This is a genomic window from Catenulispora subtropica, assembly GCF_039531675.1.
Lineage (GTDB): Bacteria > Actinomycetota > Actinomycetes > Streptomycetales > Catenulisporaceae > Catenulispora > Catenulispora subtropica.
On record NZ_BAAAQM010000012.1, the window covers coordinates 1 to 180,170 of the forward strand.

Annotated in this window: 153 protein-coding genes, 2 tRNA genes and 2 riboswitches; of the genes, 75 read left to right on the forward strand and 80 right to left on the reverse strand. The window is 72.1% G+C overall.

The features are described from left to right. Positions 1–409 precede the first annotated feature (409 nt). Positions 410–3,307 (reverse strand): aminomethyl-transferring glycine dehydrogenase, encoded by a 2,898-nt coding sequence (gene gcvP, locus ABD466_RS12615; RefSeq protein WP_344657323.1) that lies wholly within the window; start codon positions 3,305–3,307, stop codon positions 410–412. Positions 3,308–3,501: 194 nt separating this feature from the next. Further along, positions 3,502–3,620: riboswitch (glycine riboswitch) on the reverse strand. Then, positions 3,621–3,708: riboswitch (glycine riboswitch) on the reverse strand. Between the two features lie 165 nt (positions 3,709–3,873). Between gcvP and ABD466_RS12620 the strand changes: the two genes are divergently transcribed. Further along, the gene (locus ABD466_RS12620) at positions 3,874–4,629 is read left to right on the forward strand and encodes a GNAT family N-acetyltransferase (RefSeq protein ID WP_344657324.1); all 756 of its coding nucleotides are present in this window, start codon (positions 3,874–3,876) and stop codon (positions 4,627–4,629) included. On the opposite strand, the gene ABD466_RS12625 is transcribed toward ABD466_RS12620, so the two are convergent. The 5 genes from ABD466_RS12625 to ABD466_RS12645 form a co-directional block, all read right to left on the reverse strand. Beyond that, positions 4,611–5,210 carry a GNAT family N-acetyltransferase gene (locus ABD466_RS12625; RefSeq protein ID WP_344657180.1) on the reverse strand — a complete coding sequence of 200 codons (600 nt, stop codon included), beginning with the start codon at positions 5,208–5,210 and terminating at the stop codon, positions 4,611–4,613. The genes ABD466_RS12620 and ABD466_RS12625 overlap by 19 nt on opposite strands. Positions 5,211–5,554: 344 nt before the next feature. Then, positions 5,555–6,529 (reverse strand): SCO2521 family protein, encoded by a 975-nt coding sequence (locus ABD466_RS12630; RefSeq protein WP_344657181.1) that lies wholly within the window; start codon positions 6,527–6,529, stop codon positions 5,555–5,557. Between the two features lie 2 nt (positions 6,530–6,531). Further along, positions 6,532–7,548, reverse strand: a complete 1,017-nt coding sequence (locus ABD466_RS12635; protein ID WP_344657182.1) for an SCO2522 family protein — start codon at positions 7,546–7,548, stop codon at positions 6,532–6,534. Next, positions 7,548–8,465: an SCO2523 family variant P-loop protein gene (locus ABD466_RS12640; RefSeq protein WP_344657183.1), complete on the reverse strand. Its 918-nt coding sequence runs from the start codon at positions 8,463–8,465 to the stop codon at positions 7,548–7,550. Before ABD466_RS12640 ends, ABD466_RS12635 begins: the two co-directional genes overlap by 1 nt. Next, on the reverse strand, positions 8,466–8,771 hold the full coding sequence (locus ABD466_RS12645; RefSeq protein ID WP_344657184.1) for a hypothetical protein: 306 nt from the start codon (positions 8,769–8,771) through the stop codon (positions 8,466–8,468). A 177-nt stretch (positions 8,772–8,948) separates the two neighbouring features. Here ABD466_RS12645 and ABD466_RS12650 point away from each other — a divergent pair, with 177 nt between their 5' ends. The 6 genes from ABD466_RS12650 to ABD466_RS12675 all read left to right on the forward strand — a co-directional run bounded on the left by ABD466_RS12650 (position 8,949) and on the right by ABD466_RS12675 (position 15,542). Continuing rightward, on the forward strand, positions 8,949–10,862 hold the full coding sequence (locus tag ABD466_RS12650) for an SCO2524 family protein (protein ID WP_344657185.1): 1,914 nt from the start codon (positions 8,949–8,951) through the stop codon (positions 10,860–10,862). Position 10,863: 1 nt separating this feature from the next. Further along, the gene (locus ABD466_RS12655; protein WP_344657186.1) at positions 10,864–11,784 is read left to right on the forward strand and encodes an SCO2523 family variant P-loop protein; all 921 of its coding nucleotides are present in this window, start codon (positions 10,864–10,866) and stop codon (positions 11,782–11,784) included. Continuing rightward, the gene (locus ABD466_RS12660) at positions 11,781–12,818 is read left to right on the forward strand and encodes an SCO2522 family protein (RefSeq protein WP_344657187.1); all 1,038 of its coding nucleotides are present in this window, start codon (positions 11,781–11,783) and stop codon (positions 12,816–12,818) included. The genes ABD466_RS12655 and ABD466_RS12660 overlap by 4 nt, the downstream gene beginning before the upstream one ends. Further along, positions 12,799–13,791 (forward strand): SCO2521 family protein, encoded by a 993-nt coding sequence (locus ABD466_RS12665; RefSeq protein ID WP_344657188.1) that lies wholly within the window; start codon positions 12,799–12,801, stop codon positions 13,789–13,791. The genes ABD466_RS12660 and ABD466_RS12665 overlap by 20 nt, the downstream gene beginning before the upstream one ends. Before the next feature lie 169 nt (positions 13,792–13,960). Continuing rightward, the gene (locus ABD466_RS12670; protein WP_344657189.1) at positions 13,961–14,497 is read left to right on the forward strand and encodes a GNAT family N-acetyltransferase; all 537 of its coding nucleotides are present in this window, start codon (positions 13,961–13,963) and stop codon (positions 14,495–14,497) included. A gap of 106 nt (positions 14,498–14,603) precedes the next feature. Beyond that, complete coding sequence (locus ABD466_RS12675; RefSeq protein WP_344657190.1) at positions 14,604–15,542, forward strand: aldo/keto reductase; 939 nt, start codon at positions 14,604–14,606, stop codon at positions 15,540–15,542. A 116-nt stretch (positions 15,543–15,658) separates the two neighbouring features. Here ABD466_RS12675 and ABD466_RS12680 read toward each other — a convergent pair whose 3' ends face one another. Together ABD466_RS12680 and ABD466_RS12685 are read right to left on the reverse strand one after the other, a co-directional pair. Next, positions 15,659–16,495, reverse strand: a complete 837-nt coding sequence (locus ABD466_RS12680) for a hypothetical protein (RefSeq protein ID WP_344657191.1) — start codon at positions 16,493–16,495, stop codon at positions 15,659–15,661. A gap of 63 nt (positions 16,496–16,558) precedes the next feature. After that, a complete protein-coding gene (locus ABD466_RS12685) occupies positions 16,559–17,608 on the reverse strand; it encodes an LLM class F420-dependent oxidoreductase (RefSeq protein WP_344657192.1) in 1,050 nt (349 codons plus the stop codon). Between the two features lie 123 nt (positions 17,609–17,731). On the opposite strand from ABD466_RS12685, the gene ABD466_RS12690 reads away from it, so the two are divergent. Both ABD466_RS12690 and ABD466_RS12695 read left to right on the forward strand, forming a co-directional pair. Then, complete coding sequence (locus ABD466_RS12690) at positions 17,732–18,736, forward strand: aldo/keto reductase (protein WP_344657193.1); 1,005 nt, start codon at positions 17,732–17,734, stop codon at positions 18,734–18,736. Positions 18,737–18,784: 48 nt separating this feature from the next. Then, positions 18,785–20,518, forward strand: a complete 1,734-nt coding sequence (locus ABD466_RS12695; RefSeq protein WP_344657194.1) for a helix-hairpin-helix domain-containing protein — start codon at positions 18,785–18,787, stop codon at positions 20,516–20,518. A 90-nt stretch (positions 20,519–20,608) separates the two neighbouring features. On the opposite strand, the gene ABD466_RS12700 is transcribed toward ABD466_RS12695, so the two are convergent. Continuing rightward, complete coding sequence (locus ABD466_RS12700) at positions 20,609–21,448, reverse strand: SGNH/GDSL hydrolase family protein (protein WP_344657195.1); 840 nt, start codon at positions 21,446–21,448, stop codon at positions 20,609–20,611. Between the two features lie 300 nt (positions 21,449–21,748). On the opposite strand from ABD466_RS12700, the gene ABD466_RS12705 reads away from it, so the two are divergent. Beyond that, positions 21,749–22,462 carry a class I SAM-dependent methyltransferase gene (locus tag ABD466_RS12705; protein WP_344657196.1) on the forward strand — a complete coding sequence of 238 codons (714 nt, stop codon included), beginning with the start codon at positions 21,749–21,751 and terminating at the stop codon, positions 22,460–22,462. Positions 22,463–22,541: 79 nt separating this feature from the next. Next, positions 22,542–24,347 carry a serine/threonine-protein kinase gene (locus ABD466_RS12710; RefSeq protein ID WP_344657197.1) on the forward strand — a complete coding sequence of 602 codons (1,806 nt, stop codon included), beginning with the start codon at positions 22,542–22,544 and terminating at the stop codon, positions 24,345–24,347. Between the two features lie 95 nt (positions 24,348–24,442). Here the strand turns inward: ABD466_RS12710 and ABD466_RS12715 are convergent, their stop codons facing one another. After that, positions 24,443–25,102: a hypothetical protein gene (locus ABD466_RS12715; RefSeq protein WP_344657198.1), complete on the reverse strand. Its 660-nt coding sequence runs from the start codon at positions 25,100–25,102 to the stop codon at positions 24,443–24,445. Positions 25,103–25,278: 176 nt separating this feature from the next. Between ABD466_RS12715 and ABD466_RS12720 the strand changes: the two genes are divergently transcribed. Both ABD466_RS12720 and ABD466_RS12725 read left to right on the forward strand, forming a co-directional pair. Further along, positions 25,279–26,133 (forward strand): alpha/beta fold hydrolase, encoded by an 855-nt coding sequence (locus ABD466_RS12720; protein ID WP_344657199.1) that lies wholly within the window; start codon positions 25,279–25,281, stop codon positions 26,131–26,133. A 112-nt stretch (positions 26,134–26,245) separates the two neighbouring features. Continuing rightward, positions 26,246–27,190 carry a hypothetical protein gene (locus tag ABD466_RS12725; RefSeq protein WP_344657200.1) on the forward strand — a complete coding sequence of 315 codons (945 nt, stop codon included), beginning with the start codon at positions 26,246–26,248 and terminating at the stop codon, positions 27,188–27,190. On the opposite strand, the gene ABD466_RS12730 is transcribed toward ABD466_RS12725, so the two are convergent. Next, a complete protein-coding gene (locus ABD466_RS12730) occupies positions 27,187–30,036 on the reverse strand; it encodes an FAD-binding and (Fe-S)-binding domain-containing protein (protein ID WP_344657201.1) in 2,850 nt (949 codons plus the stop codon). The genes ABD466_RS12725 and ABD466_RS12730 overlap by 4 nt on opposite strands. Before the next feature lie 131 nt (positions 30,037–30,167). On the opposite strand from ABD466_RS12730, the gene ABD466_RS12735 reads away from it, so the two are divergent. After that, positions 30,168–30,959, forward strand: a complete 792-nt coding sequence (locus ABD466_RS12735; RefSeq protein ID WP_344657202.1) for a VOC family protein — start codon at positions 30,168–30,170, stop codon at positions 30,957–30,959. Between the two features lie 90 nt (positions 30,960–31,049). Here the strand turns inward: ABD466_RS12735 and ABD466_RS12740 are convergent, their stop codons facing one another. From ABD466_RS12740 to ABD466_RS12750, 3 genes are read right to left on the reverse strand one after another with little or no spacing between them, the layout of a single operon-like run. Beyond that, on the reverse strand, positions 31,050–34,004 hold the full coding sequence (locus ABD466_RS12740; RefSeq protein WP_344657203.1) for an FtsX-like permease family protein: 2,955 nt from the start codon (positions 34,002–34,004) through the stop codon (positions 31,050–31,052). Beyond that, positions 34,001–34,747: an ABC transporter ATP-binding protein gene (locus ABD466_RS12745; RefSeq protein ID WP_344657204.1), complete on the reverse strand. Its 747-nt coding sequence runs from the start codon at positions 34,745–34,747 to the stop codon at positions 34,001–34,003. The genes ABD466_RS12740 and ABD466_RS12745 overlap by 4 nt, the downstream gene beginning before the upstream one ends. Beyond that, the gene (locus ABD466_RS12750) at positions 34,744–35,367 is read right to left on the reverse strand and encodes a PadR family transcriptional regulator (protein WP_344657205.1); all 624 of its coding nucleotides are present in this window, start codon (positions 35,365–35,367) and stop codon (positions 34,744–34,746) included. Before ABD466_RS12750 ends, ABD466_RS12745 begins: the two co-directional genes overlap by 4 nt. Before the next feature lie 220 nt (positions 35,368–35,587). Between ABD466_RS12750 and ABD466_RS12755 the strand changes: the two genes are divergently transcribed. The 10 genes from ABD466_RS12755 to ABD466_RS12800 all read left to right on the forward strand — a co-directional run bounded on the left by ABD466_RS12755 (position 35,588) and on the right by ABD466_RS12800 (position 50,350). Continuing rightward, complete coding sequence (locus tag ABD466_RS12755) at positions 35,588–36,703, forward strand: TniQ family protein (protein ID WP_344657325.1); 1,116 nt, start codon at positions 35,588–35,590, stop codon at positions 36,701–36,703. Positions 36,704–36,716: 13 nt separating this feature from the next. After that, complete coding sequence (locus ABD466_RS12760) at positions 36,717–37,559, forward strand: TnsA-like heteromeric transposase endonuclease subunit (protein ID WP_344657206.1); 843 nt, start codon at positions 36,717–36,719, stop codon at positions 37,557–37,559. Between the two features lie 35 nt (positions 37,560–37,594). Beyond that, positions 37,595–39,655 (forward strand): transposase, encoded by a 2,061-nt coding sequence (locus ABD466_RS12765; RefSeq protein ID WP_344657207.1) that lies wholly within the window; start codon positions 37,595–37,597, stop codon positions 39,653–39,655. Then, complete coding sequence (locus ABD466_RS12770; protein ID WP_344657208.1) at positions 39,652–40,827, forward strand: TniB family NTP-binding protein; 1,176 nt, start codon at positions 39,652–39,654, stop codon at positions 40,825–40,827. The genes ABD466_RS12765 and ABD466_RS12770 overlap by 4 nt, the downstream gene beginning before the upstream one ends. A gap of 50 nt (positions 40,828–40,877) precedes the next feature. After that, positions 40,878–42,026 (forward strand): TniQ family protein, encoded by a 1,149-nt coding sequence (locus ABD466_RS12775; protein WP_344657209.1) that lies wholly within the window; start codon positions 40,878–40,880, stop codon positions 42,024–42,026. 222 nt (positions 42,027–42,248) lie between these two features. Then, complete coding sequence (locus tag ABD466_RS12780) at positions 42,249–43,730, forward strand: hypothetical protein (protein WP_344657210.1); 1,482 nt, start codon at positions 42,249–42,251, stop codon at positions 43,728–43,730. Between the two features lie 192 nt (positions 43,731–43,922). Continuing rightward, positions 43,923–44,396, forward strand: a complete 474-nt coding sequence (locus ABD466_RS12785; RefSeq protein ID WP_344657211.1) for an RrF2 family transcriptional regulator — start codon at positions 43,923–43,925, stop codon at positions 44,394–44,396. Between the two features lie 47 nt (positions 44,397–44,443). Continuing rightward, complete coding sequence (locus ABD466_RS12790) at positions 44,444–45,661, forward strand: MFS transporter (protein WP_344657212.1); 1,218 nt, start codon at positions 44,444–44,446, stop codon at positions 45,659–45,661. A gap of 35 nt (positions 45,662–45,696) precedes the next feature. Further along, entirely contained in the window at positions 45,697–47,343 is a 1,647-nt protein-coding gene (locus tag ABD466_RS12795) for a beta-N-acetylhexosaminidase (RefSeq protein WP_344657213.1), read from the forward strand. A 64-nt stretch (positions 47,344–47,407) separates the two neighbouring features. Continuing rightward, positions 47,408–50,350 (forward strand): ABC transporter permease, encoded by a 2,943-nt coding sequence (locus ABD466_RS12800; protein WP_344657214.1) that lies wholly within the window; start codon positions 47,408–47,410, stop codon positions 50,348–50,350. Between the two features lie 139 nt (positions 50,351–50,489). On the opposite strand, the gene ABD466_RS12805 is transcribed toward ABD466_RS12800, so the two are convergent. Both ABD466_RS12805 and ABD466_RS12810 read right to left on the reverse strand, forming a co-directional pair. Then, positions 50,490–52,232, reverse strand: a complete 1,743-nt coding sequence (locus tag ABD466_RS12805) for an AMP-binding protein (protein ID WP_344657215.1) — start codon at positions 52,230–52,232, stop codon at positions 50,490–50,492. A gap of 176 nt (positions 52,233–52,408) precedes the next feature. Continuing rightward, positions 52,409–54,034: an AMP-binding protein gene (locus tag ABD466_RS12810; protein ID WP_344657216.1), complete on the reverse strand. Its 1,626-nt coding sequence runs from the start codon at positions 54,032–54,034 to the stop codon at positions 52,409–52,411. Positions 54,035–54,264: 230 nt separating this feature from the next. Between ABD466_RS12810 and ABD466_RS12815 the strand changes: the two genes are divergently transcribed. The 3 genes from ABD466_RS12815 to ABD466_RS12825 are packed head-to-tail and all read left to right on the forward strand — an operon-like array spanning position 54,265 to position 56,592. Further along, the gene (locus ABD466_RS12815; protein WP_344657217.1) at positions 54,265–55,173 is read left to right on the forward strand and encodes an esterase/lipase family protein; all 909 of its coding nucleotides are present in this window, start codon (positions 54,265–54,267) and stop codon (positions 55,171–55,173) included. Between the two features lie 9 nt (positions 55,174–55,182). Beyond that, positions 55,183–55,755: a P-loop nucleotide/nucleoside kinase family protein gene (locus ABD466_RS12820; protein ID WP_344657218.1), complete on the forward strand. Its 573-nt coding sequence runs from the start codon at positions 55,183–55,185 to the stop codon at positions 55,753–55,755. A gap of 9 nt (positions 55,756–55,764) precedes the next feature. Next, complete coding sequence (locus ABD466_RS12825) at positions 55,765–56,592, forward strand: isocitrate lyase/PEP mutase family protein (RefSeq protein WP_344657219.1); 828 nt, start codon at positions 55,765–55,767, stop codon at positions 56,590–56,592. 6 nt (positions 56,593–56,598) lie between these two features. Here the strand turns inward: ABD466_RS12825 and ABD466_RS12830 are convergent, their stop codons facing one another. The 3 genes from ABD466_RS12830 to ABD466_RS12840 form a co-directional block, all read right to left on the reverse strand. After that, on the reverse strand, positions 56,599–57,837 hold the full coding sequence (locus tag ABD466_RS12830) for a hypothetical protein (protein ID WP_344657220.1): 1,239 nt from the start codon (positions 57,835–57,837) through the stop codon (positions 56,599–56,601). 198 nt (positions 57,838–58,035) lie between these two features. Further along, positions 58,036–58,911, reverse strand: a complete 876-nt coding sequence (locus ABD466_RS12835; RefSeq protein WP_344657221.1) for a DUF2797 domain-containing protein — start codon at positions 58,909–58,911, stop codon at positions 58,036–58,038. A gap of 162 nt (positions 58,912–59,073) precedes the next feature. Then, complete coding sequence (locus ABD466_RS12840) at positions 59,074–59,700, reverse strand: TetR/AcrR family transcriptional regulator (RefSeq protein ID WP_344657222.1); 627 nt, start codon at positions 59,698–59,700, stop codon at positions 59,074–59,076. A 139-nt stretch (positions 59,701–59,839) separates the two neighbouring features. On the opposite strand from ABD466_RS12840, the gene ABD466_RS12845 reads away from it, so the two are divergent. Together ABD466_RS12845 and ABD466_RS12850 are read left to right on the forward strand one after the other, a co-directional pair. Beyond that, entirely contained in the window at positions 59,840–61,381 is a 1,542-nt protein-coding gene (locus tag ABD466_RS12845) for an MFS transporter (protein WP_344657223.1), read from the forward strand. Positions 61,382–61,532: 151 nt separating this feature from the next. After that, on the forward strand, positions 61,533–61,898 hold the full coding sequence (locus tag ABD466_RS12850; protein WP_344657224.1) for a VOC family protein: 366 nt from the start codon (positions 61,533–61,535) through the stop codon (positions 61,896–61,898). Positions 61,899–61,953: 55 nt separating this feature from the next. Here ABD466_RS12850 and ABD466_RS12855 read toward each other — a convergent pair whose 3' ends face one another. Next, entirely contained in the window at positions 61,954–64,647 is a 2,694-nt protein-coding gene (locus ABD466_RS12855) for a galactose-binding domain-containing protein (protein WP_344657225.1), read from the reverse strand. Between the two features lie 497 nt (positions 64,648–65,144). Then, positions 65,145–65,618 (reverse strand): SCP2 sterol-binding domain-containing protein, encoded by a 474-nt coding sequence (locus ABD466_RS12860; RefSeq protein WP_344657226.1) that lies wholly within the window; start codon positions 65,616–65,618, stop codon positions 65,145–65,147. Between the two features lie 102 nt (positions 65,619–65,720). Here ABD466_RS12860 and ABD466_RS12865 point away from each other — a divergent pair, with 102 nt between their 5' ends. Continuing rightward, entirely contained in the window at positions 65,721–66,560 is an 840-nt protein-coding gene (locus tag ABD466_RS12865; RefSeq protein ID WP_344657227.1) for a MaoC/PaaZ C-terminal domain-containing protein, read from the forward strand. A gap of 89 nt (positions 66,561–66,649) precedes the next feature. Continuing rightward, positions 66,650–67,489 (forward strand): SDR family NAD(P)-dependent oxidoreductase, encoded by an 840-nt coding sequence (locus tag ABD466_RS12870; protein WP_344657228.1) that lies wholly within the window; start codon positions 66,650–66,652, stop codon positions 67,487–67,489. 64 nt (positions 67,490–67,553) lie between these two features. Here ABD466_RS12870 and ABD466_RS12875 read toward each other — a convergent pair whose 3' ends face one another. The 6 genes from ABD466_RS12875 to ABD466_RS12900 all read right to left on the reverse strand — a co-directional run bounded on the left by ABD466_RS12875 (position 67,554) and on the right by ABD466_RS12900 (position 73,317). Beyond that, entirely contained in the window at positions 67,554–69,719 is a 2,166-nt protein-coding gene (locus ABD466_RS12875) for an MMPL family transporter (protein WP_344657229.1), read from the reverse strand. Positions 69,720–69,847: 128 nt separating this feature from the next. Continuing rightward, positions 69,848–71,296, reverse strand: a complete 1,449-nt coding sequence (locus tag ABD466_RS12880; protein WP_344657230.1) for a sensor histidine kinase — start codon at positions 71,294–71,296, stop codon at positions 69,848–69,850. 94 nt (positions 71,297–71,390) lie between these two features. Then, on the reverse strand, positions 71,391–72,110 hold the full coding sequence (locus ABD466_RS12885; RefSeq protein WP_344657326.1) for a response regulator transcription factor: 720 nt from the start codon (positions 72,108–72,110) through the stop codon (positions 71,391–71,393). Positions 72,111–72,205: 95 nt separating this feature from the next. Further along, positions 72,206–72,727 (reverse strand): hypothetical protein, encoded by a 522-nt coding sequence (locus tag ABD466_RS12890; RefSeq protein ID WP_344657231.1) that lies wholly within the window; start codon positions 72,725–72,727, stop codon positions 72,206–72,208. Positions 72,728–72,755: 28 nt separating this feature from the next. Further along, complete coding sequence (locus ABD466_RS12895) at positions 72,756–73,115, reverse strand: carboxymuconolactone decarboxylase (RefSeq protein WP_344657232.1); 360 nt, start codon at positions 73,113–73,115, stop codon at positions 72,756–72,758. Then, positions 73,099–73,317, reverse strand: a complete 219-nt coding sequence (locus ABD466_RS12900; RefSeq protein ID WP_344657233.1) for a hypothetical protein — start codon at positions 73,315–73,317, stop codon at positions 73,099–73,101. The genes ABD466_RS12895 and ABD466_RS12900 overlap by 17 nt, the downstream gene beginning before the upstream one ends. Between ABD466_RS12900 and ABD466_RS12905 the strand changes: the two genes are divergently transcribed. Both ABD466_RS12905 and ABD466_RS12910 read left to right on the forward strand, forming a co-directional pair. Continuing rightward, a complete protein-coding gene (locus ABD466_RS12905; protein WP_344657234.1) occupies positions 73,304–74,722 on the forward strand; it encodes an SGNH/GDSL hydrolase family protein in 1,419 nt (472 codons plus the stop codon). The two genes, ABD466_RS12900 and ABD466_RS12905, sit on opposite strands and share 14 nt — an antisense overlap. Before the next feature lie 11 nt (positions 74,723–74,733). Further along, on the forward strand, positions 74,734–75,267 hold the full coding sequence (locus ABD466_RS12910; RefSeq protein ID WP_344657235.1) for a DinB family protein: 534 nt from the start codon (positions 74,734–74,736) through the stop codon (positions 75,265–75,267). Positions 75,268–75,379: 112 nt separating this feature from the next. On the opposite strand, the gene ABD466_RS12915 is transcribed toward ABD466_RS12910, so the two are convergent. Together ABD466_RS12915 and ABD466_RS12920 are read right to left on the reverse strand one after the other, a co-directional pair. Further along, positions 75,380–75,916 carry a DoxX family protein gene (locus ABD466_RS12915; RefSeq protein ID WP_344657236.1) on the reverse strand — a complete coding sequence of 179 codons (537 nt, stop codon included), beginning with the start codon at positions 75,914–75,916 and terminating at the stop codon, positions 75,380–75,382. A 170-nt stretch (positions 75,917–76,086) separates the two neighbouring features. Further along, positions 76,087–77,505 carry an MFS transporter gene (locus ABD466_RS12920; RefSeq protein WP_344657237.1) on the reverse strand — a complete coding sequence of 473 codons (1,419 nt, stop codon included), beginning with the start codon at positions 77,503–77,505 and terminating at the stop codon, positions 76,087–76,089. A 60-nt stretch (positions 77,506–77,565) separates the two neighbouring features. On the opposite strand from ABD466_RS12920, the gene ABD466_RS12925 reads away from it, so the two are divergent. Then, the gene (locus ABD466_RS12925; protein WP_344657238.1) at positions 77,566–78,054 is read left to right on the forward strand and encodes a winged helix-turn-helix transcriptional regulator; all 489 of its coding nucleotides are present in this window, start codon (positions 77,566–77,568) and stop codon (positions 78,052–78,054) included. On the opposite strand, the gene ABD466_RS12930 is transcribed toward ABD466_RS12925, so the two are convergent. Then, the gene (locus ABD466_RS12930; RefSeq protein WP_344657239.1) at positions 78,036–78,368 is read right to left on the reverse strand and encodes a hypothetical protein; all 333 of its coding nucleotides are present in this window, start codon (positions 78,366–78,368) and stop codon (positions 78,036–78,038) included. The genes ABD466_RS12925 and ABD466_RS12930 overlap by 19 nt on opposite strands. A gap of 146 nt (positions 78,369–78,514) precedes the next feature. Here ABD466_RS12930 and ABD466_RS12935 point away from each other — a divergent pair, with 146 nt between their 5' ends. Next, positions 78,515–79,246, forward strand: a complete 732-nt coding sequence (locus tag ABD466_RS12935; RefSeq protein ID WP_344657240.1) for a hypothetical protein — start codon at positions 78,515–78,517, stop codon at positions 79,244–79,246. Between the two features lie 49 nt (positions 79,247–79,295). On the opposite strand, the gene ABD466_RS12940 is transcribed toward ABD466_RS12935, so the two are convergent. Continuing rightward, a complete protein-coding gene (locus ABD466_RS12940) occupies positions 79,296–80,114 on the reverse strand; it encodes a uracil-DNA glycosylase family protein (protein ID WP_344657241.1) in 819 nt (272 codons plus the stop codon). 84 nt (positions 80,115–80,198) lie between these two features. Between ABD466_RS12940 and ABD466_RS12945 the strand changes: the two genes are divergently transcribed. Continuing rightward, on the forward strand, positions 80,199–81,956 hold the full coding sequence (locus ABD466_RS12945) for an amidohydrolase family protein (protein ID WP_344657242.1): 1,758 nt from the start codon (positions 80,199–80,201) through the stop codon (positions 81,954–81,956). Between the two features lie 12 nt (positions 81,957–81,968). Here the strand turns inward: ABD466_RS12945 and ABD466_RS12950 are convergent, their stop codons facing one another. Together ABD466_RS12950 and ABD466_RS12955 are read right to left on the reverse strand one after the other, a co-directional pair. Beyond that, positions 81,969–84,317, reverse strand: coding sequence for a WD40/YVTN/BNR-like repeat-containing protein (locus ABD466_RS12950; protein ID WP_344657243.1), 2,349 nt, complete (start codon positions 84,315–84,317; stop codon positions 81,969–81,971). A gap of 104 nt (positions 84,318–84,421) precedes the next feature. Next, positions 84,422–86,221, reverse strand: coding sequence for a serine/threonine-protein kinase (locus ABD466_RS12955; protein WP_344657244.1), 1,800 nt, complete (start codon positions 86,219–86,221; stop codon positions 84,422–84,424). Positions 86,222–86,566: 345 nt separating this feature from the next. Here ABD466_RS12955 and ABD466_RS12960 point away from each other — a divergent pair, with 345 nt between their 5' ends. Further along, positions 86,567–86,893: a helix-turn-helix domain-containing protein gene (locus ABD466_RS12960; protein ID WP_344657245.1), complete on the forward strand. Its 327-nt coding sequence runs from the start codon at positions 86,567–86,569 to the stop codon at positions 86,891–86,893. A 104-nt stretch (positions 86,894–86,997) separates the two neighbouring features. Further along, positions 86,998–89,289: an SF1B family DNA helicase RecD2 gene (gene recD2 / locus ABD466_RS12965; RefSeq protein WP_344657246.1), complete on the forward strand. Its 2,292-nt coding sequence runs from the start codon at positions 86,998–87,000 to the stop codon at positions 89,287–89,289. 2 nt (positions 89,290–89,291) lie between these two features. Here the strand turns inward: recD2 and ABD466_RS12970 are convergent, their stop codons facing one another. After that, on the reverse strand, positions 89,292–90,008 hold the full coding sequence (locus ABD466_RS12970) for an SDR family NAD(P)-dependent oxidoreductase (RefSeq protein ID WP_344657247.1): 717 nt from the start codon (positions 90,006–90,008) through the stop codon (positions 89,292–89,294). 161 nt (positions 90,009–90,169) lie between these two features. Between ABD466_RS12970 and ABD466_RS12975 the strand changes: the two genes are divergently transcribed. Next, positions 90,170–91,741 carry a putative Ig domain-containing protein gene (locus ABD466_RS12975; protein WP_344657248.1) on the forward strand — a complete coding sequence of 524 codons (1,572 nt, stop codon included), beginning with the start codon at positions 90,170–90,172 and terminating at the stop codon, positions 91,739–91,741. A 21-nt stretch (positions 91,742–91,762) separates the two neighbouring features. Here the strand turns inward: ABD466_RS12975 and ABD466_RS12980 are convergent, their stop codons facing one another. After that, positions 91,763–92,416, reverse strand: coding sequence for a hypothetical protein (locus ABD466_RS12980; RefSeq protein ID WP_344657249.1), 654 nt, complete (start codon positions 92,414–92,416; stop codon positions 91,763–91,765). A gap of 144 nt (positions 92,417–92,560) precedes the next feature. On the opposite strand from ABD466_RS12980, the gene ABD466_RS12985 reads away from it, so the two are divergent. After that, positions 92,561–93,286 (forward strand): MerR family transcriptional regulator, encoded by a 726-nt coding sequence (locus ABD466_RS12985; protein ID WP_344657250.1) that lies wholly within the window; start codon positions 92,561–92,563, stop codon positions 93,284–93,286. A gap of 161 nt (positions 93,287–93,447) precedes the next feature. Further along, the gene (locus ABD466_RS12990; RefSeq protein WP_344657251.1) at positions 93,448–93,690 is read left to right on the forward strand and encodes a hypothetical protein; all 243 of its coding nucleotides are present in this window, start codon (positions 93,448–93,450) and stop codon (positions 93,688–93,690) included. Positions 93,691–93,739: 49 nt separating this feature from the next. Here the strand turns inward: ABD466_RS12990 and ABD466_RS12995 are convergent. The 5 genes from ABD466_RS12995 to ABD466_RS13015 form a co-directional block, all read right to left on the reverse strand. Beyond that, positions 93,740–93,825: transfer RNA gene (locus ABD466_RS12995), tRNA-Leu, on the reverse strand. Positions 93,826–93,859: 34 nt separating this feature from the next. Further along, positions 93,860–93,933: transfer RNA gene (locus ABD466_RS13000), tRNA-Leu, on the reverse strand. Between the two features lie 265 nt (positions 93,934–94,198). After that, positions 94,199–95,263, reverse strand: a complete 1,065-nt coding sequence (locus ABD466_RS13005; protein WP_344657252.1) for a threonine aldolase family protein — start codon at positions 95,261–95,263, stop codon at positions 94,199–94,201. A gap of 38 nt (positions 95,264–95,301) precedes the next feature. Continuing rightward, entirely contained in the window at positions 95,302–96,015 is a 714-nt protein-coding gene (locus tag ABD466_RS13010; RefSeq protein ID WP_344657253.1) for an SDR family NAD(P)-dependent oxidoreductase, read from the reverse strand. 63 nt (positions 96,016–96,078) lie between these two features. After that, positions 96,079–98,211, reverse strand: coding sequence for a DUF6421 family protein (locus tag ABD466_RS13015; RefSeq protein ID WP_344657254.1), 2,133 nt, complete (start codon positions 98,209–98,211; stop codon positions 96,079–96,081). Positions 98,212–98,430: 219 nt separating this feature from the next. On the opposite strand from ABD466_RS13015, the gene ABD466_RS13020 reads away from it, so the two are divergent. Beyond that, on the forward strand, positions 98,431–99,408 hold the full coding sequence (locus ABD466_RS13020) for a GNAT family N-acetyltransferase (protein WP_344657255.1): 978 nt from the start codon (positions 98,431–98,433) through the stop codon (positions 99,406–99,408). Positions 99,409–99,439: 31 nt separating this feature from the next. On the opposite strand, the gene ABD466_RS13025 is transcribed toward ABD466_RS13020, so the two are convergent. Then, entirely contained in the window at positions 99,440–100,423 is a 984-nt protein-coding gene (locus ABD466_RS13025; RefSeq protein WP_344657256.1) for an NADP-dependent oxidoreductase, read from the reverse strand. Positions 100,424–100,494: 71 nt separating this feature from the next. Here ABD466_RS13025 and ABD466_RS13030 point away from each other — a divergent pair, with 71 nt between their 5' ends. Beyond that, entirely contained in the window at positions 100,495–101,523 is a 1,029-nt protein-coding gene (locus tag ABD466_RS13030) for a GlxA family transcriptional regulator (RefSeq protein ID WP_344657257.1), read from the forward strand. Further along, positions 101,520–102,509, forward strand: a complete 990-nt coding sequence (locus tag ABD466_RS13035; protein WP_344657258.1) for a DUF4037 domain-containing protein — start codon at positions 101,520–101,522, stop codon at positions 102,507–102,509. Before ABD466_RS13030 ends, ABD466_RS13035 begins: the two co-directional genes overlap by 4 nt. A 31-nt stretch (positions 102,510–102,540) precedes the next feature. Here the strand turns inward: ABD466_RS13035 and ABD466_RS13040 are convergent, their stop codons facing one another. After that, the gene (locus ABD466_RS13040) at positions 102,541–104,343 is read right to left on the reverse strand and encodes an ABC transporter ATP-binding protein (protein ID WP_344657259.1); all 1,803 of its coding nucleotides are present in this window, start codon (positions 104,341–104,343) and stop codon (positions 102,541–102,543) included. Between the two features lies 1 nt (position 104,344). Next, complete coding sequence (locus tag ABD466_RS13045; protein ID WP_344657260.1) at positions 104,345–106,066, reverse strand: ABC transporter transmembrane domain-containing protein; 1,722 nt, start codon at positions 106,064–106,066, stop codon at positions 104,345–104,347. 191 nt (positions 106,067–106,257) lie between these two features. On the opposite strand from ABD466_RS13045, the gene ABD466_RS13050 reads away from it, so the two are divergent. From ABD466_RS13050 to ABD466_RS13075, 6 genes are all read left to right on the forward strand, one after another. Further along, positions 106,258–108,741, forward strand: coding sequence for a sensor histidine kinase (locus ABD466_RS13050; protein WP_344657261.1), 2,484 nt, complete (start codon positions 106,258–106,260; stop codon positions 108,739–108,741). A 46-nt stretch (positions 108,742–108,787) separates the two neighbouring features. After that, a complete protein-coding gene (locus tag ABD466_RS13055) occupies positions 108,788–109,252 on the forward strand; it encodes a roadblock/LC7 domain-containing protein (RefSeq protein WP_344657262.1) in 465 nt (154 codons plus the stop codon). Next, the gene (locus ABD466_RS13060) at positions 109,252–109,839 is read left to right on the forward strand and encodes a GTP-binding protein (protein ID WP_344657263.1); all 588 of its coding nucleotides are present in this window, start codon (positions 109,252–109,254) and stop codon (positions 109,837–109,839) included. The genes ABD466_RS13055 and ABD466_RS13060 overlap by 1 nt, the downstream gene beginning before the upstream one ends. A gap of 13 nt (positions 109,840–109,852) precedes the next feature. Beyond that, complete coding sequence (locus ABD466_RS13065; protein ID WP_344657264.1) at positions 109,853–111,109, forward strand: ABC transporter substrate-binding protein; 1,257 nt, start codon at positions 109,853–109,855, stop codon at positions 111,107–111,109. Between the two features lie 112 nt (positions 111,110–111,221). Continuing rightward, a complete protein-coding gene (locus ABD466_RS13070; protein ID WP_344657265.1) occupies positions 111,222–112,466 on the forward strand; it encodes a Rossmann-fold NAD(P)-binding domain-containing protein in 1,245 nt (414 codons plus the stop codon). A gap of 355 nt (positions 112,467–112,821) precedes the next feature. Next, on the forward strand, positions 112,822–113,988 hold the full coding sequence (locus tag ABD466_RS13075) for a hypothetical protein (RefSeq protein WP_344657266.1): 1,167 nt from the start codon (positions 112,822–112,824) through the stop codon (positions 113,986–113,988). A 16-nt stretch (positions 113,989–114,004) separates the two neighbouring features. Here ABD466_RS13075 and ABD466_RS13080 read toward each other — a convergent pair whose 3' ends face one another. From ABD466_RS13080 to ABD466_RS13095, 4 genes are all read right to left on the reverse strand, one after another. Further along, complete coding sequence (locus tag ABD466_RS13080; protein ID WP_344657267.1) at positions 114,005–114,943, reverse strand: beta-ketoacyl-ACP synthase III; 939 nt, start codon at positions 114,941–114,943, stop codon at positions 114,005–114,007. Positions 114,944–115,168: 225 nt separating this feature from the next. Next, entirely contained in the window at positions 115,169–115,975 is an 807-nt protein-coding gene (locus ABD466_RS13085; protein WP_344657268.1) for a tetratricopeptide repeat protein, read from the reverse strand. A 58-nt stretch (positions 115,976–116,033) separates the two neighbouring features. After that, positions 116,034–116,732, reverse strand: a complete 699-nt coding sequence (locus ABD466_RS13090; protein ID WP_344657269.1) for an SIMPL domain-containing protein — start codon at positions 116,730–116,732, stop codon at positions 116,034–116,036. Positions 116,733–116,799: 67 nt separating this feature from the next. After that, positions 116,800–117,081 carry a metal-sensitive transcriptional regulator gene (locus ABD466_RS13095; protein ID WP_194910670.1) on the reverse strand — a complete coding sequence of 94 codons (282 nt, stop codon included), beginning with the start codon at positions 117,079–117,081 and terminating at the stop codon, positions 116,800–116,802. Positions 117,082–117,214: 133 nt separating this feature from the next. On the opposite strand from ABD466_RS13095, the gene def reads away from it, so the two are divergent. Continuing rightward, complete coding sequence (def, locus tag ABD466_RS13100) at positions 117,215–117,775, forward strand: peptide deformylase (RefSeq protein WP_344657270.1); 561 nt, start codon at positions 117,215–117,217, stop codon at positions 117,773–117,775. Positions 117,776–117,947: 172 nt separating this feature from the next. Here def and ABD466_RS13105 read toward each other — a convergent pair whose 3' ends face one another. Beyond that, entirely contained in the window at positions 117,948–120,239 is a 2,292-nt protein-coding gene (locus ABD466_RS13105) for a transglycosylase domain-containing protein (RefSeq protein ID WP_344657271.1), read from the reverse strand. 244 nt (positions 120,240–120,483) lie between these two features. Between ABD466_RS13105 and nicT the strand changes: the two genes are divergently transcribed. Together nicT and ABD466_RS13115 are read left to right on the forward strand one after the other, a co-directional pair. Next, complete coding sequence (gene nicT, locus ABD466_RS13110; protein WP_344657272.1) at positions 120,484–121,659, forward strand: Nickel transporter NicT; 1,176 nt, start codon at positions 120,484–120,486, stop codon at positions 121,657–121,659. A gap of 10 nt (positions 121,660–121,669) precedes the next feature. Continuing rightward, positions 121,670–122,200 (forward strand): DUF4442 domain-containing protein, encoded by a 531-nt coding sequence (locus tag ABD466_RS13115; RefSeq protein ID WP_344657273.1) that lies wholly within the window; start codon positions 121,670–121,672, stop codon positions 122,198–122,200. Between the two features lie 75 nt (positions 122,201–122,275). Here ABD466_RS13115 and ABD466_RS13120 read toward each other — a convergent pair whose 3' ends face one another. From ABD466_RS13120 to ABD466_RS13135, 4 genes are all read right to left on the reverse strand, one after another. After that, positions 122,276–122,689, reverse strand: coding sequence for a PaaI family thioesterase (locus ABD466_RS13120; protein ID WP_344657274.1), 414 nt, complete (start codon positions 122,687–122,689; stop codon positions 122,276–122,278). Between the two features lie 67 nt (positions 122,690–122,756). Then, complete coding sequence (locus tag ABD466_RS13125; protein WP_344657275.1) at positions 122,757–123,152, reverse strand: DUF1801 domain-containing protein; 396 nt, start codon at positions 123,150–123,152, stop codon at positions 122,757–122,759. Positions 123,153–123,236: 84 nt separating this feature from the next. After that, positions 123,237–124,406, reverse strand: a complete 1,170-nt coding sequence (locus ABD466_RS13130; RefSeq protein ID WP_344657276.1) for an S-adenosylmethionine:tRNA ribosyltransferase-isomerase — start codon at positions 124,404–124,406, stop codon at positions 123,237–123,239. A gap of 1 nt (position 124,407) precedes the next feature. After that, positions 124,408–125,178 carry an SDR family NAD(P)-dependent oxidoreductase gene (locus ABD466_RS13135; protein WP_344657277.1) on the reverse strand — a complete coding sequence of 257 codons (771 nt, stop codon included), beginning with the start codon at positions 125,176–125,178 and terminating at the stop codon, positions 124,408–124,410. A gap of 147 nt (positions 125,179–125,325) precedes the next feature. On the opposite strand from ABD466_RS13135, the gene ABD466_RS13140 reads away from it, so the two are divergent. Next, on the forward strand, positions 125,326–126,495 hold the full coding sequence (locus ABD466_RS13140; protein ID WP_344657278.1) for a GAF domain-containing sensor histidine kinase: 1,170 nt from the start codon (positions 125,326–125,328) through the stop codon (positions 126,493–126,495). Then, positions 126,479–127,159 (forward strand): response regulator, encoded by a 681-nt coding sequence (locus ABD466_RS13145; RefSeq protein WP_344657279.1) that lies wholly within the window; start codon positions 126,479–126,481, stop codon positions 127,157–127,159. The genes ABD466_RS13140 and ABD466_RS13145 overlap by 17 nt, the downstream gene beginning before the upstream one ends. Before the next feature lie 16 nt (positions 127,160–127,175). Here ABD466_RS13145 and ABD466_RS13150 read toward each other — a convergent pair whose 3' ends face one another. From ABD466_RS13150 to ABD466_RS13160, 3 genes are all read right to left on the reverse strand, one after another. Continuing rightward, complete coding sequence (locus ABD466_RS13150) at positions 127,176–129,422, reverse strand: acyltransferase family protein (RefSeq protein WP_344657280.1); 2,247 nt, start codon at positions 129,420–129,422, stop codon at positions 127,176–127,178. A gap of 152 nt (positions 129,423–129,574) precedes the next feature. Then, entirely contained in the window at positions 129,575–130,375 is an 801-nt protein-coding gene (locus ABD466_RS13155; protein WP_344657281.1) for a hypothetical protein, read from the reverse strand. A 73-nt stretch (positions 130,376–130,448) separates the two neighbouring features. Beyond that, positions 130,449–131,240: a hypothetical protein gene (locus tag ABD466_RS13160; RefSeq protein ID WP_344657282.1), complete on the reverse strand. Its 792-nt coding sequence runs from the start codon at positions 131,238–131,240 to the stop codon at positions 130,449–130,451. A gap of 220 nt (positions 131,241–131,460) precedes the next feature. On the opposite strand from ABD466_RS13160, the gene ABD466_RS13165 reads away from it, so the two are divergent. The 3 genes from ABD466_RS13165 to fxlM all read left to right on the forward strand — a co-directional run bounded on the left by ABD466_RS13165 (position 131,461) and on the right by fxlM (position 134,710). After that, positions 131,461–132,759, forward strand: a complete 1,299-nt coding sequence (locus ABD466_RS13165; RefSeq protein WP_425558636.1) for an MFS transporter — start codon at positions 131,461–131,463, stop codon at positions 132,757–132,759. A 2-nt stretch (positions 132,760–132,761) separates the two neighbouring features. Then, positions 132,762–133,346: a hypothetical protein gene (locus ABD466_RS13170; RefSeq protein ID WP_344657283.1), complete on the forward strand. Its 585-nt coding sequence runs from the start codon at positions 132,762–132,764 to the stop codon at positions 133,344–133,346. 71 nt (positions 133,347–133,417) lie between these two features. Then, positions 133,418–134,710, forward strand: a complete 1,293-nt coding sequence (gene fxlM / locus ABD466_RS13175; protein WP_344657284.1) for a methyltransferase, FxLD system — start codon at positions 133,418–133,420, stop codon at positions 134,708–134,710. Here fxlM and ABD466_RS13180 read toward each other — a convergent pair. The 8 genes from ABD466_RS13180 to ABD466_RS13215 all read right to left on the reverse strand — a co-directional run bounded on the left by ABD466_RS13180 (position 134,707) and on the right by ABD466_RS13215 (position 142,011). After that, positions 134,707–135,246, reverse strand: a complete 540-nt coding sequence (locus tag ABD466_RS13180; RefSeq protein WP_344657285.1) for an ATP/GTP-binding protein — start codon at positions 135,244–135,246, stop codon at positions 134,707–134,709. The genes fxlM and ABD466_RS13180 overlap by 4 nt on opposite strands. A gap of 33 nt (positions 135,247–135,279) precedes the next feature. Continuing rightward, complete coding sequence (locus ABD466_RS13185) at positions 135,280–136,197, reverse strand: AurF N-oxygenase family protein (RefSeq protein ID WP_344657286.1); 918 nt, start codon at positions 136,195–136,197, stop codon at positions 135,280–135,282. Between the two features lie 393 nt (positions 136,198–136,590). Further along, entirely contained in the window at positions 136,591–136,812 is a 222-nt protein-coding gene (locus ABD466_RS13190; protein WP_344657287.1) for an EF-hand domain-containing protein, read from the reverse strand. 57 nt (positions 136,813–136,869) lie between these two features. Further along, positions 136,870–137,295: an RbsD/FucU domain-containing protein gene (locus ABD466_RS13195; protein ID WP_344657288.1), complete on the reverse strand. Its 426-nt coding sequence runs from the start codon at positions 137,293–137,295 to the stop codon at positions 136,870–136,872. Between the two features lie 47 nt (positions 137,296–137,342). Continuing rightward, positions 137,343–138,398, reverse strand: a complete 1,056-nt coding sequence (locus ABD466_RS13200; RefSeq protein WP_344657328.1) for an ABC transporter permease — start codon at positions 138,396–138,398, stop codon at positions 137,343–137,345. 2 nt (positions 138,399–138,400) lie between these two features. After that, positions 138,401–139,333 carry an ABC transporter permease gene (locus ABD466_RS13205; RefSeq protein WP_344657329.1) on the reverse strand — a complete coding sequence of 311 codons (933 nt, stop codon included), beginning with the start codon at positions 139,331–139,333 and terminating at the stop codon, positions 138,401–138,403. Between the two features lie 22 nt (positions 139,334–139,355). Beyond that, positions 139,356–140,927 carry a sugar ABC transporter ATP-binding protein gene (locus ABD466_RS13210; protein ID WP_344657289.1) on the reverse strand — a complete coding sequence of 524 codons (1,572 nt, stop codon included), beginning with the start codon at positions 140,925–140,927 and terminating at the stop codon, positions 139,356–139,358. A gap of 4 nt (positions 140,928–140,931) precedes the next feature. After that, entirely contained in the window at positions 140,932–142,011 is a 1,080-nt protein-coding gene (locus tag ABD466_RS13215; RefSeq protein ID WP_344657290.1) for an ABC transporter substrate-binding protein, read from the reverse strand. 285 nt (positions 142,012–142,296) lie between these two features. On the opposite strand from ABD466_RS13215, the gene ABD466_RS13220 reads away from it, so the two are divergent. The 5 genes from ABD466_RS13220 to ABD466_RS13240 all read left to right on the forward strand — a co-directional run bounded on the left by ABD466_RS13220 (position 142,297) and on the right by ABD466_RS13240 (position 147,284). Then, positions 142,297–143,325: a LacI family DNA-binding transcriptional regulator gene (locus ABD466_RS13220; RefSeq protein WP_344657291.1), complete on the forward strand. Its 1,029-nt coding sequence runs from the start codon at positions 142,297–142,299 to the stop codon at positions 143,323–143,325. A gap of 298 nt (positions 143,326–143,623) precedes the next feature. Further along, positions 143,624–143,776, forward strand: coding sequence for a hypothetical protein (locus ABD466_RS13225; protein ID WP_344657292.1), 153 nt, complete (start codon positions 143,624–143,626; stop codon positions 143,774–143,776). Positions 143,777–143,936: 160 nt separating this feature from the next. Further along, the gene (locus tag ABD466_RS13230) at positions 143,937–145,781 is read left to right on the forward strand and encodes an arabinofuranosidase catalytic domain-containing protein (RefSeq protein WP_344657293.1); all 1,845 of its coding nucleotides are present in this window, start codon (positions 143,937–143,939) and stop codon (positions 145,779–145,781) included. A gap of 548 nt (positions 145,782–146,329) precedes the next feature. Next, positions 146,330–146,575, forward strand: coding sequence for a DUF5999 family protein (locus ABD466_RS13235; RefSeq protein WP_344657294.1), 246 nt, complete (start codon positions 146,330–146,332; stop codon positions 146,573–146,575). A 49-nt stretch (positions 146,576–146,624) separates the two neighbouring features. Continuing rightward, the gene (locus tag ABD466_RS13240) at positions 146,625–147,284 is read left to right on the forward strand and encodes a diguanylate cyclase domain-containing protein (protein WP_344657295.1); all 660 of its coding nucleotides are present in this window, start codon (positions 146,625–146,627) and stop codon (positions 147,282–147,284) included. Here the strand turns inward: ABD466_RS13240 and ABD466_RS13245 are convergent. Both ABD466_RS13245 and ABD466_RS13250 read right to left on the reverse strand, forming a co-directional pair. Continuing rightward, complete coding sequence (locus tag ABD466_RS13245; RefSeq protein ID WP_344657296.1) at positions 147,275–150,163, reverse strand: ATP-binding protein; 2,889 nt, start codon at positions 150,161–150,163, stop codon at positions 147,275–147,277. The two genes, ABD466_RS13240 and ABD466_RS13245, sit on opposite strands and share 10 nt — an antisense overlap. Positions 150,164–150,312: 149 nt before the next feature. Continuing rightward, positions 150,313–151,503 carry a serine hydrolase domain-containing protein gene (locus tag ABD466_RS13250; RefSeq protein ID WP_344657297.1) on the reverse strand — a complete coding sequence of 397 codons (1,191 nt, stop codon included), beginning with the start codon at positions 151,501–151,503 and terminating at the stop codon, positions 150,313–150,315. Between the two features lie 123 nt (positions 151,504–151,626). Here ABD466_RS13250 and ABD466_RS13255 point away from each other — a divergent pair, with 123 nt between their 5' ends. The 4 genes from ABD466_RS13255 (at position 151,627) to ABD466_RS13270 (ending at position 154,919) form a co-directional block, all read left to right on the forward strand. Beyond that, a complete protein-coding gene (locus ABD466_RS13255) occupies positions 151,627–152,934 on the forward strand; it encodes a sensor histidine kinase (protein WP_344657330.1) in 1,308 nt (435 codons plus the stop codon). Beyond that, positions 152,931–153,629 carry a response regulator gene (locus ABD466_RS13260; protein ID WP_344657298.1) on the forward strand — a complete coding sequence of 233 codons (699 nt, stop codon included), beginning with the start codon at positions 152,931–152,933 and terminating at the stop codon, positions 153,627–153,629. The genes ABD466_RS13255 and ABD466_RS13260 overlap by 4 nt, the downstream gene beginning before the upstream one ends. Positions 153,630–153,741: 112 nt before the next feature. Continuing rightward, positions 153,742–154,092, forward strand: coding sequence for a hypothetical protein (locus ABD466_RS13265; protein ID WP_344657299.1), 351 nt, complete (start codon positions 153,742–153,744; stop codon positions 154,090–154,092). Between the two features lie 98 nt (positions 154,093–154,190). Continuing rightward, positions 154,191–154,919: a hypothetical protein gene (locus ABD466_RS13270; protein ID WP_344657300.1), complete on the forward strand. Its 729-nt coding sequence runs from the start codon at positions 154,191–154,193 to the stop codon at positions 154,917–154,919. Positions 154,920–154,974: 55 nt separating this feature from the next. On the opposite strand, the gene ABD466_RS13275 is transcribed toward ABD466_RS13270, so the two are convergent. Next, positions 154,975–157,026, reverse strand: a complete 2,052-nt coding sequence (locus ABD466_RS13275; protein ID WP_344657301.1) for an NAD(+) synthase — start codon at positions 157,024–157,026, stop codon at positions 154,975–154,977. 203 nt (positions 157,027–157,229) lie between these two features. Here ABD466_RS13275 and ABD466_RS13280 point away from each other — a divergent pair, with 203 nt between their 5' ends. Beyond that, entirely contained in the window at positions 157,230–158,024 is a 795-nt protein-coding gene (locus ABD466_RS13280; RefSeq protein ID WP_344657302.1) for a class I SAM-dependent methyltransferase, read from the forward strand. On the opposite strand, the gene ABD466_RS13285 is transcribed toward ABD466_RS13280, so the two are convergent. After that, positions 158,002–158,835: a family 1 encapsulin nanocompartment shell protein gene (locus tag ABD466_RS13285; protein WP_344657303.1), complete on the reverse strand. Its 834-nt coding sequence runs from the start codon at positions 158,833–158,835 to the stop codon at positions 158,002–158,004. The genes ABD466_RS13280 and ABD466_RS13285 overlap by 23 nt on opposite strands. A gap of 6 nt (positions 158,836–158,841) precedes the next feature. Further along, positions 158,842–159,882 carry a Dyp-type peroxidase gene (locus ABD466_RS13290; protein ID WP_344657304.1) on the reverse strand — a complete coding sequence of 347 codons (1,041 nt, stop codon included), beginning with the start codon at positions 159,880–159,882 and terminating at the stop codon, positions 158,842–158,844. Positions 159,883–160,087: 205 nt separating this feature from the next. Between ABD466_RS13290 and bioB the strand changes: the two genes are divergently transcribed. Beyond that, positions 160,088–161,182: a biotin synthase BioB gene (bioB, locus tag ABD466_RS13295; protein WP_344657305.1), complete on the forward strand. Its 1,095-nt coding sequence runs from the start codon at positions 160,088–160,090 to the stop codon at positions 161,180–161,182. Between the two features lie 43 nt (positions 161,183–161,225). After that, complete coding sequence (locus ABD466_RS13300; protein WP_344657306.1) at positions 161,226–161,423, forward strand: hypothetical protein; 198 nt, start codon at positions 161,226–161,228, stop codon at positions 161,421–161,423. Positions 161,424–161,491: 68 nt separating this feature from the next. On the opposite strand, the gene ABD466_RS13305 is transcribed toward ABD466_RS13300, so the two are convergent. After that, the gene (locus ABD466_RS13305; RefSeq protein ID WP_344657307.1) at positions 161,492–162,040 is read right to left on the reverse strand and encodes a C40 family peptidase; all 549 of its coding nucleotides are present in this window, start codon (positions 162,038–162,040) and stop codon (positions 161,492–161,494) included. Between the two features lie 525 nt (positions 162,041–162,565). Next, positions 162,566–162,697, reverse strand: coding sequence for a hypothetical protein (locus ABD466_RS13310; RefSeq protein ID WP_344657308.1), 132 nt, complete (start codon positions 162,695–162,697; stop codon positions 162,566–162,568). Between the two features lie 137 nt (positions 162,698–162,834). Here ABD466_RS13310 and ABD466_RS13315 point away from each other — a divergent pair, with 137 nt between their 5' ends. Then, positions 162,835–163,635, forward strand: a complete 801-nt coding sequence (locus ABD466_RS13315; protein ID WP_344657309.1) for an FHA domain-containing protein — start codon at positions 162,835–162,837, stop codon at positions 163,633–163,635. 91 nt (positions 163,636–163,726) lie between these two features. Here ABD466_RS13315 and ABD466_RS13320 read toward each other — a convergent pair whose 3' ends face one another. Both ABD466_RS13320 and ABD466_RS13325 read right to left on the reverse strand, forming a co-directional pair. Then, a complete protein-coding gene (locus ABD466_RS13320) occupies positions 163,727–164,947 on the reverse strand; it encodes a cytochrome P450 (RefSeq protein ID WP_344657310.1) in 1,221 nt (406 codons plus the stop codon). A gap of 133 nt (positions 164,948–165,080) precedes the next feature. Continuing rightward, positions 165,081–166,160, reverse strand: coding sequence for a mannose-1-phosphate guanylyltransferase (locus ABD466_RS13325; RefSeq protein ID WP_344657311.1), 1,080 nt, complete (start codon positions 166,158–166,160; stop codon positions 165,081–165,083). Between the two features lie 88 nt (positions 166,161–166,248). Here ABD466_RS13325 and ABD466_RS13330 point away from each other — a divergent pair, with 88 nt between their 5' ends. Further along, positions 166,249–167,316 (forward strand): alpha/beta fold hydrolase, encoded by a 1,068-nt coding sequence (locus ABD466_RS13330; protein ID WP_344657312.1) that lies wholly within the window; start codon positions 166,249–166,251, stop codon positions 167,314–167,316. Positions 167,317–167,428: 112 nt separating this feature from the next. Here the strand turns inward: ABD466_RS13330 and ABD466_RS13335 are convergent, their stop codons facing one another. The 3 genes from ABD466_RS13335 to ABD466_RS13345 are packed head-to-tail and all read right to left on the reverse strand — an operon-like array spanning position 167,429 to position 172,354. Continuing rightward, complete coding sequence (locus ABD466_RS13335; protein WP_344657331.1) at positions 167,429–167,761, reverse strand: cell wall-binding repeat-containing protein; 333 nt, start codon at positions 167,759–167,761, stop codon at positions 167,429–167,431. Beyond that, positions 167,758–168,108 carry a DUF952 domain-containing protein gene (locus tag ABD466_RS13340; protein ID WP_344657313.1) on the reverse strand — a complete coding sequence of 117 codons (351 nt, stop codon included), beginning with the start codon at positions 168,106–168,108 and terminating at the stop codon, positions 167,758–167,760. The genes ABD466_RS13335 and ABD466_RS13340 overlap by 4 nt, the downstream gene beginning before the upstream one ends. Positions 168,109–168,163: 55 nt before the next feature. Then, positions 168,164–172,354, reverse strand: coding sequence for a peptidase S8 (locus ABD466_RS13345; protein WP_344657314.1), 4,191 nt, complete (start codon positions 172,352–172,354; stop codon positions 168,164–168,166). A gap of 136 nt (positions 172,355–172,490) precedes the next feature. Between ABD466_RS13345 and ABD466_RS13350 the strand changes: the two genes are divergently transcribed. Further along, the gene (locus ABD466_RS13350; RefSeq protein WP_344657315.1) at positions 172,491–173,519 is read left to right on the forward strand and encodes a helix-turn-helix domain-containing protein; all 1,029 of its coding nucleotides are present in this window, start codon (positions 172,491–172,493) and stop codon (positions 173,517–173,519) included. 60 nt (positions 173,520–173,579) lie between these two features. Further along, positions 173,580–174,470 carry a YwqG family protein gene (locus ABD466_RS13355; RefSeq protein ID WP_344657316.1) on the forward strand — a complete coding sequence of 297 codons (891 nt, stop codon included), beginning with the start codon at positions 173,580–173,582 and terminating at the stop codon, positions 174,468–174,470. A 177-nt stretch (positions 174,471–174,647) separates the two neighbouring features. On the opposite strand, the gene ABD466_RS13360 is transcribed toward ABD466_RS13355, so the two are convergent. The 5 genes from ABD466_RS13360 to ABD466_RS13380 form a co-directional block, all read right to left on the reverse strand. Further along, on the reverse strand, positions 174,648–176,006 hold the full coding sequence (locus ABD466_RS13360; protein WP_344657317.1) for a DUF2254 domain-containing protein: 1,359 nt from the start codon (positions 176,004–176,006) through the stop codon (positions 174,648–174,650). 728 nt (positions 176,007–176,734) lie between these two features. Beyond that, positions 176,735–177,430: a type 1 glutamine amidotransferase domain-containing protein gene (locus tag ABD466_RS13365; protein WP_344657318.1), complete on the reverse strand. Its 696-nt coding sequence runs from the start codon at positions 177,428–177,430 to the stop codon at positions 176,735–176,737. A 312-nt stretch (positions 177,431–177,742) separates the two neighbouring features. Continuing rightward, a complete protein-coding gene (locus ABD466_RS13370; protein WP_344657319.1) occupies positions 177,743–177,967 on the reverse strand; it encodes a hypothetical protein in 225 nt (74 codons plus the stop codon). A 134-nt stretch (positions 177,968–178,101) separates the two neighbouring features. After that, positions 178,102–178,359: a hypothetical protein gene (locus tag ABD466_RS13375; RefSeq protein ID WP_344657320.1), complete on the reverse strand. Its 258-nt coding sequence runs from the start codon at positions 178,357–178,359 to the stop codon at positions 178,102–178,104. Positions 178,360–178,378: 19 nt separating this feature from the next. Then, positions 178,379–178,612: a hypothetical protein gene (locus tag ABD466_RS13380; RefSeq protein ID WP_344657321.1), complete on the reverse strand. Its 234-nt coding sequence runs from the start codon at positions 178,610–178,612 to the stop codon at positions 178,379–178,381. Positions 178,613–178,656: 44 nt separating this feature from the next. On the opposite strand from ABD466_RS13380, the gene ABD466_RS13385 reads away from it, so the two are divergent. Further along, a partial coding sequence (locus tag ABD466_RS13385) for a DUF4135 domain-containing protein (protein ID WP_344657322.1) occupies positions 178,657–180,170 on the forward strand: 1,514 nt, incomplete at its 3' end.

Here is a 180,170-nt window from a genome sequence, read left to right on the forward strand (position 1 = left end):
CGTGGTACTCCCCACCGCAGCGACGACGCGGCGGGGGGTCCGGGACCGGACCACACCCAGACCGCAGCCCGCGCGGGGTGTTGGGATCCCCCAGAGCCGAGGCCGCCCGCCGCGCAGGCGCCCCCGGAGGGCCGCCAGAGGCATCGCGCCCCGCCCTTGGGCGCGAACGCGAAGCCACCACAACAGCAACCCGCCGACGCTCCACAGCACCACACCCACAACCACCACGCCCAAGCCCAAGCCCGCGCCCACGCCCAAGCCCACGCCACGCCCAACCGCAGCGAACCGACCCCCTGGGGACCGACCCCCCGAAGACCGACCCGACGCTGCACCAGCAGACGACGAGCGCCCCGCAGACCGAAGCCGTCGGTCTACGGGGCGCCTCACCCACGCGTGCGGGACGCCGGGATCAGTCCTCGAACGCCTCCGGCGCCGGGCAGGAGCACACCAGGTTCCGGTCGCCGTACGCGCCGTCGATGCGGCGCACCGGCGGCCAGTACTTGTCGGCCGGGTTCACGCCGGCCGGGAACACGGCCTCGGCCCGCTCGTAGCCGTGCTTCCAGTCGCCGGCCAGCATCGCGGCGGTGTGCGGGGCCTGGCGCAGCGGGTTGTCCTCGCGGTCCAGGTCGCCGGCGCCGACGCGGTCGATCTCGCCCTTGATGGCGGCCATCGCGTCGCAGAAGCGGTCGAGCTCGTAGAGGTCCTCGCTCTCGGTGGGCTCGATCATCAGGGTGCCGGCCACCGGGAAGGACATGGTCGGGGCGTGGAAGCCGTAGTCGATCAGGCGCTTGGCCACGTCGTCGACGGTGACGCCGGTCTCCTTGGTGATGCCGCGCAGGTCGATGATGCACTCGTGGGCCACCAGGCCGGCCGGGCCGGTGTAGAGGACCGGGAAGTGCTCGGACAGGCGCTTGGCCACGTAGTTGGCGGCCAGGATGGCGTGCTGGGTGGCCGAGCGCAGGCCCTCGGCGCCCATCAGCCGGATGTAGGCCCACGGGATCGGCAGGATGCCCGCCGAGCCCCACGGCGCCGAGGAGACCGGGCCCACGCCGCCGGCGGCGTCCTCGACGGTCCGCGGCCCCGCGATCGGGTGCAGCGGGTGGTTCGGCAGGTACGGCGCCAGGTGGGCGCGCACCGCGACCGGGCCGACGCCCGGGCCGCCGCCGCCGTGCGGGATGCAGAAGGTCTTGTGCAGGTTCAGGTGCGACACGTCGCCGCCGAAGGAGCCGGGCTTGGCCAGGCCGACCATGGCGTTCAGGTTCGCGCCGTCCACGTAGACCTGGCCGCCCGCGGCGTGCACCAGGTCGCAGATCTCGGTGATCTCCTCCTCGAACACGCCGTGCGTCGAGGGGTAGGTGATCATCAGGACGCTGAGCTGGTCCCGGTGCTTCTCGATCTTCGCCTTCAGGTCGCCGACGTCGACCGAGCCGTCCTCGCGGCTGGCCACGACCACGACCCGCATGCCGGCCATCACGGCGCTGGCGGCGTTGGTGCCGTGCGCCGAGGACGGGATGAGGCAGACGTCGCGCTGCTCCTGGCCGTTGTCGCGGTGGTAGGCGCGCACGGCCAGCAGGCCGGCCAGTTCGCCCTGGGACCCGGCGTTGGGCTGCACGGAGACCCGGGCGTAGCCGGTGACCTCGGCCAGCCAGCCCTCCAGCTGCCCGATCAGGGACAGGTAGCCGGCGGCCTGGTCCAGCGGCGCGAACGGGTGGATCGCCCCGAACTCGGGCCAGGTGATCGGCTCCATCTCGGTGGTCGCGTTCAGCTTCATGGTGCAGGAGCCGAGCGGGATCATCGACCGGTCCAGCGCGATGTCGCGGTCGGCGAGCTTGCGCAGGTAGCGCAGCATCGCGGTCTCGGAGCGGTGCGCGTGGAAGACCGGGTGGGTCAGGAACGCGGTGGCACGCAGGTGCTCGCCGAGGGCGTCCTCGGTGGCGGCGTCGAGCTCGTGGACGCCGGCCGCCTCCTTGCCGGTGACGCCGAACGCCGCCCACACCGCCCGCAGGTCGGCCCAGTCGGTGGTCTCGTCGCAGGACACGCCGACGGTGTCCTCGTCGACGAGCCGCAGGTTCACGCCGGCGGCCAGCGCCGCGCGCCACACCTCGGCGGCCCGGCCCGGGACGCGCACGGTCAGGGTGTCGAAGAACGCGTCCGGCACGACCTCGATCCCGGCCTCGCGCAGCCCGGCGGCCAGCACCGCGGTGTAGCGGTGGGTCCGGCGGGCGATCGCGGTCAGGCCCTCGGGGCCGTGGTAGACCGCGTACATGCCGGCGATCACGGCCAGCAGCACCTGCGCGGTGCAGATGTTGGAGGTGGCCTTCTCGCGGCGGATGTGCTGCTCGCGGGTCTGCAGGGCCAGGCGGAGCGCCTGGTCGCCGTCGGCGTCCACGGACACCCCGACCAGGCGGCCGGGCAGCGAGCGGGACAGGTCCTGGCGCACGGCCATGTAGCCGGCGTGCGGGCCGCCGAAGCCCAGCGGGACGCCGAAGCGCTGGGTGGAGCCCACCGCGATGTCGGCCCCGGCCTCGCCGGGCGAGGTGAGCAGGGTCAGGGCCAGGATGTCGGCGGCCACGGCCACCAGCGCGCCGCGCTCGTGGGCGGCGGCGGCGATCGCCTTCAGGTCGCGGACCTGGCCGGAGGCGCCGGGGTACTGGACCAGGACGCCGTAGAAGTCGCCCTCGGGCAGCGCCGCGCCGTCGGCCCCGCCGGAGCCCAGGTCGGCCAGCGCCAGCTCGATGCCCAGGGGCTCGGCGCGGGTCTGCAGCACGGCCAGGGTCTGCGGGAAGACGTCGGCGTCGACCAGGAAACGGGCCGACTTGCTCTTGCTCGCGCGGCGGGCCAGGGTCATGGCCTCGGCGGCGGCGGTGCCCTCGTCCAGCAGGGAGGCGTTGGCCACCGGCAGACCGGCCAGGTCGGCGACGACGGTCTGGAAGTTCAGCAGCGCCTCCAGCCGGCCCTGGGAGATCTCCGGCTGGTAGGGGGTGTAGGCGGTGTACCAGGCCGGGTTCTCCAGCACGTTGCGCAGGATCACCGGCGGGGTGAAGGTGCCGTGGTAGCCCAGGCCGATCATCGGGCGGAAGACCCGGTTGCGGCCGGCGATGTCCCGCAGCTCGGTCAGCACCTCGGCCTCGGAGCGGGCCGGCGGCAGGTTCAGGCGCTCGGTGAGCCGGATGGCGCCGGGGACGGCGGCCTCGGTGAGCGCGTCGAGCGACTCGTAGCCGAGGTAGGTCAGCATCCGGGCGGCGGCGTCCCGGTCCGGGCCGATGTGGCGGTCGGCGAACGGCGAGGACTGCTCCAGCTCGAACAGGCTCGGGCGCGCGGCGGCCGCGACGGCCGTCCCGTCCTGGTCGGTCGCGGTCGGGGCGGGCACCGGCCCGGAACCGGCCGCGGAGTCCTCTCCGGCTGTGCCGGGCAGATCCGTGAGCACTGCGGTCACCTTTGTGGCCTCTCAGGCGGACGCTCTAGACGTCGGGTGGTGGATTCGCGCCTCCCGCGGATCCGTCCTCCCCCTCTGTCATGGGACCTGAGAGTTTCACCGCGGGTGGGGAGTCCTTGCGGCACCCGCGGCTTACACCTTCGGTGAGGGCCTCGCGTGAGCTCGGCCCTGCTTTCCAGAGTCGCCAGCTCGAACGGTCCGTTTGCCTGAGAGTTTCCGGGGAGGATTGCTCCTTCGGCGCCCGCTGGGTGGGTCTCTCCCGTTCGAGGTTTGTCGGCGCTTACGACGGTATCAGCGCAGGCACGGTCTGTTCTAATCCCGTTAACCGTTTGCCGTAGCGACCCGGCCGGTGGTGAGCTGGCCGCGTGACCTTCCCCACCTCCCATGCCTCCCGTTTCGCCCCTGACAAGCACCTGCTTGGCCTGTTCGACGCCCGCATGCGCGCCGCCGCGGAACCGGACGAGCCCGGCTCCCGCGTGGAGCGCTCCGCCGCGGTGGTCCGGCAGGTCGGGGCGTCGCCGCGAGACTGGCACGGCGTGCTGTATTCACAGTTGGACGCCGATACAGCCGACGCCGTGATCAGCGCGGAGATCGCCTACTTCGGCGAGCTGGTGGGGCCGGGCGGCGCGCTCGAGTGGAAGCTCTACAGCCACGACCGGCCGGCCGACCTCGGCGCGCGACTGGCGGCGGCGGGCTTCCGGGCCGGAGAACCGGAGACGCTTTTTGTGGCGGAGATCACACAGCTGGCGGCCGGACTGCCGGAGGCGCCGCCGCAGGGCGTGACCCTGCGCGCGGTGACGACGGCCGCGGACGCGGACCTGGTCGCCGAGGCGACGGAGGCGGCGTTCGGCGGCGGCGGGGACCGGGCGCGGGCCCGGGTGCTGGCGCGCCTGGCGGCCGACCCGGAGACGGTCTGGACGTGGGTCGCGATGGCGGACGGCCGGCCGGTGTCGGCGGCCCGCATGCTGGTGCACCCCGGCACGGGCTTCGCGAGCCTGTGGGGCGGCGGCACGGCGCCGGAGTGGCGCGGCCGAGGGATCTACCGGTCCCTGGTGGCGCACCGGATGCGCCTGGCGGCCGCCCTGGGCTGCGAGTTCCTGCAGGTGGACGCCACGGACCAGAGCCGCCCGATCCTGGAGCGGCTGGGCTTCCGGGCCCTAAGTGTGACGACCCCTTACGAGTACCACTTCTGAGCGTCGTCCCGGGGAATCTGCGGTCCGGCCGCCACGCCGTTCAGGGTCCGGCCCGTGTCCTGCGGGTCCACGGGCACCTGCGGAAAAGGGGGCGACGACTGCCCTTTGGGGGGCTTCTCCGTCGAGAGCAGTAAGGACATGACCAGCCGGTCCTCCCCTGGCCCGAAATGGTCGGCCCGCTCCCCGCTGTCGACGAACCCGAAGCTCTCGTAGAGCCGGTAGGCGAGCTTGTTGGTGCGCTTGACCAGCAGCCGGATCACGTTGATGTCGCTGTCCTGCAGCCGGTCGATCGACGCCTGCAGCAGAATCCGCCCCCACCCCCGCCCCTGCCGCTCGGGATGCACCGCCATCCCGAGGATCCACCCGACGTGCGGGTCCTCCCCGCGGGCGTTGACCGAGTGCCCCCAGACCCCCTCCTCGTCCTCGGCCAGCAACCAGAACGCACCGGACGGATCGAAGATCACGTCCAGGGCGTTGCGGGTCAGCCCGTTGGTGCCGAACGCGGTGGCTTCCAGGTCGGCGATGGCGGAGAGGTCCTCCTTGAGGACACCCCGCAATCGCGGAGGCTCGTTCGTGCCCACGAAATCTCCTCTCGATGGTCCGCGTCGACCGCCGGTCAGATCTCCTGGGTATGGGTTACCCGGCGAGGCCGGTGGAGGAACGTGGGGTTGCGGCTGTCGGAGCACGGTCCGCGCCGCCGTCCTGAGGGTCTCCGATCTCCTCCGTCAGCACGGCGAGCGGGATCGACACCAGGCTGTCCGTCGCCGGGAAGAGCATCCTCAACGAGTTCGAAACGCGCTCGATAAGGGCTCGAAAGCTCTTCGTCAGCGCCGTTGTCGGGCACGGGTCGGCGAGGTTGCTCCTGGCGGAGTTCCACTGCCGGAAAATGCCCTTGCGGTTCACGGTGCCTCTGCGAGGACGACCCTCACACAACCTCTTTGCGCAGAGTCTCTTCCATCGCTTTTCGTGTCAGCAGCGCGACTTTGTCCCGCAGCCGGGTCACGGTGGACTGCCACTCCCAAGTCAGCTGGGCCTCGTCTTCGAGGGCCTGCCAGAGCCAACGCACCTCGGGGGGCAGATGCGCCCTCGGGTTCCAGATGTGTGCCAGGTAGCTCAGCGCCGGATCCATCTCGTCCTCGGCGCGCCGGCCGGGCCGGGTGGACCGGTCGAAGGCGTTCTTCATCGCCGCCAAGAGCCAGCCGTGGAGGGCCAAGACCTCGCAGAACTCGATGAAATGCGGGAGCAGCGCGGAGGGGGTCGACAACCGTACGCGGAAGACGCCGTCCGCACCGGCCTCGACCTCGCCGACGGGCTCGGACCCTTCGTGCAATCGGGCGGCCCACAGGAGGCGGCTGCTCTGGGTTCTCAACCGGGCCCGGCCGTCGATCTGGGGAACCCGGTCCAGCAGAGAGGTCACGTACGAAGCGGTCTTGCCCAAGTCCAGCAACGTGCCGCCGGGTTCTGTTCGGAGAAACGAGGTCACCAGGTCGGCGGGATCGGCCTTGTTGATGGCTTCCACCATGCCGGTGCGCGCCACGTAGTGCGCCCAGGGCAGTCGGCGCCGAGAAGCGTTGAGCACCACGGCCGTGCTCGCCGAGCCTTGAAGGACGTGGCCGGCGGTCAGCACCGCGCGCGCCCGTGCCGTCCCGATCACCCGCGGGTGGGAGCCGGAACGGGTCGCGAGCCGGCAGTCCAGGCTGAAGAACAGGTCCGGTGAGACGACCTGCTCGATCGGGTGCCGCCGCCAGCCGGCAGCGACATCGGGCAGGAGGGCCAGTGCCTGCCGAGCGGGTTCCAGCGGAAGCGGCTCGGAACTGTTCAGCAGTCTCGTCGTCACCGCGCCGAGGACGACACCGGGCTGCTCTCCGACGTCCGGGGACACGTCCGGCCACGCGGTCATCATCATCCTTCGAAAAAGTGATAGCTGATGCGGTCGGCCACGGCGGCCGGCAGGGGAATGTCCTTCTGCCGGGCGCGGGTTCGCACCGACTCCACGACCGGCGGGTCGAGCAGAACGTGGTCGACGATATGGCGCACAGCGTGCTCGACGCCCAGGAAGTGCTGCGGCATGACACTCAGGCAACGGTAGGCGTAGAACGGCTTGGCCTGAGGGTTCACCTTGATGATGTCAGGAACCTGACTCCAGTCGTCGCGCCAGACGCCGTCCCAATCGGTCACCTCCAGCGCCGGCGCGCCGTCCTTGCGCAGCAGCCCCAGTCGCACCAACTGCCAGACCGCGGCCAGGAACGGGCACGAGTACAGCCGCCGGCTCAGTACCTCGTCGTCGCCCGCTCCGGGCTCGGTGCGGTCCTTCCACAGCTCGACGTCCAAGAAAATCGAATGGTTGCGCCTGGCGTACTCCACACCCGGTTCCCAGTCGTGTGCCTGCATCGCGCTCAGGACAGCCGCCTCACGGGGTGGCCGGCCGTTCGCCAGCCACCCCGACCGCGAGGTCGGCGGCCTGCCGCCGGTGGTCGTCTCCGGCTCCGGTTCCTCCAGGATGCGCCGGGCCACCAACTCGGCGACCTGGAAGCCGTCCGAACGGCGCGCACACGCCGACTCCCGGGCGAGATAGTCGATGGCGATGCCGGCTTCCTGGGCCAGCCGCAGCAGCTTCTCCATGATCTCTGAGGCGTCCGGCCAGCGCTGGAAATAGTCGTCGATGAGAAAGCAGGTGCTCACGCGCGGCTTCTCTTCGCCGCAGACCACCGTGGCCGTCGCCGCGTCCAGCCAGGGCTTGACCCGCTCGAACTGTTCGCGGATCGGCGCGTCGTCGTTCCGCAGGTCCTCCATGTAGAAGTGCCCGACTTCGAGCGACAGGTGCGACAAGGGCAGGTTCTGCACCGTGGTGCCCTGGCTGTGCTCCACGAAGACCCGCGCGGGTTCCTCTGAGAACCGACGTGGCGTGACGGCCGTCATCAGAAGCCTTCCCAAGCAGCGTCGTCGATGACCTTCATCGCCAAGGCGTCGAATGCCTGCGTGGTGGCCGGCTTGGCCAGCCCGCGCCTGACGTCCACGTCCGTGATCACCTGCTCCCGCCAGAGCAGCATCGGCTCCAGCGGCGTCACGCCGGCCAGCAGGTCCCGGCCCAGCCGCCGAGACTTGGCCAGGTCCTTGAGGATGTCGTCGCTCCTGCTCACCCATCTCTCCTGCTCGGCGGTGGTCTCCTTGCCGAACGCCGTGACATCCGGCACCGCGGTACGGACGGTGCGGACCATGCGCATGAAGTCCGCGTCCCGGAAACCGGCGTCTCCCGCGCAGCTGACGATGCCGTTCGGGGCGAAAAGCAGTCCGCTGGCCGCGATCAGGTGCTGGGTCGTCCACCGATGGAACAGCAGCCACCGGACCGGGGCCGCCTTCCCGGAACGGAGCTTCGGTGAGATCGCGTGCAGCGACATGTCCAGCGCCGAGGACCGTCCACCGCTCAGGTCGACGACGCAGACGTCGAACTCCTGCTCAACCGAGGCGAACAGGCTGGCGGCCCTCTTGATGTGGTCGGCGCTGAGGTGGAACTCGGCACCGCCGACGTCCCCGGGATACAGCACGAGCCTGCCCGAGCCCGCCGGCCGTTCCTTGAGCGCCGCACGCTCGGTCACCATCCGCACGTCGACGCGCGCCGGTTCGGCGACCTTGCCCAGGATGAAGGAGTGCAGCCCGCCGCCGGGCGTGCCGCGTTCCAGCGTGGGGATCTCGAAGATCGCGCCGGCCGTGGGCGAGCCGAAGTCGAAGTCGAGGTACGCGACGTCCCGCCCTAGCAGCGACAGCCGGTGGGCCAGGTTGCAGCTGGTCACCGATCGCCCGGTGCCGCCCTTGTCGGAAGAAGAGAAAACCAGCATTCAGCGCCTCCGTCCGGCGTCTTCACGTGCTACCTCCAGCGCGACGTCCACCAGGGCCCGCGGAATCCGCGGCGGCTCCTCCAGCGGTCGCAGCGCATCGAGCACGTCGGACGGCGTGGTGTCGGGGTCGTGGACGCCGAAGGCGGTGATCTGGGTGATCGGGTGGAACGGGCACAGCAACTGCTCGGCGTCAGAGACCGGGTTGGAACCGGCCCGGCCGCCCCAGACCCACTTCCCGTCGGCATGGCACTCGTTCAGCATGGACCGCCAGATGTCCAGGATCTGTTCGCGCGGCTGGATCCGCACCGGGCCTCCCGGGAGAAGAGATCACCATGTCAGAAGGCTGAAACGATTGCCTCCCTCCACCGTAGACCCTCGCCCGCGCCCCCGGCACTGGTTCGGTCCCGAGCCGCCTCCGGGTGAAATCCCGATCTCCGATGTATCAGACTCCTACATCCTGGGTAGGGGTATCCCCCGGCAGACATGCGCCGGGCCCGGCCCGTCGTCGACGCGGGGCCGAGCGCGCGCACTCGGGGCAGGTCAGGGGCAGGGGCGGGAGCGTTGAGAACAAACCCAAGACAGCACATCCTGGATACGTGGCGTGCCTTCGCGCGCGTGACGATCAACAACGGGGAGTGGACCTGGGGCGGGCGCGACCCCTCGAACAGCATCAGTGACGCCGAGCAGATCCTGTGTCTGCTCTATCCCGCCACTGAAGTGGCGGGCTTCAAGCTGGACCGGCCGGACGCCATCGAGGACGACGTCCTGGCGGTGCTCAAGCCGATGGGCAGCGGGCTGGACATCCCGATGCGGATGCTGGAGGCGCTTGAGCGGTACCTGGACAACTACACCGACGAGGGCGGCCCGACCTTCACCGGCGGCTCCTATCTGCACACCGAGGAGCCGGGCAACGAGGTCAAGCCCGAGCAGAGCAGCTACGACATCACCGAGTCGTACTCGATCTCGGTCACCCTGTGCCTGTCCGCGAAGGGCTTTCTGCGGGAGTTCCAGCGGACGGTGGAGCGGGCCGAGCTGCGGGACCGGATCGAGGCGACGCTGAAGCGGCTGGACAACCGGCTCACCGTGGCCATGGTCGGCCTGCTGCGTTCCTTCGTCATCAACGTCCTGGAGCCCGACTCCGAGGCTGAGACGCGGCTGCTGCGCACTGTCAGCCAGGGCCGCGTGGTGGGGCGGACGCTGACCCAGGACCTGCGCGGGCAGCTGCAGCCGGTGCGCGACAAGCTGCCGGAGCTGACCTTCGGCCTGCCGCCGGAGAACGAGCGGCTGCTGCGCGACTACCCGGAGCGCTTCTTCGAGTGCGGCTGGGCCTGGGGAGTGGCGCAGGACGCCACCGACATCGACCTGCCCGCCGCCGTCGGCGTGCGCCAGCCGCACGGCATCGCGGACTCCCGGCCGGTGCTGCACTTCACGGTCAGCGCCCTGGACGGTCTGGCCGACCTCTTCTCCGGCCGCACGTCCCGCCAGGGCCTGCTCACCTCCGAGCAGCAGGCGCTGCGCGAGGCGCTGAACCTGCGCTGGGGCCTGGCGCTGCAGTACTGGTCCACGATCGCGACCTTCGGGACCGGCCGCTGGCCGATGGAGGACGTGCCGTGGGAGGGCAGCGACGGCCAGACCTCGCCGTACTTCACCGAGCTGGTGCTCTCGATCGTCAGCACGAGCCTGGTCGGCGGCAACGCCAAGGGCGACGTGGTCGGCCGCAGCGTCGGGGTGCTGGAGGAGCTGGCCCAGCGCGGCCGGGTGAGCCGGCGCGCCGTCGAGGAGGACCGCGGCATCACCATGCACGACCCCGGGGTGCCCATCCCGCTGCGCGGCTCAGAGCTCAACGGCCCGCCGCTGGCCTGGGTCTACACCGGCTATGCCGCGACGCTGGCCAAGGCCGCGCTGCGGTTCGCCTCGGTCACCTCCAGCCGCCGCAACCGGGCCCGGCTGATCGAGGTCGCCGACTCCGCGGTCGAGCACCTGCTGGCCCGCCGCCAGCAGACCACCGGCCTGTGGGACGACCCGTCCAACGTCTTCCCCGGCGTGGCGCCGGCGCCGGCCACCCCGGCGTGGGACATCACCGAGCGCGCCATCGAGGTCTTCGTCGCCTCCGCGTCCCTGATCGCCGCGCCCCCGGTCGCCGACCAGGGCCAGATCGACCAGGCCAACACCAAGATCGCCGAGGCCCGCCACATCCTGGACCAGGAGCGGCTGACCACGCCCACGGCCGGCGGCGCGCAGGAGCAGAAGCTGCTGCGCGAGGTCGAGCAGCTCCTCAACCGCGCCGACTCGCTGGTGTCCGAACGGCCCGCGACGGCGGCGGCGCTGGCCGACAAAGTGCTGAGAGACCTGGACGAGCTGGCCTTCGCCCGGCAGGCCGCGATCAGGAGCGCATGACGTGCTGATATTCGCCACCTCCGACAAGGGAGGCACGGGGCGCTCGGTGACCAGCTGCAACATGGCCTACCGGCGGGCACTGCAAGGCGAGATGGTCGCCTACCTGGACTTCGACTTCGGCTCGCCCACGGCCGGGGCGATCTTCGACGTTCCCAAGGCCGAGCGCGGCGTGGACGCCTCGGGCCTGCACTCCTACTTCACCCGGCACACCGACGCCCAGCAGCTGGACACCGCCCTGCACTCGGACAGCGACACGTTACGCGACCTGCCCCGGATCTCCGGCGCCGGCCGCCTGGTGCTGCTGCCCGGGGACCGGGACGGGGGCGAGTTCTCGATCAGCCCGGACATGCCGGCCCGGTGCGCCCAGTTGTTCCTGAAGCTCGACCGGGAGTTCGACCTGTGCATCGTCGACCTGTCGGCCGGCCGTTCCTACGCCGTGGACCTGGTGCTGGAGGCCACGGCCCGGCCCGAGCTGGCCGCCCTCACCACCCGCTGGCTGGTCTTCCACCGCTGGACCAAACAGCACATCCTGGCGGCGCACGGGCTGGTGTTCGGGGAGAAGGGGCTGCTGGCCGCCGGCGCCAAGCGCGGGCACAACCCGACCGAGCTGAACAAGGCCGTGCGCTACGTCCGCACCGCCGTCGTGGACCTGGGCGTGGACCAGGAGTCGGTGACCCGGGCGCCGCAGGGCGCGTGGCTGCGGGCCTACGACCAGAAACTGCGGGAACAGGCCGACAAGCTGCGCATGGGCCGCGCGCGGCTGGCCGGGCAGATCCCCTACGACCCCATGCTCCAGTGGAGCGAGCAGGTGATCGACGACTCGGACGTGCGCGGGCTGAAGATCGCCAACCAGGCCACCGTGCAGGCCTTCGAGGACCTCGCCGCGAAGCTGTCGGACGAGAGATTCTGGGAAGGGCTGTGACCGCCGTGGACGTGAGTTACCACGAGCTGACCGAGGCCGCCCGGGTGGAGGCGGTCCCGCTGGCCCACCTGTCGGTCGAGACCGGGCACCTGTACCTGGACGACTTCGCCGACGGCGACCGGCTGATCGCCCGGCAGCTGGAGCAGGCCGCGCCGTGGCTGGAGGCGGCCGGCAAGCGGATCCGCAAGCGGTTCGGCCGCAACGCCCGGATCAGCACCTGCTTCCTGGTCGACGACTACACCCCGTCGTCCTCGGCCGGCGAGCCGCCCAAGCCCTCGGAGGTGGTGGACATCGTGACCTCCGCCGCCGAGCAGGCCGGGTTCAAGATCGACTATCTGGCCCGGGAGGCCGGGTGCGCGGTGGCCTGCGAGCGCCCGTACTCCGGTCCCCGGGACCAGAGCCGGCTGGCGGACATCGTGGCCGGGCTGATCGTCGAGGAGGCCGCGGTCGGCGCCAACGGCTCGCGGCCGCCGACCGCGCAGACCGGCTGGCTGTCCAACGGCCAGCGCTCCCCGGCGGTCACCGTGGCGATGGACGCCCCGGAGTGGGAGGCGCCCCAGGAGTTCGGCAGCTACCGGCACTCGGTGTTCGTCGACGTCGAACTGTGGAGCCTGGACAAGAGCCGCTCGGAGCCGGAGCGGCAGTACTCGTGCTCGCTGCTCGCCGCGGTCTGGCAGCTGCTGCGGCTGGGCCTGCTGCGGGACGCCGGGCGGGCGGTGGCCGGCCCCTACCGCTTCGGGTCCGGCGAGGCGCTGCCGGACCTGTGGTCGCAGCTGCCCACCGTCACCCAGCTCACGCCGGACGCGGCGCCGTTCGCCGCCTACCAGAGCCTGTCGCTGCTGCCGCCGCACTACCGGGCGGCCGAGCACGCGGCCGAGGTGATCATCGACCACCTGCAGTTCGACGAGGCGGTGCTGAAGCAGACCGAGGAGCGGGCGCTGCACGAGGCCAGCCCGGTCACGCTGCCCGACAATCCCACCCGGCGGGTGAGCCACCTGTTCTTCGATGAAGTCCATGTCACGCACAACGATTGACGACGACCGCGCCGCGCGGACGGCCGAACCCGGCCGCCGTCCGCCCGAACTCGCCTTCGGCGAGGTGCGCACCTGCCTGATCCAGAACCAGGGCACGCTGTCCACCTCGGCGAGCGTGGCCCTGATGCAGCTCACCCCGGGCTCGCCGGTGAGCAAGGTGGAGCGCCCGGTGCGCCGGGTGGTCTCGCCGGAGCAGGTCACCGGGATCGACTGCCGGCTGAACGTGGCCCGCGAGGGCAAGGGCCGGGCGATCGGGACGGTGCTCAGCCACGCCGTGGTCACCAACGGCCGGGTGCTGCAGGGCTCGGCGCACGTGGCGCTGACCGCGGCGGCCTCCAGCGACCGCCGGGAGTGGCGGCACTACCTGCGGCGCCAGGGGGTCGCGGAGATCATCGGGTCGCCGAACCCGAACAACGTGCTGGACGGCTTCCTGGGCGACAGCACCCCGACCAACGGCGTGGACCTGGCCTCGATCAGCGACCGGGTGATCGAGGACGTGCAGCAGAGCTCGGAGCTGGACCACCACACCGCGCTGCGGGCCAGCACGGCGGTGGTGCGGTGGGCGGCGACGCTGGAGGCGGAGCGGTCCCCGACGGTGCACATCGTGAAGAGCGACGTGCCGAACGTGCACGCCGTCCGCCTGGAGGGCCGGCCCGGCGACCTGCCCATGCTGCTGCGCTTCTGCGAGGAGTTCGCGCTGCACGAGTGGCTGCTGACCACGGTCAAGGACGTCATCGTGGCCCGCGCCGAGAAGGACATCGACCGGGACCGCGACCCGCTGGATTCGCTATTGTTCGCTCTGAACCAGCTGGTACCGCTGTGGATGCCGCCCACCTATCTGAGTGAACGGATGAAAGCACTCTGGGACGGCGTCGAGAGCCGCACCCACTACACCGCGCTGTTCGACAAGCAGGTGGCGCGGGTGCGCGACCTGCGGGATCAGGTGAAGATCCGGCCGCCGCGCAGGTTCTGACCCGGTGGGGACCCCACCGCCGTGAACCGCCGGCGCCCAGGGCGCGTGACCACAATCGCGCAACGTCACACGCGGCCCCACCGGGACCGAGTAGCATGCCCTTGAAAGGTGGTCCCATACCCCCTATCAGGAACCTGTAAACACTGATTCGACTTCTGACGAGGTGTGCGTGACCACCATCGAGGCGCCGAGCAATGCCGGCAGCGGCACGTCCGACCGCGACACCGTGCGCCTCGTCGAAGAACACGACCTAGCCGCCCTGGAAGTCCTCGACAAAGAGGTCTTCCAGGACCTGGCCTACTCCAAGCACTACCTGCGGACCTTCTACAACCTGTTCCGCAAGACCTGGTTCGTCGTCGACCGCGACGGCGACCTGGCCGGCTACGCGCTGATCGGCCCGGACTCCGACAACCGCGAGGCCTGGCTGCTGGGCCTGGCGGTCAGCGAACGGCACCAGGGCCACGGCCTGGGGCGCAAGCTGATGCGCACGGCGGTGGACACGATGAAGGACCTCGGCGTCGCCGACGGGTTCATCACGGTGCGGCCGGACAACGAGGCCGCGTTCCACCTCTACGAGAGCTTCGGGTTCCTCCAGGACGGCGAGGAGCGCGAGGACTACTACGGCAACGGCGAGCGCCGCAAGGTGCTGCGGCACAGCTTCGAAGTGGACGCCCGGCCCGGCGGCTCCGGTGACGCGGGTGCCTGACCCGGGGGCCTGACCCGGTGGCGCCGGGGGCCTGACCCGGTGGCGCCGGGGGCCTGACCCCGGCGGGCCTTGACCTGGAGTCCGCTCCAGGTTGAACGATGCCGCCATGAGATATCGCGCTTTTGGCGACACCGGTATGACCGTGAGCGAGATCGGCCTCGGGGCCTGGCAGCTCGGCAACACCACGGACTGGGCCGGCGGGCCGGACCGGGCCGAGTCGCTGGCCATCGTCGGGGCCGCCCTGGACGCCGGGGTCACGTTCTTCGACACCGCGCCCAACTATGCCGGCGGGCACAGCGAGGACCTGCTGGGGCAGGCGCTGGAGGGGCGCCGGGACGAGGTGGTGCTGTGCACCAAGTTCGGAAACCACCCCGGCGGCCAGGACTTCTCCGCGAAGGCCATCCGCGGCTCGGTGGAGCGGAGCCTGCGGCGGTTGCGGACCGGCCACCTGGACATCGTCCTGTTCCACAGCCCTCCGCACGAGCTGCTCGACGGGCGCGTGGCGTCGCACTACGAAGTCTTCGAAAGCCTGAAGCGGGAGGGCCTGATCCGCGCGTACGGCGGCTCGGTGGACTGGCCGGCGGACATCGAGACCATGCTGGCGACCACGAAGAGCAAGGCGTTCGAGGTCTGGCTCTCGGCGCTGCACCAGGAGCCGTGGGAGGCGACGGAGCTGGCCGGCGCGGCGGGCGCCGGGAGCGTGGTGAAGGTGGCCCTGGAGTCGGGCTGGCTGGCCGGACGGTATGACGGCACGTCGACGTTCACCGACATCCGGTCCCGGTGGAGCCCCGAGCAGCTGCGGCGGCGCGCGGAGCTGACCGCGGACTTCATGGCGCTGGTCCCGCAGGGGCTGACGCCGGTGCAGACGGCGCTGCGGTTCGTGCTGGCGAACAGCGGGGTCTCGACGGTGATCCCGGGGACGAAGAGCGTCGCACAGCTGCGGGCGAACATCGCCGCCGCGGACGAGGACCTGCCGGCCGAGACCGTGGAGGCGCTGCGGAAGTTGTTCGCGGAGAAGATCGCCGGGGATCCGCTGGACTGGTGACCCAGAACGCCGACCGCCTGCGGGGCGGAAGCTCAAGATCCGCGCCGCAGGCGGCCCCCGCGAGGACGTGGTCGTCAGCCCGGACGGCGGCACCGCCTCCCCGACCGGCCGCGCCGCTAGTCCTTCACCAGCAAGGCGAAGAAGATCGCCATCGACAGACTGCCCAGATAGCTCTCGATCATCAGCAGCACCGTCGCGGCGGCCCCGAACTCGTCGTTGATGTCGCTGAGCCCGAGCGGGTTCAGAAAGTTGATCAAGCAGCCGAGGACCGACTGCCCCAGTCCGGCCGGCCCGCACATCCACACCGCGACGCTGAACACGACCAGCGTCCCCACCATCCAGCCCAGCATGCGGAACGGCAGGAACCCGTAGCCGCAGACGCGGTCGTACAGAGCCTCACGGGTCCGCTGCATCCCCGGCTGCCGGGTCCGGTGCAGGGCCCGGCGGCCGTTCAGGAGCGAGCGCTCGCGCTTCGCCTTCTGCTGGAGCAGCCGGTACATCTCCGCGGCGTTCTGGAAGGCCATCGCGGCGTGGCCGGGCAGCTCCAGTTCCAGGAACTCCTGGCCCATGGCGTCGAAGTGGGCGGCGATGCGGGCGTTCTGGGCGCGGTTGAGGCGGAACTGGCCGCGGCGCTCGGTCTCGGTGGCGAGGAAGGAGCGGACCACGGCCTGGCGCCGGGCGTCGACGGCGCCGCTGGTCTGGCGCCACTCGTAGTACTCCTTCTCCAGGGCCAGGTTCCCGCCGCGCTCGCGGGGCGGCGGGACCTGGCTGTCGAAGGCGTAGACGAGCGAGGGCAGGTAGCCGTCGAGGCGCTCCAGCAGTTCCTCCTCGTGCTGGGGTGGCACGCTGTCCCCGGAGATCAGGGCGTTCTCGACGTCGTCTCGGTAGTCCAGTTCGCACTTTGCTATGTCGTCGATGACGGACTCGACGCCCGGTGAGGTGGCACTCGGCACGAACGCGATTTTAGTGACGATCCGGTACCACGTCGATCACCATGGAGAAGGAAGGCAGGATCCTTATCCGATGCCCGCGAGCTCGGCGGCCTCGACGGCGGTGCGGATGATCCCGTAGCGGGTCTCCAGGTCGCCGAAGGCCGCGGCCACGCTCAGGGTCGTGACACCGGCCTCCTTGTAGGCGGCCATGCGCTCGGCGATGCGCTCCTTCGGGCCGATCAGGCTGGTGCGGTCGATGAACTCGAACGGGACCGCGGCCGCGGCGCCGGCGTAGTCCTTGGCCAGGTACTTCTCCTGGACCTCGTCGGCTTCCTTCTCGTAGCCCATGCGGCAGGCGAGCTGGTTGTAGAAGTTCTGCTCCTTGCTGCCCATCCCGCCGATGTACAGCGCGGCGTACCAGCGCACGAGGTCCGCGCACAGCTGCACGTCGTCGCCGATCACCGTGGGCACGGTCGGCGCGATGTCGAAGCCCTCCAGGTCCGCCTTGCCGGCCTTGGCGCGCCCGGCCCGGATGTGCTCCAGGTGCTCGCCGGCGTGCTCGGGGCTGAAGAACACCGGCAGCCAGCCGTCGGCGATCTCGCCGGTCAGCTCCAGGTTCTTCGGGCCGATCGCGGCCAGGTAGACCGGGATGTGCTCGCGCACCGGGTGCACGGTCAGCTTCACCGGCTTGCCCGGGCCGCCGGGCAGCGGCAGGCGGTAGTGCTTGCCCTCGAAGGTGAGCCGCTCGCGGCTCAGGGCCTTGCGGACGATGGCGACGTACTCGCGGGTGCGGCCCAGCGGCGCGGCGAACGGCACGCCGTGCCAGCCCTCGGAGACCTGCGGGCCGGACACGCCGAGCCCGAGCCGGAACCGGCCGCCGGACAGCGTGTCCAGGGTGGCGGCGGTCATCGCGGTCATGGCCGGGGTGCGGGCCGGGATCTGGAACACCGCCGCGCCCACGTCCATCCGCTGGGTGTGGGCGGCGATCCAGGTGAGGACGGTCGCCGCGTCGCTGCCGTAGGCCTCGGCGGCCCAGCAGACGGTGTAGCCGAGGCGGTCCGCCTCCTTGGCCACGTCCAGGTTCTCGGCGTCGTTGCCCGCGCCCCAGTACCCCATGTTCACGCCGAGCTTCATCGCCGCACTCCGTCCGGTAGGCCTCGCCCTGCTGTCGCCACCGCATATTACTTGCCAGTAGTAATCATCGCGACCGTGACGCCGCGCACGCGGTGTCCCCGCCAACCGATAGCGTCACCTGTCATGGAGCAGCGACACCTGGGGCGGACGGGACTGCGCGTGTCCCGGCTGGGGCTGGGCACGATGACCTGGGGACGGGACACCGACGAGCACGAGGCCGCCGACCAGCTCAAGACGTTCCTGGACGCCGGCGGCACCCTGATCGACACCGCCGACGTCTACGGCGACGGGGACGCCGAATACATCATCGGCCGGATGGTCGAGGGCATCCGGGCCGACGTCGTGATCGCCACCAAGGCGGTCAGCGTCCCGTTCGGCCCGCGGCGCTTCGACGCCTCCCGGCGCCACCTGCTCAACGCCCTGGACGCCTCGCTCAAGCGCCTCGGCACCGACTACGTCGACCTGTGGCAGCTGCACGCCTACGACGCCGCCACGCCCCTGGAGGAGACGCTGGCCGCCCTGGACACCGCGGTGGCCTCCGGCAAGGCCCGCTACGTCGGCGTCTGCAACTACACCGGCTGGCAGCTGGCGCGCGCCGCGACCTGGCAGGCCGCCGACTTCTCGCGGGCGCCGATCGCCTCGGCGCAGATGGAGTACAGCCTGTTGCAGCGCGGGATCGAGCGGGAGGTGCTGCCCGCGGCGGTCGACCTCGGCATAGGCCTGCTGCCCTGGTCCCCGCTGGGCCGCGGGGTGCTGACCGGCAAGTACCGCCTGGCGGTGCCGGCCGACTCCCGGGCCGCCTCGGCGATGTTCGCGCCCTTCGTCGAGCCCTACCTGGACCGGCCGAGCGAGGGCATCGTCGACGCCGTGACGACGGCCTCGGACGGTCTGGGCGTGGCGCCGCTGGAGGTGGCGCTGGCCTGGGTGCGGGACCGGCCCGGGGTCACCGCCCCGATCGTCGGCGCCCGCACGGTGGCCCAGTTGCGCGGGTCGCTGAACGCCGAGCAGCTGACGCTGCCGCGGGAGATCCGCGAGGCGCTCGACGACGTCTCGGAGCCGGAGATCGGCTACCCCGAGCACACCTGGCAGCCGGCCCGGCCGCGGCTGTTCGCGCAGCACGGTGAGTGACGTGAGTGAGTTCTGGCGAGTTCTGGACGGATGGATCGAGAAGTGACGATGACCGAACCCGAGACCGCGTCCCTGGAGCAGCTGCTGGCCTCGGCCGGGGCGCCGGGCGACCTGGCCCCGCGGGTGGCCGCGGCCCTGGGCCCGGAGGCCGCCGCGCGGCTGGCCGCCGACCCCTGGCTGATCCTGTCCGTGCCCGGGGTGCGCCCCGAGGCCGCGGACGGGTTCGCCCGCAGCGTGCTGTCCGGCTCGGCCGGGCCCGAGGACCCGCGCCGGGCCCGGGCGGTGCTGGGCTGGCTGCTGGACCGCGCCGCGCTCGACGGGCACACCGCGCAGCCGGCCGACGTGCTCTGCTCGGCGCTGGGCACGCTGGGCTTCACCGACCCGGCGGCGGCGCTGCAGGCGGCTCTGGAGGAGGGCGACGTGCTCGCCTTCTCCAACGCGGTCGAGGACGAGGGCGAGGAGCCGGCGGAGCCGAGCGCCGGCGGTCTGATGATCAGCCGCGAGCGGTACGCGTTCGCCGAGGAGGGCATCGGCGAGGCGGTGCAGCGGCTGCTGGCCACGCCCGAGCCGCTGGGCGAGGGCTGGGCCCAGCTGGACACCTCCGGCGACCGGATCCACGGCGAGCTGCGGGACACCGTCGGCGCGCACGGGCTGACGCTGCTCGCGACCGCGCCGGGGATCGCGAAGACCGCGCAGATCGCCGGGTTCGCCGAGGCGGCCGCGGCGGCCGGGGTGCCGGTGGCCATGGTCGGCGGGAACGCCGCGAGTGTGCGGACGCTGAACCGGGAACTCGGCGGGACCGAGCTGACGGTGCTGTCGGTGCAGGAGTATCTGGACTCGCTGGGGCGCGGTGAGGCGAGCGGTTCCGGCACCGCGACCGCCGAGGCCGACTCCCAGACCGACTCCCAGGCCGATTCCCAGGCCGACTCCGAGGCCACCGCAGAGGCCGCATCCGACGGCGTCCCGAGCTCCGACACCACCGGCTCCGGCACCGACGTCGACCTCGAAGTCGCCGAGCCCCCGGCCCCCAAGTTCGCCGAGCCCCAGCCCGGTCTGGTCGTGGTCTGCGCGGCCCACCAGATCGACGCCGAGTCGCTGGCCGCCCTGCTGGACGCGGTCCCGGAGGGCATGCGCGTGCTGCTGGCCGGCGATCCGGCCGAGCCCGGCCCGGCCGGCCCCGGCCAGCCGTTCCGCGACCTGATGGAGACCCGCTCGGAGTCGCTGCTCGCCTACACCTCCGACGGCCGCGTGCCGCGGGTCCGGGCCGCCGACTCCGAACCGCATCCGCTCACCGACCTGCGCTTCGCGCTGCGCGAGGGCGAGCTGCCGCCGCCGGAGAACGACCCGGAGAAGCGTCTGGTGATCGTCCCGGTCCGGGACTCCGGGGAGGCGGTGGCGCGCGCCGTGCAGCTGGCCGCCGACTCCATCCCGCGCACGTTCGGGCTGGCCGCCGAGGACATCCAGGTGATCACCATCCGCGCCTCCGGGGACGCCGGCGCGGAGACGCTCACCCGGGCGCTGCGCGAGCGGCTCGGCACCGAGGACGTGCGGGCCCTGACCGCCCGCGAGGCCCTCGGCGGGACCTGGCCGGCGGCCGTGGTGGTGCTGGACGGCCCGTCCTCCGGCAGCCTGACCCGGGCGCTGGTGTACGGGCTCTGCGGCCTGGCCGAGCGGCACCTGTCGATCGTGCACGGCGCCGGGTCGGCGCTGCCGCAGGCGGTCGCGAACGTGCCGGACCGGCCGCGGCACACGCGGCTGCCCGCGGTGCTGCGGGAGCTGTAGCCCGGGAGAGCCCGGGAGAGCCCGAACACGGCAGACCGCGCCGGCCCCATACCGGGCCGACGCGGTCGTCTGTGTTCCGAGGGCGGTGCCTCAGCCGGTGATCGCGGTCATCGCCGGCAGGTAGCCGCCGGAGTGGCCGTCGGCCGTCGGGTGGTAGGACTCGGTCACGTCGCTGATGTTCACCGAGTGCAGCCACTCGTTGAAGAAGTCGCACAGCTCGTGGCCCTGGAAGCGGCCCTTGACGTCGGCGAAGGAGAAGCCGGCGTTGTTCGCCTGGGTCTGGATGATGGAGTCCAGCAGGTCCGCGGCGTTGTTCAGCGCCTTGCGGTCGGTGGTGGACAGGCCCGGGCAGATCCAGGAGTTGGACAGGTCGTAGAACTCGGGGTAGTCGAGCACGACGACCCGCGCGTTCGGCGCGGCCGACCGGATCGCCGCGTAGGTGCTGGCCAGCCGGCCCGGCAGGATCGAGTTGGCCTGGGCGGTGGCCGCGTTGATCGCGTTCAGGCAGTCGCTCGTGGAGCCCAGCACGCAGGTCTGCATGGTGTTGGCGAAGCCGACATCGTTGCCGCCGATGGTGATCGACACCAGCGTGGTGGACGGGCTGAGCGCCGAGAGCTGGTTGTTCAGCACGTCCTGGGTGGTGGCGCCGGAGCAGGCCACCGACACGTAGCTCGCCGGGCTGTGGCTGTTGGCCCACAGCTGCGAGTACGCGTTGGTGCTGCGCAGGCAGTTCCCGGAGGAGCTGATGTAGGAGCCGGCGCCTACGCCGGAGGAGTAGGAGTCGCCGAGGGCCACGTAGTTGGCGCCGCCCGACGCCGACGCGGTGGTCGCCATCAGGGTGGTGCCGGCGGTCAGCACCGCGGCCAGGACGACGAACGCGCGCTTCAGCGCTGAGCGCGGCCGCGTCCGCTTGTGGGGACGAGCGAGCACAGGGGCCTCCACATGTGGGGGTGGGAATGGGGGGTGCGCTGCGGATTAGATTGGCACCACCCCAGGACCCTGTGAAGACGAAGTTACCAACGAGTTTTAACGCACCGGTAACAAGTTGGCTTCAGCGGTGGGCGGACCGAGGTCAGGGCGGGTCTGCAAGCTGCACTCGATCAGTGGCTTGCCAAGGCTTGAGAGCTGTTGTAGTTCCTCAGAAGCCGATTGCAGCCCAGCTCGGGTGTTCGACCGAAGGCGGGCCGGCCGGCTTTGGAACAGTTCTCTGATGCGGCTCGTTGACCGGCTATGGGATCACGAACACGCCCGGGGTATGCCGGGACCGGACCGGGGGCGATCACCCCGGACGGCTGCGCCGTCGACTTGTACGCACGACTGCCGGCCGGAGACGAGCCGGACATCGTCGCCGCCGCCGTACCGGCGGGCGCACGCATCCTCGAGCTGGGCTGCGGAGTGGGGCGGGTGACCCACCCGCTCCTGGAGCGGGGATTCGTGGTGACCGCGGTGGACGAGTCCCAGGAGATGCTGGACCACGTGCGCGGGGCGCGCACGGTGTGCAGCCCGATCGAGAGCCTCGACCTCGGTGAGGACTTCGACGCGGTGATGCTCGCCTCGCTGCTCGTGCACGCCGGAGACGAAGAGGTCCGCCGAGGGTTGCTGAAAACCTGCGTGCGTCATCTCGCGGACGGAGGATGCGTCCTGATCCAGCGTGAGGGCGAGAGGCGGTTCTCCGCTCCGGGTGAGGGAAAACCCCACCCCCTCGGCTTCACGCAACGGGTGCTCTCGTCACAGCCGCTGGGCGGAGGGGTGTACTCCGTGCACGTGCAGTACGAGTTCCCAGACGCCACGTGGACGCAGACCTACGTACGCAGGGAGCTGACGCAGGAGCAGTTCGAGCAGGCACTCGGGGAAGTGGGCCTGCGTGTCGAACGCTATCTGACGGAGGACCGGACGTGGGTCCGGGCGGTGCCCGCGCCCGCCGGACAGGCGGCGCGGCCCTAGCAAGTACCGGGCCGGTACCGGCCCGGCACCGGCCCGGATGCCGTCACGACCTGTCCGCCGCCGCCCCTAGACTTCCCGCATGACGGCTGGGGATGCGGGCGCATATGTCATAGACGGGCGCTTCGAGCTGATGGAACGGCTCGGCGGCGGCGGCATGGGCCTGGTGTGGCGGGCGCGGGACTTGATGCTGCAACGGGAGGTGGCCCTCAAGGAGGTGCGGTCGCCGGATCCCGCGGTGTACGGCAGCGACCCGTCCGAGGCGGGCGTGGTGCGCGAGCGGGTGCTGCGGGAGGCGCAGGCGCTGGCGCGGCTGCACCATCCCAACGTCGTGACGATCTACCACATCGTCGACGCGCCGGAGTTGGCCCATCCCTGGCTGGTGATGGAGCTGGTGACCGGCGGGTCGCTGGAGGGCCGGCTGAAGCGCGGGACGCTGACCGTGCCGGAGGCGGCGCGGATCGGCCGCGGCGTCCTGGCCGCGCTGCGCGCCGCCCACGCCGCGGGGATCCAGCACCGGGACGTGAAGCCGGGCAACGTGCTGCTGCGCGCCGACGGCACACCGGTCCTCACCGACTTCGGCATCGCGGCGCTGGAGGCCACGCCCGGGCTGACCGCCACCGGCATGCTGATCGGCTCGCCGGAGTACATGGCACCGGAGCGGATCCACGGCCGCGAGGGCGATCCGGCGTCCGACCTGTGGTCGCTCGGCATCATGCTCTACCTCGGCCTGGAGGGGCACAACCCGCTGCGCCGCGAGACCACGATCGCGACCATCGCCGCGGTCGCCGAGGCCAACGTCCCGCCGCCGGTCCGCAGCGGCGCGCTGACGCCGGCGCTCAGCGCCCTGCTGGTGAAGGACCCGGGGCTGCGGCCCACAGCCGAGCAGCTGGACTGGATGCTGGCGCAGGCCGAGCAAGCCGAGCTGAGCGGGTCCGGCCTGTCCGCGACCCCGATGCCCGGGCCCGCCTCGATGACGGGGATGCCGACGCCGCCGCCTTACCCCACGGGCAGGCCGGTGGACGCCGGCGGCGCGACGGGCTGGGCGCCGACCGCCCAGACCGCCCAGTACGAGACGCAGGACCGGACAACCGGCCAGACACCGGTGTCGTCCACCGGCCCGGTCGAGAACCCCTACGGAACCGGCGCCACGCCGATCAAGCGCCGCTCCTACGTCACGCGCTATGCGGTCAGCGCGGTGTTCTCGCTCGGGATGGCCGGAACGATCATGTACATGAGCCACACCTTCAGCGGCGGGTCGCCCGGTGCCCAGGGCACCGCGAGCCACGGCTCCGACGCCCCGGGGGCCGTGAAGATCTCGATCCCCAGTATCGCGATGCCCGGAGGCGGAGACAGCAGCACCGGTGACGGCCCCACCGCCGCCGGTGCGACGGGTGCGACCGGTACGGCCCCCTCCAGCGCGCCCGCCACCGCCGGCAAGAACCTGCTCACCCCGGCCAGCGCCCGCGCCCTCATCGCCGGCGCCACCAAGGCCAGCGGCAGCGCCAAGTTCGTCGAGGTCACCCTTTACGACGACGGCCACGCGATCTTCGACATCATCAAGACGGACGACCCGAAGGCCTACGACTCCTGGATCTACCAGGACGGGACGGTCAAGTTCTGGACCCAGGGCAGCGAGCTGCGCTCGGACCAGAAGGTCTTCGACGCCACGAAGATCAACTGGGACGCGCTTCCGGCCATGGTCAAGGACGGCCAGGCGACGCTCAAGGTCAAGGACCCGAATCTCACCTATGTGATCGTGAACGGCGAGTCCGACGACACCCCGGGCAGTCTGGAGATGGACCTGCACATCACGAACGACTACCACAGCGGCTACCTGCACTGCGACGGCACCGGGAAGATCGTCCGGCGCTACCCGCAGGAATAGCCGCCCGCGGAAATGACAAGGCCGCGCCGGGTGTGGACCCGGCACGGCGTCGGTGGCAAGAAGTCCGTGGCGAACAGGAGGGAGCGGCCCAGCCGCTACACCACCTCGATCCCGTCGACCTCGTCCTCGGACTCGTCCTCCGCGAAGGTGTCGAAGTACTCCTCGTCCTCCTCGTCCCCGATCAGGTCGAACCGGCACACCACGCGCTCCGGGTCGGTCTCCGAGAACGGGTCCTCGAACCACTGCTCCTCGCCGAGCGCGTCCGGATCGGCGGCCAGCACCCACGTGGTGCCGTCGCCGGGCAGCAGGCCGAGCTCGTCGGAGCGGTTGTGGATCTCGTCCGGGTCGAAGACGTCGAACAGCGCGGCCAACGAGCCGGCGACGGTGCTGACGTCCACCTCCGGGTCGACCGTGCCGGGGGCCAGGCCGCGCGCCGCGCCCAGCAGCCGGCCGGGGTGCTCGATCTGGTAGTCGCGCCGGATCAGGACGCTGATCGCCTCCGGGTTGTCCGGGTCCGCGTGGTCCTCCGGGTACTGGCTGGGGATCTCGAAGGGCGTGACCTCGTTGTAGGCGTCGTAGAGGGCGTCGTCGTAGGCCTCGGCGGCGGCGGCCATGGCCAGGAAGGCGGTGCGCACGGCGGGATCGCTTTCGTCCGACCGGGTTTCCACCGCGGCCAGATGGGCGTCGATCGCGGCTTTGAGGGCGTCGGCGGCGGTGCGGACGTCGGCGGCGGTGGGGGCGGTCGGTTCAGACATGAGGTAGACGGTAGCCGGTCTTGGCCGCCTCGGCTCGCAATACCCGCGTGTGGAACCTCAAGAAGGCCCGGACTTGTCAGCCCCATGGACGACGCGGCGGCGGCTCGGTAGCGTCGCAGCAGGTGGCCGGGCGGCCGGCCGCCCCGGGAACGGCACCGGAACGGCAGGGGGCGCAAATGCGCGCGTACCACGTCACCATAGGCGGCTACGAGTTCACCACCACGGAGGAGGGCCCGCAGGGCGGACCGCCGGTCGTGCTGCTGCACGGCTTCCCGCAGACCTCCGCGTCGTGGCAGGCGGCCTCGCGCGTGATGGCCGCGGAGGGCCTGCGCACCATCGCCCCGGACCAGCGCGGCTACTCCCCCGGCGCCCGCCCGCAGCAGGTCGAGTCCTACCACATGGCGCACCTGGTCTCCGACGTGATCGGCCTGCTCGACGCCCTCGGCCTGCCCAGCGCGCACCTGGTCGGCCACGACTGGGGCGCCATCGTGGCCTGGCACGCCGCCGCCTGGCACCCGGAGCGTTTCAGGACCTTGACGGCGGTGTCGATCCCGCACCTGCGGGCCATGAGCGAAGTGCTGGCCGCCGGCGGGCCGCAGGCCGAGGAGCAGCGCCAGCGCTCGGCCTACATCCAGTTGTTCCGGATGGAGGGCGGCAAGGCCGAGGACGTGCTGCTGGCGAACAACGCCCGTGCCCTGCACGACCTGTTCTCCCCGCTGCCGGAGGTGGCGATCCTGCCGCACTACGCGGCGCTGAGCCAGCGTCCGGCGCTGACCGCCGCGCTGAACTGGTACCGCGCCATGGACATGCGGTCGTTCGCGACCCTGCCGAACGTGAAGCTGCCGACCACGTTCGTGTGGTCGACGGAGGACCTCGCCGTGGGCCGGGCGTCCGCGGAGGGGTGCGCACACTGCGTGGAGGGACCGTACCGGTTCGTGGAGCTGGAGGGCGTCAGCCACTGGATCCCGGATCAGGCGCCGGTGGAGGTGGCGCGGGCTGTGGCCGACCGTGTTCGGTCGGTGGACGGGTAGCTTCCGAACCGGGTTGAAACGCTGTGGCAGGCGTGAATCCGCTCACAGACCCGCCCGCGAGGAGGACTTCGGCGTCACGGCTTGAAAAACTGATGACCGTATGACTGCGCCGATGAATCCCGACCACCGACCCGCCGACTCGACCGTCACCGAGGGACGTCCCAAACTCGACCTGTCCGTCACCAAAGTCGCCGCCGGAGCCGGCGCGGCCGCCGTGGCCGCGGCCGTGGGCTCCAAGCTCGGCGTCGCGGGCACCATCGTCGGCGCCGCGGTCGCGAGTGTCGTGTCGGCCGCCGCGGGCGCGGTGCTCGGGCACTCGCTGGAGCGCGGGAAGACCGCGGCGCTGAAGGCGCGGCCGGCGTTGGAGGCGTATCAGAACGAGCGCCTGCAGCGGCACGCACCGCCGGGGTCCCTCGACACGACGGTCGTCCTCGACGGCGGCACGCAGGGCGCGGTGGCCCCGGGCGCGGAGACGGTGCCGCTGCCGCTGCCGCCGGTGCCGATGCCGGACAGCCAGACGCGCACGTGGAAGGACCGGCTGCCGGGCCGCAAGCCGCTGATCGCCCTGACGGTGGTGAGCTTCGTCCTGGGCACCGGCGGGGTGACGGCGTACACGCTGGCGCGCGACGGCGGCGTGCCGGGCCAGAACGGCAGTGTGTTCTCGAACGACAACGGCCGCGGCGGCTCGACCGGCACCCCGGACAAGCAGTCGCCGGGCGAGGGCGGCGCGGGCGGCGCCAGCGGGTCGCGGCCCACGACGTCCCCGACGCCGAGCGGCTCGGGCTCGTCGACGCCCGAGACGCCCACCACGGGCCCGACCACGCCGTCCTCCGACTCCGGTTCCTCCTCCTCGGACCCCACGACCAGCGGCCCCACGACCCCGCCGACGACGCCCTCCACGGGCGCCACGACACCGACCCCGACAACGGGGCCGACGTCCGGCGGCTCCAGCGCGCCGGCCACCCCGAACACTTCGCCCACGCAGGGAGCGACGACGCCGAAGGCGCAGGGTTCGGCGACGGCTGCGGGGACGGCTACTGCGTTGGGGATGTCCTAAAGATCCCCCACCGGGACCCCCGCCGCCAGAACCTCAGCCACATGCCACACCCGCCGCCCCTCAACCGCCTGCTCCACCTGCGTCCGGCAGCTGAATCCATCAGCGACGACCAACGTCTCCGCATCCGCGGCGCGCACAGCGGGCAGCAGATTCTGCTCCCCCACCGCCATCGACACCTCGTAATGCCCAGCCGTGACACCGAAATCCCCGGCCAGGCCACAGCACCCCGAGACCACCGTCGCCGTCACCCCGGCGCGCGCCAGGAGCTCGACCTCAGCCTCACCGGTACGCCCGCTCGCATACTGATGGCAGTGGATCTGCACCAACGCCTTGGCGCCCGCCCATGGTGACGCCGGCGGCCGCCACTCCGGCGCATGCTCCACCAGGAACTCCGCGGGCCCCGTGACCAGCGCCGCCGCGCGCTCCGCCAGCGGATGCGACCCGAGCACCTCCGTCAGCTCCTCCCGCAGCGCCGCCGCGCAGCTCGGCTCCGGCACCACGATCGGCAGCCCCGCCTCCACCGCCGGCCGCATCAGCTCCAGCGTCCGTCCCAGCACCCGCCGCGCCACGCCGAGCTGCCCCGTCGAGATCCACGTCAGCCCACAGCATCCTGTGCGCGGCGGCAGCAGCACGCGGAAGCCCGCCGAGCGGAGTACCGCGATCAGCGCCTCGCCGACCGCCGGTGTGAAGTTCTCGGTGAACGTGTCGGCCCACAGCACCACCGCCTCCGGGCGGCCGGCGCTCGACGGCGGCACCGCGACCGCGGAGCCCGACACCCGCCGCCGCAGCGGCCGCGCCGCGAACCGCGGCAGCTGACGCTCCTGCGCGATCCCCCCGACCCGCTTGAGCACCGGCACGATCGGTGAGGCCATCACCCGGTTCACCATTCGCGGCGCCAGGGACGCCAGCCGCGCCCACACCGGCAGCCATCCCAGCGAGTAGTGCACCGCCGGCCGCACCCGGCCGCGGTAGTGCTGATACAAGAACTCCGTCTTATACGCGGCCATGTCCACCCCGACCGGACAGTCCGTCTTGCAGCCCTTGCAGCCCAGGCACAGGTCCAGGGCGTCGAGCACCTCCGGTGCGCGATAGCCCTGCGTGACCGTGCGCCCGTCCAGCATCTCCTGCAGCACCCTGGCACGCCCACGCGTGGAGTCCTTCTCGTCCCCGGTCGCCCGGAACGACGGGCACATCACCCCGCCCGCCGCGCTCCGGCACTTCCCGACGCCCACGCACCGCCGCATCGCGCGGCCGAAGTCGCCCTCGTCGGCGGCCAGCGCCAGGCCCGGCGCCGCCGCCTCCGCCTCAGTCCTCGCCTCCACGACGCTCGCCGCCCGCACGTCAGCGTCGAACGCCCGCGCCGCGACCAGCACCCCCGGGTTGAGCGCCCCCACCGGATCGAACGCCGCCTTGAACTCCTCGAACGCCTTCAGCATCTCAGCGCTGTACATCGCCCCCAGCAGCCCCGACCGTGCCTGCCCGTCCCCGTGCTCGCCCGACACCGAGCCGCCGTGCTCCACCACCAGCGCGGTCGCGGCGGCGGTGAACTCCGCGAAACGTTCGCGCCCCTGCGGCGTCAGGAGATCGTGGTCGATGCGGACGTGCAGACACCCCTCCCCGAAGTGCCCGAACACGGTCCCGCGCCGGCCCGAGCGCCGCATCAGCGCCTCGAACGCCCGCAGATAGTGCGCCAGCCGCTCCGGCGGGACGGCGGCGTCCTCGAAGCCCGGCCACGCCTCGGCCCCGTCGGGAGTCCGGGTCGCAAGGCCGGCGCCGTCCTCGCGGATCCGCCACAGCGCCTTCTGCTCGGCCTCGGTCACGACGACCCGGGTCTCCGTCGCGCCTTCCAGGTCGGCCACCAACGCGACCGCCTGGTCCGGCGTCGTCTCCAGGAACAGCCAGCCCCCGCCCTCGGGAAGCACTGAGGGCACCGCCCGGTTGCGCCGCGCCGCCCACACCCGGACCAGCTCCGCCCCCATGCCCTCGATCGCCGAGGGCTGATGCGGCAGGGCGTGCGGGACGTCGGCGGCGGCCTTGACCATGTCCGGGTAGGCCGCGACGACCAGCACGCGGTCCCGCAGCACCGGCACCAGTCGCAGCTCGGCGCCGAGCACCGCCGCGAGGGTGCCCTCGGAGCCGACCAGTGCCCGGGCGACGTCGAACCCGTTCTCGGGCAGCAGGTGCTGGAGCGCGTAGCCGGAGACCTGTCGCGGGAAGCGGCCGAGTTCGCGGCGGATCGCCGGGGCGTGGCGGTCGGCGAGAGCCCGGAGCCGCTCGTCGAGCGCTGCGACGCCGCTCGTGCCGCGCCGCGCGGTCGTGCGGGTGCCGTCGGCCAGCAGCAGTTCCAGCGCCAGGACGTTGTCGGAGGTGGTGCCGAAGGCCAGGGAGCGCGCGCCGCAGGCGTTGTTGCCGATCATCCCGCCGATCGTGCAGCGCGACGCGGTGGACGGGTCCGGCCCGAAGCGCAGCCCGTGCGGTACCGCGGCGGCCTGCAACGTGTCCAGCACCACCCCGGGCTCGACGCGCGCCGTCGCCGCCTCGGGGTCCAGCGCCAGGACCCGGTTGAAGTGCCGCGAACAGTCCAGCACCAGGCCCTCGCCGATGGCGTTGCCGGCCACCGACGTCCCACCGCCGCGCAGCGTGACCGGCACCCCGTGCTCCCGGCTGACCGCCACGGCGCGCGCCACCTCGTCGGCGTCGCGCGGGAACCCGACCGCGCGCGGCACGTGCCGGTAGTTGGAGGCGTCGGCGGAGTACTCGGCCCGGCGGCGGCTTCCGAAGTCGACGCCGAGCCCGGCCGCGTCGAGGGCGGCACGCCAGTCGGCATCGCGAGATCGCTGGGGCACCGTCCCAACGTAGCGGGCCCCGCGTGCCGGGGGGCGCTCAAGGCGCGCGCCACGTCGCGGACGAGTACGTTCGGAGGCGAAATCGCGCAAAGCACCACAAGGCCGGACACGGCCGGGCGAGGAGGCCCGTGATGAAGATGACCGACTACAAGCCCGGCACCCCGTGCTGGGTGGACCTGGGCACGTCAGACGTGGAGGCCGCGAAGTCCTTCTACGGCGCGGTGTTCGGATGGACCGCCGAGACCGACGACGACCCGAAGACCGGCGGGTACACGATGTTCCTGCTCGACGGCGCTCCGGCGGCCGGGGTGATGCCGCTGATGTCGCCGGAGCAGCCGGTCGCGTGGTCCACCTACGTCTCGGTGACCGACGCCGACGCCACCGCGCGGAAGATCGGCGACGCCGGCGGCACGGTGCTGGTGGAGCCGATGGACGTGAGCGACGTCGGCCGCATGGCGTTCTTCCAGGACCCGACCGGCGCGGCCTTCGGTGTGTGGCAGCCGCGGAACTTCAAGGGTGCCGGCGTGGTCGACGAGCCGGGTTCGCTGACCTGGGACGAGCTGGCGACCCGGGACGCCGAGGCGGCGAAGGTCTTCTACCCGGCGGTGTTCGGCTGGGGCATGGATACCAACCCCATGGACGGGGGCATGGATTACACCGAATGGCAGCTTGACGGGAAGGACATCGGCGGCCTGATGCAGATGGACGACGAGCACTTCCCGAAGGATGTGCCGCCGCACTGGGCCGTGTATTTCGGGACGGCCGACTGCCAGGCCACGGTGGACAAGGTCGGGCAGCTCGGCGGGGCGGTGATCGTGCCGCCGACGCCGATCCCGGTGGGGATCTTCGCGGTCTGCCGGGATCCGCAGGGCGGGTACTTCTCGCTGATCCAGTTGAAGGAGGGTCAGGTCGGCTCGGCCTGACACGCATCCGAGGACGACGCAGGCCCCTGTCGGAGGTACGGCTCCGACAGGGGCCTGTGCTCCCCCGATCAGTCCCGCGTCAGTCCCGCGTCAGTCCCGCCGCTGTCGCATCGTGATCCGCGACCGGGTCATCCCGGCGGCGCCGAACGCGGCCAGCGCGGGCAGCGCGACGATCACCAGCAGCAGGAACAGCCACGGCACGGCCAGTTGCGCGGGGCCGGCCTGCGCCCCGAACGGCGCGAACTTCGTCTCGCTGCTGTGCTTGACCTCCAGCAGCCCCACCGCCGGCAGCAGCCCGAACAACCCGCCCAGCAGCGCCCCGAGTCCGGCGGTGGCGGCGGCCTGGGACCCGGCCAGCGCCCGCCGCACCCGCGGCCGCGCGCCGACGGCGGCCAGCGTCTCCAGATCACTCTGCGCGTCGGTGATCGCCAGGCCGGTGGCCACCGCCGCGGCGCCGAGCATCACGACGCCCGCCACGCCGGCCAGCGCCAGCAGCCCGACCCAGGTCTGGCCCTGGTATCCGCGCTCGACGTAGAAGCTCTGGGTGATCCCGGCCGCGGCGGCCAGGTCGTCGGCCTTCTTCTCCTCGGCCTCGGTCGGCACCCGCGTGTTCTCGAAGACGACGGCCTGCGGGCTCGGCTTGACGCCGAGCTTGTCCAGAGCGCCGGGCGCCACGATGGCCATGACATGCGGATTCCGGCCGTCGAGGCGTACGGCGGGCAGGATGACCGGCGCGGGCAGGCTGCCCGTGCAGGGCGGGCCGCCGCCGGCCGCGGGCTGGTCCGGGGAGGTCTCCACGGAGTTGGGACCCCCGTCCTGCGGTTCGCAGTCGCGGCTCACCGCGATCTGCAGCGTCGGATGCGGTCCCGAGGTGTAGAGGTCCATGGGGTTGAACACCACGGCTCCGCCGGACTTCAACGCGGCCTCGGCGGCCGGGTCGGACCGGCCCAGCACGACGCGCGCCACCTCGGGTCCGCCGACGAGGATCGAGGAGGTGGGGTAGTGATCGGTCACGGTCGAGTACTCGGTGCGGGAGACACAGCGCGGGTCCGTGCGCTGGCGGTCGAACGCCTGCCTCTGCGCATCCAGGGGCAGGCCGTCCGTCGGCGGGCACTCGTTGGCGGCGGCGCGCTTGATGAAGGGGGTGAGTGAGATCAGGACCTTGGGGGTCGTCTTCGCGGTGGTGTCGGGCGCGGAGACGGCCGGGATCGACACGGCGTTGATGACGGCGTAGCCACTGGACGGCAGGACGGCGGCGATCTGCGCGGCCAGCTTGTCCGGGGTCTGCGCGATCCCGGCGTCCAGCGTCAGCGCGGCCTGGCCCGGCCGCAGGTCGGAGGCGTAGTCGTGGCGGCTCTGGGCGTCCAGGGAGGTGACGATCATCGCCACCGCCGAGGCGCCGGCCACCGCGGCCATGATCGCGGCCACCGCCGGGGCGGTGCGGCCGCGGTTGCGGGCGCCGTCGCGGACCGCGAGGCGGCCGGTGAGCGGCAGCACCCTGCCGAGCCGCGCGAACCAGCTGACCAGCAGCGGGGTGCAGGCCACCACGCCGAGCTCGGCCACCGCGATACCGGCCGCGACCGGCCAGGTGTGGGCGCCGGACAGGGCGCCGGCGACGATCAGGACCGTGCCGGCGCCGAGGGCCACCAGGCCCGCGACCGACATCTTCCAGGGGGTGCGGACCTGGCCGCGGCGGCCGGTCAGAGCGACCAGGACCTCCTGGCGCCCGGTGACGATCGCCGGGGCCAGCGCCGCGGCGAGGCCGGTGAGCACGCCGACCGCGGCGGCGGCCAGCAGCTCGTCCGGCATGATCCGGAACCCGCCCGGGTTCTGGCGGCTGAGGTGGGCGAACCAGGGCAGCGTCACGGCGCCGCCGACGACTCCCGCGACGGTGCCGGCCACGCCGCCGACCAGGCCCAGGACCACGCCGTCGGCGAGCACGACGCGGCGCAGCCGGCGGCTGTCGGCACCGGCGGCGCCGAACAGGCCGAAGTCGCGCCGGCGGCGGCGGGCACTGACGGCGAAGGCCGGGCCGGCCAGCAACACGACCTCCAGCAGCACCATGGCCAGGGCGATGGCGGCCACGGCGACGGTGCTGGTGTCGACACCGCCCTCGCCGTATCCGGCGGCCATGGAGGTGGTGTAGTAGGGCATCTGCGAATGCGGCGGCGGGTCGGCGACGACCTTCTTGGACTCCACGGTGAAACCGCGCTGGTTGAGCTTCAGCACCTGGGACCAGTCCAGGCCGCCGGGCACGGAGACGAAGTAGGCCGTGCCGTAGAACTGGGCACCTCCGGCGAACGTGCCGCGGCGGGCGAACATGAGGTCGGCGTAGAGGTCGTCGTTGCTGTCGTAGACGCCGGAGACGTGCAGGGTCTTGGCGATCGGCGCGGTGTCGGGGCCGCCGTCCGCGATCCGGACGTCGATGGTGGCTCCGACTCCCTTGCCGAGCTTGCCGGACAGCGACTTGCTGATCGCGACCTGGTCGTCGGCGGCGGGCGGGGACCCGGCGCGGCGGACGGCGACCCCCTCGGTCAGCGGGTCGGCCAGGTCGATCTCGCGCACGATGGCGAACCGGCGGCCGGTGCTGTCGGCGATGACCGCGTTCATCATGTCCCGGGCCACCGGGCCGACGATCTTCGCCTGCGGGGGCAGCAACGCGGCCAGCGCGGCGGCGTCGCCCGGGCCGGTGAAGCCGGTGGCCGAGTTCGCGTGGAGGTCGGCGGGCAGCGACCGGGAGCCGCTGGCGTTCTGGTAGACGGGGGTTCCGGACATGGCCGTGACCATGGCGTCGTAACGGCCCATGTCACGGACCGCCTGCTCGGTGCCGGTGACCTGGGAGGAGCGCCACAGCGTGTCGGCGGCCGACGCGCCGGCGACGGGCAGCGCGAGCATGGCGACGACCAGCAGCGAACGGCCCTTGTTGCGCAGCGCCTCGCGGCGGGCGACGCGCAGCGCCAGGGCCCAGCCGCGCAACGGGTGGGGGCGGCGGCGGTCGGGAGCTGGTCGGTCGGGTCCCGGACGGTCGGCGGCGGGTCGGCTCACGCGTCGGCCCCGCCGGGCACGAGCAGATCCTCGGCGCGCTGCGAGGGGGCGGACTCGTCGACGATCAGCCCGTCGCGGATGAAGACGATGCGGTCGGCCCACGCGGCGTGCCGGGCCTCGTGGGTGACCAGGACGCCGGCCGCACCCTCGTCGCAGCGCTTGCGCAGCAGGCGCAGCACCGCCTCACCGGTCTCGGTGTCGAGGGCGCCGGTGGGCTCGTCGGTGAGGATCAGGCGGCGCTCGCCGATCAGCGCCCGGGCGATGGCCACCCGCTGCTGCTGCCCCCCGGACATCTCGTCCGGGAAGCGGTCGGCCTCGGCCCGCAGGCCCACCTCCTCCAGCGCGGTGAGCGCCTCCTGCCGGGCCTTGCGGGCGGACATGCCGTCCAGCTCCCGGGGCAGGGCGACGTTCTCGGCGGCGGTGAGCGCCGGGATGAGGTTGTAGTCCTGGAAGACGTAGCCGACCGACCGGCGGCGGATCGCGGCCAGCTGGGCCTTGGACTGGCTGGCCAGCGTGACCCCCTCGATCACCACCTCCCCACCGGTCGGCGCGTCCAGGCCCCCGGCCAGCGAGAGCAGCGTGGACTTGCCGGACCCCGAGGGCCCCATGACGGCCACCAGCTCCCCGGCGGCCACCGCCAGATCGACACCGCGCAGCGCGTGCACCTCCGCGGCCCCCTTCCCATGGACCCGCATCACCCGCCGCAGCTCCAGCACCGGCCGACCGCTCGCCGCCCCGCTCATATCCTGTTCCCCTCACTACTGCCGACGGCCGCGCCCTGCACGCGCCCTGCCTGGTTACCGTTCGTCACCACAGAGCCGGCAGCGCCGGCCTCCCCGCCACCACCGGCCCGCACATGCCGCAGCACCCTGGCCTCGACATGGTCCAACCACCGGATCTCCGCCTCGCACTGGAAGATCATCGACTCCACCACCAGCGCCGCGGCCAACTCCTCGGCCCCGAGCCGCGCCTTGACCCGCGTGTAGTCCTGCAACGCCGCCAACGCATGCTTGCGTTGCGCGTGAACGATGCCGGGAACGTCGATCCCCTCGACGGTGACCGCGAGCGCCAGCTTCACCGCGAGCTCGTCCCGCGGCCGCTCGGCCCGCGTCACAGGCCGCGCGAACCAGCTGAGCAGCTCATCCCGCCCAGCGTCGGTGATCCGGTAGAAGACGTGGTGCTGCGCGTCCTGCCCCGCGGGCTCCACGAAACCGTCGCGTTCGAGGCGGTTGAGCGTGGTGTACACCTGCCCGATGTTGAGCGGCCAGGTGGCGCCGGTCCGCTCCTCGAACTCGGCACGGAGCTGGTAGCCGTAGCGGTCGCCACCGGCGAGGACGGCCAGGAGGGAGTGTTTGACGGACACGTCAGCAGGCTCTTGCATACTCGGTATGGGGTGCGGTCATGCGTATATACATACCGGGTATGCATGGAGGGTGGCAAGGGGATCGGTCAACGAGTGCAGCCCTCTTGTCTGGGGAAGCTGAAGATGAGAGTTGCGAGCCCCATCTGCGAGTAGATGTGAGAGTTGGTCGCCGATCTGAGAGTTGAAGGCCACGCTGCGACTAGCGGGGCCGTCCGACATGATGTCGGTCGTGGAGATCGGCGCAGTTCATGTGCCACGCCGCCTCGTCCTGGTCGAGCCTCTCGAGTCACGCGAGGCGTTCGGGTCCTGGGTCGATCGGATGGCGCGTCGGAATCGGTGTCCTCCCGGGCTGATGGTCGAGCTCTTGGGCCTGCCGGTACGGGCGGCTGCGTTTCGCAACCGCGTCGGCTACGGCGTCGTGGTAGACGACGGAACATGTCGCGCTGTCAAGGCGGCGACGGGCGTGACTGCTTCGTCGATCCGGCTTGCTCACCTGTCGGCGTACGACGGGACTGCGTTGGACCTGGCAGGGTTGGCGTTCGGTGATGTGAAAGCCTTCCTTGCGGCCGCGCGGGCGCAGTGGGCGGACTTCTACGGATCGCGAGCGTGCCCGAGGTGTCTGGCCGCGTCGGGCGGTGTCTGGCAGATGTGGTGGAAGTTGAGCTGGGCGGCGGTCTGTCCGCTTCACGGCTGCCTGCTCATCGAGGCATGTCCGGACTGTGGAGGCAGGCTGCGGCGCGGCAGACTTGGCCGGCCTGCGGAGTTGTCGCTGGTGCACGAGCGTGATCCGGTCCGCTGTGCCATCGCGCAGGATCGCCGACGGGCCTGTCAGGCGCGTCTTGATCAGGCGCCGACGATCGATGCGGGACCGGAGTTTGGCCAGGCCCAGTCGCTCGCGGTCGCGGCGGCCGAGGGCGCTGTTCCCGCTGGAGCCGATGGACCGGCCGTGGCCTCCGCATCGTGGTTCGCGTCGCTGAAGGCGCTCACAGTGGTGATCCGCCTTGCGGCCGCGACGTGGGTGCCTCCGTTGCCTGGTTGGGCGGCCGAGGCGCTGCTTGCTGAGGCGCTTGAGGCTCGTCACGGCACCAAGTGGGTGGCCGTGGACGCGCCGCCCTCAAGGCCGGCTGCCGCCGCCGGCCTGCTGCTGACGGCCGTGCGGCTGCTGAAGGAGGCCGAGCATGTCGGCTTCGCCGAGGTACTGGGGCCGCTGGTCGACGCGGCGAGCATCTGGCGCACGACGGTGCTCCGCAATCCTTTGATGATCGCGGGCCTTCCCGCTTCGCTCGCGGACGTCCTGGCCGCAGAGAGCCGACGCCTGTTCATGATCAGCAGATAGCCGACCGGGCACAGTGTCGCCAGCGCCGCGCCAGGTTGCGAATCATGGCGTTCACTGGCCGGGCTTTCGATCCGCCAGTAGCGTCGAAGCGCAGGTCCGCCGAGTTCAAGGCCGGGGAGGAACGGTGGCGCGGGACGAGGTGCTGATTCGCAGCGTCCAAGTCCGCTTCATCTATCCGGACGGCAGTGAGCTGCGATGCCCGCTCGCCGACGCGCCCGATCTGCCCTTCGAGTCATTCCTGCCGTGCCGGAAGATCTCGCATCACAAGTCGCAACGCAACGCCCCGGCCTGGTACTGGTCGTCGACGATCAACCAGATGATCGAATACGAGTCTTTTCTGGAGCGGGTCTGGATGACGCTGCTCGACTTCGACCCCGACGTCAGCGCGTTCTCGGCCCAGCCGATGCAGCTGATCGGCGCGGACACTCAGGGAACTTGGAAGGCCACCCCCGACCTGTTCGTCCGCCGGTCGGACGGAAGTGCCACCGTCATGGAGGTGAAAAACCCGCGGCACCTGGCCGATCCGGAGGTCCAGCTGACGGCTGCGCGGGTGGCCGCCTGCTGCCGGGCTGCGGGCTGGGGATATGAGCTGGTGGGCGAACCGCCCGACCGGCAGCGGACGACCAACATCTTGATGCTGATGTCCGGCTATCGCCGCGAGATGACCGGAGCCGCGCAGTACCGGGACCTGATACTGGCGGCCGCCGCGGATCCAACGCCGATCGGGACGTTGGCCGAGGCCGTGGAGGAGCCGCTGGTGGGGCGTGCTGTCGTGCTCCATCTGTGCAGCCTCGGTGACCTGGTTCTCGACCTGTCGGCCCCGCTGGAGGACTCGACCCTGGTCCGGTCGGCGTGACCTCCGAAGGGCGACAGCTGGCCAGGGGAGACTGGGTGTGGTTCGACGACGACCGGCACCAGGTGGTAGGCAACGCCGGAACCGAGATCTATCTCCGATCGTCGACAGGGCAGTGGACCGGCATCTACACCGCGCAACTGCTGGCCTCGCCCGGCTTTCGGTTCCTCTCCGGGTCAGAGGCTGCGCAGGCCGCGTCGAAGCCATCCGGCATCGGCGACATGCGGGCGGTGTTCACCGCGCTGGAGGCCCCGCAGCAGCAGGCTGCCGAGCAGCGGGCCGGGCACCTGCGCGAGGCGCTGACCGGATTCCGCAGCGGCGATCCGGACCGGCCGGCCGATGGCGAACCCATGGAGCGCTTCGACCCGAGACGGAATCCGCGCCTGGCTGAGCGGCTCCAGGCCAAAGCCGACGATCTGGGGATCAGTGTCGCGACCATGTGGCGTGACCTGCAGCGCTACCGCGCCGACGGAGTGGCGGGCCTCATGGACGGCCGCGGCGTTACCGCGCGCGACCCGCTGCGGCACGCGGACCCGCGCATCCTGGACGCCATCTTCGTGCAGCACACGGTCGGCGAAGCGGAGGACTCCACCGGGACCTTGTCCAGGTTTTGCCGCCGAGTACAGACCCGCCTGGACGCCGAATACGGACCCGGTGCCGTTAAGCTCCCGTCGCGAAAGACCGTCGCACGGTATCTGGAGATCCTGCTACCTGGACGCCACACGCTGGGCCGGGCCCCGTCCCGCCGCAGCGAAGCATCCCGGCCGCAGCGCACCTACAACCCGAACCCGGCCGTCCGCCCCGGACAGGTCGTGATGATCGACGCGACTCCGCTGGACGTCATCGCCTACGATCCGCGCGGCGACGTGACCCACAAGGTGAATCTGGTGGCGGCCATCGACGTCGCGACCAGGACGCTGCTGGCCTGGCGCATGACCGTTGGTGACACCAAGGCCGTGGACACCGTGCTGCTGCTGAACGACGCCGTCACCCCCGAGCCGCTGCGCCCGGGGTGGGAAACCCGACTGCGGTTCACCATGTTGAGGCTGCCTATCGGCCGGCTGCTGGACGTTGACGAACGGCTCGAACACGCCGCGGCCAGGCCCGTGATCTGGCCTGAGGAGATCCTCGTTGACCACGCCAAGGTCAACCTGTCGGACGCGCTGCGGGAGACGTGCGGCCTGATGGGCATCAACCTGGGCCTGGCCCGGCTGGGGAACCCTACCGACAAGGCCAACATCGAGCGGGCGTTCGAAACGATCCGGTTCGACTTCTCCGAGCACGTCGCTGGCTACAAGGGCCCGGACACCGCCGGCCGCGGCCGCGGCGTGGAGCACGCCGCCCGCTGGAGCCTGGAGGACCTGGAGGAGTTCTTCGCCGAATACGCTGTCGGCATCTACCAACGCAGGACCCACTCCGGGCTGGTCATGCCCGGCTATCCCGAACTCGAGCTGAGCCCGAACGAGGCCTACGGCCTGGCAGTGGCCCGCTACGGCTACATCGCCTGCCCACCGCAGTCCCACCACTACTGCGCCCAGCTGCCGGTTCAATACCGCGTCATCCGCCCCGAGGGTGTTCAGCTCGACTACCTGATCTACGACGACCCGGTGCTGGGCAAATACCGCAGAGCCTTGTCCCCGACCCCAGGTCGCGGTCGGCAATGGCCGATCCGGCACCACCCCAACGACCCGACCCGCGTGTTCATCCACCTGGAAGGCGTATGGCAGGTGCTGGTCTGGACCCACCTGCCCGACACGTCGATCCCGTTCACCTGGAAGATGGTCGAACAAGCCCGCGGCCTGCTGCTCAGCGCAGGAGTGCGCGAACCTACCCAGCAGCAGATCGCCGAGGAACTGCTCGCGCTGCAGCAGCGCATGGACGCCCCGGAGGCGTCGAATGCCAGAAGCCGGCGCGAACTGGTCAGGGCCCGGCAAGACGCCCGGACCATCCGCCGCGACCAGGAACGAGCCGGCATCCCCGCGACCGACGCTCCCGGGCTGCGGCTGGTCCCGCCGATCGCCGAGTCGTCCGCCTTCGCTTTGGCCGAACTGGACGACCTGGAGGTCTGGGATCCCGCAGCGGCGCGGGAACCGCGGTGACCGCCGGCCGCACCGCCCAGCCGCGTACCAAGGAACAGTGGCGGGTGTTCTGCGCCCGCACCGCACCCGAGCAGCCCCAGCTTCCGACCTACGACGAGTACCTGAGCTGGGACCCTGAGGACCGCGCCGCCCTGGACGCCCGGCGCAACCGGTGTCACGCCAACCCGCCGATCACCAAGACCGAACAGGTCAAGACGATCCTGGCCGCGCTGGAACCGAAGCTGACCCAGAACGAGTACGCCGAGGAAGCTGCCTACCACAGCGCCGTCATCAACGGCCCCGCCAACTGCGGCAAGACCTCACTGCTGAAGATGATCGGCAAGGAGTACGAACTCGGCGTCCGCCGGCGGCATCCCGAGCGCGGAGACCCCGACCGGCTCGGCGACTGGGTGCCGGTGGTCTACGTCAGCGCCTCCACCGGCGCGACCGCCGGCATGCTGTCCCAGGCCATCGGCAAGTTCCTGCATGTGCCGGTCTCCCGCGGCGGCAACAAGTGGACCCTGACCGACCCGGTCCTGGACGCGCTGGCCGCCGCCGGCACCGAGCTGCTGCTGCTGGACGACCTCCATATGCTCGACAAGATCCGAAACGGCGGCGATGAGAGCAACGACCACATCAAGAACCTGGCCAACCACGCCGCCGTCACCATCATCGGGGCAGGGATCCTGCTAGAGGACGGCAACCTTTTCTCCGACGGCCAACCGCCGCGACAGCCGCTCATCGAGACCGGCACGCCGGTCCGCCGTCGGCAGCGCGGCCGCTCGGCGCAGTTCGGCTCCCGGTTCTCTGACTTGCAACACCTCGCGCCCTTCAAGATCGACACCGCTGAGCGGCAGCGCACGTGGATGTCCCTGGTCCGCCACTTCGAACGCAACCTCCTGCTGTTCATGCACCGGCCCGACAGCCTGACTCTGGAGCACTGGCAGTACCTGCACGACCGCACTTCCGGCTACATCGGCTCGTTGGCCACGCTGTTCGAAGAAGGCGCTCACCTGGCCGTCGAGCACCACATTGAGCAGCTGAACCCGGAGATGCTGGAGAACGTCGTCCTGGACCACGATGCCGAGACCGAGTACGCGGCCCTCAAACAGCGTCGCGCCAAGGTTCCGGCCAAGAAGGCCAAGAAGCCGTCGCCGCCGAGTACCCCGACGCCTAGGACCGGCACCGGATGAGGCCAGGTGCGGCGGACGCCCAGGTGCGGGCACCGATCAGGCGGCTGGCCATGGTGCCCGAGCCGCTGCCCGGTGAAGTCTTCCACTCCTGGTTTTTCCGCTTGGCCGAACACCACCGAACCAGCGCCACCGTCATGGCCGAGCAACTGGGGCTGCCGCCGTTCACCGTCCACCGCTACACGATTGGCGATGAGTTCGTGGACCTCACCACCGGCGGCTACGCGGTGGAGAACCTGCGCGACGCCACCGGGCTCCGCGCCCAAGCGCTGGCCGCCATGCTGCTGGCGCCGGTTGGCTCACGCGTGGTCAAGGTCGGCTGGAAAGATCGCACCGAACGCGCGCCGTGGATCTGGCGCACCGACACAGCGTCGGTATGCCCCCGGTGCCTGGTCGACCCCGAGGCGGCCTGGCAGGTGAGCTGGCATCTGCTGCCGACCGTCGCCTGCCCTAAACACCGCATCTACTTGCACGGATGGTGCCCCGACTGCCGTTCCCCGATCAGTATCGGAACCACGACCGCGTACCGGCGACAGTGCAACGGCCCCTTCGGGCCCAAGGGAAGAATCGTTGGCGCGAAGGCCTGTAGACGACCACTCGCGCAGCTCCGAGAGATCCCCGTGCGCCGAGATCGCATCCTCCAGCTTCAACAGGAGCTCACCTCCCGCTTGAGCGCTCAGGTACCTGGGGAAGATCTGCAGGACCGCAAGGAGTTCTGGAACCTCTACGAGCTCCTGTTCCGCCTCGTGATCTGTCTGGGCACCCCGGACATGCTGCCGCTGGCCACCACAGACGCAGAGATCTGGTGGGCGTTCCACGAGTTCTGCGAACTGCGCGACGTCGTCGCTCTCACCGCAGGTCGCAATGCCAAGGTGATCCATGACGATTTGGCGAGCTTTCAACCCGGACCCCGTCTGAGCGCGGCAGCCATGCTCGCGATCGACGAACTCTCCCACGGCCGGGGGCTGGCAGATGCCATACGTACATTCATGAACCTGCGACGCTATGACGAGTGGGCCGACATCCTCTGGAGCGTCTTCAGCGACATGCGACCGACCTTCGCCATCGGACAACGCATCCTGCAGATCGCCGGGTCCAAGCCGAGACGTTCCTACGACTCGCCGCCGTACGCCAAGGAACGCCTGGAAGACTTCGACCTCCCACCAGCGGCGCTACTACTCGCCGGGGAGGGCCTACTCTAAGCCGCCTCAGCAGCGCCTCCACCGCAACCCGTGTCGCTCAGCACAGGACTCGAGCGAACCATCGCCATCGCACGCGGCGAGATCCCACTCGACCCGAACTGGCGAAGCAAGATGTTCTACGTTTGACGAATGACACCTCCGTGCGTCGTCCGCACTACGCTGCCGCCGGATCCAATGATCTCGCGCTTCACCAGCCAACGCCCAACGGTTTAGCCTGGCGGCGTGACGATCCAGGAGCCCAATCCGGCGATGACGCTGCCGCCAGATGAACGGCCCACGCCTGACGCGATCCTGATGCAGACAAAGTGGAGCGACCTCGAACACGCCCGAGGCTGCGCAGACGACCTGCCCAGGGAACTCCGTCGATTCCTGGACAACAACATCATGGCCAGAACCTATGCGGTGGCTGAGTGTCTCGAGGTAGTGAGCCACCAGAACAGCATTTATCAGGCAACGACCCCCGTCGCGCTCTACGTCGCTGCACTCCTGGCCGATCCTCGCACCGGCGCCTTGGAGATCATCAGTCGAGACGGAAAGCTCCCACTCCTTCGAGAGGTGTTGATCGACTGGTTGGGGTGGATCGCCGCAGACGCCAGCGACGAAGTACTCGCGATCAGTCGCAGGCATGGTTTTGGAGAGTATCCGGCGCAGACCATCCTGCGCGCAGCACGGCCCGCCCTGCTCCGGGCCGTTCTAGCCTTCACCGGCGACCCGCAGCCGATCGTGCGGCGTGCCGCCGCAACTGCCGCACTTCACATCGTCGACGTGCCGGAGGGATATCGCGAGCACCATGACCAGCTGAGGCAGCTCGCGATCAAGATGCTTGAGGCCGAAACTGGTTCGTACTGCGACGACGAGACTCTGAACAGCCTAAATGACTGGTGCGCAGCTCTCGATGAGCTGCAGGCGGACGAGCCGCCGCGTTCGAGCAGGTACCACTTTCCGCGGCGGTGGGCCTATGAGGACCTGAACGACCTGCCGTTGTGGCTTGTCTTCCGTACCGTGATCGCTGAGCGCTTCCAGACGGTCCCGGAGGCGCCGCAGGCGAAACCGCTCTTCGCCGATCCACCCAGGGTCGGTTGGGACGACCGCGGATTCCTGCGGGACTTCTACAACGACATCCTCCACCAGGACACCTGTGACCCTCATACCGCCGACGGCGTTCCGCTTCTCGTAGCCATTGCGGTTGACGACCGAGTCCCACCTCAGCAACGGTTCGACGCCGTTGAGCTGCTGTTCGACATCGCGACAGTGTCGGGCCGCCACGAAGCCGAGAGTTGGCCGAATACTCCACCGCACGCCGACCCCCGCAGTGAGGAGAAAGCAAGCGCGGCAGTCCAGGCCTACCTACCGGAGCTACTTGCCCGCTGGAACAGCGAATGCCCCGCGGTGCAGATGGCGTTGGCAGCCCTCGCCGTCGTCTCCCCCACGGCCCGCACGGCGCCAGCTCTCACAGCTCGGCTTAAGCGGTACCTCGACCAGCATCCAGCCGGCACTGATGCTGGCGATTTCACACGCTTCGTGCTCGACCTGGCATCTGACGATGAACACAGGATCGTTGATTCGGTCGAGACTCTGACCGACGCCTACTGGCGGGGCACTTCTCGAGAGGCCCCGCTGCGTAGCCGAGCATTCCACCTTCTCGAACAGATGTTGACCAAGGTCAAGCGCCAACTCACGGCGGAAGCTATCGCGCGAGGATAGGCGCCAGGGTGACGGCATCGGGCCACACTGTCAGATTCAGTTCCCAGAATCGGCTTGGCGATCGCGCGAGGCTATCTGAGAGCGCCCAGTTCAGAGGGCCTACCGACTCTCATCTTCGGCTTCCCCAGACACCTCTCGCCCACCCGACAACCACCCGACCACCCCAAAATAGAGACGTGTAGTATCCCGATTATGCAGATGGGCGAAGGCGTCGAGTGGGGCCTGCACTGCCTGATGGCCCTGGTCTGGCTGGAGGACCAGGGGCCGGTGGCGGCGGGGCGGCTGGCGGAGGTGTTCGAGTTGCCGCCGGAGTACCTCAAGAAACGGCTGCAGCCGTTGGTGCGCGCGGGGATTCTGACGTCCACGCCCGGAGCGCGAGGTGGCTATTCGCTGGCCCGCGCTCCGGAGAAGATCACGCTCATGGATGTCGTCGCGGCCGTCGAGGGGCGGGAGGATGCCTTCCGGTGTACCGAGATCCGGCAGCGGGGGGCTGGGACGCTCGCGGGGACGCGGGAGTTCGGGCCGGCGTGTGGGGTGGCTACGGCCATGCGGCGGGCGGAGATGGCGTGGCGGCGGGAGTTGGCGGCGCAGACGCTCGCGGATCTGCTGGCGGTGGCTCCGGCGGGGGCGCCGGGGCGGGTTCGCCGCTTTCATCAGAGTCTTTAGAAATTACCCGGCTCTCAGGGCCGGGTTTCTTTGAAAGGTGATTCGGGATGTCTCATGTCTCGATATCGGCGCGGCCTCCCGGCACGTCCCGGGCCGTGGACTCCACGCGGCCCGGCGGCCTCCCGTGCACCCTCGTTCTGGCCCTCGGCACCTTCGCCGTCGGCACCGACGCCTTCGTCCTCGCCGGCTTCCTTCCGGACGTCGCGGCCTCGTTGCGCGCGTCCACCTCCAGTGCCGGGCAGGCGGTGACCGTCTTCGCCGCCGCCTATGCCCTCGCCTCGCCGCTCGTCGCCACCGCGACCGCGCGCCTTCCCCGCCGCGCCCTCCTCGTCGCGGCGCTGCTCGTCCTCGCGGCCGCCAACGCCGCGTCGGCGCTGGCGCCCGGGCTCCCGTGGCTGCTCGCCAGCCGTGTGGTCGCCGCGGCGGGGGCGGCGGCCTACACCCCGACCGCCGGTGCCGTCTCGGCCTCGCTGGTGCGGCCCGAGCTGCGGGGCAGGGCGCTGGCGGTCGTCGTCGGCGGGCTGACCGTGGCGACCGCGCTCGGGGTGCCGCTCGGCGACGCCGTCGGCGCGGTCATGGGCTGGCGGGCGGCGCTGGGCCTGGTGGCGGCCTTGTGTCTGGTCACCGCGCTCGCCGCCGGCGCCCTCATGCCGAAGCTGCCCGGCGCGGCGCCCGTCGCCCTGTCCGCGCGCCTAGCCGCCCTGCGGCGCCCCGGGGTGGCGGCCGTCCTTCCGCTGACGGTTCTCGGCATGGCCGCGGCCTACACCGTCTACGCCTACGCCGTCCCGGCCCTGCACGCCGTCGGCGTCGCCGGCTCGGGCACGGCGTGGATGCTGGGCGCCTACGGCCTCGGTGCGATCGCCGGGAACCTCGTCAGCGGTGTCGCCGCCGACCGCGTCGGACCGGCCCGTGTGCTGGCCGCCGGGTACACCCTCATGATCGCGACGATGGCCGCGTTCGCCCTGCTCGCCGCCACCGGGACGCGTGCGCCGATCGCCGTCGCGCTCCTGGCCGCCGTGTGGGGCGCCGCCAGCTGGTGCCAGACCCCGCCCCAGCAGCATCGTCTGATCACCGCCGCGCCGGCCGAAGCGCCGCTGCTCATGGCGCTGAACGCGTCCTCCATCTACCTCGGCATCGGCGCCGGCACCGCCGCCGGCGGGCTCCTGGTCCCGCAGGGCGCGGCCACGATGTTCACCGTCGCCGCGGTCCTCGCCGCGCTCTCCCTGGCCTGGCTGGCCGGGACCACCAAGATTTGGCCAAGGTGAGGATCGCCCCGTCCACCGTCGATTACCCTCGCTGGGTGACTGGCCGATCCAGCAAGCTCCGGACCACCGCGCTCGTCGGCGTCTGCGCCGCCCTGCTGACCGCCTCCGCCACCGCGTGCGGCGGCAGCAGCGGCAAGGGCCCCGCCGCGGCGCCACCACCGTTGACGAGCAGCGGCGCCGGCACGACCCCGAAGTCGGCCACCCCCGAACCGTCCGCCCAACCCGGCTCCCCCGCCGATCTCGCGGCCCTCCAGCGCGTCGTCCCGCAGCCGGTGTCCGTCACGGCCGGCGCGGGTACCTTCACCCTCAGCGCCGCCACCGCGATCCACGCCTCCACCGGCGCCGAGCCGATCGCCGCCGACCTCGCGGCGTATCTCAAGCAGCAGACCGGCCTGGCACTGCCCGCCGACGGCGGCGAGGACGCGCCGATCCAGCTCATCCTCCAGGCCACCGGCGGCGACCCCGCCTGGGGCACGGAGGGCTACCGGCTGACCGTCGGCACCGTCTCGATCAAGATCACGGCGGCGGACCCGGCGGGCCTGTTCCACGGCGTGCAGACGCTGCGCCAGCTGGTCACCGCCGATGACAGGATCCAGGCCGGCGTCATCGCCGACCACCCCCGCTTCGCCTACCGCGGCGTGATGCTCGACGTCGCGCGCCACTTCTTCAGCGTCGCCGATGTGAAGTCGTACATCGACGCCGCCGCGCTCTACAAGGTGAACGAGTTCCACCTGCATCTCACCGACGACCAGGGCTGGCGCCTCACGGTGCCGGGCTACCCGAAGCTCGCCACGGTCGGCGGCGCCAGCCAGGTCGGGGGCGGCACCGGCGGCTCCTACAGCGCGGACGACATGAAGGCCATCGTCGACTACGCCGCCTCCCGCTACATGACCGTGATCCCGGAGATCGACATGCCCGGGCACGTCGGCGCGGCCGTCCACGCCGACCCGGAGCTGGCCTGCGACGGCCGCAAGCACGGCGCGGTCACGACGGTGTCGCCGGCCTTCGACTCGCTGTGCACGACGAGCGAATCACCTTACAAATTCGTCGATTCGGCGACCAAGGCCGCGGCCGACGCCACCACCGGGCCCCTGCTGCACCTGGGCGGCGACGAGGCCCAGGCGCTGAACCTGACGCAGTACAACGGCTTCGTCAAGCGCGCCCAGGACCTGGTCGCCGCGCACGGCCGCACCCCCATCGCCTGGGGCGAGGCGGCGACCGCCCCGCTTCTCCCCCAGACCGTCCTCGAGTACTGGGACACCGCCCACCCGCTGCCGGCCATCGCGCAGGCCGCCGCCAAGGGGACCAAGCTGATCATGGCTCCCGGCGACCACGCCTACCTGGACCAGCAGTACACCCCCGGTTTCAAGCTCGGCCTGCACTGGGCCGGCTACCTCCCGGTCTCCAAGGCCTACAACTGGGATCCGGTCACCGTCCTGCCCGGTGTTCCGCCCACGTCCGTGATGGGCGTCGAGGCCCCGCTGTGGACCGAGACCGTCAAGAGCCTCGCCGACGCCGAGACGCTGGCCTACCCGCGTCTTCCGGCCATCGCCGAGATCGGCTGGTCGGCGCCGGAGAGCCACGACTTCAAGCAGTTCTCGCAGCGCCTGGCCAAGCAGGGCCCGCTCTGGGACCGCCTCGGCATCGCGTACTACAAGTCTCCTGAGATCCCCTGGAGCTGAGCGCGCGCGATCTACGCTTTCCGCACGATGCAGAGCCCGGATACACGCGGTATTCCTGGTCATCATGATCTGGAAGGTCGCGGTCCGCATCGCGCGCCGCGAAGCGCTGCGCCACAAGGGCCGCTCCGCTCTGGTGGCGGCGATGCTGGCACTCCCGGTCGCCGGAGCCGCGGCGGCCGACACGCTGTATCACACGGTGAAGCTGACCACGGCCGAGCAGCTCCAGCGCGACCTCGGGCAGGCTGACGCGCTCGTCGGCTTCGTGGCGCCGGCCCCGGTGCAGCAGCTCCCGGACGGCAGCGTCCCGGCGCCGCCCCAGGCCGCCGCCATGCTGGGCGGCGCGTTGCAGGGCGTCCAGGTCGCCTCCCCTGTCGAGGCCGGTGTGCTCCCGCCCGGGACGCGTGTCGTGCCGATGCCGGGCAAGCAGCAGCTGCGCGTGAAGTCCCCGCACGGCTCCTACACCGTCCAGGTCGCCGAACGCGACCTCGGCGACCCGCTGCTGTCCGGCCTCTACGAGCGGATCGCCGGCCGGGCCCCGCACGCCAAGGACGAGGTGACGCTGTCCACCTCGATGCTGGACGCGCTGGACAAGCACGTCGGCGACCAGATCAGCGCCGAGTACCTCAACGGAGCCGAGCAGACCGATCGGTACGGCCACCTGCCGGACCACGGCCTGACGATCGTCGGCGAGTACGACGACCCCTCGCACCTGGACGCCGACGAGATCCTCGCCTTCCCCGGCACCCTTCCCGAGCCGCCGGACTACCCCGGTCCCACGCACTGGCTGGCCCGGATCCCGGGCGGACTGTCCTGGGCCCAGGTGCTGCAACTGAACCGGAGCGGCTACTCGGCCGAGTCCCGGCAGGTCGCCGAGAACCCGCCGCCGGACTCCCAGGTCCCGCTGCTGCGCGACCACCGCGGCGCCGCGGCCGGCAGCAGCAGACTGACCGAAGCGCTGGTCGCGGTGGGCGCCGTGGGCGTCGTCATGGCCCTGCTGGAGGTGGTGCTGCTCGCCGGCCCGGCCTTCGCCGTCGGCGCCCGCAAGCGCCGCCGCGACTTCGGCCTGATGAGCGCCGCCGGGGCCGACCAGCGCATGGTGCGCGCCGTGGTGCTCGCCGACGGCGCGGTGCTCGGCGCCGTCGGCGGCGTGGCGGGCGCCCTTCTGGGGGTCCTGCTGGGGCGGCTGGCCCTGCCGGAGGCGGTGACGCTGACCCACCGCGAGCCCGGCGCGTTCCGGATCGCGCCCGGCGAACTGGCCCTCGCGGCGGTGCTGGGCGTGGCCACCGGACTGGTCGCGGCGCTGGTCCCGGCGATCATCACCGGGCGCCAGCACGTCCTGCAGGCCCTGACCGGCGGACGGCGCGGGGCCCGCGGTGTGCCGTGGAAGCTGGCCGCGCTGGGCACCGTGGTCCTGCTGGCCGGCGCCGGTGCCACCGGCTACGCCGTCTACCGGCCCGGCATCCACACCGTCCCACTGGTCGCCGGGATCGCCGTGTCCGAACTCGGCGTCGTGGCCCTCACCCCGCTGCTGGTGGCGCTGGCCGGCAAGCTGGGGCGGGCGCTGCCGCTGACCGGCCGGATGGCGCTGCGCGACAGCGCCCGCAACCGGGGCCGCACGGCGCCCGCGGTCGCGGCGATCCTGGCCGCCGTGGCCGGGTCCACGGCGGTGGCGACGCTGCTGGCCACCGACGACGCCCGCGGCCGCGCGCAGTACCACAGCACCCTGCGTCCCGGGCAGGCGGCGCTGATGTTCGGCTGGGCCGCGGTGAACGAGTCGGCCGCCGGGTCCCGGCCCGGGTTGCAGTTCAGCGGCCCGGACGGCGCCCCGAACGCCACCGCGGTGGACGCGCCGAAGGCGATCGCGGCGATCAGCGCCACCCTGCCGGTGCGCTCGGCGGCGCTCATCCAGTCCCAGGACTACACCGGCTTCGTCCCGGTCAGCGTGGTGGTCAAGCGCAAGCCCGGGAACGACTGCCCGTTCTTCGGGCCCAACGGCGGCGGCGTCCCGGCCGGACCGGACGGCGAGTCGATGATCCAGTCCGACCCGCGCTGCGTCGCCGCCTTCTCCGGTGGCCAGGTCGTCCCGGGGGACGCCGCCACGCTGCGCGCCCTGACCGGCAAGACCGACCCGGCCGCGGAGAAGGTGCTCGCCGAGGGCGGCATGGTGGTCTTCAACCGCTACGACCTCGCCACCGACGACCCGGCCACCGGACGGGCGACCGCGACCGTGGCGGTGCAGCGCATGTGCCCGTCGGACGGCCAGGACATGCCCGAGGAGCTCCGCAAACAGTTCGGACCCTATTGCTCCGGGCCGCCGCCGGCCGACACGACCCTGCCGGCCGCCGTGGCCGCGGCCCGGGACGGCAGGGCGGTCTCCAACGTGCGGGCCCTGATCCCGCAGGCGGTGGCGGACAAGTACGGCGTGAAGTACGTGCCGACGATGATCCTTTTCGACACCACCCGCATGCCGACGCGCGCCGAGGAGGAGCGGGCCAACGCCGCCGCCGAGGCCCTCGGCACCACCGCGCTGCTGAAGGTCGAGCGCGGCTACCAGGGCGGGAGCGACACCACGATGCTGGCCCTGGCCGCCGTCGCGGCCTTCGTCACCCTCGGCGCGGCGGCCATCGCCACCGGCTTGGCCATCACCGACGGCGAGGCCGACCTGGAGACCCTGGCCGCGGTCGGCGCCCGCCCGCGGGTGCGGCGCGCGCTGGCCGGATCCCAGGCCACGATCACCGCCGTCCTGGGCACCGTGCTGGGATCGGCGACCGGTCTGGTGCCCGCCGTGGCGATCATCGAGGCCCGCTCGCACAGCTTCCTGCAGTCCGCGGCCGACGCGCGCGGGGGCGGTCCGTTCGGCATCGGACGGGCCGTACACGCGCAGAGTTATCTCGCGATTCCGTGGTGGTTCCTCATCGGCACCATCGTGGTCGTCCCGGTCCTCGCGGGGGCCGGCGCGGCACTCGTCACCCGATCGAAGGTTGAGATTCGGCGACGACGCGGATAGGCGGGAGCCGGCGCGGGCAAGGGTGAGAAGCGGCCGGATGGCGCGCACCTGGCGGGCGCGCCATCCGGCTCCACGCGGCAGACCGCCAGCAGCGGCCGCGTTGTTCCGGCGATCGCCCGTTCGACCGCGAACGGGCAGGTCAGGCTCCTGCCAGCGAAGGCGGCAGGTCGCGCACCACCACCTTGCCGGTGGCGTTGCGCGGCAGGGCGTCGACGAACACCACGTCCCGCGGCACCGCGCTGCCGGGCAGGTGCCGCGCGACCAGGCCGCGCACCTGCGCCGCCGTCAGCTCCGCGCCCGGGCGCACCACGACGTAGGCGGCGAACCGCTGCCCCAGGTCCCCGTCCGGCACCCCGACCACCGCCGCCTCCCGCACCTCCGGCAGCGCGGCCAGCAGATCCTCGACCTCGCGCGGGAACAGCCGCTCGCCGGCGCACACGATCATGTCGGCGTCCCGGCCGTGCACGAACAGCCGCCCGGAGGAGTCCAGGTGGCCGCGGTCGTTGGTGGCCATGTACCCGGCGCGGTACTCCTTGGTGTCCCCGCTGGTGTAGCCGGCGAAGAGCATGTCGTTCCAGACGAAGATGCGGCCGGTGACGCCGCGCGGCACGATCGCGCCGAGCTCGTCGAGGACCTTCAGCCGGGAGTCCAGCGGCGGCCGCCCGGCGGTGGTCGGGGCGATGCGCAGGTCCGCGGGGTCGGCGACGGCGGCCCAGGAGACCTCGGTGGAGCCGTAGAAGTTGTAGAGGACCTCGCCGAAGACGTCCATGAACGCGGTGACCACCGGCGACGGGATCGGCGCCCCCGAGGTGGCCACGACGCGCAGCGAGGAGGTGTCGTAGGCGTCGCGCAGCCCCGGCGGCAGCTCCAGGATCCGCTGTAGCACCACCGGGACGCCGAACACCACCGCGCACCGGTGGTCGGCGATCGCCTGCAGCGCGGCCTTGGGCTCGAAGCGGCGCTGCAGGATCAGGGTGTTGCGCAGCGGCATCCCGATCTGCAGGGCGGCCAGCCCCCACATGTGGAACATCGGCGTCGCCACCAGGACGGACTCGCACGAGCGCAGCGGGATCCGGGAGAGCAGCGCGGCCGCGGCGGCCAGGCCCGGCGGGTTGCTGCGGTACGCGCCCTTGGGCGCCCCGGTGGTCCCGGAGGTCAGCACGATCAGCCGCCCGGGGACCTCCGGCGGGCGGCGCTTGCGGCTGGACGCGGTCGCGATGACGTCTTCCACGGTGCCCGCGGCCGCGATCCGGTGCGCGGCCGGGCCGGCCGAGCGGTCCGAGCGGGCCGGCCGGGCCGGGCCGGAGGAGCGGTTACCGCCCGGGCCGGCGGAGCGGCCGCCGCCCGAGCCGCCGGCGGCGTCCGGCCAGGCCACGACCAACGGCGCGGCGATCCGGGCGGCGGCGACGTGCTCGGCGAACTCGTCGGCGGCCGCCACCACCGCCGGGCTGTGGGTGCGCAGCACCTCGGCCGTGGCGCGCACCGACAGGCCGGTGTTCAGCAGCATCACGTCCGCGCCGAGCTCGGCACAGGCCAGCACGGTCTCCACGAACCAGGCGTGGTTCCGGCACAGCACCGCGACCCGGGTGCCGGGACCGGCGCCCAGCTGCTCCAGGCCGTTGGCCAGCCGGACCGCGCGGCGGTGCAGATCGCGGAACGTCACCTCGCGGCGTTCGTCGATCACCGCGATCCGGCGCGGCGAGCGGGCGGCGGCCGCCCGGTAGCCGCCGGCCACGGTGGCGCCCCAGCGGCCCAGGCTGGTCAGCTGGCGGACGTTGCGGTCGGGGCGGGCCGGCACCAGGATGCCCGAGCGCATCAGGATGCGCAGGACACGGGTCCGCGTCCCCTTCGGGCCGGCGACTTCGCTGCGGCTAGCGGGCATGACGGCGGTGCCCTCCAAACGGTGGTGGCCCGGGCCCGCACCGTGCGCGGCACGGGCCCAGGCGGTCGAGGGGGTGGGCGCGGCCGGTCCGCGGCGGCCGGTGTGCGGCCGGAGCGCGGCGGCCAGTGCGCAGCCGGAGCGTGGCGGCCGAGGCTACGGGTGCCCGGCCGGCCGGCTCAGTCGGACAGCAGCCGGTTGACGACCTTCCCGGTGGCGTTGCGCGGCAGTTCGTCGACGAAGTACACGTCTCGCGGCACCGAGAACCGCGCCAGGCTGCCCTTGACCAGGGTCTTGACCTCCTCGGCGGTCATCGCGACGCCGGGCAGCAGCGCGACGTAGGCGGCGAAGCGCTGGCCCCACTCCTCGTCCGGCACCCCGACCACGGCGCACTCGCGGACCCCGGGCTGCGCCGCGATCAGCTCCTCGACCTCGCGCGGGAAGACGTTCTCGCCGCCGGAGACGATCATGTCGTCGTCGCGGCCGGAGACGAACAGCAGACCGTGGGCGTCGACGTAGCCGCGGTCTCCGGTGGCCATGTAGCCGTCGGAGACCTCCTTGTTGGCGCCGTTGGTGTAGCCCTCGAAGAGCATGTCGTTCCAGACGAAGATGCGGCCCACCTTGCCGGTCGGCACCGGCTGGCCGGAGTCCACGTCCCGGATCACGATCTTCGAGCCCAGCGGCGGCCGGCCCGCGGTGGTCGGGGCCTGACGCAGGTCCTTGGGGTCGGCGATGGAGGCCCACGAGACCTCGGTGGAACCGTAGAAGTTGTAGAGGACCGGCCCGAAGGTGTCGAGGAACTTCGTCACCGCGGCGGCCGGGATCGCCGAGCCGGACAGGGCGACGATGCGCAGCGAGGAGGTGTCGTACTTCTTGATCACGTCCTCGCCGAGGTCCAGCATGCGCTGCACCATCACCGGGACCGCGAACACGGCCGTGGGACGCTTGGCCTGGATCGCCTTGAGCGTCGCCTCCGGGTCGAAGCGCCGCTGCATGATCAGGGTGGCCCGCAGCGGCATGCTGATCTGCAGCGCGGCCAGGCCCCAGGAGTGGAACATCGGGGCGGGCACCAGGATCCGCTCGCCGGCCCGCAGCGGGATCCGGCTCAGGATCGAGGCGGCGGCCCCGATGCCCGGCGGGTTGGGGCGGCGCGCGCCCTTGGGGGCGCCGGTGGTGCCGGAGGTGAGCACGATGATGCGGCCGGGCTTGGCCGGGGGCTTGCGGGCCGTGGCCGCGGCGCCGTCGATGACGTCGTCCAGGGTGAGCGGGACGGCGGCGCCCTGCTCGTGCCAGGAGTTGATGCGCAGCGTGTCCTTCGGGCAGCCGGTCAGCACCGCGTCGAACTCGGTGTCGGCGATCACGGCCCGGGGCTGCTGCTCCTCCAGCACCTGGGTGAGCTGGCCGGCGGACAGGCCGGTGTTCAGCAGCACCGCGTCCACGCCGAGCTCGGCGCAGGCGATGAAGCAGATGACCATGCCGGCGTGGTTGCGGCACAGCAGCGCGACCTTGTCCCCGGGCTGGACGCCGCGCGTCTGCAGGCCGTTGGCCAGGCGCGTCGCGCGGTTGGTGAGCTCGCGGTAGGTGAGCACGACCCGCTCGTCGATGATCGCCTCGGCGTTCGGGGTGCGGGCGGCGGCGGCCCGGAACCCGCCGGCGATGGTGGCACCCCAGGCCATGAGCGCGCGCAGCTGGCCGACGCTGCGGTGCGGCGGTCCGGGGCGGATCACGCCGGCCCGTACCAGGGTCGCGGCCACCGCGAGGTGGGATCCGCCGCCGTCGATGGTCGCGCCTGCCGGGCCGGGCATGGTCGGTACCTGCTTTCTCGTGGAGCTGGGCCGATCGGTGCCGATCCGTGTCGGTCCGCGTCGATCCGTGGGGACAGTCCGCGAAGAAGTGCCGCTCGCTCGAAGTTACCCTCCGGTAAATTGGAGCCGACGTCAATACCCCGGCCCGGACCGCCCCCGCCAGGGCCGGACGGGTGAATATCACGGTGTTGAGAATGTACCCGGGCGCGCCGGAGCCCTACAAAGGACTCATGCGACCGGGACCGAACCATCCACGAACCCTGCGACGCCGGGCCGGCGGCCTGCTGGCCGCGGCGCTGCTCGCGACCCCCGCCACGGCCGTCGCCGCGGCGCCGGCACGAGCGCTCTCCTCCGGAATCGACGACTTCGGCTGCCGCCCGAGCGCCGAGCATCCGCGCCCGCTGATCCTGCTGCACGGAACCTTCCTGAACCCGGCCGACCAGTGGCAGGTCGGGGGCCCGTATTTCGCCGAGCGCGGATACTGCGTGTTCGAGCTGGACTACGGCCAGTACGCCGGCATCCCGCTGGTGCACGGCATCGCCCCGATCGAGGACTCGGCGCGGCAGCTGGCGGCGTACGTGGACCGGGTGCTGGCCGCGACCGGGGCCGGCCAGGTGGACATCGTCGGGCACTCGCAGGGCGGCGGGGCGCTGCCGCGGTACTACCTGAAGTTCCTCGGCGGCGCCCCGAAGGTGCACACGCTGGTCGGGATCGCGCCGACGAACCACGGCGGCACCGCGACCGGGCTGTTCACCGTGGCGCAGCAGGTGCCCGGGGCCACGCAGGTCGTGGGGACCGCGTGCCCGGCCTGCGTGGAGCAGTTCGTCGGCTCGGACTTCAACCGGCGGCTGGACGCCGACGGCGACACCGTGCCCGGCGTCCGGTACACGACGATCGTGTCGCGGCTGGACGAGGTGGTGACGCCGTACCCGAACCAGTTCCTGGACGGTCCGAACGTGCGGAACGTGGTGGTGCAGGACCTGTGCCCGCTGGACGTGTCGGAGCACGTCCTGGTCGGGACGGTGGACGGGGTGGCCTTCCACGAGGCGGCGAACGCGCTGGACCCGGAGCACGCGGTGCCCACGACGTGCACGGATGCCCTGGACGGGGTGACGGGGGTGGTCAAGGGGCTGCTCTAGGCTCGCCGCATGGACGATGTCTGGGTGGTCGCGGGGGCGCCCGGCGCCGGGAAGTCGACGGTCGCCGGGCTGCTGGCCCGGCGGCTCTCCCCGGTCCCGGCGGTGCTCGACAAGGACACGCTGTACCGGGGTTTCGCCTCGGAGGTGCTGGCGGCGGCCGGACGCGGGTTCGGCGAGCGCGAGGGCGCGTGGTACGACGAGCACGTCAAGGCGCACGAATACGGCGGGATGACCGCGGCCGCGCGGGAGATCCGGTCGCACGGCTGCCCGGTGATGCTGGTGGCGCCGTTCACCACGCAGATCCGCGATCCCCTGCGCTGGGCGGAGTGGGGCGCCGAACTCGGCGGCGGGACCGTGCGGCTGGTGTGGGTGCGGTGCGACGTCTCAGTACTCCGCGACCGGATCATCGCCCGGGGCCGCTCCGAAGACGCCGCCAAACTCGCGTCCTTCGACGCGTGGGCCGCGGCGATCGGCCCCGACACGCCCCCGCCGGTCCCCCACCGCACGGTCGACACCTCCTCCGGCGACCCCGACCGCGTCCTGGCCGACGTTGCGGCCGCGGCCGAAACGTCCACCCCATAAGGTTGCGGTATGAGCCTGCTGACCGCCGAAGACCAGTACCGCCGCGGCGAGACCTTCGCCGCCCTGCACACCGCCCCCGACGTCTTCGTCATCGCCAACGCCTGGGACGCCGGCACCGCCAAGGCCTTCACCGCCCTCGGGTTCCCGGCCCTGGCCACCACCAGCGCCGGCATCGCCCACTCCCTCGGCACCGCCGACGGCGGCATCACCCGCGACCAGACCCTCGCCAACGCCGCCGCCCTGGCCGCCGCCACCCACCTGCCCGTCGCCGGCGACCTCGAACACGGCTTCGCCGCCACCGCCGACGGCATCCCCGAGACCATCCGCCTGGCCGCCGCCAACGGCCTGGTGGGCGGTTCGATCGAGGACGCGGTCGACAACACGATCATCCCTGTGGAGGCAGCCCTCGAACGCCTCACCGCCGCGATCGAGGCGGCCCGCGCGCTCCCGTTCCCGTTCACCGTGACGGCCCGCGCCGAGAACTTCCTCCACGGCCGCCCCGACCTGAAGGACACGATCGCCCGCCTCCAGGCCTACGAGGCGGCGGGCGCCGACGTGCTGTTCGCCCCGGGATTGACGACCGAGGAGCAGATCCGCACCGTCGTCTCCGAGGTCGGCAAGCCGATCAACGTCCTGGCCGGCGGCCCCCGCCTGAACGCCACGGTCGAGCAGCTCGGCGAGTGGGGCGTGCGCCGCATCAGCCTCGGCTCGAACCTGTCGCGGGCGGCGATGAGCGCGGCGATCAACGGGGCGAAGGAGATCGCGGAGCGGGGGACGTTCGAGTTCGGGCGGGGCGGGATTCTGACGCATGGGGAAATCGAGGGGTACTTCGGCTGAGGAGCCTCACATCTCCACGGCGCGCGACTCCTGGACATCCCAAGGCCCGTAGCGGCTGAATCCCAGTTCTCGAGAGACCTCCTCGCGAAGGTTTTCGGGCATCTCGTCGAAGAGGAGGTTCAACAACGCCAGGTAAGCGTCCTGGCTCGGGGTGCCCCCGTCCTCAGCTCTCATTTCCCGGAACAACACTTCGATCGTGTTCACCGGCATGCGCTGAGCGATGGAGGTCAACTGGGGCAGCGGAATATGGCGCGCCACTGCGGCCATGCTCTCCGTGGGCATGAGCCGCACGATGTCGCTCGCTCGGGCCGGCCGGAGCATGCCCAGCAACCTGCCGGCCTGAACGGGTGAGCCCGCCTCGACGATCTGCATGATCCTGCTCGTCAGCATGGCATCGAGCGCGACCTGCGCTCGGGCAGCCTTCATCTTGTGCAGTTCGTTCGCCGCGGACTCGGCAGACATCTGACTCAGCCACTGTCCATCGTCGAAATCCGCGGAACCGGCACCGGCATCCGCCCCTCTCGGAACCGGCTCCTGTTCCTCCTCCTCAGAGGCCTGCTCCAGCTGTCGCTCCAACTCCTCGCAGCGCGCCTCGGCCTCACGACGCCGTTCCTGGGCCACCTCCAGTTCGCGGGTCAGCCGCTCGATCTCCGCCAGCAGCATGGACCGCTGGGCGTCGGCATCGCCCTGGAGAGCGACGAGGGCGGCGGCGTGATCGTCGCGCTCGCGGTCCACGGAGTCCTCGAGCTCTCGCACGCGGACCTCGAACTCGGCCACCCGGCGCTCGGCTTCGTGCAACTCCTGATCGGCCTCGCGCTCACGCCGGTCCGCTCGCTGAGCCTGCGCGTCCGCGTCCGCCAACTGCTCCTGCAGCAGCTGGATCTTGTGCGCCGGCGAGCCACCGGCCTCCAGCGCCGCGTAGTACTGGTCCCGCAGATGTTTGACGACCGCGGGCGTCGGCGCCATGCCGTCGTTCTTCATGGTCGACTCGACCAGCAACCGGTGCACGAAGTCCCACCGCGGAATCCGCTCGCCGTTGAGATAACGCGACAGCACGCTCTTGTCCAAGTAGACGCGCGCCGCGTACCGGTTCTGCGACACATCCAGTGACCCGAACAGCGCCCGTAGACTGCGCGTGAACAGCGCACCCGGGCCGGACTCCGCCGTCTCCGGACCCACGGTTCCGAACTCCGCGTCCGCGCCCGGCTCCACCTCTCCCGAGTTCACCGGCTCGAGCTCGCCCATGTCGTCCCCCTACCTGCGTTGCTGAGCACTGGCAACCGTTGACCCTGCCGCAACACTCCGTGCTCACCTCATTGTGAGGCCATGGCAGAACACAGCGATAAGAAATGGCAGAAGGCAGCCGTCATCGGCACCTGGGTCAGCGCCGTGCTCCGCGCGATCCAGATCCTCATCCGCGAGCACTGAGCCCGAAACGGTCCCTCAGAACAGCGTCGGCGTGTCGTACACCAACGGCCGCCGGCGCTCTGCCGTCCGCACCCCGGCGGTCGCCGCACCCTCCCCCGCCGCGATCGTGTGCCGTCCCGCCAGCAGCCGTGTGTCCAGCAACAGCGGCGCGCCGTCGCCGACGGTCACGAAAAGGTGCTTGCCGATCACGGCGCGCACCTCGCCCGCCAGCGTGCCGCTGTCGTCCAGGGCCTCGACCTCGTGGTACGTCGCCGGGGCTCCGTCGTGCAGGCCGAAGAACGCGGTGTTGTCGACGATCGGGCCGGCCGGCAGCGGTTCCAGCGTGTGGTCCGCCAGGATTCGCAGCGCCTTGGTCCGTGCCTCGGTCAGTGCCGAGCGCAGCCCTTCCGTCTCCGGCAGGCCCCACCACGCCTCCACCTTCGCGCGCGAGCGGTACCGCTCCTTCGCCAGTCCCGAGGCGGACAGGGTGAGCTCGGCGCGGCGGATCGCCGGGAGCGATCCCGTCGCGATCAGCGTGTACCCGATCGCGCCCTGCTCCAGCAGCCGCGCGACGCCGCGCTGCACCGCCGTGATCCCGACCTTCAGCATGCCCGGGGCGAACCACGCCAGGTACAGCTGATAGGTGCGCCCGTCGTCCGTGACCCGGTCGCGTGCGATCGCGAGTCCGTGGTCGCGGTTCTGGCACGCGGGGCACTGGGCCAGGGTCGCGCCGGCGTCGATGTCCGCGTCCTCCGCACAGGCCGTACGCCCGCTGCCCGGCGCGGTCCAGCCGATGCACCGGCGCCGCCCGGACCACGTCAGCGCCAGGCGCGCCCCCGGCATCAGGGCCTTGAGGTGCAGGTCGTCACCCTCGACGGCGGTCAGGGCGGGGCGTTCCTCGAACCAGCTCATACCCGTGCAGAGACGGTCGGGTGACGGAGACGGTGCGGGTACTGAGACAGGGTTCGGATTCGCGTTCACGCCTACCATTCTGGCCGCGGCTGCAACAGGCACGACTCTAGACGGCGCCACTGACACGTTCTGTTCCGGGCTGTGGGACAGCGCGGATGAACGTCAGGCCGCCGACCCGCCGCCGTCCGCCGCACCGCACTGGCTGCCGTCGCCATCCGGCACCCGCATCCCCACGAGCAGCACGTCGGCCATCAGCTCGGGGTTGCCGCCGGCCAGGATCGACTGGCCCATGCCGCACATCAGGGCGTCGAAGTCCTCGACCGCGAGGTCGGCGCGGACCATGCCGGCCTCCTGGGCGCGGCGGACCAGGCCGAACTTCCGCTCGTGCAGGTCCTGGCGGTAGTACGCGCACTCCTCACGCTGGGCGTCGGCGGTGGACTGGACCTGGAAGGTCTCGCGCAGGCCGGCGTCCTCGCCCATCATGCGGGCCATGGCGTGGATGAAGCCGCGGATGGCGACGGCCGGGGCCTGGGTCTCCATCGCCTGCTCGGCCTGGTTGATCACGGTCTCCATGCGGTGCACCACCAGCTCGACGGTCAGCGCCTCCTTGGTCGGGAAGTGCCGGTAGACCGTGCCCACGCCGAGCCCGGCGCGCTGCGCGACCTCGTCCATCTGCAGGCCCATGCCCTGCGTGCGGAAGAGGTCGTCGGCGGCCGTGATGATGGCCTCCCGGTTGCGCCGGGCGTCGGCGCGCAGGGGGCGGTTCGGCGATGACTGGGTGAGGACCATGGTGGAACGGTACACCGGTCACCCATGAAGCGGAAGTTGAGTTCCGGTTCCGCTTGACAACCGGAGGGAGGCCTCCGGTACTGTCGTCCCCGATAAACCGGAACCGTAACTCACCTTCCGCTTCAGGGGGATGCACCTCATGTCAGCTGTTGCAGAGAGCGCAGCACCGGCCGTATCGGGCGGTCGCACTGTCAACCGCGGAGCGGCCCTGGCCCTGCTCGCGGTCACCCAGTTCGTCCTGGTCCTGGACGCCGGCATCGTCGGCGTGGCCCTGCCCTCCCTCGTCAAGGGGCTCGGCTTCGCGCAGAACGACCTGTCCTGGGTCACCAACGCCTACACCTTGATGTTCGGCGGCTTCCTGCTCCTGGGCGGGCGGCTGGCCGACTACTTCGGACGCCGCCGGATGTTCATGGGCGGCCTGATCCTGTTCTCCGTGGCCTCGCTGGTCGGGTCCTTGTCGCCCTCCCCCGGCTGGCTGATCGGCGCCCGCGCGATCCAGGGCTTCGCCGCCGCGGTGGTCTCGCCGGCCGCGCTGTCCCTGCTGCTGATCTCCTTCCCGGACAACACCGACGCCGAGAAGGCCGAGCGCAACAAGGCGCTGGGCGTCTGGGGCGCGGTGGCCGGCGCCGGCGGCGCCGTGGGCCTGATCCTGGGCGGCATGCTGACCGACTGGTTCGGCTGGGAGGCCTGCTTCTGGGTGAACGTCCCGATCGGCGTGGCGGCCGCCCTGGTGGCGCCCCGCGTGCTGCCGGTCGGCGCCCCCAGCGGCCCGCGCACCGGGTTCGACCTGGCCGGCGCCTTCACGGTGACCGCGGGTCTGGCCAGCGTGGTGTTCGTGCTGGTCAACGCCCAGAAGGTGGGCTGGACCTCGCCGGAGACCCTGGGCCTGGGCGCCGTCGGCGTGGCGCTGCTGGTCGCCTTCGTGGTGGTCGAGGCGCGGACCCGGATGCCGCTGGTGCCGCTGTCCATCTTCCGGCGCCCGGTGCTGCGCGGCGCGAACGTGGCCTCGGTACTGCAGGTCATGGGCCTGATGCCGGCGTTCTTCTTCATGACCCTTTACACCCAGCAGGTCCTGGGCTACTCGCCGCTGAAGTCCGGTCTGTCGCTGGTGCCGATCGCGCTGGCGATCGTGGTCGCGGCCACGGTGGCCGGGCAGCTGGTGGCCAAGGTCGGGATCAAGGCCACCACGATCGGCGGCATGGTGGTCATGGCCGCCGGCCTGCTGTGGGCCTCCGGGATGCCGGCCGACGGCTCCTACGTCACCGACTTGCTGCTTCCGCAGGTCGTGATCGGCCTGGGCGCCGGCCACGCCTGGGTGGCGCTGACCATCGCCGGCACCGCCGGCGCCTCCGAGGAGGAGTCCGGCCTGGCCTCCGGCCTGCTGAACACCTCCCAGCAGGTGGGCGGCGCGCTCGGCCTGGCGATCCTGGCCGCGGTGGCCTCGGCCCGCACCTCGCACCTGTTCGGCACCGGGGACAACCCGGCGCAGGCGCTGTCCGGCGGCTTCGGCACGGCGCTGCTGGTCGGCGCGGGCCTGGGCGTCCTGGCCGCCGTCGCCACCGTGTTCCTGCTCCCCGGCAAGAACGCGATGCCGGCGGTCGACGAGCACGCGATCGAGCTGGCCGAGGAGACCGACCACATCGCGATCCTGCCGGTCGGCGACGCGGTCCCCGCGAAGTAGCACCGGCCGCCGGGAGGCGGCACACACACCGCGCGGCGGGGCCCGGACCCAGGAGCGACCTGGGACCGGGCCCCGCGGCGTGTCCCCCGAATGCCCGGCCGACCCCCCGCTGCGCCCCGGCTCCGTGGGCAACGGCGAGTACGGTCGCATCATGTTCGAGAACACGAAGGCCTTCAGCGGCTTCTCAGTGGACGACATCCCGGCCGCCAAGCAGTTCTACAACCAAGTCCTGGGCCTGCCGGTCACCGAGGAGAACGGCATGCTCCACCTCCAGATCTCCGGCGGCAACCCGGTGCTGGTCTATCCGAAGGGCCCGGCCCACAAGCCGGCGACCTTCACGATCCTGAACTTCCCGGTCCCGGACATCGAGGCCACCGTGAAGCAGCTCAAGGAGCGCGGCGTCGCCTTCGAGCAGCTGCCCGGCGTCGGCCGGGACGGGATCAGCCGGGAGGGCGGACCCCTCATCGCGTGGTTCAAGGACCCGGCCGGCAACTGGCTGTCGGTGATCCAGGACTAGTGGAGCCACGTCGGGATCGGCCGACCCGGGGCCGCCGATCCCGACTTCGACCGGCTCAGCTCTGGTAGACCTGGAACGACCAGAGGGAATAGCCCCACGGGGTGCCGCGGGCGGTCCCCAGCATCCTGATGTAGCGTCCGGTGCCGATGGGGCCCGTCACAGTCTCCGTACCGCCGGCACCGTCGGACTGGACGTAGACGGTGGCCCAGGTGGTGCCGTCGTTCGACATCTGGAGCTGGTAGGCCTTGCCGTAAGCGGCCTCCCATGCCAGGACGACTCTGCCCACCGACTGTACCGAGCCGAGGTCGGCCTGGATCCACTGCGGGTCGGAGAAGTCACTGGACCACCGTGTCGACGCGCTGCCGTCCGTGGCCAGGCTCGCGGTGTCGCTCGTACTCGGCTGTACCGACGAAGCCGTGGTCGGCCGGCTGTAGGCGAGGTTGTCGTCATCGAAGACTTCGAACTCGTAGAGCGAATAGCCGTACTGGGTGCCCCGTGCGATTCCGTTCATCCGGATATAGCGACCGGTGCCGACGAACCCCGTCAGGGATTCGGTGCCGCCGCCGCCGTCATCCTGCGTGTACACCGTCGTCCAGGCGACCCCGTCGTTCGACATGTCGATCGTGTACCGCTTGCCGTACGCGGCCTCCCATCCCAGGACCACCCGGTTCACGGCCTGGACGGAACCGAGGTCGATCTGGATCCACTGCGGGTCGGAGAAGTCACTGGACCAACGCGTCGACGAACTGCCGTCCGTGGCCAGATTCGGGGCGTAGCCCGTGTTCGGCTGCACCGAAGACGCGGTGGTCGGATGGTTGTCGGCCAGGCTGTGGTCGTTGAAGACCTCGAACTCGTAGAGCGAATAACCGTACTGGGTGCCGCGCGTAACTCCGTTCATCCGGATGTAGCGGCCGGTGCCGACGAACCCGGTCAACGTCTCGGTGCCGCCGGCGCCGTTCGCCTGGGAGGAGACCGTGGTCCAGGTGACGCCGTCGTTCGACATGTCGATCGTGTACTGCTTGCCGTAGGCGGCCTCCCAGGCCAGCACGACCCTGGTCACCGTCTGCACCGACCCGAGGTCGACCTGGATCCACTGCGGATCGGAGAACTGGCTGGACCACCGGCCGGAGCCGTAGGGTCCGGTCGCGTTCGCCGCCGCGAGGTCGGTCCCCTGCACGCTGGACGCGGTGGTCGGCCGGCCCTGGGCCAGGTCGCCCGGAATGGTCATGGCCGGCCATCGCGGGTTGCGGCCGATCAGGTCCATGACCGGGAAGAACGACGCGTAGGTGCTGCCCTGCGGCGCCGGCCCCGACCACGTGACCTGCGCCAGGGTCCGCAACGGATACTTCAGGCCGCCCGCGGTCTGGTCGAAGGTCTCCGCGCTCGGGTCGTCCAGCCACACGTTGATCCGGGAGCCCGGGTTCCCGCCGGCGTCGGTGATCGTCGCACCGCCGTCGAAGGTGTCCGGATTCCACGCGTACAGCGCCGCCGTGTCGGGCTTGTGGTTCCCGTAGGTGTAGTAGGTCACGGCCTGGTTCTCGTTGGCGACGACGTGACCGGCGGCGGCCAGCTGTTGCGGGGTCTGGCCGGACGCGACCCAGTACTCGACGCCGACATCGGGGTTGACCGCCACCGTGCCGTCGCCCGAGCCGATCCGGTCGTTCCACATCCGAGCCGTCTTGCCGCCCGCCTTGACCAGGGAGTCCACCGAGTTCACGAAGATGTAGAAGGCGTCTTTGGCGGTCGTGCCGCCGTTGGCCCGTGCGTAGGTGAGCAGCTGGGTATAGGGCGTCGTGGACGAGTAGTCCCCGATCTCGTCGCCGCCGAGGTGCCAGTACGGAGAGCTGGTGAACCACGGCAGGTATTCGCTGAGCAGGTCGCCGACCAGCTGCCGGGCGGCCGGCTGCGTCACGTCGATGTTGCCGCCGCCGCTGGGGTTCCCGGAACCGTCCTTGAGGCGGTAGTCGTGCCCGGCGGCCAGCTCGGCGGCCAGGATGTCGTCCATGTGCGCCGGCATGTCGATCTCGGGGACGACGGCCACGTGGTAGGCGTTCGCCACGGCGATGATGTCGGCGATGTCCTGTCTGGAATACTGCCCCGGCCCGAAGACGGTCGGCTTGATCTCGGGGTGGGTGCTGCTGACGAGCCGGGTGCCGAACCCGATGAACAGGGAGTTCAGTTTCAGGTAGGACATGTCGCGGATCTCGTTCTCGATCCAGTCGACGGGGACGAACTTCGGCGCGGCGTCGATCCACATGCCGCGCTCCGGCTTCAGGGGGGCGTCGGCCGCCGTCCCGGCCGGGATGCTCGGCCCCTGATGCAGCAGTTGCAGGACGGACCGAGTGCCCCAGAACTCGCCGGTCGTGGTGCTGCCCTGGACCGTGACGGAGGCCCCGACGGTCAGGCTGTAGCCCTCGGCCGGCTGGCTCCCGCCCAGGGTGAGCAGGACGTCGCCGGGCCCGGCGGTTCCGGTGGTCACGGTGACGGTGCGGTTCTCCAGGGCCGACAGGTCGGCGGCGAAGGTGTTCGCGTCCCCGGCCAGCTGGCCGGCGAACGCCGGATCGACGACGACGCGGCTGGTCGGGCCCCAGGTGAACGAGCCGGAGGCGGCGGTCCAGGACTTCAGGGCGGGGACGGTTCGCGGTGGCGCCGAGGCGGCATGCGCCGCGGACGCCGTCAGGAGGGCCGTGGCGGGGACGCTGCCGGCCGCGGCGAGCGCCGCCGCTGTCAGCAGCCTGATCGTACGCATCGATGAACCTGCCTCTTGAGGGATGAGGGCGGGATGTGTGGCGAGGCGTGCGCGGGTCAGGACATCGTCCTGATTTGTTGCCCGCTTCAACAAAACGAGCGGTAAGCGTCATGGAACACGCGCCGATCGAGGGTGTCAATACTCAGAGACGAAAATCGTGCTCGGTCGCGTGCGTTTCGGCGTGACTTCGATCCGTATTGCGCAGTCCGCACGCAAAAGACTCCAGGCCGTGTCAGGCGCAAGACCCACCTCTTCGCGACCCGATCGAGGGGCCGCCTGCGGGCGATGGACGACGTCGCCGTCGACCAGCGGGCCCCGCACCGCCCGCTGCGGCGGCGGCGCCCTGCTCCGCGGGCTCGACGCCGCCACGCAGGATCACGGCCTCACGGCCTGGCCGCCCCGGCGCTCCAAGCCGCCGAACGACGGCGACGCGGCGCGCGGACGACCCCCCGAGGCCGTCCACGCGCCGCGTCGCGGCACGCAGTGTCCATGATGGGCTATTTGCCGCCCGGAATCGCGAACCACCCCGCCACGGACGCGGCGAACATCATGTCGCCGCCGACCTTGAGCTTGCCCTTCAGGAACAGCTCGACGCCGCCGGCACCGCCGGTGACCAGCCGCAGGAACGGCACGCCGTCGGCGGTGATGGTGGCGCGCGGGTGCTCGGTGAGCTCCTTGGAGGTGGTGCAGACGCCGTCCTTGATGAAGGCCTGGTAGGTGTCCTTGCCGCCGTCCGGGCCGCCGGTGATCACGAAGTGCACCGCGACGGTCTGCCCCTTGGCCTTGTCGGCGCGGAAGTGGTCGCCCATGCGGCGGAAGATCTCGTCGAGCACCTGACCGCGCAGTCCGCCGTCGGAGAGCACCTCGCGCAGCTCGGCGTCGGAGAGCTGGCCGACCATGCCGGCGAGCTGGTTCGGGTCGGAGCCGGCGAGTTCGACGGGCAGGCCGGACGTCCCGGAAGTCTCAGTCATGGCGCGCTGGTTTCCCCTCTGGATCGTTACGTCGTTCTACGGTACGTTCAGTTGCGTCACAGTGTTCTCCGCCGACGCGGCGTCCGCAAGGGGGCAACCGAAATGAGCTTCAACCTGGAGGCGCTCGGCGTCTGGACCGAGCCGAAGCACTTCACCGTCGGGCGGGAGCGCGTCGCCGCCTACGCCGCCGCGACCAACGACCCGGTCGCCGCGCACGTCGCCGGCGAGCTGGCCCCGCCGGTGTTCGCGGTGGTGCCGGCGTTCGAGTCCAGTGCGGAGGCGGTGCTGGCGGTGGCCCCGCCGGAGCTGTTGATGATGCTCGTGCACGGCGGGCAGGACTTCTTCTACCACCGGCCGATCACCCCGGGGATGGAGCTGGTGACCCGCTCGGCGCCGGTGGGCGTGCGGCAGACGTCGGCCGGCGTGGTGGTGGCGGTGAAGTCGCAGACCCGCACCGCGGACGGCGAGCTCGTGAACGAGCAGTGGATGTCGACGTTCTTCCGCGGCGCGCAGGGCCAGGAGCCGGGCGGGGAGCAGGCGCCGGGGCACGCGCTGGAGGAGGCGGTGCGCGCCACCGAGCCGGTGGGCGAGGCGAAGCAGCACGTGGACGCCGACCAGCCGGTGCGCTACGCCGAACCGTCCGGCGACCACAACCCGATCCACCTGGACGAGGACTTCGCGCGCGCGGTCGGGCTGCCGGGCGTCATCAACCACGGTCTGTGCACGATGGCCTTCGTCTCGCACGCTGTGACCGGCGTCGCAGAGGCCGACCCTCGCACCCTGAAGCGGCTGGCCGTACGCTTCGCCAAGCCGGTGCTGCCCGGGCAGGACATCGCCACCCGGGTGTGGGCGGCGGGGGCGGCCGGGGCGTTCGCGTTCGAGACCGCGTCCGACGCCGGCGTCGTCGTGATCAAGGACGGCCTGGCGGTGTTCGGGTCCTGACCCGGACCGCGCACCGCGGCGCGCCACAACGCACCGCAGCTTGTCAGAACCCGCACAACCACACACTGATTGAGGAGCCGAGGAGCAGCATGGGAGTCCTGGACGGCAAGGTCGCGATCGTCACCGGATCGGCGCGCGGCATCGGGCGGGCCACCGCCGACCTGTTGGCCTCGCAGGGCGCCGGCGTCCTGATCAACGACCTGGACGCGGACGTCGCGGCCGAGACCGCGGCCGAGATCGCCAAGGCGCACGGGGGCGACACCGCGGTCTTCGGCGGCGACCTCACCGCCGAGGGCGTCCCGGAGGCCCTGGTCGCGAAGGCCGTCGACAGCTTCGGCAAGATCGACATCCTGGTCAACAACGCCGGCTACACCCTCGACAAGCCGATCCACCTGATGACCGACGACTGGTTCCAGCGCATGCTGGACATCCACACCGTCGTCCCCTTCCGCACGATCCGCGCGGCCGCCCCCTACTTCCGCGACCCGGCCAAGCAGGAGCGCGAGCAGGGCGTCGAGGTCTTCCGCAAGATCGTCAACATCTCCTCGGTCTCCGGCACCATGGGCAACGCCGGCCAGGCCAACTACAGCGCCGCCAAGTCCGCCGTCGTCGGTCTGACCAAGACCCTGGCCAAGGAGTGGGGCCAGTTCAAGGTCAACGTCAACGCGGTGGCCTTCGGCCACATCGAGACCCGCCTCACCGCCGCCAAGACCGACGACAACACCATGACCATCGGCGGCGAGACGGTGCAGCTGGGCATCCCGGAGGCGATGGTCGGCGCGACGTCGTTCCTGATCCCCCTGGGCCGGCCCGGCACGCCGGAGGAGGCCGCGGGCGGGGTGTTCTTCCTGTGCTCCCCGTGGTCGAACTACGTTTCGGGGCAGGTGCTGAACGTGACCGGCGGGCAGTGGATCGGGATGATGTCCTGAGGTCGCGGGGAACGGGTCGGGGCCGCCTTCGGGCGGCCCTTTCCCGTATCCGCGTCCACGCCGGCTACCCCGCCGTCTGCAACTCCTTCTCCGCCACCGCGGGCGTGCCCTCCCGCACTGGTGAGCTCGGCACCCGCAGCACCTTGGCGGCCCACTCCGGCAGCCACCAGTTCCACCGGCCGAACAGGGAGACCAGGGCCGGGACGAGCAGGGCCCGGACCACCGTGGCGTCCAGGAGGATCCCGGCGCCGAGTCCGGTCGCGAACACCTTCAGCTGGACCTCGGGGCCGCCGGCCAGGGAGGCGAACGCCAGGAAGAGGATCAGCGCGGCGGAGGTGACCAGGCGGCCGGTGCGGCCGATGCCCTCGACGACGGCCGTGGTCGTGTCGCCGGTGCTGTCGTACTCCTCCCGCATGCGGGCGAGGATGAAGACCTCGTAGTCCATGGACAGGCCGTAGAGGAATGCGAAGATCATCAACGGGATCCAGGCTGTGACGGTGCCGGCGGCGGGGAGGCCGCCGATCGCCTGGGAGCCGTGGCCGTCCTGCCAGACCAGAGTGACCACGCCGTAGATGGCGCCGACGGAGAGCAGGTTCAGCAGCACCGCCTTCAGGGGCAGCACGATCGAGCGGAAGGCCCGGGCCAGCAGGATGAAGGTCACCACCCCGATCACCACGAGCATCTGTGGGAAGTCCCCGTAGATCGCGGAGACCATGTCGGCCGTCAGCGCGCCGGAGCCCCCGGTCAGGGCGCCGGGCGCGGCGGCCACGGCGGCCGTACGGACTTGGTCGACGAGCGTGCGGCTCTCGGACGTGATCGTCTCCCGCACCGGGAGGACGTCGACCAGGCTGCTGTCGGCCGAGTGCCACTGGGCCGGGGCCACCGTCGCCCGCACCCCCGGCAGGCCGGACAACTGCCGCGCGACCGCCGCCCGGTCCGCCCCGGAGGGGACGACGACCTCGATCGGGGTCAGCACGCCGGTCGGGATCCCCGCACCGCGCAGGGCGTCCAGGCCCGCGCGGGCCGGGCCGGACTGGGCCAGCGACGTCGGCTTGGGATCGCCGAACTTCATCGTCAGTGCGTTGCCTCCCAGGACGCCCAGCAGCAGGAGGGCGGTGACGGCGGCGACCAGCCGGTGGCGGACGACGAACCGCGCCCAGCCGGTCCAGCCGCGCGCCGCGCGTCCCTCGGTGCGCAGCCGCGGCCAGTCCAGGCGGCGTCCGGCGCCGGCCAGCAGCGCCGGCACCAGGGTCAGCGTCACCGCCACGCTGATCAGCGGGATGACCATGCCGCCGACGCCCATCGAGCGCAGGAACGGCACCGGCAGCAGCACCAGGGCGACCAGGCCCAGCCCGACGGTCACACCGCTGAACGCGACGGCCCGGCCGGCGGTGGCCATGGCGTTGTGGACCGCGGTCTCGCTGTCCCGGCCCTGCGCCAGTTCCTCGCGCCACCGGGTGACCAGCAGCAGCGAGTAGTCGATGGCCACGCCCAGGCCGATCAGCGCGACCAGGAACTGGACCAGCGAGCTCACCTTCATGATCTCGGTGAGGCCGAAGATCACCAGGAACGAGGTCAGGATCGACACCGCCGCGACGATCAGCGGGACCAGCGCCAGGAACGAGGCGAACACGAAGACCAGGACGGCCAGCGCGCCGATCCCCCCGATCAGGGTCTCGGCCAGCACGCCGGGGCCGCCGCCGGACCCCGAGCCGAGAGCCAGCGGGACCATCCCGGTCACATCGGCCTTGACGCCGGCCGGCAGGTTCGGGCGCAGCGTGGCCGCGACCTGGTCCGCGGCGGCGCCCACCGCCGCGGCGGCCTCACTGTGCGGCGGCAGCTTCGGATAGACCAGCGCGAAGGTGGTCCGGCGGTCGGCGGAGACGAACACCGGGTCATGGGTGTCGGCGTAGGAGACGACCCGGTAGCCCGGCAAAGCGGCGACGGCCGCGAACGCCTTGGCCACCGCCGCTGCGCCGGCCGGGTCGTCGACGGTCGTCCCGGCGGGGACGGTCAGCACCGGCACCAGCGGTTCCTGTCCCGCGCCGTTCCCGTACTGTTTCAAGACGGCCTGGTTCGCGGCGTAGCCCTTCTGGCCCGGCATGGAAAAACTCTGATCCAGCCGGCTGCTCAGGCCGGACGCGGCGAACACCCCGGCGATCAACGCCCCCAGCCATACCAGGGCGACAAGCCGGCGATGTCTGACCACGAAGTTCGACAACGCTTCCATCGTGTTGGCTTCCCCTCCACAAACGCGGTTTCCGGTTCGCCGACCATGACAGCGGGCTCAGATGCGCGGGAGCTGTGGCGCGGCTGTGAGCGCGCTGTGAACCGGCCGACGCCGCAGGTCGGCGCCGCTCACGCCAGGGGGATCCGGATGCTGATGACCAGTCCGCCGCCAGGGTTCGGGCGGGCTTCGGCCACACCGCCGTGGGCCTCGGCGACCGCGGCGACGATGGCCAGGCCGAGCCCGGCACCGGCCTCACCGGAGCGGGTCCGGGCCGCGTCCACGCGGTAGAAGCGTTCGAAGACCTTCGTGCACTGGTCCGCGGTCAGACCCGGGCCGGTGTCCGCGAGCTCGATGACGGCGGCGGCGGCGCGGGAGCCGACCGTCAGCCGGGCCGACGTGCCCGCGGGGGTGTGCCGGCGGAGGTTGGCCAGCAGGTTCGCGAGCACCTGGCGCAGCCGGTCCTGGTCACCGTGCACCACGACCGGGTCGGCCACCAGCTCGACCGGACGGTCGGGAGTGGTCACCCGGAAGTCGGCGATCGCCTCCACGGCCAGCCGGACCAGGTCGACCGGCTCGTGCGCCAGCGCCCGGCCGGAGTCCAGCCGCGCGAGCAGCAGGAGCTCATCGACCAGGGCGCCCATCCGCGCCGCCTCGGACTCGATCCGCGCCATCGCCAGCGCCAGATCCCGGGGACGGTCGGCCGCACCGCGCCGGAACAGCTCGGCGTAGCCGCGGATCGACGTCAGCGGGGTCCGCAACTCGTGCGAGGCGTCGGCGACGAACCGCCGCAACCGGTCCTCGGAGGCCTCCCGCTCGACGAACGCCGCCTCCAACCGGCCCAGCATCGTGTTCACCGCGATCCCGAGCCGCCCGACCTCGGTCTGCGGATCGGTCGGCGTCACGCGGCGGTCCAGATCACCGGCCCGGATCGCCAGCGCCTCGGCGCCGATCCGGTCCAGCGGCCGCAGCGCGCCCTTGATGCTGCGGGTCACGATCCAGCCGACGACCGCGAACGCCACACACCACAACGCCGCTTCGATGACCTCCAGCTGGGTCAGCGTCCGGTGCAGGTCGCCGACCGGCATGGCCAGCACCAGCGACCCCCCGTCCGGCAGCCGGTCCACCCGGATCCGGAACCGGTCGCCGCCGCCGGTCGTCGACCCGCGCAGGTCGAAGTCCGCATGGTCGGCCCCCGCCGGAATCCGGGCGGCCGGGTCCGCGGGGAGCGCCGGCGCCGGGTGCCCGGAGGCGATCACCTCGACCGTCCGGTTCGCCGGGTCGCGGATCTCGGCGCTGGCCGGGACCAGCCCGGCCAGCGCCATCGACCGCCACTGGGGGGCGAAGCCGTCCGCGAGGCCGGAGGCCGGCGGCGGCTCCCCCACCGCGACGCGCTGGGCGATGGCGGACTTCGCGAACGCCGCGCTGTCGGCGAGCTGCCCGTCCACGCGGTCGAGGAGGAAGCTGCGCATCCACAGAAAGGTCCCGAGACAGGCGATCGACAGGCTGACGCCCAACGACTTCAGGACGAGGACCATGAGGCGGCCGGCCAGCGACTTCGGCCAGAGGAGACGGATCACACGAGGCGGTAGGCGTGACGTCCGCTTCGGTCGCTGCCGGAACCCAGCGGACGGGTCCGGCTCGCGCATCGGCCGGAGCCCGGACCGGCTGGTGCTAGTCACGGGGCAACCGCAACACATAGCCGACATGGCGCACCGTGTGGATCATCGGAGGTTCGAACCGGTCCACCTTCTTGCGCAGGTAGGAGATGTAGGTCTCGACGACGTTGTCACTGCCGCCGAAGTCGTACTGCCACACGTGGTCGAGAATCTGCGCCTTCGACAGCACCCGGCCGGCGTTCAGCACCAGGTAACGCAGCAAGCTGAACTCGGTCGGGGTCAGGTCCAGACGCTCGCCGGCCCGCCGCGCCTCGTGGGCCTCCTCGTCCACGACCAGGTCGGCGTACTCCAGACGACCGTCCTCCAGCGCCGGCCGGGTCCGCCGCAGCACGGCACGGATCCGCGCCACCAGCTCGTCGAGCGCGAACGGCTTGGTGACGTAGTCGTCCCCACCGATCGTCAGCCCGGCGACCTTGTCCTCGGTGGCGTCCCGCGCCGTGAGGAAGACCACCGGCAACGGCCGCCCGCCGGCCCGCAGCCGGGAGCAGACCTCCAGACCGGTCAGATCCGGAAGCAGCACGTCCAGCACGACCAGATCGGGCGAGAAGGCGGCGGCCTGCGCCAACGCCTCCCGGCCGGTCGCCGCGACCGCGACGTCGAAGCCCTCGTACCGCAGGGCCAGCCCGACGAGGTCGGTGATCGACTGCTCGTCGTCGACCACCAGCACCCGGGCTTCGTGCCGCCCGGCACGCCCGGCCTTGGCACTGCCGTTGATCGCGGTCACCGTTGTCGCTCCCCCTCGCCGGCCGGTGTCGTGGTGCCGATTATGGACCGGTCAGCTGTGAGCGGGCTGTGAAGGGGCGCCCGCCCCTAATGCAGGTTCAGCAAGACGAAGTTCTTCAAACCGATCATGGTCAGCCCCAGCCCCACCGCCGTCGCCGTCGCGCCCATCAGCCGCCACCCGGTCAGCTGAGCCGCCCTGGCCGCCGACCAGCTGTGCACGGCGAGCAGGACCACGACGACCGCCAGCCCCGCGTTCGCCGCCACCAGGTTCGACGCCCCGGACAGGCGGGCGATCACCGCCGCGGCCAGGGGCAGGAACGAAGCCGTGACCATCGGCCAGGTGCCGGCCAGCGCGCCGCCGATCCGGCGGAGGGAGGGCAGGCGTCCTTCCTCGATCTGTTCGCCCAGCAGTTCGGCGTACTCCTCGGCCAGCCAGTAGACGACCAGGGTGACGACGACCGCGACCACGAGGGCCGCCGTGGTCAGGCCGGAGGACGCGGCGAAGATCGCGGCCGTGACGATGGCGCCGTAGATACCAGCCGCCCGGCGCCGGCCGACTGCTTCGGCCGACGCCGGGTCGCGGTGCGACGCCGGGTCGTTGTCGACCACGTCAGTGTGATCACCCGGTTCCGGACGCCTACTTCTTCTTCGACTTCCCCGTCATGCCCGCGCCCTGCGCGCTTTCGGCCTCGGACTCGGCGACCGCGATGGCGAAGCCCAGTGCCTCGGTGATGTGTCCCGCCGCCGACATGACGCGGGCCGTCCCGATGATCGGCGCGATGGCCACCAGCAGATCCTGCAGTTGCTCGGCCGTCACCTCGGCGGCCTGGGCGGGGCCGACGTGCGCCAGGTAGGAGATCGGCGGGGCGTCCATGGCCGCCAGTGCCGCCAGCCGTGTGAGGACCAGGTGGTGCGCGTCCATCCCGCAGCGTTCGAGGGAGTCCACCGTCATCGCGGCGAGGGTGTCGAGGACCGGCGTGTCAGAAGTGGTAGCCATCGTGTTGATGCCTTTCGGTGAGGTACTGCTCGATCTTGGCGGCACGGCTCTTCACCAGGAGTGCCTCTGCCATGCTGCCTGTGCCGCGCCTTCGAAGATCGCCCTGCGCGTCCACCCAGGTGACGTGAACCCGGCCCCATCGGCCGGGGCCCTTGTGACGGCGGCGAATACGCGGGTATGCGACACCCATGTCCTCGTCCACGAGCCGCTTCACGACGTTCGCCAGGTGGTATCCGTCGCGGGCCGCGTGGCGCCGATGGGCGGGGGTGGCCGCGGTTCCGGTGGCGGCCGCCGCGTTGCTGCTGGCCGCGCTGTGGGTGGCGGTGCGGGTGACGCCTCTGCAGTCGGTGAGCACGGCCGGGCAGACGGTCGAGGTGGGGGCGGCCTCGCCCGGATGGGGGCTGTCCGGGCCGGGCGAGCTGGATCTGTTCGGCCAGACGATCGCCACCGAACCGCAGTTCCCGGGGCCGGTCCGCCCGCGGCTGCGCCTCACCCACATCACCGCGAACGCCGAGCTGGCCCAGCTGCTCGGCTCCGACGAGCACGGGGGCGCGGGCACGATGGGGCGTCAGCTCGCCGCGGGGTGGCTGCGGTACGCGCTGTGGGAGGGCGCGGTCTCCGCCGGCGTGGTCGTGCTGGTGCTGACCGCGGTGACCGGGGTCCGGCGCTATTCGCTGCGCCGGAGCGCGGTGGTGCTGGCCACGGGGGCGGTGGCGATGAGCGTCGTGAACCTCGTGGGGTTCAGCCTGCTCGCGTCCGGGACCCCCGCGGCGCTGCGGCACGTGCACTCGCTGTCCGACCTGGTCGGGCGCAGCCCCGCGACGCCCGTGGCACCGGTCGCGGGACCGTCGCTGGGCGAGGTCCAGGCCGTCGTGGTGGGCGACTCCACCGCCGCGGGCGTCGGCAACCGGCCCCTGCCCGCCCCGGACGCCCTCGACCAGGCCTGCGGCCGCAGCGCCGACTCCTACGCCGAGCAGCTGGCCCAGGTCAACGCCTGGCACGTCCTGAACCTCGCCTGTTCGGGCGCGACCATCCGCGACGGGCTCATCGGCCCCCAGCAGTCCGGGTCCCACACCGCCCCGCCCCAGCTCGCCCAGCTCGAGCGCGCGCCGAAGGCGCTGGTGGTCATCGTCGGCGTCGGTGCCGACGACCTGCACTGGGCCGACCTGACCAAGCTGTGCGCGGCCAGCCCGAACTGCGACGACCGGGCCACCGACGCCTACTTCCAGCAGCAGATGGCCCAGTTCGTCCTGGACTACCGCGAGCTGCTCACCCAGCTCGCCGCCCTGCCGAACCACCCCACCGTGATCGTGAACCAGTACTACGATCCGTTCGGCTCGGACATCGGCTGCCTCGGCCCCCTGGGCGTCGACTCCACCAAGGCCAAGACCCTCCAGAACCGCCTCGGCCAGCTCAACACCGCGCTCAGCCAGGGCGCCGACGCCGCGGGGTTCATCTCGGTGCAGCCGTCGTTCGCGGGCCACACACTGTGCAGCACCCAGCCCTTTGTACAGGGGCCCAAAGACCGCGCACCTTTGCACCCCACCGCCGCCGGGGAACTAGCTGTAGCGCTGGCCGATCAGCGAGCCCTGTCCGTTGCCAAGTGAGGGAGGTCCCCTTGTACGAGGTGGAAGCGCTTCTCCGCGAGTACGACCGCGCCCGGGCCTACACCGACCAGCTGTGGAAGGACCTCAGCCCCGACGAGGTGACATGGCGCCCCCACGAGGACTCCAGCGCGATCGGCTGGCACCTCGGCCATCAGGCCCACGTCGCCCATTTCATGGTCCGCAACCTGACCGCGGCCGAGCCCAGCCCCGATCCCGAGCTCGACGGCCTCATGGACTCCGCGCTGCCGGAACGCTTCCGAGGCGCCCTGCCCACCGTCGAACGGCTCACGGCCTTCCGCGACACCGTGGCCGAGCGTGTCCATGCACGGATGAACGACATCGCCGGCGGCCGCGTCGCCGCGCCGGCCCAGCTGACGATCGTCGCCACCCATCTGCTGACGGCGCTGATCAACCACGAGTACCAGCACGACCAGTGGATCGGCGAGGTCCGGTCGGGGCCGCTGGGCCACGCGCTGCCTCCGGATCCGGACACTGACCAGGTGGGGCGGCTCGACGGGTACTTGGTGCTCAGGCCTTTTATGTAGGAGGCGGAACCCGGCGCGCCAGCCTGTCCGACGCCTGGGCCGGCAGCGCGGCGGCCGGTGTGGCCGCCGCCTGTCGCGCGTGCTGGTTCGGGGAAGGCGGAGAGGGCAGGGCCTAGGGCATCGCGGAGCCGGGTCCGTGGTCGTCGGCCGGGACGGCCGGCTCGCGGAGCCGATATGCGCTGCTGTTCGGCGCGGTCAGCACCAGCAGCCCGGCGGCCAGCAGCACCAGGTCCTTGAGCACGTATTGCCCCGCCAGGTTGGGTTCCAACGGGGCGTGGTGCCACACCATGTTCGGTGCCAGCACCAGAGACGACAGGGCGCCGAGCACCTGGGTGAGGAACGCGGCCAGGACCAGGCGGCGCAGGCGGCCGCTGAGGAAGCCGAGGCCGATCAGGGTCTCGAACACGGCCAGGAGGGGACGGGAGACGGAGGCGGGGACGGTGTCGAAGGTGAGGGACGACATCGTCGAGGTGGCCAGTTGGGCTGCCGGGCTGGCGCCGGAGACGAACTTCAGGGCGCCGAACCAGATGTAGATCAGGCCGATCGCCATGCGGAGAGCTGGGAGGGCGGCGCCGGCGAGATGGTGGGTCGCCGGGGTCAGGATCCTCTGCCAGCGGGTAGCGGGGAGGACGGGTGCGCGTCGCAGCATCAGCGGGACCGTTCTGTGGGGACGGGTGGCATATAACCGATTGCCTGGAAATCCACGGAATTACCTGGCATGTTCGCCCTAGGGGTGGCGGCACGACGGGTGATTCAGGGCCCTGCCGCACCTCCCACCTGCTCCTCACCCCCGCTGGTGCCTCACCCCCCGCCGGCTCCTCACCCCCGGCGCCTCCGCACCAGCGGCAGGACGCCGATCGCGGACAGCACGGCCGCGATGGCGACCGCGTACCACCCGTGCCGGAAGGCTTCCGCCACCCGCGGCCCGTGCGGCGTTCCGAGCACGCTGACCAGCACGGCGACCCCCAGCACCGAGCCGATCTGCCGTCCCATCGCGGTCAGCGCCGAGCCGGTCGCGAACTGCGCCGGCGGCACGGTCGCCGCGGCGGCCCCGGTGAGCACCGGCACGGTCAGGCCGACGCCGACCCCGATCAGGATCCAGCCCGGCAGGAACGCCGCCGCGTAGCCGGAGCGCACGTCCAACGCCGCCGCCCACCACAGCGCGCCGCCCGCCATGGCGACCGAACCGGCGAGCGCGACCAGACCGGCCCCGAAGCGCGCGACGACCGGCCCGATCCGCAGCGCGATCGGCGGCACCACCAGCGGGCCGGGCGCGACCGCGAACCCGGTGCGCACCGCCGACCAGCCCCACACGTCCTGGACCCACAGGATCGCGCCGAGCAGGGCGGCCGCGAAGGCGATGCTGAACAACGTCAGACCCGCGCTCGCCGCCGAGAACGCGCGGATGCGGAACAGCGGCAACGTGACGATCGGCGCCGGGTGCCGAGCCGAGCGGATCAGGAAGCCGACGGCCGCCAGCACGGCGGCGGCCAGGGAGATCAGGGTCCGATCATCCGTCCACCCCCAGTCACCGGACTTGACCAGACCCAGCGCCAGCACGGCGACCGCCGCGGTGAGCAGTGCGGCCCCGAGCAGGTCGGGCAGCGCGCCGCGGTCGCGCTCACGGCCGGCCCCGGTCGGCAGCACCCTGACGCCCGCGACGACCGCCGCGATCCCGACCGGCACGTTCACCAGGAACACCCACCGCCACCCGGCCTCGACCAGCAGCCCCCCGGCCACCGGCCCGAGACTGGCCGCGATTCCGCCGATCGAGGCCCACATCCGCACGGCGTGCGCGCGCCGCTCGGCCGGCGTGGTGGCGAGCAGCAACGCCAGCGACGTCGGCATGAGCATCGCGGCCCCGGCGGCCTGCACGACGCGCGCCGCCACCAGGGCCGGCACGCCCGGCGAGGCCGCGCACGCGACGGACGCCAGCGTGAACACGGCGAGCCCGGCGAGGAACACGGGCTTGTGCCCCACCCGGTCCGCGAACCGCCCGGCGGCGACCAGCAGCGCCGCGAACACGATGGCGTAGGCGTTGAGCACCCACGACAGGGAGCCGAGCGTGCTGCCGCCGAACGATCCGCCCATCGCCGGCAGGGCCACGTTGACGATGAACAGGTCGAGGTTGGCCACGAACACCGAGCAGGCCACGACGGCGAACACGGCGCGCGGCGTGCCGGCGGCCCGCGGCGGGGCGTCCGCTCCAGCCAGTGAGTTTGATATTCCAACGGTCATGCGAGGCAGGGTAGCGCCACCGAGTTTGAAAAGACAACGCACTCGGGTGAGGATGGTGCCGTGAGCTCCCCCGCCCCGCCCCACCCGACCGTCCCCGGCCGCCCCTGCTCCGCCGCCGCGGCGCTGCAGCTCGTGGGCGAGCGCTGGTCGCTGCTCGCGATCCGCGAGCTCTTCTACGGCAACCACCGCTTCGACCAGCTGACCCGCAACACCGGCGCCCCGCGCGACCGCCTCGCCGCCCGGCTCAGGGCCCTGGAGGAGGCGGGCGTCGTCGAGCGCCGCCGCTACTCCGAGCGGCCCGAACGCTTCGAGTACCACCTCACGGAGGCCGGCCGAGAGCTGGCCCCGGTGGTGTGGGCGCTCGTGAAGTGGGGCGACAAGTGGGCGGTGGACGCCCAGCCGGTGGCTTTCACACATGAGGCCGCCGGGCATCCGGAGCACGAGGTGGACTCGGTGACGATGTGCCGGACGTGCGGGGAACAGGTCGTCAGCGGGGAGGTGGCGATCACCGTGCTGGCTCCCGGCTGGGATCAGGCCGGCCCGATCTGACTCCCCTGGAAGTCCTCGCGCCACGCGACCTCGGACGCCGACCACTCCGTCATGGCGGCGACGACCTTGTCCAGCGAGGGCGTGACGGTCGAACAGCGCTCCGCGGAGGACGGGTCGCAGTACTCGAGCTCGTAGTCGCCGTCCGCGCGCAACCGGACCTTGGCGAAGCAGCCCCAGTTCCCCGGGCGGCGTTCGGTAGCCCGCGGCACACCCTCCTCGCCGTTCGGGCCGCACGCGGGCTCGACGCCGCCGACGAGCGGCAACTCGGGCAGCGGCGTCCGGCGCCGCGCCACGATGAAGTCCCCGGTGGACATCACCGCCCCCTCTCCCCGACCGCGGGGAACCTCCATCCACCGAATGGCGCAACGAGGCCGCTTCGGGCCCGCTCCGGCGGTGGAATTGAAGACGGATCCTCGATCCGGCGCTGACCTGCCGGATCGGATCGCGAGGAGGAGTGATCATGAACCGGAAAGTCGGCATGATGGGGAAACTCAGACCTCAGTTCCCGACGGCGCTGCACGACATGCACTACTACGCTACGGCTCCCCTGCCGAAGCCCCCGGCCGAGGTGGACCACGCCAAGACCGTGACCGCCGGGTTCCCGATGGACGGCAACGACCAGTACGGCGACTGCACGATGGCCGCCGCCGCGCACCTGATCCAGGCGTGGAACGCGCAGACCGGCATCGACCTGCCGGTGCCGGCCGACACCGACGTCATCGCGCAGTACCTGAAGCTCAGCCACGGCAAGGACAGCGGGCTCGTCGAGTCGCACGTGCTCAAGAGCTGGATGAGCGAGGGCCTGTGGGAGAACAAGATCGTCGGCTACGCCCCGGTCAACGTCCACTCGCTGGAGGGGCTCAAGCAGGCGATCGCCTACTTCGGCGGCGTGTACGTGGGCGTCCAGGTCCCGAAGAACGCCGAGATCCAGTTCGCCGACGGCCGGCCGTGGGCGCTGGAGCCGGACTGGCAGGCCGAGCCGATCCAGGGCGGCCACGCGGTGCCGATCCTCGGCTACGACGGCCGGTGGATGTACTGCGTCACCTGGGGCGCGGTGCAGAAGATGACCTGGGACTGGTGGTCGGTCTACGGCGACGAGGCGTGGGTGATCCTCTCCGAGGAGTTCCAGCAGGCCGGGAAGATCGGCGGGCTCGACGTCGCGATGCTGAAGGCCGACCTGGCCAGTCTGTGATCGCGTCCGGGACCGGGTGACCCGGGGTGCGTCCCGGTGGACGCGCAGCTCAGAACGGCCGTTCGTCCACCGGGATGCTCACCGTGATCGTCGCCCGCTTGTCCGCCGCGGTGGCACCCGTGCGCTGAGCCCACGGCTCGGCCGAGCGCATCCACGCCGGGCAGCCGGCCGGCAGGTCCGCGCTCGGGATCTCGGCCAGGTCCGCGGGTGCCAGCGCGGTGCCGTAGTGGACGAGCGGCACCGGGTCGTCAGGGTGCGTGATCGCCGGATGCAGGACATCCAGGCCCGCGTTCCAGTCCGCCAGCATCTTCTCCATCAGCTGCGCGGCCGGCTGCCCCGTCGAGGAGGCGGCGCTGTCCGGGTAGGTGGGATGCAGGATGTGGCGATACGCGCCGGTGTACTGCTTGCCGGTCGGGGTCGCGTGCCAGATCTGGTACGCGGTGTCCGCGAGGCTGCCGAGCGCGATCACGGCCTCGATCGCGTTGTCGGCGACCAGCGCGTCCAGCCACTGGTTCCGGTACGCGGCGATCGCCGGGTCGTGCGCGTGTTTGTCGCCGCCACCCTGCCCGTACACCGAGTAAAGGTACGTGTTGATCATGACGTAGCCGGACGTGATGCCGAGCTTGGCCAGGAAGCCCTGGAACCGGTGCCCCGCGGTGCCGATCAGGATCCGCCGGGCGATGGTCTCGTGCTGCGCCGGATCCTGACCGATCACCAGGACCTTCGCGGTCCCGTCGAGCCGGCCGCGGTGGAAGATCGGACCCCACTCGACGCGGAAGTCCGCGGCCGGGAACACGTCGGCGCCCGGGTAGGACGCGACCAGCGCGGCGTACGGGCCGGGATATCCGGGATCGAAGTCCTGCGTCACGGGAACACTCCTGATGGTTTTCACCGATACTGTCCGAAATGATCCTTTTCCATCAGGGACCCGCCTAGCAAGGAGTACGACGCCATGCGAGCGACCGCGACCCCGCCGAGCCCGACCAGCCCGACCAGCCCCCGGTTCGCCCTCCGCGGGCGCGTCGTGACGATGGACGCGGCGCGGACCGTGCTGGACGACGGCGTGGTCTACGTGGAGAACGGTCTGATCACCGCCGTGCAGCCGGCCGCCGACCCGCCGCCGGCTTCCTGCCGGGACCTCAAGCCCGTGGACACCGGCGCCACGCTGTTCCCCGGCCTCATCGAGCTGCACAACCACCTGCCGTACAACGTCCTGCCGCTGTGGCAGGTCCCGAAGAAGTACGGCAACCGCGCGCAGTGGGGCGGGGCGTCGAACCCCGCCTATCACCAGCTGGTCACCGGGCCGATGACGGTCCTGGGGCAGAGCGCCGAGCTGATGCCCGCGGTGGTCCGCTACGTGGAGGCCAAGGCCCTGATCAACGGCACCACCACCAGCCAGGGCATCGCGCTGTTCAGCGACGCCGGCGCGCGCCGTCTCTACCGCGGCGTGGTCCGCACGGTCGAGGCCACCGACGACCCGGCGCTGCCGGAGGCGGCGTCCCGGATCGCCGACGTGGAGGCCGCCGACGCGCAGCGTTTCCTGGCCCGGCTGAACCAGGGCAAGCGGCTGCTGCTGCACCTCGCGGAGGGCGTGGACGCCGCCGCGCGCGAGCACTTCCTGGCGCTGGAGTACGCACCTGGGAAGTGGGCCATCAACGAGAACCTGGTCGGCATCCACTGCACCGCGCTGCACGCCGAGGATTTCACCCGGATGGCGGACAACGGCGCCGCCATGGTCTGGTCACCCCTGTCGAACCTCCTGCTCTACGGCGCCACGGCCGACATCGCGGCGGCGAAGAAGGCGGGCCTGACCATCGGCCTCGGCTCGGACTGGTCGGTCTCGGGCAGCAAGGGCCTGCTCGGCGAGCTGAAGGCCGCGCGTCTGGCCAGCGCGGCCGCCGGCGGCGTCTTCAGCGACGCCGACCTGGTCGCGATGGCGACGTGCGACGGGGCGAGGATCCTGCGCTGGGACCACGCCCTGGGCACCCTCGCCGCCGGGTTCAAGGCCGACCTCACCGCCGTGACCGGCACCGCGGGCGACCCGTACGCGACGCTGATCGACGCGACGGACCAGGACGTCGCCGTGGTCGTGATCGACGGCTCGCCCCGCTACGGCAGGACGCCTCTGATGAAGGCCCTGCGACCGTCCGCCGGGGCCGCCTTGGAGACCGGCGTCCCCGGCATCCCGCCGACCCACGCGGTGGACCTCGAGCGCGACGATCCGGACCCGGCCGTCGGCAACCTCGCGCTCGCCGACGCCACGGCGCTGGTCGCCAAGGCCCTGGCGACGCTCGCGGAGCGGCCCGAGGCCTTGATGACCGCGATGGCGCCGCTGCTCCCGGCCGTCGCCGCCGCGCGCCGGGACAACGGCGACGGCCCGGCCTGGCGGCTGGCGCTGGACGAGATCCAGCCGACCGGCGAGGAGCTGCGGCCGCGGCTGCCGCTGTTCGAGCGGGCGCCCAAGGCGGTGCGCGACGCGGCCGGCCCCCATGCGCACGCGCCGGGGCCGGTGCCGCTGCCGGTCCCGGAGCCCGTGAAGCTGAGCGGGCCGCCGATCCCCAAGCTCGCGGCGACCGTCACGCAGGGCCTGACCCCCGTCACCCTCGACGCCCTCACCGCCAGCGAGAACGCCGCGTTCCTCACGGAGCTGAAGACCGAGATGAACCTGCCGACGGACTATGGGAGTCAGCTTTCGGATTTGCTGGACTGACGCGTCCCGGCCTCACGGCAGCGTGATCTGATACACCCCCAGTCCGTAGGTGCCGGCCGTCAGCACCAGGCTCGCGCCCGAGACCGCGGTCTGCAGGTCGGCGACCGACACCAGCGGCAGGCCGCTGCCGACCGGGGTCCAGGTGGTGCCGCCGTCGGAGGAGCTGAAGACGCCGACGTCGGTGCCGACGTACCAGCGCGCGTGGTCGCGCGGGTCCAGGGCGATGGCGTTGACCGGGGCGTCCGGGAGGTCGCCCGAGACGTTCTGCCAGGTGGCGCCGCCGTTCGTGGTCTTCATGACGTGGGCAGCGCTGTCGCCGGTGCGGTAGCCGGACAACGTGACGTAGGCGGTGTCGGCGTCGGTCGGGTCGACGGCGATGCGGGTGATCCAGCGGGTGGGCAGACCGGCCGTGATCTCGGTCCAGGTGCCGCCGGTGTCGCGCGTGATCCAGGCGCGGCCGTCGTCGGTGCCGGCGTAGATCACGCGGCCGTCGGTCTTGGCGACGGCGATCGCGCTGATGGTCCCGTAGACGCCGCTGGTGCCGCCGTCGCCGTAGGACAGGTCGGGGCTGATCGAGGTGAAGGACTGGGCGCTGTTGGTGGACCGGTTGAGCTGGCTCCCGCCGTAGTAGACGGTCGAGGGCGTCGTGGGGTCCAGGGCGAGCGGGGTCAGCCACGCGCGGCGCGCCGAGGTGGTGGAGCCGAAGTTGCGCACGGTGCTGCCGCCGTTGGTGGAGCGGCCGCAGGATCCGTACTGCGAGCAGGCGTAGACCTTGCTCTGGTTGCTGGGGTCGATGAGGTTCTGCAGGCCGTCGCCGCCGTAGTAGCTGCCCCAGCTGCTCCAGGAGCGGACCGAGCCGTTGTCCTGCAGGCCGCCGTTGATGCGCGTGGGGTCCTGCTGGGAGACTCCGACCGTGTAGAACTGCATGTTCGCCAGGCCGGTGGCGTGCGACCAGCTGCCGGTGACCGAGCCGTTCGCGGTCGAGCGGTACACGCCGCCGTCGTTGCCGATGAGGACGTGCCCCGCGGCGGTCGGGTCGAAGGCCAGAGCGTGCTGGTCGGCGTGGAAGGAGCTGCCGCTGCTCCAGCTGGAGCCGCCGTTGGCGGACTCGAGCATGCTCACGCCCGCGACCCAGATGTGCTGCGCGGAGGCGGGGTCGACCCAGATGCGGCCGAACCACCAGCCGTAGGTGGACTGGGACCCGGACAGCGTCGAGGACGTCGACGGCTGGGTCCACGTCGCGCCGCCGTCGGCCGAGGTCCAGAAGCCGAGGAAGTCGCCGGTCGTGTCGGAGGCGATGGCGTACACACGGCTGGCGTCGTTCGGCGCGTAGGCGATACCCATCCGGCCGAGGTTGCTGCTGCTGGCGGGCAGCCCTCCGCCGACGCGGGACCAGGTGGCGCCACCGTCGGTGGACTTGAAGACCCCTGATCCGGTGCCGCCGTAGGTGCGGCCGGACGGGGTGCGGTAGGCGTCCCACATCGCGGCGACGACCGTGTTCGAAGAGCCGGGGCTGATGGCGACGTCGACCGCGCCGGTGGTGGCGTCGCCCCCCGCCAGGACGAGCTGCCAGGTCGCCCCGCCGTCGGTGGTCTCGTACAGGCCGCGCGGTCCGCCGGGGGTGAACAGGGATCCGGTCGCGGCGACGAAGATCCGGTCGGCGTCGGCCGGGTCCACGGCGATGCGCCCGATCCGGTCGGTCCCGGCCAGGCCGATGTTCTGCCAGGTGGCGCCGCCGTCGGTGGACTTGTAGACGCCGTTGCCCGGGAAAGAGCTGCTGCCGCCCCCGGGGTTGGCCTCGCCGGTGCCGGCGTACAGAACGCCGGTGCCGGTGACGGCCAGGGCGCCGATCGCCTGGACCTGGCCGGTGTCCCAGCTGTAGTGGAAGCTGGAGCCGCCGTCGGTGCTCTTCCACACGCCGCCGGACGCCGCGGCGGCATAGAAGACGCCGCTGTGCGCCGGGTCGGCGACGATGTCGGTGATGCGGCCGCCGTTGGCCGGGCCCAGCGACTGCCAGGCCGGGACGGCGAGCGCGGCGGCGTTTCCGGCGGCGCCGGCGCGCAGGGCGGCGGCTTCACCCCGGGCCGCCCCGAGCGCGGCCCCGAGATCGAGGTGGGCGTTGGGGAACACCCGCTGCTGGACGAACCAGTCGTCGCCGTCGGCGGGACCTTCGTCGCCCTCCTCCTCGCCGCCGGCGCTCTGGCCGCCGTCCCGGTCGCGATCGTGGTCGCCGAAGGCGGCCACACCGTGGGCGTCGGGATCCGGGGCCTGCCGAAGTCCGGTGTATCCGCCGGCGAAGGTGGCCGCGACCAGCGCGGCCATGGCGAGGAGGAGCGTGGACCTGTCTCTGATCTGGGACATCGCATAGTCCGTTTCAGGAGGCCTGCTGGGAGTCCTGGACATCGTAGGGCTCTGCGATAGGTGGGGAAAGCGGCGCTGAGCGGCGCGAACGCCGCCGGGGCCCGCTACTGGTCCAGCGGCGGCCCGACCACGAACGACACCGTCTCCGACAGCCCGCCCAGCGTGGCGCGCACGTGGTACCGGCCGTTCGGCAGCACGACGGCGCCGGCGCCCTGGTCGAGCGCGACGCTGAAGACGCCACTGCCGTCGACCACCGTGGTGGTCGGGGGGACGGCGGCGTCGGTGAAGGTGATGGCGACGGTCTGGCCGCGCGGCCAGCCGTAGCCGTTGAGGATGTACGTGGTCTGGGGGTCGCCGAACGGCGGGCGGATGCCGAGGCGGACGCCGTTGCTCTCGGTGACCGCCCCGGGGGGCGGGCCCTGGGGCGGCCCCTGGCCCTGCGGCGGTCCCTGCCCTTCGGGCGGGGCTTGGCCCTGGGGCGGGGCCAGGGGCGGCCCGGGTGCGAGCGAGCCCCTGGTCGGCGGCGGGCTCCCGGGCGGCTGGGCCGCGGTGGGCGGCGGGCTGCCCGGCCGGGTCATCGTCTGCAGGACCGTGGGCGCCGAGTCGGCCGGCGCGGTGTTCGCCTGTCGTGTCCGGTCCCCGCCGTCCCGCAGCGCGCCGGCCAGGAGCAGGGCGCCGAACGTGGCGCCGCCGAGGGCGAGGGTGACGGCGCCGGCGAACACGGACACTTCCAGCGCCCGGCGCCGTCCCGACCGCGCCCGGCCGCGGCTGCCGCCTCGAGGACGCCGCCGGCCGGCCAGTGCCCGGGCCGGGAGCAGCGACGGATGGCGGGGCCGGGGGTCGTCCTCGTCGAAGCCGTCGTCCTCGAAGCCGTCGGCGAGGTCTCCGGAGGCGTCGTCCGCGAGATCGTCGCCGCCGGCCCCGGCCCTCGCTGCGGCGTGCCGCTCCTTCACCACGACCGTGCCTGCATCCGACAAGTCCGACAACGACGGCCGCGAACGAGTCAGCTCCATCTGCCCGCGACGGTACTCCTCGATGTGGCCGAGCACGGACTCCGGCAGCGGCGGCTCGGCGAGGGCCGTCGCCAGGTGCGGCGACAGCATCGCTATCAGCTCCGCGGGCGTCGGGCGGTCGTCCGGTTCCACCGCCAGACAGGCGATCAGCAGGTCGTGCAGCTCTCCGGGCACCGGGGCCAGGTCCGGCAGCTCCCGCATCACCTCCAGGATCGCCCCCACCGCCTTCGCCTCCCGATACGGGGCGGTGCCGGTGGCGGCGTGGTACAGCGTGGCGCCGAGGGCGAACACGTCGGCGGCCGGGCCGGTGGCCGGGTTCCCCGCGGCCTGCTCCGGCGCCATGTACATCGGCGTCCCGAGGACCATCCCGGCGACGGTGCCCTGGGGCAGCCCGTCGGTGCGGGCCAGCCCGAAGTCGATGACCCGCGGGCCGTCGGCCGTGACGAGCACGTTGGCCGGCTTGAAGTCCCGGTGCACCAGCCCGGCGCGGTGCACGCACTCCAGCGCCTCGGCGCAGCCGGCGGCCAGCCACCGCACCGCCGACACCGCCAGCGGACCGCAGGCCGCCACCAGCTCCTCCAGCGACGGCGCGGGCACGTAGACGGTGGCCAGCCACGGCAGGTCCGCGTGCGGGTCGGCGCCGACCACCGCGGCGGTGAAGGCCCCGCTGACCCGGCGCGCCGCGTCCACCTCGTGCGCGAACCGGCGCCGGTAGCCGGGGTGCTCGGCCAGCCCGGCGCGGATGGTCTTGACCGCCACCAGCCGCGACGACGGCGAGCGCGCGAGGAAGACCTCGCCCATGGCCCCCGCGCCGAGCCGGCGCAGCACCTCGTAGGGTCCGATCCGATCCGGATGGAACGCCTGCGGCGGGTGCGCCGATCGGGTCTGCATCGAGATCCGTCCTCCGCAAGGGGCAGTGGCACCGGAGCCAGGATGAGTCCTGAGAATCCCTGGACTCAGAGTCCTTAGTAATCTAGCCCCTGCGGAAGTCGATGCGAGCTCTGTGGCCAAGATGGAATACAGGCGGGCCCGCTTCCCGCGGACCCGCCGGCATCCGTCCTGGGAGGTGCTCGATCACGCGGTCCCAGCAGCGCCGGACCCCCTCCCACACCGAGGTACGGTCCGGCTGCGCCACCAACAGTTCCCTGACACAGCCGGCGAAGCGAGGAATCCGACCGAATCCGCCCGCCCCCGCGACCGTGGCAGCGGTTCACGCTCGTGCAGCAGAATGCACCCATGGGCGAGAGCTATGACCGGCTGGCCGCGATGATCGTCAAGGCCCGGGAGGCCAGGGGCTGGACGCAGTCCGACCTCGCCGGCCTGGCCTACGTGACCGACACGGTCATAGCGAAGGTGGAGGCCGGCAGGCCGCCCAACATGGTGGCGCTGCGGGCCGTCGAGCAGGCGCTCGGGTGGCTGCCGGGCATGTTCGACCTGGTGCTGGGGCCGGAGGCGGAGGATCTCGCCGAGGCCGCTTTCGCCGGCGGGGCCGACGAGGATGAGGACGACGACTCCGGGCAGCTGCGCGAGCTCACCGCCGACGCCACCATCGACTGGGCGTGACGCCGTCGCCGGCTTCGTCGGCGCCGCTTGCTACGGTCGGACCAGGTGATCGGGCGGCGAGACGGTGCGGACGCTGAAGACGGCGAAGGCGGAGGAGGCGGCCGGTGGGCGAGGCCCACGAGCGCGGCGAGCGGGCTGAGCGGATCGAGAAGATCGAGCGGGTCGAGCTGGTCGAGCTGGAGTGCACGGTCGACCGGCTGATCACGGTACGGCCGGACGGCTACACCGTCGCGCGCGTCACCGAGGCCGAGACCGCGACCGCGACCGCGGTGGCAGGTGGCGAGCTGATCGCCGCCGGGCGGGCCCTGGCAGGGGTCCAGCCCGGCGAGACGGTGCGCCTGCGGGGCGAGTGGGTCTCCCACGCCAAGTACGGCACCCGGTTCGCCGTCGACTCCTGTGAGCCCGCGGCGCCCTCCAGCGTCCGGGCCATCCGGCTGTACCTGGCCTCCGGGATCGTGCGCGGGATCGGGCCGAAGCTGGCGGCGGCGATCGTGGAGGCGTTCGGGGCGCAGACCCTGGCCGTCATCGACGAGACCCCCGAGCGGCTGCTGGAGGTGAACCTGATCGGCCCCGGCCGCAAGGACCTGATCGTCGACTCGTGGATCGCGCACAAGCAGGTGCGGGAGCTGATGGTGCTGCTCCAGGGCTACGGCATCGGGCCGGGCTTCGCGGTGAAGATCTACGGCGAGTTCGGGGACTCCTCGGCGCAGATCGTCGCCGAGGACCCGTACCGGCTCGTCGAGGCGGTGCGCGGCATCGGGTTCACCACCGCGGACAAGATCGCCCTGGCCTCCGGCATCCCGGAGGACTCCCCGGTCCGGGCCCGCGCGGCGGTGCTGGACCGGCTCGACGCCGCGGCGGCCGTCTCCGGCCACTGCTTCCTGCCCTACGCCTCGCTGCTGGCCGCCGCCGTCGCGCTGCTGGGACAGGACCAGCTGCTGGTCCGGCAGGCCGTCGACGCGCTCGCCGAACAGCGCCGGATCGTCATCGACACGGGCGTCGGCGCCGGGAAGGCCGTCTACGAGCGGCGGATGTGGGACCGGGAGCGGCGGGTGGCGGACGGACTGGCCGGCCTGGCGGAGACGAAGTCCGACATGCCGCGGGCCGTGCTCAAGCGGCTGGACGCGCTGGAAGCCGGTCCGCACGACCTGCACCCGCAGCAGCTGGACGCCGTCCGCATGGCGCTGACCAGCACCGTGTCCGTCCTCACCGGAGGCCCCGGCTGCGGCAAGTCACGGACCGTGGACACCATCGCCGCGCTGGTCCGCGCGGGCGGCGGCAAGGTGACGCTGGCCGCGCCGACCGGCAAGGCGGCCAAGCGCCTGGCGCAGCTCACCGGGCATCCGGCGATGACCGTGCACCGCCTGGTCGCCGACAAGAAGGACGGCCTCGACGCCGGCGCCCTGTTCGACGACGACCCGCTGTACGCGGACCTGATCGTCGTGGACGAGGCGTCGATGCTGGACGTGTCCCTGGCGGCGAAACTCGCCGCCGGCCTGGTGCCGGGCTGCCACCTGCTGCTGGTCGGCGACGAGGACCAGCTGCCCTCGATCGGCGCCGGCCGGGTGCTGGCCGACCTGCTGCGCGTGCCGGGCATCCCGCACACCCGCCTGACCCACGTCTTCCGGCAGGCCGCGGGCAGCTCCATCACCACCAACGCGCACCTGATCCGCCAGGGCCTGCCACCGGTGCTGCACGCCGCCCCCGGGTTCTGGTTCGAGGACTGCGACGACCCGGCGGCCGTCGCCGACCGCGTGGTGGAGATCGCCACCGACCGGATCCCGGCCAAGCACGGCGTCGACCACAGCCAGGTCCAGGTCCTGTGCCCGTCGCGCAAGGGCCACACCGGCACGATCGAGATCGGCCGCCGCATCCAGGAGCGGCTGAACCCGGCGGTCGAGGGGCGTCCGGAGCACTGGTCCGGCGCCGCGGTGTTCCGCGTCGGCGACGCCGTGACCCAGATCCGCAACGACTACCTCAAGGGGCGCGCCGGGGTCTTCAACGGCACGACCGGCACCGTCACCGCGATCAACCCCGAGGACCGGACGCTCACCGTGCTCACCGAGGACGACGAGAGCGTCGCCTACGACTTCGACGAGCTGGAGGACCTGCTGCACGCCTACGCGATCAGCGTGCACCGGTCGCAGGGCAGCGAGTACCCGTTCGTCGTCGCGCCGATCACCACCGAGTCCGGCGGCCTGCTGCTGCGCCGGGCGCTGCTGTACACGCTGGTCACCCGGGCCAGGACGTCGGTGATCCTGGTCGGGCAGCGCAAGGCGCTGCGGCTGGCGGTGGAGGTCGCCGGGCAGCCCCGCAACACGGGGCTGGCACAGCGGCTCGTCAGGGCGCTGGCCGGCCCGGACGCACGGGCCGCCGAGTCCGAGACATTGATCTGAGATCAGCCGGCGACCAGCGCGGCGTACTCACGCTCCATGGCCTTGAAGGCGCCATCCCGCCAGGCGTCGGCGATCAGCGCCGACGCCGGGTCGGGGAAGATCTCGTCCTCGCCGCGTTCCAGGCCGTCCAGGACGGCGGCCGCCACGGCGCCCGGGGAGGCCTTCGGGACGTCGAAGGCCGCGGTCATGTCGGTGTCGACGACGCCGATGATCGCCGCGTGCACCCGCACCCCGCGCCCCGCCAGATGGGCGCGCAGGCCCTGGGTCAGCGAGAACGCGGCGGCCTTGGACACCGAGTAGCCCGGCAGCAGAGGCATGTTGGCCCACGACGACGTCGACAGCATCGTGACGACGGCGCCGCGGGACGCGATCAGAGCGGGGAGCATCGCCTGAGTGACGCCGAACGTGCCGAAGACGTTCACGGCGAAGTGCCGCTCCAGCATCGCGCCGTCGCTCAGGTCGTCGCCGAGCAGCGCCAGCCCCGCGTTGTTGACGAGCAGGTCCAGCGACTCCACCGCCTCGGCGGCGGCCCGGATCTGACCGGGGTCGGTGACGTCCAGCGGCAGCGGGACCACCCGCTCGTCGGCGTGCTCCAGCGGCCGGCGGGTGCCCGCGTAGACGCGGGCGGCGCCACGCGCCAGCAGCTCCCGCACGACCGCCTCGCCGATGCCCCGGTTCGCCCCGGTCACCAGCACCGCCTTGCCAGACACCGTCGACATGGGGCACAGAGTACCGACCGGCTTCGAACGTGTCGTCCCTTAGGGGTCCGCGGCCGGCCGGAGGCGGTTTATATCAGGACTCGTTGACACTCGCCCGATCCGTTCCTACGATCCGGGCTACCGATCCGCATGCCACCACCCCCTCGCCACATGGAGATCCCATGCTCAAGCGAACAGCGGCGGTGCTCGCCGCCGCGGCCGTCGTCGTCACGGCCGCGCTCAGCGCCTCAGCCTCCGCCTCCGCGGTCCCCGCCGGGTCCGCGACGGCACCCAGGCTGGCCGCGGCCAGCCTGGCCAGCACCATCGCGCTCGACGACTGCTCCGCCTCGCTCGTCCGGTATCCGTCCTCGCAGAGCACGGACCGGGCGCTGATGCTGACCGCCGGGCACTGCTTCGAGGGCGGCATGCCCTCGGCGGGGCAGGTGCTGCAGAACGTCGCAAGCAGCCGGTCCGGCACGCTGCTCGACTCCTCCGGGTCCTCGCTCGGCACGGTGCGCGCCGACAAGCTGCTGTACGCGACGATGACGAACACCGACATCGCCATCTACGAACTCACCGACACCTACGCCTCGATCACCAGCAAGTACGGTGCCGGCGCCATGACCATCTCGGCGAGCCACCCCGCCACCACCGAGGCCATCTCGATCCCGTCCGGGTACTGGAAGCGGATATGGGCCTGCAACCTGAACGGGTTCGCGGGCACGGTGCGCGAGGACCAGTGGACGTGGCACGACTCGCTGCGCTACGACATGAACGGCGGCTGCGAGGTCATCGGCGGCAGCTCCGGCTCACCGGTCGTGGACACGGCCACCAACGCGGTGATCGGCGTCAACAACACGATCAACGAGAGCGGCCAGATGTGCACGCTCGACAACCCGTGCGAGGTGAACGCGGACGGGACTACCACCGCGACCAAGGGCCAGGGCTACGGCCAGGAGCTGTACTGGGTCACGACCTGCCTCACCTCGGCGAACGTCATCGACCTGACGATCTCCGGCTGCCTGCTGCCCGGCGCGACGCACACCGGCAACACGGTCACCGTGGACAACCCCGGCAGCCAGACGGTCGCGCAGGGCGGCACCGTGAGCCTGCAGATCACGGGGCACGACTCGGACAGCGGCCAGACGCTGACGTACAGCGCCACCGGGTTGCCCGCCGGCCTGTCGATCAGCGGCTCCGGGCTGATCTCCGGCACCGCCACGACCGCGGGGTCAAGCACCGTGACGGTGACGGCCCACGACGGCACCAACGCCTCGGGCAGCACCTCGTTCCCGTTCACCGTGACGTCCACCGGCGGCGGCGGTGTGGTCGACGGCGGGTTCGAGAGCGGGAGCCTGACCGGGTGGACGTCGGCCGGGAGCACCAGCGTCACCACCGGCGGCCCGCACTCCGGGACGGACGCTGCGCTCGTCGGTGCGACCAGCCCGACCAACACCTCGTCGATCAGCCAGACCTTCACCGCGCCGACCGGGTCGACCACGCTGGCGTTCTGGTACGACGTGACCTGCCCGGACACCGTGACCTACGACTGGGCGACGGCCACGCTGAAGGACGACACCGCGGGGACGACGTCCACCGTGCTGGCGAAGACCTGCACCAACGGCGCCGGGTGGAAGCAGGTCAGCACGGCCGTCACGGCCGGGCACTCGTACACGCTGACGCTGGTCAACCGGGACGACGACTACGCGGGGGACGCCACGTACACGAAGTACGACGACGTGACCGTCTCCTGATGCGCTGACGATGCGCTGACGTCAGGCCGGAGGTCCGATCTCCAGGCGCGGGTACTCCTGCGAGGAGCCCAGCGCGGGTCCGGGCCTCCGGCTGACGGTCTTCTCGAGCTGGGCGGCCAGGCGGGTCAGGGTCGTCGAGGCCAGATAGGCCTCGGCGCCGGCGTCGATCATGCGCTGCACCGGGCCGCGGTAGTCCACACCGAGCTCCGGGTCCTCGAACTCGGCGACGATGACGCGGGCGGCGGGGAAGCGGGCGCGCAGGCTGTCGAGAAGCTGGAGGCTGATCGGCGGGACCAGGAGGACCTCCGCCGTGTCCGGCGCGACGTCCAGGTCCAGGACGATGTAGTCGGAGCCGAGTTCGCCGGAAAGCCGGCCGCGAACGGTCTCCGAGAGCTTCATGGCGGTGACGACGACGGTGACGTCGGGCCGGGCGGTCCGGTCGCGGGCCTGCTCATCCGGTGCCGTTCGCCCCGCGTGCTTCCCCTGCCCCGGGAAGATCGTGCCCTCCAGCGGGCCGGACCCGGCCGCCCCCGTGATCGTGGCGATCGGCTCCCCGTCGCGAAGGACCGTCAGGGCCTCCCCCGGCGCCAGTGCCGTCAGCAGTGCCACCAGTTCGTCCGGCAGATGCGCGGCGTCGACGCGGCGCGCAGCCGATGCGGCTGCTCTGTCTTTCACGGCACACCTACACAAGGCCTAATCGAGAGATCACATCAAGTATCATCGCAGGTACCAATTCCGACCAGAGGTCGGCTGACCGGGACGACAGCCTGGACTCAGCCCCCTGACAGGCGGAGCACGGCCATCGGGAAGGCGCACGGGGTGAGCGACGAGGAATACCGCGTCGACGACCTCGCACGCCTGTCCGGGATGACGGTCCGCAACATCCGCGAGCACCAGTCCCGGGGACTGCTGCCGGCCCCGACGGTCCGCGGCCGCGTCGGCTATTACGGCCCGGAGCACCTGGCCCGCCTGGAGCAGATCAAACGCCTGCAGGCCGACGGCTTCACCCTGGAGTCGATCCGCCGCATGCTCGGCGGCGGCGCCGAGTTCACCTCCTTCGCCGCGGCCGTCCACCAGGCCTTCGACGACGGCGAGCGCCGCGTGGTCCGCCTGGAGGACATCCACACCCTGTTCCCGGGCCTGGACGAGGACACCGAGGACGGCGCCGCCGTCCTGGAAGCGGCCGTCGACCTCGGTCTCCTGCGCCCCCTCGGCAACGGCCGCTACGAGGAACGCTCCCCCCGCCTCACCCGCATCGGCGCCGAACTGATGGCCCTGGGCATCCCCCCGGCCAGCGCCCTGAAAGCGGCCTCCGAAGCCCGCACCCACGTCCAAGCCGTGGCCCGCGCCTTCGTCCAGCTCTACATGGACCAGATCTGGGCCCCCTTCGAAGCCGCCGGCTACCCCGCCGACGCCTGGCCGGACATCCTCAGCGGCCTGGACCGTCTCCGCCCCCTGGCCCTCGACTCGGTCCTGGCGCTGATGCGCATGGCCCTGGACGAGGCGGCGACGACGCTGATCGAGGAGCGGGCGGGGCTGCGGTAGCAGGACCGGCCACGGTCGTGGCTCGACATGCCGGCGCGGGTGACCTGACGCCGCATCCGGCGCCGCCCGTGATGAGGCCGCGGCACGCTCGGCTGCATACTGTGTTCTGCAAGAACGTTCTGCAAGAGCGTCAACCGGGACCGGTCGAGCGGAGGAACGCCATGAGCAGCTGGGCCCTGCCGCAGCGCACCGACCAGGAGAGCCGCTACAGCCGGCTCCGCCACGCCGCGGACCTCAACGCCGTGGCGCGCTGGTACATGGACCGCGACGCCGCCGCGATCGAGGCCGGGCTGATGCCGGAGTCGTGGCGGATGACCCCCGAGCAGGCGTGGGAGTACGCGGAGATGTACTGGCGGGAGCGGGTCGAGCAGGACGCCTCAGGCGACGTCACAGCCCAGCCGTGACCGGGCGCCCGGCGAGACCTCGAGACCCGGGCCTGAGTCGCGCCGCTCGTGCACCTGGTGGGAGTCGAACCCACACGCCCGTCGCCGGGCCCCGGCTTCTCAGACCGGGCTGTCGACCAGTTGCAGCACAGGTGCTCGGTGCCGCGGCGGGGAAAGCCGCGGCGCCCGGTGCTCCCGGCGGGATTCGAACCCGCATCACCGACGCTCTGAACGCCGGGCCTCTGCCAGTTGGGCTACGGAAGCTGGTCTTCGGTGTCGTGCCGGGACAGCGGAAAGGCCGCCCGATCCGGAAGGTTCTCCTTCCGGCGGGCGGCCCGTGGACCGTCAGGTGGTGCTGACGGTCAGGCCGAGATCTCCTCCGGAAGGCACGCGAGGCACAGGCACCGGAGGACGCACAGTCGGGTCGCTGCGACGGTCATGTTCCTTGCTCCTTCCGATCTCGGCTGGGGTGGCGTCTGCGGTCCAGTCTGCCGGAGTGGCAGGGGACGGACAAACGATTATCGGCGGATCAGTCCCTCGCGCCGGCCATCTCCTCACGCACCGCCGCCGCGAAGGCGTCGATGTCCTCCTCGGTGGTGTCGAACGAGCACATCCACCGCACCTCGCCGGTGTGCTCGTTCCAGGTGTAGAAGCGGAACCGCTTCTGCAGGCGCTCGGTGACGTCCTTCGGCACCAGGGCGAACACCGCGTTCGCCTGCACCTCCTGGGTGATCTGGACGCCCGGCACGTCGCGCACCGCCGCGGCCAGCCGCAGCGCCATCGCGTTGGCGTGCGAGGCGTTGCGCAGCCACAGGTCGCCGCCGAGCAGCGCCTCGAACTGCGCCGAGACGAAGCGCATCTTGGACGCCAGCTGCATCGACATCTTGCGCAGGTACATCACGCCCTGCGCGGCGTCGGGGTTGAGCACCACCACGCACTCCCCGGCCAGCAGGCCGTTCTTGGTGCCGCCGAAGGTCAGCACGTCCACCCCGGCGTCGGTGGTGAACGCGCGGAACGGCCGGCCCAGCGTGGCCGCGGCGTTGCCCAGGCGCGAGCCGTCCAGGAACACCTTCATCCCGTGCTGGTGCGCGTGGTCGCAGATCGCCCGGATCTCGTCCGGGGTGTAGCAGGTCCCGAGCTCGGTGGACTGGGTGATGGCCACCACCAGCGGCTGCGCCCGGTGCTGGTCGCCCCAGCCCCAGGCGTGGGTGTCGATCAGCTCCGGTGTCAGCTTGCCGTCCGGGGTGGGGACGGTCAGCAGCTTCAGGCCGCCCATCTTCTCCGGCGCGCCGCACTCGTCGACGTTGATGTGCGCGGTGGCCGCGGCGATCACCGAGCCCCAGCGGGGGCTCATCGCGTCCAGCGCCACCACGTTGGCTCCGGTGCCGTTGAACACCGGGAAGGCCTCGGCGCGCTCGCCGAAGTGCCCCTTGAACACGTCCTGCAGGTGCTCGGTGTAGACGTCCTCGCCGTAGGAGATCTGGTGGCCGCCGTTGGCGACCGCGATCGCCTCCAGGATCTCCGGGTGGATCCCGGCGTAGTTGTCGCTGGCGAAGCCACGGTAGTCGGGGTCGTGGCGGCGCGTGATGGTCACGGGTTCCTCATCAGGGTCGGATCTGCGGCGGTACGGGTTCAGGGGGCGAGCCGGACGCGGGTGCCGTTGACCTCCGCGGCGGGCAGCGTCCACAGTTTCACGATCTCGGCGGCCAGGTCGTCGACGTGGGTGTAGCCGGGGAACTTGCCCTCCGGCTTGGCCTCCCGCATGGCGTCGGTGAGCAGCGCCTTGACGACCAGGATGACCGCCGCGGCGCCATGGCCGTCCTTGCCGAAGGAGTCGGCCAGCGCCAGCGTCCAGGCCTCGGCGGCGGCCTTGGCGGCGCCGTAGGCGGCGTTGCCGGCCGTGGGAGCGGAGGCGGCGGTGGCCGAGATCAGCACGAAGCGGCCGTCGCCGGAGGCCGCCAGCGGCTCGGCGAACGCCAGCGAGGTGTGCTGGGTGGTCTGGATCAGCAGCCGGTGCAGCAGGTCCCAGTCCTCCAGGTTGGTCTCGCCGAAGGTCTTGGAGCCGCGCCAGCCGCCGACCAGGTGGATCAGGCCGTCGACGCGGCCGTACTCCTTCAGCACGCCCTCGGCGAAGGCCCGGGTGGCGTCGACGTCGAGCAGGTCCACCACCGCCGGGACCGCGCGGCCCGGGGCGACCGCCTCCGCGGCGGCGCGCTCGGCGTGCTCGGTGGTGGTGTCGATGCCGATGACGGTGGCCCCGGCCGCGGTCAGCGCGCGCACCACGGCGCCGCCGGCCCCGCCGCCGGCGCCGGCCACCACGACCACGGACTCCTGGTTCAGACTCATGCTGCTGTGATCTCCGATCGGGGTGTTGAAACGAAGCGACCAGGATAGGGCGACGCGGCTCCCTCAGCCGGTGACGCCGCGCGTCGCCTCGACGACCGGGCCCAGCTTCTTGCTCAGGGCCTCGTAGAACATCGACAGCGGGAACTCGTCCGGCAGCACCGCGTCCACCAGCCCCTTCGGCGGCCCGTCCAGCGGCAGCGCCTCGGCGCCGCGGGCCCACACCGACGACGGGTTCGGCGCGACGTAGCTCGCGACCAGCTGGTGCGCGGCCATCCAGTGCGCCGGCTTGGGCCGGTCGATGCCGTCCCGGTACAGGGTCTCCACCTCGGTGCCCAGCGCGATCACCGCGTCGGCGATCCGGGTCCAGTCCACGGCCAGCCGGTTGTCGGTCCAGCGGACGATGCCGTGCCGGTGCAGGTAGGCGAACAGCAGCTGCCCGCCGAGGCCGTCGTAGTTGCGGACCCGGCCACCGGTGATCGGGAAGCGGAACAGGCGGTCGAACAGGATCGCGTACTGCACCAGGCGGGCGTGCGAGGCGCCGGTGCCTCCCTCGCGCTCCAGCTCCACGGCCGCGCGGAACGCGGTCAGGTCGCAGCGCAGCTCCTCCAGCGAGTACAGGAAGTACGGCATCCGCTGTTTGATCATGAACGGGTCGAACGGCAGGTCGCCGTGGCTGTGGGTGCGGTCGTGGACCAGGTCCCAGAGCACGAACACCTCCTGCGTCAGCCGCTGGTCCTCCAGCAGCCGCGCGGCGTCCGGCGGCAGCGACATCTTCAGGGTCCGCGCCGCGGCCGAGGTGACCATGCGGAAACGCGCGGCCTCGCGGTCGCAGAAGATCGCACCCCAGGTGAACACCGGCGTCTCGCGTACGGCGACGGTCTCGGGGAACAGCACCGCGCTGTTGGTGTCGTACCCGGGGGTGAAGCCCTCGCGGGAGGCGAACTCGATCGGCAGGAACTGCGCGTTCGGGTACTTGTCCCGCTCCAGCTCGGCGATCCAGTCCGGCCACACGGCGCGGATCACCAGCGCCTCGAAGACGCGGTCCGGGTTGCCGTTCTGCGTGTACATCGGGAACAGCACCAGGTGCTCGCGGCCGTCCTCGCGGCTGCGCGCCGGGTTGAAGGCGATCAGCGAGTCCAGGAAGTCCGGCACGCCGAAGCCGCCCTCGGCCCAGCGGGTCAGGTCCTTCTGCACCGCGGCGAGGTAGTCGACGTCGTGCGGGAAGGACGGCGCGAGCGCCTCCACCGCGCCGCCGATCCGGCTCGCGAGCTCCTCGGCCCGCGCCCGGTCGTGGCCGGCCCCGAAGTCGATGGAGCCGTCCTTGGACTGCATCGGGCGCAGCTCCTCGACGGCGGCCTTGAGTTCGGCGAAGGCCGGGGACGCCACGACCGCGTGGGGGGCGGCCGTCTCGGCCGCGGGCGCCGGGCGGCGTGAGGCCCAGGTGACGGCGTTGATCCACAGGGCTCGATGGTCGTAGTCGCCGATCGAGTCGTCGCCGAACATGTCCGAGTCGGCGAAGACCACGACCCGGCCCTTGCCGAAGCGGACGCCGACCGCCAGCGGCCGGTCGGCCGGGTCGGCGGTGGCCGAGGAGTTCAGCAGCGGCAGCACGTCGGCGTCGGGCGCGGTGAACAGCGTCCCGGAGCGGTAGAAACACGCCTCGGCCACCCCGGCCAGCAGGTCCTCGGGCTCGATCCGGCTCTCCGGCAGCTTGGCCCGCTCGGCCAGCACCCAGCGGGCGTTGCCCTGGTGGCGGTGGGCGGCGTCCTGCACGGTGAGGTGCTCCAGTCCCACGCCGAACCGCCCGAGCAGGGCGGCCAGGTTGGTGCCGGCGTCCTGTTCGCTGTCGGCCAGCAGCACCAGGCCGCCGCCGCGGGAGACATAGGACTGCACGGCGTCCAGCTCGGCGCCGGTGAACACCGGCGTCCCGATCCCGGTGGTGCGCTCCCGGCCCGGGTCCGCCGGGTGCGCGACCACCAGGACGTCGGTCGCGCTCAGCAGCTCGGCCGTGAAGGCCCCGTCGCGGTGCGCCTCCACCTCGTACCCGCGGGCCCGCAGCAGATCGGCGGCATGCGTGTAGCCGGCGTCCGCCGGGTTCACGGGATTCATCGCGAGCGCGGCCGCCGGATCGATGGTCCAGGCCTCGCTGTGCGCCTCGTCGAACAGGACTCGCAGGAATCCCGTGTGCTGCCGCATAGGTACCTCGCCAGGGGTCGGGGAAGGGGGATGGGGATCTGACGATCTCATGACATGTGGAAGATGTTGTGTGTGATCAGTCTACCGGCGAAAATCCTTCGGAGACAATCCTTGATCGCAGGAGTAAGTTGTGAGCGGCCCGGTAGGCGTCCGGCACCGAGCCTGACCGGCGAATATTCCAGTGGCCCCGGACGACCGGCGCGCATACGGTCGGTTTCCATGGCACTTGAATCTGCCGACGATCTGTCGTGGCGTCCACTCCTTGTCTCAGACGCCGAATACGTGGCGGATCTGCTGAACGCCGCCGAGGCCGCCGACGAGGGCGAGGAGAACTACAGCGCCGAGGACGCGGCCGAGGAACTCGGCGACCCCAACGTGGACCTGGCGCGCGCCAGCATCGCCGCCTTCGATGGAGATCTGCTGGTCGGCTACTTGACGGTGATGGTCCGGCCCTTGGCCACCGGTGAACACCGGGTGTGGGCGGACGGCACGGTCCGCCCGACGCACCGCCGCCGGGGCATCGGGGGCCGGCTGCTGCGGGAGGGGATCGAGCTGGCGCGGGCGGCGCACGAGCGCGTCCACCCGAACCTCAAGTTGATCATCGACGTCGAGCGGCGGGACACCGTGACCGACGCCCGGGCGCTGTACGAGTCGCTGGGGTTCAAGCCGGTCCGCTACTTCCAGCACATGCGGCATCCGCTCGGCGCGGCCATCGCCGACGCCCCGGTCCCGGCCGGCCTGCGGCTGGAGGGCTGGTCGCCGGAGAACGACGCGGAGTTCCACCTGATCCGCGACGAGTCGTTCCGCGACCACTGGGGCTCGACGCCGGTGACCGACGAGGCGTGGAAGGCGCGGTACACGAACCGCAACATGCGGCCGGAGATCAGCTTCCTGCTGCGCGACGAGGCCACCGGTGCGCCCGCCGGAATGGTGCTGACGCTGAGCTGGGACGCCGACACCGAGGCCACCGGGGTCCGGGACGCGCATCTGCTGGTGATCGGGACGATGCGGGACTACCGGCGGCGCGGCGTGGCGGGTTCGCTGATCAGCCGGGCGCTGCGGGCCGCCGAGGAGCACGGGTACGACCGGGCCAGCCTCGGCGTGGACGCGGCGAACCCGACGGGGGCGTTCGGCGTGTACGAGAACGCCGGGTTCGTGCCGCACCAGCGGCGGACCCGGTGGGCGCTGGACGGATAGCGCCCACCGCGTGGCCGGCCGGCCGGGCTTCTCAGCCCTCGACGACGCTCAGCACGATCTTGCCCGCCGTGCGGCCGGTCTCCCCGAGTTCGTGCGCCTTCGCGGCCTCGGCCAGCGGCAGCACGGTGTCCACGACCGGGCGCAGCCGGCCGTCCTCGACGAGCGCGCGGATCGCGAGCAGGCCCGCGTGGTCGGGCTCGACCAGCATGAAGTCGGCGGTGACCCGCCGCTCGTCGGCACGCGCCCGCATCTCGGGCGTGACGTCGTAGCACAGCGCCACCACCGTGCCGCCGGGCTTGGTGATCCGCAGGGAGCGGTCGTAGTAGTCGCCGCCGATGGCGTCGATCACCACGTCCACGTCCGCGACCACGTCGGCGAAGTCCACGGCGCGGTAGTCGACCACCTCGTCGGCGCCGAGGCCGCGGACGAAGTCGTGCTTGGCCGCGCTGGCGGTGCCGATGACGTACGCGCCCAGGGCCTTGGCGATCTGCACCGCGAGGTGCCCGACGCCGCCGGCCGCGGCGTGGACCAGGACCCGCTGCCCCGGCTGGACCTTCGCGAAGTCGGCCAGGGCCTGGTAGGCGGTGAGCGAGGCCAGCGGCAGGGCGGCGGCCTCCACGTGGGTCAGGCCGGACGGCTTGGCGGCGAAGTGGCGGGCCGGGGCGGTGACGTACTCGCTGTAGCCGCCGGGGAAGTGCGGGAAGAGCGGCATCCCGGAGACCTCGTCGCCGGGCTGGAAGATCGTGACGCCGCGGCCGACCGCCTCGACCACGCCGGAGACGTCCCACCCGAGGATGACGCCGCCGTCCGCCAGCACTCCCCCGCGGCCGGCCCAGCCGCCGCCGGCGCGGGTCTTCCAGTCGGCGGGGTTGATCGCCGCGGCGTGGACCCGGACCAGGATCTCGGTGGGGCCGGGCTGGGGCTTGGGAGCCCGCGTGAGGTGGAGGACGCCGGCCGGTCCGGCCTCGGCCGCGACGACGGCACGCATGGTGGTCTGTTCGGTCTGTTCTGTCATGCCTCCAGCCTCGCCGAGCGGGAGGGATCTTCGACAGTGGCCCGATGGCCAACATGTGAAAGGATCGGGCCATGAGCGCACCGGCGAACCCCTGTCACGTCGACCTGTCCGCCCTCGACCCGGACCGCGTCCGGCACCGCGTCGTGGTGCTGGCGCTGGACGGCGTGATCCCCTTCGACCTCGGCATCCCGAACCGGGTCTTCGGGGCCGCGCTCGACGCCGACCTGCAGCCCTTGTACGAGGTCGTGACCTGCGGCCTCACCGCCGGGCCGGTGCGCACCACCGAGGACTACGCGCTGCTGGTCGAGCACGGCGCCGAGGCGCTGCGCACCGCCGACACGGTGGTCGTGCCGCCGGCGTACCCGTTCGTGGACGAGATCGCCGCCGGCGCCCCGCTGCCGCCGGAGCTGACCGCCGCACTCGCCCTGGTCCCGGACGGCGCGCGCAAGGTCGCGCTGTGCACCGGCGCGTACGTGTTCGCCGCCGCGGGCCTGCTCGACGGGCGCACCGTGACCACACACTGGAACCAGGCCGACCGGCTGGAGGAGCAGTTCCCGGCGCTGAGTGTGGATCCGAACGTGCTGTTCATCGACGACGGCGACGTCCTCACCTCGGCCGGCGTCGCCGCCGCCATCGACCTGTGCCTGCACATCATCCGGACCGACCACGGCAGCGCGGTCGCGAACTTCGCGGCGCGCGCCTGCGTGGTCCCGCCGTCGCGCGCCGGCGGCCAGGCGCAGTACATCGAACGCCCGGTCCCGGAGCCGTCGGCCGCCGGGACCGGTCCGGCCCGCGCGTGGGCGCTGGAGCGGCTGCACGAACCGCTGACGTTGCAGGACCTGGCGGGGCGCGCGGGCATGAGCGTGCGGTCGTTCACCCGCCAGTTCCGCACCGAGACCGGCCAGAGCCCCGGCCAGTGGCTCACCGGCCAGCGCGTCGACCTGGCCCGGCACCTGCTGGAGGCCACGGACCTGCCGATCGACCGGGTCGCCGAGCGCGCCGGGTTCGGGACCGCGACGTCGATGCGGCAGCATCTGCGGGCGTCGGTCGGGGTGTCGCCGCAGGCTTATCGCAAGACGTTTCAAGGGGTGGGAGTGTGAGCGGGTTCGTCACGGGGCTGGAGTTGTCCCGGCGGTTCTATCAGGAGGCTGTACTGCCGGCCCTGGAAGGAGTCGCGCATTCCGCCGCGCGGCTGGGCCCGGGATCGGAGGTGCTGGGCTTCGACACGACGCGGTCCACGGACCATGACTGGGGCGCGCGTCTGCAGCTGTTCCTGGCGCCGGACGAGGTGGCGCGGAACGGGGAGCGGATCGCCCGTCAGCTCCCGGAAGTGTTCCTCGGCTACCCGACGCTGGTCGAGATCGCGGACATCGACGGCTGGATGACCGGGATGCTGGGGTTCACGCCGTCGGCGGGGGTGACGACCGTCGACTGGTTGGCGGCGCCGACGCAGCGGCTGGCGGAGATCACGGCGGGCGCGGTGTTCCACGACGGGCTCGGGCGGCTGGAGGAGGACCGCGAGCGCCTGGCTTGGTATCCGCGGGACGTGTGGCTGTATGTGCTCGGCTGCCAGTGGAAGCGGATCTCGCAGGAGGAGGCCTTCGTCGGACGCTGCGGGGAGGTCGGGGACGAGCTCGGATCGGCGGTGGTGGCCGCGCGGCTGGTCCGGGACCTGATGCGGTTGGTCCTGCTGATGGAGCGGCGGTACCCGCCTTACAGCAAATGGCTCGGGTCCGCGTTCGGGCACAGGGAGCTCACACCGCACCTCGCCGGGACGCTGGCCGCGACCGACTGGAGGACGCGCGAGGAGCATTTGGCGCGCGCCTACGAGCAGGTCGCGGACCTGCACAACGGCCTCGGTCTGACCGAGACGATCGATCCGACGGTGCGGCTCTACTTCGACCGGCCCTTCCGGGTGATCGGGGCCGACCGCTTCGCCGGCGCGCTGTTCGCGGGCATCGCGGACCCCGAGGTCCGGGCCCTGCCGCCGGTCGGTGCCGTCGACCAGTTCGGCGACAGCACCGACTTCCTCGGCGGCATCGAGTTCACGCGGGGTGCGGTGCGGGCGACGACCGGCGGTCTGTGACCTGCTGTGACCTGCTGTGACCTGCTGTGGCCTACCGCTGCTCGACCGCGGCCGCCCCGCGTCCGTGCCAGGACTCCCACAGCCCGGCGTAGGCGCCGCCGGTCGCCACCAGTTCCTCGTGGCTGCCGAGTTCGGCGATCACGCCGTCCTCGACCACCGCGACCCGGTCCGCGTCGTGGGCGGTGTGCAGGCGGTGCGCGATGGCGATCACCGTGCGGCCGTCGAGCACCGCGGCCAGGGAGCGTTCCAGGTTCCGGGCCGCGCGGGGGTCGATGAGCGAGGTCGCCTCGTCCAGGACCAGGGTGTGCGGGTCGGCCAGGACCAGGCGGGCCAGCGCCAGTTGCTGCGCCTGGGCCGGGGACAGGGTGTGGCCCTCGGCGCCGACCGCCGTGCGCAGCCCGTCGGGCAGAGCGTCGACCCAGGCCAGGGCGTCGACCGCGGCGAGGGCGTCGCGGACCTGGGTGTCGGTGGCGTCCGGGCGCGGCAGCACCACGTTCTCGCGCACCGTGCCGGCGAAGACGTGGTGTTCCTGGTTCACCAGCGCCACCTGGCCGCGCAGGTCGCCCAGCGGCAGTTCGACGAGCGGGACGCCGCCGACCGCGACCGAGCCCTCGGTGGGCCCGTGGATGCCGGCCAGCAGGCGGCCCAGGGTCGACTTGCCGGCGCCTGAGGGGCCGACCATCGCCAGGCGCTCGCCCGCGCGCAGCGACAGGTCCACGCCGTGCAGGACCTCGCGGCCGGGGATGTACGAGTACCGCACATCCGTGGCCCGCAGGTCCTCGCCGTCGGGCTGCTCGCCGGAGGCCTCGCGGTCGGCCGGCACGCCGGCCACGCCCAGCAGCCGCGCCAGCGAGGCGCCGCCCACCTGGAGCTGGTCGGCCCAGGCCAGCATCTCGTCGATCGGCCCCATGATCTGCTGCGTGTAGATGGTGGCGGCGGTGACCTGGCCCAGGGTGAACCAGCCGTGGACGTAGCCCAGCCCGCCCAGCAGCAGCGTCAGCGCCACCGGCAGGATGTAGCAGGACTCCGCGGTCGGCCAGAACACGCAGCGCAGGTACAGCGTGTACCGCTCGGCGGCGAACTGGCGCCGGATGTCCTCGTCGGTGCGCTCGATGCGCCGCCGGTGCAGGCCCAGCGCCTCGACGGTGCGCGCGCCGTCGACGGTCTCGGTCAGCCCGTCGGTCATGTCCGCGTAGCGCGCGCTCTCGGCCAGGTAGCCGGCCGGCGCGCGCTTGATGTACCAGCGGAACACCACCCAGATCGGCGGCACGATCACCAGCAGCGGCAGCATCGCCCACGGCGTCACCAGGGCCAGCGCGACCAGCGTCAGCACGGTGGTGACGATCGCGACCAAGGTGGTCGGCACGCCGAAGCGCGCGGCCTGGCTCAGCGAGTCCACGTCGCGCGAGGACCGGGACAGCAGGTCGCCGCTGCCGGCCCGCTCCACCACCGACAGCGGCAGCTCCAGCACCCGGGCGACGAAGTTCTCGCGCAGCTCGGCCAGCACTCCCTCGCCGAACTTGCCGGCGGCCAGCTTGGCGTACCGGGTCAGCACCGTCTGGACCACCAGGAACAGGGCGATGAGCCCGACGACGGCGTCGACGTGCCCGGCGGTGGTGCCGTGCTGCACGCTGTCGATCAGCGCGCCGAGCAGCCGCGGGCCGAACAGTCCGGCCACCGCGGCGAGCGCGAACAGGCCGACGGTCAGCCCGAGGTCGCGGCCCCGGCGGCGGGCGACCTGCGCGGCGTACCGGCGCACGTCGGGGTACGCGGCCACCGGCAGCGCCTGCCGGCCGGCCGTGGGGGTCGCCGGAGGTGGGGGTGCCGCAGCCATGTCAGTCCTCTTCCCTGGCCACGGTGGCCCGGTAGGCGGGCACGGTCGCCAGCAGCTCGCGGTGCCGCCCCTCGGCCACGGCGCGGCCGTCGGCGAGGAAGACCACGTGTTCGGCGCGGTCCAGCATCAGCGGGCTGGTGGTGAACACGACGGTGGTGCGGCCGGCCCGGGCCGCGGCCAGCCGGTCGGCGATGCGGGCCTCGGTGTGCGCGTCGACCGCGCTGGTCGGCTCGACCAGGAGCAGCACCTCGGGGTCCGCGAGCAGGGCGCGCGCCAGGCGCAGCCGCTGCTGCTGGCCGCCGGAGAAGGAGCGGCCGCGCTCGGTGACCTCGGCGTCCAGGCCCTCGGGAAGGGCGTCGAGGATGTCCTCGGCGGCGGCGGTGTGCAGGGCCGCGGTGAGGTCGGCCGGCGTGACGCCCCCGCCGGCGGCCGGCGGGGCCAGCTCGTCGGCCAGCCGTCCGGCGAACAGCCGCGCCTCGTTGTCGGCCACCAGCACCCGCCGCCGCAGCCGGGTCAGCGGCAGCTTGTCGACGGGCACGCCGTCCAGCGTGACGCCGTCGGCGGGCCGGTAGCGGCCCAGGCGGTCGGCGAGCTCGATCGCCTCGGCCGGGTCGGTGGCGGCCACCGCGGTGAAGCCGCCGGGCGCGAAGGACACGCCGGAGTGCGCGTCGGCCAGCGCGCCCGATCCCTCGGCGTCGTCGGCCGCCTCGGCGGCGGCGCCCTCGTTCAGCGGGTTGCTCAGCCCGAGCACCGAGACCACCTTGGTGGCCGCCACGTGCGCCCGCAGGAACCGCCCCCACGCCTCGGTGATGGTGCGCAGCGGGATCACCAGGAACGCGGCGTAGCCGTAGAAGGCCACCAGCTGCCCGGTGGTGATGTCGCCGGAGATCGCCAGCCGGGCCGCCAGCCACGTCACGCCGACCACGAACAGCCCGGGCAGCAGCACCTGCGCCGACTCCAGCAGCGACTCCACGCGCGCCACCCGGACTCCGGCCGAGCGCAGCCGCTGGGACTCGGCGCGGTACCGCTCGGCGAACTCCGGCTCGCCGCCGATGCCGCGCAGCACCCGCAGGCCGGCCACGATGTCGTTGGCCCGCCCGGTCAGCCGGCCCTGGAGCGCGCGCACCTCGCTCTGGCGGCGGTGCATCGGCTTCAACAGCGGCCCGACCAAGGCCGTGATCACCGGCACGCCGATCAGCACCGTCAGGCCGATCCGGACGTCGGCGGCCAGCAGCAGCACGGCCACCACGACGATCGACACGATCGCGCCGGTGAACCGCGCCGAGACATCCATCGTGCCGCCGATGCTGGAGGTGTCGGCGGTGCCGATCGCCACCACGTCGCCGGTGGCGATCCGGCTGGGCAGGGTGGCGCCGAGCTCGGTGGCCCGGCGCGCGGTGAGCTGCACGGTGCGGTAGGCGGCGGTGAGCCAGTTGGTGACCGCGCAGCGGTGCCGCAGCACGCCGGCCACGCCGGTCAGGCAGCCCAGCACCAGCACCACCGCCGACCAGCGCCACAGGTCGCCGGGGTCCTTCGCGGTGACCCCGGCGTCGATGGTCTTGCCGATCGCGGCCGGCATCAGCGCCTGGCTGACCATCCAGACCACGCCCCAGAACGCCCCGAGGGTCATCGACGTCCACTGCTTCCGGACCAGCCAGAACAGGAACCGGGTCGCCGAACGCGTGTCGGGGATGCCGGGATCCGGCTCGGGGAGGTGGCGCATGATCGCACGGTAGACCGGCCCGCGCGCGGGCGGCCACCCGTTTTCGGCGCGCCCGGGGCCGGCTCGGCAAGCCGAGTCTGTTCGAGGCTTGACTCAGGTCCCTCACTGCCGCTTGGATGAGCGCACCCCCCTTGCACCACCGGAATGATGCGCCACGCAAGTACCCTGTCAGCCTTTCGCGAGGGGCCGTTTTGAGGATCACGCGCAGGCTCGGCGTCCTGGTCGCCGTCCCGCTGGCCGCGGTGTCGGGCTTCGGCGCCGTCGCGCTCACCGCGTCGGCGGGTGAGACGATGCGCGGCGAGCACCTGTGGTCCCTGATGCACACCGCCACCGCCGCCGGGCAGCTGATCTGCGAGCTGCAGGACGAGCGCACGATGATGGCGTTGCTGCTCACCGGCCCGGACCCGCGGCCCACCTCCGACGTCGAGGCCCAGATAGCCCAGACCGACGCCGCGATCGCCGACTACCGCCGGCAGGTGCGCGCGCTGCCGCACACCCCGCAGGTCACGCGGGACCTGCTGGCCCGGATCGACCAGGAGCTGACCCAGCTGTCGACGCTGCGCGCGCAGGTCCGGTCGCAGTCCGCCCCGGCGCTGTCCGCGGTGGCGTTCCAGTACCGGATCGCGATCGCCGACCTGGCCGCCTTCCGGGAGGCGGTGACCACCGCCGGCAGCGCCCCGCAGCAGATCGCCACCAAGATCCACGCCGCGAACCTGCTGTACCAGGCCGCCGAGTCCACCGGCCTGGAGGAGACCGACGTGCTGCGCTCGGCGACCGGGCAGCCGCTGACCCCGGCCGCGGTGGCGGCGATCGCGCGCGACCGCCAGGGCTACGGCGACGCCATGGAGACCTTCGACATCCAGGCGCCGGCCGAGTGGCACGAGCGCCCGGACGAGGCCATGACCAGCCCGGACATCCTGACCGCCGGACAGTACGAGGACCAGGTGTCGCGGCTGGGCGCCGGCGACACGCTGAAGATCGACAAGGGCGTGTGGGCCCGCTCCATGAGCACCCGCCGCGACGCCCTCGACGAGGTGCGCGAGAACCTGGACCTCACCACCCTGACCGCGATCGCGCAGCTGCGGGACCACGCCCGGCGCACCGCCGAGGCCGAGGCCGCGGCGGTCGCGGGCACCGCGCTGCTGGTGGTGATGATCAGCCTGCGGCTGGGCCGGCCGATGATCCGGGGCCTGCGGCAGCTGCGGGACGCGGCGCACGCCGTGGCCTTCGAGCGGCTGCCGGCCGCGGTCGAGGAGCTGCGCGCCACCGAGTCGCTGACCGGCCGCAGCCCCGAGGAGTTCGCGGACCAGGCCGGGGACGCGCTGACGCTGGGCGGGCGCACGTTCGGCGGCCGCCGCCGCGACCCCATCCGGCCCGACGACGCCAAAGACGAGCTGGCCGCCGTGGCCCGGGCCTTCAACTCGGTACACCGCGAAGCCATCCGCACCGCCGCCGAACAAGTGCTGCTGCGCGCCGGCGTGGGCGCCACGTTCGTGGCGCTGGCCCGCCGCGGCGAGCGCCTGACCGGCGCGCTGACCAGCGAACTCGACCGGGCCGAACGCGCCGAACAGGATCCCGACCGGCTGGCCCGGCTGTTCGTGCTCGACCACCTGGCCGCGCGGATGACGCGGAACAACGAGAGCCTGCTGGTGCTCGGCGGCGAGGGGACGGCCCGCGTCCGCGACCGCGGCGTGCCGCTGCTGGACGTGGCCCGCGCCGCCCTGGGCCGGATCGAGCGGTACACGCGCGTGGACCTGGAGTCGGTCGAGTCCGGGATCGTCATCGCGCCGCAGGCCGTGGACCACCTGGTGCACCTGTGCGCGGAACTGCTGGACAACGCCACGACGTACTCCGCGCCCGGCAGCCGGGTCACGGTCGGCGCACGCCGGATGACCGACCGGGTGATCGTCCAGATCGCCGACCGCGGCATCGGGATGACCCCGGCGCGGCGCGCGGAGCTGAACGCGAGGCTGGCAGCGCCGCGGCAGGTGGACAGCGAGACGGTGCGGGCCATGGGCCTGACCGTGGTGGCGCACCTGGCCGCCTGGTACGGCATCGAGGTCGAGCTGCGGGCCCGGCCCGGCGGCGGGACGGTGGCCGAGGTGGCCCTGCCGCTGACGGTGGTGGCCCCGGAGGCTTCACAGGATTCCGACACGCCCGGGGCTACCATCGGCCGGGTGCACGGGGCCACCGGGGGGATCAAGGACGCCGCTCCGTTGTCGGCACTCGGCGAGCCCGTCGCGGAACCCGATGCCGCGGACTGGCCGGAGCTGCCGTTCCCGGAGACGGAACTGGCGGAGTACCGCCCACCCGCCGACATCGGCCGCCCGGCCCCCGCCTACACCGCCCTGGCTTCGAGGCTGTCGGAGTTCCGGGCGCCGGACGACCGTCCGGCGGCTGTGAACGGCGCCGATCAGCCGGCGGCCGGAACGCCGGCGGCCGTGACGGCCGCGACCACCCCGGCGACCGCGACCACCCCGACGACCCTGAACGGCCTCCCGGTCCGCGTGCCGCAGACCAAGCTCCCCAAGGAGGCCCGCCGCGGCGCCGCCGCACCGCAGGACCCCGACCCGACCGAGACCAAGGCCCCCGCCGACCGCGACCCCGAGCGCGTCGCGGCCACCATGGCCGCCTACGCGCGCGGGCTGACCGGCCGCGGCGGGCCGAAGCCGTAGCAGCATCGCAGTACCCTCCCATTCCCTAACCCCAGGACACCGCCCCATGAGCGAAACCGCAACCGACCAGCAGGCCGACCAGCAGGGGAGCCTCGACTGGCTGCTCAACGACTTCGCGCAGCGCGTCCCGGGGGTGGTGCACGCCCTGGCGGTCTCCGCCGACGGGATCGTGGTGGCCGCCTCCCCGGACCTGGCCGAGGACCAGGCCGACCAGCTGGCGGCGGTGGCCGCCGGGCTGGTCAGCCTGCTGGCCGGGGCCGCGCGGCTGCTGGAGTCGGCGCCGGTGCGCAGCAACCTGACCGAGCTCGGCGACGGTTTCCTGTTCTCGATGGCGGTCAGCGACGGCGCCTCGCTGCTGGTCTACGCCGAGCGCGAGTGCGACATCGGCCAGGTCTCGTACGCGATGGCCGAGCTGATCAACCAGGTGGGCGCGACGCTGACGCCGGCGGCCCGGGCCCGGATGCTGTCCGAGCTGTCCGAGGTGCCCGGCGGCGCCGCCGGGGGACGCTGATGGCGAGCGCGCCCACGGTGGCCGCGAAGATCGTGGTGGCCGGCGGTTTCGGCGTCGGGAAGACGACGCTGGTCGGCGCGGTCTCGGAGATCCAGCCGCTGACCACCGAGGCCGAGATGACGCAGGCCGGGCTGGGGCTGGACGACGTGCACCTGATCCCGGCCAAGCGCAGCACCACGGTGGCGATGGACTTCGGCCGCATCACCATCGCCGAGGACCTGATCCTGTACCTGTTCGGCACGCCGGGGCAGGAGCGCTTCTGGTTCTTCTGGGAGGAGCTCTCGCGCGGGGCGCTGGGCGCGGTGGTGCTGGCCGACGTGCGCCGGCTCGGCGACGCGTTCGCGGTCATCGACTTCTTCGAGGACCGGCGGATCCCGCACGTGATCGCCGTGAACCAGTTCGACGGCGCGCAGCAGTACGGGCACGAGGAACTGCGCCAGGCGCTCGCGCTGGAGGACGACACACCGCTGCTGATCTGTGACGCCCGGCTCCGGGAGTCGGCCAAGGGCGTGCTGGTGGCGCTGCTGGAGCACGCGATCACGCAGCAGCGGATGCGCGGGGACGAGCCCGACGGCCTGGTGAACTGATGGCGGGGCGGTGATGGCGGCGGCTCCCGGCCGGCGACGACGGCGACGGGCCTTCGCCGCGCTGGCGATGGCCGCGACCGCCGCCGCGGCGGCCGGGTGCGGCGGAGGCGGATGGGGCGGCGGCGGGGGCGGGGGCGCCGGCGGCGGCGCGGGCGGCGGCTCCGGTGCGGAGGCGAAGGCCGGCGCGAAACCGCTCGTGGTCGGACTGCTGCTGAGCTCCTCGGGCATGTACGGCTCGATCGGCGCGGACGTGCGCGACGGGTTCCAGCTCTACCTCACCCGGCACGGCGACCGGCTCGGCGGCCGGCCGGCGACGGTGAACTCCGCCGACGAGGGCAGGGGCGCCGGGGACGCCGCCGCCGGCCTGCAGGGGCTGCTGCACGGCGGCGCCCAGGCGATCGTCGGCCCGATCGGGGGCATGGGGTTCCAGGCCGTGGCGCCGATGGCGAACTCGGCGCACGTGCCGCTGGTCGGCGTGGTGGCGCGCCCGGACATGAACGACATCCGGTACGTGTGGAACGTCGCCTTCATGTCCACCGACCCGGGCACCGCTATCGCACCGTATATATACGCGCACATAAAAGGTCCCGTATACGCGATCGGCGGCAACTACCCCGGAGGGTGGGAGCAGATCCGGGGCTTCACCGACTACTACGCCTCTCTCGGCGGAAAGCTGGCCAACGAGTCGGGCCGGGCGGAGTTCACCTCGCCCTCGGACACCGCCGACTTCTCCCCCTACCTGACCGCGATCAAGGCTTCCGGGGCCAAGGCCGTGTACTGCTCTTTCACCGGGCAGGAGGCGGTGCGGTTCGTGCAGCAGTACGCGAAGTCGGAGGTACGGAACGTGCCTCTGTTCGCCGCCGGGTTCGTCACCGACGGCCCACTGCTCAAACAGGAGGGGCCCGCCGCGGCCGACATCACCTCGGTGCTGGACTACTCCCCCGACGTCGACACCGCCGGCAACCGCGCGTTCGTGGCGGCCTGGTCGGCCGGACACGACGGCCAGCAGCCCAGCGTGTACGCGCTGACCGGCTACGACGCCGCGGCGCTGCTGGACGAGGCGGCGGCCAAGGCCGGGCCGCAGGCGGGGGCCGAGGCCATCAACGCGGCGATCGGGGCGCTGGGCCGGATCGACAGCCCGCGCGGGGCGTGGCAGCTGGCGACGGCGACGCACGCGCCGATCCAGAAGTGGTACCTGCGGCGCGTGCAGACCGACGGCACGGCGCTGGCGAACGTGGAGATCCAGGAACTGGCGACGCTGCCGGACTGAGCCCGAATAAGCCGGACTGAGCCGGGCTAAGAAGATTCCTGAGTTTTCGCGGAGTCCGCGGCGAGGTACGGATACGGGGAACAACGGGGACACGGGGAACCAGGAGGATGCCATGACGCGTGCCGCGCGGATCGCGGTCGTCGGCGGGAGCATCGCGGGATGCGCGGGGGCGCTGGCGGCGGCCGAGGCGGCGCCGCAGGCGTCGGTGGTCGTGTTCGAACGCTCGGCCGGGGCCCTGCGCGACCGCGGCGCCGGCATCGCCATCCACCGCGACCGTTTCGCCGAACTCGCCGCCGCCGGCTTCCTGGACGCCTCCCTGCCGGGCTTCCACGCCGAGTCGCGCAGGTGGTACACGCGGGAGGGCGCCGCCGAGGTGCCCGCGATGGGGAAACCGCTCGCGGCGCACCCCTTCCCGTTCACCAGCCACAACTGGGGCCAGTTGTACCGCTACCTGCGCGAACGGCTTCCGGAGCGCGTCGAGTACCGTCCGGACACACGGATCGTCGAGGTGAAGCCGACACCGTCGGGCGCCGAGCTGACCCTGGCCGACGGCGGCTCGGAGTCCTTCGACCTGGTCCTGGGCGCCGACGGCTACCGTTCGGTGGTCCGCGAGGCCATGTTCCCGGGGATCACCCCGGAGTACGCCGGCTACCTGTGCTGGCGCGGCCTCGGCGACATGAACCGGATCAAGGGGCTGCCCGAGGAGGCGTTCTTCACGGTCGGTATCGCCACAGGGCACCTGATCGCGTACCCCATCCCGGCCGACGAGGACGGCGGCACCCGGCTGAACTGGGCCCTGTTCTCCACAGTCCCGCCAGAGCTGACCCCCGACTTCACCACAGCCACCAGCCTCCCACCCGGCGCGGTGTCGGAGTCGCTGCTCGATCACCTGGAAACCCTGATCAGCACCCAGCTACCGCCCTTCTGGGCCGACGCGGTGCGCACCACAGCCCGCGAAGACGTGTTCATCCAGCCGATGTACGACCTCCAGGCGCCCGCATTCGCCCAGGGCCGCCTCCTGCTGATCGGCGACTCGGGCGCGGTCAGCCGCCCGCACGCGGCGGCCGGAGCCCTGAAAGCCCTCCAGGACGCCGCCGCCCTCGCCGACCTCTGGCGCCAGACCCCTGACGCCACTGACGTCGCCGGCCTCGACGGCCTCGACGGCCTCGCACGGCGCTACGACGCCGTCCGCCGCCCCGCCGGCCACGCGGTGGTCGCCCTGTCCCGCCGCATCGGCCAAGCACAGGTCCGGCAGGTGCCGGACTGGGCCGCGTTCGGCGAGGCGGAGTTGTCGGCGTGGCAGGCCGCGCTGACGCAGGCGCCGGACGGGACGATCATGGGTGGGAGGCCTTTGTGATCACCGAACTGGACGGCCTGGACCCGCCGCCCGGGCGGCTGGTGTCGGACGGGGCGGCCCGCCGATCTGGCTGAGCCACGAAGCCCCGACCCGGAGTCGGTGGCTCGGCTGCGAGCCGAGCACGGGAGATCGGGGCTCTGGCCGGTGCCCGTCGACAGCCTCGAGTTCGAGGAGCACGCCGCATCGCTCAGGGGTGCGACGGCGTGGTCTTTCTGGTGGGACTGACTGAATCACGCCGAACTGTCCGACGCCAGGTTTCCCCGCCTTCCCGAGCCCGGCGCGTCGCAGCATTCTGACAGCCAGGCTCATCAGTCTTCGGCCGGCGCGGGACGCCGGCCGCTCGGGAGGGATCGTGATGTCAGCCACCGCATCAGCGCGCGCCGATCTGGGCCGTCCGCCGCGCCGCTTCAGAATCCTGCTGACACTGTTCGCGCTGGTCGCGGGCGTGGTGTCGGCCTTCCTGCCGGTCAAGGCGGCGCACGCCGCGCTGCCCGACGTCTGGGGGTACGGCTACCTGGACCCGGCCGGTCCCCTGCCGGGGCCGCTCACCGACTCGATCACCAGTGCCGGCACGGTGGGGCAGGTGTCGGGGAGCGGGGGCAGCTATCTCGTCCGGTTCCCCAACGTCGCGGCGCCGCAGGGGGTCGTGCACGTCACGGCCGTCGCCAAGACCGGGAATCCGGGGCCGCAGCCGCCGGCGTGGTGTGAGCCGGACCAGTACTTCGTGTCCGGGCCGGACGAGATGGTCAAGGTGAGCTGCTGGGTGCAGGGCGCCGGGACCGTCTCGCCGTTCTCGACCGGCTTCTCCATCAATTGGGTCTCCGCCACGTTCGCCGGGGCGCCGACGCCGGACCTGGCGTACGCGCAGTCTGATGGCGCGGCGGGGCTGCTCTCCCAGTTCGACTCGGTCGGGGCGCCGCTGTCCGTCGGTCACATGGGCGTCGGAGTGTGGCAGATCAAGCTGCCCGGAGTCGGGCCGACCGGGACGACGATCGGCGGTGACCTGCAGGTCACCGGACAGATCCAGGCTTCGGGGGCGCCGGCCCGCTGCAAGGTGGGCGCCTGGGTGAACGCGGGTGGCACGCAGCTGCCGACCGTGTTGTGCTTCGACGCCGTCAGCGGCGCGCCGGCCGACACCCGGTGGACCCTGACGTACCAGTACAAGCTTGACCTGCGCGGCCTGAGCCCGTTCGGCTGGGGCTACTTCTGGCAGCATGCCGGGGCGCCTCCGCTGACCGACTTCGACAGCGTCACGTCCTGGACCACGGTGACCAGCGCGGGGGTGCCGCCGTTCGGGATCACGGTCCTGATGCCCGGCATCGGGGTCACGGCCACGCCGTACTCCGAGGCGAACGTCACCGCCTTCGGCGGCGGCCCCGGCTTCTGCCGGCTCGGTGAGCCCGGCGGCGGGCCGCCGTGGTTCAACTCCGGCGGCACGCTGCAGATCCGTTCAGTGGACTGTTTCACCGGCGCCGGGGCTCCGGGGCCGACCGACTTCTTCGTGACCTACACGTCGAAGTAGCCGGCCGAGAACACCACTACGGGCAGGCGATGACCTGCCCCGCGTAGGAGAGGTTCCCGCCGAAGGCGAACAGCAGCACCGGCGCCCCGGCGGGGATCTCCCTGCGCTCCACCAGCTTCGCCAGCGCTATCGGGATCGACGCCGCCGAGGTGTTGCCCGAGTCCACCACGTCCTTGGCCACGACGGCGTTCACCGCGCCGAGCCGGGCCGCCAGCGGTTCGATGATCCGCAGGTTGGCCTGATGGAACACCACGCCGGCCAGGTCCTCCGGGGTCACCCCGGCCCGCTCGCAGACCTGGCGCGCCACCGCCGGCAGCGCCGTGGTGGTCCAGCGGAACACGGCCTGTCCCTGCTGGGAGAACCGGTTCGGGCTGCCCTCGATCACCACCGCGCGGCCCTGTTCGGGCACCGAGCCCCAGAGCACCGGGCTGATGCCGGGCCGCTCGTCGGCGGTCACGACGGCCGCGCCGGCGCCGTCGCCGACCAGCACCGCGGTCGAGCGGTCGGTCCAGTCGGTGACCGCGCTCATGAAGTCGGCGCCGATCACCAGCGCGGTGGCGGCCTGCCCGCAGCGGATCGCCTGGTCGGCCAGGGCGAGGGCGTGGGTGAACCCGGAGCAGACCACGTTGACGTCGATGGTGGCCGGGGCCGCCATGCCGAGCCGGGCGGCGACCCGGGCGGCGGTGTTCGGGCTGGCCGCGCCGGCGGTGCTGGTGGCGACCAGCACCAGGTCCACCTGCACGGGTTCGACCCCGGCCCCGGCCAGCGCCTTGGCGGCCGCGGCGGCGGCGAACTCGTCGACGGTCTGGCCGGGGTCGGCGATCCGGCGGGTGCGGATGCCCACGCGGGACGTGATCCACTCGTCGCTGGTCTCGACCAGCTGCGCCAGGTCGGTGTTGGTCACGACGCGGTCGGGCTGGCTGTGGCCGAGGGCCACGATCCGGGAACCGGGCACGCGGGCGCTCCTTGTCTCGGGGACGGCTTGCTCCCTACGATCCTTGCGCGCTGACCTACGGCGCTCCGGTCACGGAAGCCCCAAGCCGCTCGTGTCGGATCTGGAGGGTTCCGCCATAGGCGCCCCCGGCGCGCGGCCGGATACGCCGACGACGGCGGGTCATCGTGACGACCCGCCGTCGAAGCGCGGTGAAACCCCGCTTCATGCGCGCTCGCGCGAGCGGCCCTACGCGTATTCCGGCGTCATCGCCGCGGCCATTCGCAGATGCGTCTCGGCCTCGGCGCCCCGGCCCAGACGCTTGAGCGTCTTGCCGAGCATCACCCGGGCGTAGGAGTCGTCCGGGTGTTCGGCGAGCATCTCCTCCAGCACCGCGCGGGCCCGCCCCAGCTGCGCCGAGCCGAAGTAGGCCGCGGCCGCCACCCGCCGGATGTTCGGATCCTGACCGTGCTCGGCCAGCAGCGGCTCCAGCAGGACCAGCGCGCCCAGCGGGTCGCCGACGCCGACCAGGGTGTCGGCCCAGCGCAGGCGCTCGACCTCCTCGGGCAGCGCCCGCGCCGGCGCGGCCGACGCGCAGGAGTCGAGGAACTCGGTGATCGCCGCCGCCGACAGCGCGAACTCCAGCTGCCGGTCACCGACCGCGAGGGTCGGCGACACGCCGATCCCGCGCGCCTTGCCGATCAGCAGCAGGTCGCGCAGGCGCTCCCGGCCGGCGCCCGAGGCGAGCAGGCGCCCGCCCTCGGGGAACCCGGCCCGGACCGCGACGGCCGCGAGCTCGGCGGCGTCGCGGAGGTCGTGCGAGGCCAGCAGCTCGTGGACGACCCGGCCCTGCAGCGCGTGGCCACCGTGCTCCTCGGCCAGGACGAGCAGGCGCAGGGCTTCGCGCGGAGCCTCGGGATCGGTGGGATCGGCGATCAGAGGGCGCCAGACGGCTTCGACCGCCGAGCTCTGCCGGGCCGCCAGGGCGACGCGCAGACGCTCGGCGGCGACATGGGTCCACGGGTTGGCGATGTCGGCCCAGATCTCGATGCGCATGGCCGGGACAACACGGAGCAGAAGCGGAAGATTCCCGTGTGACCTGGGCCTCAGCGCACTACAACCGCGCCGGCTGCGTCCCCGAGAACCGCGCCTCGACCGCCGCGGACACGGTCTGCCGCTGCGGCTCCAGATCCAGCGCGGGAGGCCCGGCGTAGGAGGATCCGCCGGGTGCCGCCGCCATCGCGTACATCGCGCGCCCCTGCGGCGCGCCGCTGGAGGACATCCCGGTGTCCGCCAGCTCCAGCAGCTCGATCAGCGTCGAGCCCACCGCCTCGGCGTACTCGTGGGCCCGGCGCACCGCCTCGCCGACGGCCTCGTTGCGGGCGCGGCGGTACACGTCCGAATCGCGCCGCAGGCTCCAGTACGGGCCGTCGACCGAGCGGCCCTCGCCGTCGGCGAGTTTGGTCACCATCTCGCCGAGGACCGCGAAGTCCTTCACCACGATCCGGACCCGCACCGAGCCCTGATACGGTCCGATCTTGTCCGACTTCCGGCTGCGCCACTCCGGGTACACACTGAAGTGCCCGGTCTCCAGCTTCTCCAGCGCGCCACCGTACTCGGCCTTGACCTGGTCGAGCAGCTCCTTGTTGCGCTGCGTGAGCTGCTCCAGGGCGTCGCGGTGGTCGCGGGCGCGCGCGGTGACGGTGACCGCGAACTCGCACAACTCCGGATCGGCCTCCAACGTGGCCTCGCCCCGGACGCTGACGACGATGGGGGTGCCGGTGGGCGTGGGCTTGTCCGCCTGCTGCGTCATACCCGCCAGTCTGCCGCAGCCCCGGTGTTTCCGCGTCCGCTATGCATCCGCAGGGCCCTGAAGCGCCTCAGGACCGCACCAGCCGCGCGATGGCCTCGTTGGCCTCCTTGACCTTCGCGTCGGCCTCCGGGCCCCCGGTGGCCAGCGCGTCGGCGACGCAGTGCGCGACATGCTCCTCCAGCAGGCCGAGCGCGACCGACTGCAGGGCCTTGGTCACGGCGGAGATCTGCGTGAGGATGTCTATGCAGTACTTGTCCTCCTCGACCATCCGCTGCAGGCCGCGCACCTGTCCCTCGATGCGGCGCAGCCGCTTGTTGTAGTCGTCCTTGCGGTCGGTGTACCCGTGCATGGCCCGCTTCCCCATCCGTCGTCTCGGCCTGAAACTGTACCCCCATGGGGTAACCAGCCCGCCCGCGTCCCTGTTCCCGGGGTATCTACCCACAGTAACGGGCTGAAGTGCGCCGACCCGTAAGATTAACGCCATGAGCCACTCCGGAAGCGGCACCGCCCGCCCCATCACCATCGTCGGCAACCCGGTGCTGCACCACCCCTGCGCCCCGGTGGAGAAGTTCGACGACGAACTCGCCGCGCTCATCGACGACATGTTCGCCTCGATGTACGCCGCCGAGGGCGTGGGACTCGCCGCGAACCAGATCGGCGTGCCGTTGCGGGTGTTCGTCTACGACTGCCACGACGACGACGGCGTGCAGCACGTCGGCCACGTGGTCAACCCGGTGCTGGCCGAGCTGCCGCCGGATCGCCGCCAGCTCGACGACTCCGCCGAGGGCTGCCTGTCCGTCCCGGGCCCGCATCACGAGCTGGCCCGCCCCGACTACGCGGTGGTCTCCGGCGTCGACCTCAAGGGCGAACCGATCACCGTCGAGGGCACCGGCTACTTCGCCCGGTGCCTGCAGCACGAGTCCGACCACTTGGACGGGCGCCTGTACATCGACCGCCTCAGCAAGCGTCAGCGGAAGAACGTGCTGGCGGAGATGGAACGGATGCAGGCGGAGAAGGCCGCGGCGACAGCCGGCGACCTGTAGCGGCCCCGGCCCCGGACGGGCCGGGCTCAGCACAGGACCCGGGCTCGGCACGGACCCGAACCCGGATCACAACGCACAGCCCGACACGACGCAGAGCCGGATCGCAACGCAGAGCCCGACCACGACGCAGAGCCCGACCCCGCCGCAGAGCCAGGCGCCGGGCAGGCGGCCGTCAGCCGCGCCCGCGGTTCTGCACCGGCCCGCCCGAAACCGGCCCCGAGCCCGAAGACCCCGTCGGTCCCGGCGCGCTGGGCCCGGTCGAGGACGTCGTCGACGTTCCCGACCCCGTCCCGCTCGGCGCCGACGGGCCCGTGGACTCCGACCCCGACGGCCCGCCGCCGGGCGTCCACGTCCCCTGCCCGCCGGTGGACGTCGGCGTCCCCGGCTGCGAGCCGTCGGTCGGCTGCGGCGGGCTCGGCAAGTCGGTCTGCCCCTGGTTCGGGTCCTGCTGCGTGCTCTGGTCCGTCGGCGCGCCCTCGGTCGACGTCCCCGGGTTCATTTCCTGCGGCAGGTTCTGCGCCGCGGTGAGCGTGAACGACTGCGCCGGCGTCCCGGCCACCGCCTTGCTCATGTACGCCGACCACAGCGGCGCGGCCAGCGCACCGCCGCCGACCGTCTTGCCGGCCATCCCGTTGATCGCGGTCAGGCTGCCGTCGTCCTTCTGCCCCCACACCGCCACCGCGGTCGACAGGCCCGGGGTGTAGCCGACGAACCACGCCGACCCGAGCTTGGTGCCGTCGCCGGGCAGGTCGGTGGTGCCGGTCTTGCCGGCCACGTCGCGGCCGTCGGCCAGGGCCGCCCCGGCGCCGGAGCCGTCCACCACCACGTCCTGCAGCGACCGGGTCACCTGGTCGGCGACGTCGGCGCCGAACGCCGGCTTGGCCTGGACCTGGTGGGTGTAGACGGCCTTGCCGCCCTGTTCGACGCTGGTCACCGTGTACGGCTCGGCCTGCTGGCCGTGCGCGGCGAAGGTGGCGTAGGCGCCGGCCATCTGCTCGGGGTTGGTGGACACCACGCCCAGCGGCAGCGCCGGCACACTCTGGTTCTTGGCGTCCACCGGGATGCCGGCGGCGCGCGCCGCGTCGGCGACCTTGGTCATCCCGATCTTCTCGCCCAGCTCGACGAACACGGTGTTGATCGACTGGTTCAGCGCGTACTGCACCGAGACGTCGCCGTAGCTCTGCCCGCCCTCGTTGGGGATCTGGGCGTTGCCGCCGGGGACGTGGTACGGCGAGTTGCCGTCGAAGACGTCGTCCACCGTGCCGCCGGCCTGCAGGTAGGCCGCCAGGGCGAAGGTCTTGAAGGACGAGCCCGGGGACAGCGTGCCCTGCCAGGAGGCGTTGAAGGCCTGCTTGGCGTAGTCGTCGCCGCCGTACAGCACACGCACCGCGCCGTCGCCGGGCACGACCGTGGCGATCGCGGTGTGCACGTACTTGTCGACGTCGCGCACGCTCGGATCCAGCTGGTCGGTGATCTGGCTCTTCACCGCGGCCGCCGCCTGGTCCTGCATCTTGGCGTCGAACGTGGTCTTGACCGTGTAGCCGCCGGTGACCAGCTGCTCGCGGGTCAGGCCGGTCTTGGCCTGCGCCTCGGCGATCGCCGCCTCGACCAGGTACGGGTACTGCGCGTCGAGCTCGCTGGAGGGCCGCGGCCAGGGCGAGATCGCCGGGAACCGCGCGGCGTCGCGCTGCTCCTTGGTCAGCTTGCCCATGGCGACCATGCCGTCCAGCACGTAGCCCCAGCGGGCCTTGAGCCGGGCCATCGCCTGAGGTTCCTTCTGCGCCGTCTCGAAGTACGAGGGCGCGTTCACCAACGAGGCCAGCACGGCGCCCTCGGCGACCGAGAGCTGGTCGATGTCCTTGGCGAACCAGGCGCGGGCGGCCATCTGCACGCCGGAGGCGCCGCGTCCGAAGTAGACGGTGTTGAGGTAGCCCTGCAGGATCTCGGCCTTGGACTGCTTGTCCGAGATCTTCATCGAGATGACGGCTTCCTTGATCTTGCGTGACAGGGACCGCTCGTCGGTCAGGTAGGCGTTCTTCACGTACTGCTGCGTGATGGTCGAGCCGCCCTGGGTGTCGCCGCCGCCGAGGTCGTTCAGCACGGCGCGCGCCGTGCCGGTGACCGAGATCGCGCTCTCGGACCAGTAGTTGCGGTCCTCGGCGGACAGGAAGGCGTTCTGGACTGGCTCCGGGACCTTGGACAGCGGCACGTCCTGGCGTATCTCGGGGCCGCGACGGCCCAGGACGACGCCGTTCTCGTCGACCACGGTCAGGTGCTGCTGCGTCACCGACTCGTTCATCGGCGGGATGGGGATCGAGGCGTAGACCGCCCAGGCTCCGCCGGTGACCAGGATGACGAAGGACAGGAGGACGGCGCCGACCAGCCGGAAGGACGGGATCCAGCGCCTCAGCCCCGTCCTGCCCCGGCGGGGATAGTCGATCAGTCGTTTTCCACCCAGGGCCATCTCCGTCGACTCCTTCCGGACCGTCCGGCCCCCGTGGCCGCCAGGTGTCCCGCCGTCCATTCTGATCTGTTGTCAATACATCAGACCATCCCCGTCTCGGTGAATGCGGAGGAAACGGACGTGACACCAGTCGCATCACCGTACGCGACCGGCCGCCGACTCAACGACTAGTTGCAAACTCTTCGCAACTGCAAAATAATCGCGTCTGAGAACCGCACACCGACCGAGGGGGGCGCCACGCGCCATGACAGCCACCACCGCGAGCGCGACGGCGGGCGCCGCCGGCACCTCCCGGCTCGCTCGGCTCCGGGCCAGCCTCACCCCCGCCGAGTGGTACCGGGTCGGCGGCATGTTCGGCTTCATCGCGCTGCTGCACGCCATCGGCTGGGGCCTGCTGGTCGCGGTCGTGGTGCCGGGGCACTACAAGGTCGGCGGCGGCCTGTTCGGCGTCGGCACCGGTGTCACCGCCTACACCCTGGGCATGCGGCACGCCTTCGACGCCGACCACATCGCGGCGATCGACAACACCACCCGCAAGCTGATGGCCGACGGCAAGCGGCCGCTCAGCGTCGGGTTCTGGTTCTCGCTGGGCCACTCCACGATCGTGTTCACGCTGACCCTGCTGCTCTCGCTCGGCCTGAAGGCGGTCGGGGTGCAGCTGTCCGACGACAACTCGACGCTGCACAGCGTCGGCGGCGTCATCGGCACCACGGTCTCCGGCACGTTCCTGTACCTGATCGCGATCTTCAACCTGGTGATCCTGGTCGGGATCATCAAGGTCTTCCGGCAGATGCGCAAGGGCGACTACAGCGAGGCCGAGCTCGAGGAGCACCTGAACAAGCGCGGCTTCATGAACCGGTTCCTGGGCCGACTCATGGAGTCGGTGAAGGCGCCATGGCAGATCTACCCGATCGGCGTGCTGTTCGGCCTGGGCTTCGACACGGTCACCGAGATCAGCCTGCTGGTCCTGGCCGGAACCTCGGTCGCGGCCGGCCTGCCCTGGTACGCGATCATGTGCCTGCCGATCCTGTTCGCCGCCGGCATGTCGCTGCTGGACACCATCGACGGCTCGTTCATGAACTTCGCCTACGGCTGGGCGTTCTCCAAGCCGGTCCGCAAGGTCTTCTACAACATCACCATCACCGGCCTGTCGGTGGCGGTGGCGCTGATCATCGGCACGGTCGAACTGCTCGGCATCCTGTCCGACAAGCTGGGCTGGACCGGCGGGTTCTGGGACTGGGTCGGCGGCATCGACCTGAACACCATCGGCTTCGCCATCGTCGGCGTGTTCATCGCGACCTGGGTCGTGGCCCTGGCGGTGTGGAAGTTCGGGCGGATCGAGGAGAAGTGGACCGCGGGCCTGGCCGGCGGGCCGGTGGGGCCGGTGGGGCCGGTGGCCGAGGAAGTTACCGGCGAGTAGGATCACCGGCATGGTTGATGAGACAGCGGCGCACAGCGCCTCGACAACAGGTGACGGTGGGCGACGGGCGGGCGAGACCACGGCCGCTGAGGCCGAGCCCTTCGACATCGGCGCGTTCCTGACCGCCGCCGTGCCCATGGTCGGGACGCTGGGCCTGGAGTACGTGGAGACGACGGCCGAGCGCGCCGTCCTGAAGTTCCGCGACCAGCCCGAGTACCGCAACCACGTCGGCGGCCCGCACGCCGGCGCCATGTTCACGCTGGCCGAGTCGGCCTCCGGCGCGGTCGTCGTGGCGGCGTTCGGGCACCTGGCCGCCGAGGCCACGCCGCTGCCGACCACGGCCACCATCGACTTCAAGAAGGTGGCGCGCGGGGACGTCACGGCCACCGCGACCCTGGGCCGGCCGATCCCGGAGATCCTCGCCGAGCTCGCGGGCGGCACCCGGCCGGAGTTCCCGATCCACGTGCGGATCCAGCGTGACAACGACGAGGCCGTCACCGGGGAGATGACGATCGTCTGGACGCTGCGGCCCAACAACTAGAACGGGAAGAACCGAGAACCCGCCACGGACGCGTGGCGGGTTCCTCCATCTGCGGAGCAGCCGGCGGCTCTCCGGTCAGGCGACGGACAACACCGAGCCCTGCGCCACCGCGACCAGCGAGCGCGCGCCGTCCTCGCTGACGGCGACCAGATCGCACCGGCACACCGCCTGCCGCCGCCCGGCGTACGTGACGCTCGCCTCCGCCTCCAGCGTGGCGCCCGAAGCGGGCCGCATGTAGCTGATCGTCACCCCGCTGGTGAGCACCTCCGCCCCGAGCTTCGTCCCGGCCGCGAAGGTGATCGCGTTGTCGGCCGCGTAGGCGAGCACCCCGCCGTGCATGAAGCCGTTCTGCTGCTTCAGGTCCTCCCGGATGTCGAGCGCGAGCACCGCGCGGCCCGGCTCGAAGGCCATGAGACGGGCGCCCACCAGGACGCTGAACGGCTGCGCGGCGAGGACCTTCCGCGCCGATGCGAGGTCGAGGGTGATCATGGAGCCCCATTCTCCCGGTCGGGCCGCCCCGCACCAAGGGGACCCCTCCCCCGCACCCTGCGAGCCCTTACTCGGCCGCCTTCAGCTTCCGCCACCCGCCGGCCCGGTTGTTGGCGATGATCTGCGCGAACATGGCGGCCAGCGGCTCGGCGGGCAACTCCTCGCCCTCGTACACGGCGACGGTGCGCGCGGTCTTGTTCTCGTGCCCGGCGGTGATGATGCCCTCCGGGTCCGGCACGATCGCGCCGTCGTAGAGGAACACGTTGACGTGGTCCTTGGTCCCCATCAGAGCGCAGATGTTGCCCTTCAGCACGAAGTAGGGCTGCACGGTGCGCTTGACGGTCTCCTCGACCTCCGGGTCGGCGGCGTGCACCAGGTCCCGGACCTGATGGCACACCGCCTGCTGCCAAGCGGGGAGCGCATCGATGTAGGCGTCGACGCGGGGATCCTTGGTGTACGACATGGAGCCATTCTGCTCCCGCAGCTTCGCCATCTCGGTGTGGTCCCTCGGTGTCCGTTCACGCACGTGATGATCAGCGTCTTGCGACTAGCCGGCGCGCCTGGTGCGCCTAGCGCGCAGAAGGAGGTTGACATCCCCGAACTCGTGCCACAGATACCGGTTCGCCAGCGCCGCGTCATAGCTCGCCCGGAGCAGGCGCGGCCCCGCGATCGCCGTCAGCATCAGCAGGTGCGACGCCTCCGGCTCGTGGAATCCGGTGATCAGGCCGTCGACGGCCCGCACACCGCGCTCCGGCGTGATGATCAACTCGGTCCACCCCTGGCTCGGGTGGACCGTCCCCTCCTCGTCGACCGCCGACTCCAGGGCGCGGACCGCGGTGGTGCCGACGGCGATCACGCGACCGCCGTGCGCGTGCACGTGGTTCACCAGGTCCGCCGTCACCGCCGGCACCGAGTACCACTCCGCGTACGGCTTCTCGTGGGCCTCGGGCGATGCGACGCCGGTGTGCAGGGTGATGGGGGCGATGTGCACGCCCAGGGCCACCAGGCGGGCCACCACCTCCGCGGAGAACGGCCGGGCGGCGCTGGGCATCTCGGCGCTGCCGGGGACCGCGGCGAACACGGTCTGGTACGCGGAGATCGGCCAGTCGCGGTCGACGTAGTCGTACCGGATCGCGCGCCCGTGGCGGCTCAGGTAGGCCGCCACCGACTCGCCCAGGTCCAGGCGTGCCACCCAGAGGCGGCTGGTGTACGGCCGCAGCAACGTCACCGTCGCCCCGCCGGTCACCCGCAGGCGCAGGCCCGGCCGGGCGGGGCTCGCGGGGCCGGCCGAGTCGGGGTCCAGGGCGAACGGCTTCGTCGCCCCGTCCGGCAGCGGCCGGCGCAGCTCGACGATCCAGGCCTCCGGCGCGTCCGGGGTCCCGGTGGAGACGTGCAGCACCAGGCGCTCGCCGGTGTCCGGGACCTCGGCGTCCAGCGCCGCGGGGAGCGTGCCGGAGTTGTTGACCACCAGCAGATCGCCCGGCTCCAGGAAGTCCGGCAGGTCCGAGAAGACGCTGTGCTCCACCTCGGGATCGTCGTCCCCGGTATCCCGGGCCACCAGCAGGCGGACGCCGTCCCGGTCCAGGCCGCGCGCCTCGGCCGGCTTGCGGGCCAGCAGGTCGGAGGCGACGCGGAACCCCTCCCCCAGCGGGCTGTCCGGACCCGCCGCCGAGGCGGCCGCCCTCACGGCCGCCGGTTCGTACAGCACCGCCGTCATCTCAGGCCACCTCCGCGTCCGCCACGGCCGCCGGCGCTGCCGGCAGCAGATCGGAAGCCTGATAACGGCCCGAGGGCCGCCGCTCGTCGATCAGCCGCAGGAAGCCCGGCACCACCGTCTCCGGCAGCGGCAGGTCGCTGATGTCCTCGCCCGGGAAGGCGTCCTGGTGCATCTGGGTCCGCAAGTCGCCCGGGTCGACCGCCCACACCCGCACCTTCGGCTCCTCCAGGGCGAGGATCGCCGAGGCGTGGTCCAGCGCCGCCTTGGACGCGCCGTAGCCGCCCCACCCCGCGTACGGCTCGACCGCCGCGTCGCTGGAGATGTTCACGATCTCGCCGCCGTGCTCCCGCAGCTGCGGGAGCAGCAGCTGGGCCAGGGCGAGCGGGGCCAGCACATTCACCTCGAAGGTGGCCAGCAGGTCCGGCAGCGGGAAGGCGGCCAGCGCCGGCATCGGCGAGCCGCCGAGGGCGGAGGCGTTGTTCACCAGCAGGCTCGCCCCGCCGAGGTCGGCCGCCGCCTCGGCGAGGTCGGCGCGGTGGTCGTCGTCGGTGACGTCGCCGGCGAGGGCGATCACGGTGGTCAGCTTCGACAGCTCGTAGTCGGCCGCGGCCAGCTTGTCCGGAGTCCGGGCGTCGATGACCAGGGACCAGCCGCGCTCGGCCAGCCCCCGCGCCAGGGCCAGGCCCAGGCCCTGCGAGGCGCCGGTGATCACGGCCACCGGGTTGCCGCTCCAGCCCGCGGCCGGGGTGTTGTGCGTCGTGGTGTCGTTCATGCCCTTCACCCTGCTCCGCGCGGCGGCGCCGGGGATCGGGCCCGAGACCGGAATCGGTCAGGGCCGTTAGTCCTAGGACCAGCGGCCTAGGCCCCGCCGGTCCGCGGCCCGATGGGGCCCGGCGATCTTTGGAGATACCCTGCGGACATGACCCCCCAGAATCCGCTGGACACCATCCGCCGCTTGTCGGCGGCGGTGCTCGCGGTCAGCCGCCACCTGGCCACCGACGAGGTCCTGCAGACCATCGTGGCCACCGCGCGCGAGCTGATCGGCGCCGAGTACGCGGCCCTGGGCATCCCGGACGGCGCCGGCAGCTTCGCGCAGTTCCTGGTCGACGGCGTCTCCGACGAGCAGTGGGCCGCCATCGGGCCGCTGCCCCGGCAGCACGGCATGCTCGCGGTGATGCTCCAGGACCCGGCGCCCCAGCGGCTCCCCGACATCCGCGAGGACCCGCGGTTCGGCTGGTGGCCCAAGGCCCATCCGCAGCTCGACGCCTTCCTCGGCCTGCAGATCCGCGACGACGACGAGATCCTCGGCGCGATCTTCCTGGCCAACAAGCCCGGCGGCTTCACCGCCGACGACGAGGAGCTGCTCGGCGTGCTGGCCGGGCACGCCGCCATCGCCCTGCGCCACGCCCGCCTCTACGAGCGCGAGCGCGAGCTGGCGATCACCCGCGAGCGCAACCGCCTGGCCCGCGAACTGCACGACGCGGTCGCGCAGAAGCTGTTCGCCCTGCGCCTGACCTCCCAGGCCGCCGCCGACCTCCTGCGGCGCGACCCGGAGCGGGCCCACGCCGAACTGGACCAGGTCGCCGCCCTGGCCCGGGAGGCGGCCGAGGAACTGCGCTCGGTGGTGGTCGAACTGCGGCCGGCCGAGCTGGAGGAGGACGGCCTGGCGGTCACCCTGCGCAAGCACGTGGAGGTGCTGGACCGGGTGAACCTGACCGCCGGCGGCCCCCGCGTCCGGTTCGAGGGCGCCGACGTCAAGGCCCTGTCGCCGGCCGCCGAGGAGGTGCTGCTGCGGGTCGCCCAGGAGGCGCTGCACAACGCGCTGCGCCACGCCGGCGCCACGACGATCATCGTGAAGCTGGCCGAGCACTGCCCGGCCGGCACCGGAGCCTGCGGCGGCGCGCTGCTGGAGGTGGCCGACGACGGCGCCGGCTTCGACCCGGCCGCGGTCCGCCGCGCCGGCCGCAGCCTGGGCCTGGTGTCGATGCGGGACCGCGCCAAGTCCGTGCGCGGGCGCCTGGACGTCGCCTCGGCGCCCGGGCAGGGGACGACCATCCGGCTGGAGGTGGACCGTGGCCGCGCGGCCTGACGTCACCACGGCGTCGAACATCCGAGTGCTGATCGCCGACGACCACCGCATGGTCCGGCAGGGCCTGCGCACGTTCCTGGAGCTGCAGGACGGCATCGAGGTGGTCGGCGAGGCCGCCGACGGCGCCGAGTGCGCCGAGCGGGCCGCCGAGCTGAGCCCGGACGTGATCCTGCTGGACCTGGTCATGCCGGGCGTGGACGGCGTGGGCGCGATGGAGCTGCTGCGCGAGGCGGGCTCGAAGGCCCGCGTGCTGGTGGTCACCAGCTTCACCGACCGCCGCATGATCGTCCCGGCCATCCGCGCCGGCGCCCGCGGCTACGTCTACAAGGACGTCGACCCGGCGGCCCTGGCCACCGCGGTGCGGTCGGTGCACGCGGGCCACGTGCTGCTGGAGCCGGAGGTGGCCGCCGCGCTGCTGGAGTCCGGCGGCGGCACGGCCGAACCCGGCCCGCCGGCCGCGCCGCTGACGGCACGCGAGCGGGAGGTGCTGGTGCTGATCGCGCAGGGGCGGGCGAACCGCGAGATCGCGCGGACGCTGGTGCTGGCCGAGAAGACGGTCAAGACGCACGTGTCCAACATCCTGATGAAGCTCGGCGTGGCGGATCGGACGCAGGCCGCGTTGTGGGCGGTGCGGCACGGGATAGCGCCGCAGGACGAGCGCTAGACGCCGCTTCTCGACTTTACGGAGCAAGCAACTGCGGGATCGCGGTACGCAGGTACAACCGGGCGCCCGGTTTGTAGTAGTGGACGCCGTCCCAGCGATAGGCACGGCTGGCGGAGATGACCGGGTCCTGACAGAACTCCGGCGGCGGATACAGGGCGCGGACGTGGTGTGCCGGAGCCTTCGCGTACGCCGACAGCAGAGAGTTGACGTGCGCGGTGCGGGAGTCGTCACCGCGCTCCGGCCACAGCCCGCCGGAGGCCCCTGAAGTGCGGACCGGGCGGTAGCAGGGCAACAGAGCGAGGTCGAGGCGAGGCAGGCCGGTGGCCTTCAGCGCCGTGACGGCTGCCGTGAGGCGGTCGGTGAAGTAGGCGTCCCAGTCAGGGGTGCCGAACGCGAGCGTCTTGCCGTCGACCTTCTCGTCGAACAGATCCCAGGCTCCGATCATCAGCACCGCGTCGTCGGCGCGGTCGCGCTGGATGCGCTTGGCCCACGACGCGAGTGTGTGGCCGCATTCGGCGTCCAGGTCGCGGCGATCGCCGGCACTGCTGCTGATGCGGCCTCCGAGAAGACCGCAGCCTTCGGTGGTGGCGTCGAGGAGGGTGAGGTAGGCCGAGGTGTCGGGCGGGCTGTTGAGGGCCAGGGTCATGCCCTGGGAGTCGCCGATGAGGGCGACGCGCGGCGGGTGCGCCGGGGGCGGGGGCAGGGCCGTGGGGTACGCGGGGACCTCGCCGGGAGCGGCGGCGTGGGGTCGGGGCTGCGGCTGGGGCTTCGGTACCGGGGCCGCGTCCTGAGCCGCACCGGCGAGCGCGGCGGCCGGGCCCCTGTCGACCGCGACGGCGCGGGCATCGGCCGGATGCGCGGCGGCGGTGACGAGGAGGGTGTCGGTGAGCATGGCGGCCGCGGCGACGACGGCGAGCACGGCTCCGGCGGTCGCGACCGGAACGGCGGGACGGCGGTCGTCCAGGGCGGCGCGGGCTCGCGAAGCGGCGCGGCCGAGGGCCCCGTGGCGGACCGGGGTCTCGATGAAGCGGTAGGTGAGGGCGGCGAGCAGGACGGAGAGCCCGATCCGCAAGAGGAGGACGGCGTCCGGAGGCCAAGCGAGATCGGTGCCGGGGCGGGTGACGTCGAAGATCGGCCAGTGCCAGAGGTAGAGGGCGTAGGAGCGTTCGCCGAGCCAGACGAAGGGTTGGGAGGCCAGCAGCCCCGCGACGGCGGTGCCCGTGACCAAGGTCCTGATGAGGACGGCCGCGGCCAAGGACAGGGCGATCAAACCGGCCGGATAGAGGATCGAGGCATTCGCGGGGACGAGGGTGAAGGCGCAGAGGATGGCGGCCAGGGTGAAAAAGGAGGCTGATTCGGTGGCGATGCGGCGGACCGCCTGCACTCGGCCATGGGGTTCACGGGGTTTGTGAGGTTCACGGAGCTCACGGGGTTCACGGAGCTCACAGTGCTCAGCCCGGGCGATCTGGACGAGGGCGGCGATCACCCCGATGAGCAACTCGAAAGCCCGGGTGTCGGCGCCGTAGTAGACCCGTGAGGGGTCGTGCCACGGCGAGTAGAGCAAAGTCGTGAGCCCGATGGAGCACGCGGACAGCAGGGTCGCCCATCCGACGGCTCGCCACAGAGCGCTGACTCGCTCGGCATGCACGGTCGCCCCGTGGCTCGCTCGGCCCAAGGCGACCAACAAGAACATCGGCCACACAAGATAGAACTGCTCCTCGACGGCCAACGACCACAGATGCAGGAGCAGACTCGGCCGCCCGGTGCCCCCGAAGTAGGACTGGCCTTTCCCGACAAACCACCAGTTGGTGACATAGAGGAGGGAGGCCGTGGCGTCGTCGCGGAACCCCTCCGCTTCACCGGGCAGCCATAGCACCACAAAGGCACAGACCCCTGCGATGACGGTGAAGAGGGCGGGCAGCAGGCGCCGCGCCCGGCGGATGTAGAAGCGGCGCAGCGCGACCGCGCCCGCCGCGATGTACTCCCGAGCCAGCACGCCGGTGATGAGATAGCCGGACAGCACGAAGAAGACGTCGACGCCCAGGAACCCGCCCCGGACCCGCGGGATCCCCGCGTGGTAGAGCAGCACTGCGACCACCGCCACGGCACGCAGCCCATCCAGTGCCCGGATCCGCGAACCCGCCGCCCGCTCGGTCCCCGGCGCCGTGGCACCACCGCGCGCGGCACCGGCACCCGCCCCGAAGGCCGGCAACGCCACGAACCTGAGACGCGGAAGCAGCCGCGCACCCTCAGCAGGCTCCATGTCCGCCACCTCAGTAAAGGCACTGATCCGGCGCCCGGGGGAACGCCCCGCCCCTCCCTGGGGGCATACCACCCTATGTCCCAATTGTCGCGAACCGTCAACCCCAAGGTGACGGAGATCGCCGGGGAATCACCCGTCCGGACCAGTAGTTTTCAGACAGTCGGCACGGCCGGCACCGGGAATCCGTCCGAGGCGTCCGCCGGCCGGCCGACCTCCCAGACCCGCTCGAACTCGCCCTCGAAATGGGGATACCACTGGCCGTCGCGCTGCGGCACGAGCGCGAAGACCGCGTCCCCGCCGGCCGACTTGTGCGAGTAGACGTCCACATAGATGCGGCCGTTCGCGCGCTGCGAGTCGAGCAGCACCAGGCCGAAGGCCGGGACGAACGGCAGGAAGCGCACCTCGACCCGGCCGGTGGCACCCGGGGTCCGCGCCAGCTCGATCAGCAGGTCGATGGTCGGGCGGAGCCGGTTCTCGAAGACCTCGGGCTGGTCGGAGATGGTGCTGCGGGCCGCGGCCTGGGCCGGGGCGTCGGTCCGGGCGTCGATGAGCACGACTTTGATCACGGCTCCGTCGCGGGCGGCGTGCTGGAGCTCGTCAACGAGGTTGCGGATGGTCCGGGACAAGGTGACGCCGAGGATCCTGATATCGCGGGCGGCCCGGACCTGTTCGCCCAGACCCGGTTTGTCCTTGGTGAAGAAGTCCTCGGCGGACAGTTCGCCGGCCTTCCGGCTGCGGACGAGCGCGGCCAGGTCCTCGACACGCCGACGGCTGGTCAGCGTTCCGGTGGCGAGCAGGGCCAGAGTCGCCAAAGTGGCGGCGGCCAGGACTTTGGTACCGACGACGTCGAAGACCCCGAGCGCACCGAGCGTGAGCGCGAGCAGAACCGTGCTGTACAGCTCAAGGTTCTCGCCCATGGACAGGTCGGCGCGCATCCGACGCAGGAGGCGCATGAGGTCATCCTTCCGGGCCGGCCGCCCCAGCGTCAATGCTCTGTGATCACGCCTGCGGCCGATCGCAAGATCCTCATCCCCGCCGCAAGCGCCGCAGCGTCCACCCCCGTCCCTCTTCGTCCAGCTCCCGCGTGGCCTCCCCGAACACCTCCGCCGCCCGCCGGTACGACAGCCGCGCTCGTCCCGTCACGGCGCACCGGTTCCTCGCGGGCGTCCCCGCCGGCGCGCGCCGGTCCGTCAGGAACAGCGGCCCTGAGGGCCGGCCGGCGGCCAGCAGGGCCAGCAACCGTCCCGTCGCCGGGCGCCAGTGCAGAGCCGGACCCGCCGCGCCGGGACGCGTACGACGGCCGGAGGGATCCAGGTCCGACACGTCCAGCGCCAAGATCCGCTCGATCCCGCCACCGCTGTCGTACACGGCGTGCCACAGCGCCTGCTCCCGCAACGGCGCCCGCAGCCGCAGCACCGCCCGCGCCTGCTCCTCGCTCAACGGCTCCGCGCCGGCCCCCACAGCGGACATCGCCCGCCTTCGAATTCCGACCGTCGGATCCGACGCCACCCACCCCCGGGCGCGCCACCACGACAGAGCGCTGCGGAGGATCGCCAGTTCCCGGTTGGCCGTCCGCGCGCCCACCGCCGTCTCCCGAGCGGCGAACCCCGCCGCCAAGCGGAAAGGCGCCGCATCGCTGTCGACCAATCCCAGCGGCACCACCGGCGCCGCCGCCCCCCGCCGCGACTCACCCACCGGGGACTCCCGCTCGACCAGCATCCACGCCCACGTCGTCAACGCGATCCGGTACACGCGCTGCGACGCCGCGCTCAGCCCCGCCTCCGCGAGGAACCGGTCCACCGCGACCGCGTATTCCACTGGCGGCGCGATGGGCGTCCCGCTCGCGGAAGCTGATTCTGCCGCAGTAAACACCCTTCACGACCTCCCCTTGAAACACGACCGAAGAAGTCTATCCCCCCAGGATGAGCCAGCTGTTTACTGCGGCAATAACCTCTCTCTGCAAAGTTAATGCAAAGAGACTCAACTTCGGCGCAGAAAACCATTGAGCCGCCCTCCGTCCGGCGGCCACGCTCCCTCCGTGTCACGAATGTTCTCCGCTCTCGCCGACCGCGACTTCCGCTGGTTCTTCACCGGCTACCTCACTTCCAAGGTCGGGACCGCCATGGCTCCGGTCGCCACCGCCTTCGCGGTCCTGCACACCGGCGTCGGCCCCGCCGGCCTCGGTTATGTCATGGCCGCGCGCATCGTCCCCGTCGTCCTGCTCCTCCTGCTCGGCGGCGTCTTCGCGGACCGGCTCGGCGGCCGCACGGTGATGATCGCCTCGGACGTCCTGCGCTGCGGCGCCCAGGCCGCCTTCGCCCTCCTGCTGCTCACCGGCCACGCCACGCTCCCGGCCATGACCGTGGCCGCCGTCCTGTCCGGCATCGGCGAAGGCGTGTTCACGCCCTCTCTCCAGGCCCTGATCCCCCAGCTGATCCCGGCCGACCGCCTCGGCGACGCCAACGCCCTGCTCAGCGTGGCCGTCTCCAGCGCCGGCGTGGCCGGTCCCGCGATCGGCGGCCTCGTCGCGTCCCTCTGGCACGGCACCGCGGGCCCGGCCGCCGTCCTGCTCGTCGACGCCGCCAGCTACGCGGTCAGCGTCATCGTGCTGCTCCGCCTGGCGCACGTGCCGCAGCCGGAGCCCGGCGAAGCGCCCTCCGTCATCAGGGAGCTGCGGGACGGCTGGCAGGAGTTCCGCTCCCGGACCTGGCTGTGGGCCACCACCCTCCAGTTCTGTCTCTTCAACGCCCTGGTCTGGGCCCCGTATCTGGTCCTGGGGCCGGTGGTCGCCGACCAGAGGCTCGGCGGCGCCGGCGCCTGGGGCCTCGTCCTGGCCGCCAACAGCGCGGGCTCGATCCTCGGCGGGCTGGCGCTGCTCGGACGGCGGCCCCGCCGCCCCCTGCTGGTGACGGTCCTCGCCGCCTTCGGGTACGTCCTCACCCCCGCGCTCCTCGCCAGCAGCCTCCCGCTCCCGTGGGTCTGCGCCGCGGCCGCCGTCACCGGAGCCGGGGCGGCGATCGGCGGCGCGCTGGAGAACACGGTGATCCAGCAGCGCGTGCCGCCCGAGGTCCTCGGCCGCATCACCGCGTACCAGACCGTCGGCGCCTTCGCCCTCGGACCGATCGGACTGGCCGCGGCCGGACCCCTGGCCTCGGTGTTCGGGCTCGCGGCGTTCCTGGCGTTCGGCGCGGTCTTCCAGTTCGTCTCCAACCTCGCGGTGCTCGCCGTGCCCGATATACGCCACTTCCAGCAGGAAAATCAGAACTTGTCGGACCCCTCGGCTACGGTGATCGAAACAGTGATCGAACCCGAACCGTCCGCACCATCAGGGGGTTGACCATGACCGCCGACGCCGTCTCCCGGGCCCCGTCCCGCCTGTGGACCAAGCACGCCGACCAGGTCGCCCGCGCGGCCGGCCGAGCGATCTGGGACGCCGCCGAAAGCGTCCCGGACCCGCTGGCCGCCATCGCCGCCGCCCGCCGCCTGGCCGGAGACCTGCTGGACCGGCTGGCGCGCACGGCGGCGACCGGCGAACACCTGGCCACCTGCCTGGCCCGCGGCGACGACGGGACCCCGGGCCTGGCCGCGGACCTGGCGATGTCCCGCCGCGACCGGCGCTGCCTCACCGACCGCGCGGGCGCCGGCACCACCTTCGGCGCCCTGCTCCTGCTCGGCGCCCTCACCGGCGAGCCGATCGGCATCGTGCTGCGCAGCTGCCGCGACCCGTGCCACACCGTTCCCGGCCACCAGTCCGCGGTCCGCGGCTGGCTGCTTCGCGAGGGGTACGCGCACCCGCTCAGCCGGGGCGCCATCCGGACCGTCGTCGGCGGCCGGACACCGCATCCCGCACTACCCGACCACCCGGAGGAGGGAACACGGTATGAAAAGGCTTATTCGCTGTACCCGCCGGGGGATGAAGCCTGATACGAAGGCTGCGAAGGCTGTGCCGGCCCAGACGGCCCAGACGCGGCAGCGGAGGCGAGGAGGTGGCGCGCGTGGCGCCGGAGCCCTCACCCCGGGCGCGCCCGACCGCCACCCCCGAGGACCCCCGCGCCGCCGGCCTGCGCGAAGCCCTCGCCGATCGCCTCGTCGCGGAAGGCGCCGTGTCCACGCCCCGGCTCGCGGCGGCGCTGCGCGTCGTGCCCCGCCACCGCTTCGTGCCGGGGCTGCCGCTGGAGCTCGCCTACGCGAACCAGGTCGTCTTCGTGCAGCGGGATCGCGCCGGAGTGCCGACCAGCTCGGTCAGCGCGCCGGACATCCAGGCGATCATGCTGGAGCAGGCCGAGATCACGCCGGGCGCGCGCCTGCTGGAGATCGGCTCCGGAGGCTACAACGCGGCGCTGATGGCCGAACTCGCCGGGCCCGACGGCGAGGTCACCACGGTCGACATCGACCCGGACGTCGCCGCGCGGGCGCGCGCGTGCCTCGACGACGCCGGATATCCCGAGGTGCGCGTGGTCACCGCCGACGCCGAGGACGGCGTCCCGGAGTACGCGCCCTACGACCGCGTCGTCGTCACCGTCGAGGCCTGGGACCTGCCGCCGGCCTGGATCGGACAGCTCACCCCGGACGGCCGGATCGTCGTCCCGCTGCGCCTGCGGGGGCTGACCCGCTCCCTGGCCTTCGACCGCGTCGGCGAGCACCTGGTCAGCCGCTCGGCGCGGATGTGCGGGTTCGTCAAGATGCGGGGCGCGGGCCGCCACGCCGGCGAGGAGTTGACGCTCCACGCCGGCGACCTCGCACTCGAGGCGGACGACGTCGACGCGCTCCCGTCCGCCGAACACGTCGAGGCACTGCTGCGCACCCCGCGCGCCGAGCGCTGGTCCGGCGTCCGGGTCTGGCGCTGGGAGCCGTGGGACACCCTTCCGCTGTGGCTGGCCACCGCCTATCCCGGCTACTGCCAGCTCACGGTCCACCTCCCCGGCGCCCCGGCCGTCCCGGGCCCGCCCGGCGCCCCCGGTTCCGAGCCACTCGAACCGGCGCTGCGCTCGGGCACCCCGGCGGTGGCGACCGAGACAGCGTTCGCCCACCTCACCGCCACCTCGCTGCCCGACGGCCGCGTCGAGCTCGGCGCCCACGCCTTCGGCCCCGACGCCGCCACCCTCGCCGCCGACCTCGTGGAGCGCATCGCCATCTGGGACCGCGACCACCGCCGCGGCCCGTCCCCAACCATCACCGCCTGGCCGATCGACGCACCGGCGCCGGAGGCCGATCTCGTCGTGGCCAGAAGGCACGTACGGATCACGGTGGATTGGCCACGGCCCGACAGCGCCGGCCCCCGCGCCTAGCGACCCGCGGCGACCTGCTCCAGGATCGCCGCCGCCCGCTCTCCCGGCGCCGCGACCGGGATGTCGCAGAGCTCATACCCGAGCTCCCCGTACACCTCGCGGTGCACCCGCTCGAAGACCAGTGCGTCCTCGAAGCTGATCCGCCGCGCCGCGGTCGGCTCGACGAATCCGAGGTTCGCCAGAAAGAACACGGTCCGCTCGTACGTCCCCGCACGCCGGATCCGCTCGATCTCAGCGGTCAACGCCCGGCTCGGCCTGCGTCCCAGGTACCGGCTCAACGCCAGCGTGCACACCGGCGACCGGTCGAAGAACCACACCCCGCCGCCGCGCGCCGCAACTTCCCGTTCCTGCTGCATCGCCAGGACCCGGTCGACGAACCCCGGCCCCTCCCAGGGCGCCGCCTCCCCTGCCGCCTGACCACGCGCGATCACCTCGGTCGCGGCCTCGCCGACGGTCGGATGCCCGAGCCGCCGGAGTTCGTCGATCACCGTGGTCTTGCCCGCGCCTGGTGTGCCTGTGAGCACGTAACGCTTCATGCTGAGTCCTCACCTCGACACGCCTACCCCGGCTCAAGCCACGAAGCCCGAAAGCCGCCACCGCTTCATCGCCGGCCCGCCCATCAGGCCGAGCTCCTCGAAGAAGGGCACCACCTTCGCCGCGGCGCGCCGCTTCACCTCGATGTGGTGCTCGTTGCGCTTGGCCAGGTGTCGGGCCGCGGCCGGGTCGGTGATCCCCACGCGCCGGTAGACGGCCGGGTTCACCATGAACTCGCTGACCACGACCGCGCTCTCGGCCGCGACCAGGCGGGCGTGCTCGCGCTCGAGGCGCCCGGCCCGCGGGATGCGCCGGGCCAGTGCCTCGCGCGCGTACTTGACGTGGCGCGTCTCCTCGATGACGTGGATCTTCGAGACCTGGCGGACTAGCGGCTGCACCCGCTCGTCGCGGATCATCTCGCGCTGCATGACGTCGACGATCTCCTCGCCCATCAGGGTGCCCACCCACATCGGGGCGCCCTGCAGCAGCACCGGGACGTAGCGGCCCAGGGTGTTGAGGTAGCCGGGGCGGCCGTAGGGGCGGGCGCCGACGGTCTCGATCATCCGGATGAACATCAGCGAGTGGCGGCACTCGTCGGCGACTTCGGTGTAGGCGTACTGGACGTGGCGGGACTCCGGGCGGTGCCGCTCGTAGGCCATCTTCAGCAGCATCCGCATGAGGATGGTCTCGAACCAGATCCCCATCGACATGATGTTGACGATCTCCTGTTTGCTCAGCTCGATCCGCTGCTCGGGCGTCATGCGCTCCCACAGCGGCGTGCCGTACAGCGAGATGTGCTCGGGGGTGGCGTAGAAGAGATCGGAGGGTTGGGGCTGCTCCCAGTCGACCTCGTGCACCGGGTCGAACGAGTGCTTGGCCGAGGCGTCCAGCAGTTTGGCCGCCACCTGCTCCTTGTCCAGTCGTTTCTGGTCAAGCGCCGTCGCGCGCACCATCCCGCCCCTCCCCTTGCTCTGCGATCCGCACCTCGGCAAGCCGGGGTTACCAGCGGTAACCCGAGGTCCATGATTGACACGGGAGTCTTGCGTGTCAAGGGGCGCTCCCATCGCCGGGCCGCCGCCGGCGACGCGACCCGCGCGATCCCCCGGCGGATCGGCTCGAACAGCGGCTGGGACGCACGACGGTCGGCGCGGTCCCGGTCACGCCGTCGACCGTGACGCTGATCGTCGCGGTCCCGTCGCCGACCGCCCGCACCAGTCCGGTGGAGCTGCCATCACGACGGTTCTGCCGGCCGGGAGGCGCATCCTTCGGCTTCCGTCAGATCGGGACGGCTCATGATGTGCGAAAGGCCCCCGGGCGCCCGGGGGGCCTTTCCTGCCTCGGCGAGCTCAGCCCGCCATCATCGCCTGGAACTCGGCCAGGCTGATCTTCCCGTCGTGGTCGGCGTCGCCCGTGCCGATCCGCTCGGCCGCGTCCTCCACCGTGACGTCCTCGCCGAGTTCGGCCAGTGCGGCCTTGAGCTCCTCGGGCGTGATCTGGCCGTCGCCGTCCAAGTCGAACGACTGGAACACCTTCTCCACGTCTTCAGGCGTCTTCCGATGCTGCCCCACAGCCGTACCTCCCACGATCTTTCCCCGAGTCGATGTCCGGCCACGATACCGACTCGCTCACCCGCCCGGCTTCAGCGCCCCGACGGTCAGCAGGATGTTCGCGAAGTGCCGCTGGTCCCCCGTCGCCACCGTGGCGTCCAACAGCGGGTCCAGGCAGGCCCGGTAGAACTGCTCGCGGGCCAGCATCCGCAAAGGGGTCTCGGCTGCGAGGTGCTTGCGGTAGTCGGTGTCCAGCGTGAGCACGCTGCCGTCGTCCGGCTGCATCATCGCCGCCTCCTCGATCGGCACGGCGTCCGCCAGCACCTCCAGTACCTGGTCGACGGTGACCAGGCCCGGGCGCAGGTTCAGATGGATCACCCGGGCCCGGGCGTGGCTGTTGGCCCGGTGCGCGTAGTTGCCGTCGGCGATCAGGATCCTGCTGCCGTGGCCGGCCGCGGCGAGGACCTCCAGCAGGGGCGGATGGATCAGCGGATAGCGCAGCATGGCGAGCTCCTCCTGCTCGGTTCGACGGAGAGGGTGGCGCGCCGTGCTCAGGAGCGGACGCGGCGGGTGGTGAGCCACCGTTGGGCGACCACGACCACCAGCAGGAAGCCGCCGCTCACCACCGACTGGTAGTTGCTGTCGAGGGTGCCGATCTGGTTGATGATGTTCTGGATGACGTTGCGCAGCAGCACCCCGACGAGCGTGCCGAGCACGGTGCCGGCCCCGCCGGCGAGCAGCGTGCCGCCGATCACCACGGCGGCGATGGCGTCCAGCTCGGTGCCCACGCCGATGACGGTGACACCGGACTGCACGTAAGCCGCGGTCATGGCGCCCGCGAAACCGGCCAGCGTGGCGGACAGCCCGTACACGACGACCTTGTCGCGCGCCACCGGCAGACCCATCAGCCGCGCCGACGACTCCGAGCCGCCGATCGCGAACAGCGCCTGCCCGAACCGTGTACGGCGCAGCGTCAGCGCTCCGGCGCCGGACAACGCCAGCGTGAACCACACCGGATGGCCGATCCCGAACCAGGTCCCGCGCCCCAGGTTCAGGAACACGGCCCCGGCTCCGATCTTGTACGTCTCCGCACCCTCGTGGGTGATGGCCAGCAGCAGCCCGCGGGCGAACAGCATCCCGGCCAGCGTCACGATGAACGGCGCCATCCCGGTCCGCGCGATGATCAGCCCCTGCACCACGCCGAGCGTCCCGCAGACCGCCAGCGGCAGCAGCAGTGCGCCGAAGAAGCCGCCGCGTGCCCCGTAGGCGGCGAGCACACCACCGAGTGCGTAGACCGAGCCCACCGACAGGTCGATGCCGCCGGTGATGATGACGAAGGTCATGCCGAGCGCGACGACCGCCAGGAACGAGCTCTGGAGCGCCAGGTCGCGCAGGTTGTCGCCGGTGCCGAAGTGCGGATAGGCGATCCAGGCGTAGACGCACAGCAGCACCAGCACGACCGCGGCGCCCTGCCGCTGCAGCACCGAGGCGGCCAGCAGCCGGCGGGCCTCGCGGGCCCGGAACCGGGCGGCGCGCGACCCGGGATCCGTTCCCGGCGCCGAGCCGGACGGTGGGGAAGCCGGCTCGGACAAGGGTTCTGACACCATGCTCACCGAGTACTCCGTTCCCGGGCCGTGTACACCGCGACGACGATCAGCGCGGCCTGCACCATCTGTGCCGTCGAGTCCGGCAGGTCGTGCTTGATCAGCGTGGCCCGGACCAGCTGCATCAGCAGGGCGCCGGCGACGGTGCCCGGCACCCGCACCCGGCCGCCGGTCAGCGGCGTGCCCCCGACCACCACCGCGGTGATCGCCGAGAGCTCCATGAGCTGACCGGTGTCCGCCGGGTCGCCGGCCCGCAGCCGCGCGGTGGCCAGGACGCCGGCCAGGGCCGCGAGGACTCCGCAGAGCACGTACACCGTGATCAGGATCCTGCGCACCGGAAGCCCGGACAGCGCCGCGGCCGACCGGTTGCCGCCGACGGCCACCAGCTGCCGGCCGAACGTGGTGCGGCCGACCAGCAGCCCGGCCGACGCGGCGGCGCCGGCGGCGAACCACACGATCACCGGAATCCCCAGCAACGCTCCGCTGCCGAGGTCGAGCAGCGCCGCGTCGTGGACGTCGACCAGCTGCCCGTGCGCGATGACCAGCCCCAAGCCGCGCAGGCCGACCAGCAGCGCCAGCGTCGCGACGATGGGCTGGACCCCGAGCACCGCGACCAGGGTCCCGCTGAGCAGGCCGGACAAGGCGCCCGCCACGAGCGCGACCGCGAACGCCGCGGCCACGCCGTAGCCGAGGTACAACGGGATGAGCGCGGCGACCAACGCCATGACGGCGCCGACCGAGAGGTCGATCCCCTCGGTCCCGATCACCAGCGCCATCCCCACCGCGACGATGACCACCGGCGCGGCCTGGACCAGTTGGGTGCGCAGGTTCGCGGCGGACCAGAAGTTGGCGGTGAAGGCCAGGTTGAACACGATGAGCACGGCGACAGCGAGGTACACGCCGTACTCCTGCAGCACGGCGCCTCGCGCGCCGCTCATCGTCCGCGGTGCGGCGGCAGCCTCAGCCACGGTCGGCCTCCTCGGGCACATCAGGGTCCTGAGCGACGTCGGGATCCTCGGACACGTCGGGCTCCTCGGCGGCCAGCGCCGCCAGCAACGCCGCCTCGGTGACGCGCCCGGGCGGAACCTGCCCGGACACCGTGCCGTCCCGCAGCACCACCAGGCGGTCGGCGCCCTCGATCAGCTCCTCGGTGTCCGAGGAGATCAGCAGCACCCCGAGCCCCTGCCCGGCGAGCTCGTCGATCAGGGCCTGCACCTCCGCCTTGGCCCCGACGTCGATGCCCCGGGTCGGCTCGTCGAGCAGCAGCACCTTCGGCTCCAGGCACAGGGCGCGGGCCAGCAACACCTTCTGCTGGTTGCCTCCGGACAGTTCGCCGACCTTCTGCTCGGCGCTGGAGGCCTTGATCCGCAACCGCGTCATGAACGTCGCCACCACCCGGTCCTGCCGCGCACGGCTGACGACGCCGCCCCGCGACAGCCGCGGCAGCGCCGCCAGGACGATGTTCTCCCGGATCGACAGGTTCGGGATGATCCCGTCGGCCTTGCGGTCCTCGGCCAGCATGCTGACACCGGCCCGGATGGCCGCACCGGGGCCTCCGGCCACGCGGGTCCCGGCCACCTCCACCGATCCGGCCTGCCGCGGCGCGGACCCGGCGATGGCCCGCGCCGTCTCACTCCGTCCGGATCCGAGCAGCCCGGCCAGGCCCACGACCTCGCCGGGGCGGACCTCGACCGAGACCCCGGCCACTCGCGGCCGGCTGACCAGCCCGGACGCCCGCAGAACCGGCTCGCCGTCGGCATGGTGCTCGCCGCTGAAGGCGGTGGCACCGTGCGCCCTCAACTCTCCGCTGTCCCGGCCGAGCATCAGCGCGACCAGGTCCACCCGCTTCAGCCCGGCCAGCTCCCCGGTGTGGACCCGGCGTCCGTCGCGCAGGACCGTGACGTCGTCGCAGAGCCGGTAGAGCTCGTCCATGCGGTGGCTGACGTAGCACACCGCCACGCCGTCTTCCTTGAGCCGGTCGACGACCTCGAACAGCGTCGCGACCTCCCGCGGCTCCAGCGAGGACGTCGGCTCGTCCATGACGACGACCCGCGCGTCGAAGGACATCGCCCGGGCCAGCGCCACCATCTGCTGCGTGCCCAGACCGTAGCCGCCGAGCGGCCGGCGCACGTCGGCCCGCACCCCGTAGCGCGCGAGCAGCTCGGCCGCGGCCGCGTTCAGCGCGGCGCCGTCGATCAGGCCGAACCGGTTGCGCGGCTCGCGCCCGAGGAAGACGTTGCGCGCCACGCTCATCAGCGGGATGAGATCGACCTCCTGGTGGATCGTGGAGATCCCGGCACGCTGGGCGTCGGCGGGCCCGGTGAAGGCCGTCTCGGTCCCGCCGAGCCGGACGACGCCGGAGTCCGGCCGGTACACCCCGGTCAGGACCTTGATGAGCGTGGACTTGCCGGCCCCGTTCTCCCCGACCAGGCCGTGGGCCCGTCCGGACCGCAGCCCGAGGGACACCCGATCGAGGGCCCGCACTCCGGGGAACCCTTTGGAGACGTTTTCGACATCGAGCACCACGGGCATGGCGTCAGTACGACTTCGCCACGTCGGCGGCGGCGTTCTTCTCGTCGTACCGGCTGTCGCTGATGACGATCGACGCCGCGACGCCCTTGCCGCTCTCGAAATCGCTCAGCGCCTGGAACGCCAGCTGGCCGAAGCGCGGGTTGGACTCGATCACCGCGTTGTAGTCGCCGTTGACGATCTCCTGCACCGCGTTGTGAGTGCCGTCCACGCTGACCAGCTTGACGTCCTTGCCCGGGTTCTTGCCCGCGGCCTTCAGGGCGTTGAGCGCCCCGACGCCCATCTCGTCGTTCTCCGCGTACACCGCGGTGATGTCCGGGTGGGACTGGATCAGCTGCTCCATGGTGGCCTGGCCCTTGGCCCGGTCGAAGTCGCCGGTCTGCTGCGCCACCACGCTGAGCCCGGGGGCGGTCTTCAGCTCGTCGACGAAGCCGCTGGTGCGGTCGGTGGTGACGTTGTTGCCCGAGCTGCCCAGCAGGATCGCGACCTTGCCGGTGCCGCCGGTGACCCGGATCATCTCGTCCGCGGCGCGCTTGCCCTGGGAGGCGAAGTCCGAGCCGATGAAGGTCACGTAGTCGGTGCACGGGGTGGAGGTCACCTTGCGGTCGATCGTGACCACCGGCACCTTCTCGGCCTTGGCCGCGTCGAAGGCCGGCTGCAGGCCGTCGGAGTTCAGCGGTGCCACGATGAGCAGCTGCACGCCCTGGTCGAGCATCGACTTGATGTCGCTGATCTGCTTGTTGAGATCACTCTGCGCGTTGGTGGTGACCAGGTTGCCGGACGGTATGCCCAGGGCCGCCGCCTGGTCCTTGATGGACTGCGTCTCGGTGATGCGGAAGGGGTTGGCCTCCTTCTCCGACTGGGAGAAGCCGACCTTGGCCGTCTTGAGGTCCACCGTCGGATACCCGACGGACGAGGCGGTGCAGCCGGCGGCGGAGGACGACGGCTGGCTGCTGGCGGCCACCGCGGCCGGGCCGGAGGAGCCGGTGGCCGCGACGGGCTTGGACTCGGACTTCGAGCAGGCGGTGGCCAGGGCGCTGACGGCCACGGCCGCGGCGGCGAGGCGCCGGAAGCGATTACGGGACACGGCGGATTACCCCATTCTTCGTCGGGTGCGATGACGTATGCGGGTTTCAGCAGCGGTTCACGGGGCCGCGGCCCGGCCGGGCCGAGCGGCGGCGTGCGGTGGCGGTGCTCGGAGACAACGTGCGCGGGACCCGCCGGCGGCCGATCATCAGGGGCCGTACTCCACCGGCCTATGGCGACTTTTTACATCCTTGGAACGACGTTGTAAAGAGGCTAGGCTGCCGCTGCCGGTTGCCTCGGTGGCGCGCCGTTCCCGGAACCAACACACTCGTCACAGGAGGCTCACATGGCCGCAACGCTGAAGGACGTCGCCGCTCTGGCCGGCGTCTCGATCAAGACCGTGTCGAACGTGGTGAACGGCTACGGATTCGTCAAACCCGAGAACCGCCGCCGGGTCGAGGAGGCGCTGAAGGCCACCGGGTACCGTCCCAACCTCGGCGCCCGCAACCTGCGGCGCGGCCGCACCGGGTTCATCGCCATGGTGGTCCCGGAGCTCAGCGTGCCGTACTTCGGTGAGCTGGTGAGCCTGGTGATCGGCGCGGCCGCGGACCGCGACTGGACCGTGCTGATCGAGCAGACCCAGGGCGTGCGCGACCGGGAGCGCGAGGCCCTGTCGGCACTCGGGCCGCACATGGTCGACGGCGCGATCCTCAGCCCGGAGGCCCTGACCGCCGAGGACCTGGCGGTCCTGGACCCCGGAGTGCCGTTCGTGATGCTCGGCGAGCACGCGGTGCACACCGCCGCCGACCACGTGGCCATCGACAACGTGGCCGCGGCGAAGGAGGCGGTCGCGCACCTGGCCGGCCTGGGCCGGCGCCGCATAGCCGCGATCGGCGCCAACACCGCGCGCGGAACCGCGGCCCTGCGCCTGCGCGGCTACCGCGAGGCGCTGGAGGACGCGGGCCTGCCGTTCGACCCCGCCCTGGTCGCCCCGGCGGCGAAGTACCACCGGCGCGAGGGCGCGCAGGCCATGGCCGCGCTCCTGGACCTGCCCGAACCCCCGGACGCGGTGTTCTGCTTCAACGACCTGCTCGCCGTGGGCGCCCTGCGCACCGCCGCCGACCGCGGCCTGTGGGTGCCGGAGGACCTGGCGGTGGTCGGCTTCGACAACATCGAGGAGGCCGCCTACGCGATACCCCGGCTGACGACCGTGGCCCCGGACAAGCAGGCGATCGCCGAGACCGCGGTGCACCTGCTGCACAGCCGCGTGATCGACCGGGACGAGCGGGAGCCGCAGGCGGTGCAGGCGGCCTTCCGGCTGGAGGTGCGCGGCAGTTCGCGGCCCCGGGACGCGGCACGGGGACCGCGGCCCTGAGCACGGCGGGTCCTTCCCTCATCGCAGGCCTCTGCGCCAGATCCGGCCGCATCGTCAGCCGTTCGCCGCCACCGGGTTTACAAGTCGGTGGCGCTGTGCTGTCATGAGACCCGTTTCAACGTTGTTTCGCCGTCCGCCGGCCTCGGACGCCCCGTCACCCGCGCCCGGATGATCGGCAGTTCCGCACCGTCGCGGCCGTTCGGACGGCGATGCTGTCCAGCACGCTCCTCCGGCCCTGATTTACAACGTTGTATCAGGGGTCTCCCCCGCCGGGCACCACCAGTCCTCGGAGCACGCCATGGCCTTGTCCCGCCGCGCCTTCGTCCGCACCGCCGTGTCCACGGCCGTGAGCGCCACCCCGCGTCGACGTGATTCGACGACGGACTCGGCGGACGTCGTGCAGTTCGACGACACCGGCACCGCCGACCACCTGTGGCGCGTCATCCGATGAGGCCGCCGGGCCGCGCGTCCGGAGCCCGGAAACGATTCCGCAGTCTCGGCCCGGGCTGGGGCCGGGCGCCGCCGGGACAGTGCCCGGTCCGTCCGCATCCTCATCGTCAGCGTCACCCCCACCAGCTCCGAACCCCACTACCACACAGGAGCACATCCCCATGCCCAGACTTCGCAGGACCCTGCTGTCCTTGCTGTCCCTGTGCGCGGTGCTCGTCGTCGCCTTCGGGACGCTCGTCGCCCTCCCGGCCGCGGCCCGGGCCGCCACGTCGCAGCCGTGCGACATCTACGGTGCCGCCGGGACGCCGTGCGTCGCCGCGCACAGCACCGTGCGGGCCCTGTTCGCCGGCTACAAGGGACCGCTCTACCAGCTCACGCGCGTCTCCGACGGCGCCACGCACGACATCGGCCTGTTGAGCGGGGGCGGCTACGCGAACGCCGGAGACCAGGACGCGTTCTGCAACGGCACCACATGCACCGTCACGAAGATCTACGACCAGACCTCGCGGCACAACGACCTGCTGCGGGGTCCGGGCGGGACGGCGAACACGAGCGCCGACCGTCCGGCCGACGCCGGTGAGATCGCCGTGAGGGCCGGCGGTCACAAGGTGTACGGCATCTGGATCTCGCCGGGCGTCGGCTACCGGACCCCCGGCGCGGGCGCGGGCATCGCAGTGAACGGCCAGCCCGAGGGTGCGTACATGGTCGCCAGCGGCACCCACGTCGGCTCCGGATGCTGTTTCGACTACGGCAACGCCGAGGCCGCCGCGGCCGACGACGGCAACGGTCACATGGACGCCGTCAGCATCGCCACGACGTGCTACTTCAGCCCGTGCACCGGCTCCGGGCCGTGGGTCGAGGCGGACATGGAGAACGGCATGTTCCAGGGCGCCGACGGCTCCAACCCCGCCAACCGGGGCGACAACAGCACCTTCGTCACGGCCATGCTGAAGAACGACGGCCAGACCACCTACGCGCTCAAGGGGGGCGATTCCCAATCCGGGGGCCTGTCGACCTGGTGGAACGGGCCCTTGCCCAACCGGGGCGGCTACATACCGATGCACCAGGAGGGCGGCATCATCCTGGGCACCGGCGGCGACAACAGCAACTGGAACATGGGCACCTTCTTCGAGGGTGTCATGACCGCGGGCTACCCGACCGACGCCGCCGAGGACGCGGTCCAGGCGAACATCGTCGCGGCGGGCTACGCGGGCGAGACGAACGTCCCGAACGGCCCGGCGGGCACCGTCGCCGCGCCCGGCGGCAAGTGTGTCGACGTGGGCGGCGACGACACCGGCGGCGACTACACCGCGGTCCAGCTCTGGGACTGCCAGAGCTACGCCGAGGACCAGCACTGGACCCACTTCGCCGACGGCTCGCTGCGCACCATCGGCCGCTGCCTGGACATCGACGGCGACGGCACGGCGGGCGGCACCCAGGTCGAGCTCTGGGACTGCAACGGGGTCGGCGGCCAGAAGTGGATCCAACGCGCCGACGGCTCCCTGTTCAATCCCCAATCAGGACGCTGCCTCGACGATCCCAGCGGCGACACCGCGAACGGCGTCCGTCTCCAGATCTGGGACTGCAACGGCAGCGGCGCCCAGAAGTTCGCCGTCAACGGCGGCGGCCCGGTCGCGGGCCCCGGCGGCAAGTGCGTCGACGTCGGCGGCGACGACACCGGCGGCGACACCACCGCGGTCCAGCTGTGGGACTGCCAGAGCTACGCGGTCGACCAGCACTGGTTCCAGAACGCGAACGGCTCCCTGCGCACCCTGGGCCGCTGCCTGGACATCAACGGCGACGGCACCGCCGCGGGCACCCCGGTGGAACTGTGGGACTGCAACGGAGTCGGCGGCCAGGTATGGCAGCAGCGCTCCGACGGTTCGCTGTACAACCCCCAGTCGGGACGCTGCCTGGACGACCCGGGCGGCAACACCGCGAACGGAACGCGTCTGCAGATCTGGGACTGCAACGGCACCGGCGCTCAGAAGTTCACGCTCAGCTGAGCCTGTCCACGCCAGGAGCACGGCAGTGGTCCGGCCACGTAACGTGGCCGGACCGTTACCATCGGAACACCGTCGGCCGGTCCCCGTCGCCCTCGGACGCTGGAACCGGGGGCCTGCTCCGCGCCCACGAAGACGACCGGATCGCCGAGATGAACGGAAGGTGAACAAAAAGCGTCTTGGGGGGCGAGACGATCCGTCGTGATGCACGTCACATGAGCCACTTCCGCGTCCGGCGCGACGCCGACGGGCAACCCAGGGGCGACCTGACCCGAATCTCCCGGGTCAAACCGTGACAAAGATCACAGTGGTTCGCACCGCCGCAGGTGAAGGCCATGAAACCCCGATGACACGGCCGGGTCGGCACATTCGGACACCGAACACGTCGGGCCCTTAATACCCACTCACCGCCATACGTACTCAAAAGTTGCGTATACGGAGACCCATGTTCACCCATTGTGCAGTGGTGACCATGCCGCACAGACTGGAGGCGCATCGTCCACCCAGGCCGTCGAGCTTGGGCTTTCACCGGGCGAAGGAGGCATCCAGCCATGAACGTCGTCGACCAGGGAACGGGCAGCGCCGCGTACCGGCCGCCCTGGACCTGCCCGCATCAGCCGCCCTGCCCGGGGGCGGAGGCCGCGGACCGCGACCTGGCGCTCATCCGGGTCGCTCATCCCGGGCAGGGGTGGACGCTGCTGTGCAACGGCGTCATCACCTTCGACGACACCGGCGAGCTGATGCCGGACGGCCGAACCATCCCGCCGCAGCGCTCCAGGCTCCGCCTGGCGATGTGACGCATCAGGTTCGGGACAGGACACCATGCTCTCCCTCACACTTGCCGCGTTGACGCTTCTGGCCTGCGGTTATGTTCTGGGACGTCTCCGTGCCCGGGCGCGATGCCGACGGCTGCGCCTGGACCTCGCCATGGCCCGGCACCTCGCGGAGCACGACTCCCTCACCGGGCTCATGAACCGGTCCGGCGCGCAGCACTTCTACGAGACCCGGACGGCCGCGGGCACGACGCTCGCCGCCGTCCTCGTCGACCTCGACGGGTTCAAGGCGGTCAACGACACCTGGGGCCACCAGGTCGGCGACGCCCAGCTGATGGCCGTCGCCCGCCGCCTCACCGACGCCTGCGCGTCGATCGGCGCGGTGGCCAGCCGCCTGTCCGGCGACGAGTTCCTCCTCCTGGTGCCCGACGCCGACGCGGACCTGGTCCAGGAGCAGGTGATGGGGATCCTGGCCCAGCTCGGCACGCCGATCACGCTGCTCGCCGGCGACGCCCTGATGGTCAGCCTCACGCCCGGCGCCTCGGCCGGCATCGCGGTCCCGCAGCGGGACGAGCCGTGGTCGAACCTGCTGCGCCACGCCGACATCGCCCTGTACCAGGCGAAATCCCTGGGCGGGCAGGCCGTCCTCTACACCTCCGGCATGCAGCATCCCGCACGCCGGGACCTCCCCGGAGTGAGACTCCGCAACTCGCCGCTCGTGAACTACGCCTGAGACTTGGCGGCGGCGAGCACCTCCCCGACGTCCTTGCGGCTCGTGTCGAGCTTCCGCAGGACGTTCGCCACATGGGTCTCCACCGTCCGCGGGGACAAGAACAGCGCCTGAGCGATGTCTCGGTTGGTGGCGCCTTGCGCCAGCAGCTCGGCGACCTGGCGTTCGCGAGGGGACAGTTGGCTTCCGTAGCCGTGCCGGCCCCGCGGCGCGTGCCGGAACAGTCCCAGGCTCCGCAGAGTGCTCTGGCACCGCGCCGCGTCGTAGGCGGCCCCGAGCTTGGTGAAACCGGTCATCGCCTCGTCGAGCCGCGCGTAGCCCTGGCCGGGATCGAGTTCGGCGAGCGCGACACCCATCCTTTCGACGGCTTGGGCGTGGCTGTACGGCCGTCCGATGTCGGCCCACAGCCGCCGCGCGAGGTCGAAGTGGTGGACGGCCTGCTCGGACGCGCCGTGCAGCAGACCGCGCGCCACGTGGAGTTCCGCGGTCGCCGCCGGGGCGTCCCGGTGCTGGAGCCCTTCCTCGGCGTCGTCGGCGAGCCGCTCGGCGAAGGCCCGATCACCCCGGGCCAGAGCCGTCTCGACGGCGGTCGGCACCAGGCCCGTGCCCCTGGCCCAGGCCGCGGCCCCGCGCAGCGTGGCGACCGCCGGCTCGACGATCGACCAGGCCTCGCCGAGGGTGCCCTCGCTGAGACCCGTCGCGGCCAGCGCCGAGGCGGCGCGCAGGTTCATCGTCACCTGCGACTCGGTCCTGCCCAGCCTGGCCGCGAGGGCGAACTGCTTCACCGCCTGCCGGCGATGTCCGCGCGCGTCGGCGATCAGCCCGAGCAGCATCGCCTGTTCCATGTGGAGCATGGCGATGTCCGGGTACTCGTAGGCCAGCGCGTTGAAACGCTTCTCGACCTTCTCCCAGTTCCCGCGCAGTCCTTCCAGGCGGGCCAGCACGATCCGGTTGTAGGACACCAGGTAGGGGATGTTCGCGCGGTGGGCCAGGACGCGGCTTTCCGTGAGCAGGGCCTCGGCGCGGCGGTCGTGCCCCACCTCGACGGCGATGTCGCCGACGTTGTAGAGGGCGCGGGCGGTCTGGCGGAGGATGTCGACGTCGTCGGGGTGGCGCGGCAGCCGCTCCAGCATGCTCCAGACCGCGGGATCGCCTTCCCGGGCCATCAGCGTCAGCCGCGTCGCCTCGGCGGTCGCCAGCATCGCGGCGTTCGGGCTGCGGCGCAGGGCCGCGTCGGCGCGGTGCATCCACTCCCAGGCCCGGCTCCACGCGCCGTCCTGTTCGTCGAGGGCGAGGGCGATCATCGCGCGGGCGGCGCGCTCGGGCCGTTCGGCCAGTTCCTCGGCGGCGTGCTCGATCTCCAGGAACCCGGCCCGGTCGCCGCCGTGGTTGGTGATCAGCAGGCCCAGGGCCAGCCGGATCTCGCCGCGGGTCGCGGTCGGCAGCTGCGGGTCGGCCAGCAGGCGGCGCAGCAGCGCGGCGTCGGCGATGTAGTCGACGCCGTTGGCGGCGATCAGGGCCAGGGCGATGGCGACGCGGGACCGCACCTCGGGAGCGAGATCCCGCTGGTCCAGGATCTGGTGGAACAGCGTCGCCGCGGTTCCGGCGTCGCCCAGCGCGACCGCCTTGTTCGCCGCCGCCTCGGCCCGCTCCAGCCAGGCCTCCTTGTCCCCCAGCGCCAGCGCGTGGTGGGCGACCTGTACCAGGGGCGGCGACGGGAGGGATTCGAGGACCGCGACGGCCCGCCGATGGAGCCTGGTCCGGCGCGGACCGGGGATCTGCTGATAGACGACCTGCTGGGCGAGGACGTGCCGGAACGCGTAGTGCGCGGGACTGTCCTCGACCAGCACCGCGGAGTCCAGCGCTTCGGTCAGGCCCTGGGCTTCGTCCTCGTCGGGCAGGTCCGCGACCTGGGCCAACAGGACCTCGGTGGCGGGCACCGCGAGCACGGCGGCGGCCTCCACCACCGCCTGGCCCGCCGGCGACAGGGCCGCGAAGCGTTCGGTGAGCGACTCGCGCAGGCCGTGGGGGAGCTCGGCGCGCTCGAGGTCGGCGGCGAGGTCCGCCGTCTCGGCGGCGGCCGCGCGCCGGGTCTTCTCGAGCAGGGTGATCAGGTCTTCCTCGGCGACCAGAGGCACACCGGCGCTGCGTTCGTACAGCGTGCGGCCCACTGTCGCGTCGGCGCTCGCGCCGAGCGCGTCCTGCGTCAGCTCCCACACGTCCTGTTCGGTGAGCGGAGCGAGGTGGACGACGAGGGCGCGGGTCCCGGGCTGTCGCCGGAAGGCGGAGCCGAGCAGGGGCGATCCCGGCGGCAGATCCCCGGCCCGGAACGTCAGCACCAGGCTCAACGTCTCCGGCATGTCGCGGCTGAGCAGCAACAGCAGTTCACGCGTCACCTCGTCGGCCCAGTGGACGTCTTCGATCACCACCGTCACCGGCCCGATCGCCGCCAACAGCGACCGTACGCCCCGCATCCTCCGGTCCCGCTCCTGGCCGGCGTCGTCCGTGGCCGGCGGCGGGACCGGCAGCTGATCGGCGATGTCGGGGAGCAGCGACGCGAGCGCTCCGGCCGTGCGCGGGATCTTGTCGCGGGGCGGCAGCAGCTCCCCGGCCTTGCTCAGGGCGTCGACGACGGGCCCGAACGGAACCGGCTCTCTCAGGGGATGGCAGAATCCCGTGACCACGTGGCATCCCTCAGAGGTCAGCGCCATCCCGGCCTCATAGGCGAGGCGGGACTTGCCGATGCCCGCCTCGCCCTCGACCAGGACGATGGCGGGCGGGTTCATCAATGCGGAGACGATGTCCGTCAATTCGTGCCGTCGTCCGACGAACACGAAGCCCCCGTCATGCCGTGTTCCGTCGTGACCAGGGGCGTCGCTCATGTGATCACCTGCTCATGACCACGCTAAGCCACGCTTCGAACAGGCGGCAACCTTTGCCTGGGCCAAGGGCGCCCCGGCCGGATGCAGCGTCGCGACGAAGTCCCGGACGATCCCGCCCTCCGGGATCCGGGGTGGTGAGGGCAGACCGTCTACCGGGTGAGGATTCCCTGGATCTCGTCGTCGACGACCATCGTGTCCTGAGGGTCGTAGTTGCTCAACTTCACCGCGATCCAGTCCGACGACGGGTACCACTCCAGCAGGGTGGAGACGCCCGCGCTGCCGCCGTTGTGGCCCACGGCCCACTTGCCGTTGCGCAGCGTCGCCATCGGGCCGTAGGCCTCGTAGAGCGCCTTCGCGGGCAGGCCGGGCTTGGCCGGCAGCGTGGCCACCGGGAACTTCGCGCCGACGACCAGGTCGATGTACGCCGGTTCGAGGAGGCTGCCGCCGAGCAGCGCTTTGGCGAAGCGGACCATGTCCGGCGCGGTGGCGAATGCGTCGCCGTCGGGCCGGCCGATGAAGAGTCGCTCCTGGTCCACGATGTCGACGCGGGGGCCGGGGACGGGCCGGGAGTAGGGATGCGCGATGCGCGGGTCGGACTGCCACTGGGGTTTGGTGAAGAAGTCTGAGTTACTCATTCCGGCCGGGCCGAAGATGTGCTGCCGGATGTAGTCGTAGTACGACTGTCCCGAGACCTGCTGCACGATCCCGCCGAGGACGGTGTAGGCGGAGTTGCTGTACTGGTGGCCGGTACCGGGAGGAAAGATCAGCGGAGCCTTGCGGATGTAGTCCAGCGTCCCGTTCAGGACCTGCTCGGCGCTGTTCCAGCCGGCCGCTGCCTTGAAGTAGTCATCAGTGAAGTAGTCGCCCATGCCTGAGGTGTGAGTCAGCAGTTGGTGGACGGTGATGTAATCAGCTGCCGCGGACGGGAATCCACCCAGGTAGGCGCCCAGCTTCCCGTCGTACTTCACCGTGCCCTGCTGCACGAGCTGTGCAATCGCGACAGCCGTGAACAGCTTGGTGACCGAGGCGAGACAGTAGACGGTGTCAGTGGTGTTCGGGATGGATTTCGCCTTGTCGGCCATGCCGTAGTTGCGCGCCAGCACTGTCCGTTCGCCGTGCACCACCAGCACCGTGCCAGAGAACTGGTCCTTCTCCGCGAGCTGCCTCAGGTATTGGTCGAGCTCTCCTTTGAGGGGCCGCGCCGGGTCGGCGGCGACGGGGGTCTCGGACAGCGTCCACGCGCCGCCGGCAGCCAGCGGAGCCGCGCCGAGGATCCCGAGAAGTGAACGCCGGCCGAGCGGTCCCCGGGCCGGGGTCGCCGTTGAGTCGTGTCGTGTCATGGGAACACCCTGCGACCTCGGCGGCGCTACCCGCGTCTGTCGCCGGGCAGAGGCGGCAGGCACCTGATATCTGTCTTGCGACAGACGCGTCGGCGCGATCGGTGAATCTAGACTCACGTGGTGATGACCTTGCCGCAGCTGTCGTGGGTACGTCAGCCCGCCTTCCAGGACGCGGCGTTGGCCTGCGGCCTGCTCGCGGTGTGTCTCGCGGTGAACAACCCCGTCGCCGTGCTGCGGGCCGTCGGCGCCGATCCGGTCATCAGCGGCCTCGGCGGTGCCGCCATCGCGTGGGGCTGGTGGACGGCGACGGGGTTCGCCCTGGTCGGCGTCGCGCTGCGTCGTCGGTGGCCGCCGGCCATGCTCGGCGTGTGCACGGCGGCCGCCGTCGTGCACGTGGCGGTGCTGTCCGTGGTGCCCACCGTGGTGGATCTGTCGGCGGTGGTGCTCCTGGCCACCGTCGCGTCCCGCCTCCCGCGGCCGGTGTCGCTGGCGGCGCTGGCCGGGATGCTTGTGGTGGTCGCCGGCTGGTGCCTGGACGGCGCGCGGGTGGGCCGTCCGGTCAACGGGCTGCCCACGTTCAGCGTCGAGGTGGTCCACCACCTCGGCCCGCCCCGGGGGACCGATGACGACACCGTCGTCAATCAGGCTGAGAGCTCGAACGTCTGGAGCGGGCTGGCCCTGCTCGGCTCGGTCCTGGTCGCCGCGTGGGCGATCGGGTCGGGTGCTCGAAGCCGGCGGGAGTATCTGCACCAGTTGCACGTGCGCGCCGTGGATCTGGAGCGGGAGCGGGACCAGCGGGCGGCGCTGGCGGTGGCCGCCGAACGGGGCAGGATCAGCCGCGAGATGCACGACGTGGTGGCGCACGGCCTGTCGCTGATCGTGATCCAGGCCCAGGGCGCCGACGCCGCGCTGGACAACCGGCCCGCCGACTCGCGGGCCGCGCTGCGCGCCATCGTGAAGACCGGCCGCGACTCGCTCGCGGACATGCGCCGGGTGCTCGCGGCGCTCGGCGAGGTGGAGGACGCCTGGCATCCGCAGCCGGGCCTCGAACAGCTGCCCGGGCTGCTCGACCAGGTGCGTCAGGCGGGCACCACGGTGCGGCTGCGCGTGGAGGGCACGCCGGCGGCGCTGCCCTCGGCCGTGGACCTGTCGGCGTACCGCATCGTGCAGGAGGCGCTGACCAACGTCATGAAGCACGTCGGGGCCGGGGCGAGCGCCGACGTCGTGGTCTGTTATTCGGACACCGAGGTGGGTGTGGAGATCGGCGACGACGGTCCGGCGGTGAACGGACATCGCGGCGACGGCGGCAACGGCCTGCGCGGCATGACCCGGCGGGTGCAGCTGCTCGGCGGCGAGTTCGGCGCCGGACCCCGGCCCGGCGGCGGGTTCCTGGTGCGGGCACGGCTCCCCATCCAGGAGCGGCGCTCGTGATCCGGGTGCTCATCGCCGACGATCAGGCCCTGGTGCGCACCGGTTTCCGGATGATCCTGGAGAACGCACCCGACATGGAGGTGGTCGGTGAGGCGGCGGACGGCGCCCAGGCCGCGGCGCTGGCGCGGGAGCTGCGGCCGGACATCGTGCTGATGGACGTGCGGATGCCGGGGACCGACGGCGTCGAGGCGGCCCGCCGGATCTGCGACGGAGCGGAAGGGGGAACCAGGGTCCTGATGCTGACCACCTTCGACCTCGACGAGTACGTCTACGCCTCGCTGCAGGCCGGGGCCAGCGGGTTCCTGCTCAAGGACACCCTCGCCGCCGACCTGCTCTCAGCCGTCCGCGTCGTGGTCCGCGGCGACGCCGTGGTCGCCCCGAGCGTGACCCGCCGGCTGGTGGAGCGGTTCGTGGGCACCCGTGCGGACGCCGACGCGGGAACCGCCGGCGCGCCGCTCGCACCGGCACACGCGGCCGCCATGTTGACCGACCGTGAGCGCGAAGTGCTGACACTGGTCGCGCGCGGCCTGTCGAACGCCGAGATCGCAGCCGCGCTCTATGTCGGGGAGGGCACGGTCAAGACGCATGTCAGCCGTGTGCTGGCGAAGCTGGAGCTGCGCGACCGGGTGCAGGCCGTGGTGTACGCCTACGAGTCCGGCGTGGTTCGAGTCAGCGGCGGGCGCGCGCCGAAGTAGCCGTCCGCGGTCGCTGTGCGGACTTGGACGGATTCCTCGATCTTCACCTCTCCTTCTCCCAGCATGGTCTGGCAGGAAAGCCTGATCCCAAGGGATGGAGACGAAGATGTCGATGAGGAAAACAGCCGCTGTGGCCGCGGTGCTCGCCGCCAGCGGTGGTCTGCTCGTGGCCGCGCCGGCCGCCGGGCACGCCGCTGTGCGCCCCGCCGCCACCAACGCGTGCGGCGGCGACGTGGACTTTCACACCTCGAACGGACTCGACCTGTGTCTGAAGGGCGGTTACGCGCGCACCGTGTACTTGAACACCTGCGGCATCACCTCGGTCAACACCGGTTCCAACTGGGTGGACTGGACCTGGGGCATAAACCTGTCGCTGGGCCACCAGCAGCCGGGGACGGCGCCGTGGACGACCTGGACCCCCGGGATGTCGGTCTGCATCGGCAAGGTCGACATCGACACGTGACAGCGGCGGCGCGGCGCTGAGTTCTGGGCCCAGCGGCCCGGTCCGGAGAGGCCGAAGGACCCTGACGCGACGGGCCGAGCGCTGGCGACGGTGGATCCATGCCAACGATCGCGATCCCTGCGGGCGTCGACCTCCGCGACGTGCTGAACCTCCGGGGGCCCATCCAGTCCGTCTACTTCCGGCAGCCATCGGGCGGTGAGAGCACCGCCGAACGACGGCACGCCGTGGTGACGTGTCTGGCCGAGCAGGGTGGCGGGGCCGAGGGCCTGCGGGCCGTCGACGAGGTGCTGTGCGACGTCCCGCCGGGACGCGGTGCCGTCGCCCTGTTCGTCGGCGACGGCGGCGAGCACCGGCTGATCGTCATGCCGAACGCCGGCGTGTCCGATCAGGCGGGCTCATCCGCTCTGCCGAATCTGCTGCCGCTGCTGGCCTGGCAGCAGGGCCGTGCGCCGCGCGAGGGCGATCGCGATGCCGAGGCCGGCATCCGGAACGCTCTCGACGAACTCGCCGCGCACAGCGGCCCGGACGGTCTCGCAGTGCAGGGTGCCCCGGCGGTGCTGCACGCTCTGGCCCGCGGCCGCGTCCGCACGCTGCTGGTCACAGACTTCGGAGACGACGAGCGCGTCGTGTGGTTCGGCGAGCGTCCCAGCGAGCTGGCGGGCCATCGCGGCGAACTGGGACAGGCCGGGGCCCATGCGCGGCACGGCCGCCTGGTCGACGCCGCGGTGCGTGCCGCGGTCCTCACCGGCGCCGACATCCGCGTGCTACGGCCCGGAACGGCGGGCGCACCGGCGCAGGGGCTCGGCGCCCTGTGCCGCTCCCGCTGAATCAGGCCTCGAAAGCGCGCATGGTGGAGCCGTGGGCGGCGTCGACCCGACGCCCTTACCGCCGCCCCGCCTCGTCAGCGGCCCCGATCCGGGCCAGCTCCCGCAGCCACGCGTCCGCCGTCCCGTCGGACGGCGCGCGCCAGTCGCCGCGCGGCGACAGCGACCCGCCCGCCGACACCTTCGGGCCGTTCGGCATCGCCGAGCGCTTGAACTGCGCGAAGGCGAAGAAGCGGCGGCAGAAGACCTCCAGCCAGCGGCGGATCTCGGCCAGGTCGTAGGCCGTCCGCTTGGCCTGCGGGAAGCCCGGCGGCCAGGCGCCGGCGTCCGGGTCGTGCCAGGCGTGCCAGGCCAGGAAGGCGATCTTCGAGGGGCGGAAGCCGTGGCGCAGGACGTGAAAGAGGGTGAAGTCGTGCAGGGCGTAGGGGCCGATCTTGGACTCGGTGGACTGCAGCTCCTCGCCGGGGACCAGCTCGGGGCTGATCTCGGTGTCGAGGATCGCGGTGAGGACCTCCCCCGTGGGCTCGTCGAACTGCCCGCTGCTCACCACCCAGCGGATCAGATGCTGGATCAGCGTCTTGGGGACGCCGGAGTTCACGTTGTAGTGGCTCATCTGGTCGCCGACGCCGTAGGTGCACCAGCCCAGAGCCAGCTCTGACAGGTCGCCGGTGCCCAGCACGATGCCGCCGCGCTGGTTGGCGAGCCGGAACAGGTAGTCGGTGCGGAGCCCGGCCTGCACGTTCTCGAACGTGACGTCGTACACCGGTTCACCGGCCGCGAACGGGTGCCCCATCTCCTGGAGCATCAGCCGCGCGGTCGGGGTGATGTCGAGCTCGGCCGCGGTGACGCCGAGGGCGCGCATCAGCTCGTGGGCGTTGTCCTTGGTGTGGTCGCTGGTGGCGAACCCGGGCAGGGTGAAGGCCAGGATGTCGGTGCGGGGGCGCCCCGCGCGGTCCATCGCCCGGGCGGCGACGATCAGCGCATGGGTGGAGTCCAGACCGCCGGAGACCCCGATGACCACCTTTGGGTCGCCGATGGAGGCCAGCCGCTGCTGGAGCGCCGAGACCTGGATGTTGTAGGCCTCGTAGCAGTCCAGGGCGAGGCGGTCGGCGTCGGCCGGCACGAACGGGAAGCGCTCGACCCTCCGCCGCAGCCCCAGGTCGGCGGCCGGCGGGGAGAGCAGGAAGGCGACCTCGCGAAAGCGTCCGGTCGCGGCGGCGTGCGCGCGCCGGTTGTCGTCGAACGTGCCCATCCGGGCCCGCTCCTGGCGCAGCAGGTCGAGGTCGACGTCGGCCACGGCGTAGGCGTCGCCGAGCGGGAACCGCTCGGTCTCGGCGAGCAGCACGCCGTTCTCGTAGATCATGGTCTGGCCGTCCCACGACAAGTCGGTGCTGGACTCCCCCAGACCGGCGGCCGCGTAGATGTAGGCGGCCAGGCAGCGCGCGGACGCCGAGCGGCACAGCAGCCGCCGGTCCTCGGCGCGGCCCACGGTGATCGGGCTGCCCGAGAGGTTGACCAGCACGGTCGCGCCCGCCAGCGCCGCCTCGGCGCTCGGCGGCACCGGCACCCACATGTCCTCGCAGATCTCGGCGTGCAGCACCAGGCCGGGCACGTCCTCGGCCGCGAAGAGCAGGTCCACCCCGAACGGCACGCTCTGGCCGGCGACGGTGATCGTCCCGCCGCGCTCGTCCTCGCCCGAGGCGATCTGCCGGCGCTCGTAGAACTCGCGGTAGTTCGGCGGATAGGACTTCGGGACCACGCCCAGGATCCGGCCCCGGTGCACGACCACGGCGCAGTTGTAGATCCGGTGCCGGTATCGCAGCGGGGCGCCGAGCACCATGACCGGCAGGAGTTCGGCCGAGGCGGCCACGAGGTCCCGCAGCGCGGTGTCGACCTCGTCGAGCAGCACGTCCTGCAGCAGCAGGTCCTCGATCGAGTAGCCGGACAGGCAGAGCTCGGGGAACACGACGACCGCCGCGCCCTCCTCGGCGCACCGGCGGGCCTGCCGCAGCACGGACTCGGCGTTGGCGCGCGGATCGGCGATGACGTTGTGGCCCACGCACGCGGCGACGCGCGCGAAACCGTGCTGGTAGATCGACCAGAAGTTCAACGGGCTTCCCAGGGTGCGGCGGACGGATCAAGAGAAGATTACGCGCACCGGCGGGACACGGGGCGAGGCGGAAAGCGGTGCCGGGTCACCTGTCGGCCTGCTTCCCGAGGAAGAAGCCGTCGCGCCGCCGGCGGCACTGACGCAGCCGATCGAACACGAGACCGAGCCTGCGCAGGCTTGCGGTCGCGGCCACAATGATCGGCATGCAGTCAGCCGTCGAACGCGAGTATCGGACCCTCAGCCCGCTGAACGTCAGAATCCAGACCCACCGGCTCTACAGCGAGTTCGCCCACGACGTCGAAGCCGATGTCATCGCTGCCGCCGCCGTCTCCCCCGCGGACGCGTTGCTCGACGTCGGCCCCGGCACCGGCAGCTTCCTCGGCCGTCTCGCCGGGCGCGACGCGCCGCTGACCGCGCTGGACCACTCCGCCGAGGCCGCGAGCGCCTGCGCCGCCGTCCCCGGGGTCAGAGCTGTGCGGGGTGACGCTCAGCGCCTGCCGTTCGCCGACGGCTCGTTCGACGTCGTCACCGCGCGTCACATGCTCTACCACCTCGACGACCCGGGGAGCGCCGTCGCCGAGGCCCGCCGCGTGCTGCGTCCCGGCGGCCGTTTCGCCGCCGCCGTCAACCGTGAGTCGCCCTACCCCGCCATGACCGCCCTGCTGCGCGAGGTGCTCGTGCGCAACGGCGTCGCCCCGGCGCCCTCGCCGGGCGACCGCGTCCACGGCGGCAACCTCCCGTCGATGGTGGCGCTGAGTTTCGACTCCGACAGCATCAGGATCCTGCGACGTGACAACACCCTCGTCTTCCCCTCCCCCGAGCCCGTCAGCGCCTACCTGGCCTCCACCCTCACGCTGCAAGGCGTGCCCGACGACGGCGCGCTGCGCGCGGCGATCGTGGCCGACCTCGAGGCTTCGGCGCGCGCCGCCTTCCGCACCCTGCCCGGCGGTGTCTGGCGCGAGCCGAAGGGCTACGTCATCGTGACCGCTTCGCTTTAGTGCGGCCCTGTGCCTGCCCGTCCAGCGGCACCGCCGCCTCCGCCGTGTACGGCAGGAACGTGAACGACTGCGTGAAGTACAGCCGCACCTTGTCCGCGGTGTGCGACTCGTATCCGATCGACAGGTCCTGCCCCAGCTGCAACTGGTAGTCGCCGCCGCGCCCGGACAGCAGCACGCCCCCGGTGATGGCCGGGGCCCAGATCACGTCGCCGTCGATCAGGCGGGCGACGTGGGCCGCGACCGGGTAGCCGTGGTCGACGGCGTCGGAGAGCGCCTGGTAGGCGTCGGCGCCGAGCAGGAGGTGGTAGGGGCCTTCGACCCCGGCGAGGCGGAGCTGGGTGGACATGCGGGCGACCAGGGCCGGGAAGTCGGCCGGGTCTGCGGGCTGGCTCATGGTGGCGTTGCTGGAGAACGGGCGGAGGCCGACGATGCCGGCGGCGGCGTAGCCGTCGGCGATGGCGCGGTCCTCGGTGAAGGCGGCGATCTTGGCCGCGTCCTTGACCGGCTGCCAGTCGCTGTCCTGGGCGCCGCGTTCGGCGTCGTCGACGGCCCGGCGGTCGAGTTCGAAAGGGATGCGGATCTCGACCAGGGGGCGGGCGCCGCGCAGGCGGGCCTCGACGCCGGTGCCGGGCGGGTCGACCGGGGCGGTATGGCCGTCGCCGACCGCGCCGAGGCCGGTGCCCGCGGGGCCGCTGACGTCCACCACGCGCCGGAACGCCAGGTAGCGCAGCACGGTGCGGCGCGCCTCCTCCTCGATCTGCTCCCAGGCGGTGTCGCTGACCGGGGCGAGGTCGCGGTGCAGGTTGTCCATGGTGGGTCAGCTCCGTTTCAGGCTTCCGATGCCCAGGGATCCGTCGGTGGGGCGGGCGGTCGCGGCCGGCGGCGGGGAGGGCGCGGGCGGGGCCGCGCCGGGGGCCGGGGGCGGATCGTCCAGGAAGGAGGTCGGCGGCACGAAGAACAGACCTCCGGTGACGGCCGTGCTGAAGTCGAGGATCCGGTCCCGGTTGCCGTCCTCGTCGCCCAGGAACATGTTCCGCAGCATCTGCTCGGTGACCGCCGGGGTGGCGCAGTAGCCGATGAAGTAGGTCCCGAACTCGCCGTCCTTGAAGGAGCCGAACGGCATGTTGGCGCGGAAGATGTCCTGCTCCTCGCCGTCCGGCCCGACGACGGTGTTCCGGTCGACGTGCGAGGTCTTCGGCAGCTGCGCGTCCGGCAGCTGCACGTTGCCGGCCTTGGTGCGGCCGATCACCAGTTCCTGCTCGTGGTCGGTCAGCGCGTTCCACGCCGTCATGTCGTGCAGGTACTTCTGCACGATGACGTAGCTGCCGCCGACGAACCCCGGGTCGCGCTCGGCGTCCACCAGCGCGGTGTCCACCGCCTCGACGCCTTCGGGGTTCTCGGTGCCGTCGACGAAGCCCAGCAGGTCGCGGACGTCCTTGTAGCGCCAGCCGTGCACCTCGTCCACGATCTTCACGGCGCCGCCCAGGCGGGTCAGGACGAGGTCGGCGAAGTCGTAGCAGGCGTCGTGCGTCTCGGCCCGCAGGTGCAGCAGGATGTCGCCGGGGGTGGAGGGCGCGCGGTGCTGCGGGCCGTCGAGCGCCACGAAGGGGTGCAGCTCGGCCGGCCGGGGGCCGCCGAACAGGCGGTCCCACACCGCCGAGCCGAACCCGGTGACGCAGGCGAGCCGCGCGTCCGGCCGCCCGAATCCGACGGCGCGCACCAGGGCGGTCAGCTCCGGCACCAGCTCGCGCACCGCGGCCTCGCCGCCGTCCTCGACGGTCAGGACCAGGAACATCGCCGCCTGGGTCAGGGGCCTGATGACCGGCTGCGCGGCATCGGACGGGGCAAGCTTGGGCATCAGGCGGGTCACCTTCCGGCTCGGCGGTCCCCACCATCCTTACCGAACCCGGCGCGCGAGCAGCGCCGTGCCTGGTCCGGATGGGTGAACGGAGGCCGGAGCGGCCGGAAGGACGCGGAGGCCCACACCGCGCGGGACCCCACAACGATCGCCGCGTGATCTTGTCGACATGCGCGATGACCGTTCTCAAGCGGCGCGGGCCAGGATGGAATCCATGACTTCGTTCTCTGCGACGCTCGACGACTTGTTGTCCACGCTGGTCTCCGGTGCCCTCCAGCGGCGGCTCCCGACCCGCGACCAGGCCCTGGCGCTGCTGGCCACCTCCGACGACGACGTGCTCGACGTGGTCGCGGCGGCGAGCAGGGTCCGCCGGGCGTTCTTCGGCCGGCGGGTGAAGCTGAACTACCTCGTCAACATGAAGTCCGGGCTGTGCCCGGAGGACTGCTTCTACTGCTCGCAGCGCCTGGGCAGCGAGGCCGGGATCCTGAAGTACTCGTGGATCGCGACCGAGGAGGCCGCCGGCCTGGCCGCCAAGGCGGTCGAGGCCGGGGCCAAGCGGGTGTGCCTGGTCGCCTCCGGACGCGGGCCCTCCGACCGCGACGTGGCGCGCGTCGCGGACACCGTCGCGGCGATCAAGGACGGCACGCCGGACGTCGAGGTCTGCGTGTGCCTGGGCCTGCTCAAGGACGGTCAGGCCGCCCGCCTCGCCGCCGCGGGCGCCGACGCCTACAGCCACAATCTCAACACCGCCGAGGAGAAGTACGCCGACATCTGCACCACCCACACCTTCGCCGACCGGGTCGACACCCTCCGCGGCGCCTCCGCCGCCGGCCTGTCGCCGTGCTCCGGTGCCATCTTCGGGATGGGCGAGAGCGACGAGGACGTGGTGTCCGTGGCCTTCGCGCTGCGCGAGCTGGACCCGGACTCGGTTCCCGTCAACTTCCTGATCCCGTTCGAAGGCACCCCCCTGGGCGACCGCTGGGACCTCACCCCGGCCCGCTGCCTGCGGATCCTGGCCCTGTTCCGGTTCGTGTTCCCGGACGTCGAGGTCCGTCTGGCGGGAGGCCGCGAGATCCATCTCCGCGCCCTGCAACCGCTCGCCCTGCACCTGGCCAACGCCGTCTTCCTCGGCGACTACCTCACCAGCGAGGGTGCCCCCGGCAGCGCCGACCTGGCGATGATCGCCGACGCCGGCTTCACCGTCGAGGGCCGTGACGAGACCACCCTGCCCACGGTGCGCGCCGAGCAGGTGGCGGTGCGGCGCCGGGGCGCGGGGACGGGGCTGCCGGCGAACACCTGAGCGCTCGAATTGCGCGATCGGCACCGCCGCCTACCGTGGACATATGACCACAAAGCTGGGCGTCACGCTCTTGATCGTCGGCGGCTACGTCATCGCGCTCGGCATCGGCGGGATCAACGCCGCCTCGGGCGGCACGAAGTGGCTGTTCGCGCTCCTGCTGGTGATCGGGGTCGTCGTGATGGGCTGGGCGATGATCCTGCCCTGGGACGGCGGCGAGCACGCCGAGGCGGGCGCGCCCTGAACGCCCGTGAACGGTAAGCAAAGGCCCACCTGGAACCACCAGGTGGGCCTTACCGTTTGCCTGATCGCTCACATATGCGGCCGCACGACGACCGACACCGGCATCGAGCGGATCGGATCGGTGCGCACCCCGCTGCCCGGATGCGGCGAGTCGACGACGAGACCGTTGCCGATGTAGATGCCGACGTGGTGGCGGCTCGGGTAGAAGACCACGAGGTCACCGGGCTGGGCTTTGTTGAGGGGGACGGGAGTGCCCGCCGCGGCCTGCTGGCGGACGGTGCGCGGGATCTTGACGCCGGCGGCGGCCCAGACGTGCTGGGTGAAGCCGGAGCAGTCGAAGCCCGCGCGGGTGGTGCCGCCCCAGCGGTAGGGGACGCCCATCAGGGACAGTGCCTCGCGAACCGCCGTGGCCGCCTTGGCGTTGGCGGGTGGAGGCAGGTGCGTGAGGAGGGCGGTGTGTGTGACCGCCGGTTTTCGATGGAGGGTGCCGCCCTTCTTCGGCGGGGCTTTCTTCGCCGGGGAGCTCTTCGCCGGCGAGCTCTTCGTCGGTGGCTTCTTCGGCGCGGCCTTCCTCGCCGCTGCTGGGTTCCCGAGCCTCTTGCGCACCTGAGTGCTCAAAGGTTGGACCCTCTGAGCGGAGGCCGTTTCGGCTACACCACCCGGTGGTGGAGCCTGGGGAATCCCCACGGCCGCCAGGCCGAGCTCGGGCCGCGAAGGCGCCCCGGCGAAGTGGTCGGCGGCGGTCGCCAGCAGCGCTCCGGCTGCCAGCAGTGCGGATGCGCACCGTGCGGAGGCACGGTGCTCACGTATATGACATTCCATCCCGTTCACTTCCCTCGGTTCGGCGCAGGACAGGTTCCTGCGATGATCCGCAGATCGTTCTACCGCTCTGAAAGGCGGCGCACGCCTGCTCCCACCCGATCGGCGCAGCGGTGGTCGGATCCACCTGGGACGGAAGCAGCGATCGGGGTGAGCAGTGTTCTCACTGACAGGAGGTTGTCAGAGGAGGGAAGTGTTCGGACACGCGTTCGGCGGGAAGCGCCCCCCGACCGACCGCTCGCCCAGCCCCCCGCGGCAGGACGAACGGTCGGTCCTCATCGGGTGCCGTGCCCGGCCGGGTCGAAGCCGGCCGGGCACGGCACGTCATCGGTGTTGTCGGTGGATGCCTGGCACGGCATCCGCGGCCGCGGCCGAAGCGCGGCGCCGGAAGCCCAGGCCGTAGCCGGCGTGGGCGGCACTGGTCTGACTGTTCGCCGGATAGTCGGTGTTCACCATGCGACCTATGGGAGCACGGGACCGGCGGGCCCCCTCCCCGTGACGAAGCCGTACGCTGCATGGTGGGCTGTACCGCTGTCCCCGCGGACGAGCGGGCCGCCCGCAGACCGCCGACCACGAGGGAAAAGGGCCGCTCCATGCAGATCCGGGACTTCATCCCGCAAGTCCTGCCGCAGAACCTGCCGAGCCTGGCCGGCGGGGTGCCGCCGGCGCCGCCGGGAACCATCTTCGTCAAGGCCGGGCCCAGCGGCTTCGCCGTGCCGCCGCGCAAGTTCACGCTGCACTTCGGCCGGGCCGAGGCCGACGTGCACGTGGTGATCGGCGGCGACGACGAGTTCGTCAGCCGCCTGGCCGGCATCTTCACCTGCGACGGCGAGGAGTGGTGGCTGCGCAACGAGGGGCGCCGCCCGATCCTGATGCCGGGCGCGGAGCCGGTGCTGCGGCACCACGAGGTCTCGGTGAACCCCGGCTTCACCCCGATGACCATCGAGACCCCGAACCGCCGCACCCACCTGCTGGAGGTGCACCTGGTCGGCAGCCAGCGGCACGCCTCCGGAGGCGTGGCCCAGTCCCGGACCCTGACCTCCGACGTCACCGATCTGGCGCCGGTGGAGCGGCTCATGATGATCGCGCTGGCCCAGCGCTACCTGCGACGTGAGCCGTACCCGGCGCCGGTGACCTGGAAGCAGGCCGCCGACGACCTGAACGCGGCCGCGCCGAACCCGCTGCACCCGTGGACCGCCAAGGCGGTGGAGCGCCGCATCTCCGAACTGCGCGCCCGCCTGTCGACCGGCCCCGGCGCGATCCGCGGGATCGTCAAGGAGCCGGACATGGTCGAGCCGCTCGGCAACACCCTGAACGACAACCTCATCAGGGCCCTGCTGCGCAACGCGACGCTGGTCCCGGAGGACCTGTACGCGCTCGGCGAGGACGTGTGACGGGCTCTGACAGTGGTCTGACGGACCTCTGACGCCTCTGACGCCTCTGACCCCTCTGACGGCCACCGGCCGCCCGCCCGACGGCGCCGCGTCACGCCTCGCGCGGACCCCACGCCACCGGCAGCCGGCGCAGCGCCCTGACCCGCGTGCCCTCCGTCCACTCCAGCTCCTCGGCCGGGACGGTCAACCGCAGGTCCGGGCACGCGTCGAAGAGCACCGAGAACCCGATCCGCAGCTCCATCCGGGCCAGCGGCGCCCCGGCGCAGAAGTGCGGGCCCTGACCGAACGACAGGTGCCGCCGGTCCGGGCGGTGCAGGTCGAACCGCTCGGGCTCGGGGAACCGCTCCGGGTCGAAGTTCGCCGCCGCGAGCTGCCCGATGACCGCGGATCCGGCGGCGAGCCCGGCGCCGGAGGGGAGCACGACGTCCTCCACGACGCCGCGCGTCATGCCGCCGGTGGAGGTGGAGTCGTACCGCAGGATCTCCTCGACCGCGGCCGGCCACAGCGCCGGGTCGGCGCGCAGCTCGGCCAGCGCCTCCGGATGCCGCAGCAGGGTGAGCGTGCCGCGGGCGAGGACCGCGGCGGTGGTCTCGTGGCCGCCCACGATCAGGGCCAGGACCAGGCTGACCAGTTCGTCCTCGGACAGCCGGCCGCCGTCCTCGGCGCGGGCCCGGATCAGATCGCCGACCAGGCCGGTCCCGGGATCGGCGACGCGCGCCGCGACCATGGCGGTGACGTGCGCCCGGAACTCGTCGACCAGCCGCAGCCGCTCGGCCGCTGGCATCCCGGTGCTGGTGACGACCGCGCTGGTCCACGTCCGGAACCTCGGCAGCTCCGTGCGCGCCACGCCCATCAGCTCGCAGATGACGCGCACCGGCAGCTCCAGGCAGAAGGCCGGAACGAGATCGCCGGCGTCGCCGCCGGCGCGCAGGGCGGCAACCACCTCCTCGGCGGTCCGCCGCACCATCGGCTCCCAGGCGGCCACCCGGCGCGGCGCGAACGGCGCGCCGACCAGGGCCCGCAGCCGTGTGTGCTCCGGGGGATCCATCGTGGTCAGCGAAGTGCCGGCGTTGTGGTTCTCGCCGGAGAAGAACTCCGCTCCGGCGGCGACGGCCGCACGCCGCGACAACGCGCGGTGCACGAACTCGACGTCGTCGTAGCGGGTCGCCACGTGCACCTCGGTGCCGCTGGGCGCGCGCAGCCGGGCCACCGGGCCGGCCGCGCGCAGGGCGCTCCACGCGGGCGACGGCGCGCCGTGCGGGCCGCCGTCCAGCGGGAAATCGGGCAGGGCGGGGGTATCAGAGGTCGTCACCGACCCAGGATGGCAAATCAGCGTGCTGGTACGCATCCCGGATCCGGGAGGGCCCGCGCCGCCCCCGGCACCCGCCCGGTCCCGGCCGATCCCGCCCCGTCCCGCCCCGTCCCACCCCGCCGGTCTCACCGGCTCACACGTGCGCCGAGTGCCCCTGCTCCTTCAGCACGTCCACGATCTGCTTCACCTCGTGCGCCCGCTCGCGCGGGCACACCAGCAGCGCGTCCTCGGTGTCCACGACCACCACGTCGCGCAGGCCCACCACAGCCACCACGCGTCCGGTCGTCGACACCACCACCGAGTCCTGGACCGAGCGCAGCGTCGCCACCGCGGCGTCGGTGAGCACGACGTTGCCCGCGGCGTCGCCGTCCAGCGACTCGCCGAGGGAGTGGAAGTCGCCGATGTCGCTCCACGGGAAGTCGGCCGGGACGGTCGTCACCAGACCGGCCGCCGCGGCCCCCTCCATGACACCGTAGTCCACTGAGATCTTCTCCAGGTGCGGCCACGTGGCGCCGAACACCGTCTCCTGGTCCGGACCGTCCCAGGCCTCGGCGATGGCGGCGATGCCGGCGCGCAGCTCGGGGCGCTGGCGCTCGAGCTCGGCCAGGAAGGCGCGGGCCTGGAAGACGAACATGCCGGCGTTCCACAGGTACTCGCCGGAGGCCACGTACGCGGCGGCCGTCTCAGCGTCCGGCTTCTCACGGAACTCGACTATTCGGTGCACACCGGGCGAAACCTCATCAGCCAGGTGCAGATAGCCGAAACCGGTCTCCGGGCGCGTGGGGCGGATGCCGACGGTCACCAGGACGCCGGTCTCGGCCGCGCGGGCGGCGATGCCGATGAGCTCCTCGAAGCGCTCCTGGCGGCCGATCAGGTGGTCGGCGGAGTAGACCGCCATGACCGCCTCCGGGTCGCGCTCGGCCACGACCGCGGCGGCCAGGGCGACGGCGGCCAGGGAGTCGCGGGGCTCGGGCTCGACCAGGATGTTGCGCTCGGGCACATGCGGCAGCTGGCGGGCGACGGCGGCGGCGTGCGCGACCCCGGTGACCACGTAGACCCGGTCGGGGTCCGACATGTCGGCCACCCGGGCCGCCGTGGCCTGCAGCAGCGACTGGTCGGTGCCGCCGAGGCGGTGCAGGAACTTCGGACTCGCAGCCCGCGACAGGGGCCACAGCCGGGTTCCGCTCCCGCCGGCCAGGATGATCGAGTACACGTGGTGCCGCCTTCCGAGGTGGTGAATCGTCGGATCATAGTGCACGCGGGCGGACCGGTAGATTGCCCCTGGATGAAGGGAGTGATCAGTGACCGAGCCGACACGCGACGACGCGGACGCCGACCAGCGGTCCCCGCGGACAGTCGCCGATCCGTCACCCGAGCCCTTCCCCGATATCCCGGCCGGACCCCTTCTGGTCCGCCGCCGCTGGTATCGCAGGATCCTACGTTCTGCCGGGCGGTGGGCCGCAATCGCCTTCGTGCTGCTGACGATGCTCTCGGTCCCGTACAACGCGTACACCTCCGGACGTGCGGATCCGCCGCCCGGCCTGAGCTACGCGACCGCGGACGGCATCCGCACCCGCTACGAGCAGTGGGGCACGACCGGCTCGCCGGTGGTTCTGGTGCACGGCGCGTTCGAGGACTCCGACACCTGGCAGCCGCTGGCCGCGCTGCTGGCCCGCGACCACCGCGTCTACGCCCTGGACCTCACCGGCTCCGGCTACAGCGCCCGCGTCGCCCCCTACACCACCCAGCATCTCGCCGCGCAGCTCACCGGCCTGGTGACGACCCTGGGCATCGACCACCCGGTGCTGGTCGCGCACTCCAGCGGCGCGGCGGTGGCCGCCGAGGCGGTGCTGGAGTCCCCCCACGCCTACAGCGGCCTGATGTTCCTGGACGGAGACGCCCTGCCGATCCCCCACGCTCCCGTGACCTGGGTGCTGGGCCCGCTGCGCACCTCGGTGCTGCGCCTGGCCCTGCGCTCGGACTGGGTGATCCGCACGATCTACGACGCACAGTGCGGCCCCGCGTGCCCGCGCCTGGACGCCGCCGGAGTGGACCGCTTCCGGCGCCCCTATCAGGTGGCCGGAGCCGAGCAGGGGCTGTGGACGATGGTCGACTCGGTCGGCGGCCCCGGCCTGCCGGAGTCGCGGGTGGCGCAGCTGACCGGAGTGTGCCTGCCGAAGGCCGTGGTGTTCGGGAAGCACGACGACGTGTTCCCGGCGAACGCCGGGTCCACGGTGGCGGCGCGGATCGGAGCTCCGGCGCCGACGGTGATCGACGGCGCGCACCATTTGTCGTTCATTTCGCACCCGGCAGTGGTCGCCGCAGCGGTGGAGGAGTTGGTGGCGCGCGCCGGCGCCGGCGGTTGCTGAGGACGCCGGCGTCCGGTCGCGCGAGACGATCGCGCGGCCGGTCGTCAGGTGTCGGCCGGTCGTCAGGTGTCGGCCGGTCGTCAGGTGGTCGTGGTCGGACGCCGACCGGCCGTCAGTCCCGGATCACGGCCTCCGGCGCCACGCCCGTGGGGCGCGTCCCCGCCGGCAGCGGCGAGCCGTGCGCCTGGTCGACGACGACATGGCCGGGCGTGCCGATGCGCGCGGCGATCTGTGCGCTGATATTCCCCGGAAGCGCGGCGGTGCCGCCCAGGACGTCCACGGCCAGCAGCGTGTCGGCCCGAGCGGACAGGAAGTCCGCGGCCGGTCCGTACAGGCCGGCCGGGTCGGTCAGCAGCAGCGGTCCCCCGCGGTGGCCGACCATGGCGCCGCCGGACAGGGCGTCGGGCCAGGAGGATCGTGGCCGGCACGGCGAGAGCTGTGTCAGCCTGCGAAGACGTACCGGCCTTCGGCATCACGTTCGAGTTCGGCGCCGCCGGTCACGGCATCGACGTTGAGCGGTCCGTAAATGTGCGGGAACGGCTTGTCGGCACCGGGCACCGGGTCGTACTTCAGCGAAGCGGTGAGGCGTTCGGGATCGATGACGAGGACGACGAGCGCGTCGTCGGCGACATCCGCGTAGAACGCGTTGGCCACACCGGCGACCTGCTCGGCGGTGGAGGCGTGGATGAAGCCTTCCTCCTCCACGGTGCGGCCGCGGGTGGAGACACGGTACTCCCCCACGGCCACGGCGTCGGCCCAGTCGGCCCGGAAGGCGATGTGGTAGATGGTCATGGGACCAGTCTGCCGGTCGCCTTCCGGGCCGAGCGGGGTGGTGCGATGCCGGTGATCAGTAGGTGAACCGCTGGATCTGGGTGCCGTTCGGAGCGTAGGTCCACCCGCTGCGGGTCGCGGGGTCCAGCTGGACCATGGGTGACACGCCCGGGAAGGCGCCCTGCGAGGTGTAGCGGAAGTTCTGGGCCGCCAGGGTCTTGAGGACCTTGCCGGTCGCCAGGTCGACCACGTCCAGCTGGCTCATGGAATTGGTGTCGGTCAGCACGCCGCCGGGCACCCCGAACACCACCTTCGCCTGGGGCGTCGGGTAGGCGACGACCGCCACCTGGTGCGCCTCGTCCACGGCCAGCGTCATCGGCCGCCCCTGGCGCTGCGACGCCGGGGACAGCGGGACGCTGAGCGTCTTCTCGTCCAGGCCCAGCAGCCGCGTGGTGCCCGGGAAGTTGACGCTGATCGAGCTGTACACCAGCGTCCAGGCGTCGCCGCCGGTCTGCGACGAGGCCAGGTGCACGCCGCACGCCGACCCGGCCTTGGACGGTGTGACCGTCCTGGCGTCCAGGTCCACGTTCGCCACGTCCCCGGCGCCGCCGCCGATACAGATCCCGCCGCCGCCGAGGTGGGCGACCTGCACGATGCCGGTGGCAACGTCCAGGTCGACGCCGTCGAACCAGAACTTGTCCTGCTTCAGCCCGGCGTCCAGGGCGATCGGCGCCGCGGCCGCGCCGGTGGCCATGTCGATCGGCAGCAGGGTGTCGGCGCCGCCGGGCATGGTCCAGGTCAGCAGCGCCGCCCGGTGCCGCCGGGCGTCCACGCGTCCGCCGAGCAGGACGTCCTGCGAGGGAGGCAGGGCGATCGGCGTGCCGATCTCCTTGCCGGTGGCCAGGCTCCACACTTCGAAGGTGACGGTGTCCGCGTCCTTCCAGTGCACGAGCGCGACGCTGTGCGCCTCGTCGTCGACCCCGATGACGCCGTACTGCGCCGTGTCGGCGGGGTCGGATGTCAGGATCATGCCGTAGTCACCGGTCGCCGGGTCGTAGTGCCGGACCGCCGTACCGGGCTCCCCGGCCACTGCGGCGGTCACCGCCACCGAGTCGGCACCGGCGATCGCGAAGTCGCCGATCCCCCCGCCGCCGGGCGCCAGGCCGTCGTCGATCTCCAGCCCCGAGGACGGGGAGGCCTGCCCCGCCGGATTCCCGGCCGCGTCCACCGGCACCACGCGCACGTTGTAGGTGACCGAGGTGCTCAGACCCAGCTTCAGCGCGTCCAGCTGCGCGGTCCCCTCCTTCCCGGGCAGCTTCTGGTAGACCACCGAGCCGGAGTCGAACCCGTCGTGGTCGCGGCCGGTGCCGTTCTGCGCGGTGAAGGTGTTCAGGGCGTTGTAGAGCGTCGGGCCCGGTGCGGAGATCTCCAGCATCGCGCCGCGCGCGCCGTGGACGTCGTCGACCGAGTACCGGACCGAGAACGCGGGGTGGGCGCGGGTTATCGTGGCCTGATGCCCCGGCCGCTGACCGACCGCCGCCAGGGTCGGGGCCGGGGCCCGCGTGTCGGCCGTGCCGCCGGCGATGCGGATCGGTGCGGACTCGCCGTAGACCGGGTTGGCGGCATTGGTGCCGTTCTGCACGATCGCGATGCCGTAGATCCCGCCGCCGGAGGTGAACGCCGAGGCCGGGATGGTGATGTCGCCGCCGGCCGCCGTGAGCGGCGTGGACCAGGCCTGGTTGAACAGCGGGGCGAGGGTCGGGTTCCAGTGCCCGACCGTCGACACCACCAGCGAGGGCTTGGCGACGCCGCGCACGCTGCTCAGGTCGTAGTGCACGGTGACGCTCTGGCCGGCGGCCGCGGTGGCCGGCGCGGTCGGGGCGGCGGCCTCGACGTTGGTGCCGTCGGAGGGTCCGAGCGTCAGGGTCTGAACGGTCGAGACCGGGGCGGCGCCGTGCTTGCGCACCGTGAAGGTGACCTGGACCGTGCGCGGGGCGGTCGAGGCGACCGGCAGTCCGGCCGCGGTGAGCAGCTGGGTCGGGGTGACCCGGATCGCCGGGGTGTCGGAGGTGAACGTCGTCGTACCGACGGTCAGCGAGTACGCGGCTTTGGTCCCGGCCCCGACGACGTCGGCGGCGAACGTGATCGGGCCGACCAGGCCCTCGCCGGTGGCGTAGCCGCGGCCGTTGAGCGGTCCGGCCAGGTCGATCGCGCCGGGGTCGGTGTATTCGACGAACGCGCCGCCGAAGTCGCCGAGCAGCTGCCGGTGCGCGATGCCGAGGCGCACGATCCGCGGGGCCGCGGCGTGGCCCTGAGCGTTGTCGGCGCCCTGGCCGTCGACGCCTTGGGTGTCAATGCCCTGGGTGTCAGTGCCCTGGGTGTCAATGCCCTGGGTGCCAGTGCCCTGGGTATCGCTCGCGCCGTCGGTCGTCCCGTCGCCGTGGACCCTCGGCAGCACCGACTCCACCGCCGCGGTCACGTCCAGCTGCGGTCCGACGTGCAGCTGCCGGTCGATCTGCCCGGGCGTCGGGACCGCGCGCGCCGTGCGGACCAGGGTGTCGCGGATCTGCGCGGGGGTCAGCTGCCGGCCGGCGAGCTTGGCGGCCTGGTCCAGCACGGCGGCGGCCGCGGCGGTCTCGGGCGCCGAAGCCGATGTGCCGCCGGTCAGCACGACGCCGACGGACTGCGCGGTGCCCCCGGCGTGGACGAAGGACGGGATGTTGTCGCTGGGCGCCGAGAGGTTGACGCGGTCGCCGAAGCCTGAGGAGAAGTCGCCGCCGCCGCTGATGCGGGTCTCGGCGACCACCGGCGTGCCGGACACCCCGCCGGCCAGGACGTCGTCGGTGGTGCTGCCGCCGACGGCGATGGCGCCGCTGTCCACGATGCGCGAGGGCGTCGTCGACAGTGCGTCGTCGTCGATGGACGTGGCCTGCTTCGCGTCATGCGCGAGGTCGGTCGGCGTGCTGCCGCCGTCCGGTCCGACCGCGGCCGGGGTGTACAGGCGGGTGCCGTCGTTGGCGGCGACGGTCACGGTGATGCCGTACTGCCGCACGATCGTCGCGATCGTGGACTGCAGGACCGGGTCGTCCTCCAGATAGCGTCCGGGGAAGCCGACGGTGTCGGTGCCGAAGCCGAGGGAGGCGTTGATGACGTCCGGCCGCGGGCTCTGCTTGGCGGCGGCCAGCAGCGCGGTGGCGATCTGGTCCATGGTCGGCGTCTGGGGGACGACCAGCCGGTAGGTGGCGCCGGGTGCGATGCCGAGCAGATCGGTGAACTGCGAGCCGGTGGCCTCAGGACGCTGCTTGTCGTGCGGCAGCGGCGCCATGACGCCGAAGTCGAGGAGGATCTCGCCGTTCTGGGCGTCCTGGCCCTCGGTGGAGCCCAGCGGGTCCAGCGTGCCGGCGGCGTCGGAGACGTAGGTGGGGATCAGCGGCATCGACGGCAGGTCGAGGTAGCGCTGGCCGTCCCTGACGACGGTGGTGGGGCCGTTGGCCTGGACGTAGTCGTCGGTCATCGAGGCGTCGGTGAGGTCGCCGACGCAGACGTTGGTGATGATCTCGCCGGCGCCGGGCAGCTGGTGGTAGCGGCTGCCGAGTTCGGAGTAGGCCGCGAGGGCGTCGACCCCGCCGGAGTTCAGGTAGCTCTGCAGGGAGGAGGTGATGCCGAAGTTGGCCGGGAGCGCGGCGGCATCGGCAGTGGGGGCCTTGGGCGCGGTGGTCCGTTGCGGAGTCTTCGCGACCGCGTCGGTCAGCGTCTTGGGCAGCGGAGTGGAGCCGGAGATCATGCTGCTGACATAGCGGTTCGGCGCGGCTTGCAGCACGCCGGGGACGGTGGCCAGCCGAGCCGCGGCGGCGACGGTGTCGGATGTGTCGAGCGTGGCCACGACGGTGTCGGGCGCCACCTGGCGCACCTTCTCGACCTTCACGCCCGGCAGCCCGGCCGGGCCGGCCGGCCCGGCCAGCACGGTGTCGGCCGGGACCGTGAGCCGCAGCACGACCTCGCCGGGGACGAGGCCGCCGTCGGGACGGGCGGCGGGCAGGCCGGTCCTCGGGTCCTGCGGCTGCCAGGTGTCGCCGAGCGCCGACTGGCCGGCGCTGCCGGGGAGGGTGAACGGCGTCGCCGCCGGCGCCTTGGCCGCGCGGGAGTCGGTCGCACCGGACGCGGCCTGCGCGCTGAAGCCGGTGCCGGCCGCCGCGACGGCCAGGGTGCCGGTGAAGGCGAACACCGCGACGGTGCGTATTCGCCGTATCGACTGGGGGCCTCTCATACGGTTCCTTACTCACGAACTGCAACGGGGGTGAGATCGAAATTGGCAGCCCCCTGCCAAAGGGCGCAAGATGGCCAGCGGGCGGGTTGTCGCCAGCTGGCGGTGATACGCCAGACCGGAAGCGAGGGAGGGCACGGTGTTCGAGGCACTCGGCCTGCCGGATCCGTGCGGCGAGGTCTACGCCGCACTCGTCGCGGCACCGCACGCGACCGCCGCGGAACTCGCCGAGTCCTGCGGCATACCGCGGCCCACGGCCACCGTCGCCCTCACGCGCCTGGTGCGCGCCGGGATGGCGGCGCGCACGCCGGGGCAGCCGCCCCACTACCTCGCCTCGGCGCCGGACGCCGCGATCGGCACGCTGATCGGCCGCCGCGAGGACGAGCTGCGGACGGTGCGCTCGGCGATGTTCGCGCTGATGGCGACGTACCGGGAGACGTCGCAGCGCACGCATCCGGCGCTCGCGGTCGAGGTGGTGCTGGGCCGGGAGGAGATCGGGCGGCGGGTCGCGCAGCTGCAGGCGGCCGCGCGCGAGCGGATCTACGGCTTCGACCGGCCGCCGTACGTCGAGCCGCCGGGCACGAACGAGGCGCTGGCGGAGCGGCAGATGCGCAAGGGCATCACCTACCGGGTGATCTACTCCCGCGAGGCGGTGGCCTGGCCGGGCCGCCTGGAGAACGACATCCGCTACTCGGTCGCGCTCGGCGAGCTGGCACGGGTCCGTCCCGAGGTGCCGATGAAGCTGCTGGTCGCCGACCGCCGCCAGGCCGTGATCCCGATGGCCGCGCCCGGTCAGGCGGTGGAGTCCGCGTACGTGATCCACCCGTCCTCGCTGCTGGACGCCCTCATCGCGCTGTTCGAGGCCGAATGGGACCGCGCGCTGCCGCTGGACACCCTGCGCGGCGCCGAGGGCGCCGACAGCACCGACAGCACCGACAGCACCGGGACCGACACCCCGCGCTCCCCCGCCCCAACCTCAACGCCCGACGACACCACCCGGCGCCTGCTGGTGCTGCTCGCCGCCGGCCTGACCGACGAGGGGATCTCGCGGGCACTGGGCTGGAGCTTCCGCACCACGCAGCGGCGTATGCAGGCCCTGATGCGCGAGTTCGGGGCGACGACTCGGTTCCAGGCCGGGGTCGCGGCGCGGGAACGGGGCTGGATCTGACGCCTAAAACATCGGCCGAGCGACTGTCGCTCCCGGCGGCGGACTGGAAGCATACGCCCCATGGACATCAGTGAGTCGCCGCTGGCCGAGGCCGGCCGTCGTTTCTTCAGCCCCGAGAACGCGAAGACGTGGATCGGGCTGTTGCGTCCCGGGTACCACCTGCGGGAGCAGCAGGCGGGCGAGCCGCTGGTCGCCTACCTGGGCGGCGAGCCGATGCTGCCGGGCGACGCGGAGTGGCCGGTGTGGGAGGGCCACGGCCCGTTGTCGTTCGTCGCGGCGTTCGACTGCGAGGAGGTGCCGCCGGGCCAGCTGGACATCCCGCTGCCGGAGGCCGGAATGCTGCTGTTCTTCTACTTCAACGGCGTCGGCGAGGACGCCGTGCAGTACCTGGACCCGGAGAGCATCCGCGGCGGCACGCGGGTCATCTACGTACCGGAGACCTCTGACGACGTCGCCCCGCGCAAGACCCCCGAAGGTCTGGAACCGTTCCCCCGGGTGATGCTGACCGGCGAGTTGATAGCGACCGCCCCGGACAACGAGAACGCGGCCCTGGTCGCGGCATTCGGCGACCCGTCGGGGGACCCGGCCGCCGACGACGACTACACGGAGTACCCGACCGTGGGCGACGCCGACGGCGACGGTTTCTACGACGCCCTGACCACGTTCCGCCGCGACCACTCCCCGCACCACCGGGTCGGCGGCCACTCACTGCCCAAGGCCGGCTCGGTCGAGAAGGAGGCCGCGCACGCGATGTTCCCGGGCGACGACGCCGCCGCCAAGCAGGCCCGTCGCGAGCTGCTCAAGGACCTGGTGATGCTGATCCAGATCGACAGCGACGCGCGCGCGGCGATGGAGTGGGGCGACACCGGGCGCTTGTACTGGCTCATCCGGCGCCAGGACCTGGAGGCCCGCGAATTCGACAAGGCCACGTTCACGTGGCAGAGCGAGTAGGGGCTCTGGTCCAGGGCCGGCCGACGTCGGGCGATCGCGGAGGAGTCGGTACTACTTCGCGATCGCCCTTCCGAGCCGGGCGGTGGGGGGCGTCAGCCCTCATCGATGATCAGTGGTATCAGCGGATGGGAAGCGGACCGGGTTCGAGCCCGGTCCGCGTAAGGGCATGGGTATGGGTCACCGTCCCATCGGCGGCCCGAGCTTCTCCCGCAGCAGCCGCTCGTGCAGTGCCACCAGCGCGTCGTAGCGGGTGATCACGTCGGCCAGGTCTCCGGGCTCGACGATGGACTCGTCGGCGGAGCGCTTGATCATGTCCGCCTGCTGCCGCAGCACCGCGTACTGCTCCGGCCGCGGAGCCTGCGCCATGATGTCCGCCAGCGCCTGCAGTTCGCGGATCATCACCGACGGCATGCCGCGGCTGGACTGCCGCACCTTCTCGAAGCCGCGCTGCACCAGGCGGTCATACGTCGCCTGGGTGCGGATCAGGCGCACGTAGCCGTCCTTGTCCCGGTGCACGACCTGCGGGTGCCAGCCCAGGGCGACCTCACGGAGACAGTCGCCGATCCAGTCGATGCAGGTCAGCGCGGTGAACGTGTCGTTGATCGCGGCGGACAGGGCCCGGGAGGCGATCTCCACGAGCTGGTCGATGCCGAACGAGATGTCCTGCGTCAGCGACCGGTACGGCCCGCTCAGGTGCGCGCGCCGCAGCGCCTCCGCCACCTGGGGCACGGCCTTCGGCGGGGTGACGGTGGCCAGGGTGCGGCCGGCCACCACGAAGTGGCCGGGACGGTACAGCAGGTGGATCACCGCGTCGGCCTCGGTGGCGATGCGGACCAGCTTGCGATGGGTGACGTACTGCAGGTAGCCGCTCTCGGAGGAGGTCACCTCGCCCTGCTCCTCGGCCATCGCCCGCAGGATCGCCTGGGGTGACGGCCCGGCCTCCGGGCCGCCCGGTGGTGGCGCGGTCTCGTCCGCGATCGCCTTCGACACGTCGGCGGCGATGGAGGCGATGACGTAGGGCAGCTGGATCTGGATGGCGATGTGGTGGATGAAGTAGATCAGGATCAGGACGTCGAGCAGGGCCAGGGCGAGCGCCAGGCTGATCGAGGCGTGGGGCACGAAGTCGCCGTGGCGGCCCGGCCCGATGGAGATCAGGACCAGTATGGCGTAGGTGAAGGTGGCCACGAAGGTGCCCAGCGTCCACTGGGTGCCGCGGTCGCGCATGAAGTTGCGCAGCATGCGGGGGCCGAGCTGGTTGGCGGCCAGCGTCAGGGCCACCAGGATCACCGAGAACACCACGCCGACGACGGTGATCAGGGCGGCGGCCAGCGCGGCCAGGATCTGGCGCGAAGCGTCGGCGGTCCCGCTGATCACCCAGGACGGCAGCTTGATCGTGCCGTTGTAGGCCGCCCGGTCCAGGGCGTTGAGGATCCAGAACAGCGCCCCGGCCGCCGCCACCTCCAGCGTCGGCACAAACCACAGGCTGGTGCGCAGCGCCTCGCGGCGCCACCCCTCGCGCAGCTCGACCTGCCTCATCGCTGCCCCTTGTCCCGGTCCGAGCGCACATGCGGCGGCCATTCTCCTCCGGAGCATGTCCCCGTGCGCGCGTCTGACGCCTGTCCTGGGCCATCCGGGTGGTGCCGACGCGCCGGACGGCACGCGTGGACCACGAGGCCGGCGGTCGCGCCCTGGCCGAGGCGTCTCGCCGCGGCGCCCGGATCTTCCACGTCAACCCCCTGATCGAGGCCGCGGCCACGCGGACCATCGTCCCGCACGAGTTCCTCCAGATGGCGCTCTCGCGAGCGGCTCAGACCAGCACCCTGAACATCCAGCCCCGCATCGCCCCTCCGCGGACTGTGCACCGAGGCTCAACACCGAGGCCCAGCGGCGTCTCGCCGAGGACGTCGAGCGGGGCGTCCGCCTCACGCTACGGTACGAGTTCTCAGACGCCTTCCTGACGCGCCTTCTCGTCGCGATGGAGCAGCGATCGTGGCCTTACCTGCTACTCGTGCTGGACCTGGAGATGTGCCGCCTGCTCGGGGTTCGGCGGACCGATTGCGCGAGATCAAGGCGCACGGCTTCCCGGACACCTCGGCGATTCCCTCGCCCTGTCTGGAGACGGGAGCCCGGGTGCTGGTCGTGCCGGACGGGATGCTCGAACTGATGGGCGGTGTGGCTGCCGGTGTGGCTGCCGGTGTGGCTGCCGTACTGCGGTGTTGCGGTACTGCCGTACTGCGCTACCGAGAGCGTCCGCGCCTTCGCCGCTACGCTCCCAGCGCCTCCAGCATGTCGGCCGCGATCTGCGCCGAGGACTGCGGATTCTGCCCGGTGTGCAGATTGCGGTCCGTCTCGGTGTGCGACTGGAACGGCGGCCCCTTCACGAAGTCGGCGCCGAGCCCGACCAACTCGTCCTGCAGCAGGTAGCGCATGTTGCCGGCCAGCCCGCCCTGCTCCTCCTCCTCGTCGGTGAAGCCGGTGAGCCGATAGCCGGCGACGACCGGAGTTCCGTCCGGGCGCCGGGCGGCGAGCAGGGCGGCCGGGCCGTGACACACCGCTCCCACCGGCTTGCCGGCGGCCAGGGCGGCGGCGATCATGTCGCCGGACACCTTGTCGGTGGCCAGATCCTCCATCGGGGCGTGCCCGCCGGGGACGAAGACCGCCTCGTATCCGTCGACCTCGACGTCGTCCAGCACCAGCGGGTTCTGCAGGTCGAGGATGCTTTGCAGGTCGGCGTCCTGGTGCGCGGACAGGCTCCGCGGATCCGGCTGCGGCGCCAGCCCCACCGGCGTCGCGAACTCGACGTCGTACCCGGCGTCCGTGAACGCGTGATACGGCACGAGCAGTTCCTCGGCCCAGTAGCCCGTCGTGTGGAGGCTGCCGTCCTTCATGGTCAGCTGGTGCGCGCGGCTGACGATGAACAGCACCCGGGGCCGGGCGGCAGCGGCGGTCTGGTCGGACATGGCGTGACTCAACTCCCTGCTGGCTCCGCTAGCGATCTCCCAGCCAGACTCGCAGGCCGGGTGGCGCGGGCAACCCCACGGCGCCGTCCGCGTGACACGCTTACGCCGCTCCGACCGCGAGCAGGCCATCCTCTTCTGGGGCGCCTCACCGGCCGCCTTCGCAATCTCCCCTCATCACCTCAAGCCGTGACATCGGCTGATTCCGACCGGACGCACACTCGGCCTGAATCAGAGTTCTGATTAGAGCCCGGGCCACACCGGCCGGGGCCCGCCCCAGAGGGAGAATCCATGCGTCCACACCCCCGGCTCCGCCTACCCGCCGCCCTGGCGGGCTGCGCGCTGACCACCGTCGGCCTGGCCGCCGCCGGCGCCGCCCAGGCCCAGGCCGCCACCGCCCCGCTGGCCTTCACGTCGCACGTCTGCGAGGGCCAGGGCGCCAGCGTGGTCCGAGATCTCCGCGCGCCGCGCCACCAACAAGGCGGACTCGGCGACGGTCACCATCACCGACACGGCCGGATCGCAGATCCAGGCGACCATGAACTTCTCCTGCTACGGCGGCCCGCCGCGTTGATCTCGCTGGCCCGCACCGACTGCTCGACCTGAGACGCACGTAAGCGGGCCGGCCCCCAGCAGCCGGCCCCCTCACGTGCGTCTCCGCCCTCCTGCCCGCCCTACAGCGTGTCGTCGCCGTCGTCCTCGGTCGGCAGCGGGTATTCGGTCGCGGTGGCGCTCTGCGGCGCGGACCGGACCCGGTCCGCCACCGCCAGGGCGAGCCAGGCCTCGACGAACGGCCAGGGACGAGTGGTACCGACGCCGGTGGCGGGGCCGGCGTCGGCACCGGAGCCGGGCGCGAACACGCTGCGGTGCGCAGCACGTCCTGCCTCCCGGCTGATCAGGGGCGGGGTGTGGCAGTCGGTCACCGTCAGCATCGGTGCGGCCGCCGCGCCCTCAGCCCAGCACCGGGAACAGGTCCCCGGACGCCGGCTCCGGCGCCGGAGCGGCGAATCCCGCCAGCGCCATCGCTTTCACGCCGGCTCCGGGGCGCCGGGCCGGGTTCGCCGAGTGGGGCTCGGCGAACACTGTGACCTCGGTGACCTCGGTGACCTCGGTGACCTCGGCGTTCGACTTCTGCGGCGACGGAGGAACGGGGTCCTCGGCGACCTCGGACCGTGAATCATTCATCTCAGACTCCAAACACGATCAGCAACACAGGCATACTAGCTGAGATGAATGACGCAGCGGAGAGTGCGGAGCAGAGCTCTTCCACTCCAGAGGCCGGCGTGGTCGCCGCGAGGTTCGGAGCCGACCGCGCCCGGATCGTCGCCGAGCTGTTCGCCGGCCGGGACCCGGGGCCGCCGGCCGCGATCGAGCCGATGGAGACCCCGCGGCACCAAGGCGGACGGGCGGCGATGGTGGTCCGCTTCGCCGACACCGACGACACCGTGGTCCACACGCCACGCCCGATGCAGTCCGCTCAGTTGTATGCCAGGCTGCTGGCCTGGCTCGAAGCCCGCTGCCCCGGCCTGGCGCCGGAGCCTGTTCCGACCCTGGCGCTCGACGGCTACGGCTGGTCGCGGTTCGTCGCGCCCCCACCGCACCCCGCGCCGGAGGAGGCCCGGCTGGTCCACCGCCGCGAAGGCGCCCGCCTCGCCCTCCTCTACGCCGCGAACGCGACCGACGTCGAGACGCTGCTGCACCCGGCGATCCGCCCGGCCGTGCTCGCCGGGCACGATCCGGCCGTGGCCGCTCAGGAGCGGTCGGTGTTCAAGGCGCTGATCCCCGGCGAGGCGGCGGCCCCCGACTCCGCGGACCACCTCGACGACCTGCTGCGCGGGTTCGCGACGGCGTATGACGCGGTGTGCCGGGACGCGGAGGCGTTCTGCCAGGAGCTGACGGCGTCCTCCGAGATCGTGACGCGGTTCGTGGCGCGTCCTGCGAGCCGGTACCTCGACTTCCTGGCGAGCGGCACCGGCCTCGAAGCCGCCTTCGAAGGCGCCGAACCGCTCCTCGACCACGAACTCCGCGACCTGGCCGACGGCGACCTCCCGATCTTCTTCACCCGCCCCTCCTCCCGCACGGTCTGGACGAGCCGCGGCGAGCGCCTCGACGCGGCGGTCCCCGTCTCCGGCCTGGACTCCGCGATCGCGAAGGTCCGCGGCATGGGCCCCGACGACCGCCGCCGTCAGGAGTGGATGATCGAGGCCGCCTTCGCCACCCGCACCGGGACCGTGCGGCACTGGTGCCTGGCGACCGGCTCGGCGGTGGACGCGGGGGTTCCCGATCCGCAGCGCGCGCTCGACCAAGCGACGGCGGTAGCGCGGGAACTCAGCGCGCTGGCGTACCGGGACCACGGGCGCGTGAACTGGCTGGGCCTGGAGCCGTTGGAGAACGGTCAGTGGACCATCCTGCCCACCGGGCTCGGCCTGAGCCACGGTCACAGCGGCATCGCGCTGTTCCTGGCGCAGCTCGGCACGCTCACCGGCCGCCCGGAGTGGCTGGACCTCGCCGCGGACGCGCTGACGTCGGCCCCGGCCCTGGTCACCGCGCTGGCCGAGCGCCCCGGGCACCTGGCGGCGATCGGCGGCGGCTTCACCGGCATGGGCGGCGTCGCCTACGCGCTCGGCCGGCTCGGCGCGCTGCTGGACCGCGCGGACCTGCTGGACGCCGCCGGCCTGGCGAGCGACCTCGCGGCGCGCGCCACCGCCCCCCCCCCCCCCCCCCCCCCCCCCCCCCCCCCCGT

What these genes read in the sequence shown, in the direction of transcription:
- ABD466_RS12620 (WP_344657324.1), top strand. Translation starts at nt 3,874, where the DNA reads ATGCGCGCCGCCGCGGAACCGGACGAGCCCGGCTCCCGCGTGGAGCGC.
- ABD466_RS12630 (WP_344657181.1), bottom strand. Translation starts at nt 6,529, where the DNA reads ATGACCGCGTGGCCGGACGTGTCCCCGGACGTCGGAGAGCAGCCCGGT.
- ABD466_RS12635 (WP_344657182.1), bottom strand. Translation starts at nt 7,548, where the DNA reads ATGACGGCCGTCACGCCACGTCGGTTCTCAGAGGAACCCGCGCGGGTC.
- ABD466_RS12640 (WP_344657183.1), bottom strand. Translation starts at nt 8,465, where the DNA reads ATGCTGGTTTTCTCTTCTTCCGACAAGGGCGGCACCGGGCGATCGGTG.
- ABD466_RS12650 (WP_344657185.1), top strand. Translation starts at nt 8,949, where the DNA reads ATGCGCCGGGCCCGGCCCGTCGTCGACGCGGGGCCGAGCGCGCGCACT.
- ABD466_RS12665 (WP_344657188.1), top strand. Translation starts at nt 12,799, where the DNA reads ATGTCACGCACAACGATTGACGACGACCGCGCCGCGCGGACGGCCGAA.
- ABD466_RS12675 (WP_344657190.1), top strand. Translation starts at nt 14,604, where the DNA reads ATGAGATATCGCGCTTTTGGCGACACCGGTATGACCGTGAGCGAGATC.
- ABD466_RS12685 (WP_344657192.1), bottom strand. Translation starts at nt 17,608, where the DNA reads ATGAAGCTCGGCGTGAACATGGGGTACTGGGGCGCGGGCAACGACGCC.
- ABD466_RS12690 (WP_344657193.1), top strand. Translation starts at nt 17,732, where the DNA reads ATGGAGCAGCGACACCTGGGGCGGACGGGACTGCGCGTGTCCCGGCTG.
- ABD466_RS12695 (WP_344657194.1), top strand. Translation starts at nt 18,785, where the DNA reads ATGACCGAACCCGAGACCGCGTCCCTGGAGCAGCTGCTGGCCTCGGCC.
- ABD466_RS12705 (WP_344657196.1), top strand. Translation starts at nt 21,749, where the DNA reads ATGGGATCACGAACACGCCCGGGGTATGCCGGGACCGGACCGGGGGCG.
- ABD466_RS12710 (WP_344657197.1), top strand. Translation starts at nt 22,542, where the DNA reads ATGACGGCTGGGGATGCGGGCGCATATGTCATAGACGGGCGCTTCGAG.
- ABD466_RS12715 (WP_344657198.1), bottom strand. Translation starts at nt 25,102, where the DNA reads ATGTCTGAACCGACCGCCCCCACCGCCGCCGACGTCCGCACCGCCGCC.
- ABD466_RS12720 (WP_344657199.1), top strand. Translation starts at nt 25,279, where the DNA reads ATGCGCGCGTACCACGTCACCATAGGCGGCTACGAGTTCACCACCACG.
- ABD466_RS12725 (WP_344657200.1), top strand. Translation starts at nt 26,246, where the DNA reads ATGAATCCCGACCACCGACCCGCCGACTCGACCGTCACCGAGGGACGT.
- ABD466_RS12735 (WP_344657202.1), top strand. Translation starts at nt 30,168, where the DNA reads ATGAAGATGACCGACTACAAGCCCGGCACCCCGTGCTGGGTGGACCTG.
- ABD466_RS12745 (WP_344657204.1), bottom strand. Translation starts at nt 34,747, where the DNA reads ATGAGCGGGGCGGCGAGCGGTCGGCCGGTGCTGGAGCTGCGGCGGGTG.
- ABD466_RS12755 (WP_344657325.1), top strand. Translation starts at nt 35,588, where the DNA reads ATGTCGGTCGTGGAGATCGGCGCAGTTCATGTGCCACGCCGCCTCGTC.
- ABD466_RS12775 (WP_344657209.1), top strand. Translation starts at nt 40,878, where the DNA reads ATGGTGCCCGAGCCGCTGCCCGGTGAAGTCTTCCACTCCTGGTTTTTC.
- ABD466_RS12785 (WP_344657211.1), top strand. Translation starts at nt 43,923, where the DNA reads ATGCAGATGGGCGAAGGCGTCGAGTGGGGCCTGCACTGCCTGATGGCC.
- ABD466_RS12790 (WP_344657212.1), top strand. Translation starts at nt 44,444, where the DNA reads ATGTCTCATGTCTCGATATCGGCGCGGCCTCCCGGCACGTCCCGGGCC.
- ABD466_RS12800 (WP_344657214.1), top strand. Translation starts at nt 47,408, where the DNA reads ATGATCTGGAAGGTCGCGGTCCGCATCGCGCGCCGCGAAGCGCTGCGC.
- ABD466_RS12805 (WP_344657215.1), bottom strand. Translation starts at nt 52,232, where the DNA reads ATGCCCGCTAGCCGCAGCGAAGTCGCCGGCCCGAAGGGGACGCGGACC.
- ABD466_RS12810 (WP_344657216.1), bottom strand. Translation starts at nt 54,034, where the DNA reads ATGCCCGGCCCGGCAGGCGCGACCATCGACGGCGGCGGATCCCACCTC.
- ABD466_RS12815 (WP_344657217.1), top strand. Translation starts at nt 54,265, where the DNA reads ATGCGACCGGGACCGAACCATCCACGAACCCTGCGACGCCGGGCCGGC.
- ABD466_RS12820 (WP_344657218.1), top strand. Translation starts at nt 55,183, where the DNA reads ATGGACGATGTCTGGGTGGTCGCGGGGGCGCCCGGCGCCGGGAAGTCG.
- ABD466_RS12825 (WP_344657219.1), top strand. Translation starts at nt 55,765, where the DNA reads ATGAGCCTGCTGACCGCCGAAGACCAGTACCGCCGCGGCGAGACCTTC.
- ABD466_RS12830 (WP_344657220.1), bottom strand. Translation starts at nt 57,837, where the DNA reads ATGGGCGAGCTCGAGCCGGTGAACTCGGGAGAGGTGGAGCCGGGCGCG.
- ABD466_RS12835 (WP_344657221.1), bottom strand. Translation starts at nt 58,911, where the DNA reads ATGAGCTGGTTCGAGGAACGCCCCGCCCTGACCGCCGTCGAGGGTGAC.
- ABD466_RS12840 (WP_344657222.1), bottom strand. Translation starts at nt 59,700, where the DNA reads ATGGTCCTCACCCAGTCATCGCCGAACCGCCCCCTGCGCGCCGACGCC.
- ABD466_RS12845 (WP_344657223.1), top strand. Translation starts at nt 59,840, where the DNA reads ATGTCAGCTGTTGCAGAGAGCGCAGCACCGGCCGTATCGGGCGGTCGC.
- ABD466_RS12850 (WP_344657224.1), top strand. Translation starts at nt 61,533, where the DNA reads ATGTTCGAGAACACGAAGGCCTTCAGCGGCTTCTCAGTGGACGACATC.
- ABD466_RS12855 (WP_344657225.1), bottom strand. Translation starts at nt 64,647, where the DNA reads ATGCGTACGATCAGGCTGCTGACAGCGGCGGCGCTCGCCGCGGCCGGC.
- ABD466_RS12860 (WP_344657226.1), bottom strand. Translation starts at nt 65,618, where the DNA reads ATGACTGAGACTTCCGGGACGTCCGGCCTGCCCGTCGAACTCGCCGGC.
- ABD466_RS12865 (WP_344657227.1), top strand. Translation starts at nt 65,721, where the DNA reads ATGAGCTTCAACCTGGAGGCGCTCGGCGTCTGGACCGAGCCGAAGCAC.
- ABD466_RS12870 (WP_344657228.1), top strand. Translation starts at nt 66,650, where the DNA reads ATGGGAGTCCTGGACGGCAAGGTCGCGATCGTCACCGGATCGGCGCGC.
- ABD466_RS12875 (WP_344657229.1), bottom strand. Translation starts at nt 69,719, where the DNA reads ATGGAAGCGTTGTCGAACTTCGTGGTCAGACATCGCCGGCTTGTCGCC.
- ABD466_RS12895 (WP_344657232.1), bottom strand. Translation starts at nt 73,115, where the DNA reads ATGGCTACCACTTCTGACACGCCGGTCCTCGACACCCTCGCCGCGATG.
- ABD466_RS12905 (WP_344657234.1), top strand. Translation starts at nt 73,304, where the DNA reads ATGTCCTCGTCCACGAGCCGCTTCACGACGTTCGCCAGGTGGTATCCG.
- ABD466_RS12915 (WP_344657236.1), bottom strand. Translation starts at nt 75,916, where the DNA reads ATGCTGCGACGCGCACCCGTCCTCCCCGCTACCCGCTGGCAGAGGATC.
- ABD466_RS12920 (WP_344657237.1), bottom strand. Translation starts at nt 77,505, where the DNA reads ATGACCGTTGGAATATCAAACTCACTGGCTGGAGCGGACGCCCCGCCG.
- ABD466_RS12930 (WP_344657239.1), bottom strand. Translation starts at nt 78,368, where the DNA reads ATGTCCACCGGGGACTTCATCGTGGCGCGGCGCCGGACGCCGCTGCCC.
- ABD466_RS12935 (WP_344657240.1), top strand. Translation starts at nt 78,515, where the DNA reads ATGAACCGGAAAGTCGGCATGATGGGGAAACTCAGACCTCAGTTCCCG.
- ABD466_RS12945 (WP_344657242.1), top strand. Translation starts at nt 80,199, where the DNA reads ATGCGAGCGACCGCGACCCCGCCGAGCCCGACCAGCCCGACCAGCCCC.
- ABD466_RS12950 (WP_344657243.1), bottom strand. Translation starts at nt 84,317, where the DNA reads ATGTCCCAGATCAGAGACAGGTCCACGCTCCTCCTCGCCATGGCCGCG.
- ABD466_RS12955 (WP_344657244.1), bottom strand. Translation starts at nt 86,221, where the DNA reads ATGCAGACCCGATCGGCGCACCCGCCGCAGGCGTTCCATCCGGATCGG.
- ABD466_RS12960 (WP_344657245.1), top strand. Translation starts at nt 86,567, where the DNA reads ATGGGCGAGAGCTATGACCGGCTGGCCGCGATGATCGTCAAGGCCCGG.
- ABD466_RS12970 (WP_344657247.1), bottom strand. Translation starts at nt 90,008, where the DNA reads ATGTCGACGGTGTCTGGCAAGGCGGTGCTGGTGACCGGGGCGAACCGG.
- ABD466_RS12975 (WP_344657248.1), top strand. Translation starts at nt 90,170, where the DNA reads ATGCTCAAGCGAACAGCGGCGGTGCTCGCCGCCGCGGCCGTCGTCGTC.
- ABD466_RS12990 (WP_344657251.1), top strand. Translation starts at nt 93,448, where the DNA reads ATGAGCAGCTGGGCCCTGCCGCAGCGCACCGACCAGGAGAGCCGCTAC.
- ABD466_RS13010 (WP_344657253.1), bottom strand. Translation starts at nt 96,015, where the DNA reads ATGAGTCTGAACCAGGAGTCCGTGGTCGTGGTGGCCGGCGCCGGCGGC.
- ABD466_RS13015 (WP_344657254.1), bottom strand. Translation starts at nt 98,211, where the DNA reads ATGCGGCAGCACACGGGATTCCTGCGAGTCCTGTTCGACGAGGCGCAC.
- ABD466_RS13020 (WP_344657255.1), top strand. Translation starts at nt 98,431, where the DNA reads ATGGCACTTGAATCTGCCGACGATCTGTCGTGGCGTCCACTCCTTGTC.
- ABD466_RS13025 (WP_344657256.1), bottom strand. Translation starts at nt 100,423, where the DNA reads ATGACAGAACAGACCGAACAGACCACCATGCGTGCCGTCGTCGCGGCC.
- ABD466_RS13030 (WP_344657257.1), top strand. Translation starts at nt 100,495, where the DNA reads ATGAGCGCACCGGCGAACCCCTGTCACGTCGACCTGTCCGCCCTCGAC.
- ABD466_RS13040 (WP_344657259.1), bottom strand. Translation starts at nt 104,343, where the DNA reads ATGGCTGCGGCACCCCCACCTCCGGCGACCCCCACGGCCGGCCGGCAG.
- ABD466_RS13045 (WP_344657260.1), bottom strand. Translation starts at nt 106,066, where the DNA reads ATGCGCCACCTCCCCGAGCCGGATCCCGGCATCCCCGACACGCGTTCG.
- ABD466_RS13055 (WP_344657262.1), top strand. Translation starts at nt 108,788, where the DNA reads ATGAGCGAAACCGCAACCGACCAGCAGGCCGACCAGCAGGGGAGCCTC.
- ABD466_RS13060 (WP_344657263.1), top strand. Translation starts at nt 109,252, where the DNA reads ATGGCGAGCGCGCCCACGGTGGCCGCGAAGATCGTGGTGGCCGGCGGT.
- ABD466_RS13065 (WP_344657264.1), top strand. Translation starts at nt 109,853, where the DNA reads ATGGCGGCGGCTCCCGGCCGGCGACGACGGCGACGGGCCTTCGCCGCG.
- ABD466_RS13070 (WP_344657265.1), top strand. Translation starts at nt 111,222, where the DNA reads ATGACGCGTGCCGCGCGGATCGCGGTCGTCGGCGGGAGCATCGCGGGA.
- ABD466_RS13075 (WP_344657266.1), top strand. Translation starts at nt 112,822, where the DNA reads ATGTCAGCCACCGCATCAGCGCGCGCCGATCTGGGCCGTCCGCCGCGC.
- ABD466_RS13085 (WP_344657268.1), bottom strand. Translation starts at nt 115,975, where the DNA reads ATGCGCATCGAGATCTGGGCCGACATCGCCAACCCGTGGACCCATGTC.
- ABD466_RS13090 (WP_344657269.1), bottom strand. Translation starts at nt 116,732, where the DNA reads ATGACGCAGCAGGCGGACAAGCCCACGCCCACCGGCACCCCCATCGTC.
- ABD466_RS13095 (WP_194910670.1), bottom strand. Translation starts at nt 117,081, where the DNA reads ATGCACGGGTACACCGACCGCAAGGACGACTACAACAAGCGGCTGCGC.
- def (WP_344657270.1), top strand. Translation starts at nt 117,215, where the DNA reads ATGAGCCACTCCGGAAGCGGCACCGCCCGCCCCATCACCATCGTCGGC.
- ABD466_RS13105 (WP_344657271.1), bottom strand. Translation starts at nt 120,239, where the DNA reads ATGGCCCTGGGTGGAAAACGACTGATCGACTATCCCCGCCGGGGCAGG.
- nicT (WP_344657272.1), top strand. Translation starts at nt 120,484, where the DNA reads ATGACAGCCACCACCGCGAGCGCGACGGCGGGCGCCGCCGGCACCTCC.
- ABD466_RS13115 (WP_344657273.1), top strand. Translation starts at nt 121,670, where the DNA reads ATGGTTGATGAGACAGCGGCGCACAGCGCCTCGACAACAGGTGACGGT.
- ABD466_RS13120 (WP_344657274.1), bottom strand. Translation starts at nt 122,689, where the DNA reads ATGATCACCCTCGACCTCGCATCGGCGCGGAAGGTCCTCGCCGCGCAG.
- ABD466_RS13125 (WP_344657275.1), bottom strand. Translation starts at nt 123,152, where the DNA reads ATGTCGTACACCAAGGATCCCCGCGTCGACGCCTACATCGATGCGCTC.
- ABD466_RS13130 (WP_344657276.1), bottom strand. Translation starts at nt 124,406, where the DNA reads ATGACGGCGGTGCTGTACGAACCGGCGGCCGTGAGGGCGGCCGCCTCG.
- ABD466_RS13135 (WP_344657277.1), bottom strand. Translation starts at nt 125,178, where the DNA reads ATGAACGACACCACGACGCACAACACCCCGGCCGCGGGCTGGAGCGGC.
- ABD466_RS13140 (WP_344657278.1), top strand. Translation starts at nt 125,326, where the DNA reads ATGACCCCCCAGAATCCGCTGGACACCATCCGCCGCTTGTCGGCGGCG.
- ABD466_RS13150 (WP_344657280.1), bottom strand. Translation starts at nt 129,422, where the DNA reads ATGGAGCCTGCTGAGGGTGCGCGGCTGCTTCCGCGTCTCAGGTTCGTG.
- ABD466_RS13155 (WP_344657281.1), bottom strand. Translation starts at nt 130,375, where the DNA reads ATGCGCCTCCTGCGTCGGATGCGCGCCGACCTGTCCATGGGCGAGAAC.
- ABD466_RS13170 (WP_344657283.1), top strand. Translation starts at nt 132,762, where the DNA reads ATGACCGCCGACGCCGTCTCCCGGGCCCCGTCCCGCCTGTGGACCAAG.
- ABD466_RS13180 (WP_344657285.1), bottom strand. Translation starts at nt 135,246, where the DNA reads ATGAAGCGTTACGTGCTCACAGGCACACCAGGCGCGGGCAAGACCACG.
- ABD466_RS13185 (WP_344657286.1), bottom strand. Translation starts at nt 136,197, where the DNA reads ATGGTGCGCGCGACGGCGCTTGACCAGAAACGACTGGACAAGGAGCAG.
- ABD466_RS13195 (WP_344657288.1), bottom strand. Translation starts at nt 137,295, where the DNA reads ATGCTGCGCTATCCGCTGATCCATCCGCCCCTGCTGGAGGTCCTCGCC.
- ABD466_RS13200 (WP_344657328.1), bottom strand. Translation starts at nt 138,398, where the DNA reads ATGGTGTCAGAACCCTTGTCCGAGCCGGCTTCCCCACCGTCCGGCTCG.
- ABD466_RS13205 (WP_344657329.1), bottom strand. Translation starts at nt 139,333, where the DNA reads ATGAGCGGCGCGCGAGGCGCCGTGCTGCAGGAGTACGGCGTGTACCTC.
- ABD466_RS13210 (WP_344657289.1), bottom strand. Translation starts at nt 140,927, where the DNA reads ATGCCCGTGGTGCTCGATGTCGAAAACGTCTCCAAAGGGTTCCCCGGA.
- ABD466_RS13220 (WP_344657291.1), top strand. Translation starts at nt 142,297, where the DNA reads ATGGCCGCAACGCTGAAGGACGTCGCCGCTCTGGCCGGCGTCTCGATC.
- ABD466_RS13225 (WP_344657292.1), top strand. Translation starts at nt 143,624, where the DNA reads ATGGCCTTGTCCCGCCGCGCCTTCGTCCGCACCGCCGTGTCCACGGCC.
- ABD466_RS13230 (WP_344657293.1), top strand. Translation starts at nt 143,937, where the DNA reads ATGCCCAGACTTCGCAGGACCCTGCTGTCCTTGCTGTCCCTGTGCGCG.
- ABD466_RS13235 (WP_344657294.1), top strand. Translation starts at nt 146,330, where the DNA reads ATGAACGTCGTCGACCAGGGAACGGGCAGCGCCGCGTACCGGCCGCCC.
- ABD466_RS13245 (WP_344657296.1), bottom strand. Translation starts at nt 150,163, where the DNA reads ATGAGCGACGCCCCTGGTCACGACGGAACACGGCATGACGGGGGCTTC.
- ABD466_RS13250 (WP_344657297.1), bottom strand. Translation starts at nt 151,503, where the DNA reads ATGACACGACACGACTCAACGGCGACCCCGGCCCGGGGACCGCTCGGC.
- ABD466_RS13255 (WP_344657330.1), top strand. Translation starts at nt 151,627, where the DNA reads ATGACCTTGCCGCAGCTGTCGTGGGTACGTCAGCCCGCCTTCCAGGAC.
- ABD466_RS13265 (WP_344657299.1), top strand. Translation starts at nt 153,742, where the DNA reads ATGAGGAAAACAGCCGCTGTGGCCGCGGTGCTCGCCGCCAGCGGTGGT.
- ABD466_RS13270 (WP_344657300.1), top strand. Translation starts at nt 154,191, where the DNA reads ATGCCAACGATCGCGATCCCTGCGGGCGTCGACCTCCGCGACGTGCTG.
- ABD466_RS13280 (WP_344657302.1), top strand. Translation starts at nt 157,230, where the DNA reads ATGCAGTCAGCCGTCGAACGCGAGTATCGGACCCTCAGCCCGCTGAAC.
- ABD466_RS13285 (WP_344657303.1), bottom strand. Translation starts at nt 158,835, where the DNA reads ATGGACAACCTGCACCGCGACCTCGCCCCGGTCAGCGACACCGCCTGG.
- ABD466_RS13290 (WP_344657304.1), bottom strand. Translation starts at nt 159,882, where the DNA reads ATGCCCAAGCTTGCCCCGTCCGATGCCGCGCAGCCGGTCATCAGGCCC.
- bioB (WP_344657305.1), top strand. Translation starts at nt 160,088, where the DNA reads ATGGAATCCATGACTTCGTTCTCTGCGACGCTCGACGACTTGTTGTCC.
- ABD466_RS13300 (WP_344657306.1), top strand. Translation starts at nt 161,226, where the DNA reads ATGACCACAAAGCTGGGCGTCACGCTCTTGATCGTCGGCGGCTACGTC.
- ABD466_RS13310 (WP_344657308.1), bottom strand. Translation starts at nt 162,697, where the DNA reads ATGGTGAACACCGACTATCCGGCGAACAGTCAGACCAGTGCCGCCCAC.
- ABD466_RS13315 (WP_344657309.1), top strand. Translation starts at nt 162,835, where the DNA reads ATGCAGATCCGGGACTTCATCCCGCAAGTCCTGCCGCAGAACCTGCCG.
- ABD466_RS13340 (WP_344657313.1), bottom strand. Translation starts at nt 168,108, where the DNA reads ATGACCATCTACCACATCGCCTTCCGGGCCGACTGGGCCGACGCCGTG.
- ABD466_RS13345 (WP_344657314.1), bottom strand. Translation starts at nt 172,354, where the DNA reads ATGAGAGGCCCCCAGTCGATACGGCGAATACGCACCGTCGCGGTGTTC.
- ABD466_RS13355 (WP_344657316.1), top strand. Translation starts at nt 173,580, where the DNA reads ATGGACATCAGTGAGTCGCCGCTGGCCGAGGCCGGCCGTCGTTTCTTC.
- ABD466_RS13360 (WP_344657317.1), bottom strand. Translation starts at nt 176,006, where the DNA reads ATGAGGCAGGTCGAGCTGCGCGAGGGGTGGCGCCGCGAGGCGCTGCGC.
- ABD466_RS13365 (WP_344657318.1), bottom strand. Translation starts at nt 177,430, where the DNA reads ATGTCCGACCAGACCGCCGCTGCCGCCCGGCCCCGGGTGCTGTTCATC.
- ABD466_RS13370 (WP_344657319.1), bottom strand. Translation starts at nt 177,967, where the DNA reads ATGGTCGCCTGGATCTGCGATCCGGCCGTGTCGGTGATGGTGACCGTC.
- ABD466_RS13375 (WP_344657320.1), bottom strand. Translation starts at nt 178,359, where the DNA reads ATGCTGACGGTGACCGACTGCCACACCCCGCCCCTGATCAGCCGGGAG.
- ABD466_RS13380 (WP_344657321.1), bottom strand. Translation starts at nt 178,612, where the DNA reads ATGAATGATTCACGGTCCGAGGTCGCCGAGGACCCCGTTCCTCCGTCG.